The organism is Natrinema sp. LJW11 (assembly GCF_056135975.1).
On the sequence record NZ_JBWBDM010000002.1, the window covers coordinates 54,201 to 276,971 of the forward strand.

222 protein-coding genes and 3 tRNA genes (2 of these 225 running past the window's edge) are annotated in these 222,771 nt (G+C 65.1%); 112 read left to right on the forward strand and 113 right to left on the reverse strand.

The annotated features are described in order from the left end of the window. The 4 genes from citE to AC0QDI_RS04870 form a co-directional block, all read left to right on the forward strand. Positions 1-794: the 3' portion of an L-malyl-CoA/beta-methylmalyl-CoA lyase gene (gene citE, locus AC0QDI_RS04855; protein WP_474665797.1), read on the forward strand. 250 nt of this gene lie to the left of the window's left edge; 794 of the gene's 1,044 nt are visible here — the last part of the coding sequence; its start codon lies off the left edge, out of view; its stop codon occupies positions 792-794. A gap of 113 nt (positions 795-907) precedes the next feature. Continuing rightward, positions 908-1,969 (forward strand): succinylglutamate desuccinylase/aspartoacylase family protein, encoded by a 1,062-nt coding sequence (locus AC0QDI_RS04860; protein ID WP_474665799.1) that lies wholly within the window; start codon positions 908-910, stop codon positions 1,967-1,969. Between the two features lie 277 nt (positions 1,970-2,246). Next, positions 2,247-3,659 carry a GntP family permease gene (locus AC0QDI_RS04865; protein ID WP_474665801.1) on the forward strand — a complete coding sequence of 471 codons (1,413 nt, stop codon included), beginning with the start codon at positions 2,247-2,249 and terminating at the stop codon, positions 3,657-3,659. Positions 3,660-3,850: 191 nt separating this feature from the next. Further along, entirely contained in the window at positions 3,851-4,120 is a 270-nt protein-coding gene (locus AC0QDI_RS04870) for a DUF7571 family protein (RefSeq protein ID WP_474665803.1), read from the forward strand. A 315-nt stretch (positions 4,121-4,435) separates the two neighbouring features. Here AC0QDI_RS04870 and AC0QDI_RS04875 read toward each other — a convergent pair. Continuing rightward, positions 4,436-4,519: transfer RNA gene (locus AC0QDI_RS04875), tRNA-Ser, on the reverse strand. Between the two features lie 41 nt (positions 4,520-4,560). Continuing rightward, positions 4,561-5,301, reverse strand: coding sequence for a hypothetical protein (locus tag AC0QDI_RS04880; protein ID WP_474665805.1), 741 nt, complete (start codon positions 5,299-5,301; stop codon positions 4,561-4,563). 110 nt (positions 5,302-5,411) lie between these two features. Between AC0QDI_RS04880 and AC0QDI_RS04885 the strand changes: the two genes are divergently transcribed. After that, entirely contained in the window at positions 5,412-5,630 is a 219-nt protein-coding gene (locus AC0QDI_RS04885; RefSeq protein WP_474665807.1) for a hypothetical protein, read from the forward strand. An 18-nt stretch (positions 5,631-5,648) separates the two neighbouring features. Here the strand turns inward: AC0QDI_RS04885 and AC0QDI_RS04890 are convergent, their stop codons facing one another. The 3 genes from AC0QDI_RS04890 to AC0QDI_RS04900 form a co-directional block, all read right to left on the reverse strand. Then, the gene (locus AC0QDI_RS04890; RefSeq protein WP_474667288.1) at positions 5,649-6,251 is read right to left on the reverse strand and encodes a uracil-DNA glycosylase; all 603 of its coding nucleotides are present in this window, start codon (positions 6,249-6,251) and stop codon (positions 5,649-5,651) included. A 116-nt stretch (positions 6,252-6,367) separates the two neighbouring features. Next, positions 6,368-6,628: a DUF7976 family protein gene (locus AC0QDI_RS04895; RefSeq protein ID WP_474665809.1), complete on the reverse strand. Its 261-nt coding sequence runs from the start codon at positions 6,626-6,628 to the stop codon at positions 6,368-6,370. Continuing rightward, positions 6,625-7,701 carry an Mrp/NBP35 family ATP-binding protein gene (locus tag AC0QDI_RS04900; protein ID WP_474665811.1) on the reverse strand — a complete coding sequence of 359 codons (1,077 nt, stop codon included), beginning with the start codon at positions 7,699-7,701 and terminating at the stop codon, positions 6,625-6,627. Before AC0QDI_RS04900 ends, AC0QDI_RS04895 begins: the two co-directional genes overlap by 4 nt. Positions 7,702-7,966: 265 nt before the next feature. Here AC0QDI_RS04900 and AC0QDI_RS04905 point away from each other — a divergent pair, with 265 nt between their 5' ends. Further along, the gene (locus AC0QDI_RS04905; protein ID WP_474665813.1) at positions 7,967-9,016 is read left to right on the forward strand and encodes a phosphatase PAP2 family protein; all 1,050 of its coding nucleotides are present in this window, start codon (positions 7,967-7,969) and stop codon (positions 9,014-9,016) included. A 59-nt stretch (positions 9,017-9,075) separates the two neighbouring features. Here the strand turns inward: AC0QDI_RS04905 and AC0QDI_RS04910 are convergent, their stop codons facing one another. Further along, positions 9,076-9,399: a DUF7969 family protein gene (locus tag AC0QDI_RS04910; RefSeq protein WP_474665815.1), complete on the reverse strand. Its 324-nt coding sequence runs from the start codon at positions 9,397-9,399 to the stop codon at positions 9,076-9,078. Between the two features lie 120 nt (positions 9,400-9,519). Here AC0QDI_RS04910 and AC0QDI_RS04915 point away from each other — a divergent pair, with 120 nt between their 5' ends. The 3 genes from AC0QDI_RS04915 to AC0QDI_RS04925 all read left to right on the forward strand — a co-directional run bounded on the left by AC0QDI_RS04915 (position 9,520) and on the right by AC0QDI_RS04925 (position 12,253). Then, positions 9,520-9,897: a DUF5783 family protein gene (locus AC0QDI_RS04915; RefSeq protein WP_474665817.1), complete on the forward strand. Its 378-nt coding sequence runs from the start codon at positions 9,520-9,522 to the stop codon at positions 9,895-9,897. Positions 9,898-9,978: 81 nt separating this feature from the next. Further along, on the forward strand, positions 9,979-10,830 hold the full coding sequence (locus tag AC0QDI_RS04920; RefSeq protein ID WP_474665819.1) for an eIF2B alpha/beta/delta subunit family protein: 852 nt from the start codon (positions 9,979-9,981) through the stop codon (positions 10,828-10,830). Between the two features lie 130 nt (positions 10,831-10,960). After that, entirely contained in the window at positions 10,961-12,253 is a 1,293-nt protein-coding gene (locus tag AC0QDI_RS04925) for a TIGR00341 family protein (RefSeq protein ID WP_474665821.1), read from the forward strand. Between the two features lie 13 nt (positions 12,254-12,266). Here the strand turns inward: AC0QDI_RS04925 and AC0QDI_RS04930 are convergent, their stop codons facing one another. Continuing rightward, complete coding sequence (locus AC0QDI_RS04930; protein WP_474665823.1) at positions 12,267-12,962, reverse strand: ThuA domain-containing protein; 696 nt, start codon at positions 12,960-12,962, stop codon at positions 12,267-12,269. Between the two features lie 371 nt (positions 12,963-13,333). Here AC0QDI_RS04930 and AC0QDI_RS04935 point away from each other — a divergent pair, with 371 nt between their 5' ends. After that, the gene (locus tag AC0QDI_RS04935) at positions 13,334-14,449 is read left to right on the forward strand and encodes a Gfo/Idh/MocA family protein (RefSeq protein ID WP_474665825.1); all 1,116 of its coding nucleotides are present in this window, start codon (positions 13,334-13,336) and stop codon (positions 14,447-14,449) included. A gap of 267 nt (positions 14,450-14,716) precedes the next feature. Beyond that, on the forward strand, positions 14,717-15,115 hold the full coding sequence (locus AC0QDI_RS04940) for a hypothetical protein (protein WP_474665827.1): 399 nt from the start codon (positions 14,717-14,719) through the stop codon (positions 15,113-15,115). 182 nt (positions 15,116-15,297) lie between these two features. On the opposite strand, the gene psmB is transcribed toward AC0QDI_RS04940, so the two are convergent. Together psmB and AC0QDI_RS04950 are read right to left on the reverse strand one after the other, a co-directional pair. Continuing rightward, the gene (psmB, locus tag AC0QDI_RS04945) at positions 15,298-16,029 is read right to left on the reverse strand and encodes an archaeal proteasome endopeptidase complex subunit beta (RefSeq protein ID WP_474665829.1); all 732 of its coding nucleotides are present in this window, start codon (positions 16,027-16,029) and stop codon (positions 15,298-15,300) included. A gap of 204 nt (positions 16,030-16,233) precedes the next feature. Further along, the gene (locus AC0QDI_RS04950) at positions 16,234-16,404 is read right to left on the reverse strand and encodes a hypothetical protein (protein ID WP_474665831.1); all 171 of its coding nucleotides are present in this window, start codon (positions 16,402-16,404) and stop codon (positions 16,234-16,236) included. Positions 16,405-16,734: 330 nt separating this feature from the next. Here AC0QDI_RS04950 and AC0QDI_RS04955 point away from each other — a divergent pair, with 330 nt between their 5' ends. Beyond that, on the forward strand, positions 16,735-17,091 hold the full coding sequence (locus AC0QDI_RS04955) for a DUF555 domain-containing protein (RefSeq protein ID WP_474665833.1): 357 nt from the start codon (positions 16,735-16,737) through the stop codon (positions 17,089-17,091). A gap of 71 nt (positions 17,092-17,162) precedes the next feature. Next, positions 17,163-17,702, forward strand: a complete 540-nt coding sequence (locus tag AC0QDI_RS04960; protein ID WP_474665835.1) for a CBS domain-containing protein — start codon at positions 17,163-17,165, stop codon at positions 17,700-17,702. Between the two features lie 215 nt (positions 17,703-17,917). Here AC0QDI_RS04960 and AC0QDI_RS04965 read toward each other — a convergent pair whose 3' ends face one another. Next, the gene (locus tag AC0QDI_RS04965) at positions 17,918-18,331 is read right to left on the reverse strand and encodes a PadR family transcriptional regulator (RefSeq protein WP_474665837.1); all 414 of its coding nucleotides are present in this window, start codon (positions 18,329-18,331) and stop codon (positions 17,918-17,920) included. A gap of 186 nt (positions 18,332-18,517) precedes the next feature. Between AC0QDI_RS04965 and AC0QDI_RS04970 the strand changes: the two genes are divergently transcribed. Next, positions 18,518-19,066 carry a DUF8170 family protein gene (locus AC0QDI_RS04970; protein ID WP_474665839.1) on the forward strand — a complete coding sequence of 183 codons (549 nt, stop codon included), beginning with the start codon at positions 18,518-18,520 and terminating at the stop codon, positions 19,064-19,066. Positions 19,067-19,093: 27 nt separating this feature from the next. On the opposite strand, the gene AC0QDI_RS04975 is transcribed toward AC0QDI_RS04970, so the two are convergent. Continuing rightward, on the reverse strand, positions 19,094-19,750 hold the full coding sequence (locus tag AC0QDI_RS04975) for a helix-turn-helix domain-containing protein (protein ID WP_474665841.1): 657 nt from the start codon (positions 19,748-19,750) through the stop codon (positions 19,094-19,096). Between the two features lie 149 nt (positions 19,751-19,899). Between AC0QDI_RS04975 and AC0QDI_RS04980 the strand changes: the two genes are divergently transcribed. Then, positions 19,900-20,124, forward strand: coding sequence for a YgaP family membrane protein (locus tag AC0QDI_RS04980; protein ID WP_474665843.1), 225 nt, complete (start codon positions 19,900-19,902; stop codon positions 20,122-20,124). A gap of 61 nt (positions 20,125-20,185) precedes the next feature. On the opposite strand, the gene AC0QDI_RS04985 is transcribed toward AC0QDI_RS04980, so the two are convergent. From AC0QDI_RS04985 to AC0QDI_RS05005, 5 genes are all read right to left on the reverse strand, one after another. Continuing rightward, complete coding sequence (locus AC0QDI_RS04985; RefSeq protein ID WP_474665845.1) at positions 20,186-21,160, reverse strand: aldo/keto reductase; 975 nt, start codon at positions 21,158-21,160, stop codon at positions 20,186-20,188. Between the two features lie 302 nt (positions 21,161-21,462). Next, on the reverse strand, positions 21,463-23,334 hold the full coding sequence (locus tag AC0QDI_RS04990) for a formate/nitrite transporter family protein (protein WP_474665847.1): 1,872 nt from the start codon (positions 23,332-23,334) through the stop codon (positions 21,463-21,465). 95 nt (positions 23,335-23,429) lie between these two features. Next, positions 23,430-24,617 (reverse strand): ABC transporter permease, encoded by a 1,188-nt coding sequence (locus AC0QDI_RS04995; protein ID WP_474667290.1) that lies wholly within the window; start codon positions 24,615-24,617, stop codon positions 23,430-23,432. A gap of 85 nt (positions 24,618-24,702) precedes the next feature. Continuing rightward, positions 24,703-26,589, reverse strand: a complete 1,887-nt coding sequence (locus AC0QDI_RS05000; RefSeq protein WP_474665849.1) for a PrsW family intramembrane metalloprotease — start codon at positions 26,587-26,589, stop codon at positions 24,703-24,705. Further along, a complete protein-coding gene (locus AC0QDI_RS05005) occupies positions 26,586-27,503 on the reverse strand; it encodes an ABC transporter ATP-binding protein (protein WP_474665851.1) in 918 nt (305 codons plus the stop codon). The genes AC0QDI_RS05000 and AC0QDI_RS05005 overlap by 4 nt, the downstream gene beginning before the upstream one ends. A 147-nt stretch (positions 27,504-27,650) precedes the next feature. On the opposite strand from AC0QDI_RS05005, the gene AC0QDI_RS05010 reads away from it, so the two are divergent. Next, positions 27,651-28,073 (forward strand): SRPBCC family protein, encoded by a 423-nt coding sequence (locus AC0QDI_RS05010; RefSeq protein ID WP_474665853.1) that lies wholly within the window; start codon positions 27,651-27,653, stop codon positions 28,071-28,073. A 293-nt stretch (positions 28,074-28,366) separates the two neighbouring features. On the opposite strand, the gene AC0QDI_RS05015 is transcribed toward AC0QDI_RS05010, so the two are convergent. After that, a complete protein-coding gene (locus tag AC0QDI_RS05015; RefSeq protein ID WP_474665855.1) occupies positions 28,367-28,822 on the reverse strand; it encodes an acyl-CoA thioesterase in 456 nt (151 codons plus the stop codon). A gap of 304 nt (positions 28,823-29,126) precedes the next feature. On the opposite strand from AC0QDI_RS05015, the gene AC0QDI_RS05020 reads away from it, so the two are divergent. The 3 genes from AC0QDI_RS05020 to purM all read left to right on the forward strand — a co-directional run bounded on the left by AC0QDI_RS05020 (position 29,127) and on the right by purM (position 32,641). After that, positions 29,127-30,896, forward strand: a complete 1,770-nt coding sequence (locus AC0QDI_RS05020; RefSeq protein WP_474665857.1) for a TraB/GumN family protein — start codon at positions 29,127-29,129, stop codon at positions 30,894-30,896. After that, on the forward strand, positions 30,896-31,549 hold the full coding sequence (locus tag AC0QDI_RS05025; RefSeq protein ID WP_474665859.1) for a zinc metalloprotease: 654 nt from the start codon (positions 30,896-30,898) through the stop codon (positions 31,547-31,549). Before AC0QDI_RS05020 ends, AC0QDI_RS05025 begins: the two co-directional genes overlap by 1 nt. 108 nt (positions 31,550-31,657) lie before the next feature. Next, complete coding sequence (purM, locus tag AC0QDI_RS05030; protein ID WP_474665861.1) at positions 31,658-32,641, forward strand: phosphoribosylformylglycinamidine cyclo-ligase; 984 nt, start codon at positions 31,658-31,660, stop codon at positions 32,639-32,641. Positions 32,642-32,767: 126 nt separating this feature from the next. Here purM and AC0QDI_RS05035 read toward each other — a convergent pair whose 3' ends face one another. Continuing rightward, complete coding sequence (locus AC0QDI_RS05035; protein ID WP_474665863.1) at positions 32,768-33,271, reverse strand: macro domain-containing protein; 504 nt, start codon at positions 33,269-33,271, stop codon at positions 32,768-32,770. Positions 33,272-33,312: 41 nt separating this feature from the next. Next, positions 33,313-33,636 (reverse strand): hypothetical protein, encoded by a 324-nt coding sequence (locus tag AC0QDI_RS05040; protein WP_474665865.1) that lies wholly within the window; start codon positions 33,634-33,636, stop codon positions 33,313-33,315. 172 nt (positions 33,637-33,808) lie between these two features. Between AC0QDI_RS05040 and AC0QDI_RS05045 the strand changes: the two genes are divergently transcribed. Further along, positions 33,809-33,976, forward strand: coding sequence for a hypothetical protein (locus tag AC0QDI_RS05045; protein WP_176548080.1), 168 nt, complete (start codon positions 33,809-33,811; stop codon positions 33,974-33,976). Positions 33,977-34,185: 209 nt separating this feature from the next. On the opposite strand, the gene dpsA (AC0QDI_RS05050) is transcribed toward AC0QDI_RS05045, so the two are convergent. Next, positions 34,186-34,731 carry a DNA starvation/stationary phase protection protein DpsA gene (gene dpsA, locus AC0QDI_RS05050; protein WP_474665867.1) on the reverse strand — a complete coding sequence of 182 codons (546 nt, stop codon included), beginning with the start codon at positions 34,729-34,731 and terminating at the stop codon, positions 34,186-34,188. 203 nt (positions 34,732-34,934) lie between these two features. Between dpsA (AC0QDI_RS05050) and AC0QDI_RS05055 the strand changes: the two genes are divergently transcribed. Further along, complete coding sequence (locus AC0QDI_RS05055; protein ID WP_474665869.1) at positions 34,935-36,404, forward strand: aldehyde dehydrogenase family protein; 1,470 nt, start codon at positions 34,935-34,937, stop codon at positions 36,402-36,404. Positions 36,405-36,479: 75 nt separating this feature from the next. Here the strand turns inward: AC0QDI_RS05055 and AC0QDI_RS05060 are convergent, their stop codons facing one another. Further along, on the reverse strand, positions 36,480-37,601 hold the full coding sequence (locus AC0QDI_RS05060) for a hypothetical protein (protein ID WP_474665871.1): 1,122 nt from the start codon (positions 37,599-37,601) through the stop codon (positions 36,480-36,482). Positions 37,602-37,684: 83 nt separating this feature from the next. Here AC0QDI_RS05060 and AC0QDI_RS05065 point away from each other — a divergent pair, with 83 nt between their 5' ends. The 6 genes from AC0QDI_RS05065 (at position 37,685) to AC0QDI_RS05090 (ending at position 43,598) form a co-directional block, all read left to right on the forward strand. Beyond that, a complete protein-coding gene (locus AC0QDI_RS05065) occupies positions 37,685-38,650 on the forward strand; it encodes a carbohydrate kinase family protein (RefSeq protein WP_474665873.1) in 966 nt (321 codons plus the stop codon). Between the two features lie 84 nt (positions 38,651-38,734). Beyond that, complete coding sequence (locus tag AC0QDI_RS05070) at positions 38,735-39,907, forward strand: YhjD/YihY/BrkB family envelope integrity protein (protein ID WP_474665875.1); 1,173 nt, start codon at positions 38,735-38,737, stop codon at positions 39,905-39,907. A gap of 265 nt (positions 39,908-40,172) precedes the next feature. Further along, entirely contained in the window at positions 40,173-40,595 is a 423-nt protein-coding gene (locus AC0QDI_RS05075) for a DUF7988 family protein (protein ID WP_474665877.1), read from the forward strand. Between the two features lie 185 nt (positions 40,596-40,780). Continuing rightward, entirely contained in the window at positions 40,781-41,839 is a 1,059-nt protein-coding gene (locus AC0QDI_RS05080; protein WP_474665879.1) for a metal ABC transporter substrate-binding protein, read from the forward strand. After that, the gene (locus AC0QDI_RS05085; protein WP_474665881.1) at positions 41,836-42,573 is read left to right on the forward strand and encodes a metal ABC transporter ATP-binding protein; all 738 of its coding nucleotides are present in this window, start codon (positions 41,836-41,838) and stop codon (positions 42,571-42,573) included. Before AC0QDI_RS05080 ends, AC0QDI_RS05085 begins: the two co-directional genes overlap by 4 nt. Next, entirely contained in the window at positions 42,573-43,598 is a 1,026-nt protein-coding gene (locus tag AC0QDI_RS05090) for a metal ABC transporter permease (protein ID WP_474665883.1), read from the forward strand. Before AC0QDI_RS05085 ends, AC0QDI_RS05090 begins: the two co-directional genes overlap by 1 nt. A gap of 14 nt (positions 43,599-43,612) precedes the next feature. On the opposite strand, the gene AC0QDI_RS05095 is transcribed toward AC0QDI_RS05090, so the two are convergent. Then, a complete protein-coding gene (locus tag AC0QDI_RS05095) occupies positions 43,613-44,014 on the reverse strand; it encodes a hypothetical protein (protein WP_474665885.1) in 402 nt (133 codons plus the stop codon). Positions 44,015-44,275: 261 nt separating this feature from the next. Between AC0QDI_RS05095 and AC0QDI_RS05100 the strand changes: the two genes are divergently transcribed. The 3 genes from AC0QDI_RS05100 (at position 44,276) to AC0QDI_RS05110 (ending at position 48,071) form a co-directional block, all read left to right on the forward strand. Further along, entirely contained in the window at positions 44,276-46,402 is a 2,127-nt protein-coding gene (locus tag AC0QDI_RS05100) for an acetate--CoA ligase family protein (protein WP_474665887.1), read from the forward strand. Next, positions 46,399-47,541 carry a phosphotransacetylase family protein gene (locus tag AC0QDI_RS05105; RefSeq protein WP_474665889.1) on the forward strand — a complete coding sequence of 381 codons (1,143 nt, stop codon included), beginning with the start codon at positions 46,399-46,401 and terminating at the stop codon, positions 47,539-47,541. Before AC0QDI_RS05100 ends, AC0QDI_RS05105 begins: the two co-directional genes overlap by 4 nt. A 236-nt stretch (positions 47,542-47,777) precedes the next feature. Next, on the forward strand, positions 47,778-48,071 hold the full coding sequence (locus tag AC0QDI_RS05110) for a PRC-barrel domain-containing protein (protein ID WP_474665891.1): 294 nt from the start codon (positions 47,778-47,780) through the stop codon (positions 48,069-48,071). A gap of 17 nt (positions 48,072-48,088) precedes the next feature. Here AC0QDI_RS05110 and AC0QDI_RS05115 read toward each other — a convergent pair whose 3' ends face one another. Continuing rightward, positions 48,089-49,549: a DHH family phosphoesterase gene (locus AC0QDI_RS05115; RefSeq protein ID WP_474665893.1), complete on the reverse strand. Its 1,461-nt coding sequence runs from the start codon at positions 49,547-49,549 to the stop codon at positions 48,089-48,091. Between the two features lie 167 nt (positions 49,550-49,716). Between AC0QDI_RS05115 and AC0QDI_RS05120 the strand changes: the two genes are divergently transcribed. Further along, positions 49,717-49,790 (forward strand) — tRNA-Lys (locus tag AC0QDI_RS05120). Positions 49,791-50,059: 269 nt separating this feature from the next. Here AC0QDI_RS05120 and AC0QDI_RS05125 read toward each other — a convergent pair. After that, positions 50,060-51,571 carry a hypothetical protein gene (locus AC0QDI_RS05125; protein ID WP_474665895.1) on the reverse strand — a complete coding sequence of 504 codons (1,512 nt, stop codon included), beginning with the start codon at positions 51,569-51,571 and terminating at the stop codon, positions 50,060-50,062. A 640-nt stretch (positions 51,572-52,211) separates the two neighbouring features. On the opposite strand from AC0QDI_RS05125, the gene AC0QDI_RS05130 reads away from it, so the two are divergent. The 4 genes from AC0QDI_RS05130 (at position 52,212) to AC0QDI_RS05145 (ending at position 54,819) form a co-directional block, all read left to right on the forward strand. Beyond that, on the forward strand, positions 52,212-52,376 hold the full coding sequence (locus tag AC0QDI_RS05130) for a hypothetical protein (protein WP_474665897.1): 165 nt from the start codon (positions 52,212-52,214) through the stop codon (positions 52,374-52,376). 192 nt (positions 52,377-52,568) lie between these two features. Continuing rightward, the gene (locus AC0QDI_RS05135) at positions 52,569-53,237 is read left to right on the forward strand and encodes a helix-turn-helix domain-containing protein (RefSeq protein ID WP_474665899.1); all 669 of its coding nucleotides are present in this window, start codon (positions 52,569-52,571) and stop codon (positions 53,235-53,237) included. Positions 53,238-53,511: 274 nt separating this feature from the next. After that, positions 53,512-54,276, forward strand: coding sequence for an enoyl-CoA hydratase/isomerase family protein (locus AC0QDI_RS05140; RefSeq protein WP_474665901.1), 765 nt, complete (start codon positions 53,512-53,514; stop codon positions 54,274-54,276). Positions 54,277-54,390: 114 nt separating this feature from the next. Further along, positions 54,391-54,819 carry a hypothetical protein gene (locus AC0QDI_RS05145; protein ID WP_474665903.1) on the forward strand — a complete coding sequence of 143 codons (429 nt, stop codon included), beginning with the start codon at positions 54,391-54,393 and terminating at the stop codon, positions 54,817-54,819. A gap of 149 nt (positions 54,820-54,968) precedes the next feature. Here AC0QDI_RS05145 and AC0QDI_RS05150 read toward each other — a convergent pair whose 3' ends face one another. The 4 genes from AC0QDI_RS05150 to pyrB all read right to left on the reverse strand — a co-directional run bounded on the left by AC0QDI_RS05150 (position 54,969) and on the right by pyrB (position 59,122). Beyond that, positions 54,969-56,252 carry a hypothetical protein gene (locus tag AC0QDI_RS05150; RefSeq protein ID WP_474665905.1) on the reverse strand — a complete coding sequence of 428 codons (1,284 nt, stop codon included), beginning with the start codon at positions 56,250-56,252 and terminating at the stop codon, positions 54,969-54,971. Between the two features lie 271 nt (positions 56,253-56,523). Continuing rightward, positions 56,524-57,369: a hypothetical protein gene (locus AC0QDI_RS05155; protein WP_474665907.1), complete on the reverse strand. Its 846-nt coding sequence runs from the start codon at positions 57,367-57,369 to the stop codon at positions 56,524-56,526. 327 nt (positions 57,370-57,696) lie between these two features. After that, positions 57,697-58,185 (reverse strand): aspartate carbamoyltransferase regulatory subunit, encoded by a 489-nt coding sequence (gene pyrI / locus AC0QDI_RS05160; RefSeq protein WP_474665909.1) that lies wholly within the window; start codon positions 58,183-58,185, stop codon positions 57,697-57,699. After that, positions 58,178-59,122, reverse strand: coding sequence for an aspartate carbamoyltransferase (gene pyrB, locus AC0QDI_RS05165; RefSeq protein WP_474665911.1), 945 nt, complete (start codon positions 59,120-59,122; stop codon positions 58,178-58,180). Before pyrB ends, pyrI begins: the two co-directional genes overlap by 8 nt. Before the next feature lie 228 nt (positions 59,123-59,350). On the opposite strand from pyrB, the gene AC0QDI_RS05170 reads away from it, so the two are divergent. Beyond that, positions 59,351-59,977, forward strand: a complete 627-nt coding sequence (locus AC0QDI_RS05170; protein ID WP_474665913.1) for an RAD55 family ATPase — start codon at positions 59,351-59,353, stop codon at positions 59,975-59,977. 164 nt (positions 59,978-60,141) lie between these two features. Here the strand turns inward: AC0QDI_RS05170 and AC0QDI_RS05175 are convergent, their stop codons facing one another. Beyond that, positions 60,142-61,119 carry an FKBP-type peptidyl-prolyl cis-trans isomerase gene (locus AC0QDI_RS05175; protein WP_474665915.1) on the reverse strand — a complete coding sequence of 326 codons (978 nt, stop codon included), beginning with the start codon at positions 61,117-61,119 and terminating at the stop codon, positions 60,142-60,144. A gap of 88 nt (positions 61,120-61,207) precedes the next feature. Here AC0QDI_RS05175 and cyaB point away from each other — a divergent pair, with 88 nt between their 5' ends. The 6 genes from cyaB (at position 61,208) to AC0QDI_RS05205 (ending at position 67,337) form a co-directional block, all read left to right on the forward strand. Further along, positions 61,208-61,783: a class IV adenylate cyclase gene (gene cyaB, locus AC0QDI_RS05180; protein WP_474665917.1), complete on the forward strand. Its 576-nt coding sequence runs from the start codon at positions 61,208-61,210 to the stop codon at positions 61,781-61,783. 80 nt (positions 61,784-61,863) lie between these two features. Then, on the forward strand, positions 61,864-63,069 hold the full coding sequence (locus AC0QDI_RS05185) for a methionine adenosyltransferase (RefSeq protein WP_474665919.1): 1,206 nt from the start codon (positions 61,864-61,866) through the stop codon (positions 63,067-63,069). A gap of 163 nt (positions 63,070-63,232) precedes the next feature. Then, entirely contained in the window at positions 63,233-64,492 is a 1,260-nt protein-coding gene (locus AC0QDI_RS05190; protein WP_474665921.1) for an MFS transporter, read from the forward strand. A gap of 75 nt (positions 64,493-64,567) precedes the next feature. Continuing rightward, positions 64,568-65,746: a tRNA sulfurtransferase gene (locus tag AC0QDI_RS05195; RefSeq protein ID WP_474665923.1), complete on the forward strand. Its 1,179-nt coding sequence runs from the start codon at positions 64,568-64,570 to the stop codon at positions 65,744-65,746. A 280-nt stretch (positions 65,747-66,026) separates the two neighbouring features. Beyond that, positions 66,027-66,641, forward strand: coding sequence for a DUF5804 family protein (locus AC0QDI_RS05200; protein WP_474665925.1), 615 nt, complete (start codon positions 66,027-66,029; stop codon positions 66,639-66,641). 168 nt (positions 66,642-66,809) lie between these two features. Further along, the gene (locus AC0QDI_RS05205; RefSeq protein ID WP_474665927.1) at positions 66,810-67,337 is read left to right on the forward strand and encodes a hypothetical protein; all 528 of its coding nucleotides are present in this window, start codon (positions 66,810-66,812) and stop codon (positions 67,335-67,337) included. 129 nt (positions 67,338-67,466) lie between these two features. Here the strand turns inward: AC0QDI_RS05205 and AC0QDI_RS05210 are convergent, their stop codons facing one another. Together AC0QDI_RS05210 and AC0QDI_RS05215 are read right to left on the reverse strand one after the other, a co-directional pair. Continuing rightward, positions 67,467-68,222: a hypothetical protein gene (locus tag AC0QDI_RS05210; RefSeq protein ID WP_474665929.1), complete on the reverse strand. Its 756-nt coding sequence runs from the start codon at positions 68,220-68,222 to the stop codon at positions 67,467-67,469. A gap of 100 nt (positions 68,223-68,322) precedes the next feature. Beyond that, positions 68,323-69,306: a PLP-dependent cysteine synthase family protein gene (locus tag AC0QDI_RS05215; protein WP_474665931.1), complete on the reverse strand. Its 984-nt coding sequence runs from the start codon at positions 69,304-69,306 to the stop codon at positions 68,323-68,325. A 232-nt stretch (positions 69,307-69,538) separates the two neighbouring features. Between AC0QDI_RS05215 and AC0QDI_RS05220 the strand changes: the two genes are divergently transcribed. After that, entirely contained in the window at positions 69,539-69,940 is a 402-nt protein-coding gene (locus tag AC0QDI_RS05220; protein ID WP_474665933.1) for a thioredoxin domain-containing protein, read from the forward strand. Positions 69,941-69,988: 48 nt separating this feature from the next. Here AC0QDI_RS05220 and AC0QDI_RS05225 read toward each other — a convergent pair whose 3' ends face one another. The 8 genes from AC0QDI_RS05225 to thyA form a co-directional block, all read right to left on the reverse strand. Further along, positions 69,989-71,554, reverse strand: a complete 1,566-nt coding sequence (locus tag AC0QDI_RS05225) for an acyl-CoA carboxylase subunit beta (RefSeq protein WP_474665935.1) — start codon at positions 71,552-71,554, stop codon at positions 69,989-69,991. Beyond that, positions 71,551-71,721 carry a hypothetical protein gene (locus AC0QDI_RS05230; protein ID WP_474665937.1) on the reverse strand — a complete coding sequence of 57 codons (171 nt, stop codon included), beginning with the start codon at positions 71,719-71,721 and terminating at the stop codon, positions 71,551-71,553. The genes AC0QDI_RS05225 and AC0QDI_RS05230 overlap by 4 nt, the downstream gene beginning before the upstream one ends. 198 nt (positions 71,722-71,919) lie before the next feature. Further along, positions 71,920-74,106: a thioredoxin domain-containing protein gene (locus tag AC0QDI_RS05235; protein WP_474665939.1), complete on the reverse strand. Its 2,187-nt coding sequence runs from the start codon at positions 74,104-74,106 to the stop codon at positions 71,920-71,922. Between the two features lie 116 nt (positions 74,107-74,222). Continuing rightward, positions 74,223-74,648 (reverse strand): calcium-binding protein, encoded by a 426-nt coding sequence (locus AC0QDI_RS05240; RefSeq protein WP_474665941.1) that lies wholly within the window; start codon positions 74,646-74,648, stop codon positions 74,223-74,225. 306 nt (positions 74,649-74,954) lie between these two features. Next, positions 74,955-75,473: a calcium-binding protein gene (locus tag AC0QDI_RS05245; protein WP_474665943.1), complete on the reverse strand. Its 519-nt coding sequence runs from the start codon at positions 75,471-75,473 to the stop codon at positions 74,955-74,957. Between the two features lie 691 nt (positions 75,474-76,164). Further along, on the reverse strand, positions 76,165-78,939 hold the full coding sequence (acnA, locus tag AC0QDI_RS05250) for an aconitate hydratase AcnA (RefSeq protein WP_474665945.1): 2,775 nt from the start codon (positions 78,937-78,939) through the stop codon (positions 76,165-76,167). Positions 78,940-79,032: 93 nt separating this feature from the next. Then, positions 79,033-79,557 carry a dihydrofolate reductase gene (locus AC0QDI_RS05255; protein ID WP_474665947.1) on the reverse strand — a complete coding sequence of 175 codons (525 nt, stop codon included), beginning with the start codon at positions 79,555-79,557 and terminating at the stop codon, positions 79,033-79,035. Positions 79,558-79,586: 29 nt separating this feature from the next. Further along, positions 79,587-80,603, reverse strand: coding sequence for a thymidylate synthase (thyA, locus tag AC0QDI_RS05260; RefSeq protein ID WP_474665949.1), 1,017 nt, complete (start codon positions 80,601-80,603; stop codon positions 79,587-79,589). 141 nt (positions 80,604-80,744) lie between these two features. Here thyA and purD point away from each other — a divergent pair, with 141 nt between their 5' ends. Both purD and AC0QDI_RS05270 read left to right on the forward strand, forming a co-directional pair. Beyond that, the gene (gene purD, locus AC0QDI_RS05265; protein ID WP_474665951.1) at positions 80,745-82,037 is read left to right on the forward strand and encodes a phosphoribosylamine--glycine ligase; all 1,293 of its coding nucleotides are present in this window, start codon (positions 80,745-80,747) and stop codon (positions 82,035-82,037) included. Between the two features lie 307 nt (positions 82,038-82,344). Beyond that, positions 82,345-84,609: a cation:proton antiporter domain-containing protein gene (locus AC0QDI_RS05270; RefSeq protein WP_474665953.1), complete on the forward strand. Its 2,265-nt coding sequence runs from the start codon at positions 82,345-82,347 to the stop codon at positions 84,607-84,609. Between the two features lie 105 nt (positions 84,610-84,714). On the opposite strand, the gene AC0QDI_RS05275 is transcribed toward AC0QDI_RS05270, so the two are convergent. The 5 genes from AC0QDI_RS05275 to AC0QDI_RS05295 form a co-directional block, all read right to left on the reverse strand. After that, on the reverse strand, positions 84,715-86,070 hold the full coding sequence (locus tag AC0QDI_RS05275) for an aminotransferase class III-fold pyridoxal phosphate-dependent enzyme (RefSeq protein ID WP_474665955.1): 1,356 nt from the start codon (positions 86,068-86,070) through the stop codon (positions 84,715-84,717). Positions 86,071-86,111: 41 nt separating this feature from the next. After that, entirely contained in the window at positions 86,112-87,410 is a 1,299-nt protein-coding gene (locus AC0QDI_RS05280; protein WP_474665957.1) for an MgtC/SapB family protein, read from the reverse strand. A gap of 222 nt (positions 87,411-87,632) precedes the next feature. Beyond that, the gene (locus AC0QDI_RS05285; protein ID WP_006429947.1) at positions 87,633-87,908 is read right to left on the reverse strand and encodes a PadR family transcriptional regulator; all 276 of its coding nucleotides are present in this window, start codon (positions 87,906-87,908) and stop codon (positions 87,633-87,635) included. Positions 87,909-88,360: 452 nt separating this feature from the next. Further along, the gene (locus AC0QDI_RS05290) at positions 88,361-88,507 is read right to left on the reverse strand and encodes a hypothetical protein (RefSeq protein ID WP_176548075.1); all 147 of its coding nucleotides are present in this window, start codon (positions 88,505-88,507) and stop codon (positions 88,361-88,363) included. Between the two features lie 440 nt (positions 88,508-88,947). After that, entirely contained in the window at positions 88,948-89,613 is a 666-nt protein-coding gene (locus tag AC0QDI_RS05295) for a hypothetical protein (protein ID WP_474665959.1), read from the reverse strand. 314 nt (positions 89,614-89,927) lie between these two features. Here AC0QDI_RS05295 and AC0QDI_RS05300 point away from each other — a divergent pair, with 314 nt between their 5' ends. The 3 genes from AC0QDI_RS05300 (at position 89,928) to AC0QDI_RS05310 (ending at position 93,340) form a co-directional block, all read left to right on the forward strand. Continuing rightward, complete coding sequence (locus AC0QDI_RS05300) at positions 89,928-90,638, forward strand: DUF7117 family protein (protein ID WP_474665961.1); 711 nt, start codon at positions 89,928-89,930, stop codon at positions 90,636-90,638. 369 nt (positions 90,639-91,007) lie between these two features. Further along, complete coding sequence (locus tag AC0QDI_RS05305) at positions 91,008-92,993, forward strand: OPT family oligopeptide transporter (protein WP_474665963.1); 1,986 nt, start codon at positions 91,008-91,010, stop codon at positions 92,991-92,993. Further along, complete coding sequence (locus tag AC0QDI_RS05310) at positions 92,990-93,340, forward strand: PqqD family protein (RefSeq protein ID WP_474665965.1); 351 nt, start codon at positions 92,990-92,992, stop codon at positions 93,338-93,340. Before AC0QDI_RS05305 ends, AC0QDI_RS05310 begins: the two co-directional genes overlap by 4 nt. Positions 93,341-93,440: 100 nt before the next feature. Here AC0QDI_RS05310 and AC0QDI_RS05315 read toward each other — a convergent pair whose 3' ends face one another. From AC0QDI_RS05315 to AC0QDI_RS05325, 3 genes are all read right to left on the reverse strand, one after another. Further along, positions 93,441-94,334 (reverse strand): tetrahydrofolate dehydrogenase/cyclohydrolase catalytic domain-containing protein, encoded by an 894-nt coding sequence (locus AC0QDI_RS05315; RefSeq protein WP_474665967.1) that lies wholly within the window; start codon positions 94,332-94,334, stop codon positions 93,441-93,443. Between the two features lie 99 nt (positions 94,335-94,433). Beyond that, positions 94,434-95,246: an alpha/beta fold hydrolase gene (locus AC0QDI_RS05320; protein ID WP_474665969.1), complete on the reverse strand. Its 813-nt coding sequence runs from the start codon at positions 95,244-95,246 to the stop codon at positions 94,434-94,436. A 123-nt stretch (positions 95,247-95,369) separates the two neighbouring features. Continuing rightward, positions 95,370-96,299 (reverse strand): hypothetical protein, encoded by a 930-nt coding sequence (locus AC0QDI_RS05325; RefSeq protein WP_474665971.1) that lies wholly within the window; start codon positions 96,297-96,299, stop codon positions 95,370-95,372. 133 nt (positions 96,300-96,432) lie between these two features. On the opposite strand from AC0QDI_RS05325, the gene AC0QDI_RS05330 reads away from it, so the two are divergent. Further along, the gene (locus AC0QDI_RS05330; RefSeq protein WP_474665973.1) at positions 96,433-96,564 is read left to right on the forward strand and encodes a hypothetical protein; all 132 of its coding nucleotides are present in this window, start codon (positions 96,433-96,435) and stop codon (positions 96,562-96,564) included. A 76-nt stretch (positions 96,565-96,640) separates the two neighbouring features. Here AC0QDI_RS05330 and glyA read toward each other — a convergent pair whose 3' ends face one another. Beyond that, the gene (gene glyA, locus AC0QDI_RS05335) at positions 96,641-97,888 is read right to left on the reverse strand and encodes a serine hydroxymethyltransferase (RefSeq protein ID WP_474665974.1); all 1,248 of its coding nucleotides are present in this window, start codon (positions 97,886-97,888) and stop codon (positions 96,641-96,643) included. A gap of 165 nt (positions 97,889-98,053) precedes the next feature. Between glyA and AC0QDI_RS05340 the strand changes: the two genes are divergently transcribed. Then, entirely contained in the window at positions 98,054-100,201 is a 2,148-nt protein-coding gene (locus tag AC0QDI_RS05340) for a hypothetical protein (RefSeq protein ID WP_474665976.1), read from the forward strand. Between the two features lie 6 nt (positions 100,202-100,207). On the opposite strand, the gene AC0QDI_RS05345 is transcribed toward AC0QDI_RS05340, so the two are convergent. Continuing rightward, positions 100,208-100,345 carry a hypothetical protein gene (locus tag AC0QDI_RS05345; RefSeq protein ID WP_474665978.1) on the reverse strand — a complete coding sequence of 46 codons (138 nt, stop codon included), beginning with the start codon at positions 100,343-100,345 and terminating at the stop codon, positions 100,208-100,210. A 259-nt stretch (positions 100,346-100,604) separates the two neighbouring features. Here AC0QDI_RS05345 and tbsP point away from each other — a divergent pair, with 259 nt between their 5' ends. The 6 genes from tbsP to AC0QDI_RS05375 all read left to right on the forward strand — a co-directional run bounded on the left by tbsP (position 100,605) and on the right by AC0QDI_RS05375 (position 105,243). Further along, on the forward strand, positions 100,605-101,423 hold the full coding sequence (gene tbsP / locus AC0QDI_RS05350; RefSeq protein WP_474665980.1) for a transcriptional regulator TbsP: 819 nt from the start codon (positions 100,605-100,607) through the stop codon (positions 101,421-101,423). Between the two features lie 305 nt (positions 101,424-101,728). After that, positions 101,729-102,433: an RNase P subunit p30 family protein gene (locus tag AC0QDI_RS05355; RefSeq protein WP_474665982.1), complete on the forward strand. Its 705-nt coding sequence runs from the start codon at positions 101,729-101,731 to the stop codon at positions 102,431-102,433. Beyond that, positions 102,417-103,049, forward strand: a complete 633-nt coding sequence (locus AC0QDI_RS05360; protein ID WP_474665984.1) for a class I SAM-dependent methyltransferase — start codon at positions 102,417-102,419, stop codon at positions 103,047-103,049. The genes AC0QDI_RS05355 and AC0QDI_RS05360 overlap by 17 nt, the downstream gene beginning before the upstream one ends. A gap of 1 nt (position 103,050) precedes the next feature. Continuing rightward, entirely contained in the window at positions 103,051-103,536 is a 486-nt protein-coding gene (locus AC0QDI_RS05365) for an Rpp14/Pop5 family protein (protein WP_474665986.1), read from the forward strand. A gap of 4 nt (positions 103,537-103,540) precedes the next feature. Continuing rightward, positions 103,541-104,317: an archaeal proteasome endopeptidase complex subunit alpha gene (gene psmA, locus AC0QDI_RS05370; protein WP_474665988.1), complete on the forward strand. Its 777-nt coding sequence runs from the start codon at positions 103,541-103,543 to the stop codon at positions 104,315-104,317. Between the two features lie 200 nt (positions 104,318-104,517). Further along, positions 104,518-105,243 (forward strand): ribosome assembly factor SBDS, encoded by a 726-nt coding sequence (locus tag AC0QDI_RS05375; protein ID WP_474665990.1) that lies wholly within the window; start codon positions 104,518-104,520, stop codon positions 105,241-105,243. Between the two features lie 50 nt (positions 105,244-105,293). On the opposite strand, the gene AC0QDI_RS05380 is transcribed toward AC0QDI_RS05375, so the two are convergent. Further along, positions 105,294-105,608 carry an FUN14 domain-containing protein gene (locus tag AC0QDI_RS05380; RefSeq protein ID WP_474665992.1) on the reverse strand — a complete coding sequence of 105 codons (315 nt, stop codon included), beginning with the start codon at positions 105,606-105,608 and terminating at the stop codon, positions 105,294-105,296. Between the two features lie 533 nt (positions 105,609-106,141). Between AC0QDI_RS05380 and hflX the strand changes: the two genes are divergently transcribed. Then, positions 106,142-107,443 (forward strand): GTPase HflX, encoded by a 1,302-nt coding sequence (hflX, locus tag AC0QDI_RS05385; RefSeq protein ID WP_474665994.1) that lies wholly within the window; start codon positions 106,142-106,144, stop codon positions 107,441-107,443. Between the two features lie 57 nt (positions 107,444-107,500). Here hflX and AC0QDI_RS05390 read toward each other — a convergent pair whose 3' ends face one another. Beyond that, positions 107,501-107,686 (reverse strand): hypothetical protein, encoded by a 186-nt coding sequence (locus AC0QDI_RS05390; RefSeq protein WP_474665996.1) that lies wholly within the window; start codon positions 107,684-107,686, stop codon positions 107,501-107,503. Positions 107,687-108,045: 359 nt separating this feature from the next. Here AC0QDI_RS05390 and AC0QDI_RS05395 point away from each other — a divergent pair, with 359 nt between their 5' ends. Beyond that, the gene (locus AC0QDI_RS05395) at positions 108,046-109,206 is read left to right on the forward strand and encodes a thiolase family protein (protein WP_474665998.1); all 1,161 of its coding nucleotides are present in this window, start codon (positions 108,046-108,048) and stop codon (positions 109,204-109,206) included. After that, positions 109,203-109,562, forward strand: coding sequence for a nucleic acid-binding protein (locus AC0QDI_RS05400; RefSeq protein WP_474666000.1), 360 nt, complete (start codon positions 109,203-109,205; stop codon positions 109,560-109,562). Before AC0QDI_RS05395 ends, AC0QDI_RS05400 begins: the two co-directional genes overlap by 4 nt. Before the next feature lie 37 nt (positions 109,563-109,599). Here the strand turns inward: AC0QDI_RS05400 and AC0QDI_RS05405 are convergent, their stop codons facing one another. After that, positions 109,600-110,334 carry a DUF7547 family protein gene (locus AC0QDI_RS05405; protein WP_474666002.1) on the reverse strand — a complete coding sequence of 245 codons (735 nt, stop codon included), beginning with the start codon at positions 110,332-110,334 and terminating at the stop codon, positions 109,600-109,602. Positions 110,335-110,469: 135 nt separating this feature from the next. Between AC0QDI_RS05405 and AC0QDI_RS05410 the strand changes: the two genes are divergently transcribed. The 4 genes from AC0QDI_RS05410 to AC0QDI_RS05425 all read left to right on the forward strand — a co-directional run bounded on the left by AC0QDI_RS05410 (position 110,470) and on the right by AC0QDI_RS05425 (position 114,563). After that, on the forward strand, positions 110,470-111,135 hold the full coding sequence (locus tag AC0QDI_RS05410) for a DUF7504 family protein (RefSeq protein WP_474666004.1): 666 nt from the start codon (positions 110,470-110,472) through the stop codon (positions 111,133-111,135). 253 nt (positions 111,136-111,388) lie between these two features. Next, positions 111,389-113,230: an AAA family ATPase gene (locus AC0QDI_RS05415; RefSeq protein ID WP_474666006.1), complete on the forward strand. Its 1,842-nt coding sequence runs from the start codon at positions 111,389-111,391 to the stop codon at positions 113,228-113,230. A gap of 75 nt (positions 113,231-113,305) precedes the next feature. Further along, entirely contained in the window at positions 113,306-114,058 is a 753-nt protein-coding gene (locus AC0QDI_RS05420; RefSeq protein WP_474666008.1) for a ribonuclease H-like domain-containing protein, read from the forward strand. A 109-nt stretch (positions 114,059-114,167) separates the two neighbouring features. Continuing rightward, the gene (locus AC0QDI_RS05425) at positions 114,168-114,563 is read left to right on the forward strand and encodes an acyl-CoA thioesterase (RefSeq protein ID WP_474666010.1); all 396 of its coding nucleotides are present in this window, start codon (positions 114,168-114,170) and stop codon (positions 114,561-114,563) included. An 87-nt stretch (positions 114,564-114,650) separates the two neighbouring features. Here the strand turns inward: AC0QDI_RS05425 and AC0QDI_RS05430 are convergent, their stop codons facing one another. Continuing rightward, positions 114,651-114,932 carry a HalOD1 output domain-containing protein gene (locus AC0QDI_RS05430; protein WP_474666012.1) on the reverse strand — a complete coding sequence of 94 codons (282 nt, stop codon included), beginning with the start codon at positions 114,930-114,932 and terminating at the stop codon, positions 114,651-114,653. A gap of 248 nt (positions 114,933-115,180) precedes the next feature. On the opposite strand from AC0QDI_RS05430, the gene AC0QDI_RS05435 reads away from it, so the two are divergent. Then, positions 115,181-115,810 carry a DUF7998 family protein gene (locus AC0QDI_RS05435; RefSeq protein ID WP_474666014.1) on the forward strand — a complete coding sequence of 210 codons (630 nt, stop codon included), beginning with the start codon at positions 115,181-115,183 and terminating at the stop codon, positions 115,808-115,810. 3 nt (positions 115,811-115,813) lie between these two features. After that, entirely contained in the window at positions 115,814-117,019 is a 1,206-nt protein-coding gene (locus AC0QDI_RS05440) for a hypothetical protein (protein WP_474666016.1), read from the forward strand. Positions 117,020-117,037: 18 nt separating this feature from the next. Here the strand turns inward: AC0QDI_RS05440 and AC0QDI_RS05445 are convergent, their stop codons facing one another. Continuing rightward, entirely contained in the window at positions 117,038-118,300 is a 1,263-nt protein-coding gene (locus tag AC0QDI_RS05445; RefSeq protein WP_474666018.1) for a cation:proton antiporter, read from the reverse strand. Positions 118,301-118,396: 96 nt separating this feature from the next. Here AC0QDI_RS05445 and AC0QDI_RS05450 point away from each other — a divergent pair, with 96 nt between their 5' ends. Beyond that, positions 118,397-118,999: a DUF8159 domain-containing protein gene (locus tag AC0QDI_RS05450; protein WP_474666020.1), complete on the forward strand. Its 603-nt coding sequence runs from the start codon at positions 118,397-118,399 to the stop codon at positions 118,997-118,999. A 20-nt stretch (positions 119,000-119,019) separates the two neighbouring features. Here the strand turns inward: AC0QDI_RS05450 and AC0QDI_RS05455 are convergent, their stop codons facing one another. Further along, a complete protein-coding gene (locus AC0QDI_RS05455) occupies positions 119,020-120,402 on the reverse strand; it encodes a hypothetical protein (protein WP_474667292.1) in 1,383 nt (460 codons plus the stop codon). 91 nt (positions 120,403-120,493) lie between these two features. Between AC0QDI_RS05455 and AC0QDI_RS05460 the strand changes: the two genes are divergently transcribed. The 3 genes from AC0QDI_RS05460 (at position 120,494) to AC0QDI_RS05470 (ending at position 121,675) form a co-directional block, all read left to right on the forward strand. After that, entirely contained in the window at positions 120,494-120,967 is a 474-nt protein-coding gene (locus tag AC0QDI_RS05460) for a MoaD/ThiS family protein (protein WP_474666022.1), read from the forward strand. 160 nt (positions 120,968-121,127) lie between these two features. Further along, on the forward strand, positions 121,128-121,433 hold the full coding sequence (locus AC0QDI_RS05465) for a CGCGG family putative rSAM-modified RiPP protein (RefSeq protein WP_474666024.1): 306 nt from the start codon (positions 121,128-121,130) through the stop codon (positions 121,431-121,433). Between the two features lie 110 nt (positions 121,434-121,543). Next, positions 121,544-121,675: a DUF7577 domain-containing protein gene (locus AC0QDI_RS05470; RefSeq protein ID WP_474667294.1), complete on the forward strand. Its 132-nt coding sequence runs from the start codon at positions 121,544-121,546 to the stop codon at positions 121,673-121,675. Between the two features lie 86 nt (positions 121,676-121,761). Here AC0QDI_RS05470 and AC0QDI_RS05475 read toward each other — a convergent pair whose 3' ends face one another. Next, positions 121,762-122,979 (reverse strand): TIGR04347 family pseudo-SAM/SPASM protein, encoded by a 1,218-nt coding sequence (locus tag AC0QDI_RS05475; protein ID WP_474666026.1) that lies wholly within the window; start codon positions 122,977-122,979, stop codon positions 121,762-121,764. Then, positions 122,976-123,353, reverse strand: coding sequence for an Htur_1727 family rSAM-partnered candidate RiPP (locus AC0QDI_RS05480; RefSeq protein ID WP_474666028.1), 378 nt, complete (start codon positions 123,351-123,353; stop codon positions 122,976-122,978). Before AC0QDI_RS05480 ends, AC0QDI_RS05475 begins: the two co-directional genes overlap by 4 nt. 148 nt (positions 123,354-123,501) lie before the next feature. On the opposite strand from AC0QDI_RS05480, the gene AC0QDI_RS05485 reads away from it, so the two are divergent. Then, positions 123,502-124,641, forward strand: coding sequence for a TIGR04053 family radical SAM/SPASM domain-containing protein (locus AC0QDI_RS05485; RefSeq protein WP_474666030.1), 1,140 nt, complete (start codon positions 123,502-123,504; stop codon positions 124,639-124,641). Positions 124,642-124,790: 149 nt separating this feature from the next. Here the strand turns inward: AC0QDI_RS05485 and AC0QDI_RS05490 are convergent, their stop codons facing one another. Further along, complete coding sequence (locus AC0QDI_RS05490) at positions 124,791-126,629, reverse strand: acetyl-CoA carboxylase biotin carboxylase subunit (protein WP_474666032.1); 1,839 nt, start codon at positions 126,627-126,629, stop codon at positions 124,791-124,793. A 268-nt stretch (positions 126,630-126,897) separates the two neighbouring features. Here AC0QDI_RS05490 and AC0QDI_RS05495 point away from each other — a divergent pair, with 268 nt between their 5' ends. Beyond that, entirely contained in the window at positions 126,898-128,058 is a 1,161-nt protein-coding gene (locus AC0QDI_RS05495; protein WP_474666034.1) for an SPFH domain-containing protein, read from the forward strand. A 143-nt stretch (positions 128,059-128,201) separates the two neighbouring features. Here AC0QDI_RS05495 and AC0QDI_RS05500 read toward each other — a convergent pair whose 3' ends face one another. Further along, a complete protein-coding gene (locus tag AC0QDI_RS05500; protein WP_474666036.1) occupies positions 128,202-128,570 on the reverse strand; it encodes a DUF8022 family protein in 369 nt (122 codons plus the stop codon). A 4-nt stretch (positions 128,571-128,574) separates the two neighbouring features. Continuing rightward, entirely contained in the window at positions 128,575-130,119 is a 1,545-nt protein-coding gene (locus AC0QDI_RS05505) for an acyl-CoA carboxylase subunit beta (protein WP_474667296.1), read from the reverse strand. 350 nt (positions 130,120-130,469) lie between these two features. Between AC0QDI_RS05505 and AC0QDI_RS05510 the strand changes: the two genes are divergently transcribed. Further along, complete coding sequence (locus tag AC0QDI_RS05510; protein ID WP_474666037.1) at positions 130,470-131,819, forward strand: sodium-dependent transporter; 1,350 nt, start codon at positions 130,470-130,472, stop codon at positions 131,817-131,819. A gap of 22 nt (positions 131,820-131,841) precedes the next feature. Here AC0QDI_RS05510 and AC0QDI_RS05515 read toward each other — a convergent pair whose 3' ends face one another. Both AC0QDI_RS05515 and AC0QDI_RS05520 read right to left on the reverse strand, forming a co-directional pair. Beyond that, on the reverse strand, positions 131,842-132,576 hold the full coding sequence (locus AC0QDI_RS05515; protein ID WP_474666039.1) for an SDR family oxidoreductase: 735 nt from the start codon (positions 132,574-132,576) through the stop codon (positions 131,842-131,844). A gap of 76 nt (positions 132,577-132,652) precedes the next feature. Beyond that, entirely contained in the window at positions 132,653-133,099 is a 447-nt protein-coding gene (locus AC0QDI_RS05520) for a response regulator (RefSeq protein ID WP_474666041.1), read from the reverse strand. A gap of 184 nt (positions 133,100-133,283) precedes the next feature. Here AC0QDI_RS05520 and AC0QDI_RS05525 point away from each other — a divergent pair, with 184 nt between their 5' ends. Next, positions 133,284-133,949 carry a glycerophosphodiester phosphodiesterase gene (locus tag AC0QDI_RS05525; RefSeq protein WP_474666043.1) on the forward strand — a complete coding sequence of 222 codons (666 nt, stop codon included), beginning with the start codon at positions 133,284-133,286 and terminating at the stop codon, positions 133,947-133,949. 100 nt (positions 133,950-134,049) lie between these two features. Here the strand turns inward: AC0QDI_RS05525 and AC0QDI_RS05530 are convergent, their stop codons facing one another. The 7 genes from AC0QDI_RS05530 to AC0QDI_RS05560 all read right to left on the reverse strand — a co-directional run bounded on the left by AC0QDI_RS05530 (position 134,050) and on the right by AC0QDI_RS05560 (position 143,662). After that, the gene (locus tag AC0QDI_RS05530) at positions 134,050-134,439 is read right to left on the reverse strand and encodes a secondary thiamine-phosphate synthase enzyme YjbQ (protein WP_474666045.1); all 390 of its coding nucleotides are present in this window, start codon (positions 134,437-134,439) and stop codon (positions 134,050-134,052) included. Between the two features lie 62 nt (positions 134,440-134,501). Beyond that, on the reverse strand, positions 134,502-135,527 hold the full coding sequence (locus tag AC0QDI_RS05535) for a HEAT repeat domain-containing protein (protein WP_474666047.1): 1,026 nt from the start codon (positions 135,525-135,527) through the stop codon (positions 134,502-134,504). Positions 135,528-135,745: 218 nt separating this feature from the next. Next, a complete protein-coding gene (locus tag AC0QDI_RS05540; RefSeq protein WP_474666049.1) occupies positions 135,746-137,764 on the reverse strand; it encodes a SpoVR family protein in 2,019 nt (672 codons plus the stop codon). Further along, the gene (locus tag AC0QDI_RS05545) at positions 137,757-139,085 is read right to left on the reverse strand and encodes a YeaH/YhbH family protein (RefSeq protein ID WP_474666051.1); all 1,329 of its coding nucleotides are present in this window, start codon (positions 139,083-139,085) and stop codon (positions 137,757-137,759) included. The genes AC0QDI_RS05540 and AC0QDI_RS05545 overlap by 8 nt, the downstream gene beginning before the upstream one ends. Further along, positions 139,076-141,364, reverse strand: coding sequence for a PrkA family serine protein kinase (locus AC0QDI_RS05550; RefSeq protein ID WP_474666053.1), 2,289 nt, complete (start codon positions 141,362-141,364; stop codon positions 139,076-139,078). Before AC0QDI_RS05550 ends, AC0QDI_RS05545 begins: the two co-directional genes overlap by 10 nt. Position 141,365: 1 nt before the next feature. Then, entirely contained in the window at positions 141,366-143,438 is a 2,073-nt protein-coding gene (locus AC0QDI_RS05555; RefSeq protein ID WP_474666055.1) for a PrkA family serine protein kinase, read from the reverse strand. Continuing rightward, complete coding sequence (locus AC0QDI_RS05560; RefSeq protein ID WP_474666057.1) at positions 143,435-143,662, reverse strand: hypothetical protein; 228 nt, start codon at positions 143,660-143,662, stop codon at positions 143,435-143,437. Before AC0QDI_RS05560 ends, AC0QDI_RS05555 begins: the two co-directional genes overlap by 4 nt. Before the next feature lie 375 nt (positions 143,663-144,037). On the opposite strand from AC0QDI_RS05560, the gene AC0QDI_RS05565 reads away from it, so the two are divergent. Next, positions 144,038-144,466 (forward strand): DUF5820 family protein, encoded by a 429-nt coding sequence (locus AC0QDI_RS05565; protein WP_474666059.1) that lies wholly within the window; start codon positions 144,038-144,040, stop codon positions 144,464-144,466. A 115-nt stretch (positions 144,467-144,581) separates the two neighbouring features. After that, the gene (locus tag AC0QDI_RS05570) at positions 144,582-145,028 is read left to right on the forward strand and encodes a UPF0179 family protein (protein ID WP_474666061.1); all 447 of its coding nucleotides are present in this window, start codon (positions 144,582-144,584) and stop codon (positions 145,026-145,028) included. A 77-nt stretch (positions 145,029-145,105) separates the two neighbouring features. Here the strand turns inward: AC0QDI_RS05570 and AC0QDI_RS05575 are convergent, their stop codons facing one another. Beyond that, the gene (locus AC0QDI_RS05575) at positions 145,106-145,459 is read right to left on the reverse strand and encodes a winged helix-turn-helix transcriptional regulator (RefSeq protein ID WP_474666063.1); all 354 of its coding nucleotides are present in this window, start codon (positions 145,457-145,459) and stop codon (positions 145,106-145,108) included. 132 nt (positions 145,460-145,591) lie between these two features. Between AC0QDI_RS05575 and AC0QDI_RS05580 the strand changes: the two genes are divergently transcribed. Then, positions 145,592-146,221: a flavin reductase family protein gene (locus AC0QDI_RS05580; protein ID WP_474666065.1), complete on the forward strand. Its 630-nt coding sequence runs from the start codon at positions 145,592-145,594 to the stop codon at positions 146,219-146,221. A 445-nt stretch (positions 146,222-146,666) separates the two neighbouring features. Here AC0QDI_RS05580 and AC0QDI_RS05585 read toward each other — a convergent pair whose 3' ends face one another. The 3 genes from AC0QDI_RS05585 to AC0QDI_RS05595 all read right to left on the reverse strand — a co-directional run bounded on the left by AC0QDI_RS05585 (position 146,667) and on the right by AC0QDI_RS05595 (position 149,197). Continuing rightward, on the reverse strand, positions 146,667-147,881 hold the full coding sequence (locus tag AC0QDI_RS05585; RefSeq protein ID WP_474666067.1) for a sensor histidine kinase: 1,215 nt from the start codon (positions 147,879-147,881) through the stop codon (positions 146,667-146,669). A gap of 130 nt (positions 147,882-148,011) precedes the next feature. Then, complete coding sequence (locus AC0QDI_RS05590; RefSeq protein WP_474666069.1) at positions 148,012-148,239, reverse strand: hypothetical protein; 228 nt, start codon at positions 148,237-148,239, stop codon at positions 148,012-148,014. A 178-nt stretch (positions 148,240-148,417) separates the two neighbouring features. Next, a complete protein-coding gene (locus AC0QDI_RS05595) occupies positions 148,418-149,197 on the reverse strand; it encodes an HAD-IIA family hydrolase (RefSeq protein ID WP_474666071.1) in 780 nt (259 codons plus the stop codon). A gap of 171 nt (positions 149,198-149,368) precedes the next feature. Between AC0QDI_RS05595 and AC0QDI_RS05600 the strand changes: the two genes are divergently transcribed. Next, positions 149,369-149,812, forward strand: a complete 444-nt coding sequence (locus tag AC0QDI_RS05600; RefSeq protein ID WP_474666073.1) for a DUF7992 family protein — start codon at positions 149,369-149,371, stop codon at positions 149,810-149,812. 125 nt (positions 149,813-149,937) lie between these two features. Beyond that, positions 149,938-150,408, forward strand: a complete 471-nt coding sequence (locus AC0QDI_RS05605) for a DUF7992 family protein (protein WP_474666075.1) — start codon at positions 149,938-149,940, stop codon at positions 150,406-150,408. Positions 150,409-150,504: 96 nt separating this feature from the next. On the opposite strand, the gene AC0QDI_RS05610 is transcribed toward AC0QDI_RS05605, so the two are convergent. The 3 genes from AC0QDI_RS05610 to AC0QDI_RS05620 form a co-directional block, all read right to left on the reverse strand. Continuing rightward, a complete protein-coding gene (locus AC0QDI_RS05610; protein ID WP_474666077.1) occupies positions 150,505-150,645 on the reverse strand; it encodes a rubrerythrin-like domain-containing protein in 141 nt (46 codons plus the stop codon). A 120-nt stretch (positions 150,646-150,765) separates the two neighbouring features. After that, entirely contained in the window at positions 150,766-151,356 is a 591-nt protein-coding gene (locus AC0QDI_RS05615) for a class I SAM-dependent methyltransferase (RefSeq protein ID WP_474666079.1), read from the reverse strand. Positions 151,357-151,507: 151 nt separating this feature from the next. After that, complete coding sequence (locus tag AC0QDI_RS05620; protein WP_474666081.1) at positions 151,508-151,690, reverse strand: DUF7501 family protein; 183 nt, start codon at positions 151,688-151,690, stop codon at positions 151,508-151,510. Positions 151,691-151,921: 231 nt separating this feature from the next. On the opposite strand from AC0QDI_RS05620, the gene AC0QDI_RS05625 reads away from it, so the two are divergent. After that, positions 151,922-152,053, forward strand: coding sequence for a rubrerythrin-like domain-containing protein (locus AC0QDI_RS05625; RefSeq protein WP_474666083.1), 132 nt, complete (start codon positions 151,922-151,924; stop codon positions 152,051-152,053). Between the two features lie 114 nt (positions 152,054-152,167). Here the strand turns inward: AC0QDI_RS05625 and AC0QDI_RS05630 are convergent, their stop codons facing one another. Then, positions 152,168-154,528 carry a disk-shape morphogenesis protein volactin gene (locus tag AC0QDI_RS05630; protein ID WP_474666084.1) on the reverse strand — a complete coding sequence of 787 codons (2,361 nt, stop codon included), beginning with the start codon at positions 154,526-154,528 and terminating at the stop codon, positions 152,168-152,170. 274 nt (positions 154,529-154,802) lie between these two features. Here AC0QDI_RS05630 and AC0QDI_RS05635 point away from each other — a divergent pair, with 274 nt between their 5' ends. The 4 genes from AC0QDI_RS05635 (at position 154,803) to AC0QDI_RS05650 (ending at position 157,723) form a co-directional block, all read left to right on the forward strand. Further along, positions 154,803-156,314: a phosphoenolpyruvate carboxykinase (ATP) gene (locus AC0QDI_RS05635; protein WP_474666086.1), complete on the forward strand. Its 1,512-nt coding sequence runs from the start codon at positions 154,803-154,805 to the stop codon at positions 156,312-156,314. A 217-nt stretch (positions 156,315-156,531) separates the two neighbouring features. After that, complete coding sequence (locus AC0QDI_RS05640; RefSeq protein WP_474666088.1) at positions 156,532-156,723, forward strand: HEWD family protein; 192 nt, start codon at positions 156,532-156,534, stop codon at positions 156,721-156,723. 110 nt (positions 156,724-156,833) lie between these two features. Continuing rightward, entirely contained in the window at positions 156,834-157,136 is a 303-nt protein-coding gene (cutA, locus tag AC0QDI_RS05645; RefSeq protein WP_474666090.1) for a divalent-cation tolerance protein CutA, read from the forward strand. A 98-nt stretch (positions 157,137-157,234) separates the two neighbouring features. Continuing rightward, positions 157,235-157,723 carry a 50S ribosomal protein L11 gene (locus AC0QDI_RS05650; RefSeq protein WP_474666092.1) on the forward strand — a complete coding sequence of 163 codons (489 nt, stop codon included), beginning with the start codon at positions 157,235-157,237 and terminating at the stop codon, positions 157,721-157,723. Between the two features lie 221 nt (positions 157,724-157,944). On the opposite strand, the gene AC0QDI_RS05655 is transcribed toward AC0QDI_RS05650, so the two are convergent. Beyond that, complete coding sequence (locus AC0QDI_RS05655) at positions 157,945-158,529, reverse strand: hypothetical protein (RefSeq protein WP_474666094.1); 585 nt, start codon at positions 158,527-158,529, stop codon at positions 157,945-157,947. A gap of 321 nt (positions 158,530-158,850) precedes the next feature. Between AC0QDI_RS05655 and AC0QDI_RS05660 the strand changes: the two genes are divergently transcribed. From AC0QDI_RS05660 to AC0QDI_RS05680, 5 genes are all read left to right on the forward strand, one after another. After that, positions 158,851-159,483 (forward strand): 50S ribosomal protein L1, encoded by a 633-nt coding sequence (locus AC0QDI_RS05660; RefSeq protein WP_474666096.1) that lies wholly within the window; start codon positions 158,851-158,853, stop codon positions 159,481-159,483. Position 159,484: 1 nt separating this feature from the next. After that, positions 159,485-160,525: a 50S ribosomal protein L10 gene (locus AC0QDI_RS05665; RefSeq protein WP_474666098.1), complete on the forward strand. Its 1,041-nt coding sequence runs from the start codon at positions 159,485-159,487 to the stop codon at positions 160,523-160,525. Positions 160,526-160,549: 24 nt separating this feature from the next. Continuing rightward, a complete protein-coding gene (gene rpl12p, locus AC0QDI_RS05670) occupies positions 160,550-160,903 on the forward strand; it encodes a 50S ribosomal protein P1 (RefSeq protein ID WP_474666100.1) in 354 nt (117 codons plus the stop codon). Between the two features lie 160 nt (positions 160,904-161,063). Continuing rightward, the gene (locus AC0QDI_RS05675; RefSeq protein ID WP_474666102.1) at positions 161,064-162,299 is read left to right on the forward strand and encodes a tripartite tricarboxylate transporter permease; all 1,236 of its coding nucleotides are present in this window, start codon (positions 161,064-161,066) and stop codon (positions 162,297-162,299) included. Positions 162,300-162,665: 366 nt separating this feature from the next. Further along, complete coding sequence (locus AC0QDI_RS05680; RefSeq protein ID WP_474666104.1) at positions 162,666-162,827, forward strand: hypothetical protein; 162 nt, start codon at positions 162,666-162,668, stop codon at positions 162,825-162,827. A gap of 86 nt (positions 162,828-162,913) precedes the next feature. Here AC0QDI_RS05680 and AC0QDI_RS05685 read toward each other — a convergent pair whose 3' ends face one another. Then, positions 162,914-163,753 carry a BtpA/SgcQ family protein gene (locus tag AC0QDI_RS05685; protein ID WP_474666106.1) on the reverse strand — a complete coding sequence of 280 codons (840 nt, stop codon included), beginning with the start codon at positions 163,751-163,753 and terminating at the stop codon, positions 162,914-162,916. A gap of 164 nt (positions 163,754-163,917) precedes the next feature. Between AC0QDI_RS05685 and AC0QDI_RS05690 the strand changes: the two genes are divergently transcribed. Next, a complete protein-coding gene (locus AC0QDI_RS05690; RefSeq protein ID WP_474666108.1) occupies positions 163,918-165,036 on the forward strand; it encodes an NADH:flavin oxidoreductase/NADH oxidase in 1,119 nt (372 codons plus the stop codon). Positions 165,037-165,149: 113 nt separating this feature from the next. On the opposite strand, the gene AC0QDI_RS05695 is transcribed toward AC0QDI_RS05690, so the two are convergent. The 3 genes from AC0QDI_RS05695 to AC0QDI_RS05705 all read right to left on the reverse strand — a co-directional run bounded on the left by AC0QDI_RS05695 (position 165,150) and on the right by AC0QDI_RS05705 (position 167,886). Then, positions 165,150-166,310 (reverse strand): mechanosensitive ion channel domain-containing protein, encoded by a 1,161-nt coding sequence (locus tag AC0QDI_RS05695; RefSeq protein WP_474666110.1) that lies wholly within the window; start codon positions 166,308-166,310, stop codon positions 165,150-165,152. 131 nt (positions 166,311-166,441) lie between these two features. Further along, positions 166,442-167,230 (reverse strand): HpcH/HpaI aldolase family protein, encoded by a 789-nt coding sequence (locus AC0QDI_RS05700; protein WP_474666112.1) that lies wholly within the window; start codon positions 167,228-167,230, stop codon positions 166,442-166,444. Positions 167,231-167,322: 92 nt separating this feature from the next. Next, a complete protein-coding gene (locus AC0QDI_RS05705) occupies positions 167,323-167,886 on the reverse strand; it encodes a thioredoxin family protein (protein ID WP_474666114.1) in 564 nt (187 codons plus the stop codon). A 119-nt stretch (positions 167,887-168,005) separates the two neighbouring features. On the opposite strand from AC0QDI_RS05705, the gene AC0QDI_RS05710 reads away from it, so the two are divergent. Both AC0QDI_RS05710 and dpsA (AC0QDI_RS05715) read left to right on the forward strand, forming a co-directional pair. Beyond that, positions 168,006-168,656, forward strand: coding sequence for a hypothetical protein (locus AC0QDI_RS05710; RefSeq protein ID WP_474666116.1), 651 nt, complete (start codon positions 168,006-168,008; stop codon positions 168,654-168,656). Positions 168,657-168,947: 291 nt separating this feature from the next. Then, positions 168,948-169,493, forward strand: coding sequence for a DNA starvation/stationary phase protection protein DpsA (gene dpsA, locus AC0QDI_RS05715; protein WP_474666118.1), 546 nt, complete (start codon positions 168,948-168,950; stop codon positions 169,491-169,493). A 427-nt stretch (positions 169,494-169,920) separates the two neighbouring features. Here dpsA (AC0QDI_RS05715) and AC0QDI_RS05720 read toward each other — a convergent pair whose 3' ends face one another. From AC0QDI_RS05720 to AC0QDI_RS05770, 11 genes are all read right to left on the reverse strand, one after another. Further along, positions 169,921-170,337, reverse strand: a complete 417-nt coding sequence (locus AC0QDI_RS05720) for a metal-dependent transcriptional regulator (protein ID WP_474666120.1) — start codon at positions 170,335-170,337, stop codon at positions 169,921-169,923. Between the two features lie 163 nt (positions 170,338-170,500). Continuing rightward, positions 170,501-171,427, reverse strand: coding sequence for an FAD-dependent oxidoreductase (locus tag AC0QDI_RS05725; protein WP_474666122.1), 927 nt, complete (start codon positions 171,425-171,427; stop codon positions 170,501-170,503). 182 nt (positions 171,428-171,609) lie between these two features. Then, positions 171,610-171,783, reverse strand: a complete 174-nt coding sequence (locus AC0QDI_RS05730; protein ID WP_474666124.1) for a hypothetical protein — start codon at positions 171,781-171,783, stop codon at positions 171,610-171,612. Then, positions 171,784-172,968: an ABC transporter substrate-binding protein gene (locus AC0QDI_RS05735; RefSeq protein ID WP_474666126.1), complete on the reverse strand. Its 1,185-nt coding sequence runs from the start codon at positions 172,966-172,968 to the stop codon at positions 171,784-171,786. Further along, positions 172,969-174,159 (reverse strand): ABC transporter substrate-binding protein, encoded by a 1,191-nt coding sequence (locus AC0QDI_RS05740; protein WP_474666128.1) that lies wholly within the window; start codon positions 174,157-174,159, stop codon positions 172,969-172,971. After that, positions 174,152-175,318 carry an ABC transporter substrate-binding protein gene (locus AC0QDI_RS05745; RefSeq protein WP_474666130.1) on the reverse strand — a complete coding sequence of 389 codons (1,167 nt, stop codon included), beginning with the start codon at positions 175,316-175,318 and terminating at the stop codon, positions 174,152-174,154. The genes AC0QDI_RS05740 and AC0QDI_RS05745 overlap by 8 nt, the downstream gene beginning before the upstream one ends. Positions 175,319-175,376: 58 nt before the next feature. Further along, a complete protein-coding gene (locus AC0QDI_RS05750) occupies positions 175,377-177,287 on the reverse strand; it encodes an ABC transporter ATP-binding protein (RefSeq protein WP_474666132.1) in 1,911 nt (636 codons plus the stop codon). Beyond that, positions 177,287-177,478: a hypothetical protein gene (locus tag AC0QDI_RS05755; RefSeq protein WP_474666134.1), complete on the reverse strand. Its 192-nt coding sequence runs from the start codon at positions 177,476-177,478 to the stop codon at positions 177,287-177,289. The genes AC0QDI_RS05750 and AC0QDI_RS05755 overlap by 1 nt, the downstream gene beginning before the upstream one ends. After that, complete coding sequence (locus tag AC0QDI_RS05760; RefSeq protein ID WP_474666136.1) at positions 177,479-178,609, reverse strand: FecCD family ABC transporter permease; 1,131 nt, start codon at positions 178,607-178,609, stop codon at positions 177,479-177,481. It abuts the gene before it with no gap. After that, positions 178,606-178,800: a hypothetical protein gene (locus AC0QDI_RS05765; RefSeq protein WP_474666138.1), complete on the reverse strand. Its 195-nt coding sequence runs from the start codon at positions 178,798-178,800 to the stop codon at positions 178,606-178,608. The genes AC0QDI_RS05760 and AC0QDI_RS05765 overlap by 4 nt, the downstream gene beginning before the upstream one ends. Before the next feature lie 68 nt (positions 178,801-178,868). Further along, positions 178,869-179,867: a sister chromatid cohesion protein PDS5 gene (locus tag AC0QDI_RS05770; protein WP_474666140.1), complete on the reverse strand. Its 999-nt coding sequence runs from the start codon at positions 179,865-179,867 to the stop codon at positions 178,869-178,871. 303 nt (positions 179,868-180,170) lie between these two features. On the opposite strand from AC0QDI_RS05770, the gene AC0QDI_RS05775 reads away from it, so the two are divergent. Both AC0QDI_RS05775 and AC0QDI_RS05780 read left to right on the forward strand, forming a co-directional pair. Beyond that, a complete protein-coding gene (locus AC0QDI_RS05775; protein WP_474666142.1) occupies positions 180,171-180,656 on the forward strand; it encodes an Lrp/AsnC family transcriptional regulator in 486 nt (161 codons plus the stop codon). Between the two features lie 2 nt (positions 180,657-180,658). Further along, positions 180,659-181,816 (forward strand): pyridoxal phosphate-dependent aminotransferase, encoded by a 1,158-nt coding sequence (locus tag AC0QDI_RS05780; RefSeq protein WP_474666144.1) that lies wholly within the window; start codon positions 180,659-180,661, stop codon positions 181,814-181,816. 526 nt (positions 181,817-182,342) lie between these two features. On the opposite strand, the gene AC0QDI_RS05785 is transcribed toward AC0QDI_RS05780, so the two are convergent. After that, complete coding sequence (locus AC0QDI_RS05785) at positions 182,343-183,095, reverse strand: GNAT family N-acetyltransferase (RefSeq protein WP_474666146.1); 753 nt, start codon at positions 183,093-183,095, stop codon at positions 182,343-182,345. Between the two features lie 186 nt (positions 183,096-183,281). Between AC0QDI_RS05785 and AC0QDI_RS05790 the strand changes: the two genes are divergently transcribed. The 6 genes from AC0QDI_RS05790 (at position 183,282) to AC0QDI_RS05815 (ending at position 188,389) form a co-directional block, all read left to right on the forward strand. Continuing rightward, complete coding sequence (locus AC0QDI_RS05790; RefSeq protein ID WP_474666148.1) at positions 183,282-184,367, forward strand: succinylglutamate desuccinylase/aspartoacylase family protein; 1,086 nt, start codon at positions 183,282-183,284, stop codon at positions 184,365-184,367. Positions 184,368-184,620: 253 nt separating this feature from the next. Continuing rightward, positions 184,621-185,052, forward strand: a complete 432-nt coding sequence (gene sdhC, locus AC0QDI_RS05795; protein WP_474666150.1) for a succinate dehydrogenase, cytochrome b556 subunit — start codon at positions 184,621-184,623, stop codon at positions 185,050-185,052. After that, positions 185,052-185,417 (forward strand): succinate dehydrogenase/fumarate reductase transmembrane subunit, encoded by a 366-nt coding sequence (locus AC0QDI_RS05800; protein WP_474666152.1) that lies wholly within the window; start codon positions 185,052-185,054, stop codon positions 185,415-185,417. The genes sdhC and AC0QDI_RS05800 overlap by 1 nt, the downstream gene beginning before the upstream one ends. Before the next feature lies 1 nt (position 185,418). Next, a complete protein-coding gene (locus AC0QDI_RS05805) occupies positions 185,419-186,297 on the forward strand; it encodes a succinate dehydrogenase/fumarate reductase iron-sulfur subunit (protein ID WP_474666154.1) in 879 nt (292 codons plus the stop codon). A gap of 2 nt (positions 186,298-186,299) precedes the next feature. Next, on the forward strand, positions 186,300-188,138 hold the full coding sequence (locus AC0QDI_RS05810) for an FAD-binding protein (RefSeq protein WP_474666156.1): 1,839 nt from the start codon (positions 186,300-186,302) through the stop codon (positions 188,136-188,138). An 89-nt stretch (positions 188,139-188,227) separates the two neighbouring features. Further along, positions 188,228-188,389: a hypothetical protein gene (locus tag AC0QDI_RS05815; protein WP_474666158.1), complete on the forward strand. Its 162-nt coding sequence runs from the start codon at positions 188,228-188,230 to the stop codon at positions 188,387-188,389. A gap of 27 nt (positions 188,390-188,416) precedes the next feature. Here AC0QDI_RS05815 and AC0QDI_RS05820 read toward each other — a convergent pair whose 3' ends face one another. After that, the gene (locus tag AC0QDI_RS05820) at positions 188,417-188,611 is read right to left on the reverse strand and encodes a XapX domain-containing protein (RefSeq protein ID WP_474666160.1); all 195 of its coding nucleotides are present in this window, start codon (positions 188,609-188,611) and stop codon (positions 188,417-188,419) included. Positions 188,612-188,879: 268 nt separating this feature from the next. Here AC0QDI_RS05820 and AC0QDI_RS05825 point away from each other — a divergent pair, with 268 nt between their 5' ends. Beyond that, a complete protein-coding gene (locus tag AC0QDI_RS05825; protein ID WP_474666162.1) occupies positions 188,880-189,104 on the forward strand; it encodes a MarR family transcriptional regulator in 225 nt (74 codons plus the stop codon). Positions 189,105-189,337: 233 nt separating this feature from the next. Here the strand turns inward: AC0QDI_RS05825 and AC0QDI_RS05830 are convergent, their stop codons facing one another. Both AC0QDI_RS05830 and AC0QDI_RS05835 read right to left on the reverse strand, forming a co-directional pair. Further along, positions 189,338-190,153, reverse strand: a complete 816-nt coding sequence (locus AC0QDI_RS05830; RefSeq protein ID WP_474666164.1) for an HD domain-containing protein — start codon at positions 190,151-190,153, stop codon at positions 189,338-189,340. Positions 190,154-190,235: 82 nt separating this feature from the next. Next, the gene (locus tag AC0QDI_RS05835) at positions 190,236-190,715 is read right to left on the reverse strand and encodes a redoxin domain-containing protein (protein WP_474666166.1); all 480 of its coding nucleotides are present in this window, start codon (positions 190,713-190,715) and stop codon (positions 190,236-190,238) included. 217 nt (positions 190,716-190,932) lie between these two features. On the opposite strand from AC0QDI_RS05835, the gene AC0QDI_RS05840 reads away from it, so the two are divergent. Both AC0QDI_RS05840 and AC0QDI_RS05845 read left to right on the forward strand, forming a co-directional pair. After that, complete coding sequence (locus tag AC0QDI_RS05840) at positions 190,933-191,250, forward strand: twin-arginine translocase TatA/TatE family subunit (protein WP_474666168.1); 318 nt, start codon at positions 190,933-190,935, stop codon at positions 191,248-191,250. A gap of 16 nt (positions 191,251-191,266) precedes the next feature. After that, positions 191,267-191,339: transfer RNA gene (locus AC0QDI_RS05845), tRNA-Arg, on the forward strand. A 333-nt stretch (positions 191,340-191,672) separates the two neighbouring features. Here AC0QDI_RS05845 and AC0QDI_RS05850 read toward each other — a convergent pair. The 3 genes from AC0QDI_RS05850 to AC0QDI_RS05860 form a co-directional block, all read right to left on the reverse strand. Beyond that, on the reverse strand, positions 191,673-192,914 hold the full coding sequence (locus tag AC0QDI_RS05850; protein WP_474666170.1) for an acyl-CoA dehydrogenase family protein: 1,242 nt from the start codon (positions 192,912-192,914) through the stop codon (positions 191,673-191,675). A gap of 130 nt (positions 192,915-193,044) precedes the next feature. Then, positions 193,045-193,812, reverse strand: coding sequence for an SDR family NAD(P)-dependent oxidoreductase (locus AC0QDI_RS05855; RefSeq protein WP_474666172.1), 768 nt, complete (start codon positions 193,810-193,812; stop codon positions 193,045-193,047). Continuing rightward, positions 193,809-195,428 (reverse strand): long-chain fatty acid--CoA ligase, encoded by a 1,620-nt coding sequence (locus AC0QDI_RS05860; RefSeq protein WP_474666174.1) that lies wholly within the window; start codon positions 195,426-195,428, stop codon positions 193,809-193,811. The genes AC0QDI_RS05855 and AC0QDI_RS05860 overlap by 4 nt, the downstream gene beginning before the upstream one ends. Positions 195,429-196,010: 582 nt before the next feature. On the opposite strand from AC0QDI_RS05860, the gene AC0QDI_RS05865 reads away from it, so the two are divergent. From AC0QDI_RS05865 to AC0QDI_RS05895, 7 genes are read left to right on the forward strand one after another with little or no spacing between them, the layout of a single operon-like run. Further along, the gene (locus AC0QDI_RS05865) at positions 196,011-199,982 is read left to right on the forward strand and encodes a type II/IV secretion system ATPase subunit (RefSeq protein WP_474666176.1); all 3,972 of its coding nucleotides are present in this window, start codon (positions 196,011-196,013) and stop codon (positions 199,980-199,982) included. Then, on the forward strand, positions 199,979-202,048 hold the full coding sequence (locus AC0QDI_RS05870; protein WP_474666178.1) for a type II secretion system F family protein: 2,070 nt from the start codon (positions 199,979-199,981) through the stop codon (positions 202,046-202,048). Before AC0QDI_RS05865 ends, AC0QDI_RS05870 begins: the two co-directional genes overlap by 4 nt. Before the next feature lies 1 nt (position 202,049). Continuing rightward, entirely contained in the window at positions 202,050-202,610 is a 561-nt protein-coding gene (locus AC0QDI_RS05875) for a DUF7287 family protein (RefSeq protein ID WP_474666180.1), read from the forward strand. A gap of 4 nt (positions 202,611-202,614) precedes the next feature. Further along, on the forward strand, positions 202,615-203,292 hold the full coding sequence (locus AC0QDI_RS05880; protein ID WP_474666182.1) for a DUF7288 family protein: 678 nt from the start codon (positions 202,615-202,617) through the stop codon (positions 203,290-203,292). After that, positions 203,286-204,194: a hypothetical protein gene (locus tag AC0QDI_RS05885; RefSeq protein ID WP_474666184.1), complete on the forward strand. Its 909-nt coding sequence runs from the start codon at positions 203,286-203,288 to the stop codon at positions 204,192-204,194. The genes AC0QDI_RS05880 and AC0QDI_RS05885 overlap by 7 nt, the downstream gene beginning before the upstream one ends. Then, entirely contained in the window at positions 204,191-204,688 is a 498-nt protein-coding gene (locus AC0QDI_RS05890) for a DUF7266 family protein (RefSeq protein ID WP_474666186.1), read from the forward strand. Before AC0QDI_RS05885 ends, AC0QDI_RS05890 begins: the two co-directional genes overlap by 4 nt. After that, the gene (locus tag AC0QDI_RS05895; RefSeq protein ID WP_474666188.1) at positions 204,688-205,482 is read left to right on the forward strand and encodes a DUF7289 family protein; all 795 of its coding nucleotides are present in this window, start codon (positions 204,688-204,690) and stop codon (positions 205,480-205,482) included. The genes AC0QDI_RS05890 and AC0QDI_RS05895 overlap by 1 nt, the downstream gene beginning before the upstream one ends. Before the next feature lie 27 nt (positions 205,483-205,509). On the opposite strand, the gene AC0QDI_RS05900 is transcribed toward AC0QDI_RS05895, so the two are convergent. The 9 genes from AC0QDI_RS05900 to AC0QDI_RS05940 all read right to left on the reverse strand — a co-directional run bounded on the left by AC0QDI_RS05900 (position 205,510) and on the right by AC0QDI_RS05940 (position 216,232). After that, a complete protein-coding gene (locus AC0QDI_RS05900; RefSeq protein WP_474666190.1) occupies positions 205,510-206,736 on the reverse strand; it encodes a hypothetical protein in 1,227 nt (408 codons plus the stop codon). 126 nt (positions 206,737-206,862) lie between these two features. Further along, positions 206,863-207,807, reverse strand: coding sequence for a CheR family methyltransferase (locus AC0QDI_RS05905; RefSeq protein WP_474666192.1), 945 nt, complete (start codon positions 207,805-207,807; stop codon positions 206,863-206,865). Then, entirely contained in the window at positions 207,804-208,319 is a 516-nt protein-coding gene (locus tag AC0QDI_RS05910) for a chemotaxis protein CheD (RefSeq protein WP_474666194.1), read from the reverse strand. Before AC0QDI_RS05910 ends, AC0QDI_RS05905 begins: the two co-directional genes overlap by 4 nt. Further along, entirely contained in the window at positions 208,316-209,584 is a 1,269-nt protein-coding gene (locus AC0QDI_RS05915) for a chemotaxis protein CheC (RefSeq protein WP_474666196.1), read from the reverse strand. The genes AC0QDI_RS05910 and AC0QDI_RS05915 overlap by 4 nt, the downstream gene beginning before the upstream one ends. After that, positions 209,581-210,186 (reverse strand): chemotaxis protein CheC, encoded by a 606-nt coding sequence (locus AC0QDI_RS05920; RefSeq protein WP_273740443.1) that lies wholly within the window; start codon positions 210,184-210,186, stop codon positions 209,581-209,583. Before AC0QDI_RS05920 ends, AC0QDI_RS05915 begins: the two co-directional genes overlap by 4 nt. A 34-nt stretch (positions 210,187-210,220) precedes the next feature. Continuing rightward, a complete protein-coding gene (locus AC0QDI_RS05925; RefSeq protein ID WP_474666198.1) occupies positions 210,221-213,730 on the reverse strand; it encodes an Hpt domain-containing protein in 3,510 nt (1,169 codons plus the stop codon). Beyond that, a complete protein-coding gene (gene cheB / locus AC0QDI_RS05930; RefSeq protein WP_474666200.1) occupies positions 213,723-214,940 on the reverse strand; it encodes a chemotaxis-specific protein-glutamate methyltransferase CheB in 1,218 nt (405 codons plus the stop codon). The genes AC0QDI_RS05925 and cheB overlap by 8 nt, the downstream gene beginning before the upstream one ends. After that, complete coding sequence (cheY, locus tag AC0QDI_RS05935) at positions 214,937-215,299, reverse strand: chemotaxis protein CheY (protein ID WP_006181855.1); 363 nt, start codon at positions 215,297-215,299, stop codon at positions 214,937-214,939. The genes cheB and cheY overlap by 4 nt, the downstream gene beginning before the upstream one ends. Before the next feature lie 138 nt (positions 215,300-215,437). Then, positions 215,438-216,232, reverse strand: coding sequence for a chemotaxis protein CheW (locus AC0QDI_RS05940; RefSeq protein ID WP_474666203.1), 795 nt, complete (start codon positions 216,230-216,232; stop codon positions 215,438-215,440). Positions 216,233-216,731: 499 nt separating this feature from the next. On the opposite strand from AC0QDI_RS05940, the gene AC0QDI_RS05945 reads away from it, so the two are divergent. Both AC0QDI_RS05945 and AC0QDI_RS05950 read left to right on the forward strand, forming a co-directional pair. After that, positions 216,732-217,559 (forward strand): hypothetical protein, encoded by an 828-nt coding sequence (locus AC0QDI_RS05945; protein ID WP_474666205.1) that lies wholly within the window; start codon positions 216,732-216,734, stop codon positions 217,557-217,559. Between the two features lie 219 nt (positions 217,560-217,778). Then, positions 217,779-218,234: a chemotaxis protein CheW gene (locus tag AC0QDI_RS05950; RefSeq protein ID WP_474666207.1), complete on the forward strand. Its 456-nt coding sequence runs from the start codon at positions 217,779-217,781 to the stop codon at positions 218,232-218,234. Positions 218,235-218,296: 62 nt separating this feature from the next. Here the strand turns inward: AC0QDI_RS05950 and AC0QDI_RS05955 are convergent, their stop codons facing one another. The 3 genes from AC0QDI_RS05955 to AC0QDI_RS05965 are packed head-to-tail and all read right to left on the reverse strand — an operon-like array spanning position 218,297 to position 220,291. Next, on the reverse strand, positions 218,297-219,067 hold the full coding sequence (locus AC0QDI_RS05955; protein ID WP_474666209.1) for a DUF5803 family protein: 771 nt from the start codon (positions 219,065-219,067) through the stop codon (positions 218,297-218,299). A 1-nt stretch (position 219,068) separates the two neighbouring features. Then, positions 219,069-219,773, reverse strand: a complete 705-nt coding sequence (locus AC0QDI_RS05960) for a DUF2110 family protein (RefSeq protein ID WP_474666211.1) — start codon at positions 219,771-219,773, stop codon at positions 219,069-219,071. Next, on the reverse strand, positions 219,773-220,291 hold the full coding sequence (locus AC0QDI_RS05965) for a transcription factor (protein ID WP_098723932.1): 519 nt from the start codon (positions 220,289-220,291) through the stop codon (positions 219,773-219,775). The genes AC0QDI_RS05960 and AC0QDI_RS05965 overlap by 1 nt, the downstream gene beginning before the upstream one ends. Before the next feature lie 243 nt (positions 220,292-220,534). On the opposite strand from AC0QDI_RS05965, the gene AC0QDI_RS05970 reads away from it, so the two are divergent. Continuing rightward, positions 220,535-221,530 carry an MBL fold metallo-hydrolase gene (locus AC0QDI_RS05970; RefSeq protein WP_474666213.1) on the forward strand — a complete coding sequence of 332 codons (996 nt, stop codon included), beginning with the start codon at positions 220,535-220,537 and terminating at the stop codon, positions 221,528-221,530. A 66-nt stretch (positions 221,531-221,596) separates the two neighbouring features. On the opposite strand, the gene AC0QDI_RS05975 is transcribed toward AC0QDI_RS05970, so the two are convergent. Continuing rightward, positions 221,597-222,771, reverse strand: the 3' portion of a protein-coding gene (locus AC0QDI_RS05975; RefSeq protein ID WP_474666216.1) for a class I adenylate-forming enzyme family protein. It continues 403 nt past the right edge of the window; the window shows 1,175 of its 1,578 coding nt (coding positions 404-1,578); its start codon lies off the right edge, out of view; it ends in the stop codon at positions 221,597-221,599.

Consider the following 222,771-nt stretch of genomic DNA (forward strand, 5'->3'; position numbering starts at 1 on the left):
AGGACGAGGAGTACTGTGACAAGGGACGCAACCAGATCGACCGCCTCGTCGGCGAAATCGGCGACGAGATCGACGGCGTCGTCGTCCCCAAGGTCGGCCGCCTCGAGGACGTCGAGCGCGCCGCCGAGGTCGTCGCCGAAGCCGAGGCCGAACACGGCTACGACGACGGCTCCATCGGCCTCTCGATCATCATCGAGACCGGCCGCGCCCGCTCCGACCTGCGCGAGATCTCCAAGTTCGGCGAGGACTCCCGGCTCACCGCGCTCGTCTTCGGCCCCGTCGACTACGCCGCCGAACTCGGCGGCCGCGACCTCGGCGACGGCATGCCGCGCTGGGACGGCCTGCTCGAGGCCCTCTCGAACGAGTCCAGCGCCGGGGGCCTGCTCTCGATCGGCGGCCCCTTCGACGACCTGTTCAAAGAGCGCGCCGGCCTGACCTACTACAACGCGGACGCCTACGCGGATCAGGTCGAACACGAGGCCCAGTTGGGTCTCGACGGCTCCTGGTCGCTGTACCCCAAGCAGACGATTCAGGCCAACACCGTCCACATGCCGACGCCCGAGGAACTCGAGCGCGACGTCCACAAGATCGAGCGCTTCAACGAGGCCAAACGCGAGGGTACAGGCGCGGTCACCATCGACGGCCAGATGGTCGACGAGGCCACCTTCAAGAACTTCCGCAACACGGTCCAGCAGGTCCGTGCGATCGACGGCATCCGGCCCGCACAGACCGAAGAGTACTACGACGCTGAACTGCTCGACCGAGCGCGCGACCTCGAGCTCTCCTACCGCTGAGCGGTCGCCGCTCACGCGCGATTCCGAATTTCTGATTTTGCGATTGTTGCCGATCCCGAGCGGTTGCCGCGGGGAACCAGTCGGACTATCTCCCGTCGTAACCGATCAACCGTATGGAATTTCCAGAATCGGAGCCGTTCCGGTACGACGGCAAAGTCGACCCCGGCGAAAAACGTCACCTCCGATACGAGGTCGGTGAAACGTATCTCGGCGACCCCGTAGAGATCCCGGTGACGATCACCAACGGCGAACGCGGCGGCCCGACGGTCTTCCTGACGGCTGCGGTTCACGGTGACGAACTCAACGGCGTGAAAGTCATCCAGGAGGTCGCGGCCAAGTACGACCCCGCGGACGTTCACGGCACGCTCGTCTGTCTGCACGTCACGAACGTCCCCGCGTACCACGCCCAGCAGCGATACATTCCGATCTACGATCAGGACCTCAATCGATCGTTTCCGGGGAAAGAACGGTCCAACACCGCCGAGCGGATGGCACAGCAGATATATAAAACGTTCATCAGCGCGTGTGACTACGGAATCGACTTCCACACCTCGACGCGCAACCGGACGACGATGTATCACGTCCGCGCCGATCTCGAGGACCCCGCCGTCGACCGGTTGGCCCGCGCGTTCGGCGCGAACACCGTCCTCTACGGTGAGGGCGAGGAGGGATCGCTTCGGTCGACGGCGACCGCGGACGGCATCCCGACGATCACCGTCGAGATGGGGCGAGCCCAGCGGTTCCAGCCGGCCATGATCGAGAACGCCATCGCCGGAACCGAGAACGTCCTCGCCGAGTACGACCTCCTGCCAGAGGCCGAACCGGCCGCGCCAGGCTGGCACACGGAGACCGCAGCCGACAGCACCAAACAGTGGCTCCGGGCCGATACCGGCGGCCTCGTCGAGATGCAGTGGGGCCCCTATCCGCTGGTCCACGAGGGCGAGACCATCTGTACGATATCGGATCACTTCAAGACCCAAGAGCGCGCCGTCACAGCGCCGTTTACCGGTCTGATCGTCGGCAGCCTCGAGAACCCCGTCGCCCTCCCGGGCCACCCGCTGGTTCACCTCGTCGAGACCGACACGGAGACGAAAGCGGAGATCGAAGCCGAGATCGAGACGGGCGAGTTCGACGGCTATCGCGTCCCGAATCAGGACTTCTCGAGCGACGACTGATCGGTGATACCTCCCCTCTGTGCCCCGCTGAGACGGACTCGGTCGCGCGGACGGCTCGAGGAACTCGAGATCGACGCAGTGACTGCCGGCATCGCTCGCCGGACGGTACTCGAGGAAGGCGAGTTCCTTCGGCGAGCGCGCGGGACGCCTCTCGCCCGTCTCACCGACGTATCGATCGCCACGCGCGGTATCCGCTTATTGGTGGCAATTCACCGATATTTATTTACTATGTTCGTAAGTACTATCAATAGCAATATATTCCGTACAAGCCACACCTATGGCGTACGTGCCGCTACAGGCGGTCGAGTTCGCGCATAGCCCGTTGATCACGTTCATCGTCGGTCTCGTCGCAGTCGTCGCGTTGCTGGTGTGGCTCGACCTCCCGGCGTTCATCGGATTGATTATGGCGGCGTTCACCGTCGGCGTCGTCAACACGGTCTTCGTCGCCGACTTCAGCGCGGCCGATGCCGGCTCTCGGGTCGCGACCGCGTTCGGAGAGAACATGGCCGGGATCGGGATCCCGATCCTGATGGCCGCAGTCATCGGCAAGTCGATGCTCGAGAGCGGAGCGGCCCAGCGGATCATCCGGGGCTTCCAGAACGTCCTCGGCGAATCCAACTCGGACATCTCCCTGCTCGGGAGTAGTTCCTTCCTGGCCGTGCCCGTCTTCTTCGACAGCGTCTTCTACCTCATGGCGCCCCTCGCCCGCTCGATGCGTGCCCGCGTGGGCCGGGATTACACCCTGTTCATCGTCGTCGTGGGAGCCGGTGCGGCGACGACGCACGTCTTCGTCCCCCCGACGCCGGGACCGCTGGCCGTCGCAGCGGAGCTGGGGACGGACCTCGGAGCGACGATCGCCATCGGAATCGTGACCGCGATCCCGGCGGCGATCCTCGCCGGCCTCGTCTACGGCCGGTGGATCAACGCCAGGCTCGACATTCCGCTTCGCGACACGATGTCGACGACGACCGAGGAGCTCGAGGACGTCGCCGCCAAGCCGACCAGCGCCTTGCCGGGCATGCTCGAGGCCTCGGCGCCGGTCGTGCTGGCGGTCGTCCTCATCGCGTCGCTGACCTTCGTCGACGGGTTCGGGGAGATCGTCCCGTCGCTCGAAGCCATTCGACCGGTCGCCGCGTTCCTCGGGAACAAGAACGTCGCGCTCACGATTGCGGCCCTCGCCGCGGCGTACTCCTTCATGCGACACAACGACCTCTCCCGTGACGAGTGGGCCGACGAACTCACGGAAGCGCTGAAAAGCGGCGGGAACATCGCGGCCATCACCGCGGCCGGCGGTGCGTTCGGGGCCCTCCTCGCGGCCTCGGGAATCGGTAGCTATCTCGCAGGTGGGCTCCAGGACATCGGTATCGGCCTGCTGGTCACCGCGTGGCTCATCGCCGCGATCGTCCGCATCGCACAGGGCTCGGCGACGGCCGCGATGCTGACGGCCGCCGGGATCATGGCGCCCCTCACCGGCCAGCTCGAGGTCCACACCGCCTACCTCGTGATGGTGATCGGCGCCGGTGCGAACATCTTCTCGTGGTACAACGACTCCGGCTTCTGGCTGGTGAAGGAAATCGGCGGGCTCACGCAGGGCGAGACGCTCCAGACGTGGACCGTCCTCACGACGATCATCTCCGTCTCAGGGCTGCTCACGAGCCTGCTACTCTCGACGATCTTCCCGTTCGCATAACTCCGGAACGGATTCGGGGATTTCGCATCGGCGAACTGGAACGCGCCGGCCAGGGGCCGGTAAGAGCTCGAGAGAGACGGTATTCACCCTTTTCCCTGTCCCAGTACGTTCACCGAGACCACAGTGCGTCCGCCCGTCGCTCACGGAGGCAGATATTTATGGTATGGTAACATGGAACGATGTGTATCGCTATGAAATCGTGCCACAGCTGTCAGGCGGTCATCGACGAGTACCTCTTAGATAAACAACTCGAACCGCTGCGCGACCTCACAGTTGACGACTTCAACGTCTGTGCGGACTGTGCGACCATCGTTGCGGACGCGTGCGTAAAATGCGGCAGCGCGGTGTACGTCCCTCGAAGCGAATCCGTTACCCCCGATTACTGCCCAGCGTGTCGTGCCGACCTGATAGACCGCACCGGCCACGATCCCGGCTGGAATTGCGACCTGCCGTCTGCCTGAAGGAACCCGTCCTCTCAACGGCTATTTTTCCGGCACAGCCGTCCAACATGTAGGTCGGGGTACCGGGAAAGTTCACCGATCAGCGTCTGGATGTCCCCAGCGAAGTTTGCGACGATACCTTCGGGACTCCCTCATTCGAATCACTCCGTTTCGTTTGCCGCTCGAGGGTCCCCCAACTACGTTCGTCGTATTCGCACGCAGAAAACGGTGGGAATGGGATTTGAACCACGGTCGTTCCGCTCGCGTCGCTCGCTTCACTCCCTGATTCAAATCCCATCGGCCTCGCTGTCGCTCACGGAATTGTTCGCGACAGAACGGTGGGGATGGGATTTGAACCCATGAGGCTTGGAGGCCACCTGCTCTCAAGGCAGGCGCGTTAGGCCGCTCTGCCACCCCACCTCGCTCTCCGTTTTGCCACACGTTCCAAAAGGGTTGTCGGTCTATTCGCGCTCGAGGCCGCCGTCCTCCCCGACACGAATCCCCAGTTCGTCCACGAGCGCCGCCGTCGCCTCGGCACCCGGGCGCTCGGCAGCGGACCGGGCCTCGAGCCCGGCGACGGTCGCTCGGAGCCCGGCAGCCGTCGCCACGCTGGGAAGCATCGGTGCGAAGCCGACGCTGAGCCCGTCGTCGGCCGCGCGTCGGGCCAGCGTCGACAGTTCGGGCGTCGCGTACGCGTCGGCGAAGTCGATCGGCTCCGAAAAGCCCGCGAAGTACGTCTGACCCGCATCGGACGGTCCGAGTACCACATCGTGACGGCGCAACGACATCGCCGCCCCGTCGATCTCCGTTCGATTGACTAGCGGGACCGTCGGCTCGAGCACCCCCACGCTCTGAACCGCTTCGCGCTCGAGGAGGTGCGTAACGGTGTTGCCGACGCGAGCCGATCGGCTCGAGCCGACCTGGCGCTCGAACCGAACCGCCGCGTCCTCCCCGAGCGCGTCGAGGGCGAGCGCTCGGACCTCTGCTTCGGGGTCGCCGCCGGCGTGCACCTCGGGCAGGGTCCCCTCGTCGCGGTAGTTGAGCAGGAGGTCGCCGCCGCTCGAGGTGACGCTCCAGCAGACGTCGGCGACGGCGGCCTCGTAGAGCGAGACCGCCTCGGCGTCGGAGAGCGGCGACTCCTCGGCGAGCGACGAGAGGACGAGTCCCTCCCGCGGCGGATCGACCGGGACGACGACTATCATGTGACTTACTGCGGGCGCGCGATCCTTGAACGCGGCGCTTCCATCGATCGCGTCCGCAGTCGGCTCCGCAATGGAGACGAATTATAGTGTCGGAGCGGCTTCGACCCGATATGGACGAACGATCGATCGCCGGACTGTTCGCGACGCTCGTGATCGCGGCGCTGGCAGTCCTCGGTCTCGTCGGATTCGGAAACGGCTACCTGACCAACACGTCTGGCCAGTACTTCGCACCGACGATCGGTGCACTCGCCGTCGGCGTCCTCGCCGTGGGGACGCTGATCGCCTTGGGCGTCGGCTCGAGACGCTGGCGCGAAAACCCGTACTGGTAGCGACCGCCGTCGACCCGTCTAGCGTCCCTGTCGCCCTTTCGTCTGGCGATAGTCCGAGGCCATCAGCTCCGCGAAGGCCTCGAGCCACGCCTGCGTCTGCTCGTCGGTCTGCTCGCGCGGATCGATCATCGGGACCAGTTCGAAGCCGCGACCGCGGATCCGCGTCGCGTGATCGTCTGGGAGCGCGAGTTCGTCGGCCGGGGTCGTCGTGTACTCCACTCCGAGTTCCGCTAACGCGCGCTCGCCGACGGGAACGAGGATTTCGGGGTTAATCATCCGGATCTCGGCGCTGAGATAGGGCTCGCAGTTGCCGACCTCCTCGTCGGTCGGCCGGCGATCGGGATCGCGACAACGGGTCAGGTTCGTCAGGTAGACGTTCTCGAGTTCGGGCTCGTCCGGGGACGAGTCGACGGCACAGAGTCCGAGGCGCTCGAGCATCCGTCGCAGTCCGCCGTCACCGTCGCTCCCGCCTTCGCCAGCGAACGGGATACCCGTCTCGTCCGCGTGCGCCGTCGGCCGCTCCCCGACGAACAGGAAGTCCGCGCCGACGTCGCCGTAGCCGTGGACGACCTGCGTGCGCGTCTCACAGAGCGCCGGACAGTTCCGACACTCCTCGTCCATGCCGTACGGGTTCGCTCGAGACCGTTGATTCGCGTCCACACTCGTGTCTCGAGCGGTGGGAACAAAAACGACGCGCCGACGGCCGCCGTTCGGAGCCCTCCGAGAGTCGAGACGACTTAGCGACCGAGGCCGCCGCGCTCGTTGACCTCGAGGATGAACTTCACGTTGCGGACGATCTCCTCGGGGGAGGTCTCCTCGCCCTCGTCGTAGAGGTCGCTGGTTCGATACAGGATGTTCGCGAGCTGTTTGCGCTCGCTCGTCTCACCGCGAACGTCGTCGGCGACCTCGCGGAGGAACTCGACGCGCTCGGGGTCGGGATCGAACTCGTCGGCAGCGGCAGTCTCCTCCCCGTTCCCGTCGTCACCGCCGGCTGTCATCGATCTGGCGAGGCGGCCTCGTTACGCCGGCCCTGGGAGATCCCCTGCCGGTGAACGATTCCGGTGTTGTTGGCGACGTTCTCGGTGATCATCCGCAGGGCGTCGCTGGTGTCGTCGCCGTCTTTCAGGACCGTCGGCTTCCCGCCGTCGCCGCCCTCGCGGACGGCCGGATCGAGCGGGATCGAGCCGAGGAAGGGAAGTTCGTGTTCCTCGGCGAACGCCTCGCCGCCGCCCGAGCCGAAGATGTCGTGTTCGCCGCCGCAATCGGGGCAGGCGAACGTCGACATGTTCTCGGCGATGCCGAGCACGACGGTGTCGTGTTTGGCGAACATCTCGAGGCCCTTCCGGGCGTCGTCCAGCGCGACGTCCTGTGGGGTCGTGACGATGACCGCGCCGGTGACGGGCATGGTCTGGAGCATCGTCAGCTGGGTGTCGCCGGTGCCCGGCGGGAGGTCCACGACGAGGTAGTCGAGGTGACCCCACTCGACGTCCTCCGTCAACTGAGTGATGACCTTGTGGACCATCGGACCGCGCCAGATGACGGGGTCGTCCTCGCCGGTGAGGAAGGCCATGCTCATCAGCTTCACGCCGTACTTCTCGGGCGGAACCAACGTCTCGTCCTCGGTGGCCATCGGCGGCTCGTCGGCGTCGACCATCCGGGGGACGTTCGGCCCGTAGACGTCGGCGTCGAAGAGGCCGACGCGGGCACCGAGCTGCGAGAGGCCGGCGGCGAGGTTGACCGCGACGGTCGACTTGCCGACGCCACCTTTCCCGGAGGCGACGGCGATGACGTTCTTGACGTTCGGCAGTACCTGTTCCTCGCTGGTGAGGTCGTCGCGGTCGGGCACGCTCGCGGTCAAATCTGCCTCGAGGCCCTCGGCGGCGAGCACCTCGCGGACCTCGGCGGCGATGTCGCTCTCGCTCGGTGAGTAGGGGGCACCAAGCGCGAGATCGACGGCGACCTGCTCGCCGTCGACGGTGATGTCGTTGACCAGCCCGAGCGACACGATATCGTCGCCGAGTTCCGGATCTTCGACCGTCCGGAGGCGGTCGCGAACGGCGGCTTCGTCCATGTCACTAGCTACTTCCGGGCGTCGAAAAGGGTTGTGTTCGCGCTTGGAGTCGCGCCTTTCGGCCAGTTCCCGCTGAACCGTCTCCGTCTGAGCGGTCAGGTGTGCCCGCAGTGGTGGAACGCCACCCGCACCGTTTCGGTGACCGAGCGCCCCGTTGACGGGGTCGCTAGATGGGACGCGGTCCGCCCACGGTTCTCCCGCCACGCGGTCTCCGTGGCTGTCAAATATAGAACCATTTACGACGGTCGGTGCGCTATGACGACGTATGTCTCGTGGGATTGGTGAGTTCGGTCCGATCCAGAGCGCGATTCCGGAGTGGGCGGCGGTCCTCGTCGCGCTCGTCACGCAGCTGGGCGACGTCTGGTTTCTCAGTCTGTTGGTCGGCGCTATCTACTGGTTCGACTCGGAGAATCGGGAAGACGCAGCCGTGATAATGGGCTGGACGTTCGCGGGACTCGCACTCATCAGCACGCTCAAGTACGTCTTCGCGTTACCGCGTCCCGGCCAACCGTTGGTCCGGATCGAGTCGCTGCCGTGGGTAATTCAGCCGCTCTACGAATCCACCGCGATGGCAAGCGGCTACGGGTTCCCGAGCGGCCACGCGTTGATGACGACGATCGTGTACCTGAGCCTGGCACGTCGGCTCTCGATCAGCACCCGTCGGCGGCGGTTCGTCGGCGCAGCGATCCTCGTCGCTGCGGTGTGCGTTTCGCGGGTCGTACTCGGCGTCCACTATCTCGTCGACGTGACTGCAGGGGTCGCCATCGGTGTCGCGTTTCTGGCCGTCGTCGAGCGGCTCCTGACTCGCTTTTCGACCGATCACGGGACGGTCGCGTTCGGCCTCGCGATCGCTATTAGCGCGATCAACGTCGTCGTCGGCGGCATCGATGCCGGTGACGTTTCGCTACTCGGCGCGTCCCTCGGCGCGTTCGGGGGCTGGCAGCTCATCGTTCTCGGTCAGCGCCTGTTTGCGGTCGACCGGCCATCGAAAGCGGTTCGACCGCTCTTCCGGCGGGGCGTGCTCGCAGCTGGGGCGTTTACCCCGTTGCTCATCGCAGTCGACGAGTTCCATTTGTTCTCGCGTCCCGCTCGTGGCGGGGCCTTCGGACTCGTCCTCGCGCTGTTCGTCACGGTTCCCGTGTTGCGACACTCCGAACGCGCCACCCGCGTCTGGACGGCACTCGTCTTCTGGGCGACGATGGCGATACGCGGGCTCCGTTTCCTGCTCTCACGGAGTACGTGGCGACGCGCGATAACTCTCGGCCGTCGATTCACCGTGCGAGTTCGCCGATGGATTCGCATTCGGCTGGGCTGATCTCCCTCGAGTCGAGGGACCGACAGCGCGGCGGAAACAGACGGCACCGTCGTCGCTAGTCACGCGTCGAAATCGAACCGCGGGCCGCCGTAGGTCGGCGGATCTGGCTCGAGTTCCACCCCCTGCTCGTAGCGCACGAAATTGAGATAGAACGGGCGGCCACAGCCCTCGATAGCGTCTCCCTCGAGATCGGTGACGTCCCCGTCCTCGCCGCAGACGAACTCGATTCCGTCGGCCGACTCCCGCTCGGGATCGTCCGGGCTCGCGTACTCCCAGCCCGGTTGGCGGACTTTGGTGACCGACCGGTCCGCCAGGTCCGGCGGCCGCTCGAGGCTGACCACGGCGTTGCAGTGCGGACAGGTGTACCGGACGGTAACGGTCATCGACGGCTCTAGGGGCCTCGAGAAGGTAAGCGTGCGGGCGTCGACGCCCGCCCGGAAAGCCAGGTCGATCGATGTGGCTCGTTCCGAACCGTTTACCCGATGGCGTTCGCACCGACCGCTATGACCGAGTTCGACCCCGAGAAGTTCGAGGAGAAGTACGTCCACTATTTCGAGGAACTCGAGGAGGCGTACTCTTCGGCGTACCAGCAGCTACACGGTCGGTACGACTCCGAGGTACTCCGCGCCATCGACCGGCAGGTGCTGAGCGAGAGCGAGCCGTTCTACGAGGGGAGCGCGGAGCATCGCTCCGCGACCGATTCGAGCGGGGACAGCCCGCGAGAGCATGACGGTGAGTTCCGCGTCGAACTTCCGGACGATCCGGCGGATCGTGTCGGCGCGGTGGCCGACCACGAGCAGTTCGAACCCGTCCTCGAGACGTTCGTCGACCGAATCGAGGATGAACTACAGCGGATTTTCGGGCTCGACGAGACCGCGTGACGGCGACCCGTTGAAGGATGGACGACAGGACGGTTGCGGGCACCCGGAACACCTTTTGCGCTGACGGGAAACCGTGTAGGTATGATCGACGAGACGGCCGAGGAAATCCGGGAGATGCAGACGCACAGTTCCTCGGTGGTTGCTGTCCACGCGGTCCAGGCCCTCGAGGAACTCGTTGAGCGGGAGTTCGCGACCGTCGAGGAGTACGTCCGCGCGCTCGAGCGCAACGGCTCCGTGTTGCGACGGGCGAATCCCTCGCACGCCTCGCTGCAAAACGCCGTCCGGGAGGTCGTCGACGACGTGGCCGACGCCGATCCCGACAGCGTCGAGGACGCCCGACGACTCACGAGCGAGAAGATCGACGAGGTGGTCTCGCGGATCGAGTCCGGCAAGCGACTGGCCGCCGAAAACGCCGTCGAGCACCTCGCGGACGGCGCGACGCTGCTGACACACGACTACTCATCGACGGTAATTCAGGCCCTCGAGCAGGCGACCGAGGCCGGTAAGACGTTCGAGGTCTACGTTACCGAGGCTCGACCGCGCTATCTCGGGCGCAAGACCGCGCGAACGCTCGCCGAGATGGAGGGCGTCGAAACGACGCTGCTCACCGACAGCGCCCACGGGCTCTCCCTCGAGGAGTGCGACCGGGTCGTCGTCGGCATGGACTGTATCGTCGACGAGACGCTGTACAATCGCGTCGGGACCTTCCCGATCGCGTCGACGGCCGCCAGACTGGAGGTTCCGGTGACCGTCCTCGGCTCGGCTTCAAAGATCGTCGGCGACGGGTTCGTCTTCGAAAACGAGTTCCGTCCCGGCAGCGAGGTCATGGCCGAACCCGCCGACGGCTTCGACGTCGAGAACCCCGCCTACGACGCGACGCCGGTCGAGTTGCTCGAGAGCGTCATCACGGACGAAGGACGGGAATCGTTCTGAGCGGGCGATCGGTTCCTTTCCCGGCGATACCGCTCGAGACGGTGATCGGACCCAGTCCGAACGGTCACGCCTTCGAAACAGTCGGTCGCGGGTGGCAACCAGCTATCCGCGTCGCTCCCGTAGCGGTCCTATGCGTCTCGTACAGGTGTTCGTTCCTCGAGACGAACTGGATCTCGTTATCGAGACGGCGGAGCAAGCCGGCGTCGACTACACGGTCACCCGGGACACGGACCGCGGCGAGTTCGAGGCGCTCGTTTCGATCCCCGTCCCGCCGTCGGCCGTCGAACCGCTGTTGGAATCCCTTCGAGACGCGGGTCTCGACGAGCGATCGTATACGGTCGTCACGGCCGCGGAAACGATCGTTTCGAAACGAACCGGCGAGCTGACCGGCCGGTTTTCGGGAATCAGGATCTCCCGCGAGGAGCTCCGGGCTCGAGCGGCCGACCTCGCACCGGCGGCATCGACCTATTTCAGCCTGCTGATCGTGAGTACGGCGATCGCGACGGCCGGGTTGTTGCTCGACTCGGCGGCGACGATCATCGGTGCGATGGTCGTCGCGCCGCTGATGGGGCCGGCGCTGGCGGCCAGCGTGGGGGTGATCGTCGACGACGAGTCGCTCGCGACGCGTGGCGTCACGCTACAGGTGATCGGACTCGCGGCCGCCGTCCTGACGGCGGCGGTGATGGGCTGGGCGCTCAGGGGGACCGTATTGCTCCCGCCGGGGTTCGAGATCACGACCGTCCCGCAGATCCGCGAGCGGATCACGCCCGACTTTCTCGCCCTGTTTCTCGCGCTGGGCTCCGGCGTCGCCGCGGTCATCAGCCTCACTCGAAACGTCGGCTCGGTGCTCGTCGGCGTCGCGATCGCCGTCGCGCTCGTCCCGCCCGCGGCCACCGCCGGTCTCGGGATCGCCTGGGGGGATCCGACGGTCGTCCTCACCGCGGGCACGCTCGTCCTCGTCAATATGCTCTCGATCAATCTCACGGCGTTGCTCCTGTTGTGGCTGTCCGGCTATCGACCGGAACGAACCGAGTCCGTCGAACGCGTTTACGGGCGGCTCCGCTCGCGCGTCGCGGTGCTTCTCGTCGCGATCGTCGTCCTCTCGGTCGTTCTCGGCGGCATCACCTACGGCACGTACCGCACCGCCGCGGTCGAACACGACGTCAAGACGGAGCTCGAGACGATGAACGAGGCGAAACTCGCGTCCGGCTCCGAACTGCAGTTCAGAGAGACCGCGATCGAGTACGAACTCATCGACGTCTACACCGGTGAACGGCCGACGGTCACCGTTCACGTCGACCGACCGCCCGGCGAGGGGCTCCCGAACGACTTCGCCGACGACGTGCGCGAACGACTCGAGTCGGCGACCGGCGTCGATCTCGAGGTGATCGTCGAACTGGCGACGACGCTCCGGAGCGGTTGAACCGAGTGAAGTGCTACTCCCGCGCTCCGAACGACCGCGGCGAGCCGTCCGTCGGGCTGGCCCAGGCGACCGCGTTCCGAAGGACCCGCCGAACCGTTTCGTTCTCGTAAATCGGATACGTCTCGTGACCGGGCCGGAAGTAGAATATCCGTCCGTTTCCGCGCCGGTAACAGCAGCCGCTGCGGAACACCTCACCGCCCTCGAACCAGCTGACGAACACCTGGCGGTCGGGTTCGGGAACGTCGAAGGGCTCGCCGTACATCTCCGTCTCGGGGAGTTCGATCGCTTCGTCCAGGCCGTCCGCGATCGGATGGCCGGGATCGACGACCCAGAGCCGCTCCGTGCCGCCGTCCTCGCGGTACTGCAGGCTGCAGGACGTTCCCATTAGCCGTTTGAAGGGCTTCGCGTAGTGGCTCGAGTGCAGCGGGATGAATCCCATCCCCTCGAGGACGCGCTCGCGGACGCGCTCGACGACCGCGTCGCTGACCTCGTCGTGGGCCTCGTGGCCCCACCATAGCAAGACGTCCGTCGCCTCGAGGACGTCGTCGGTGAGACCGTGGTCGGGCTCGTCGAGCGTCGCGGTTCGAACCTCGTGGTCGTCGGCGAGCGCGTCGGCGATGGTCTCGTGAATGCCGTCGGGGTAGACGGCCGCGACCGCGTCGTCCTCGCGTTCGTGGCGGAACTCGTTCCAGATCGTGACTGCGACCATGACCGATCGGTCCGCCGTCCGGAGCCTTATACTGTCGGTCGTACCGACGCGCCGTTGTCGCGGCCGATCTCGACGAAACGGAGTGACGGATTGGAATCACGGTGGTTCCCAGCGGCCGGTATCGGCTGGGGACGGGCGAGCGTAACGGCACCCAGAAATACTAGAAATAGTCACTATATCTGATCTTTGTTGCCGTAATAGTATAGTAATACGTGAAATACGAAATGCCTGCACGTATTAATCGGTCACAACCCTTATTTCGATAGCCGACTGCCACACTCTATGGACCAGGATCGGACACAAATGATCTCGAAATGGTTGGTTTCTCACTGCCCCTCCATTGCTGCTGAGACGAATTCGGAGGGCTGGACATGATTGGCGACGGAATCGGGGTCGGCATCGTCGGCCTCGGCGGCATGGGAAATCTCCACGCGCAGAGCGTTCGGGAGCTCGGCGCTGACGTCGTTGCGGGCGCGGACCTCGTCCCGGAGCAACGGGACCGGTTCGCCCAGGAGTTCGGCGCGCGAACCTACGAAACGCACGACGAACTCGTCGTCGACGACGCGGTCGACGCCGTCATCGTGACGACGCCCAACCGATTCCACGAGCCGATCGCCGTCGCGGCCCTCGAGGCGGGGCTGGATGTCCTGGTCGAGAAACCGCTCGCACACACCCTCGAGAGCGCCGAACGGATCGCGGAGACGGCGGCGCGCTCGCCGGGGATCTGTATGGTCGGGTTCCACAACCGCCACGCCGCGTCGATGGCCATGTTCGACGAGCAACACGCTCGCGGCCGCTTCGGCGATCTGACTCACGTCGAGGCCGACTACGTTCGCCGGCGCGGCGTCCCCGGTCCCGGGTCGTGGTTCACCGATCCCGAACTCGCCGGCGGCGGTGCCTTGCTCGACATCGGCGTTCACGCCCTCGACCTCGCGCTCTACGCGCTCGACTTCCCCGAAATCGTCGAAGTCAGCGGCGTCACGCGGACGACGTTCGGAACCAGCGAGGAGTACGCCGACCCCGACGGCTTCGGCGACAACTGGGACGCGGAAGCCGAGACCTACGAGGTCGACGACTCCGTCAGCGCCTTCATCCGCTGTGAAGACGGACAGACCGTCTCGCTCGAGGCGGCGTGGGCGACCAACCGCGAACAGAGCATGGACTTCAGAGTCCGCGGCACGCGGGCGGGCGCTCAGTTCGATATCGGCGACACCGATCTCCACATTCTCGAGGCCGGGACGGCCGGCGGCGATCATTACGCCGACATCGATATGACGGGAGACACCGCCGTGACCGGCTACAACGAACAGGACGAGCAGTTCCTCGCGACTATCGCTGCGGGCACACCACCGGAGACCAACACCATCGAGGAGGCGTTGACCGTCCAGCGAGTCATCGACGCGATCTACCGCTCGAGCGAGACCGGTCGAGCGACGACGTTGAAAGCGGGCGACGTCGAACTCGAGCAGACGACGCGAATCAAGTAGTTCGCTCCCGGGCTCTTCCGATCCGCAGCCCCGCCACCGGTTGCCTTCCTTTCGAGACGATTTCGTTCGGACCGATCCGTCTACTGGACACGGTATCGGACTTCGAGAAGCTAGAGTAGCCACTGTCAGTCACTGCGCACCTGATCGCACGACTGCTGTGCGATGGGTGTGTAAATCGTTCCGGTTGTTACTCTAGTGACTGTTCACAGTATTATCAACGAAGACTAGATAAATTTTTGTTATTGGAGAGAATAATTATCGAGTGGGATGAACCGCCGAAACGCACTGAAGGCGACTGGCGCATCGCTCCTCGCGGGAACAGCACTGACGACGTCGGCGACCGCTGATACGAGCGACGGTCCGACGGTCGTCTCCGCCGAGTCGAGCACCGACTCCAGCGACACGGGTGGAAACGACGAGTACACCGTCGAGTATCTGGGCGATGGCGTCGTCGAGATCACCGGCCAGACGGTCGCACCGACGCCGTGTCACGGGATCGCCATCGACGGCATCTACCGGAGTAAGTACGGTGACGTGGTCGACCTCTCGCTCGAGGCCGGCTCCGGGGTCTGTATGACGGCACTCGCCGGTCTCACGTACACCGTTCGTCTCGAATACGCGACCGAGGCTCGGGACGTGTTCGTCAGCGTTCCGGACGGTGCCTGAGACGGGATCGAAGCGACCACCGACGGCCCCTCGAGAGTCACCGTCTCGAGAGCGACCGGTGGGAGCACGGCCGCTCGCCACCGCTCGTTCGGATGCAGCGTGATCCGGTCGAAAAACGAAAACGGAAGCCGTCAAACCGGTCCGCGAACTATCACTACGGACTGACCGCCCGTGTGGCCGACTTACAGCACGTCATCGAAGTCGTGATGGCCGTGGATGTCGACGCCCTCGTCGGTGATCTCACAGAGGAAGACGCCGTTACCGGAGCCGGTGTCGCGTTCGACGGCGGACTTGATGCCGCGGGCCGCAACGGTCTTCGCCTCCTCGGTGGACATGTCCGGTTCGTAGGCCTGCTCGAGGTGACCGTAGGCGAGTTGCATCCCGCTGCCGGTGACGGTGTAGTCGTCCTCCATGACGCCGCCTGCGGGATCGATGCTGTAGACGTGGCTCCCCTCCTCGTCGACGCCGCCCAGAATCGGGTGGATGGCGAAGAACGGGCCGCCGCGGGCGAAGTTACCCGCGAGCGTCGCGAGCGCGTCGATGCTCATGTTCTCGCCGCGACGGGCCTCGTAGAGGTTGACCTCGGCGCGGAGACTCGAGATGAACGACTGTGCGCCGCCGACGCTGCCGACGAGCGTGAGCGCGCCGGTCGGGTGGATCTGCTCGACCTTCTGGACGTTCTTGTTCGAGACGAAGCGCCCGCCGAGGCTGGCGCGCATGTCCGTCGCGATGACGACGCCGTCGGCGGTGGAGATGCCGATCGTCGTCGTCCCGGTTTTGTTGACGTTGTCCAGGTCCGCTCGCGTGAGATCGTTCTGGGGCATCGAACCGATTTCCGGCTCGTAGGGGTTCGGATCGGCGGCCAACTGGTCGACCGTCCGGGAGAAGTCGGAGTCGTCTGTAGGCGTATGCATTGCTGGAACGATACGGCCGGGACGGTATAAAACACCGGCGGTCACCACCGTCGTTTCCGCTTCCACCGGCCGCGGGTAGCAGTGGCCTCGAGGGGCCTGAGAGACCGCCCGGTGAGCGGCTGAACGGGGCAAGCGAGCGATCTATCTGAGAGAACCGGCGGCTCGGCGGTCGACGAGCGGGAGAATCAGTCTCGGTTCAGTTGATCAGCGCTGTGCGTTTTCGTAGGCTTCCTCGACGTTGGCGAGGATGCGGTGGACCGGCAGTGTGAATCCAGCCTGACGGGCGGCGATCGCGAGTGGCATGGCGGCGATACCGATCACGATGCACAGCTGGTATAGTGCGAACAGCGTCGCGTGGTACGCTCGGGATATCATCGGCGTTCAGCCATGCCCAGACGGAGGGCATATATAAGTCTTTGTGAGACCCATTGGCTGTCACGGTCGTGCTTCCACAGATCGGGTCGCCGCCCGCTTGCGGTTCCAGTTTAGTTTCGTTGTGTACAACTTCAGGCGGACTCGAGCCGATGTACGGCTATGCAGGTGGGAGTTCACACGGTGTTTTCTCGTAACTTATGGGAACGATTCAGTTCGCGTGCGCGCCGCCCATCGACGGCGGAAGCGAGCGGGCGCGAGTCGAATCGACCCGATCGGAGACGGCCGCCGACGAACCGCAAGACAGGAAACCCCCCAGACCGACCACGACGTATGGGAAACTATCTCGTCGCGATGGAAGCGGCTTGGCTCGTTCGTGACGTCGACGCGATCGACGACGCGATCGGCGTGGCCGTCAGCGAAGCCGGGAAACGACTCAACAGCGAAGACATGGACTACGTCGAGGTCGAGGTCGGCGCGACGGGCTGTCCGGCCTGCGGAGAACCGTTCGACTCCGCCTTTATCGCGGCCGACACCGCGCTCGTCGGACTCGGGCTCGAGATGGAGGTCTTCAACGCCGACGGCGAGGAACACGCCTCTCGCATCGCGAAGAGCGAGGTCGGCGGCGCGCTGCGGGACGTGCCGCTGTCGGTGGTCGAAATCATCGAGACCGAAGAAGACGACGACTAGTCGCCGGAGAGCAACAGCAGGGACGACGGCTCACCCAAAGTTCTATCTATAACCCGCAGTTATTGTTGCGTATGGAACTCCCGACGCCCGCGGACCTCCGACAGCGCCGTACCGAACTCGGGCTCACGCAGAGCGAACTCGCGGAGACGGCCGACGTCTCCCAGCCGCTGATCGCACGGATCGAAGGCGGCGACGTCGACCCGCGTCTGTCGACGCTCCGGCGGATCGTTAACGCCCTCGAGAAGGCCGAGAGCGACGTCATTCGCGCCGACGATCTGATGAACGAGGCCGTCGTCAACGTCGCTCCCGGCGACTCCGTCAGCGAAGCCGCTCGGAAGATGGAGGAGGAAGCGTACTCCCAGCTGGCGGTCATTCAGGAGGGAATTCCGGTCGGCTCGATCAGCCAGACCGACCTCGTCCACCTCGACTCCGAAGACCGCGACGAACCCGTCGAGGAACACATGAGCGAGAGCTTTCCGACCGTCTCGAAGGACGCCACCCTCGACGAGATCAGCAACCTGCTCGAGCATTACAAAGCCGTGATGATCACGCAGGCCGGCGAAACCGTCGGGATCATCACCGAGGCCGATATCGCCGCGCGCCTCTCCTGATCGCGCCGACGCTGAGCCGTCTCGCTTCCGGCTCTCGGAAAACGCGGGCCGGAGCGGACTCGACCGGCTGCTCCCGGGCAGTACGACCGACGGCTGCTCAGGCACGCACCGATTTCTGTTCTGGCGGTCAACGCGAGTAATCGGGTGGACGAGCAGCGTGAGGCGTCACGGACGCCGTTTGCAGGCTCGAGACGCCTCTCGAGGCCGGTGCCTGCTCACTCGACGTCGGGACGAGGCGCGTTCTCGTATTTCACCATCTTCTCGGGTTTATCGGAAATCGTCTCGTAGATGCGTTTCAGGGTCTCCTCGGCCGCCAGCAGGTTGTGCTCCGCGAGGAACGCACGCCCCTCGTCGGTCAGTCGGTAGAACTTCCAGGGATAGCCCTGCTGACGATCGTCCTCGGGCAGCGCGACCGCTTCGACCACGCCGGCGTCGATCAGCTTCTGGACGTGCTTGTAGACGGTCGCCTCGCTCACGCTCGGGTTCAGCCGCTCGAGTTCGTACATCGACGGCAGTCCCTCGGGGTGTTGAAGAATGTTTGCCAGCAACGCGAACCGCGTCTCCTGGGTCACGAAGTGGACGAGTTCGCGCGCGTTCGCCCCCTCGGGTGCCCCCACGTCGGTACTCATACGACCACCTACGGAACGCGCCACCAAGTAATTTACCCTGGAGTAAAACACCTTGTGGTGACTCACTCCGCAGTAATGTACCCTGCAACGACTCACCTCGGCGAAATTCACCTGACGCTCGATTCGACTATCGGAAACGGAAACGACACGGTAACTACTATCCCCAATTCGAGCAAATCACCGCGTATGACAGATGACGATCCGCCGGTTCCCGACGAGGTTCTCACGAGCGCGACGGACCGACTCGAGGACGCGGAGCTCTCGCTCGCGGACAACGAGGAACTCCTCCACGCGCTCGGCGAACTGCGGCCGGTCTATGAAAGCGAGCGCTCGTACTTCGTGCTCGGAAACTACGACCGCGAGCCGATCCGACGCCTGAATCTCGTCGTCGATCGGCTGAACCGCCGGTCGGACGCCTACGCGTTTCGCATGGTCGACGTACGCGGCGACTGGGACAACGGCATCCAGAAGTTCTGCCTCGTCGCGGATCTGGTCACGCACATCGTCGGCGTCGCCGAGGCGGAGCCGAGCGGCTTCCTCGTCGAACAGGGCCTGCTCGCGGGCACGTCCGACTACTTCGAGAAGAGCCACGTCCTCAAGCGGGAGTATCCGGGCGACGACCGGGCGTTCGACTGGATGCAGGACAGCGTGTTCGACCTGCTCGAGGCGGAAGACCGACTACACCGATGGGAGACCGAAACGGACCTCGTCGAAGCCGCGGAGATGCTCCCGTGAGTCGGTCGGTGAGCTCTCCGGTCGAACTCACTCGCCGAACAGGGACGCGACCACCGTCGACTCGGCCTTCTGGAGGTGTTCCGCCGCGGTCGCCGTCGCACAATCCAATTCGCGGGCGACGTCCGCGGTCGCCGCCTCGCGCGGGACGTCGTAATAGCCCAGTTCGAGGGCCGCCTCGACCGCTTCCCGCTGGCGGTCAGAGAGCCGGCCGACGACGCTGTCGGCGGCGACTCGCTTCCCGCCGACCCGCTCGACGGTGACGCCGACGCCGCCGGGAACGTCGTCGACCGCGGCCTGAATGTCGCGCTCCGTTCCGACGATCGCGAACGTGTTGGTCCCGTCGTCGTTGCACTCGATCGGCGGCACCGTCATCAGACTCCCGCGGGTGAAGTTTTCGAACAACGAGCGGGCTGCCGACGACACTGCTCCCTCGAGAAAACAGTAACACGCCCGGTCCGTGATCGGGAGCACCTCGAAATCGGCGACCATCGAACTGTCTGCGAGTTCGCGTTCGAAGCGCCGGTAGTCGCCCTCGAGCCGGAACAGAAACCCCGTCGGCGGATTCGAGACGTTCCAGTTGACGATTCGCGCTCGCTCGAGGTAGTCGGCGCCGCCCGCCAGCCGTTCGTAGATCGGCGGCGCGTAGGCACCCCGCGGACGGAGCGTGATGCGGACGCGTTTCATACGCCAACCGTTCGAAGAGTGACTCAAAAACTGTTACTCCGCGCCGAATGCGGGTCGTCGCCGATCGCGAATGCGAGCGGCGGTAGCTCATAAACGTGCCCGAACAGTTCGGCCGTACCGATTTCTCCCCGAAACCCGTTTGCGCCAGTATGCAGCGAAACGTCGGCGGAACGGACCGAATCGTCAGGGGCGTCCTGGGAATCTGGCTGCTCGCAGTCGCCGTCGCGGCGCACGTCGCCGAGCGGCGCATCACCGCCGTGACGGCGGCGATCGCCGCAGCCGGGTTACTGATCAACGCGACGACCCAGTTCTGCGGCGGGAACTATTTGCTCGGAATCGACACGACCGAGATGGCGTCCCGTTCGCGGGAATGACGCCGGAGTCGGTCGTCGTACCGGATGCGACAGTCGAACCGAACTCGAGTATCGAGCCGACTCACCGGTGACCGGACACCGGCACCGGCTCGTAGGGCTCCTCGAGGGACTCCAGCTCCGACTCGGACAGCGATATCTCGAGCGCTTCGACGGCCTGCTCGAGGTGTTCGACGCTGGTCGTGCCGACGATCGGGGCGTCGACCCAGTCCTTGTGGAGCAGCCACGAGAGGGCGATCTGGGCCATCGTCGCGCCCTTGTCGTCCGCCAGGTCCGCGACCCGCTCGTTGATCTCCTGGCCGCCGCCCTCGCGGTAGGGGTGTTCGTACAGGTACTCTTCAGTCTCGCCGCGAGTCGTGGCATCGATCTCCTCGTGCGGTCGGGTGAGATACCCTCGAGCCAGCGGCGACCACGGCACGACGCCGACGTCCTCTTTCTCGCAGAGCGGGAGCATCTCTCGCTCCTCCTCGCGGTAGACGAGGTTGTAGTGGTTTTGCATCGTCGCGAAGCGCTCGAGGCCCAGCCGATCGCTGGTGTGCAGCGAGTCGGCGAACTGGTGGGCCCACATCGACGAGGCGCCGATATAGCGGACGTGTCCGCGCCGAACGGCGTCGTCGAGCGCGCGGAGCGTCGTCTCGATCGGCGTCTTTCGATCCCAGCGGTGGGGCTGATAGAGATCGATCGTCTCCATCCCGAGTCGCTCGCGACTCGCCGCGAGCTCCTGTTCGATCGCCTTTCGAGAGAGGCCGCCAGAGTTCGGGTCGTCGTCGCGCATCCGGAAGAAGCCCTTCGTCGCGACCACCGACTCCTCGCGGTGGCCCTCGAGCGCGTCGCCGAGAATGCGCTCCGACTCGCCCCTCGAGTACATGTTCGCGGTATCGAAGAAGTTGATCCCGAGGTCGATCGCGCGGTCGATGATCTCCTTGCTCTCCTCGTCGTCGAGCACCCACTCGCGCCAGTCGCTCGAGCCGAAGCTCATACAGCCCAAACAGAGCCGACTAACCTGCATCCCGGTCGAACCGAGCGTCGTGTACTCCATACCGGCCGTACGCAAACCGGGAGGAAAACAGTACGTGGTGCGGCAATCGATGACAGACACCGAACGAACCGTTCTAGTGCCACAACAGCGGAGCGAGTAATCCCGCCGCGATGAGCCCGCCGCCCACGAGTAGTTTCGCCCTCGTAATCCACGTTGTCGCCATGGAACAACGGTTTCCACCGAAGCCCATAGCTAATCACACCCACGACGGATTGAACGTCAGCGTTTGCCGAACTAATCACTCGTTTGTCGACTCAAAGCGGGGCAAGTACCCGATCCCATTCGAGCGAGTGTCGACTCGGCTACCGGCCCAGCAGTCGGCGGATGACGGTTCGTTTGCTGGGTCGCTCGGCGAGCAGGACCGAGCTGTCGACCTCGTTGACGACGTCCATGTGAAGGGAGTCGCTCACGAGCCGCGAGAGGAGTCCCGCTTCCGTCGCGCCGATGACCACGAGCGAGTGATCGGCGGCCTCGCGACAGATCGCACCCTCGACATCGCCGGAGTCGTCGATCGTGAGTTCGGCGTCCTCGAGGTCGTGCTCGGACGCCCAGTCCGCGAGGAACGTCCGACCGGCCGCGCGCTCCTCGGGGTCGTCGACGACGTGCAAGAGGGACACGTCCGAACCGTCCGCTTGCACGAGCGTGCGAGCGACCTCGGCGCTGAGGTCCGAGTCCGGACCGCCGGCGGTGGGCAGGAGGATCCGCGAGGTGTCCAGGTCCCGGTCCTTGAGGACGAGGAAATCGCAGGGGAGGTTGTTGGTTAGCTTTCTGATCCGACTCTCGGCGGGACCCGCGCCCCACGGTTGCTCGTCGTCCCAGCCGAGGACGACGAGGTCCGCCCGCTCGCGCTCCGCCGTGTCGAAGACGTCCTCGAAGGAGCGGTGGGAGACGACCGTCGAGGTCTCACAGCCGATATCGTACGACGAAATCGTCTCGCGGATCCCGTCCATCTTCCGCTCGGATTCGGAGACGATCCGCTCGTTCCGTCCCGAGCCGTAGCGCATCGACCGCCGGTCGGGGATCTGGACGATGTGGACGGCGTGGACGACCGCGTTTTCGTGGTCGTCCGCCAGCGTACAGGCCAGATCGACGATTCGCGACTCGGTGCGCGGATTCGAGATCGGAACGAGCACGCGGTACGTCCCGCTCTCTTCGATCTCCGAGACGCCGGCGGTGTCGATCAGTGGAACGTACGACCGACCGGCGTAGCCGCCGAACAGCCACTCTCGTACCGAAAGCTGGCGTTCGTTCCCCTCGAATCGGGCCGACTCGAGGCGTCGTTCGCTCGTCTGGAAGTAGTTGACGATGGTTACCAGTAAGATGCCGCCGATAGTGTTGCCGAGGAGGACCGGCAGGACGAAGTCCGTCAGACCGACGACCGGAGAGAGTTCTCCGAGAAAGACCACGTAAGCCATCTCGGTGAAGGAGGTGACGACGTGGAACAGGTTCCCGATCGGGATCGCGAGGAAGGCCATGTAGACGATGACGATTCGAGCGATCGTCTCGCGGGCGGAGTACTCTACCCAGACGACGCCGGCGACGATCAGCCCGGCGAATGATGCTTTGAAGAACAGGTCCCACCACGGCGTCTCCGCGCCGTGGGTCCCGAGATACATCGCCGCGTCGGCCGCTTCCGGCGAGAAAACGCCGCCCCAGGCCAGCACCGCCGCACCGATCAGCCCGCCGGTGAAGTTTCCGGCGAGCACGATCGTCCAGTGGCGAAGCAGCGCGGGAAGGCTGGCGATCCGCTCGAGGGTGAGCGCGACCGGCGGGAGCGTGTTCTCGGTGTACAGCTGGTAGCCGCCGATGATGATGTAGACGAACCCGAGGGGGTACAACAGCGCGCTCAGTATCGGGTGGCCGTCGGTCGACCCGTACAGCGAGGCGTACAGCAAGACCGTGATCGAGATCGCGAAGCCGGCGGCGATGCCGCTGAAGAAGAGTTCGCGACTCCCCGAGGTGACCTCCTCGTCGGCCGCGGCGACGATCCGCTGGAAGACCTCGTCGGCGGAGAAGCGATCGCGAACGACCGCGCCCACCGCCGGTGCGCCGCTTCTGGATCGTTCGACCGCCTCTCGGACCTGTTCTTGCTCGGGAGGCTCGCTGCCCCGTCGCTCCTGATCGGGCGGCTCTCGGCCCGTCCGCTCCTGGTCGGGTGGATCGGGGTTACTCATTACCAGATACGCACCCCTAGAGGAACTAAGCGTTTAGCATCTGGCATCGCCGTCCCGTCAAAACGCGTTTCTTCGAGTGGGTCCCGGCTCGAGCCCTACAGCGAGTCGGGCTCGAGTCGACCGATACCGCGCTCGAGGGCGACGAACGCGCCGATCGCGAGGAGACCGTACGCGGCGAGCAGCAGCCACGTCGTCGGCGTCGGATTCCCGATCGCGAACTTCGCGACGGTGTTCGCGGGGTGCTCGGGCAGGACGGTCGCGAGGACCAGCGCGCCGACGGTGGCCGTCGAGTAGAGCAACTGGGCCTGCCGCCTGTCGGGCGCCCACAGCGCGATCGCGACCCCGCCGGCGACGACCAGCAACGACAGCGCGGCCACCAGGACGACCAGCGCCACGGGATTCGCGATCGCGGTCCCGTTAAACGAGAGCAAGCAGAGCCACGCGATCGCCTGCAGCGGTGCCAGCGCCGCCGTCGCCAGCAGCTTCGCGTCGATCACGTCCGCGAGCGAGAGCGGCGCGACCCGGAGCAACTCGAGGGTCCCCCGCTGGCGCTCCTCGATCAGCGAGTCCACGACGATGGAGCCGCTGATGAACACCGGCAGGAAACACAGCAGCGGCAGCAGGATGGTGTAGGTGAAGCCGACGTACGGGCTCGCCTCGATCTCGTCCGGCACCGGCACCGGCGACTGCTCGAGTCGGCCGGACTCCACGTGCTGCTGGCGCTCGACGCGCTCGACGTGCTCCAGGGTGTCCCGAAGCTGGACGACGAGCAGGGTCGTCTGGAGCCCAGACTCGGGCGCGGTCGCTCTGACGACGAGTTGGCCGCCGTCGTTTCTGTTCGCATCGAGCACTGCGGAGACGCTGCCGCGCTCGAAGGCGTCGTAGGCGGCCCCGCGGTCGTCGTAGCGCTGCGCGGTGACGCCGTCTCGTTCGTTCGCGACTGCGAGCAGCGTGTCGGTATCGTCGCCCGTGACGGCGATCTCGGTCTGATAGCCGTCGACCGCCCCCGGATCGGACAGCGAGACGAGGCCGACGACCAGAAACGAGGAGAAGGCCGCGATGAACAACTGAATCGCGAGCGCCAGCAGGATCGTCTTCTCGGAGCGCAACGAGGCCAGCTCGCGGCGCGCGACGGCCCAGCGCGCCCCCCAGTTCGAGCCCGCGTCGGTTCCCCCGTCCGCTCGCACCGGGGGGCTTGGCCCCCGCCGGCGCGAGTCTCGTGAACCGTCGGTTCCGCTCGAGCGAGACCGCCACGCGGCTCGAGCGCTTTCGCCGTCGCTGATCTCACCGCCGGCGCTCTCGCCGCCGCCGGTCGCACCGTCGTCGCCCTCACTGTAGCCGATCTCGCCGTCACCGGCGCGGTCGCGCTCACGCGACAAGGGTGATCACCCCCAAGTTGTAAGCCGCGTGAACGAGGATCGCCGAGAGGAGGCCGCCGACGTAGCCGAGCCTGCTGCGACTCGCCCCGAGCGCCGAGACGACGGCGGTCACGACGTGCAGAGCCAGCGGCGCGAGAAAGACGACGGCGAGAACGAGCGGCTCGTCCGAGACGGCCGGCCCGAACGCGGCGGTGCCGACCGGGAGATCGGGGAGGCCCACGAACTGGACGACGTGGGTGAGTTTCTCGCCGACGAAGAAGCCGGCTCCGGAGAGCGCACCGAGCACCGCGGCGGTCCGCAGCGTCGGCTCGAAGCGCGAGCGGGCGAAGCCGGCGTAGACGTGCACGCTCTTCGCGATCTCCTCGACCGTCGCCGCGAGGACGATGATCAGCGGCACGGCGATCGCCTGGGGGACGACGAACAGCAGGGCGACCGCGAGGAGCTGACTCGCGAAGACGAACGGAATGAACAGGATCGACAGCACGAAGACGCTCCGGCGGCCGCGGATGCGGCTCGCGATCGCATCGACGACTTTGCTCGGGATCGGTTTCTGGGCGAACATGTCCTCCTCGCGGTAGACGCCGATTCCCAGCAGGAAGCAGACGGCCGCGCCGAGGTAAAAGGGGCCGGTCGAGAACAGATACTCGCCGAATCGGACGGATTCGCCCTGGAGGTCCATCACGACCAGCGTCAGCGGCGAGATCAACGCGATGGCGTTCACGTCGGCGAAGACCGCCGGAATGAACGTGTACGTCGTCAGGAAGACGCTGATCGTGACCGTCACGAACGTGAGTTCCTTGAACGAGCGGGCGAGCATCGCCCCGACGAACGTGGCCGCGAGGAAGAGCAGGGCGATCGGCAGCGCCGCCGCGATCGCTATCGGCCCCCCCTCGATCACCCACGCGATCGCGACGACGACCCCGACGAGCCCGAGCACGTACGGGAGAGTCTTTCCGGCGACGATCTCGCGGCTCGAGGCCGGCGAGACGAGCAGCAGTTCGCCGCGGCGTTTGACCCGTTCGTCCATGATCGTGCTCCCGTAGGCCTGAATGACGAAGTTCATCGGGACGACGAAGAGGAACGCGAGCACGAGCGATTCGAACGGGAACGGCGGCGAAATCGAGCCGGGGCGGTCCGGTGCCGTCGACGACGTCGATCCGTCGCCGACGTTGGGAACCTGCGTGCGGCCGTCTCCGCCGTCGGTCCCGCTTCCGCCGGTTCCGCTCGTTCCGGATTCGTCTCCGGCGCTTCCGTCCGTGTTCCCGCCGGTTCCGTCCCCGCTCTCGCCGGTTCCGTCCCCATTCCCGCCGCTCGTTCCGTCTCCGTCCTCGGCTCCGCCACCGGCTCCGGAATCGGTCGACCCGCCGAGATCGCGTTGCTGATACTCGATCGAGACGAGCACCGGGTAGGCGGCCGCCTGATCGACTTCCTCGTCCATCAGCTTCCCGTTGTACGCCTCGACGGACTCGCGAAACGCGTCGTAGGCGGCCGCGCCGTTGTCGCCGAGGTGACCGATCCGGCCGTCTCGAGTGACGACCACGTCGACGGTCGCCTCGTCGCGAACGGCGATGGTGCCGGAGCTCCCGTCACCGTCGCCGTCGGTCGTGACGTCCTCGAGCGGAACGGGCCGAAACTGCTCGCTGTCGACGGCAACGTCGTAGTACCGGCTGTCCTCGTCGACGCCGACGGTGTAGATCTCCCGCTCGAGGCCGAGGCCCTCGTCGGCGACCGTGAAGCCCGCGGTTCCGACCGCGAGTAGCATCACGACGAGGACGAGCGCAGTCTTCCGATCGACGGTACCCGCGCTCCGGGAGACCTCCCAGCGAGCGATCCGGACCGTACGCGAGACGATCCCGCGGAGACGACCGTCGCTCACGTCTCGGCCTCCGACGGCTCGCTCGCTACTTCGAGGAAAATCTCCTCCAGGCTCGGGGTCTTCGTCTGGATATCGGTGACGCGGCCGCCGGCCGCCTCGACGGTCTCTCGGACGGCGTCGACGGCCGTCATATCGCCGACGACGTGGCGGACTCGCCCGTTCTCGCGGCTCACGTCGATCGGCGAGCCGGCGGCAGTCAGGCCCTCGCTGCCGTCTTCGGTCGCGTAAACGTGGTACTCGGTGCCGCCGTGAGCGTCACGGATCTCCTCGAGCGTGCCGCGGGCGACGATCCGGCCGTCGTTCATGATGACGATCCGGTCGCAGATGCTCTCGACGTGGAAGAGGTTGTGCGCGCTGAAGACGATCGTCTTCCCCTCGTCGCTCAGTTTCTCGGTGAACTCGATGATGTAGTTGGTCGTCAGCGGATCCAATCCCGAGGCCGGCTCGTCGAAGATCAACACGTCGGGGTCGTTCACCAGCGCCCGCGCGATCGCGACCTTCCGCTGCATCCCCTTCGACATGTTGCCGATCTTCCGCTCGCGGTGCTCGAGATCGAGGCGGTCCAGCGAGTCGTGGATCCGCTCTCGGGCCGCGTCGCGGGGCACGTCGTAGAGATCGGCGAAGAACTCGAGGTAGTCGATCGCGGTCATCTCCTCGTACAGCGGCGATTCCTCGGGGAGGAAGCCAAGCCGGCGCTGCATCGCGGGCTCGCCGGGAGTATGGCCGGCGACGACGGCGGTGCCGGCGGTAGGTTCGATTAGCCCGGCCAACATCTTGAGCGTCGTCGTCTTGCCAGCGCCGTTGGGGCCGACGACGCCGAAGACCTCGCCGCGCTCGATGTCGAAAGAGCTGCCCTCGACGGCGACGAAGTCGCCGTACTCCTTTCGGAGGTCGTTCACTTCGAGAATTGCCATCGGATAGACCGACGGAGGGAGCCACTCCAGTAAAGTCTAGCGGCCAGTGACTATCGAACGGAAGAGACCTATCGGTTCGCTGCGAGGGGGTCCGATGAGCCACCGTTTCGTGGCAATCCCCATAGGTCGGGAGCGCGTAGGAAGACCATGACTCGAGTCAGGACCACGCGAACGCCCGACGGCCGTCGCCTCGAGGTTTCGAACGTCATGGCCGTCCCTGCGGCAGACGCCTGGGAGGTCCTCGTCGACACGATGCAGTGGCCGGAGTGGTCCCCGATCGTCCGCGGCGTCGAGTCGACCGATCGTCGGATTCGATCCGGAACGACCGGACGGGTCAGACTACCCGGCGTCTGGGTCCCGTTCCGGATCACGGAGTGTACGGAGCGACGGTGGACGTGGCGCGTGACGGGGGTTCCGGCCGCCGGACACCGCGTCGACGACCTCGGCCGCGGTCGCTGTCGGATCGCGTTCGAACTCCCGATTCACCACGCGGGATCCGCGCCGGTCAGTCTGCGAGCGCTGGAAAATATCGAAACGCTGCTCGAGGACGAAGCGGCGACCGTTCGATAGGGGGCAGGCGCGTATCACTCCGGACTGACCAACCGACGTGCGGTGCGCGGTTCGGAGCGAACGGAGTGAGCGAGAACCGCGAGGTGAACGGGTGCGTCCCAGCCGTGAGCAGAAATCGGTTGGGGTGGGCGTGGCCATTCCGTCCCGCCGGGATAGCGACGCGTCGTTCACCGTCTTCCTCCAGCATCCACGATTCCGTTCACACGTTGATAGACCGGCTCTAGTCGTCACTGAAACGATTCGATTCTGTCGCGTCGGCTGCCGGTGGCCGACCTCCCACTTCGACCGCACACTCACGAACGATCGGACTGCCCCGCCTCGTTCTCGAGCGCCGCCCGCCGCAGCCGCTCGCCCTCCTCGGTGCTGACGCTCAGATCGGGAACCGTCGTCGGCGAGTCGTCGTCGTCGATCGCCACGTAGACGAAGTACGATTCGGTCGTCCGCTCGCGCTCGCGCGTCCGCAGGTCCTCGCGCTCGGCGATCAGCCGAACCTTCACGCTCGAGGTGCCCGCCTCGTAGACGTAGGCGGTGATGAACGCCGTGTCGCCGACGGCGATGGACCGTTGGAAGTTCATCTGATCGACGCGGGCGGTGACGCAGGTCTCCCCCGAAAACCGCATCGCCGACATCGCGCCGACCTCGTCCATCCACTTCATGACGTGGCCGCCGTGGGCCGTCTCGAGCATGTTGGCGTGGTTCGGCTGTACCATCTCGCGGTTTTCGATCACCGTCTCGATGAGGTCCGTCATCGGCCGACGTTTTCCGACGCCGGCAATCAGTCTTGCTTTGGCCGGATCGCGACACCCCGCGGGCAGTCGGCGATCGCCTTCGGGGACGGTGATCGTCCTCGACCGGTAGTGACGCTGCCAGCATCGAGATCGTCACTGAGTCCTGAACGCGCGAACCCGATCGAAGGCGGAAATCGGTGGCGACTGTCGGCCCGTCGTCCCGTTGATCCGGATTCTCGCTCGTCCGATCGGAGCCACTGCCTCGCGATGGAACGCGGGTTCGCGGTTCGATACTGGTAAAAGTCGTCACCGAGTTGAGCCGGTAATGAGCGATGCAGGCGAGGCCGACGTGCCGGAGCCGCCAGCCCCTCCCGACCGCGAGCGCGGCTCCGTCGACGTTCTCGGAACGGCACACGTCTCGCAAGCTAGCGTCGACGAAGTTCGCGAAACGATCGATCGAGAGGACCCCGACGTCGTCGCCGTCGAACTCGACGACGGTCGCTACCGGCAGATGAAAGGCGGGACGCCCGACGACATCGAAGCCGAGGATCTCCTCTCGGGCAACACCGTCTTTCAGTTTCTCGCCTACTGGATGCTCTCGTACGTCCAGTCCCGCCTGGGCGACCAGTTCGACATCGAGCCCGGCGCCGACATGCGGGCCGCCATCGAGGCCGCCGAAGCGAACGGGAGCGGCGTCGCGTTAGTCGACCGCGACATTCAGGTAACGATCCAGCGCTTCTGGAGCCGCTTGTCGTTCACCGAGAAGCTGAAGATGGTGGGCGGACTCGCGCTCGGGGTGACCGATCCGCGGACGATCGGGCTCACCTTCGGTGCCGTCTCCGGGATGGTCATCGGGCTCGTCTTCGGTGCGTTTCTCGCGCCCGTCCTCGGCGTCGGCGACCTCCTGTTGTTCGGCGGGCTCGCCTCCGCTCCGCTGCAGTACGCCGGCGGCGCGGCCATCGGCGCGTTCGCCGGCCTCTTCGTCGGCCTCATCTTTCTCCCCTCGTTCGAGTCCGTCGAGCGATACACGGGTGGCGCCCTCTCCGGCTTTTCGGGGCGGCTACTCGCCGGGCTCGCCATCGGCATCGCAGGCTGTCTCGCACTGGTCGCCACCGGGACGTTCGTCGGGCCGTTCTCCCCGGCGAGCGTCGAGAACGTCGGCGTCTACGCGGTTCGCGGGACGATCGGAACGCTGGCCGGACTCGGTATCGGCGTGACGATCGGTGCGATCCTCGGTCTCTCTCTCGACACGTTCGGCGGCGACGTCGAGGAGATCGAGGAGGTCGACATCGAGGAGATGACCGACGGCAACGTCGTCGACGCCATGATGGAGGAGTTCCGCCAGTTCAGTCCGGGCGGCGCGAACGCCCTGATCGACGAGCGCGACGCCTACATCGCTTCGAATCTCCACGAACTCCGTGAAGAGGGGTACCACGTCCTGGCCGTCGTCGGTGCCGGTCACAAGGCCGGCATCGAACGACACCTGCTGAACCCATCGGAGATCCCGTCGATCGAGTCGCTGTCCGGCACCGCCTCGAGCCGCCGGTTTTCGCCGCTGAAGATCGTGGGCTACTTGATCATGGTCGCCTTCTTCGCCTTCTTTTTCCTGTTGCTCATGGCGGGTGTCAGGAACGCGTTCCTGCTGAAGGTGTTCGTCGCTTGGTTCCTGTTCAACGGAATCTTCGCGTTTACGCTGGCGCGGTTGGCCGGCGCGCGCTGGACGAGCGCGGCCGTCGGCGGTGCAGTCGCCTGGCTGACGAGCATCAACCCGCTGCTCGCGCCGGGCTGGTTCGCCGGCTACGTCGAACTCAGGAATCGCCCGGTCAACGTCAGGGATATCCAGACGCTCAACGAGATCATCGACGACACCGAACGGCCGGTCGACGAGGCAATGTCGGCGATGTTCGACGTGCCGCTGTTCCGCCTGATCATGATCGTCGCGCTCACGAACATCGGGAGCATGATCGCGACCGGGCTGTTCCCCTTCGTCGTGTTGCCGTGGCTGGCACCCGAGATCGGCGGCGTCGACGCGCTGATGGGGCTACTGCTCGAGGGCGTCGAAAACAGCCTCGAACTGCTTCGGGGGCTGCTGTAATGAGCTATCGAACCGAGGGGTCCCCGGACCCAAAGCTGGCGTTCAGTGACGTCGAACTGCGCGACCTCGCCGTCGCTTGGACCGCGCTGAGCATCGCGTTCGCGTTGATACGAGCACCGTTTCACAGGGGGCTAGCCAGCTTCGAGGAATTTGTCCTCTCCGTCGGAGTGAGTTTCTTGACCGTGGGCGTCGGATTTCTCCTCCACGAACTCGCACACAAAGTCGTCGCGATCGAACACGGCCAGCTCGCGGAGTTTCGAGCGGACTATCAGATGCTCGTCTTGGCGCTTTTGGGTGCGGTCGTGGGGTTCCTGTTCGCCGCACCCGGGGCGGTCTACCATCAGGGCCAGATCACGAAGCGGGAGAACGGACTCATCGCAATCGCGGGACCGGTGACGAACCTCCTGCTCGCCCTCCTGTTTCTCCCGTTACTGCTCTTTTACGGAGCGCCCGGTTTCTTCGCCGGCATTCTCGGGGTAATCGGGCAGATGGGAATCGTCATCAATCTCTTTCTGGCCGCGTTCAACATGATCCCGTTCGGCCCGCTGGACGGGAAGTCAGTCCTCGAGTGGCACAAGGGCGTCTTCGTGCTGGTTTTCGTCCCGAGCGTGGTGTTGGCCGTGTTCGCAATCGTCCGCATCGGGCTCTTCTGACACCCACTCGAGGCGTTCGTCGAGAACCGCCTCGAGCGCTCTCCTCGACAGTGACGATCCCTCCGCCGGACCGGTGACCTTTTGCTCGCCCCGAGAGGTCCTTCGAGTATGACCGACACGGACGATGAGGACCGACTCACGTACGCCGAGACCGGCGTCGACATCGACGCGAGCGAGGACGCGACCGCCGCCTTGCTCGAGGCCTTCGGGAGCGACCTGCGGACCGAGTACGCCGGCCTGCTCGACATCGGCGACCGCTATCTCGCGCTGGCGACCGACGGCGTGGGGACGAAACTGCTCGTCGCCGAGGCCATCGAGGACTTCTCGACGATCGGTATCGACTGCATCGCGATGAACGTCAACGACCTCGTCGCGGCGGGCGTCGAACCGGTCGCGTTCGTCGACTACCTCGCGATCGACGAACCCGACGAGGAACTCACGAACCAGATCGGCGAAGGCCTCGCAGTGGGCCTCGAGCAGGCCGATCTCACGATGCTCGGCGGGGAGACGGCGGTGATGCCCGAGGTCGTGAAAGGGTTCGATCTGGCGGGGACGTGCGCCGGCCTCGCCGGGAAAGACGAAATCTTCGAGGGCGAGGCCGAGGTCGGCGACGCGCTGGTCGGCTTCCCGTCGAACGGAATCCACTCGAACGGGTTGACCCTCGCTCGCGAGGCGGCGACCCGCGAGCACGAGTACACCGACGAGTTCCCGCTCGATCCGGAGCGGACGATCGGCGAGGAACTGTTGCGGCCGACCAGGATTTATACGGATCTGCTCGAGCCGATGCGCGAGCACGGCGTTCGTGCGGCGGCCCACGTCACGGGCGGCGGCTGGACGAACCTGCTGCGGATGGGCGAACGCGAGTACGTAATCGAGAATCCGCTGCCGACCCAGCCGATCTTCGAGTTCGTCCAGGAGGAGGGCAACGTGACCGACGAGGAGATGCACCGGACGTTCAACATGGGGACCGGCTTCGTCGTCGCGCTTCCGGCCGGTCGCGCCGAGGAGTTAGTCGCGGCGACCGGCGGACGGCGCATCGGTCGCGTCGAGGACGGAAATTCGGTCGAAATTCGCGGGCTGTCGCTGATCTGATCCGCGGAAACGCGACTGCACGGTCCGAGGACGTTCCGATCGGGCGCGTTCGGCGGGACGATACCACGGCGGTGATCGCGGCCACCACCGAGCCACGGATCGGGGGACTCCGTCTCCGGCCTTTGGCTACCCGGTTTCGCCAGTCGCTTCCCTGACCGTCTCGAACTCCTCGTCGCTATAGGCGATGAACCGCACGTCCTCGAGCGAATCGGGCTCGTACGCCGCGATCTCCTCTCCGATGGTCGCGGCGCCGTCGGCGAGATCGAACCCGGCGACGCCACAGCCCAGCGCCGGAATTACGAGCGACTGGCAACCCAGTTCGTCGGCTTTCTCGAGGGCGTTGCGCGTGGCATCACGAACGCTCGAAGCGGTCGCTTCGCCGTCACCGTAGTGGGGCATCGCGGCGGCGTGGATGACGTACTCGGCGTCGAGATCGTAGGCGTCGGTGACCGCGACCGCGCCGAGGTCGACGGGCCCCTTCTCCATCGCCGCTTCGTTGATCTCGTCGCCCGCACCGCGTCGGAGCGCGCCGGCGACGCCGGAGCCCATCCGGAGGCTCGTGCCGGCCGCATTGACGAGGGCGTCGGCGGATTGGCCGGCGATATCGCCCTGAACGACGTCGTACTCCATACGCGAGCGTTCCACGTGGAGCGCAATGAAACCAGACCGTCTCAGTCCGTCCGAACCCAGTCGGTCCCGGTCGGACCGGACGAGATGTCGGCGTTGGCGAGCCCATAAAACTTCTCGCGACCGACGGGGGTCCGAAGGCGGAGAACGCGCGTGTAGTCGGTCACTTCGAACGCGGTCACGGTTCGGGCGGAACGTCGGTGGGCGAGCCGAAAGAGCGACTGCGCGCCGGCATCGACGGTTACGCGGCTGCCGAGGGACCAGCTCAGCGACTCGACGCGGTCGGTGTCGACGTCGAACAGGTGAGCGATCAGGTCCCGTCCGCGCAGGCCCATTGCTCCCTGTGAGCGCTTCTCGTGTGAACTCATACGATAGGGATTCCGTCGCATCAGGAAAAAAGATGGTATTTCCGCGCGGGTTAATATAATAATGATTACACCACTGTCCACGAATCACCGGACCCGTTCCGAAACTCGTTACCGCGGAATATCTTAGGCCGACCAAAACCTTTTTAGATTTAGGCTCACCTAACTCCACGTGATGGACGTGCCCGCTCGCAGGGAGGACCCTGAACACGACGAAACAGTCGAGGAGCCGGCGGCGGTCGTGACGAGTCACGAGACCCGCCCCGGAAAGATCGTCTTCACCGAACGAGACAACTGCGACGGCTGGATCGCGACGGATCTGGCCGTCGACCTCGAGCGATAATCGGACCGCCGCTCGACGTCTCGATCGGAACGGCGGTATCGCGCTGCGAACGCCCCACTTCTCTCCCGTTTTGCGAAAAATCGGTTTCCGGTAGTCGATCGGCGACTCGGTTTCGTGATCGATTCCTCAGACGGTCTGCTGTCAGTCAACTCCGGCGCAATCGTAGCCCGGATCGCGATCGCGCCGGTACATCGTTACGGCAAACCGTCTCAGTGGGTCGCTTCCTCGAGGACCAGCGTGTCGTCCTCGAGGTAGTGCTCGAAGTGGTGGCCGTCTTCCTCGAGCGTGACGAGGATCTCTCGGAGGATCTCGGCGGTCGCGGGATCGCCTAGGTTATCGGCGAGTTCGATGCTACCGCGCATCGATTCGATGATGTCGCCGTAGATCTCGAGGTCGTTCTCGAACATCGTGCGGACGTCGTAGACGTCCTCGCCCTCGAACTCGACGGTGGCGCGCTCCTCCTGGTTCGACGGACCCGAAACGGGGACGCCGCCCAGCGCCTGTGCGCGTTCGGCGATCACGTCGGCACCCTCCTCGACGTGTTCGTAGGACTCCTCGAGGAACTCGTGGAGCGGCAGGAACTCGGCGCCCTCGACGACCCAGTGGTGTTTCTTCAGCTGGTGGTAGAGGACGTACGAGTTGGCCAGTTCCGTGTTGAGCGCGTCGACGATCTGCTCGGCCTTTTCCTGTTCGAGGCGAAGTTCGTTCTCCTCGACACTGTCTGCCGATTGGCGGACGGTCTTTTGAGTGCTCATCCTACTCCGTAGTAGACGCGCATTCCCCATAAAGCCTTCCCCTGAGTAAACATTTCTTTGGTATACCTAAACTCGAGTTTTCGATGAGCGGTTGTATATTCGCACGAGAGGTCCGAACGTGTTACCGAACGACACCGTCAATATACTCTTTGTTTTTTCGAGTCTGAGTAAACATTTTCAGTGATGCGCTCCAAGGGACGACTATGGCAACCAGAATCGCACGGCGACGAGAGCGCCTCTACGTCGACGGCGAGTGGCTCGAGACCGAGAACGTCCTGTCGGTTTCGGACCTGGCCGAGGGCGGAACCTTCGCGCAGATCGCCGCAGCGGGGCCGACGGAGGCTCGAGCGGCCCTCGCGGCCGCCCACGAGATCAAACCGGAGATGCGGGAGACCACGGTCGTCGAGCGCGCCGAGTGGTGTGAAACGATCGCCGACCGACTCCGCGAGCGCGAGGAAGAGATCGCGGAGGTCATCGTCCGCGAGGCGGGCAAACCGATTTCGTCGGCTCGCGGCGAGGTCGGACAGGCGGCCGAGCGCTTCGACCGAGCGGCCGAGGAGGCGCGCAACGTCGTCAGCACGGGCGAGTACCGCGAGGGATCGACGGCGGGCCACGAGGGGTGGCAAGCGATCGTCAAACACGAGCCGATCGGTGCCGTCCTCTGTATCACGCCCTACAACTATCCGCTGGCGACGACGGCCCTGCAGGTCGCGCCCGCCATCGCGGCCGGTAACAGCGTCCTGCTCAAGCCCGCGAGTAAGACGCCCATCTCCGCGGCGGTCCTCGCCGACGTCATCGCCGACGTCGACGGGATTCCGGACGGCGCGTTCAACTTCGTCCCCGGCCAGGCCAGCGAGATCGGCGACGTGCTCGCCGGCGACGACCGCGTCAACGCGATCGCCATGACCGGCTCCTCGGGCGCGGGCAAACACGTCGCCCGCGAGAGCGGCATGGTCAACCTCCACATGGAACTGGGCGGCAACGCCCCGGCGGTCGTCTTCGACGACGCCGACCTCACGGACGTCGCGGGCGACTGCGCCAAGGGATCCTTCAAGTACGCCGGCCAGCGCTGTTCGGCCATCTCGCGCGTGCTCGCCCACGAGTCGATCCACGACGACCTCGTCGACCTGATCGACGGCCAGATGGACGCCTGGCGAGCCGGCGACCTCTTCGACGAGGACACCGCCTTCGGCCCGCTCATCAGCGAGGAGCAGGCCGACTGGGTGGAGACGCTCGTCGAGGACGCCCTCGAGAAGGGGGCCGACCTGATCCGTGGCGGTGAACGCCGCGCACCCGAGGGCGTCCCGGACGAACTCGCGAACCAGTTCTTCGAACCGACGCTGCTCGCGAACGTCCCGCACGACGCCCGCATCGTCGACGAGGAGCAGTTCGGTCCCATCGCCGCGATCACGACCTTCGAGGACGAGGCCGAGGCTCTCGAGATCGCGAACGGCTCGGACCTCGCGCTCGACGCGGCGGTCTTCACGAACGATTACAAACGCGCGATGCGGATGGCAGAGCGCATCGACGCCGGCGCGGTTCGGATCAACGGCGCGCCGAGCCACGGTCTCGGCGACGTGCCCTTCGGCGGCAACAAGGACTCGGGGATCGGCCGCGAAGGCCTCGACGCCTCGATCCACGCGATGATGCGCGAGAAGAGCATCATCCTGTAGCCCGGCCGACCGCTCTCGGCTCGCTCTCGCTTGCTGCACGCTGTTCCCATCTCACAAACGCTCGCGGAGGCTCTCTCAGAACGAGACGGGTTCGGTCATGAGGACGCTCTCCTCGCCGTCAGAGACGGCGACGACGGTGATCGTCGCCGACGCGCCGGACTCGTACTCGATCGTCTCGGCCTGCCCGACCTCGGTCAACTCGACGCGGACCCCGCTCTCGTCGCGCACCTCGACCCGATCGGCGGTGCCGCTCGAGTGATACATCACGACGACCGCGTTCGGTTTCCGATTGGTATCGAGGCTCACCCCCGCGTACGGTTCCGTCGGTCGGCTACCGCGTTCGGCGAACAGGTCCCGATACTCGTACTCCTCGGTGGGGATCGTTTCCGTCGCGATCCCGACGTTGCCGTCCGTCTCGACCGTCACGTCGTCGGGCTGGTCCGCCAGAGAGTCCTCGAACTCGTCCGTCCCATCGGCGTCGGCATAGACGGCGGTCCTCGAATACGTCGTCGTCTCGGCACCGACGGTCCACGAGAAGGCGGATCCCATACCGTCGTTACCGCCCTCGTATTCGCCCCACAGGAACGCACTGTCACCGACTCGCTCGGTCAACCGCGCGAAATTTTCGTGGGAATCGATCCGGCGATCGGTCCCCTCGACGCCCGCTGCGAGGAGCGCGTCGAGATCCGCACCGTCGGACGGACTGACGACGACCGTCTCCTCGGAGACGGCGACCGAGACGCCGTCGCGCTCGAAGGCCCCGAAATCGCCGGCCGCCGACTCGAGGTTCGCGTCGACCCCACCGGGATCGAACGAGCCGGAAACGACGACGTTCCCGGCAACGCCCTCGGAGCCGAACCTGCACACGGAGTCCACTGCCGCCTCGCCGTCCGTGACCTGCTCGACGAACTCGCGACTCTCTCCGTCCGGCAGCGTCGGGACGGATTCGACCACGTCCGCTCGCAGGGCGTTCTCGTACTGCCGAACCGCGGTGAGGTCCCGGTAGTGAAATAGGAGCTCCGAACTCCCCGATGCGGGGGCCCAGCGCTCGAGGGGAGACGGGTCGCTCCCGTCGCTTTCGTCCGGTTCCTCCGAGTCGGGGGCCTCGTCATCTGAAAGCTGGTCGAGACAGCCCGCACTCAGTGCGGTAAGGCTCGCCCCGGCCACGAGAAGTCTGCGTCGTGAACTGTGTTTCATACGAGTATGTCTCGTTTGTAATCGATCTCGTATATAGCTTCTCTGTCGACAGAACTACCGCCGTCGGCGGTGGACGCTCGAGCATGTCTTCCGACGTCCTCGTCGCCGGCGAAACGCTCATCGACTGGGTGCCCGACCGGCCCGGCCCGCTCGAGGACGTCGCCGGCTTCGAACGTCGACCCGGCGGGGCCCCGGCGAACGTCGCCGTCGCGCTCGAACGACTCGGGGACCCGCCGCTGTTCTGGACTCGCGTCGGGGCGGATCCGTTCGGCCGGTACCTCGAGCGCGTCCTCGAGAACGACGGTCTCCCCGACCGGTTCGTCGAGCGCGATCCGGGCGCGAAGACGACGCTCGCGTTCGTCACCCACGACGAGACCGGCGAGCGCGCGTTCACGTTCTACCGGGACGGAACCGCCGACACGCGGCTCGAGCCCGGCCGGGTCGACGACGAGACGCTGGCCGGCTGCGAGTGGGTCCACGCCGGCGGCGTCGCCCTCTCCAGCGGCTCATCGCGCGCGGCGACGCTCGACTTGCTCGAGCGAGCCGCGGCCGCGGGTTGTACGGTCTCGTTCGATCCGAACCTGCGGCCGGCGCTGTGGCCGAATGTCGAGACGTTCGCGAGCGTGGTGGGTGACGCGCTCGCTCACGTCGACGTCTGTCTCGCGACGGCGGCGGAGCTCGAGGCGCTCGGTTTCGACGGTGGGTCACCGATCGAGCACGCGCGGACGGCGATCGAAGGCGGACCGGTTCACACCGTCTTCGTGACCGAGGGTGACGAGGGTGCGATCGCCCTCGCGGACGACGGCGCGCCGTGGACCGCGAACGCAGTTGACCACCCGGGGTTCGACGTCGAGACCGTCGATACGACGGGGGCCGGTGACGCGTTCGTCGCCGGAGCGATCACCGCCCTGCGGAACGGGCGAGCGCTCGCGGACGCGGTGACGTTCGCAAACGCGGTCGCGGCGACGGCGACCACCGCCAGGGGAGCGATGGCGGCGTTGCCGACGCGCGAAACGGTGCGCCCGTTGCTCGAGGATGGGCCGGATTGATGGATCGACGGGAAGAGCACCGACGAAGCGAACCGCGTGGTTGCAAGCCGGGGCCCTATCCGGGTTTATGATGGAGAAAGCGGTATGGGTATCAACGTCCGCGGCGCGGTTCCCTTCGGGAAGTCGGTCGTCGCGGGAATTCAGGAGAAGAACGTGACGTTCATGGCCGCAGGCATCGCCTATCAGGCGTTTATCTCGCTGATTCCTCTCCTCGTACTCGTCTTCTTTTTCGTCTCGTTCGTCGGCGACGAGGCGCTCGCCCAGCAGGTCTCTTCGACGACCGAAGGATTCCTCCCCGAGAGCGGGCAGATCATCCTCGAGGACGGGATCGAAGGCGATACCGGCAGCGTCGGCACGTCGATCATCGGACTCGTCGCACTCCTGTGGGGGTCGCTGAAGATCTTCCGCGGGCTCGACACCGCCTTCTCGGAAATCTACGCGTCGACCGACGACAACTCGCTGGTCGACCAGATACGGGACGGTGCCGTCGTCTTCGGGACGATCGGCGTCGCTCTGGTCGCCGCGGCCCTGACGACGATCGTCTTCGCGTTCTTTCCCAGCATCCCCTTTATCGGCCTACTGAATCCGCTGTTTCTCATCGTCGGGCTGACGATCGCCTTCCTGCCGATGTACTACCTCTTCCCCGACGTGGACGTCTCTGTTCGGGAGGTGCTACCGGGCGTCGTCGTCGCCGCCGTCGGCTGGGCGGCGCTTCAGGCGCTCTTCCAGATCTACGTCGCCCTCTCGAGCAGTTCCGAGTCGGCCGGCCCGATCGGGGCGATCCTTCTCTTATTGACGTGGCTGTACTTCGGCGGCCTGATACTGCTCGTGGGAGGCGTCGTCAACGCAACTCACTCGGGACACATCGAGATCGAGTCCGACGAAACGGAGGCCGGAGACGGGTCGCTCGAGGGAATCCCCGCGGACTCGAATCGGGGTCCGTTCGTCGACGCGAGCCGGCGCGAACGTGACCGCCTCGAGGCCCGACTGTCCCAACTCCGGCGGGAGCGCGATCAGTTGCGAAACGACCGGGAGGCCCAGCGGGCGCGTCGGTACCGACTCGAGGACCGTGTCGACGGCCTCGAATCGCGGATCGATCGCCTCGAGGCGGATAACGGGGAGCTCGAGGACGAGAACGAGCGGCTTCGACGCGAGCTCGCGGCCCGCCAGGGGTCGTCGTGGCGACGGCGGGCGCGCGGTGTCCTGACGCGGGTTCGAACGCTGAACGTCGGGACGGTCGAGAGTCGAAACGAGTAGCGCTGGACCGGTAAACGGTCGGCCGGTGAAAAACGAGTTCCTCGTCTCGATCTGCTATCTGAGGTGTGATCCAGGTGACGGACTGAGCGCTGCCAGCATCCGCGAACGAAGTGAGGAATCCCGAGGCAGAAACGGTACGTAGCCGCGGCTACACAACGGACGATCAAACGGAATCCGGCGAAACGAGCTCCCGCGAGTGCGATCATGTGACACGGATGCGATCCGAGTCGGGACATCTTTGTAAGTCCCCGTTCCACCGGAAGCCGTGTCCCATCCAGTTCGTGACGCTCGGCGACGGATCCAGACGGATCACGCGTCGATCGTCGCCGGGATCGACGCCTGCGCCGACGCGGTCGCCGATCCCTGGGATACCTCGAGAACGACGGACAGCCACGCGGTCGCCGACGGACTCCGCCGACTCCTCGAGGAAACCGAGATACTCGGAGCCCTGCCGAGCGTCCTCGCCGACGCGGTCGAGGCCGCCGGCTACGACCTGCAGGCGAGTCCGGTGGCGGGACCGCCCTACGTCGTCGTGACGAGCCGCGGCCCCGTCCTCCGGGCGACGATCGATCCCGGGCGGCTCGTGATCCGATTCGACGCGTTCGAGGTGGTTCGCGATTCCGATCCGGACCGCCCGCCGGCCTATCGTCGACTGGACGGGACGCAACTCGAGGTTTCGCTCGAGTGAACGGGTCGCAGATCGTCCCGTCCAGTCGACGATACCGGATCGACACCGCTCGAATCGATTGGAGTACTAACTCAGTTCGCTATATCGCCAATTGTTGTTAACAGACTCGACCACCGAGGTGCGGAATTAATAAAAATGCGCTTAAAGATAATAACCCTTATACTCCGGTGGGACCAGTCTCGAGTATGAACCCGACACGACGCACGCTGCTCAAAGGGGGAGCCAGCGCGCTCGCCGCCGGTACCGTCGCCGGCTGTCTCGACGATATCGATCCGGCGAACCAAGAACTCGACGCAGGCTACGGGGCCTTCTTCACCCTGTGGGACTGGGCCCAACAGGTAAGCGGCGACGCGATCGCGTTCGAGGACCCGGTCGGGGCCGGACAGGCCGGCCACGGTTGGTCGCCGAGCGGCGATCTCACTCGGGAGATCGCCGACGCCGGCGCCTTCGTCTACCTCGACACCCCCGAGTTCTCGTGGGCGCAGGATATCGCGACGACGCTCGAGGCCGACTACGACACCGTGACCGTAATCGACGGGCTTGAAGGGGTAGACGACCAGTTGCTCGGCTGGGATCACGAGGTCGATACTGGGAGCCACGATGACCACGACGAGGAAGACAGCCACGATGGCCACGACCACGATGACGAGGACGGAAACGAGAGCGGCCACGACGGTCACAATCACGACCACTCGTCGGTTGACCCCCACGTCTGGCTCGATCCCGTCCTCGCACAGGACATCGTCGGTACTATCGCCTCGGGACTCGCCGACGCCGACCCGGACAACGCGGAGACCTACGAGGACAACGCCGACGCGTACGTGTCGGACCTCGAGTCCCTCGACCAGCAGTTCCAAGACCTGATCGATGCGGCAGACCGGGAGGTCGCCGTCTTCGCCGGCCACGACTCGTTTAGCTACCTGCAGGAGCGATACGGATTCGAACTGCACACGCCGGCCGGCGTCTCCCCGCAGGAGCAGATCACCAGCGAGCAGATCGCCGAGACGATCGACCTCGTCGACGCGGAAGGGATCGAGACGATCCTCTACAATCCCTTCATCGCGCCCGACGGGGCCTACCAGCTGGTCGAGAATATCCTCGAGGGCAGCAACGCCACCGACACCATGCCGATCACGCACCTCTCGGGGACGCTCGCGACGTGGCGGGACGAGGGCTGGGGCTACCGAGAGCAAATGGAAGAAATAAACCTCCCGGCGCTCAGAGAAGTACTAGACGCACAGTGACCGTCATCGATCTACAGAACGTGACGTTCGCCTACGGCGAGCAGCCGGCGGTTCGGGACGTCTCGCTGACGGTCGAGCAGGGAGACTTTCTGGGGCTGGTCGGGCCGAACGGCTCGGGCAAAACGACCCTCTTGCACCTCATGCTCGGCCTCCACCGCGCTGACAGCGGCTCGGTCGATCTCTTCGGCGAGCCCGTCGCCGAGTTCGACGACGGCGAACGGATCGGCTACGTCTCCCAGCAGGCGACCAGCGGCGGCGAGTCGATGCCGATCACCGTCCGCGAGGCCGTTACGATGGGGCGGTTCGCCCACGCGGGCCACGGACGGCTGACCGACGACGACCGCGCGACCGTCGACGACGCCCTCGAGACGGTCGGTATCATCGAACTGGCCGATCGACAGATCAACCAGCTCTCGGGCGGCCAGCGCCAGCGGGCCTACATCGCACGCGCGCTGGCCTCCGAGGCGGATCTGCTGGCGCTCGACGAACCGACCGTCGGCGTCGACGCCGAGTCCCGCGACGCGTTCTACCAGTTGCTCGAGTCGCTCAACGAGTCGGGGATCACGATCATCCTGATCGAACACGACATCGGCGTCGTCACGGACCGGGCGACCCGGATCGCCTGCATCAACACGGAACTCTACCACCACGGGGACACCGAATCGTTCGTCGAAAGCGACGCGCTGACCGAGGCCTACGGCGCGACGGGCCAGGTCGTCCACCACCACCACTGATGAGCCGGACCGGATCTCTCCCCCTTCGTCGACGGCTCGAGCGGATCGGAATCGGGCTGACCGCCGTCCTCTCTGTCGCGATGATCGCCCTGCTCGCGATCGACGCGCTGCGGGCGTATCCCGTCGCCGGCGGCGCGTACGAACAGGCCCGGATCGCGGGCCGAATCGCGGACTACTACCTCGGGACGAGCGTCTTCTCCCATCCGTTCATGTGGCGATCGATCGCGACGGGGATCCTGATCGGCGTCGTCGCGCCGCTGGTCGGCACCTACCTCGTTCACCGCGAGATGGCCCTGATCGGCGAGACGCTCGCCCACACGGCCTTCGCCGGGGTCGCGGTCGGGCTCCTCGTGAGTTCGGTGACCGGCTGGAACGGCTCGCTGATGCTCGTCGCCCTGGTCGTCGGCATCCTCGGTGCGCTCGGCGTCCAGTGGCTCGCCGAGCGGACCGACACCTACGGCGACGTGCCGATCGCGATCATGCTGACCGGCAGCTTTGCCATCGGGACGCTCATCATCAGCTACGGCGACGGAATGACCGGCATCAATATCGAGGACTACATCTTCGGAAGCATCTCCGTCGTCACCCCGTCAGGTGCCCGGCTGATGGCCGTCATCAGCGTCGTCGTCGTCGCCGTCACCGTCGCGACCTACAAACAACTACTCTTCATCACCTTCGACGAGCAGGCAGCCCGCGTCGCGCGGCTCAACGTCACGTGGTACAACACACTGCTGATCGTGATGACGGCGGTCGTCGTCGTCGGCGCGATGCAGATCCTCGGCGTGATCCTCGTCGCCGCGATGCTCGTCGTTCCCGTCGCCGCGGCCACGCAGGTCGCCCACAGCTTCCGCGAGACGCTGTACCTCTCGATTCTCTTCGGACAGGTCTCGGTCATCGGCGGCTTCGTTTTCTCGATTTCGCAGGGTCTGCCGACCGGCGGCTCGATCGTCGTCGTCGCGATCGCCTGTTACCTGCTCGCAGTTCTGGCCTCGAGCCGGTCGACGGCCGCGATTTCGACCCACTGACGGGCCGCCAATCGTTACGTTCGGGCTCGAGTCCGCGATCCGTCGAGGAGGTGAAAGACGACGCCGAGCGCGGAGCAGGTGATTCCGATCGGGACGAGGACGAGCCCGATTCCGGGCCCCCACGCGGGACCGGGGACCAGTACGTCGAACGCCCGTGCGACCAGCACGGGGACGACCAGCAGGAGAACCGAGAGGCTCCCGGCGACGGCTCCTGTCGTGAGCGACCGTCGCGACCGTTCGGACGGCTCCCGCAGATGCGTGACGAAATACAGCGATCCCGCTTCCACGAGTGCGAGGAGACCGGCGATCACGGACAGCAGTACGAAGATGCCGGTGAGACCGGCTGCGAACCCGTCACCGGGCGGGTTTTCGGGAATCGCTGCGAACAGCAACGCCGCGGTCAGGAGGCTGACCACACCCAGTATTGCGGTGCCGGCAGCGACGGTTCTGGAACGTCGGAGAGCTGTCGATGAGATGCACACTACTACTGACAGACGTGTGATAAACGTTGCCCGTCACAGCGGACGGGTGCGAATCGAGAGCGCCTTGCTCGGGATCGTGAGGCGATACTCGGCGTCTCGAAACGATAATCGACGGCCGTCGTTCGAAACCGGCCGACTTCCGTTCGGCTGGAACACGCCACACGCTTAACACGCTACTTCGCTAACCTGCGAGCGATGGGACGGTTATCCGCACTCTTCGATCCCGAGACCGTCGCCGTGGTCGGCGCGACCGACCGCGAGGGCGCGGTCGGCCGGGCGATCCTCGAGAACCTGCGCGACGAGTTCGCGGGCGAGGTCGTGCCGGTCAACCCGTCGCGCGACGAGGTGCTCGGACTCGAGTGTTATTCGGACGCGTCGAGCGCGCCGCCGATCGACCTGGCGGTAGTTGTGGTCCCGCCCGAGATCGTGATCGAAGCGATCCGTGACCTCGCCGCGGCGGGCACCGAGAACGTCGTCGTCATCACCGCGGGCTTCGCGGAGACCGGCGGCGAGGGTGCCGAGCGCGAACGGCGACTCCGCGCCGTCGCCGAGGAACACGATCTCAACGTGGTCGGCCCGAACAGCCTGGGGATCATGGCCACGTCGAACGGCATGAACGCCACGTTCGGCCCCGAGAGCGCGCTCGAGGGCTCGATCTCCTTTATGAGCCAGTCGGGCGCGTTCATCACCGCCGTCCTCGACTGGGCCAACGAACAGGGAATCGGGTTTCGAGACGTGGTCTCGCTTGGCAACAAGACCGTCCTCGACGAGACGGATTTCGTCCGCGAGTGGGGCGACGACCCCGATACCGACGTCATCATCGGCTACCTCGAGGATATCGGCGACGGCCGGGGCTTCATCGACGCCGCCCGCGAAGTCACTGCGGACACCCCGATCGTGCTCGTCAAGTCCGGCCGGACGGACGCGGGCGCGCAGGCCGCCTCCTCGCACACCGGCGCGATCGCCGGCAGCGAACGGGCGTACGAGGCCGGCCTCGAGCAGGCCGGGGTCATCCGCGCCCGCTCGGTTCAGGAACTGTTCGACTACGCCCGGGCGCTTTCGGGGCTGCCCGAACCCGAAACCGACGGCGTCGCCGTCGTGACCAACGCCGGCGGCCCCGGCGTCCTGACGACCGACGCCGTCGGCGACTCGTCGCTCGAGATGGCCTCGTTCACCGACGAGACGATCGACGCGCTCGCGGAGGCGATGCCCGACGAGGCCAACGTCTACAACCCGATCGACGCCATCGGTGACGCCGACGTCGACAGATTCGGCGAGGCCCTCGATATCGCCCTCGACGATCCGAACGTCGGCAGCGCCGTCGTCGTCGCCGCGCCGACCGCGGTCCTGTCGTACGACGACCTCGCCGAGCGGGTGATCGAGACGCTCGAGGCCCACGAGACGCCCGTCGTCACGTGTCTCATGGGCGGGAAACGGGCTCGCGACGCCGAGGAAACGCTCCGAGCGTCCGGGATTCCGAACTACTTCGATCCCGCTCGAGCGGTCTCGGGACTCGACGCGCTCGCTCGCTTCCGCGATATTCGCGAGCGGACGGTCGACGAGCCCGCAGCGTTCGACGTCGATCGCGACCGCGCTCACGAGATCCTGGCGCGCGTCCGGCGTCGGGACGACAACCGCCTCGGCGTGGAGTCGATGGACCTGCTCGAGGCCTACGGCATCCCGACCCCGCAGGGGGAGATCGTCGACGATCCCGACCGCGCCCGCGAGGTCGCCGAATCGATCGCGGGCGACGTCGTCCTGAAGATCGTCAGTCCCGACATCTCGCACAAGTCCGATATCGGCGGCGTCAAAGTCGGCGTGACGGACGAGGACGTTTACGACGCCTACGAGGACGTGGTCGCTCGAGCGCGCAACTACCAGCCGGACGCGACGATCGTCGGCGTGCAGATCCAGGAGCTACTCGACCTCGAATCCGCGACCGAGACCATCGTCGGGATGAACCGCGACCCGCAGTTCGGCCCGCTGCTACTGTTCGGGCTCGGCGGCATCTTCGTCGAGATCCTCGAGGATACCTCGGTTCGAGTCGCGCCGATCGGCGAGGGCGAGGCCCGCGAGATGGTCGACGAGATTCGGGCGGCACCGCTGTTGCGCGGTGCGCGCGGCCGCGACCCCGCGGACGTCGATGGCGTCGTCGAGACGATCCAGCGGCTCTCCCAGCTGGTGACGGACTTCCCGTCGATCCTCGAACTCGACATCAACCCGCTCGTGGCCGGCCCGGAGGGCGTACGGGCGATCGATCTGCGGCTCACCGTCGATCCGGACGAACTCGACGCGGACGTATCCGACACGGAGAAACCATGACCGACACCGATCCAGAACCCGACCCCACGGACATCGATACCGACACCGATAGCGGCACCGACAGCACGTCCCCGCACACCACTTCCGAGACGCTGCTCGTCAGCTCGCTCGAGGAGAGCACCGGTAAGACGGCCATCACGCTGGCGCTCGCCCGACTCGCGCGGGACGAAGGCGACAGCGTCGGCTACATGAAACCGAAGGGCACCCGGCTGCAGAGCAACGTCGGCAAGACCCTCGACGAGGACCCGCTGCTCGCCCGCGAGTTGCTCGGCCTCGAGGCCGAGATGCACGACCTCGAGCCGATCGTCTACTCGCCGACGTTTATCGAACAGGCGATCCGCGGGCGCGAGGATCCGGACGAACTGCGCGACCGCCTCCGGGAGGCGTTCGAGACGCTCGCGGCCGATCGCGACCGAATGTTCGTCGAGGGCGGCGGCCGGTACGACGTCGGCGGAATCGTCGACCTCGCGGACCCGGACGTCGCAGACCTCCTCGACGCGCGCGTGCTGCTGGTCGCACCCTACGAGCGTCCCGCGGACGTCGACGACGTCATCGCCGCCGCCGGAACGTTCGGCGATCGACTCGCCGGCGTCGTCTTCAACGACGTTCCAGACGCGGCCTACGACGGGCTCGAGACGGACGTGGTCCCGTTTCTCGAGGGGCGGGGAATTCCGGTCCACGGGGTGCTCCCGAGCGAGCGGGAGCTGTCGGGCGTGACGATCGCCGAACTCGCGGACGAACTCGGCGCGTCGGTGCTCGTCGGTGACGGGCAGGACGGCTACGTCGAGCGCTTTACCGTCGGCGCGATGGGGCCCGACAGCGCCCTGCGACACTTCCGCCGGACGAGAGACGCCGCCGTCATCACCGGCGGCGACCGCGCCGAGATCCACACCGCCGCCCTCGAGGCTCCCGGCGTCCGCTGTCTCATCCTCACCGGCGGCCACCGGCCCTCGAGAGCGATCCTCGGGCAGGCCAGCGAGAAGGGCGTCCCGATTCTCACGGTGCAGACGGACACCCTCACGACGGTCGAACGCGCGGAGGAAGTGGTTCGAAGCGGGAGGACGCGAGACGAGGCGACCGTCGACCGGATGCGACGGCTGCTGTCCGATCACGCGGCCGTCGACTCGATTCTGGGGTAGGCTCGAGCGTCGGCGGGTTCGGGATCGCGCTCGTCACGATATACCTCGCCGTCCGAGCCACCGGAACCGTCAGTTCGACCTGCCGATGAACACCTGTCGGCATCACGGATGAACACCTGCCAGAATCATTAACGGCGCCGATCGCGGTGCTTCGCGGACCGACGACTGTCGGATCTGACCACGAGGACTATCCCGTCTGACTAAAAGTTAAGAGTCCACCGCGCATGAGCCCAAACATGGACGACACTCCGCAAGAAATCACGTCACTCGTCGGCCGCGAGGTTTACTCGAACAACGGCGTCTTCGTCGGCGAAGTCGAGGATCTCCGATTGACCATCGAGGGCGAAGCCGTCTCCGGTCTCGCGCTCGCGAACCTGAACAGCGAACTGTTCGCGGACGAAGCCCGAAGCGGACAGGGAATCATCGTCCCCTACCGCTGGGTCCGCTCCGTCGGCGACGTCATTCTCATCAACGACGTGGTCGAACGCGTTCGCGAACCCGACGAGGAAGAAGACGAACTGCTGGCGTAACTCGAGTCCGGATCCTCTCAGCTCCCGTTCGAGCCCTCGCCGCTGCCTCCTTCGACGCCCATCGCATCGAACAGCGTTCGCTTGACCGCTTCTTCGGTCAACTCGAGCAGCGTCTCCCGCGTGTCCTCCGAAATCTCGATCCCGGTGAAGATCCCCAGCGGGATCTCCGCGCTGGCCTGCGTGGAGTGGCCGGCCGTCTCGCCGATCTCCCCGTAGGCGTCGGCGAGCACCTTGCCGATGTTGATGCGGATGTCCTTCGAGCGACCGGCGAGGAAGATCGTCTCATCGGCGATCCCGAAGACGGCGGTCGTCGTGACGCCCTCGAGATTGAGCAGGTGGCTGGCGGCTTGCGTGAGCGCCTCGCGGTCGCGGACGAAGCCCGCGTTGGAGACGAGGTGACTCCCCTGGACGTCGCGATTGGTGATGGCCTCCGCGAGCACGTCCAGCGTCTCGGGGGACATCGACGGCGACTCGACCTGCTCTAAGGTGTCGTGGTTCGCGAACGGATAGAGGTAGGCGGCGGCGGTCAGATCGGCGGGGGTCGTGTCGCGTTTGAAATCCAGCGTCTCCGCGCGGATACCGTAGAGTAAGGCCGTGGCGACCTCCTCGGAGACGTTCATGTCGAACTCCTGAATGTACTTCGTCATGATCGTCGACGTCGAGGACATGTTCGGTCGGATGTCGACGAACTCGGGTTCGACCCCGTCCTCGATCTCGGATTCGTGGTGGTCGATGACGATGTCGATCGGGAGATCCATCTCGCCCGAGGTCGCGTGATCGACTAAGGCCACGGTGTCGTAGATCGAGTGGTCCTCGATCTCGTCCCATTGGACGAGATCGATCCCGAGCAGATTGACGAACGCTCGATTCTCCTGGTGGCCGACGTCCCCGAGATAGATGATGTCGGATTCGATGCCGAGATGCTCGGAGATCGCCTGCAGGGCCGCCGCGCTGGCGATCGAATCCGGATCCGGGCTGTCCTGGGTGACGATCGCCAGCCGCGTCGACGTCTGTTCGACGATCTCGGCGAGCTTCCCCGCGTTGTACTCGAGTTCGCCCGACTCGAGGGCGCGCAGGGCGGATTCGGCGATGACCGTGGAGGGGTTGATGACGATGTCGGCTCCGAGTTCGGAGAGTTCGTCGCCGGAGACGGGATCGCTTGCGCGGGCGACGATGAACTGGTCGCCGTCGCTCTCGCGAATGTGTTCGACGGCGCGCTTGTTGGACTCGACGTCCGAGGCGAGGATGAGGATGACGTCGCGGTCGGCCACGAGATCGGCGACGCCGGATTCCCGGATATCGGCCGTCCGGGCGTCTAGGTCCTGGTCGCGGAGCGATTCGACGCGACTCTCGTCCTGATCGACGATGAAGACGTCTTTCCCCTGTTCGACGAGTTCCTCCGTGACGGCGTAGCCCACGCTCCCACACCCCAAAATAGCGTAGTCAGAGATCGACGAAATCGTAACCCCCGTACTCATATGCCCGAGTGGTCGGACCGGCCGCACTTAACGCTCCCGAAGAGTGGCACAAAGTGATGGTTCAGCCCGGACGACTCGAGGACGATGACCGTCACGCCCGTGGATCACTGCCACGCTGCCCGCCAAGGGAAACGTATTTGAACGACCGAGGGAAAGTCGCAGGTACAGGGCCGGTAGCTCAGTCCGGCAGAGCGTCTGACTCTTAATCAGACGGTCGCGTGTTCAAATCGCGCCCGGCCCGCTTTCCTGTCGCGAACGAATCCGTGAGCGACAGGTAACGGAACCGGCGGGATTTGAACGCAGGGAGGTCGCGCGCAACGGAGTGAGCACGTCCGACCGTGTGTTCCAATCGCGCCCGGCCTACTTCTCGCCGCGAGCAAATTCGCAAGTGGCAAAATCGATCCCGAATCGAGACGGATCTCAACCAGCGACGGATCGGCATTCCTCGAGCGCTCGAGCCTGAAACGGATCGAATCGTCCCGTGTCTGATTCGACGCCGATCTTGTCGCGTTACCGACTGTCTCGAACCCCGTCGGGGAACTCGTTGTTCGCGAGGGAGACGGAACCGGCGTTGCTGACGATGTTCAGGGAGTTAATATCGTCCACGGAGTTGGCATAACAGTTCTCGATCGTCACGCCGTCCGCGCCGTTGACGACGATCGGAGTGTGCGTCGTCGTGAACTCCGAGTCGACGACGGCGGCGTCGTCGCCCCGCAACTCGAGGCCGCGTCGCTTGTTGGAGCCGCGCTGTTCGACCGAGAGTCCGTCGAACCGACAGCCGTTTCGTTCACAGAGGATCGCGTGGCGCATCGTTGATCCGTCCGCGTCGCCGGTGATTCGAACGTTTTGCAGGTCGACCGCGCCGGCGTCCTGCCCCTGGATCTGAACCGCGTTTGCGCTCCCGTCGATCTCGATGTCGACGTCTTCGATCGTCGTCGGTCCCGCCTCGGGATCGATCCGAATTCCGTTGCTCGAACCCTCGGCGACGGAGATCTCCGAACCCGTGATCGAGGTGTTCTCGACGCTGTTCATGACCCTGATCGCGTCGCCGTTCGGGTTGGGAATGTCGACGCTGATCCCCTCGAGTGCGAACTGCTCCCCACGATCGATCCGAATCGCGTGCTGACCGAGCGAGTCGTTCGTGTTCTCCTCGACGACGACAGTCGCGTCCCTGACCCTCCCGGTCGAACCGGCGAGGCGGATCGATGCGGTCCCGCTGTTTCGGAACCGGCCGCCGTCGACGCCGACTCGACCGGTTTCGCTCGAGGCGTACAGCCCGTTGTCCGGAAAGCCGCCGAGCACGCAGCCATCGAAAACGATCGTTCCGCGGTGGTTTTGGTCGACCTCGATGCCGGTCGGCCCGCGCCACATGTTCCCTTCGTTCGGCGTGTCGTCGACGTGGCGACCACCGGCGGCGGCGCAGAAGCGCTCGACGCGACCCTGCCCGTCGGAGTCGGTGATATTGAACAGCCCCGGCCCCCACGTCCCACTGTCGTGGACGCCGCGAACGAAGACGTTCCGGACGACGAGGCCGTCTTCGACCTCTGCACTGAGGACGCGGATTCCCGTGTCAGACGCCGTCTGGTCGATGTCGAACCCCTCAAAGCGGAGATCCCGGCCGGGGATTTCGGCAGTTCCAAGCCGGAACAGGCGGTACTGTGGACCGTCGAACTCGTGGTAGTTTGCCGGGATCAGTGTCGCGTTCTCGCCGACGAAACCCACGTTCTCGAACCCGGTGAGTCGAAGCTGTTCGTCCATGTAGTACTGCCCCGCCGGGAATTTGAGCAGCGTATCGTCGCCAACGTGTTCGCGCAATACAGGCGTGACGGACTCGTCTCCCCCGTTGTCCGCGCCAGCGTCGACAACGTCGACGACCGTCTCGTATTGCTGCTCGTACTGTTCTTCGTCCTGGGCCGCCCCCGCCACCCCGGCAGCTGAAAGCGTCGAACCGAGTCCGACGACACAGCCTTTGAGATACGATCTTCGACCGAACTGCACCGTTCGTGAGTCGTTTGAAGTCACGACTGGCGTTCGGAAACGGTGTCTATTACGTATAATTGCGGTAATTCAATTCGAACCCACCAAAACGATTGAACGACTGGCCAGACCGTTCCTGACGGGGCTCTCGAGGGGATACGAGCGGAATCCGCGCGCGGGCCGCTCGAATCCTTAGCACCGAATTAAGCGGTTGCACCGACGGGCTCGACGAGCGAAACAGTTTCGCTCGCCCGGAGGATCGTCGCTGCGTTCCCAACGCCCGACGCAGGAGACGGTACGCACCGGACGCTCGAGCAACTCGGTTCGTCGCCACCGTCACGCGCGCGGCTTGCGCTCGAGCAAAACCGGGCGCGCGAGCGTCGATTTCGAGTCAGACGCCGAAGCCGTCGCCGACGATCTCGCGGCCGACCGGAGCCGAGTCGAACCGTTCTGACGAATCGACTCGTCGGTCCGAACAGCAACGGTGCCAACAGCGCGGGTGATCGAACGGGGCAGCTGCCTCGCGACGACCAGTTCGGGTCGGCTTCGGGAACCCGTCGAGTGGTGCTCGCCGCGGGCAGTCAGATCGGTACCGTCCTGATCCAGCCGTTCGTTGCTCCACCTGTCACGGCCCGGACGTTCGTTGCCACACCGTTTCTCGTCGTCACCGTTCGCGCGCAAACCCGTGAACCGCCGGGATCGTTCTGATGCGGTTCTGCCACTGTGCCGGACGAGCGACGGGTTCGGTGCGCTGATGGTCCCGTACACGCCGCGAACCGCGATGCCGTCGATCCGCGTCTCGGTGCTCGCGATCGAGGGTGATGCGATGGTCCGATCGCGCTCGCAGTGATCGCGATCGCCGTCACCGGCACCGACTCGCTGCTGGTCGAAACGGCCCGACGGACTAATCCGCCGGCTCTGCGACGCTGTCGCGCTCCTCAGTTCGCGAACCAATCAGATGGAGTGATAGTCACTCTAACCTCCTCTAAGTGCTTTGGAAGTGGGGTTATGGATGTCCTCGTGCTACTTACGGGTGAGACTCATGACATCTATCGCAGACATCGAGATTCCGGCCGACGGAACCGGAACCGGCGAGTTGTTCGCGGCCGTCCCCTCCCTCACGTGCGAGATGGAGCGAGTGATCGCCTCGAGCGGCCACGGCCTCTGGCTCTCCGGGCCGTCACAGTCGGAGGTCGAGGACGCGCTCGACGAGGCGGGGGCGATCGGGAACTACTCCCAGATCAGTAGCGACGAGGACCGCTGGCTCTACGACATCGAGTTCGAACCGGACACCGTCGACCCCTTCGAGATCGTCCTCGAGGAGGGCGGGACGGTACTGAGCGCCTCGGCGTCCGACGGCACGTGGCTGCTCAGCGTTCGCGTGGTCGACCGCGAGAGCGTCAGTTCGCTGTACGATCGTCTCGACGACAACGACGTGACGCCGACGATCGTCCGGCTCTTCGACCTGGCTGAGGAAAGTCACTCCCAGTGCGGCCTGACGGCCCGCCAGTACGAGACCCTGGTCGCGGCGATCGACCACGGCTACTTCGAGATCCCGCGCGAGGTGTCGATGCAGGAACTGTCCGAGGAACTGGGAATCTCCCATCAGGCGCTCTCCGAGCGCCTGCGCCGCGCCTACCGCGCGCTCGTCACGTCCGAACTCAACGTGACCGAAGAGGACGCCGCCGCACCGGCGATTCCGACGAACTGAACGCGTTCGTCTCTAGTCGGCGCTGAAACGATTCACACACTGATCGCACCGCTATCGATCGATTGGGTGGCCGATGACTTTCAGCGGCGACTAGGGACGATCCCGTCCGAGGCCCGGTTCGACGTTTTTCACCGGCCGTCGACCGACGGAGAGCGCCCCGCGAGGTGAACGCACCGTCGGACGTGCACTTCCGTTGTACGAAGCGCGCACAGCACTGCTGGTGACTCGTGTGGAGACCACTACCATTACGATCCGCGCACACGACACGGACGGTATGAAGATCGACAGCGACGACGGCGTGTTGCGACTGACGTTCGACCGGCCGGACGCGCTCAACGCGCTCACGACGGAGACCGCGAACGAACTGGCCGACGCGATCGAAGGGGCCACTCCGGAGACCGAGGACGCGATCGTCATCACCGGCGCGGGCGACGCCTTCAGCGCCGGCGGCGACCTCGAGTCGCTGGCGGAGACGCCCGGATCGTCCGCGGAGGCCTACGAGGAGGTCACCGAAACCTTCGGCCGCGTCGTCGAGGCGATGCTCGAGTGTCCGGTCCCGATCGTGGCGAAGGTCAACGGCGACGCGATCGGCGCGGGGCTCTCGATCGTCGCGCTCGCGGACATCGCCTACGCCGCCGCCGACGCGACGTTCTCGTGTGCGTTCGTCAGGGTCGGCCTGCTCCCCGACACGGGCGGAACCGTCATGCTCCCGCACATCGTGGGCCTCCGAGCCGCGAAGAAGCTCGCGTTCACCGGCGAGTTCTTCGACGCCGAACGCGCGGCCGATCTCGAGCTGGTCAACGAGGCGGTCCCCGCCGCGGAGCTCGACGATCGGGTCGCAGAGACGGTCGACGGCCTCGCGAACGGCCCCACGGCCACGATCGGCATGATGAAACAGGCGATGCACGAGAACCTGGGTCGGTCGTGGGACGACGCGCTGGATTACGAGAATCTGCTGCAGGCCCAGGCCCGCACGTCGGCCGCCCACGAGGAGGGCGTGACCGCCTTCCTCGAGGATCGGTCACCGGAGTTCGAGTAATCGCACTGGGCTCGCGTTCGTCCCGACCAGCCGTCTCGTACCCCGAAACGCGTCCGGTCGCAAGCGTCCGCAAGCACCACGGCCTTGCACGAATCTACCCTTCGTCAAAACGCAATGTCCCCACAGATTACCGACGACGACGTTGGCAAGTCCGTCGTCAACGCGGACGGTGACGAGGTCGGAATGGTCGCCGATGTCCAACACGGTACGGCCCACGTCGAACCGGATCCCGGAATCACAGATTCGATCAAGGCGACGCTCGGTTGGGGCGATAGCGGTGAAGATACGTACCCGCTCCAAGAGGAGGCGATCGGTCGCGTGACCGACGACGAAATCCGCCTCGAGCGAGACCTCTCCGGTGCCAACACGACCGGGGGGACGGGCGATATGGGTACCGGAACCGGAGCGACCGGAACCGGCACCGGAACGACGGACGACCGCGGTATCGATCGGGACGAAAACGATATCAGCGGCACCGACGACGAGGGCGTGATACGCGACGACGACGATGACGATCTCCTCGGCGACGACAACGCCCGATAATACCGTTCCACAACCCTCCGGATCGACCGTTCCGGCTGTAACCCCGATTTTCGTTTTTTCGTCCCGTTACTGACGCCGAGTCCGTGAACCCCGATTCACCTCGAGAAACGCTCGGGACCGCATGTCACCGACGGGTTCGGTTCCCCTCGCTACTCTTCATCGACACCGTGCCCCTCGTCGACGTCCCCCTCGGGTGCGGCCGATCGCGCGGATCGGTCCGACGAGCGGTCCGTTTCGTTCGTCTCATGGGTCTCGTCGGTCACGTTCGTTTCGCCGCGATCGGGCTCGCGGACCGCGTCCGCTTCGGAACTGCGCGCAGACGATCTCCCGCGCTGGGCCGACTGTCCGTGCTGGTCTCGATCCGTCGAGGGGTGCTGCTCGCCCTGTCCCCGCCGATCGGGATCGATCCGCTGTGAGTACTGCTCTCGCAAGCGACCCTGGCCGGTCTGCATCGGCGACTGTCGCTGCTGTGCCGACTGTCCGCGTTCCCGGTCGGGGAGCCCCTGTTCGCTGTGTTGAGTCGAGCCACCGTGCTGGGCTCGCTCCTGTCCCTGCCGCGGTTCGGTCCCCTGGTATTGGTGCGTTTCAGGCCGTTGTCGGGGCCCCTGTGTCTGACGATCTTGCTGGTGTCCCTGTCCGAACTGCCCCGACGAGTGGCTCGGCTCGGCCGTCATCGGCTGCTGCTGGGGGCCGCTCGCACCGGCCGATTCACCGCCGTACTCCCCCGGCGAGATCCACTCGCCGGTCTGTGGGTACTGTTGGGACTGCTGGGGCCGTTGCGACTGAGAGCGGCTGCCCGTCCCCTGCTGACCGACGGTCCTCATCTCGTCTCGTTGAGCCGGTTGCCCTCCTTGTTGCTGGCCCGGCTGCATCCCCTGTTGTTGCCCAGTCGAGGGGGCGGCCGCCTGACCCTGCCGATTCGTCGCTCCCTGCGCGCTCGTCGATTGCCCCGTGTGCTGGCTCCCAGTCAGCCGGCGCTGCGTTCTCTGGGGCGATCGGGATTCCATCCGGCCCTGCGTCCCGTACCGAGCGCTCTCCTGTTGGCCCTGTCGTCCGCGGTCAGTGAACTGCCCGCCCGTCCGCCCCCGCTGGTCCCCTATTTGCCCCATCTGATTCATCTGGGGCTGGGAAGCGGCCTCGAAACCCTGTTCCATGACCCGCTCCATTTCCGGCATCACGGCCTCCATTCCCTGCAGATACCGCTGCATCATCGACTCCGTGAACTGCTGGCCGGGCGTGTTCTGCAGCATCGATCGCGTCATCTCGAGCCCCTGTTTCTGTGCGGTCTCTTGCCACTCGAGTGCACTGAGCGTCATGCGGGCCATGTCCCGCTGAAGCTCGATCAGCTGCTCCATCGCCCGCTGGCCCTGATCCATCGTCGATTCCGCCATCTGCCGCGTGTCAGTCGACTGTTGGGGTTGGTTCTGTCGCATAGTGGTCACCTGAGGATCCGCGATCACCGCCGTGATCCTCGGTCACGACTGAGCGCGACCGAGACGCAAATAAAGGGCTGCGTCGGTTCCGCCCGGAACGCGACGCAACTGCTCGCAACCCGGGCGAACGCGAATAAACTGAATACGTGCGAGACAGGTTCGATACCGTCGAGCCCGTTCGAGAACGCGCTGTTGGGCGAGTTTCGCACCGATACCGACCGAGAGAGGGAAGTAATAGTCGCTTGGGACCGGCGGTGGACGCCGACCGCGGTCAGGACTCCGACCCGGTGCCCGGTTCGCCGTGGGTCACGCCCTCGCGTTCGTCGGCCTGCATCCGCCGCAGGGCCGCTCGTCCGTTGCTCGCCTCGTAGCCGAAGAAGACCCCCTCGGCGTACTCCTCGGCGACCTCGGTCGCGTGGATCAGATTGTCGACATCGACGTTTACCGCGTACAACTCGATATTGAAGGGGGTCTCGAGCGCGCTCTCGAACCCCTTCGCGATGGTCTCGAGCCAGTAGGTCGTTCCGTAGGCGGTGTCGTACAGCGGGACGACGAACTCGTCGACGTACTCCTCGACGGCCGCGAGGTCGATGCCGGCGCGCTCGCGGAGGTGGCCGGGGTAGGGATCGGGGTAGAGCGTCATGTAGACCGTCCCGGGGATGTGCTCGACCGCTTCTTCGACGAATTCGGTGATGACGCTGGCTCGCCACTCCATGCGGTCGTCGTACTCGCTCGCCTCGAACTCCTGCTCGCAGACGCCACACCGGCAGTACTCCGCTCGAGGAAAACCGATATCGTCGAGGCGGACGTCCTCGTTTTCGGCGACGCAATCGTCGATGATTTCGAACAGGCCCTCCCGGTAGTCCTCGCGGGATGGACAGATGTAGGCCCAGTCGAAGTACGGTCGCTCCCGGTCGGCGGGTCGGCCCATGTCGTCGACGGGGAGCAGCGACGGATCGGCGTCGGCGGCGGCGTTGTCGCCGAAACAGGAGACCATGTTCACCCCGTCGGCGATCGGTTCGGCGGACCGGCCGGTCACGTCTTTGACCTCGTAGAAGCCGCGGTCGAACTCCGGCCACCGTACTTCTTCGGCGTTACGGGTGACGACGCCGTACATACCTTCGAGTACGCCGCCATCCCCGTAAGCCGTTCGGAATCGGATCTATTCTTCGGTCGGTTCGTAGTCGACTTCGACGTCCGACGAGCCGCTGAAGGCGACCTTGTAGAGGACGGCGATGACGAACAGGGCGAGTACGACTTTGACGGTACGTGACATGTACATGACGTAATACGGGGGGCAAACACTTAGATATTCTGGATGGTCGTCCCGTCCAGAGAATCGACGCCGAGCGCCACGTCGCTCGAGCGGACTGGCGTCCGTCGATTTCGTCGCAGCCGCAGAACGGTCCGCGGGTGCGCCGGTATATCGGTACACCGCGCCGTCTCAGGTGTCGATCAGCGACGCGATCTCGTCGCGGACGATCGTCTCGCAGTACGAACAGCGCACGCCGTCCTCGAGCACCGAAAACCGCGAGGTGACGGGCTCGCCGCCGGTCGTGATACAGCCGGCGTTCGGACAGGAGAGCACGCTCTCGACGACGTCGGGTCGTTCGACGCGGTGTTTCTCCACGACGTCGAAGTCCCGGACGATGTTGATCGTCGCGTCGGGCGCGATCAGCGAGAGCACGTCGACTTCGTCCTGACTCAGTTCGCGGCCCTCGACCTTGACGATGTCCTTGCGCGCGAGACGATCCGAGGGGACGTTCATCCCGACGGAGACCTCCTCGCCGTTGGTGCCGTCGATACCGAGGATGGCGAGGACGTTCAGCGCTTGGCCCCCGTGCACGTGATCGATCACGGTTCCGTCGCGGATCTTGCTGACCCGCAGTTCGTGATCGTCGTCGCCGTCGTGGTGGTCGTGTTCGTCACTCATCGCCATCACCCCGGATCCCCTTGTCGTCGCTCAACAGGAGATCGAGCAGTGCCATCCGCACCGGCACGCCGTTGTGTGCTTGCTCGAAGTACGCCGCGTGGTCGGTCCCGTCGATCTCGGGCGCGATCTCGTCGACCCGGGGCAGCGGATGCATCACCGTCAGATCGTCGCTCGCGGCCTGGAGCGTCCCGGCGTCGATCTGGTACTCGCCGGCGACCTTCTGGTACTCGTTCTCGTCGGGGAACCGCTCGCGCTGAATCCGCGTGACGTAGAGGACGTCCAGCGAGGGGAGCACCTCCTCGAGGGCGTCGTGCTCTCGAATTCCGGTCCCGTCTTGGTGCTGGTGGAGGTCGTAGACGACCTCCCGCGGGAGCTGTAGACTTTCCGGGCTGATGAAATGCTGGCGGGTGTCGAAGTTCGTCAGCGCGTAGGCCAGCGAGTGGACGGTCCGCCCGTACTTCAGATCGCCCATGATGCCGATGGTCAGGTCGTCGAGCCCGGCGTTCTCCCGGATCGTGTAGAGATCGAGCAGCGTCTGGGTCGGGTGGTGACCCGCGCCGTCGCCCGCGTTCACCAGCGGGACGTCGACGAACTCGCTCGCCATCGTCGCCGATCCCTGCTTGGGATGGCGCAAGACGAGCGCGTCGGCGTACCCCTCGATGACGCGGACGGTGTCGGCGAGGGTCTCTCCCTTCGTCACGCTCGAGGACTCGACCGAGCCCATGTCGACGACGTCGCCGCCGAGTCGCTTCATCGCGGTCTCGAAGCTCATCTTCGTCCGCGTGCTCGGCTCGAAGAAGAGCAGGCCGAGCAACGTCCCCGCGTGACGGTCCGCGACGCCAGACGGGTCGGCGTCGATCTCGGCCGCGTAGTCGAGAACGGCCTCGATGTCCGCCCGCGAGAGTTGTTTGCTCGTGATGAGGTGATCGTGGCGCATTCGTTCGTGTAGGCTGTGGCAGTCCCCTTGAATCTCCCCATTCGACGCCGTCCGATCGCATCGGTTCTCGACGGACACCCCCACGACGGCCCTCGGCGGGCCGTCGTCGCCGCGTCAGTTTTTCGCGAGTCGGTCCGCGTGCGAGTGTGCGACGCCGACGGCCTCTCGAGTTGGCGGCCCCCGAGGGCAAAGAGTTATACAGACACTACAGTAATTGCTCATAATTGTATGGTCGGTCGGCTAGATACCGGAATCGACGTACTCGATCGAAAGCTCGACGGCGGACTACCGCCGGGATGTCTCGTGGCGTACACCGCCGAGCCGGCCAGCCAGTCCGAACTCCTCCTCTACGAACTCACGGCCGCACGCGGAACCCTCTACCTCTCGACCGAACGCTCCGACGACGCCGTCCGTCACGCCATCGAATCCTCCCCGTCGTCCGTCGGCAGCCCGACCGTCAGACACGTTACCAGCGACAGCCCGATCGAAGAGGCGACGCGACTGATCGGTGCGCTGCCGGACGGTGCCAACCTCATCATCGACACAATGGACGTCCTGGAGCGACACGACACAGACGAGTACGTCGCGTTTCTCAACGAACTCAAAGCCACGATGCTCGAGACCGGAAGCATCGCCGTTTTGCACTGTCTCAAAGGAGACGACGAACCGGCGAACCGAGCGCGGACCATCCACGCCGTCGACGCCGTCTTCGATCTCCGGACCATGATCGCCGGCACCGAACTCGAGAATCACCTGACGATCCCGAAGTTCCGCGGCGGCAGCCAGCCGACCGAAGCGATCAAACTCGAACTCACGGAGGAGGTCGCGATCGACACCAGCCGCGATATCGCGTGAGTCGCTGCCGTTCCTCCGTTCGGACACACGTCCGTGATCGTCGTCAGTGAACTACAAAACGGATAGCGACAGCGAATCGCGTTATACGGACGATCGTCCGTCGGTTCCGGCGCAATCCGGACCCGTCCCGTGGGAACGCCGGGACACCGGTACTGCAGACCGTCTTACTCTTCTGCGCCTTCGAGCTCTTCGACGATCTCGTCGGCGTCGACGTCGGCGTCCTCGAGCGCTTCCTCGATGTCGCCGCCGCCCATGCCGCCCATGCCGCCCATCATGCCGCCCATGCCCATGCCACCCATCCCGTCGATGACTTCCTGGACGATGACGCGGTCGACGCCGACCTTGTCGATGATGTCCTGACCGATCTGCTGTTTGCCCATCATCCACTGCTGGTTCATCGTCATCTGGGGCGTGGCCTCGAGGTAGAGGGTCTCCTTCTCGACGGTCTCGGTCTCGAACTCGGGTTCCGCGGGCTCGTCGTCCTCGTCGGCATCTTCGTCGGGTTCGACGGGGACTTCTTCCTCGACTTCGTCCGTGTCGATCCAGAGCTCGGGCTCCATCCCGAGGTACATCTCGAACAGGCCGGCGGCCTGCTGCTCGCGGTCGTCGACCTCCTCGGTGACGGTGTACTCGTACTCGACGTCCTCACCGGCGAGCGGGTGGTTGAAGTCGACGCGGGCGCGACCGCCGATGATCGTGCTGATGTAGCCCTGCTGGCCGTCGATCTGCACGTTTGCACCGGGGTAGCGGTCGTCCTCGTCGATCTTCTCTGCGCTGACGGTCTGGACGTCGTCCGGGTCGTACTCGCCGAAGGCGTCCTCGGCGGAGACGGTCACCGTGCCGGAGTCGCCGGGTTCGGAGCCGACGATCGCGTCCTCGACGGCCTCGAAAATGTGACCCTCGCCGACGACGATCGTTCGCGGCTTGAACTCCTGTCCCTCCTGATCGACGCCCTCTTCCTCGGCGACCTCGGGGTCGGTCGTGTCGACCAGCTGTTCGTCTTCGACGGTGTACGCGGTGTATTCGAGTTCGACGAAGTCGCCTTCCTGAAGCCCTTCGGCTTCGTCGGCGGCTTCTTCGACTGCTTCTTCGTCGACGTCATCGGCCTGCTCCTCGAGCTCGGCCTCTTGATCCTCAGTCATACGTTGTACGTCCGCCCGTCTACATTTAAGTACGACGTTTTCGGGCGAGAGCGACCGATACTTACGACCGCCGTCCGTCCCCCCGCCCATGTACGAGGTCGAAGTGAAGGTCCCCGCCGATCTCGCGGCCGTCCGCGACCGTCTCGAGGCCCTCGAGGCGACGCCTCGCGGTGCCGTCGTCCAGGTCGACACCTACTACGACGCGCCCCACCGCGAGTTCGCCGAGACCGACGAAGCGTTGCGTATTCGCTCGGAGCGACCCGAAAACGCGCCCGACGAAACCCGCGTCACCTACAAGGGGCCACTCGTCGACGACGAGTCAAAGACCCGCGAAGAGGTGGAGACGAGCGTCGCGGACCGCGAGACGATGGACGCGATTTTAGCGAAGCTCGACTTCGAACCCGCCGCGACCGTTCGCAAGGAGCGAGAGCGATTCACGCTCGAGGGCTACACGGTCACCCTCGATTCGGTCGACGGCGTCGGTGAGTACGTCGAGGTCGAGACCGACGTCGAGGGGGAGACCGACGTCGAGGGGGAGAGTGAACTCAAAGCGGCTCGCGAGGGCGCTTACGACGTGCTCGAGCGACTGGATCTCGATCCCGACGACCAGCTCAGAACCTCGTATCTCGGCCTCCTGCTCGAGTCCGAAGAGACCGGCAGCTGACACCCCCATAACCTGCAAGCATTTTCTGGGACGTATCTGTTTCCGCAAGTTATACGAACTCGCTCCGTCAACTCCCGCCAATGAGTGAGCGGAACATCCGGATCGAGTCTATCGAGCGGCAAGCGGTCGAGGATCAGGAAGTCGAAATCGTCGAACGGAAGGGAATCGGCCACCCCGACTCCATCTGCGACGGGATCGCCGAGAGCGTCGCGGGGGCGCTCGCACGCGAGTATCTCGAGCGAGTCGGCGAAGTGCTCCACTTCAATACCGACGAGACGCAACTCGTCGCCGGCGAAGCGGCACCCGCCTTCGGCGGCGGCGAGGTCGTCGACCCCATCTACCTGCTGATCGTCGGCCGCGCGACCAAACACTACGAGGGTCAAACGATCCCCGCCGAGACCATCGCGCTGCGGGCCGCCCGCGAGTACCTCGAGGAGAACATCCCCCAGCTGACCGTCGGCGAAGACGTCGTCGTCGACGTGAAACTCGGCGAGGGAAGCGGCGATCTGCAGGAGGTCTTCGGCGAAGACGAGGTTAGCGTCCCGATGGCCAACGACACGAGTTTCGGCGTCGGCCACGCGCCGCTGACCGAGACGGAGGAGATCGTCCTCGAGGCCGAGCGACGACTGAACGGCGAGTACGCGGCCGAGAACCCGGCGCTCGGGCCGGACGTGAAGATCATGGGCAAGCGCGAGGGGGAGGAGATCGACGTCACCGTCGCCGCGGCGATGGTCGACGAGTACATCCCGAACATGGACGGCTACGTCGAGGCAGTCGAGTCGGTCCGGGAGTTCGTCGACGGCGTCGCGCGCGAGCACACGGACCGCGCGGTCAACGTCCACGTCAACACGGCCGACGACTACGACGAGGGCTCGATCTACCTCACCGTCACCGGCACCTCCGCCGAACAGGGCGACGACGGCTCCGTCGGTCGGGGCAATCGCGCCAACGGACTCATCACGCCCAACCGCTCGATGTCGATGGAGGCCACCAGCGGGAAGAACCCGGTCAACCACATCGGGAAGATCTACAATCTGCTCTCGACGCAGATCGCCGAGGAGGTCGTGGGCGACGTCGACGGGATCCGCGACCTGCGCGTGCGCCTCCTCTCCCAGATCGGCCGCCCCATCGACCGGCCACACGTCGCCGACGTGCACGTCGTCACGGACGACGGCGTCGCGGTCTCGGACGTCCAGGCCGACGTCGAAGCGATCGTCGACCGAGAACTCGCCGACGTCACCGAGATCACCCGCAGCGTGATCGAGGGCGAGCTCTCGACGTTCTGAGCGGCGATCGGACGGACTTTTTCTCGAGTGAGCCGTGATGTCTCGAGACCAACGAGCGTCGCCGCGAGTCAGTGACGGAACCGGCACAGCACGTGTGCCGTCGGAATAGTCAAAAGCCGCCCCCGTGTACGGCGTTACGAATCGAAATACGTAGTGAGTTCCGATGGCTGACTCGAGTTCGAGATCGACCGAACGTCCCGTCGTCTACGCCGTCGTCGCGAGCACCTTCTTCGTCGGCTTCGGCGGCGGCGTCGTCTTCCCGATCCTGCCGAACCTCGGCGAGGTGCTGGGTATTTCGGCGTTCATGGTCGGCGTCATCCTCTCGGCGAACCGCTGGACCCGGCTGGTCGCGAACGGGCCGGCGGGCGTGCTCGTCGATCGGATCGGGACCCGGAAACCGTTCGTCGCCGGGCTAGCGATCGAGGGGCTCGCGACGTTCGGCTACGTGATCGCGATCGAGTCCGCGCTGCCGGAACTCTGGTTCGTCGTCGCGCGAGTCACGTGGGGGATCGGCAGTTCGCTCGTGTTCGCGACGGCCTACACCATCACCGCCGACGTCAGCGAGGCCAGCTCGCGGGGAACGAGCATGGGCATCGTCCGGGCCGGGATCACGTTCGGTTTCCCCGCCGGGATGGTGCTGGGCGGCATCGTCAGCGAGGTCTACAGCAACGTGGCAGCGTTCGTCCTCGCGGCCTCCTTCGCCGGCCTCGCGAGCGTCATCGCCTACTTCATCGTCCCCGAGACTCACGTCGAGTCGGTCGACTCGTCGATCAGCCCCTGGGACTTCGAGACGACGCTGCCCGCGCTCACCGTCGGCTTAGTCAACTTCGGGCTCTACTTCGCGTACATCGGCGTCCTCTTCTCGACGCTCGTCCTCTACCTCGAGGTCGAGTCGCTGACGCTCTCGCTCGAGTTCGCGGGCTACGGCATCGAGTACGGCGAACAGGGGACGTCCGGACTGTTGATGGCAGTTTCCGCCCTCTCCGGCGCGGTCTTCACCATTTCGGGCGGGAAGATCAGCGATACCGTCGGCGCTCGCATGCCGGTCTTGCTCGCCTTCCTCGCGACCAGCTGTACCGGATTCGTCGTTCTCACGGTCGCGCCCTCGTTCGGAGCCGTAATCCTCGCGTGCGGGCTGATCGGTGCGGGGCAAGGCGGCGTCGGCGGCCCGCTGACGGCGCTGCTCGCGGACCTCACGCCCGAGGACCGCATGGGCAGAGCGATGGGGACGAACAACATCTTCGGCGACGTCGGCGGCGGCCTCGGTCCGCTGATCTCACTGCCCTTCGCCAACGCGGTCGGCTACGACGTGCTGTACGCGCTCAGCGCGATCGTTCCGCTGCTGGCCGGCGCGATTCTCGTCGCCGGAATTTACAGCTACACGGGGAGTCTGAGTCCGACGGTCGAGGAATCCGCCGTCTGAGACGCGCTCCGTGGCGGCTCGAGCCCGATTCTCCCCTCGTAACCCCCTTATAGCCGCGGCCGACTATCACAGTCCATGCACCCGCCGGGAGCCGACACCGTCCTCGTCCGTCACGGGGACGTCAACACCAAGTCAAACAGGGTCAAGCGGTACATGGAGGGGCTCCTCGCGGAGAACCTCGAGGCCCTCCTCGCCGACCGATCGATTCCCGGCGAGGTCGAGCGCCGGTGGAATCGGCCGCTGATTCACACGAGCGAGGACGCCGTCGAGGCGGCGACCGCGGCCGCGGCGGACACCTTCGGCGTGGTCTCCGCGAGTCCCGCCCTGACCGTCAGCATCGAAAAGACACAGATTCTCGAAGCGCTCGTGGAGACCGCTCGCGAGCACTACGACGGCGGGACGTTCGCGGTCGACGCGCGTCGGTCGGACAAGACGCTTCCCTACGACAGCGAGGAGCTGGCCCGCGAGGCCGGCACCGCTATCTGGGAGACCGTCGCGGACGAGTTCGAGCCGGAAGTCGACCTCGACGATCCGGATCTCACGTTCGGCGTCGAGGTGCGCGAGGACGTGGCGTTCGTCTACCTCGAGCACGTCGCCGGCCCCGGCGGCCTCCCGCTTGGCTCGCAAGAACCGGTCATCGCGCTGGTCAGCGGCGGCATCGACTCGCCCGTCGCGGCCTACGAGATGATGAAACGCGGGAGTCCCATCATCCCAGCCTACGTCGACCTCGGCGACTACGGCGGGATCGACCACGAGGCGCGCGCGCTCGAGACGGTTCGGATCCTCTCCGAGTACGCGCCGAACTTCGGCATGCAGGTCTACGAGATTCCCGGCGGCGAGACCGTCGATCTCCTCGTCGGCGAGATGGAGCAGGGCCGAATGCTCTCCCTGCGGCGCTTTTTCTATCGCGCCGCCGAGACGCTGGCCGAGCGCGTCGACGCGGACGGCATCGTCACCGGCGAGGCCGCCGGCCAGAAGTCCAGCCAGACCGTCCGGAATCTCGGCGTCACCAGCCGCGCGACCAGACTGCCGATCCACCGCCCCCTCCTCACCCGCGACAAACAGTACATCGTCGCCCAGGCCCGCGAGATCGGCACCTATACCGACTCGACCATGGACGCCGGCTGCAACCGGGTCACCCCCGATCAGGTCGAAACCAACGCCCGCCTCGAGCCGCTGCTCGCCGCGGAGCCGGACGACCTGCTCGAGCGCGCGGAAGAGGCGGCGAAGAACGCGACACTGGTCGAACCCTAACGATTGCGACTCAGCATCTTCCCCGCGGCTCGTCGCTGATTCGGCCTAGCCACCGCCGGGCGGGACTGAAAGGGGCTGGCTCCCTCGAGGAAGACGGGCGACGCAAGCACTGTCCGAACGAAGTGAGGACAGCGCACAGCGAGCCCCTCGACTCGAGAGAGCCAGGGGCTTTCGTCATCGCTGTCGTCGCGGCGGAATTCGCGTTTTGAACGTGAAATCTTCCAAGAAACTCGTCTAGAAGCCGAAACCGACATTACACCGTCGCACCCACCACAATATAGTGACCCGCGTCTGTCTCGTCGGCGAGGCCGGGAGCAATCTCCAGTACGAACTGCTCTCCCGGGAGACGTCCCGCGAGGCCCTCGCGACGTACGACCTCGAGCGGCCGTTCGAGAACTCGCTCGCCGTCCGGACGGTCAGCGTCGGGGCTGCCGTCTCGCTGCTGAACGATCTCAACTGGTATCTCACGCGGTTCGTCGACGAGGCGCTCGTCCGGGAACCGAGCATCAGCGACGCGGAGTGGCTCTCGCGGCCGCTGGCCGAACGGCTCCGAAACGGCGAGACCGAGCCGGCGGAGACGGCCGAGTTCTGCAAGATCTACGGCCTCGAGCGGATCGACGCGGGAGACGAATCGGCCGGCGACGACGTAGCGGATGCGAATCCGGGTCCCGGCTCGACTGAGATGAGCGACGCTACCAGCGGGGACGAACGCCGGGGACCTGACGACGCGGACGACTCGAGCGAAGCCGGTCGGGTGAGAACCGCCGAACCGACCCATCGGCTCGTCGAACCGCTGTACGTTCGCCGGACCGGCGGCGACCTGCCCGAGTACGATCTCAGAGACGTCGAAGACACCCTCGTCGTCCGCCTGACCGAAGCCGAATATTCGCCGTGAGTCGGTTCTCGAGGCGCAACGAGCCCGTTACCAGTAGATGGTAGCGCGATTTCTTTGTTCGGATTCTCTCTGAAAATCTCGTTCAGTACAGGTGGGAGACGTAACACTCGGTATAACCATCTTTCAATTGTGTAACATTTATTGCGCTGGAAGTGTTGGTTTGAACAGATGGATTCAGACTGGGCGGCCATCCCACTTGGATTTCTTGTTGTAGTGCTTCTTGTCGGGTTTGGCGTATTCATACTGTTTCACGTAGTGCCAGATGAGCAGACAGAAGGTGAGGTGCATATTGATGCCTATCCAGACGGTCCCGAGAAACCACTCCCTTTGAATTCCTCGAACGTCGTGGACTACTCGGTTACTTACGAGGAGCGCCTGTTCTATAACGATCTCCTCGCGAGTCGTAACCACAGTTTCGATCTCGAGGAAAGAGTGATAGCCAACTGTACCGCTATCTCAGTCTCAAACAGTAGTACAGACGCGTTCCGTGTCGGTTTAGAGTGTCGAGGAGGGATTCCCGTCGTCGAATCGTCATGGTCTGAACCGGGGGAGTACGCGTATTCAGAATCGGAGGAGTTCACGTACTCAGTCGCCCACCGTATAACGAATAACACGACACAACAGACCGACATTCAGAATTACCCTTTTGGAACGGATAGAGGATTCAGTGAATTTGCTAACGAGAGTAGTGGGTGATCAGTTCCGATATTCAGAGTCGGACACGAAGTTCGCGGTGAATACGCATCTGTCGTTACTAAATCATCAGCTTCATTCTCTTGTCTAATTCCGAATGAAGTAATCGTATTACTACCTACTGTTGCCCGGTTAACTGTCGCTACCGCTGCCTGACGCCGAATCGGCGCTCGTGCTCTCGGAGGCGGACGCGCTGTCGCTGGCCATCGAGACGCTCGAGGTACTGCCGTCGTGACCGACGATTGTCGCCGAGATGGTCGTCAGCGGTTCCGACTCGAACGTCACCCGAACCAGGCGGCCGACGGTCGCGATCGACTGGGCGCAGACCTCGTCCTCGGCCGACGTGTCACGGACCGTGGCCGCGAGGACGAGTTCGTCGGTTCCGCCGTCGTCACCTCCCTCGTCGCTTTCGTCGTCGCCGTCCGTACCGGTGTCATCCTCGCCGTCGCGCTCGACGACGTCGATGGACTCGAGAACCATCTCGTGGCACGGATTCGGCACATCGTCCTCGAGCGAAACCAGGATCGACGTCTCGAAGTCGATTCCGTCGACGAATTCGGCGACCGGATCGGCGTCGGATAGCGACCGGTCCTCGAGCCAGCCCGCGGCGTCGTCGGCGTCCCGTACGAGTTCCACGTGGGATACCGTCGACCCCGTGGCGTACTGGTATGGCTGCGCCTGGTAGTCGGTCACTCCGTCCGGAAGGTCCTCGGATTCGCCGTCGGTCGACTCGGGATCGGTGTCCGCCGACGGCGAGCCCTCGTCGCCGTCGTTCCGGTCGTCATCGTCGTCGGCCGGACTTCCGGATCCGTCGGCGATACAGCCCGCCGAGAGACCGATCACCGTTGCAGTGCTACACAGCAATGTCCGTCTGGAGGGACGTGTCATCGTACCTGAGCGTACGAACGGGGTGGTAAAGGCGGTTCGGCTAGGTGAAAGAACTCTTTTCGTCAACTGCGATTCCGCGAGCGCCTCGTCCGCTCCCCGCTCAGTCGAAGAGGCCGGTCGAGAGGTAGCGTTCGCCGCTGTCCCAGAAGACGGTGACGACCAGCGGGCAGTCCTCGGCCGCCCGACCGCCGTCGGTTTCGGGCGAGGCCGGTTCGCCGCCGTCGTCGAACGCGGTCGGCACCTCGGGACAGTCCACGCTGGGATCGGCGATCTCTCGAGCGATGCGCTGGGAGACGAGACTCGTCGCGCCGCTGGACTGTCCCACGAGGACGCCCTCCTCGCGCGCGAGGCGGCGACACTCGTCTTCGGCGTCCTCGAGTCCGACCGTCTCGACGCGGTCGAGCAGGTCGAGATCGAGATTGTCGCTGATGAATCCGGGGCCCATGCCCTGGAACTCGTCTTTGCCGGCCTCGCCGGTCGAGAGGACGGCGTTTTTGGCCGGCTCGACGGCGACGATCTCCATCTCGGGGAACTCCTCGCGGAGCCGGCGGCCGGTGCCCGAGATCGTGCCGCCGGTGCCGACGCCCGCCACGAAGGCGTCGATCTCGCGGTCGCCGACCTGCTCGACGATCTCCTCGCCGGTCGTCTTGTAGTGCGCGTCGGGGTTGGCCGGGTTCTCGAACTGCCCGAGTTGGATCGCACCCTCCGCCTCGAGTTCGTCGGCGCGAGCGCGGGCGTCGGCCATTTCGCCGTCGACCAGCTCGAGGTCGGCCCCGTAGGCGGCCATGATCTGCCGGCGTTCCTTCGACTTGTCCGACGGCATGACGATCGTCAGATCGTAGCCGCGAGCGGCGGCGACGAGTGCGAGGCCGATGCCGGTGTTGCCGCTGGTCGGTTCCACGAGCGAGTCGCCGGGTTCGATCAGGCCGTCGCGCTCGGCCGCCCGGATCATCTCGCGGGCCGGCCGGTCCTTGGCCGAGCCGCCGGGGTTGAACGATTCGATCTTCGCGGCGACCGTCACGCCCTCCGGCGAGTCGACCTGGACGAGCGGCGAACCGATGGTGTCCAGGATACTCCCTTTCATTGGACCGTCATAGGGAACCGAGACGTAAACCCGTACTGGACTCAGGCAGGACGTGCCGGCTAGTTGATCGACCTACAGCTAGTTGAAGCGCAGACCGCCAAACCGCGAACAACTCGAAAGGCCCGCCCCGCGGTGGTCGGTCGACCGAGTGCGAGCAACGCCGGACGGACGTTCGAGCGACGGTGCTACCAGAAACACCGCGGTTAAGCCCGCCGGGACGTAAGCCGTGCGTATGAGTCTCGAGACCATGCGGCCGAACCCCACGTGGGACGCGGCGTCCTACGAGGAGGCGGTCGACACGCTCGCAGCACACAACGACGAACTGGTGTACAAGATCTGGGGCGGCGACTGGTGCAAGGACTGTCGCGCACTGCTGCCGGACTTCGGCGCGGCGCTCGAGGCCGCCGAGGTGCCCGACGAGCGCATCGAGGAGTACGCCCTCGACGAGGACAAGCAGGGCCCCGGCGTCGAGGAGTACGACATCGAACTCATCCCGACGGTCGTCGTCGAGCGCGCGCCCGCCGGCGCGGACGGAGACGAGGGCGACGAGATCACCCGCTTCGTCGAGGAGGAGGACGTGCCGCCGGCGGTCTGGCTGGCCGACGAGATCCAAACCGCGCTCGAGTCGGCGTAGGTCGATCGGCCCGAACGGCGAAGGTGGCCAGCGGGCAACCCGAGACGCTCAGATCGGATTGATCGGCCGTTTCTTCGGCGGCCAGTCGTCCTCGTGGGGTTCGTCGGCTCGAGCGAACGCTCGGACGATCCGGTCGCGGGTGTCTTCGGGCTGGACGACGCCGTCGGTTCCGACGCGGGAGGCCGCTCGGACGGCGTCGGTTCGGTTCTTGAACTTCTCGATCAGTTCCGCACGCCGGGCCTCGGGGTCGTCTGCGGACTCGATCTCTCGGCGGTACGCGATGTCGACGGCCCCCTCGATGCCCATGGCGGCGACTTCGGCCGTCGGCCACAGGACCGTCAGCTCCGAGTCGAGCGAGCGGCCGCCGCCCATCGCCACGTAGCCGAAGCCGTAGCCGCGTCTGAGGACGACGTTGGCGATCGGGATCGTCGCGCGAGCGAGTTCGAAGGGGAGCTTCGCGGAGTGACGGGCGATCCCCTCGCGCTCCGAGTCCGGGCCGGGCAGGATTCCGGGGACGTCGGACAGCGTGAGGATCGGAAGCCCGTAGGCGTCGCAGACCGCCGCGAAGTGGGCGGCTTTCTCCGACGCGCCCGTATCGATGGTCCCCGCCTTGATCCGCGGATTGTTGGCGATGACGCCGATCGGCTCGCCCTCGAGGCGAGCGAAGGCGGTAACGATGTTCCGCGCGTAGGTCGGTTTCAGTTCGAACACCGAGTCCCGGTCGACGATCCCCTCGATGATCGCGTCGATATCGTACCCCTTGCGCGGGCTCGAAGGGATGATCTCTCGCAACTGCTCGCCGTCGACGGCCGGCGCTCGCGAGTCTGCCGATGGCGGCTCTCGGCGAGCGTTTCGCGGCAGGTACGAGAGGAACGTCCGGATCGCGTCGAGGCAGGCCTCGTCGTCCTTGCAGGCGAGGTCGGCCATGCCGGTCTCGGTCGTCTGAAACCGCGCGCTGCCGAGTTCCTCCTTGGTGCCGTCGACGCCGAGTGCGGCCTCGACGAGCGACGGACCGGCGACCCCCATCGTTCCCGTCCCCTCGACGATCGGGACGAAGTCCGACAGCGCCGCGAAGTTGGTCGGCGCAGCGAAGGCCGGCCCCATCATCGCCGAGACGACCGGGACCCACCCGGAGAGGGCGGTCTGGCGCTTCGAAAAGCCGTTGTCGCCGCGAGCGAAGGGGGCGGCGTCGAGTCCCTCCTGAATGCGGTGACCGCCGCCGTCGTGGAGCATGATCAGCGGCAGCCCCCGGTCGAGGGCGCGCTCGGTGACCCGCGCCATCTTTCGGCCGCCGGCGTGGCCGATCGAGCCGCCCTTGACCGTGAAATCGGTGGCGATCAGCGCGACCGAGCGGCCGTCGATCTCTCCGTAGCACGTAACGACGCCGTCGGAGGGGGCGTCCTCGCGCTCCCAGTCGGTCGTCTCGGGCGTCGTCGGCATCGGCGACGCGAGACGGCCGACCTCATCGAACGTCCCTTCGTCGAGCAGGTAATCGACGCGCTCTCTGGCGGTTAGCTTCCCGAGGTCGCGCTGGCGCGCGACGGCCTCCTCGCGTGCCTCGTCGGAGAGCGACCGCTTCGCGTCGGCGACCTCCTCGAACGGATCGTCGCTCATTCGAAACGCGCCTCCCGGAGTCCGAACGTCCGCGTCTCGTTCGTCTCCGTCTGCAATCCGTCTCCGGCGGGCATCTCGTCAGTTCGTCCGAAGCCGGGGAGTCGAATCGAGAACTGATCGTCGCTCGCGCTTCCCTCGGTCGGCCGATCGTCGAACGTGGTAGCCATCGTTTTCGAGGAGTTGGTTAACTACGTACAAGAAATCCCGAGAAGCGGTAACATTGTTCTCGAACGGCAGAGTGAGCGCTAACAATAGACGTATCGCGTCGAGAACGCGTGAGACCGTCGCTCACGTCGCAGTTCGAACGCTCCGTCTCGAGGCGAGCGCCGGCGGCTCCGCGGACTGGGGCCGGTTCGGCGGCAGGTTCAGAACGGCGCGTCCGACTCGTCGTCCATGCTCTCGCCCGAATCGTCGAGCCACTCGAGCGCCTCCTCGACGACGTGCGTCGGCGGCGAACACGTCCGATCGCGGCAGACGTACAGCGTCGGCTCGCCGTCGCGGGCCTCGCGTCCGGCCCAGATGGGGGGTGCGTCTTCGAGCCCCAGCGTCTCGAGCCACACTTCGAGTCCGTCCTCGGTCGGTGGCCGCAGCGCGAACATTCGGTCGGGGAAGTACCGCGACGCGAACCCGTCGCGCCACGCTTCGGGGAGTTCCGCCGCAGCGATCGTTACCTCGAGCGCTCCAGACTCGAGTCGATCGGCGGCGAGACAGAGCGTCGCGTGTTCGAGCGCGTTCGCTTCGATGGTATTCGCGTGGGTCTCGAGGACCGTGGCCGCGATCCCCTCGAAGTCCTCAGCAGCGAACTCGTCGAGCGCGAGCAGCGTCTCGAGCGCCACGCCGGTCGCGGAGGGCGTCGACTGGTCGCCCAGCTCCTGGGGCCGCGTCACGAGCGACTCGCCGCTCTCGGGCGTGAAGTAAAGCGTTCCGCGCTCCGCGTCCCAGAACTCGGTCTCGATGACGCGGGCCAACTCGAGCGCAAACGCGAGGTGGTCGACCTCGCCGGTGGTCTGGTAGCAGTCGAACGCGCCGCGCGCGAGGAACGCGTAGTCCTCGAGGTAACCGTCGACTTTGACGTCTTCATCTTTGTACCGCCGCGAGAGCCGCCGTTCGTCCTCGTCCCAGAGCCGATCCCGTACGAACTCGAGGGCGTCGACGGCGGTCTCGGCGTACTCGCCCTCGCCGAGCACCAGCGCGGCCTCGGCGTAGGTGGAGATCAGCAATCCGTTCCAGCCCGCGAGCACCTTCTCGTCGCGGTCGGGTCGCGGCCGCTCCTCGCGGGCCTCGAACAGCTGCTGGCGGGCCGACTCGAGTCGCTTCAGAATCTCGGCCCCCTCGAGATCGAACTGTCCGGCGAGTTCCGACACCCGCGCCACGCGATTCGGCTGGCTCCGCCCCTCGAAGTTCCCCGACTCCGTGACGTCGTAGCGCGCACAGAAGAGGGCGGCGTCGGTCTCGTCCTCGACGATATCGTGAACTTCCGCGGGCGTCCAGACGTAGAACGCGCCCTCCTCGCGCTCGCCGGTTTCGGGGTCCTCGCTCTGGGCGTCCAGCGTGCTGAAGAAACCGCCCTCGTCGTGGGTCAGCTCCCGATCGACGAACGAGAGGGTATCAGCGACGATCTCGGCGTAGCGATCCTCGCCGGTGAGCTGGTAGCCCGAGAGGAACGCCCGCGGAATCTCGGCGTTGTCGTACAACATCTTCTCGAAGTGCGGGACCGTCCAGTCCCGGTCGACGCAGTAACGGTGGAAGCCGCCGCCGACGTGATCGTAGAGCCCGCCCACGGACATCGCGTCGAGGGTCTCCTCGAGCACCTCGAGATACTCCTCGCGGCCGGTTCGGTCGTACGCTCGAGCGAGGACGCGCAGCCGCGATGGCTGGGGAAACTTCGGCCCGCCGGAGCCGAAGCCGCCGTGCTGGCGGTCGGCGCTGCGCAGAATCGCGTCCGCGGCCGTCTCGAGGACCTCGCTCGAGGGTGGCTCCGGGCTGGCACCGGCCTCGGTGCCGGCTCCCGCCGCGTCCGGGGTCTCCTCGAGTCGATCTTTCGCCGCGTCGGTCCACTGCTGTGCGCGGTGTTCCATCTCCTCGCGGTCGTCCTCGCTCGCCCAGGAGTCCCCGATTCGCTCGCAGAGGTCGAGGAAGCCGGGCTGGCCCTGCTTGCCCTCTCGCGGGAAGTAGGTCCCGACGAAGAAGGGCTTCCCCTCGGGGGTGAGCCAGGCCGAGAGCGGCCAGCCGCCCCGCCCGGTCACGAGCTGGCAGACGGTCATGTAGATGCTGTCGACGTCCGGTCGCTCCTCGCGGTCGACCTTGATCGGGACGAAATTCTCGTTGAGCACCTCGGCGACCGCCTCGTCCTCGAAGCTCTCGTCTTCCATGACGTGACACCAGTGACACGCCGAGTAGCCGATCGAGAGGAAGATCGGCACGTCCCGCTCTTTGGCGGCCTCGAGTGCCTGCTCGTCCCAGGGCTGCCAGTTGACGGGGTTGTCCGCGTGCTGGCGCAGATAGGGGCTTTCCTCCTCCTCGAGCCGGTTGCGCCGGGTCGGATCGTTCATGAACGGACCTACGGCCACCGCGGCTAAAAGCAACGGGTGATCCGGAGGCGACCGCTCTACCGGTTCCCCGAGCGGGGGCGGTGACCGATCTCGAAAAATGAACCGCGACGAACGAGTTATCCGAGATCCGTTTCGACGAGGTTCAGTGCCGAGTTTCGGAACGATGCCTCTTCGCTCATCGATCCGCTGTCGCCGGCGCTCAGATCCGCGTCCTCCGCGAAGAGGAGTCCGAGTATCGAGGCGTCTTCGCCGGAATCGTACCGGATGATGTAGCCGTCCCAGTCGTCCGGCGTCTCGAACGTCGTCTGGTTGGCCCCCTCGGTGGCGGATCGCAGGACGTTGGACACCGTCTGCGCCTCGAGCTCGGAGACGACATCGAAGTTCATACCGGCCAAGTAGTCGTCGCCGAACAGCACGATCTCTTCGTCGTCCTGCGCGGTCGCAGTGCCGGCGGTCACGCCGGTGCCGAGCGCCAGTGCAGTGGCAGCGATGGTCCCCCGCTTCGCGAGCGATCGCGTCGAATCGTCCGTTTTTCCAGTCATATGAGTCACGTACCCGCGTCGGGCCAGTGACGATGGCGGAACGAATCGCATAAGCGACCGCGATCGTTTCCTCGACTCGAGGCGATCAATCTGCGGGTATCGGGGGACAACTCGCTATTCAGGGTCGTTCACCGCCGTCTCCTCGGTTTCTCAAAAAGGCGGGGAAAGATGCCGTTTTCCCGGGAACGATCTCGGTACGCTCGACCGATATCGCCGCCGTCGTAATCGTTTGGAGGGTATCACGCGACGTTCCCTCTGGGGGTGATCCTCACCGCGGCTCCGCGAACGCGGTGAAACGGGGAGCGGTTAGTTACCGCCAGCGGTTTCGTTGCCGCCGCCGTTGCCGCCAGCGGTTTCGTTGCCGCCGCCGTTACCACCGCCATTGCCACCGCCGGTTTCGCCGGGAGTTGCCTCAACCAGGCTCAGCTCGGCGTTACGGAACTGTCCGTCCGCACCCATCGTCTCGCTGTCACCGGCGCTGAGATCGACGTCCTCGGTCATCAGGAATCCCAGCGATGCGGCGGATCCGCCCACGTCGTAGTTGATGATGTAGACGTCCCAGTCGTCCGGAGTGTCGAACTCATCTTCCAGACCGACCTCACTGAACAATTCGTCCTTCGTTCCGTCGTTCAGCGCTGAGGCGACGGTGAAGTCGACCCCCGGCTCATAGTCGTCTCCGAAGACGACAACGCTACCGCCGTCCTGAGCGGCTGCGGTGCCCGCGCCTGCGGTTCCGAGCGCTACCGCGCCCGCAGTGAGCGCGCCTTTTTTCATGAACGATCGCCGCGAGTCGCCGAATAGTCCGCTATCTGTTTCGTCTGTCATATCTCTCACTTGTCCCCGCTTCGGGGCAGACATCTCTTGATCGAATTTTCGCATAAGTGACGGCTATCGTTTCACCGTCCAGAACGAATTGTAATCGAGAGAACGCCTTCTTAGGGACTCCTACAGCCCCTTATCGGATATCTGTGCCAATATAGTTCGACCTATCAACAACGATTGTTTATCGGTCACGTTGGGTATCACGGTCCGCGTTTCGATTTCGTTAATTTTGTCACAATTCGAGAAGGTACGCGACCGCCGACACGCCCACCGGGAGATCGACGGGACCGAGTTCCGTCGTCCAGTCGAGAGCCATCGTTCATCGAGAGCGTCGCCTTCGAGGCTATTCGAGCGGTGAAACAGTTGATTTCCTCGGACTGTTCACCGGGAAGTGACTACTGAAAACCGATCACGTGTCGCGACTGTCCGAGACGCTGTCCGAGAACTCCGATACCCGTCGTCGGCCTTCAGCGCTACCGACGATCGGGTTCAATCGGTTCTCGGCCCCGTTTCTCTCTCCCGCCGCGCGTCGGTACCGGTCGAGAGGCGTCTCGTCTCGAACTATCGGCCGTTTCGGATGCGTACCGCAAACGATCGATTTCGTTGTTGAAACCGGAACAGGATTCGGTCGGTCCCCGTTCCGGCGAACGCCTGCCACGAGTGCGACATCGTCGCGCTCGATTCGAGTTCGTCCTTATTCCGTTAGCAGGCGGCGGAGCACGAGGTGAAGCACGCCGCCGTTCTCGACGTACTCGACCGCCGCGGGCGTACCGACCTGCGCGGTCACGTCGAACTCGGTCGTCTCACCCGCATCGTCTTCCGCGACGACGGTGAGGTCGGCGTTGGGCTCGAGGCCGTCGTCGAGCCCGCGAATGTCGAACGTTTCGGTCCCGTCGAGGCCGAGTTCCTCCCAGCCCTCGCCCTCGGCGAACTGCAGGGGCAGGACGCCCATGCCGAGGAGGTTGTCGCGGTAGATGCGCTCGTAGCTCTGGCCGATCGTCGCGCGGATGCCCAGCAGGTCGGTCCCTTTAGCCGCCCAGTCGCGACTCGAGCCGGTGCCGAGTTCCTCGCCGGCCATGACGATGAGCGGGGTGTCGTCCTCGCGGTAGCGCTCGCTCGCCTCGAAGACGGTGGTCTCTTCACCGGTTGGGTGGTGGATCGTATAGCCGCCCTCCGTTCCGTCCAACAGCTGGTTTTCGATGCGGACGTTCGCGAAGGTCCCGCGCATCATGACCTCGTGGTTCCCGCGCCGGGAGCCGTAGGTGTTGAACTCGTAGGGTTCGACGCCGCGTTCGCGCAGCCACTGGCCGGCGGGCAACTCCTCGCTAAACGGCCCCGCGGGGCTGATGTGGTCGGTCGTCACGGTGTCGCCGAGCGTGAGCAGACAGCGCGCGTCCGCGATGTCGGCGACGCCGGGTTCCTCGAGCGGGAAGTCCTGGAAGAACGGCGGCTCGCGGATGTACGTCGACTCGTCGTCCCAGTCGTAGACCTCGCCGGTGGGCGCGTCGAGGGCCTCCCAGCGCTCGTCGCCCTCGAAGACGCTCGCGTACTTCTCTCTAAACAACTCGGCGGAGACGTTCTCGTGGATCGTCTCTCTGACCTCCTGTGGGTCCGGCCAGACGTCCTCGAGGAAGATTTCTTCGCCGTCGTCGCTCGTGCCGATCGGCTCTTCTTCGAGGTCGATATCCATCTTGCCCGCGAGGCCGTAGGCGACGACCAGCGGCGGGCTGGCGAGGTAGTTCGCGCGGATCTTCGGGTGGATGCGCGCCTCGAAGTTGCGGTTGCCCGAGAGGACGCTCGTCGTCCAGAGGTCGTGCTCGTCGATGGCCGCCTCGATCGGCTCCGCCAGCGGGCCGGCGTTGCCGATACAGGTCGTACAGCCGTAGCCGACGACGTGGTAGCCCAGTCCCTCGAGGTCGTCGAGCAGATCGGCCTGCTCGAGGTACTCCGTGACGACCTTGCTGCCGGGTGCGAGGCTGGTCTTGACATAGTCGGGCACGTCGAGGCCCTGCTCGAGCGCGTTACGCGCGAGCAGTCCCGCGGCGACCATCACCGACGGGTTCGAGGTGTTCGTACAGCTCGTGATCGCGCTGACGAGGACCGAACCGTGGCCGATCTCGACCTCGGTGCCGTCCTCGAGCGTGACCGGAACCGTCTCGTCGAGACCGGGCTGGTCTTTGGCGACGAGTCCGCCGTCGCCTTCCGCGGCTTCATCCCGCGGGCCTCGCCCGCTCGAGTTGTCCGCGGAACTTCGCTCCGCGCTATCGATCACGCCTTCCTCCGCGAGCAGCGTCGGAAAGTGCTCGTCCAGATCGCCCATCGGAATGCGGGCGTGGGGCTTCTTGTGACCCGCGAGGCTGGGCTCGACGGAACTGAGGTCGAATTCGACTTCCTCCGTGAACTCCGGGTCGTGCTCTCCGAAGAGGCCCTGCGCCTCGAGGTATTCCTTCACGAGTTCGATGTGGTCGTCGTCGCGGCCGGTGAGCTCGAGGTAGTCGAGCGTCGCGTCGTCGACCGGGAACATGCTGATCGTCGATCCCTGCTCGGGAGCCATGTTTGCGATCGTCGCTCGGTCGGCGACCGAAAGCTGGGAGACGCCGGGGCCGTAGAACTCGACGAACTTGTCGACGACGCCGACCTGACGGAGCTTCTCGGTGATGTGGAGCACGAGGTCGGTCGCGGTCGCGCCCTCGGGGAGTTCACCGGACAGGCGGACGCCGACGACCTCGGGCAGCGTCATGGTGATCGGCTGCCCCAGAAGGGCCGCCTCGGCCTCGATGCCGCCGACGCCCCAGCCGACGACGCCGATGCCGCCGATCATGGGGGTGTGGCTGTCGGTGCCGACCAGCGTGTCGGGCAGGAGCCACTGTTCACCGTTTTCCTCGCGTGCGTGCACGACTTTGCCGAGGTGCTCGAGGTTGACCTGGTGGACGATCCCGGTTCCCGGCGGAACGACGTTGAAGTCCTCGAACGCCTGCTCCGCCCACTTGATCGCGCGATAGCGCTCCTCGTTTCGCTCGTACTCGAGTTCGACGTTCTGTTCGTACGCGTCCTCGCTACCGAAGTAGTCGACCTGCACGCTGTGGTCGATCACGAGATCGCAGGGGACCTCGGGTTCAACGACCGAGGGATCCTTGCCCGCGCGGTCCGCGGCCGATCGCAGCGCCGCGAGGTCCACGACTGCGGGAACGCCGGTCAGGTCCTGGAGAACGACGCGCGAGGGCTGGAAGGGGACCTCGACGTCGGGGACGTCCGGTTCCCACGAGGCCGCGTTTTCGACGTCCTCGGCCGAAATCATCTCGCCGTCGGCATTTCGAAGGACGGACTCGAGCAGCACCCGAACGCTCACGGGCAGTTTCTCGAGGTCACAGAGCCCTCGCTCCTCGAGGACCGTGAGGTCGGCCATCTTGTAGGTCTCGCCGTCGTGTTCGAGCTCCCGGATCGCGTCCGGGTAAGTATCTGTTACCATACCTAGCGTGAGGAGCGTGGGAATTTGAATCCATCGAGAATCGCAAGTACGGCCGGTCGAAACCCGTCATTTGTCGGCCTTCTCGGTGTCCGGTTACCGATCGCGAACGTACTCCGTGAACGCGAAGCCGTCGCGCTCGTCTCGAGCCGTCTCTGTCCACGCCTCGCGATCCCAATCGGGGAAGTACGTGTCACCGTCGGGCTCGTCGTGAACGGCGGTCACGACCAGTCGATCGAGCGCGGGAAAGAACTGATCGTAGACGGTCGCGCCGCCGGCGACGAAAATCCGCTCCGCGTCGTCGTGGCGCTCCCGCGCAACTCCATCGGCCACGTCGACGGCCTCCTCGAGCCCGCGTGCAACGACGGCGTTCTCGGGCGTCTCGAGGTCCCGACTCGTCAACACGACGGTCGTTCGCCCGGGAAGCGGTTCGCCGAGCGTCTCGAGGATGCCCTCATAGGTGACCCGGCCCATGATGACGGGGTGGTCCATCGTCTTCTCCTTGAAGTGCTGCAGGTCTTCGGGGATGTGCCAGGGCATGTCGCCGTCCTCGCCGATAACGTCGTTGTCGGCGACGGCGACGATCGCGACGAGTTCGCGGTCGGTTTCGAGGGTCGGCATCGGGTCCTCCCTCCCAGCCCGCTCCTCGGTCATTCGGCCACCGAAAACTCGAGTCCGTCGTGTGACTCGTAGCCTCGAAGCTCGACGTCCTCGTACGAGAGCTCATCGATCGAGACGTCCGCGACATCGAGCGTCGGGCGCTCGAGCGGTTCTCTCGACAGTTGCTCGAGCAGGCCGGGGACGTGATCGAGCCGTTCGTCGCCCTCGGCTTCGGCCGGCGCTTCGGACTCGAGCCACGCTCTGACGTCGAGGTAGTCCGAACGCGCGTCGGCGTCGGCCAGCCTCGACTGGAGGCGCTCGAGGTTGTCGGCGTACCAGTCGCCCCGGTCGCCGCGGCCGCAGTAGACGTGCGTGTCGACGACGGTGTGCGCGAACGTACCGGGTTCGAAGCCGGTCTGCTGCGCGATCACTTTCGTCAGGAGCGCGTAGGCCGCGATGTTGAACGGGATCCCGAGTGCGGTGTCGCCCGACCGTTGCGTGAGATGACAGTTCAGCCGGTCGCCCTGCACGTTGAAGACGAAGCTGTAGTGACAGGGCGGTAGCGTCGAGACGGCGGCGTTGGCGGGGTGCCAGGCGTTGACCACCAGCCGGCGGGAGTTCGGCGAGTCCGAGAGCGTGTCGATAATATACTGGAGCTGATCGAAGGTCTTCCGACCGTCGGCCTCCTCGGTGACCCACCGGTGAGCCGCGTCGGGCCACGTCTCGCCCTCGAGTTGCGCGTCCCCATCTGGTACCGGAAACCGACGCCAGAAGCGGCCGTAGGCCGTATCCAGCTTCCCGTCCTCGTCGGCCCAGGCGTCCCAGATCTTGGTCTCCTCGCGGAGGTCGCGGATGTGTTCCTCGCCGGAGAGATACCAGCAGACTTCGTGGAGCATCGAGTTCCAGCGGTAGCCGTCCATCTCCTTGGTCGTGAGCAGCGGATACCCCTCCCGGAGGTCGACCTCGTAGTGCTCGCTGAACGACGAAATCGTGTCGACGCCGGTCCGATTGGGCTTGTGAGTCCCCGTCGAGAGCACGGTGTCGACGAGCTCGAGGTACTGTTGCATTATCACCCTCATTCGGACGCGTATTTATGATCGTTACGTCCCGTCGATCGATCCGGACCGATATGCTAATCACCACGAACGTGCATATTTCCGCTCGAGGAAAGAGCAACGCTTACAGGTTCGTGCGTTCCGCTTTCGACCATGCGAGAGAACGTGCTGCTGATCGGGGGCGGCGGCCGCGAACACGCCATCGCCCGCGCGCTCGAGGACAGCGAGGCCGACCTGTACGCCTGCGCCGGCAACCGAAATCCCGGCATCGCCCGCATCGCGGCGGGCTTCGAGACGCTCGAGACGACGAATCCGAAAGCGGTCGTCGACTACGCCGAGGAAGTCGACGCGACTATCGCCGTCATCGGTCCGGAAGCACCGCTGGAAGCCGGCGTCGCTGACGCGCTCGAGGCCGCGGGGGTCTATCCCTTCGGGCCGAAGGAAGCCGACGCCCGCATCGAGACGGACAAGGCCTTCCAGCGCCGGTTCATGGCGGAGCACGACATTCCGGGCTGCCCCGATTTCGAGACCTTCGACGACATGGACGCGGCCTGCGACTTCATCGACGAGTACGACGGCGACCTCGCGATCAAACCCGCCGGGCTGACCGGCGGGAAGGGCGTCAAAGTCATCGGCGATCAGGTCACCGTCGAGGAGGGCAAGGAGTACATTCGCGAGTCGGACTACGACCGGATCGTCCTCGAGGAGCGACTGATCGGCGAGGAGTTCACCGTCCAGGCCTTTGTCGCCAACGGCGAGTTCCGCACCGCACCCGCAGTACAGGATCACAAGCGCGCCTATGAGGGCGACGAGGGACCGAACACCGGCGGCATGGGCAGTTACACCGACGCGACGAACGAACTGCCGTTCATGACCGAAGGCGACTACGACGAGGCGGTCTCGATCATCGAGGCCACCGTCGACGCCCTCGAGGACTACCGCGGGATCCTCTACGGCCAGTTCATGCTGACCACCACCGGCCCCCGCGTCGTCGAGTTCAACGCCCGCTTCGGCGACCCCGAGGCGATGAACACGCTGCCCGTCCTCGAGACCGACTTCCTCGAGATTCTGACCGCCGCCCGAAACGGCAACGCGCCGCCGGAGCTTGAGTTCGCCTCTCAGGCGACGGTCTGTAAGTACGCCGTGCCGGACGGGTATCCGACCGATCCCGAGGCCGGCGCGAAGGTCCAAGTCGACGAGGACAGCGCCGGGGACGCGTTGCTCTACTACGCGAGTGTCGACGAGCGCGACGACGGCATCTACACGACCACCTCGCGGTCGTTCGCGCTTGTCGGCGTCGCCGACTCGATCGCCGCGGCCGAGGAGATCGCCGAGGAGGCGCTCGCGGTCGCCGGCGAGGAGGGACTGCGCGTGCGCCACGACATCGGCAAAGCGGCCCTCATCCAGCGCCGGATCGATCACATGAACGAACTTCGCGGCGAGTGATCGCGTAACGTGGCCTCGCGGTGAGGGGAACGAAGATTCGCGGGCGCTCGCGTCACGTCGTGTGCGGGCTCTCCGAGCACCTCGAAATGCACCGACGTTCTGGACGCTCCCCGCGCTTTCCGACGAATTGTTCGGAGTGGCTTCGCTAAACCGTCGCCGTATCGGTTCCTGTCGGGACTGCGTCGCACTGACCGTCCAGCGACGATAACGTTCACATTTCTGTTAAGAACCGTGGAACGAAGTACCTCGGCGTCCCACACTCCGACCGTGACGATCGTCCGAGTCGCATCGATCTGAGTGGATTCAGATGGCAATTATCGAACCGCTCGGGCACCACGAACTGCTTCTCGTCATCGTCCAGCTCGCGCTGTTGCTCTTCGTCGCGCGAGCGGTGGGCGAGGCGTTCAGCCGGATCGGCCAGCCGACGGTCGTCGGGGAACTGCTCGCGGGCGTTCTGCTCGGTCCGTCGGTGCTCGGACTCGTCGCACCGGGCGTCTACGAGTCGCTGTTTGCGGTCTCGGAGAGCCAGTTCCACCTGCTCGAGGTCATCTCGTGGCTCGGTCTCATCATGTTGTTGATCGTCACCGGTCTCGAGACGGACGTCGATCTCATCGTCAGCAAGGGACGAACTGCGGCCATCCTCTCGCTCGGCGGGATCATCGTCCCCTTTACGACCGGATTCGCGCTGGGCTGGGTGCTTCCCGTAACGTTCATCGCTTCGCCCGACCAGCGGCTCGTATTCAGTCTCTTTATCGGGACGGCCATGAGCATCTCCGCGATCCCCGTCATCGCGAAGGTGCTCATCGAACTCGACGTCATCCGTCGCGACATCGGGCAACTGATCCTCGCCGCGGGGATGATCGACGATACGGTCGGGTGGATACTGTTGGCGATCGTCGCGGGACTCGCTCGAACCGGCGTCGTCGATATCGGATCGGTCGCGACGACCGTCTTCTCGGTGCTCGTCTTTCTCGGACTCTCGTTTACGATCGGTCGTCGGTTCGTCGCGGCACTCGTTCGCTGGGTCGGGAACGTCCTCGGAAGCGACATCGCCCTCGTATCGACGGTGATGGTGCTCGCGCTCGCGGCGGGCGCGGTCACTCAGTACGTGGGGCTCGAGGCGATTCTGGGTGCGTTCGTCGTCGGGGTTCTCGTCGGTCAGGTCAAACGCTTCACGTACGAGCTTCGGCACATCCTCGAAGTGATCACGCTCGGCGTCTTCGCGCCGCTGTTCTTCGCGATCGCCGGGCTCCGAATGGACGTCGCTGCCCTGTTCGATACGACGGTGTTCGCCGCGGGACTCGTCGTCTTCGGCGTTGCGTGTTTCGGGAAGTTCGCCGGGATCACGGGCGCGTCCCGGTTGGCCGGTCTCTCGAAGTGGGAGGGAATCACGATCGGTGGCGGCATGAACGCCCGCGGAGCGATGGAAATCATCGTCGCGACCGTCGGACTCGGCGCGGGCATCTTGACGGCGGATATGTACAGCATCATCGTCGCGGTCGCTATCGCGACTTCGCTGATCGCACCGGCGATTATGCGGTGGTCGATCCCCAAGATCGAGATGAGCGAGGGAGAGCGCGAGCGCATCGAACGCGAGGCGTTCCTCCGGAAGAGTTTCGTCAACAACCTCGGGAGAATCCTGTTGCCGACCCGGGGCGGAGCGGACAGCCGGTACGCCGCCCGTCTCCTCGAGCCGCTCGTCCGCGATCGCGAGATCGACCTGGACGTGATGTACGTGAGCGACGCGTTCGACGACTCGGACGGAACTCACAGTGGACTCTTCCAGAGGCTCCGGAATAGCCGCTTCACACCGGGGCGAGCGGAGCGCGGATCCGAGCGGAGTGCCGCCGTTTCGCCGGACGAGGCCGACCGGTTTTTCGAACCGATCGAACGCCGATTCCGCGAACGGGGTCTGCCCTCGAGAACGTTCGTTCGAACCGCTCGAGGGACCGTCGCCGACACGATCCTCGAGGAGTTGGACGCCGGCTACGATCTCGCCGTCCTCGGTGAGTCGGCCGTCGGCGACCGTCCCGACAAATCCCTATTCAGCACGACGGTCGACCGCATCATTCAGGAGACGACGTGCCCGAAGATGGTCGTCAGTACACCGTTCGCTCCGGATGCGTCGCTCGACCGGGCCGACGAGCGCATCGACCGGATCCTCCTCCCGACGGTCGGCACGGTGTCCAACCGTCACGCCGCCGAGGTCGCGTTCACCATCGCCGCGGCGGAAAACGCGCTCGTCGAAATCGTTCACGTCGTCGACGAGCCCCACTTCGACGATCGGTTCGCGACGCGACCGGACCTCTCCGAGCACGTTCGGATCGGCGAACAGCTCGTCGATCGGGAGGCGGCGTTCGGCAGACGACTCGGCGCAACGGTACTGACGAGGGTTGCGCTCTCGGAGACCCCCGAAGCGGAGATCGTCGATCTCGCCGATCGGACCGACGCCGACCTGATCGTTCTGGGATCGAACATGCGTCCGATCTCCCGGCGAGCGTTTCTCGGACACCGCGTCGAGTACGTCGTCCGGAACGCTCCGTGTCCGGTCGCGGTACTCAGTTCGCTTTGAGCGCACTTCGACGCGGACGAGCCGAGCGATGCTACGGCCCTGTTCGTGATCCGCTCGCTTCGCGTCTCGATCGATCCCGCAGCGATCTATCGGGCCGGCCGAGCGTTACGAACGGTGCGCCGCAACGCCCTCGATCGACTCGAGGAGCAATCGCGCTCCGAGATCGATCTCCCGTTCGGTCACGTCCAGCGGCGGGAGCAATCGGAGCGTCTTGTAGCCACAGCCGAGGGTCAACAGCCCCCGTTCGAACGCCCCCTCGAGCACCGCGCCTCGCCGTTCTTTCGTATCGAACTCGACGGCGAGCATCAGCCCGCGGCCGCGCACGTCGATCGCGCCGGGTGCGTCGCCGTCGGCGATGGCGTCCTCGAGTCGCGCCCGGAACTGGTCGCCTCGCTCGCGGACGTTCGCGAGCAGGTCGTCCTCGTGGATGGCATCGATCGTGAGCACGCCCTGCATGGCGGCGACGAGATCGCCCGCGCCCCACGTCGAGGAGAGTCGACTCTTCTCCGCGGGAAAGAGGTCAGAGCGCGAGATCGTCGCGCCCACGCGCAGCCCCTTCCCGCTCGTGATGACGTCCGGCGTGAGATCGAGGTGATCGACGGCCCACAGTTCGCCCGTTCGTCCGAGACCCGACTGGATCTCGTCGGCGACGATCCGGACGCCGTACTCCTCGCGCAGCGCCTCGAGGTCGCGGGCGAACTCGGGGTGGGCGACCCGGTAGCCGCCCTCGCCCTGTATCGGCTCGAGGATCAGGTAGGCGACTTCCTCGGGATCGACGACACCGCGCTCGGGGTGGAGCGCGTCGGCGACGACGTTGCCGCCGTGGCCGTCGGTCCGCCAGCGGGTTTCGTACGCCCCGTCGGTGGCGGGATACGGGACGCTGACAACGCCCGGAATTTCGGGGAAGCCGCTTCGGTGGACGGCCTTCGAGCGATTGAGCGAGAGCGCGCCCAGCGTTCGGCCGTGGAACGCGCCGTCGAAGGTGAACGCGCGGTGACCGCCCGCGGCGTAACAGATCTTGATGGCGTTCTCGACGGCCTCGGCCCCGGAGTTCGAGAGGAAGACTCGGTCCATGTCGTAGTGGTCCGTCATCGCGACCAGCCGGTCCATCAGTTGCGTGGGGCCGGGGAAATCGGGGTCGTCGGGCCGACCGCCGCCGCTGACGTAGAAATCCTGCCCCGCGATCTTCAGCGGGTCGACGAGATCGAACGCGCGGAGCTTCTCGCGGATCGTCGGATTGTTGTAGCCCAGCGGCGCGGCGGCGACGTGGCTCGTGAAATCGAGCAAGACGTTACCGTCGACGTCGGTACAGAACGGGCCGATAGCCTCGCCGCCCGCGTCCCAGACGAACTCGTAGACGTACGTGCTCGGGGCGGCGAACCGATGGTGGTAGTCGACCCACTCGCTGGCCCGATCGCCGGGGATGGTCTCTACCCGCGGTTCAGCCGTTTCTCGGTCCATACGGTGTCTTCGGTCCCCGACAGCTAAAACTACTCGAAGGTCTAGATGACGATGAGAATCGACGCGATAGCCCCGCCTAACAGCAGAATCGTGCTGTAGGCCGCGACCCGGTTTCGAAAGCCGTCGTTCGTCGACGTCGCCGCCAGCAGGGCCTTGACCACGATGCTCGAGACGGTCGCGAGCAAAATCGCGATCGTCGCCTCGGCGGCCCCGAGTTGGCCGCCGCGGTAGAGGACGACCGCCGAGGTGGTCGCGCCGGCGCTCGAGACGAAACCGCTCGCGACCGCGGTCGCGTAGAAGCCTAACGTGCCGAACCACGTCTCCGCCAGCGAGCCGAACACCAGGACGACGAGGAAGACGGCCCCGAACCCGAGCGCGTTCTTCAGTGAGAACGGGCTCTCGAGTTCCATCGGACCGGACTCGCTCCAGTCGGCGGTGAGCGCGGCGACGGCGAACGCGAGGGCGATGACGGCCCCGAGCGGGACGATCGCTTCGAGGAGGATATCGGAGCCGCTCCCGGCCGTGAAGCCGACCGCGATCGCGAGGTTTCGCGTTGCCATCGCGGCGTTCGCGAGCAAGATGGCAGCGACGGCGTAGGAGGACGCCTCGGGCCGCTGGTTGACGTGATCGAGCATCGTCCCGACGACCGCCGTCGAGGAGGCCAGCCCCCCGAAAAAGCCGGTGATCGCGATACCGCGACCGCCGTACGTGGAGACGATCGCGTAGTTGGCGATCCCGATTCCCGCCACGGCCACGACCATCAGCCAGATGACCTGGGGCTCGAGCGGGATCGTCAGCCCGGCGAACTCCACGGTCGTCTCGGCGGGGAGAATCGGGTAGATGACGAACGCGAGGATGGCGAACTCGGTCGTCGAGCGCATCTCCTGGTGGGAGAGCCCCCACGCGAACTCGTGGAGTTCTCGCTTCAACACGAGCAACAGCGACGAGAGGACGGCGACGGTGACCCCCTCGATGATGAAGCCGACGGTGACCAGCGCGCCGACCCCGTAGGCGACGAGCATCGAGACCGACGTCGTCAGCGAGAGCCCGGCGTCGTCCTCGCTCATGAGCCCCTGGACCGCGAGTAACACGCCCTGGACGATCACGAGCACGCCGCCGAGCAACAGGAGGCTCTCGCCGATGACTCCCTCGGTTTCGACGACGAGAACGGTAAAGACGGCGCCGAGTAGGCTAATCAGCGAGAACGTCCGGATTCCGGCGGACTTCTGGGACCACTCGCGTTCGAGCCCGAGAAACATCCCCAGCGCGCCCGCGAGCGCGATCCGAACGACCGTCTCATCGAGCGGCGCGTCGGCGACCTGCAGCGCGACCTCGTTCACTCCTGATCGTTCACCGCGATCGTATATAAGCGACCTGCCGACTGCGGGACGAGTCGACGGGTGGGACCGACGCCGTGAACCGGTTGGGGGCGACGGTTCGGCGGTGTCGTCGGTCGGACGACCCGAGAACGGACGGGGACGACATCACGATACTGACGGCTGCAGCTACCCCTCGGATGGGTCGGACGGCGATCACGGGAGCGACCGAACGGGGCGACCGGGCTACAGATCGACGTATTGCGTCTCCCACTCGCGGCGGGCTTCGAGTTCGCGGCGACCGCGGCGGGTGAGCGTGTAGAAGTTCGTTCGACGGTCTCGGCGGCCCTTTTCGACGAGCCCCTTGTCGACGAGGGTGTCGAGATTGGGATAGAGCCGGCCGTGATGGATCTCCTTCTCGTAGTACTGTTCGAGCTCCTCCTTGATCGCCAGTCCGTGGGGTTCGTCCTCGCCAGCGATGACGTAGAGCAAGTCACGCTGAAATCCTGTCAGGTCGTACATTGGGAAAGTACCAATCGTACTTACTGTCGAATTTTAATAAGGCTATCGGGTTGTTACGAGCGAAAGCGGGCTATTACCAGCGAGACCCGTCGTTTCGTGCGGGAGATATCCATAACGCCCGTGACGAATCAGCCGATGAATCTCCCATAATGCGGGGTTCATGTTTACAGTACATGCATTTCGTTTCGGTACGATTATACTGCGCAGAGACGCCGGTACGGGACACCGGTGAGATCGATCAGAACGAAGCCTCGTCACTACGTGGTTCGGTAGTCGAAACAGGAAAGCAGATCGCGTGGCGGAAAAATGCCACGCGATTGCTTGCCGCCCTGAATTGGTCCCCGCTGACGCTTCGGCCCTCCAAGCGAAGCGTCACGTAGAAGATTTTGTTGTGTGTACTTAAATGTAACGACAACGCGTACTCACGGTCAGCTCTCTCGGCCCCTCCGTCTTCAGATGTGTTCTTCCTCCAGTACCCAGCCCAGCGCCCGTTTGTAGTAGGTAAACATCTGCTCGACGCCGTCGTGGCGCATCTCGTCGCTCTCGAGGTGTTCTTTGATGAACTCGTACTGCTCTCGGACTTCTTCTTCGTCGCGCATACCCGTCACTATCGGCCGGCGAGACAAAAAAAACCGCCACACGTCGTCCGGTGGCACCTCGAGCGACTCGAGGCGTTCCACGGCGCGTGCGGCCGGTCGACCACTGTTTCGTCACGAAACCGAACGTTCCGTCGCGAAACGGTCACGAACGGGTCGCGGCCAGCGGTGACCGTCGCTCGGTGTACCGTCGGTCAGCAGCCGGTGATCGCTCGAGCGCGTTTCAGCGACCGTCGGCCGTCGAGCCGAGCGACCGTCGGCAATCGAATCGAGTAACCGTCGACAACCAAGACGAGCGATCGTAGCGATCGAGACAGGAACCCTCGTCCGACGGTATCACCGACGTGAAAAGAGGGGAATTTCGGCAGCGTTCGTTCGTTCGTGGCACCGGTCGCTCAGCTGAGACGGAACGCGGCTCCCGTGAGAGGAACCGGCGGAACGGTTTAGTTGCCGGTCTCGTTCGTCTCGTTGTCAGACTCGGATTCGTTGCCGGCCGCGTCGCCCTCGCCGAACGTCAGCGTCACTTCCTCGTCGTCGCCGTCGATTTCGACGTCGTCTTCGGTCTCTTCACCCTCGTTCTCGGCGGTGACGGTGTACTCGCCGTCCTCGAGTTCCTCGAATTCGACTTCGCCGTTCTCGTCGGTCTCGTCTTCCATCGGGAAGCTCTGACCGCCGTCCGTCGCGCCACCGTCGGTCGTGGTTTCGTTCTCCGATTCGTTGCCGGTGCCGCCGTCGGACTCGTTCTCGGATTCGTTACCCATTCCGCCGTCCGATTCGTTCTCCGACTCGTTGCCGACTCCGTCGGTCGACGTCTCGTTATCCGATTCGTTGCCGGTGGTACCCTCGCCCCCGCCGGTCATTCCGGCCTGCTCGAGGGTGACGGTCGCGCCCTCGACCGGGCCCTGATCGTTTTCGACGGTTACGGTCAGCGCGTACGTTTCGTCACCGCTCTCGCCGGTTTCGTTTCCGGACTCGTTCTCGGATCCGTCTTCCGGGTCCTCCGATTCGTTCCCGCCGGGACCGCTGTCGGCACAGCCGGCCAGTGCAATCGCACTCGCTGTTCCTGCCGCGGTCACGAACGATCGTCGGTTTAGTCTGTTGCGAGACATATACCTGGATAGAACGTTCCGGCTGGTCCCAATGTGGCCTGCTCCTGCAGCCCGTTAATACCCCATTGAGAGACGCTATATCGCCGATTACAGTCATCGGTATCGGGATCGTCACGGTGCGAATAACGTCCGAGACACGCGTCGCTCAGTACCGAGAGCAACCGATTTGCCGGCCAATTTCGAAGTCAAAGCGCGAATTATGATCGAAAACCGATAATTCGAGCGAACGCCGTCACTGTCTCATATAAACTTAATTACAAACTCCCCGATTCGGGTTCGGTGATCCTTTTTGTGTGCCGGTCGTAGCGACGCGCATGCAAATCCGGGGCGAGCGCGAGTGCACGGAATGTGGGACTCGCTGGTCGTACTACGAGACCGGCAGCGTGGGCTGTCCGGCCTGCGGGAGCCTGCGCAGCGTCGGGATCGACGAACGCACCGAACACACCGACATGCAGGTGGCCTTCGACCTCACCCCCGTTCGGAACGCGATCGACGAGATCGGAGCCGACGACCTCGCCGAGCGGGCCCGCGATCGCTGTCGCGAGTACGTCCGCCGCCGCGGGTTCGTCAACGCCGGCACCCTTCGGGAACTCGACGACACCTATCTCGCCGCGATCGAACTGCTCCACGTCGCCGACATCGTCGCGCGCGAAATTCGCCTCGAGGACCGCGAAGAGCTGTACTTCCTCTCGCTGCTCCGGGACGCCGATCAGGGCGAGCGCCCGCCCGCCGAGGACCTCCCGCGATCGCTGCGGGCGGCCCGCGGGCTCGCGTACGCGAACGCCGTTCGGGAGTACCGCCGCGACGTCCGGACCTGGGCCGACGATCGGGAGCTGACCGCGAGCGAACGAAGCGCGCTCGAGACCCTCGGCGAACACGTCACTCGCATCCGGATGCTCGACGGCGACGTCGATCCGCGGACCGCCGAACGCCTCGTCGCGGCGACGCGCGACCTGTCGAACGGCCTCCGCGGCGACGAGTTCGCGCTTTCGAAAGCCCGGGAGCGACTGGACGGCCTCGAGTAATTCGAACGTCCGCAGTGCTCGAGAGTCGCCGATCGCGGTCGACGGGTTCGCCCCCGGCACCGATCTGCTCGCAACCGTTTTGGCGGTGACGCGCTCGTCAGCTCGGTGGGCCGGTTTCGATCGGTGTCAGTTTCGCGTTCAATATCGGCCATTACTGACGGACTGTGTAGAATAATGGTCTATTATGGTGATTCGTTCTGAATCTTGCCACATTTATAGTTGCAGGTAGCTATTATCAGAGAGAACGCGGAGCCGCCCCGACGGGCGACGGTCGAATAGCGACGAGCACGACGGCGGCCGTCACAGACCGACCGGCTCGTGTCGTTCGCCGCGTCCGAGACGTTCGGGGAACGCCCGCTCTAGTCCACAATGTCACACGGACCATCGGAAGAACGCGCGGAACCGAGCGGCAGTCGCACAGTGAGCGAAACAGAACAGGTCGACGGCCCGGCACCGTACGTCCCCGCGGGGAGGAGCGTCGCGGAACTCACGATCAAGGCGGTCCTGATCGGGCTCGCGCTCAACGTGGTAATGTTGACCGCGAACATGTACCTCGGAATGCGCTCGGGGATGACGATCAGCGCCTCCATCCCGGCCGCGGTCATCAGCATGGGCGTTTTTTACGGGCTTCGACGGGTCGGCATCGGCGGGACGATCCTCGAGAACAACATCGTCCAGACGATGACCTCCGCGGGCGAGGCGCTGGCGGCCGGCGTGATCTTCACGATCGCCGGCGTCACGTTCCTCGATCAGCCGATCGACATCGCCGGAACCGCCGCGGTGGCGGTGCTGGGCGGCCTGCTCGGCGTCCTCTTTATGATCCCGATGCGGCGGTACCTCATCGTCGACAAACACGAGGAACTCCCCTATCCGGAGGGGACGGCGTGTGCGGACGTGCTCGAGGCCGGCTCGCGCGGCGACGAGGGCGTGAAGCTCATCTCGTTTGGCTTCCTCGTGAGCTTCGTCTACATGTGGCTGGCCAGCGGGATGGCCGCGTTCCGAACCACGATCCAGACGGCGTTTTCGGCCGGCGAGACGGACGGATTCGCTATCGGCGGCGACTTCACGCCGGCGTTGATCGGCGTCGGTTACATCATCGGTCCGCGGATCGCCGGCTACGTGTTCGGCGGCGGGCTGATCGCTTGGATGATGCTGATCCCGCTTCTCATCACGGGCGGGTTCGTTCCGGAGTCGGCCGCCGACGCGGCGCTGATGGCGCAGGCCGACGCGGTCTGGGACGAGTACATCCGTTACGTCGGTGCGGGTGCGATGATCGTCGGCGGCTTCTACGCGATTCTCTCGATGCGCGGCACGATCGTCGACGCGATCGGCACCGCTGCGGCTGAGATCCGCGGTTCCGACGGGGCCGCGACGGCGGATCCGAAGCGCACCCAGCGCGATCTCTCGATGAAGGTCGTCGTCGTCGGAGCCGTCCTCATCGCGCTCGCGTTGGTCGCCGTCCCGCAGGTACGGGTCGGGCTACTGGGCGGCTTCATCGCCGTGATCGCAGCGTTCCTCTTCGTCGCCGTCTCGGCGTATCTCGTCGGGGTCGTGGGCAGCTCCTCGAACCCCGTCTCCGGAATGGCCGTGGCGACGATCCTGATCGCCGCGCTGGCGCTTCGATCGACCGGCGTGACCGACCCCGTCGTGGTGCTGGTGACCGCGTCGGTCGTGGCGATCGCCGCGGCGGTCGCGGGCGATACCTCGCAGGATCTCAAAACGGGCTATCTCCTCGGCGCGACGCCCCGCAAACAACAGATCGCGCAAGTGATCGGGATCGCCATCTCGGCGCTGTTCGCCGGCTGGGTCCTGTACTTCTTCCACCAGGCCTACGGAATCGGCAGCGAGACCATCCCCGCCCCCCAGGCCGGGATGATGGCGCTTATCTCCGAGGGCGTCCTCACGGGCACCGCTCAGTGGGGAATGATCCTCATCGGCGCCGTCTTCGCCTTCGTCCTGATACTCATGAACGTCCCCGTCCTGCCGTTCGCCGTCGGGATCTATCTTCCGATCACCCTCGCGACGCCGATCTTCCTCGGCGGACTGCTCCGCGGCGGAATCGACAGGTACGTCGCGCGGTCGGACGACGAGGAAGGGACGCTCGCCGAACGCGCGACCTCCCGGGGACGGATCGTCGCGGCCGGACTGATCACCGGCGAGGCGATCATGGGAATCGTCATCGGCGCGCTCTACATCACCGGTACCGGCGCGTCCGGCGGTGCCCCGTTCCCCCTCGGCCTCGCCGGCGAGACGCAGGCGATCCTCGGCGTCGTCGCGCTCGTCGCGCTCGTCGGTCTCTTCACGGCCAGCGTGCTCTGGAACGCGCCCGACACGGCCGACGAAGCCGACGCATGAGCGCCCACGGGCCCACCGCGATCCCGAGGCGCGCCGCCGAAGACTGGCGGGAGACGACCGTCGACGGCGACTCGAGGGTCACGATCGTCCGGACGAAAACCCCGCGGAACCGGGTCGACGGGTTCCTGTTCGACCTCTTCGGGACGAGCAGAGAGCGCGAACTCGCGCTCGACGCCGTCGGGGCGACCGTCTGGCGCCACTGCGACGGCGACCACACCGTCGCCGAGATCGCGGCGATCGTCGCCGACGCGCACGACGACGAGCGCGTCGAACCCGTCGACGAGACCCTCGCTCACTTCCTCATGCAACTCGAGGAGCGCGGGCTGATTCGGTTCGGAAACGAGTGAGAACGGCCGATCTATCGAATCGAACCGGGCGGAAAACGGAGTGCGGCCGGCCGTCGAGAGTGATGGAACGAGCGTCTCGAGGAGTGGCTGCGCGGGGAGGTCAGGGCAACTCGACGTCGACGTCTTCCTGCAGGCTCGCGGCTGTGACCGTATTATAGAGCAACATCGCGCGGGTCATCGGGCCGACGCCGCCGGGGACGGGCGTGATCGCGCTGGCCTTCTCCTCGGCGCTCTCGAACTCGACGTCGCCGACGAGTTCGTACCCCTTCTCGGTGTCGGCATCGACGCGGTTGACGCCGACGTCGACGACGACCGTCCCCTCCTCGAGCATCGAACCGTCGATGAGTTCGGGGACGCCGACCGCCGCGACGACCACGTCCGCGCTGCGCGTCTTTTCGGCGAGATCGTCCGTTCGGGAGTGACAGACCGTCACCGTCGCGTTGCCGTCGTCGGCCTTCTGAATCAACAGATTGGCGAGCGGTTTGCCGACGATGTCCGAGCGGCCGACGATCGTCACGTCCTTGCCTTCAGTGTCGACTCCGGCTGACTCGAGCAACTTCTGTACCCCGTGTGGCGTGCAGGGTCGAAAGCGAGCGTCACCGGCGACCAGTCGGCCGACGTTCTCCGGGTGAAAGCCGTCGACGTCCTTGATCGGGTCGACGCGCCGGATCACGTCGCGGTAGTCGACGTGGTCCGGGACGGGTGCCTGGACGATGTAGCCGTGGATATCCTCGTCGTCGTTGAGATCCGCGATGGTGTCGAACAGTTCCTCGGGCGGCGCGTCGCCGTCGACGTCGACGTGGTGGCTCTCGATGCCGACCTCCTCGCAGTCGCGCTGTTTCATGTTCACGTAGGTCTGGCTCGCGGGGTCGTCGCCCATCAGCACGGTCGCCAGCCCCGGCCGCGAACCCGCGTCCGCGAGGGTCTCGATCGCATCGGTCAGGTCGTCTCGAATCTCGCTCGCGACGGCGTTGCCGTCGATGATCTCGGTCATTACTCGAGTGGGCGACCGCGAGACCCATTAATCCCCGGATTCGTGCGCAGAATCGGCCCTGAGACTGGGGCAATACACACGTTCGTGGATACATTCGTCTTAGAACCGGTCGTCGAGGAACGCCCTGATCGCGTCGTTGACCGGCGCAGCTTGCTCGAGGTTCGAGGAGTGACCCGCCGCCGGAACCCGCTCCATTTCGGCGTCGGGTAGCTCCGCGAGCATCGGCTCGGCCCGCGATGGCGGGAGCGTCGCATCCTCTTCGCCGTGGACGATGAGCGTCGGAACGTCGATCTCCGAGAGCCGATCGGTCAGGTCCTCGCGACCGAGCCACGAGTGAAGCTCGTGGTGGACGGCCTTCCCGGAATAGGTCGCCCAGCGATCGACCCACGTCTCGACGAGGTCGCGGTTCTCCTCGAGCGTCGTCTCGCCGAACAGTTCGACCGTCGATCCCTCCGCGATCTCGCGGGGCATCGGCTCGAGCACGTCCTCGTAGGGCTCCACGAGCGCGCTGTACTCTGCGCGCTCTTCGTCGGGATGGGGAGCCGCCATCGAGTCGATCAGGACGAGGCCGTCGACGCGCTGGGGGTACTCGAGGGCGAAGCGCAGCGCCATGAAGCCGCCCATCGACATGCCGGCGATGACGGCGCTCTCCTCGCCGATCCCGTCGAGCAGCGCGTCGCAGTCGTCGGCCAGATCCCACAGGTCGTACCCCGGCGCGTACCGATCCGTCCGCGCCCGCAGATCGTAGGCGACGGCCCGATACTCGTCTTTCAGGGCCTCGAGTTGGGGCGCGAACATCGTCCGATCCATCAGCGTTCCGTGCGCGAAGACGACCGGCCGGCCCTCGCCGACGTCGGTCGTCAGCGCGTCCGTTCTGGTTCGGTACATCTCCGTGGCCGTCTCGTCTACCATGCGATTCGGTAACGGGAACCGTTATGAAAAAGGTATGTCACGCGGAAGGTCGCAGTCCGTCTCACCGGACGAGAGCGTCAGCGTCGGCCCGGTCGCTCGAGCACCGACGCGGCCGCTAGCGGTTCACCCAGCTTCGGCCACGTCCCACTCGGTCGTGTCCCGTGCGTCCGTCACGACCGCCGCGTACTCGTCCAGGACCCCCTGGTACTCGGCCGTCTCGGCCGCGTCGATCAGTTTCCGGGCCTGTCGGGCGTGGATATCGCGGGCGAACGCCAGCGCCTCCGAATCGACGTCGACGGTTTCCGCCTCGAGTTCCGGCCCCAATCGCTCCGTCCAGACGTCCTCGGGCAGCAGGCAGACGGCTCGCTCGTCGACCGACAGCGGCGGGACGCCGGCGACGTGGTCGCCCGTTCCGACGAGGTCGTGGGTTTCGACGGCCTCGAGGATCCCGATCACGTCGGCTTCGGAGATGCCGTCGGCCTCGGCGAGGGCCGACTCGAGCACGTCGGGATCGATCGGCGCGTCCATCGTCTCCGGACGGGGCGTCGGATCGCCGCGCCCCTCGCGCTCGATGACCGCCTCGGCGACGGGGTCGCTTTCGTCGCCGACGTCCGGCAGCGGTTCGGCGCGATAGGCCTCCCCGTCGTCGAACCGGATCGGAATCAATCCGATCGTCTCGCCGGCCGTGATGGCGTCGAACAGCAGCGGTCGACCGGCGTCGTACGCCTCGAGCGCGATCCCCAGCCCCGCGGGCGGCTCGGCACGCACCAGCGGGTCGGGGACGGGCGCGACGATCTCGCCGTTTTCCTCGCGAAGCTCCCGCGGATAGGGCGCGTTGCCGGTCGCCGAATCCTCGATCCCGCTGACGACGAGCATCGGCTGGTCCTCGTGCTGGTCGACGTCCCAGTCGATCCGATCGCCGCTCGAGGCACCCGTGCGCTCGGCCACCGGCGTCACCTCGACCGCCAGCTTCGAGGCCGCCGTCTCGTCGGTTTCCCGGAGCTCGAGCAACCGGTCGTCGTCCAGAATGGTTCCGGTCGGACGCGTGGACATTGGCGGCGGTACGGCCAGCCGGATGAAAAAGCGCGTGCCGGCGAATGACAGGCGACGGGACGAGCGCTCGGAGCGCGAATCGAACACTGAGTCGAAGCGTACGTTCTTCTCGTCCGCGCTCTAGGAAACGACCATGGCTTCGAGATCGACGACGCGCGATTCGGTGGCCTCCCTCTCGCCGGTCGTCGGTTTCGGTCTCGTCGTGACGATCACGCTGGCCGCGGTGATCGCGGTCTGTTTACTCGCGGTCGTATTAGTCGCTTAGGAACCATCCGGGATACTCGCGCTCTGACGCGACCGCCCGCTCCGAATGGCCGCCGACCGCTTGCCAGTCGGCCCTCCTATTCGTACAGCGGGTTCTCGTCGCACAGCGTCGCGACGTCCGCGCGAACGTCCTCGATAACGGCCTCGTCCTCGGGGGAATCGACGACGCGAGCGATCAGGTCGCCGACTTTCCGGCAGTCGTCCTCGTCGAAACCGCGCGTGGTCAGCGCCGGGGTGCCGGCGCGGATCCCGCTCGGATTGAACGGCGAGCGGGTCTCGCCGGGCACCGTGTTCCCGTTGAGGACGATGCCGGCGTCCTCGAGCGCTTCTTCGGCGTCGCCGCCGGTCGTGTCGGGGTGGCTGTCGCGCAGGTCGACGAGCACGAGGTGGTTGTCGGTGCCCTCCGAGACCAGCGAGAGCCCGTTCTCGGAGAGGCTCTCGCCCAGTGCCTTCGCGTTCGCGACCGTCTGGGAGGCGTAGTCCTCGAACTCGGGCTCAAGGGCTTCCTTGAAGCCGACGGCCTTACCGGCCACGTTGTGCATGAGGGGGCCGCCCTGCCCGCCGGGGAAGACGGCGGCGTCGATGTCGTCGGCGTACGCCTCGTCGCACATGACGATGCCGCCGCGGCCGGAGCGGATGGTCTTGTGGGTCGAACCGGTGACGAAGTCGGCGATGCCGACCGGGGAGGGGTGGACGCCCGCGGCCACGAGGCCGGTGATGTGAGCGATGTCAGCGAGGTGGAGCGCGTCGACGTCGTCGGCGGCGTCCTGAATGCGTTCCCACTCGATCTCGCGGGGGTACGCGGAGTAGCCCGAGACGATGATGTCGGGATCGAACTCGGCGGCGTGGTCGGCGAGGTCGTCGTAGTCGATGTAGCCCGTTTCGGGGTCGACCTCGTACTGCTCGACCTCGTAGAGCTGGCCCGTGAAGTTCGCCGGGTGGCCGTGGCTGAGGTGGCCGCCGTGGTTCAGATCCAGCGAGAGGATCTTGTCGCCGGGCTCGAGCATCGCGAAGTAGACGGCCTGGTTGGCCTGGGTGCCCGAGTGGGGCTGAACGTTGACGTGCTCCGCGCCGAACAGCTCCGTCGCGCGGTCGATTGCTAACTCCTCGACCTCGTCGGCGAACTCGCAGCCGCCGTAGTAGCGCTCGCCGGGATAGCCCTCGGCGTACTTGTTCGTCAGGGCGCTTCCCTGGGCGTCGATGACCGCCTCGCTGGCGTGGTTCTCGCTGGCGATCATCTGTAACGTCTCTCGCTGACGGTCTACCTCGCCCTCGAGCGCGTCGGCGACGGCGGGATCGACGTCCCGAACCTGATCGTGGTTCATGTTCGAAGTGCGGTCTGGCGGCTGTATAAGTGTACCCTTCCCCGGCAAATCGAGCCACTACCGGCGGGCCGCAAGACGAGGAATCCGAACGGTTATTGGCAATAGTTTGGTACTCGGTGTCACCCCGATACAACTAACTTGCCGGAGTGACATTCAGCCAACCGAATGATCGAGTGGGCGGTAAACGGCGACACCCTCCACGCCACGGACGCCGACAACGCGGAGCTGACGGTCGACGGATCCGACCTCACCGCTGACACCTCGGATGTGGATATCCCGCGCCCCGTCGACGAGACGGTCGTCGTGACGACCGACGAACTTCGATTCCCGCACGCGGTAGTGTACGCGTTCTCGCTCGGATTCGACGAACAGTACGAGCTCGACCCCGCCGGCGAGCCGCTCGCGTTGTCGCCCGACGAGTACGTCGTCGACGTCGATACGGAGATCAAAGCGTACCTGCGGTTTTCCGGCTCGGTGCGGATCGAAAAGACCGACGACTACGAGGAGATCGTCGTCTCCTTTCCGGACCGAACCCGCGTCATTCTCGGCCTCCGCTGTCGTCACGAGTTCCCCGCGGGAACGATCACCGTCCCCGACTCCCCGTCGGCCGTCGCCGACGCGATCACGCACATGGCCGCCTCACAGAAGACGGACAATCCGGACCGATCGTATCCGACGCTTCGGGGCCACCCGTCCCTGATCGAACGCGGCGACAGCCTCGAGATTTCCGACTGCATCCGGTCTGACACGCCCGATCACGGGATCGAACTGGTCGTCCCGCCCGACTACGAGTCGCTGTTAGTCACCGCGCCGCTGGCGTACTACCTTCAGGCGACGGTCCGCACGGCAGACGAGACGCTCGGCGGTCGAACCGATTCCGGTATCGACCGACCGCGCCTCCGACTCGTCGACCGCGCGATCGAGACCGAGCTCTCGCCGATGCCCGACCTCGAGCGCGACGTCGAACGGCTGCTCCGGAAGACGTTCTTTCTCGACTGTCTCGTCCGCAACGCCGGCCCCTACGCGACGACCCTCTCGGAGCTCAGCCTGCTCGAGGCCCTCGATATCGACGCCGAGACGCTGTACGAGGCGTCACCGCAAGATCGGCTGGCGACCTACCTCGACGTGCCGTACGCGGCGATCAAGCATCGGCTCCCGGAGTGGCACCTCTCGACGTACGTCGCGCCCGAGTACCGGAGCGTCGAAACGATCCCGTTCCTGCTCGATCGGCTGAGCATGATCTACACCCCTCGGACCTCCGAACTCGAGGGGCGAGAGCTGGTCGAACGCTCGCTCGAGGATTTCTACCGGGACGGCGACTCGGACCGCGAGCGGACGAAGCGCCGCTCCGGATCCGATGCGACCAGGGCCAGCACCGGGCGGGTCGCGTCGGTTGACATCGTCAAACCCGACCTGCGGAGCGGCCGAACTCACGGCTGGCTCGCCGACGGCGTTCCGATCGACGTCTTCAAATCCGCGCCGGCGGCCTACCACAACCGCCTCGAGTTCCTCGAGCGAGAGAGCGGTTCGACCTCGATCTGCGTCGTCCTCAACGATCCGGAGATGGCCGGCGAGCACGACCACGTCGCCGAGATCTACCGTCAGCGCTCCGAGGAGCTGACGATGGACATCACCGTCGAAGAATCCCTCGAGACGGCCGAACTCGCCCGCCTCCTCGAGGACGACCACGACTTCGTCCACTACATCGGCCACTGCGAAACCGGCGGGCTCTGCTGTCCGGACGGGACGCTCGCGGCCTCGAGCCTCGACCGCTGTCGCGCGCAGACGTTTTTCCTCAACGCCTGTGGCTCCTTCTACGAGGGGCGGTCGCTGATCGAGAAGGGCAGCGTCGCCGGCGCGGTCACGGTCACCAAGGTCCTGAACGATCACGCCGTCAAGGTCGGCTCGACGTTCGCCAAACTGCTGGTCCACGGCTTCAGCATCGAACGGGCGATGGGGCTCGCACGCCGGCGCATCATGATGGGCAAGGACTACGCCGTCGTCGGCGACGGCACGCACTCGCTCACGCAGGGCGAACACGAGCCACCGACGACCGTGACGCTCGAGGAACTCGCGGACGAGGGCGACGAGGAGTATCTGCTGGGCGTCGACTGTTACTCGACCCGAGCGACCGGATCGTACTACTACCCGCACACCGAGACCAACGAGTACGCCTATCTCTGCGGGAACGAATCGACGTTCAGGCTGACCGCGCCGGAACTCGTAACGATGCTCAAAGAGACGGAAGCGTCCGTGATATACGACGGGGACATCTACTGGTCGAAAGAGCTGTGGCCCCGGTTCGATCAGTGAGCGATCCTACGGCCCGCCGTACGTACTGACGCGTTTCGCCCGCATCGTGACGCGCTGCGACGATCCGTCGGTTCGCAGTCCGGTTCGTACCCGGTCGGCTACCCAGCGTGCGATCGACCGCGGCCGGCTGTCTCGAACGTTCATACGATATCGTAATAACACGTTCCCGGTATATAATTATTCTTCGTACATGAATGCGTTACACCCTCCCGCCCAAATCATCATTTTACTGACTTCTCGACCGCTGACCGAGGCTCCCACCCTGTAAGTGTCATCGGCATTCCATCGGCGAACTAACGGGTTATGGGACAAAAATTACCGGTTCATGGGGGAGACGAGAAGTTCTGCTGTGCGAACGGCCACCAAAATTAAGTGCTACGGTCTCGATTACTTCTGTATAGGCATGACCTCGAATTTACTCAACCACCAGATTGACGATATCCTCGAGTCGGTTCTCGAGGAGGCGAGCGGCGACGTGTACATGGTCAACCCGTCGCGCGAAGCGATCGAAGAGTTCGTTTCCGTCGCGACGGCGTTCGACGACGACCTGCCGTCGGTACGCATGCTCGCCGACGAGCGGACGCTGAAAGAGATCATGGACGACTTCATCGTCGCCTCGAATGCGGCCGACCTCATCAGCGACGGCGCGCTCTCGCTGCGGACGCTCGAGCAGGCCCCCGAGAACTCGCTGCTCGTCACCGACGACCGCGTCGTCGCCGTCGTCCACGCCGGCGACCGCGTCGGCGGGCTCATCACCGACGACGAGAGCTTCGTCGACGACACCTACGACACCTACGCGGCTCGCTGGGAGGACGCGTCGGACTTCAACCTCCGGACGCCTCCGATCACGGCCGTCCGCGAAACCCTCGCCGACGAGATCAGTCCGGAGGCCGAGGCCGACTTCGCGTCGATCCTCGACTCGCTCGAGACCGCCCGCGGCGACGGCGACGGCCTCGACGAGGTCACCATTTCGCTGCTCGTCGCGGCCAAGAACGAGGCGCTGCTCTACGACATCAGCAAGTGGGGCGAGGACGTCGGGATCGCCTCCAAGGCGACGTTCTCCCGGACGAAGACCAAGCTCGAGGATATGGGCCTGATCGACACCGAGAAGGTCCCGATCGACGTCGGCCGGCCGCGCCTGCGCCTCAAGATCGGCGACGAGCGACTCAGCGAGGCCGACAACGGCCAGCTGGCGACTGTGGCGCAGTCCATACTCAACTAACGACCTTTTACGCTGCAGTCTATCGCGGTCGCGGCGTATTGCGACCGCGATGTCCCTCGGTAAAAGGTCGATCAAAAGCACTCCTCCTTCCGTTCTCTCACTCCTATTGTCGTTCGTTCACATCAGTCGTCGGCCCGCTCGCTCGGCCTTCGGCCTCGCTCGCGGTCGTATTGCTGAACCGCCTGCCCTTCCCCGGGTCGTGCGCCCTCACGTTCGTTCGGGCGCACTCCCGGCCACGCTGGTCTGGATCGCCGGTCGACTTCCATGGCGCAAACCCCAAGTCACCGCCGCGAGAGGACTCGAGTATGTACGAAGCCGTCTACGCCCACCCCGACGGGAAGAGCACGGTCGCCAGGTTCGCGAAAACGGCGGCCGACTACGGCTTCGAGGGCGTGGTCGTGCGCAATCACGCCGGTGCTCGAGCGGCGTACGACCCCGAACGGATCCGCGAGGAGTACGACATCGACGTGGTCGAGGGCGTCGAGATCCGCGCCGACGATCAACAACAGGCCAGCGGCGCGGTCGGGAACCACCGGACCACCGAAACCATCGTCGGGATCCACGGCGGGACGAACGCGCTGAACCGGTTCGCCGTCGAACAGGCGAAGGTCGACGTGCTCTCCCATCCGATGGCCGGCAACGGCGATATCAACCACGTGCTCGTGAAGGCCGCCGTCGAAAACGGCGTTCGTCTCGAGTTCGACCTCTCCGGCGTGCTTCGGGAGAGCGGCGGCCGCCGGGTCCGGATCGTGCAATCCCTGCGGAAGCTCCGCGAGATCGTCGACCACTACGACGCGCCCTACGTCGTCAGCGCCGGCCCGACATCCCACCTCGAGTTGCGCGCCCCCCGCGAATTGCACGCGCTGGGCGAAGAGATCGGGTTCACGCGAGCGTTCATCGAGGACGGCCTCGCGGAGTGGGGGCGGCTGGCCGAGCGGAATCGCCACGTCGACTCCGAGTCGTTCATTGAGCCGGGGGTCGAACGGGGCAGGTATGAAGAAGAGCCTTGAGGAGCACGCCGCCCGGTTCGACGAGAAGGCCGGCGAGTACGACGACTCGAAATCCGACGAGTACCACGCCTGCGCGAACCTTGTCGTCGAACACGCCGCGCCCGAGAGCGACGAGATCGTCCTCGATCTGGCGACCGGTACCGGTGCGATTGCGCTCGCGCTGGCCCCCGACGCCAAGCGGGTCGTCGGCCGCGACATCAGCGAGGAGATGATGGCCGAAGCCGAGGAGAAGGCCGCCGAGGCGGGCCTCACGAACCTCGAGTTCGATCGTGGAACCTTCCGGGAACCGAACTACGACGGCCCGGTCGATGTGGTTACGTCGAACTTCGCCCTTCATCACCTCTCGGACGCGGAAAAGCGCGAAGCGATCGCGGTTATCGCCGACCTCGAGCCCCGCAAATTCGTCCTGGGGGACGTCATGTTCTTCGGCGAGTCGGATCCGGACGACCCCTTCTACTCGCCCGAAGTCGACGATCCGGCGACCGTCGGAACGCTCGCGGACGCCTTCACCGACGCCGGCTTCTCGCTGACTGCGGTCGAACGCGTCCACGAGCAGGTCGGCGTGCTGGTCGCCGAGCGGAGTCCGACCGCGGTCGACGCGCCGACCGAGGAGTGACATGAAACACCTTCCGAAACACCTTCGCCCGCGCTGGCGGTATCTCGCCGTCGAGCTCGAGACGTGGCCGGACGAGCGGATCGGTCGTCGGTCGTTCCAGCGGGAACTGTGGTATGCGGGCCAGAACCTCCTGGGCGATCCGGGGAGCGCCGACGCCGATCTGAGCGTCGTCAGGTTCGAATCCGCCGACGGAACCGGCGAAGCGATCGTCAAAGTCCGCCGCGGGGAGACCGAACCCGCTCGGGCGGCACTCGCCTGTATCGACGAGATCGACGGCGCTTCCGTCGGGATTCGGGTCAGCGGTATCAGTGGCACGATCCGGGCCGCTGAAGAAAACTATTTAGGACGCGACGGGCAAGAATCCGAAGAGAGAAACGTCGTGTTCGGGAACGAAGAGCGAGTCGCCGTCCTGCGGGACGACAGTGGGGACGTGCGACTCGATGAGGCGTTCGTGGGCGCGACAGACCTCGATTACGATTTAGTGTGATACTATGCAGGGACAACAACAACAGCAGGCGTACGACCGCGGCATCACGATCTTCTCGCCCGACGGCCGACTCTACCAAGTCGAGTACGCTCGCGAGGCGGTCAAGCGAGGCACAGCCAGTATCGGCGTCCGGACGAACGACGGCGTCGTACTCGCCGTCGACAAACGAGTCCCCTCCCCGCTGCTCGAGGACTCGAGCGTCGAGAAGATCCACAAGGCCGACGATCACGTCGGCATCGCCAGCGCGGGCCACGTCGCAGACGCCCGCCAGCTGATCGACTTCGCCCGCCGCCAGACGCAGGTCAACCAGCTGCGCTACGGCGAGCCCATCGGCGTCGAGACGCTGACCAAGGAAGTCACCGACCACATCCAGCAGTACACCCAGGTCGGCGGCGCCCGGCCGTTCGGCGTCGCGCTGATCGTCGGCGGCATCCAGAACGGCGAACCGCGCCTGTTCGAGACCGATCCGTCGGGGACGCCCTACGAGTGGAAGGCCCTGGCCGTCGGCTCCGACCGCGGCGAACTCCAGACCTACCTCGAGGAGAACTACGACGACGAGGCCGACCTCGACGGCGGTATCCAGCTCGCCCTCGACGCGCTCGCGTCGGTCAACGACGGCTCCCTGCTCCCCAGCGAAGTGGGACTGGCGACCATCGACGTCGAAACCGAGTCCTTCGAACAGTTCGACCACGACCGGATCGCGGACCACTTGGCGGAGAACGACCTCCTCGATACGGGCGAGGACGACGAGGACGAGTCCGACGACGAACCTGCAGAGTAATCGAGACGCCGGTTCCGGTTTTCGACTCCCGTTTTTCCGACTCACCGAACTGCATACGAGGTCATCGCTCCGTATCGACGAATACCCACGGGACAGCCGCGCTGAAACGGGCCGAACGCGAGACGCCGCGACGCGATTCGATCGATATCATCGGTCCCGTTCGGGAAACACTCTTTTAATTGGCGGCGGAACCCTCACTCATGATTTCGCTTGACGAGGCTGTGACAGCGCGACTCGAGTCACACGGGGCGCGCTTCGAAGTGCTAGTCGATCCGGACGCAGCGCTTTCGATCAAACGCGACGAGTTCGACGGCGAACTCGAGGACGTGATCGCCGCCGAGGACGTCTTCGAGGACGCCTCTCGCGGCGACCGGCCGGCCGAAAGCGACCTCGAGAAGGTCTTCGAGACGACCGAGCCCCTCGAAATCATCCCCGAAGTGATCAAGCGGGGCGAGATCCAGATCACGGCCGATCAGCGCCGCGAGATGCAAGAACAAAAGCGAAAGCAGCTGGTCGACACCATCACGCGCAACGCGGTCAACCCGCAGATGGACAACGCGCCCCATCCGCCCGAACGGATCGAGAACGCCCTCGAGGAGGCCGGCTTCACGGTCGATCCGATGGAGCCCGTCCAGGAGCAGGTCGACGACGCCCTGGACGCGCTGCGGCCGGTGATTCCGATCCGGTTCGAGGAGGTCACGGTCGCCGTGCAGGTGCCGGCCGACCACGCCGGCAGCGCGCAGGCGAAGATCCGCCAGTTCGGCGACCTCGAGCGCGAGGAGTGGCAAAACGACGGCTCGTGGATCGGCGTGCTGACGTTCCCGGCGGGACTGCAAAACGAGTTCTACGACACCGTCAACGAACACACCAGCGGCAACGCGGAGACGGAGATCGTCAAAGACAAGGACGATCTGAAGACGCGATAATCGGAAGACGAGAGAGGAATTCGAGCGGATTCACAGCGGCCGGACGGAGACTATCCGCGCTGAAAGCCGATCAGAAAGCCCCCGGTAAAGCCCGCACCGATCGACAGCGTCGAGAGTACCGACTGAAACCAGTGAATGTCTGCTCCCTGCGCCCGCTCTTGGGTCTTGAGGATCCCGGCCGAAAGCCGATTCCAGTCCACGACGACGATTCCCTGCGACTCGAGGTAGCGAAAGGCCATCAGTTGGACGCCGACGATGACCGCGAGCAGCTTCGCGATCTTTTTCGTGGCGAACCCGATGACGCCGCCGATAAGCGCGCCGCCCCCGAACTCGAGGCCGAGCGTGGTTGGATCGAGATCGATCATTATCCGCTTCCATTCGAGTCGGTTCCTATGACTGTTGTGGTCGAACGTGTGCCGTCGACACTCAGTCGGGTGATTTTTCCGACCGGTCACGGTAAATCCGATGGACACGTCAGCCGAAGATACTGTGTTTCGACGACTGAGACGGACCGTTGCGAGACAGGTGCGAAGCACCCGCGATTCGATCTGGTGTTGCACAGGGGGCGTCGTTTCAGCAGTCCGTTTGAGCGCGCAGTGGCTGGTCGCGGGTGGTTCGCGCGGTGGCGACCGATCCGTCGGACCGACGAGCGACGCGATCGAATCGGGTGCACGCGTCGAGCACTGGATTCAAGACGGTTCGCCGCGTACGATTCGGTATGAGTCGCGTCCGTCCAACAGAGGTGTTCGACCGGCATCGTTAGCGTCACCGGGTCACCACGACGGCACCCGCCCCGCCGACGCGAGCGGCGCGTGCGAGTACCGATCCGCCTGGTCGACGAGCGGCGCGGATCGAGCGAACACGATCGATCGCGCCCGGGGGACGCACACGTTTTCGCATGAATACGATTATCGTCAAACGCGTCGATTCAGGCACCGCAAACACGAGCGAGATCCGCGATCTGGCACGCGCAGCGGGCTATTCCGTCGTCGGCGAACTCACGCAGTCCCGACGGGCCGACGCGGCCCTCCAGATCGGCGAAGGGAAAGCGGCGGAACTGGCCGAACTGGTCGCGGAGACCGACGCAACGACCGTCATTTTCGATAACCGGCTCGGCCCCTACCAGATGTACAACCTCGGGCAACTCCTGCCCGACGGCGTCGAAGTCGTCGACCGGTTCACGCTGATCCTCGAGATCTTCGGCCAGCGCGCCCAGACCCGGAAGGCACAGCTCCAGGTCGAACTGGCTGAGCTCCGGTACGAACTGCCCCGGGCGGAGGCGAAGACGAGCCTCGCCAAGCGCGAGGAACACCCCGGGTTCATGGGGCTGGGCGAGTACGACGAGAGCCGCGAGCGGGACATCAAGTCCCAGATCAGCCGGATCAACGACGAACTCGAGCGGATCGAGCAGACCGAACAGCACCGCCGGGAGCGCCGTCGCGACTCCGGGTTCGATCTGGTCGCGCTCGCGGGCTACACCAACGCGGGCAAGTCGACCCTGCTGCGCCAGCTCGCGACCGATCTCGAGGTCGAGGAGAACGAGGAGCTCCACCCCGATCTGGACCCGACGGCCGAATCCGAGGACAAACTGTTCACGACGCTGGGGACGACGACCCGGCGCGCGGCGATCGATCGGCGGGACGTGCTGGTGACCGACACCGTCGGCTTCATCAGCGATCTCCCTCACTGGCTGGTCGAATCGTTCAAGTCGACGCTGGACTCGGTCTACCGGGCGGATCTTGTCTTGCTCGTCGTCGACGTCAGCGAACCGATCGACGAGATCCACGAGAAGCTGGTCACCTCCCACGATACCCTCTACGAGCGCAACGAGGCCCCGATCGTGACCGTGCTCAACAAGATCGATCAGGTCAGCGACGAGGAACTCGCCGAGAAGCGCGAGGCACTCTCCTCGCTCGCGCCGAATCCGGTCGCCGTCAGCGCAAAGGCGGGGCTCAACGTCGACGGCCTGCTCGAGCGGATCGACCGCGAACTGCCGGACTGGGTGGAAGAACGGCTCGTGTTACCGATGACCGAGGACACGATGAGCGTCGTCTCGTGGATCCACGACAACGCGAACGTCGACGACGTCACCTACGGCGACGAGGACGTCGTCGTCTCCTTCGAGGCCAGAGAGGCGGTCATTTCGCAGGCGCGCTCGCGCGCGAGCGAGTTGCGAACGGCCGCGGCGGAATCGGCATAGATCATCGAGACTCTTCTCTCGGCGACTCTTCCGAAACGGTTGTTTGGTCGGCGCTCATCACTGCTGATTCCCGTCGTCCGTCGGATCATCGTGTGCAGAATCCGGGAGGACGAACTCACCGCTCTCGGAATCGACGAACTCTCGTCCGAAGAACGCGCGCAGGGCCATCTTTCCGCCAATATATGATCCAGTGACGACGATGCTTAACGCACCAACCAAGACGAGTATCACCTCCCAGATCATATCCAATGATCGTCCCCTGTCGTTAAAGACGTTGGTGATTTGATTAGTCTGGGGGTTCTACTTCGCCAGTTAGGCCCTACTTTTACAATAATTACAACAGCTGAAAATATAGGCGATATGCCTGAGAGGCAGTCCCGTTCCACGTCAACGTTTTAATTTGTGAAACATGGGAACGGTGTTGAATTTGTCTAAGAGCGTATCGTTATAGAGCTGCATTTAGAATCAGAGGCTGGTACTGGTCGGTCAAAAGTCCCAGATGTATAGGGAAAGTCCTGCCCGCTAGATTTGGTTTCTGTAATCGATACGCAGGTGCTGTCGGAACCCCTGCTTATAAATTCTTGATTCGAGTCCCGTAGGATATGGAACGTGTTGCAATCATCGGCGCCTCGATGACCCAGTTCGGGCAACGCGAGGGAGAGTGGATCCAGGACCTCCTCGCAGAGGCGGGAATCGAGTGCCTCGAGGATGCGAACGTCGAGGCCGACGAAGTCGAACACCTCTACGTCTCGAACATGGCGAGCGGCGAGTTCGAGGGACAGACGGGCGTGCCCAACGCCCTGGCCCACGACCTCGACGCGATGCCGGCGTACACCCAGCGAGTCGATCAGACGAGTTCGAGCGGCGGCGCGGGAATCTTCGCCGCCTGGCAGTCGGTCGCCAGCGGGGCCAGCGACATGACCCTGCTCGTCGGCGGCGAAAAGATGACGCACAAGACGACCGGGGAGGCCACCGACGTCATCGCGTCGCTGACCCACCCCGTCGAGTACAAGACTGGCGTCACCCTGCCGTCGTTCGCCGGGCTGACGGCGCGACACTACCTCGAGCGCTTCGACGCGCCCCGCGAGAGCCTCGGCAAGGTCGCGGTCAAGAATCACAAAAACGGCGTCGACAACCCTCACGCGCAGTTTCAGAAGGAAGTCGACCTCGAGACGATCCTCGAGTCGCCGATCGTGGCCGACCCGCTGCGGCTGTACGACTTCTGTCCGATCACGGACGGTTCGGCGGCGCTCATGCTCTGTCCGGAATCCGTCGCCGAAGCGTACGCCGACGACTACGTCGTCGTCTCGGGGATCGACGGGGCGACGGACACCCACGTCGTTCACGAGCGCGAGGATCCGACCGTGATGGGCGGCGTCGTCGAGAGCGGGAAGGGCGCCTACGAGATGAGCGGGCTCGGGCCCGACGACATCGACGTGGCCGAACTCCACGACATGTTCACCATCCTCGAGTTCCTCCAGATGGAGGGGCTGGGCTTCGCCGAGCAGGGCGAGGCCTGGAAACTCGTCGAGGAGGGCTACACCGAGCGAGACACCGGCGAGTTGCCGGTCAACACGTCGGGCGGGCTCAAGTCGAAGGGACATCCGCTGGGCGCCAGCGGCGTCGCACAGGGCGTCGAAATCTACGAACAGCTCGTCGGCGAGGCCGGCCCCCGGCAGGTCGATGCGGACGTCGGGCTGTGCTGTAACGTCGGCGGCTTCGGGAACTGCGTGATCACGACTATCATGGAGGCTGCACAATGACGATGGACGCGACGCGATACGAGGACGGTTCGATCAGCTACCCCGGCCACCCGCGCGGCCCGGGCGGAACGGAGCCGGTCGAGACGATCGACCTCAGCGAGTACACCGCGGAGGTCGTGACGTGGACGACCAGCACCGCGACGCCGCCGGGCGTCCGCGAACCCAATCACCTCGCGATCGTCGAGTTCGAGGTGGACGGCGAGTCGGTCCGTGCGATCGGTCAGCTAACCACCGGCGACGTCGAAACCGGTGACGAGGTCCAACCGGTCTACGTCGACGAACTCCGCGAACCCGGTGCGGGGATCAGAGAGCCCGAGAGCCAAGCGTGGGACGGCTACCGATTCGAGCCGGTCTAAGCCGGTTCGAGAGTTTTTCGGGTTCAGTACAGCGGATTCAATCTTCGTCGCTTCCGTTTTCGGTCCCATCATCCCCGGCACTGCCCCCATCCGTGTCCGATCCGCCGTCATCACTATCGCTCGAGTCGTCGCCCTCCTCGCCGTACTGATCTCGCAGCGTCTCGAGTTCGGCGTCGACGTCGACCGCAGTGTCAGGTTCGTCGTCGGTCGCGCTCGCGTCGGCGTCAGCCAGGGGCCCGTCCTCGATGTCGATCGTGACGCCGCCGTCGGCGCCCGATCGATCCGAACTCGCCGGTTCCACGTCCGATTCCCGATCGACAGCGTCCTGAAGGCGACTATCCACGTCGTCGCGGAGTTCGCGAGCTTCCGCGAGGAGGTCGCGTGCGTGTTCGTCGGCGGGGAGCCCGCCCTCCGAAGCGGCTCGCTGGAGTTCCGCGAGGACCGTATCGAGCTGAGAGAGCGTCGTCCGCCGAAGTTCGCTCGCGCGCTCGGTCGCCGCATCCGCGGTCGCCGACGTTCGGTCCCGAGCCGTCCGCTCGGTACGAACGACTTTGAGGCTCCGCTGGAACGCCTCGAGCGCGCGGACGCTGGTCTCGAGGACTGCCAGCGCCGCGGGGAGCGCGACCTCGTCGGTAAACCGGAGCAGCTCTCGCGGCGTCGGCGGCCGCAGTGACGGCCGGCGGCCCGGCCCGTCGAGTTCCGTTCGAAGCGCGTCGATCGTTCGCGTGAGTTCGCGAACGGCGTCGACGAGTTCGTCGTCGTGGTCGGCCATACGCGATCTACGACCGCCGGGCTCAAAAACCGGCCGATCGGTCCGATACGAACCGCCTCGAGGAGCGGGAGTCGCTTTTCGGATCGCATGCCAGACACAATTTTTATTGGAGGGCCGCGGCTCCGTTAGAACGTCATGGAAGACGAGCGAGGAGCTCTCGTGCCGGACGGTACCACGTTTGCGCGGGCGCTCGACGCGCTCAAACGGAACGGGAGCAACATTTTGCTCGTCGGCGAGGAGACGGAAGCGGCACACGAAACGGTCTGCCGGCGACTGTTCGGACCGCCGGAGCGCGAGTCCGTCTATCGACTGCAGGTCTCGGGCGAGGAGACTCGAGGCGCGTGCCACGCTCCCGAAGCGAACTGGCTCCGAACGATCGATTACTCGGGTCTGGCGACCGAACCGGGAGCGGATCCGACGGGCCGGGACGGTCCGGAGTCGCCGAGGGAACTCGGGATCGAACTCGTCGAAGCCGTCGACGAGGTCGCCGATGTGGCCGACGGGCTCGAGCCGGCCGAGCTGCGCGTCTGCGTCGACTCGATGGTTCCCCTGTGTCGCGAGTACGGGATCGAAACGGTGTTTCGACTGCTTCACCTGTCGACGTCACGAGTCGACCGGGCTCGCGGAATGGGACACTTTCACGTGCCCCTCGCGCGGGAGCACGATGTGGTCGCCCTCTTCGAGCCGCTGTTCGACGCCGTCGTTACGGTCAGATCCCGCGACGGGGTTGCCCAACAGCGGTGGTCGCTCCGCGATCCGGCGCTGTCCACCGACTGGCTCGAACTCTCCAGTCCGAACTGACGCGTCGCTGCGCTGCCAGAGGCCGTCGTGAAAGCAGCGACGCGCCGTTCGGTGTGGCGATAGTTCGACGGTATCGTCCGCCGAAGCTGTCATTGCACCGAATAGGTCCGAAATCCAGACAGCGATCGAAAATTCGAAAGCCGTCACAGAACGCTTCGTTCGACCGTTTATCGATGATGCTTCTCCATCGATATCGGTGTTACGGCACAAGGTCTATATATCGAACGACCTATCGGTTCAAAGAGTAGCATACATGGTCGAAGCCAACACTGAGCTTCTCGGTGGAGCCGCCGTTACCGTTTTCCTCGCGCTCCTGTTTTTCGGCGTCGTCGTCCTCTGGGACGTGGCCCTCGCTCTGCGAAGCGTCGGCGACAAGATCGACAAGCTCGAGGACAATATCGACGACGATCTGACGGATATCGCTCACCACCTCGACGGAATGTCCGACGCACGGGGCGGTGGTGGAGGAACGCAACTACATCTTAGCGGCGGCACGATTAGCTCCGGTCCGGGTCCGAATCAGCCCCAGCAATCGCCGCAGGCCGGCCCTCAGCAAGCGCCACAGGCCGGACCTCAGCAGCCGCCACAAGCTGGCCCCCAGCAGGCACCGCAGACCGGCCACCAGCAGGGACAGCCGACGACCGACCCACCGGACGGAGTCGGTCCACAGCCACAGTCGCATTCCCAGCAGGCCGAACAGCAGTCGGCTGCGGCTCGACGTGCGGAGGAACCGGACGAGGGGGAGCCCTCGAGCGAGACGGTCGACCACCCCGAATCGTCGCGATCGGATGCGGACGATCCGCAGTCGGACGACCGGGCCGATGGGACGGGTGACGACGACCGCTCCGCCGATGAGTCGGTATCGGACGCCGAACTAGACGCCGACGACGAACCGTCCGAACACCCGCGAGCCGAACGCAATCGCGGCCGGTTCATCACGTCGCCGGATCGAACCGCCTGGTACGTCACGCCGCTGGATCGCGAGGCGATCGCAGCGGCTCGGCCGACGATCGCCGGCGCGCTCACGGACGGATCCGACGACGGAATCGACGACTCCGACGTGATCGCAGCGGGACCGGTCGGCTCGAGCACGGGGGCCGAGACCGAGACGCACGTCGCTGCTGGCGAGACAGTGCCGGGAGACGCGGGCGACGGAGAAACGGACGATGCGGCCGACGGCGACGGTAGCGACCCGATCGGCGAACCGACCGACGACGGTGAGACGGCGGCCGACGGTCGGGAGGCCTCGAACGCGGCGTCCGAAACGAGCGAACGAATGGACTCCGAGCCGCCCGAACCGGGCGACGGAGAAGACGGAGACGAGGCCGACGACGAAGCCGACGGTGGGCTCGAGGATCCCGCTGACGAATCCTCCGATGCACCAGACGACGTCGATTCGCTCTCGTTCGACGATCTGATCGAGGACGCCGACGCCCCGGCGGAGGGAGCGAACGCGGCAGCCACTGACGACGGATCCGCTGACGATGAATTCGACGACGAATCCGCGAACGCGAATCCCGACGATCCGGAACGCTCCGACGTTCCCGACATCGCCGACGACCCGGCCGAGTCCGAACTGACTGAGCCCGAGCCGGCGGGCGAGGAACTCTCGCCGGCAGACGACGCGACGTCCGACTCCGATGGGACGGATATCGCGGAAACCGACGCGGACGACGCGGCTACCGCGGACGCGCTGTCGCCGTTCGAGTTCGACGAGGACGAATTCGAGGCCGAGGACGTGTCCGTCGAGGACGCCGTCGACACGATGAACGAGAACGCGCCGGCACCGGAGCTCTCGAGCCACCGGTTCGACGTGACGGCCGAGGAAACCGGCGACGGCGGGGCGGTGGTGACGCTCGCGTTCGAGCCCGACACGATCGAAATCGAGGGGTCGACGAAGCGACTCCTGCAGTATCAGTTGCAGAGCTTCGCGGACCGGGAGTCGACGCCGGCGGCCGACGTGACGATCGGTCGGGATCGGATCGTCATCGAGATCGCCGACTCCGACGGGACCGCGATTCAGAAGTGGGGCGAAGCGGCCGTCAGCATCGTCGATCGGACGCTGTACCTCTCGGATAACAGTCCCGACAGCTAACGAACCGACCGCTGACGGTACCGCGGCCGGCGATCGATCCATACGTTTTTCCCTCCCCCGTCCCCCTGAACGGGTGTGCGAATCGAGAACTGTTTCATTCCCGTCCGCGGGGTCGGCGAAACCACTGAACGACGCCTCTGGGAGAACGGCGTCACCCACTGGGACGAGTTCGACGGCAGCGTCGTCGGCTCGACGCTCGCCGACCGGATCGAGACCTTCATCGACGAGGGGCGGAGCCACCTCGAGCGCGGGGACGTCTCCGTCTTCGCGGAGGCGCTCCCGGCATCGAGTCGCTGGCGGTGCTACGAGAACGTCAGCGCGGAGACCTGCTTTCTTGACATCGAGACGACCGGGCTGAGCGCCGACACGAACGACGTAACGACCGTCAGCCTCCACCGGGGCGGCGAGACGAAGACGTTCGTCAGGGACCGCGATCTGTCGACCGACCGCCTCGAGCGCGAGCTCGCCGACGCCGCCCTGCTCGTCACCTTCAACGGGCAGCGCTTCGACGTTCCGTTCCTCGAGACGTGTTTCGACGTCGACATCGACGTGCCCCACGTCGATCTCATGTACCCCTGCAAGAAGCTGGGGCTCGACGGCGGACTGAAGGCGATCGAACGGGAGCTCGGTATCGACCGGGACATGCCGGAGATCAGCGGGCGCGACGCCGTCCGTCTCTGGCGCGAGTACGAACGCGGCGACGACGGGGCCCTCGAGACGCTCGTGGAGTACAACCGCGCTGACACCCGCAACATGGAGCCGCTGATGGAGATCGTCGCGGATCGGCTCCACGAGACCGTCTTCGAGGCCGCGATAGCGGACGAGTGAGCGGACGAGTCCAGTTGGTCCCCCTCGAGAGCTTTTCGTCGGAACCGTGCCGACCGTCCAGTGCGACGACGAGTAGATATATATGGGAATCGGACCGAACTCGCTCACAATGACCGATTTCAGCTACGAAACGACCGTCGACGTGCGACTCCGCGATATCGATTTCATGGGCCACGTGAACAATGCGACGTATGCCACCTATCTCGAGCAGGCGCGGGAGGCCTACTTCAGGGACGTGCTCGACGTTTCGCTGGCCGAGGTCGACACCGTCCTCGTGAGCCTCGAGCTCGAGTACGCACGGCCGATCGAGGCGGACGACGACGTCACGGTCGCGCTCCGCGTCGCGGACCCGGGAACGTCGAGTCTGCCGATGGAGTACGAGATCCGCGCGGGCGGGTCGCGTGCGGCGACGGCGACTACCGTCCAGGTGTTCGTCGACTCGGAAACGGGGGAGTCGCGGCCGCTCCCGACCGAGTGGCGAACGCGAATCGAACAGCGAGAGTAGTCGCCGAACGAGTTGTTCGGTCCGCTGTCCCGCCGCATCCGTCTGGTGGGTCGCGGGTACGTCGGAACTGACGGAGCCCAGTCCGGGTTACTCGAGGGCGGAGACCTCGACTTCACCGTCGCTCTCGACGGACACCTGATACCCACAGAACGGGAATTCGACGCAACCGGTCGATCGCTGCCGGCCGTTTTCTCGAGTTGCAAAGAGCGAGTCGAGCGCCTCGGGATTGATAACGTCGTAGAGGGCTTCGTACTCGGGCGGCTCGAGATCGACGGGGTCGACACCTTCACGCTCGGCCACGGCTGCGATAACGTTGAAACTTATCGACTGCGAGACTGTCGCGTCCGAGCGATCGACTGAGAGTAGCATTGGGCGGACTCTTACATCGATCGGGTATAAATCCTCTGGCCTCAATCAGGTCCTGGGGACCACACCCGATCAGTGATGAATAGAAGAGGGGTCTATTGATTATATTGGTCTCCGATTATAGTCTAAATTTATTGTATTCACGCAATTTAAAACTGTTCAAGGACTGATAGTCAGTGCACAATCACTGGTTATCGATTCGAGAGAGCAGCAATCCACCGGTTCTGAGCCCCGATTACGGACTCCGTTACATGTTCGGCAATAGCTACTGGTGGAACCGGCTCCAAGCCGCACCCACGATGAACCCCTTTGCCAGCGGGCGATCGGCAGCCGATGACGACGCCGGCTTCGACGAGCCGGATGCGTTCGTCGCGGAACACGTGCCGGAGCAGGGCCCGTTCCTCGAGGAGCACGACGTTCTCGAGGGCGAAGCGCACGTCGCCGTCCACGAGACCGCTCGCGATCTGTTCGAGGAGCGCGGCGTCTACGACGCGACGTTCGGTTACAACCTCGCGCGGCTCAACCTCGACCGACGCCATCCCGACGCGGGCTACCGGTACGCGGTCGACGCCGACGACCCGTCCGTCCTGCGCGCCGAGTTCAGTCCGACCACGGAGTTCTGCCCGCAAGCTGGCGCGCTCATCACGGGGTCGTTTCGCGCGTGGAACGGATTGAGCGACCGCCACGAGTACGACCTCGTGTCGGTCCGCGTCCGGCCGACCCACCACCAGTCCGAATCGATCAACGAAAACCTCGAGGGACTCGAAGGGCAGTATCGCGAGTCCGGCGACGTACCGAGCGAGTCGACCGGACCGGGGTCGGCCGCCCCCCTCGAGCGCGAGGGTGGCGCTGACGGGACGAGGGATCGGTCCCCCTTCTGATCGATGGGAGCAGGGACCGGAGCGGCAACCATCTCGCGCTGGTCCCGGGCGTTCGTCGCGGCCGGCGTCGGTTTCTTCGTCGCGTGGCAAGTCGCGGTCGCGATCGGGGTTCCGCGGGCGGCGACCGTCCCGCTCGGCGTTTCCGGGTTCGTCTTCCACGTCGTCTTCGGGAAGGCATACGCGCTCGTCCCGTCGTACTTCGCGCGCGAACTGGCCGTTCCGTCCGCGCCGGCGATTCACCTCCAGTTCGCGCTGCTCGGCGCGGTCGGTGCGTTCGCCGCCGGTGCCGGATTCGGGCCACCGATCCTCGCCGTCGTCGGTGCGACGAGCTGGCTCCTCGGCTGTCTCGTTTTCGTCGCCGCGTTCTGTTGGACCGTTCGGGACAACCCGACCGGTCGGGAAACCGGTACCGGTGCGGCCAACGCCCACCGCCGGCGAGTCGACCGACTCGCGAACGCTGCGATCCCGGCCGTTTTCACCTACCTACTCGTCGGTTCGGCGCTACCGCTGGCAGTGGCGTTCGACCTCGAGCCCTCCCCCGTTCCGCCGGGGCCGGCGACGACGCACCTGCTCGCGGCGGGGGCGGCCGCCGTGCTCGTCTTCGCCGTCGGGTTTCGTCTGTTACCGCGACTCTTGGTCGTCTCGGTTCGGCCGTCCGTCGTCGGAGCGGTGTTGCTCGCCGGTGTCATCGGACCCGCACTGCTCGCCGTCGACTTCCGCGGAGGGACGCTCTTCCGCCTCGGGGCCGCGCTTCAGGCGATCGCGTTGCTCGGGTTCGCGGTCGCCGTCGCCGACCTGGTCCGACGAAGCGACCGCCGTCGAGTCGGCTGGCGAGCGGTCCTCGGTGCCGCGATCAGTGCCGCATTTGTCGCCCTGCTGGGGCTGACGTTCGCGTTCGCGCCCGCCTCGAGCGTCCCAGCGACCGCCTTCGACGCGCACTATCGGCTCGCGATCGGCGGCTTCGTCGGACTGACGATCGTCGGCGTCACGTACCACTTCTACCCGCCGGCGGTCGCCTCGACCGCCGGGATCGGCGATCGAACCGCGCGGTGGTCGGTCACGGCGCTCCTGGGCGGACTGAGCCTCGAGGTCGGCGGCTCGCTCGCATCGGTATCGCCGCTCGTCGGGGCGGGCCGCTGGCTGTCCGTCCTCGGCGCGGCGCTGTACGCGACCGTCCTGTGGACGATCTTTCTCGAGCGAGCGAGATAGCGGGCGCGAGCGGGTCCGTCACTCGGCTCGAGCCTCGAGCCAGCGGACGGCGGGGGTCGCGGTGATCCCGTGAACGATGATGGAGATGAGCACGACCGCACCCACGACGGCCCATAGGATCCCGGCGTCGGGGAACGCGGCGTGATTCAGCCCGTACGCGAGGTAGTAGAACGAGCCGATCCCCCGGATGCCGAAGAATGCGATCGTCGCCCGTTCGGCGGGGTCGCGGTCGAAGCCGAGAAAGCCCACGAGCCCGGCGAGCGGACGGACGACGAACACGATCGCGACCGCGGCGGCGATCGCTTCGAGGGTGAGCGGCTCGAGGAGTCCGCCGACGATCGCCCCGCCGAAGAAGAGCATGATGAGGGCCATCATCACCTGCTCGGCGAACTCGCTCACCTCGTGGAGCGATCGGTTGTACTCGTGGGAGCGCTCGTAGTGGCGGACCATCAGCGCCGCGACGAAGACCGCGATGAAGCCGTAGCCGGCGACGAGTTCGGTCGCCCCGTAGACGAGGAGAGTGCCGGCGATCGCCTCGAGCCCCTGGACCGACTCCGCGACGGGGGTGTCGGGCTCCGTGGCGAAGACGAGGCGGGCGGTCAGATACCCGAGGACGACGCCGACGATGACGCCGACGACGATCCGGTAGCCGACGTCGACGAGGAGCCACTCCCCGATCCAGTTGCCGGGAGCGAGTCCCACGAGCGCGGTCGCGATCGCCAGATTCGTAAACGGGAACGCGAGGCCGTCGTTCAGCCCCGCTTCGGAGGTGAGCGCGAACCGTACCTCGTCTTCCCCGCCGGCCGCCTCCTCGAGGCCTTCCTCCTCGCTGCCCATCCCCGGACCGCCGACCTGAACTTCCGACGCCAACACCGGGTCGGTCGGCGCGATGCACGCACCCAGCAACATCGCAGTCGGAATGCCGAGACCGACCCACCGACCGAACAGCGCCGCGCCGGCGATCGACAGCGGCATCGTGATCGCGAGCAATCGCCACGTCGACGCCCACGCGCGCGGCCCGGGAACCCGATCGATCTTCAGCCCGACGCCCATCAGCGCGATGATGACGCCCAGCTCCGCGAGGTGCTCCGTCGTCGTCCCCTGCTCGAGCGGATCCGGCGGCGGGAGCCCGATCGGGAGCCCGAACGCGAGCATGCCGAAGGCGACGAAGAACACCGGCATCGAGACCGCGCGGTCGGAGACGAACCGCGGGAGGACGGCGACGCCGAACAGTGCGATACCGAGGACGACCAGACCGACGTTGTACAGCTCGAGGACCATCCGTTAGCGCTTTTCCGTACGACTAATCGCCCCTTTATCTCCGTGCCGGCGTTTGCAGAACGAAGCCATTTGCCCCGGGACGGCGAGTCCACGTCCATGGCTCGAAACTCCTCGACCGAAGGGAGCGAGAGATCGACGCGGCGGCGGTTCCTGCGGGGCGGGACCGTCGTCGCGGCCGTCGGACTCGCCGGCTGCATCGAGGAGATGGGAACGGAGTTTCCACAGAACACGGAGTGGCCGGTCTCGGAGTACGTCCCGGGCCTGCCCGTCGAGGAGCGAAGCGCGATCCTCGAGGAGCGGATTCCGGAACTCGCGAGCGCCGATATCGCCGATCCCGACGGGTTAGCGTCGACGCTCGAGGAGTACGAGATGGCCGTCGAATCGGTCGAACGCGACCGGGACGTGCTGACGCTCGAGTACGTCAACACGGATCGCGAGGACGAGGGGAATATCCACGACATCGCCCTGTTGGCTGGCGGTTACGCGGCGCTGATCGACGCCGGCTACGACGCGGTCGCGCTGGGGGCGACGATCCTCGACGACGCGCCCGCGTCGTACGGATCGGCGACGGTCGAGACGGTCCGCGCGGCGGAGTACAACGCGGGCGAACTGACCGCCGCCGAGTACGGCGAACTGGTCGTATCGACGATCGAGTCCCAGCGATACGAGCCGGAGGTCGGTATCTCGCCCGAGGAGTAGCCGCGAGACGGTCGCCTCGGCTACCGGTCCGGCGAAACGCCGATATCGGACTCTTCATCGCCCGCCGCGGCCGGCTCCGCCTCCGATCCGAGCGCGCTCGCGAGCACGCCCGCGATCCCGTCCGGGCCGTGCCGGTGGATCGTCACCAACACGTTAGTCACGAACAGGGCGACGCCGATCGTCGCGAGAACGCCGCTCGCGGTGACAGCGATCGACGGCAATCCGACGAGGGGGGCCGCGGAAAGACCCCCGAACCCGACGAGCGTCGTCCAGAAGTCCGCCCGCTCGAGTCGGTCGTCGTAGCAGTCGTCGATCATCGGCACCTGTTCGAAGCCGAGCCGATCGCTGTAGCGCTCGATCCAGACGATGAAGGGAACGATGTGGTAGAGCGAGCCGATGACGACGAAACCGAAGACGCCGAACAGCAACAACTCCCGTCCGTCGGGGTGACCGAACAGCGATCCGTACGCGATCGGATCGGCCCACCACGTCGGGGCGGCGAGAACGATCCACGCGAGCAGTGCCACCACGACGACCCGGTAGCGGTCGATCATCGGCGAGGGCTCGACCGTCGCACCCGCCAGGAGGCGTCCGATTACGATCGCGAACGCGGCGAGTCCGACGAGGAACGCGATCGCGCCGACTCGAGCCACCGGCTCGATAGTGAGTCCCCGCCCGAGTGCGAGCGCGACGATCCCCGCGGGGAAACAGTACTGCTCGATGGTCAGCAATCGCTCGCCGAACTGGTCCGGCTCGGCCTGCGTGAACATCTTCCCGAGCTGAAAGAGCGCGCCGACGACGGTCGCGAGCAGCGCGCCGAACAGCGCGAGCGTCGCGTGAGAGAGATGGACGTCGAACCGGGAGACGGCGACCGAATCGAACGCGGGCGTCGTGAAGTCGACCGCCAGCAGGAGCCCGAACGGGGCGACGAGCCCGAAACACGCGAGCGCGAACGCGAAGTGTCGCTCCGTGAAATCGAACGGGCGCGCACGTGCGAGCGTGCGGCCGACGTTGTAGACGAACGTCCAGATCCCCGCCACCATGAGCGCCCCGCCGACCGGGAGCCACTCGAGCGCGCCGGCGAGCAGGGCCGCGGCGAAGCCGAGTAGTCCGGCCGTAACGAGCCACAGTTGAGCGATCGCCAGGCGTCTCGAGTGGATCGTCACGCCGGACCAGACCGGGACGAACTGGGTCATCGCGCCCATGATCGTCACCGCGACCCACCCGACTACCAGGAGATGGAGGTGCGCCAGCCCCGCCAGTCCGGGCAGCGTCGCAGCGGTCATGACGGTGCTCCCGCCGACTCCGACGACGAGGAACCCCAGCGCGAGCACGAAGTGCCGCAACGGGATCGCCATCGGGGGCTGCTGGTCGGTTCGTAACCCACCAGGAATTCCGTTCATGTCTCGCGCTTCGTCCCCGGCGGCCGTCCCGTTCGCCCCGAACAAGTTCGGAAGGGAGCGTTTGCCCGCTCGGGTCGTACCGTGATCCACGATGGACGCCAACCCAGCGACGTCAGTCGACCAGCAACCGGCCGCGACGGGAAGCGGAGCGACAGAGTCGTCGACCAACCGAAACTCCGACACGGCAACCGACCGCGATGCCGATACGACGACCGTCACCGTCCGCTGTACCGGTCACGTCCGCGACGCGGTCGGGACGCACGAACTCGAGTTCACCTTTGCGGGCGATCGACTTCGGGACTTCCTCGAGTCGTTCTTCGCCGAGTACGACCTTCAGGACATGCTCATCGCCGAGACCGAAGCGGACGCGACCCACAGCGGCTGGGCACCGGTGCCCGACGACTTGCCCGGCACGTGGCGGAAGAATCCGGAGGGCGAGCAAACTCGGCCGTACGCTCGAGTCTGCATCAACGGCCGGTTCAACGAACACCTCGGCGGGTTCGAGGCGGAGCTGACGGACGACGACCGCGTCGCCTTGCTCTACCCGTTCATATTCTGCTGTTGAGCCGGCCGTCGCTCTCGAGGCGACGATAGTAGTGACACCGGATAGCCGGGCCGACGGCAGCGCCGATAGCGGCGAACCCGGGCCCGTGGCAGCGCCGATGACCGCTGGACCGAACCCGTTCGGCTCAGCCCTTAGGCGCGTTCGGAGTCGAGTCGGAACCATGACCCAGGACGGTTCCGGCGTCGAACCAGTCACGCGCAGCCAGCACGACGCCTCGTGGTCGGCGAACCTCGAGGGGCCCGAACACGCCGCGGACCGAACGCTCCTCCTCGAGCAGGCCAAAGACGCGATCGACGCGACGGCCGACGGCTTCCACGTCAACCTCGTCACCCACGGCGACCACGGCCATCCCGAGACGTATCTCTGGGCCGAACTCGAGGCCGCTTTCGACGGGATTCGTCTCGAGTACGTCGACCGGTGTGGCTGCGGCGGGCACGTGACTCGCGTCCACGTGGGCGGCGAGTGACCGTCTCGGGGAGGGAACTCTCTCACGAGAAACGGGGATCCGAGGACGGCCCGCTGCTCCTTGCAATCGTCAGCCGGGTCGATATCCGATTCCGTTCACTAACGCAATCGATGGGGACGCGAACGCACACGAGCGACGAACCGGTGACCTGTCAACTCTGCGGAACGGAGAACGATCAGTATTACACGTACTGCCGTCAGTGCCTCGGTCAGCTTCCCGCAAAACCGACCTCTCGAGGATAGGGGACCCGCGTCCGTCGAGTCGAGACGGCGTCGCGTCCGCCGAGCCGGTCTCGACGCCTCGTTTCGAACCCGCGACTCGAGAGCGATTAGTCCGCAGCGCCGCCGCTAGCAGCCCTTCTCCCCTCGCCGCGGATCTCGTCGTCGCGAAGGTAACACTGCGGATCTGGGGCGAAGAGATCCCCCGTCGTCGCCAGCGCGCGTAGCCGCGAGGCACCGCGACAGATCGATTGGTAGCGACAGTCGGCACACTTGCCCTTCAGGTGTTCCTCGCGGTTTCGAAGCGCCTCGAGCAGCGGGTTCGACTCGTCCGTCCAGATCTCGCCGAAGGGACGGTCTCGGACGTTCCCCAGGCTGTATCCCTGCCAGAACTGCGTCGGATGGACGTTCCCCTGATAGTCCACGTCGGCGATCCGCTCGCCCGTCGGGTCGCCGCCGTTTCGCTCGAGGTGGTCGGAGACCGCTCGCGCCTTCGCTTCGCCGAACTCCTCCCGGGCGTACTCCACGAGGAACCCGGCGTCGGCGTAGTTGCCCACCAGCAGCGTCTCGATCTCCTCCCCTCGGTCGTGGTACTCGAGCGTGAGGTCCGCGACCCGCTTGACCGCCTCGCGCTTCTCGCAGGGCGCGAGGTCGGCGTCGACGATCTCGGCCCCGCGACCGCCGTAATCGAGGTGGTAGAAACAGAAACGGTCGAGCCCCTTCTCGGCCAGGAGGTCGACGACCCCCTCGAGGTCGGGCGCGTTGGCCTCGGTGATCGTGTATCGGAGGCCGGTCTTGAGTCCGACCTCGAGGCAGTTCTCGATGCCGCGGACGGCGGCGTCGAACGCGCCGTCTTCGCCCCGGAACCGGTCGTTGCGCTCGGGGAGACCGTCGACCGAAATGCCGGCGTACTGGAGGCCGGCGTCCCGCAGCGACGCGGCCTTCTCGCGGGTGAGCAGGGTCCCGTTCGAGGACAGCACCGGCCGGAGGCCGAGATCGGCCGCGTCCGAGACGAGTTCGACCAGATCGTCGCGAACGAGCGGCTCGCCGCCCGAGAAGAGGACGACCGGCGCGCCGAAGTCGGCCAGTTGCTCGAGGAAGGCCCGCCCCTCGGCGGTGGCGAACTCGCCGGTCGCAGGTTGGGTCTCGGCCCCGGCGTAGCAGTGCGAGCAGGAGAGGTTACACCGGCGGGTCGTGTTCCAGACGACGACGGGCCGGCGCTGTTTCTCGTCGGTGATCTGGGGTTTCTCGGAGCCCTCGGCCGCGTCGTAACGCAGCCCGTCGCCCTCCGCGTCGAGATCGCAGAGCAGTTTGCTGATCGAGATCACGCGTCCCGCACCTCCGGCGTGCCCTCGGTTTCCTCGTAGACGCGCGGTTCCTCGCTCCCGCCGCCCTCGTCAATCGCGTTCTCGCGGTCGGCACCGTCCCTGACGGCCTCGGTCGTCCCGTCCTCGACCGCCGCGGTGAGCCCGCGCGTCGAGTACCGTTCGACCGCGTCGGCCGGACAGAGCCAGACGTCGGCGGCGTACCAGCCGAACAGGCGGCCGGCGTGTTCGTGCGCGTCCGCGGCGTTCGCAGCGGCGACGCTACCGACGTGGCGCATCGGTTCGCCCGCCTCGTCGCGGAGGAACACCTCCCACTGGGGAGTCGGGTTCCCTCGCTCGTCGCTCTCGACGGGTGATCGGCGTGCTTTCTCGACCATATCGTGACCTTCGAGACGATACCGAAGGTCGTTTCCGCTCCTCCCGGCGCACGGGAACACCGCGCAGATCCGTCGAACATCTTCCCGTCTTCCCGACCGACGGGAACGAAGGGGACGTTTTCGGTCGGACGGCACCCCAGCATCAGCTATGCGCCCCGGCAATCTCGAGACGTCCGAGCGGCCGTTCGTCCTCATATGGGAGGTCACCCAGGCCTGCGGGCTCGCCTGTGATCACTGTCGGGCCGACGCCCAGCCCCGGCGCCATCCCGACGAGCTCTCGACGGCGGAGGGAAAAGCGCTGCTCGAGCAAGCGGCGGCGTTCGGCGACGGTCAACTGGTCGTCCTCTCGGGCGGCGACCCGCTCGTCCGCGACGACGTCGAGGAGCTGATCGCGTTCGGCGACGACCTCGGATTGCGGATGACGATCACGCCGAGCGGGACCGGCTCGCTGACCGCCGAGCGGATTCGGGAGATGGTCGACGCGGGACTCAAACGGATGGCCGTCAGTCTCGACGGCGCCTCGTCCGCCGCTCACGACGCCTTCCGCGGCGAGGACGGAAGTTTCGAGGAGACGCTTCGAGCCGTCGAAGCCGCTCGAGCGGCCGGCCTCCCCGTCCAGGTCAACACGACGGTGTGTCGACGGACCGTCGACGAACTCCCCGCGATTCGGGACCTGTTGGCCGAGATCGGGGTCGTCATGTGGAGCGTCTTCTTCCTCGTCCCCGTCGGTCGCGGACGGATCCTCGAGCCGGTCGCTCCCGAGCGAGCCGACGCGGTGATGGAGTGGCTGGCCGAGGTCAGCGAGACGGAGCCCTTCGGCGTCAAGACGACCGAAGCGCCCCAGTATCGGCGGGTCGCGATGCAACGACAGCAACGGCGAACGGACGCCGAAGCGGACGACGGCGACGGGACGTCAACCCCCGGCATCGAGCGCCGCACCGGTATCGTCGCGGGCGACGGCTTCGCGTTCGTCAGTCACACGGGCGAGGTGTTCCCCTCGGGCTTCCTCCCCGAATCCGCGGGCAACGTCCGGGACCGGCCGATCACCGAGCTCTATCGGGATTCTTCGTTGTTCCAGTCGCTGCGGGATCGTGACCAACTCTCGGGCAAGTGCGGGGTCTGTCCGTACCGCTACGTCTGCGGCGGCAGCCGCTCGCGCGCCTTCGCCCGTACCAGCGATCCGCTCGCGAGCGATCCGCTCTGTCCGTTCGTTCCCGAGGGGTACGACGGGCCGCTCCCCTGGGACGACGCCGACGGCGAGACGCGCGGCGTCTCGAGCGGGGAGTGAACCGTCACCGTTCGAGCTACCGATTTTCGCGGCTCGAGCCGGACCGCACAGCGGTCGCTGCAATCGCCGTACCTCGAAGGAACGGATAAGCGAATCCGAATCGATCGAGCGCGACACCAGCGGCGAGGGTGGGCGCGTCCGATATCGCGTTACTCGAGAACGACCAGCGTGTCGCCCATGTCGACGCTATCGCCTTCCCCGACGGCGATCTGGGTGACGGTGCCGCCCTGGGAGGCGACGATGTCGTTTTCCATCTTCATGGCCTCGAGGACGACCAGCACGTCGCCGGCCGCGACCTCGTCGCCCTCCTCGACTTCGATGTCGAGGATCGTCCCCTGCATCTCGGCGTCGACGGTCTCGCCGTCGCCCTGAATGTCGGTTTCACCGCCGCTGCTGGAGCCGCCCGCCGGCTCCGGTCGACTCGACTGGCCGCCGGCGGACACGTCGCCGGTCGGGATGGCCGGCGCACCGTGTTCCTCGAGTTCGACCTCGAAGCGCTTGCCGTTGACCTCGACGGTGAACTCGCGCTCGACGGCGTCGTCCTCGTCCTCGCTCGCGCCGCCGTCCCCGATGTCGCCGCCCCACTGTTCTTGGGCCTCCTCGATGCGCGTCTCGTCGAGTTCCTCGTCGAGATACTTCGTGGTGTGCGTGCTCTGGACGAACTCCTCGTCGGTGAGCATCAGCCGGTGGAACGGGATGATCGTCGGGATCCCCTCGATCTGGTACTCGCGGAGCGCGCGCAGCGAGCGCTCGATACACTCGTCGCGGTCCTCGCCCCAGACGACCAGCTTCGCGATCATCGAGTCGTAGTCGGTGACGAGTTCGTCGCCCTGCCGAAGCGCGTCGTCGAGTCGGACGCCGACGCCGCCCGGCGGATCGTAGGTCTCGAGGGTCCCGCCGGTCGCGGGCGCGAAGTCGTTGGCCGCGTTCTCGGCGTTGATCCGGAACTCCATCGCGTGGCCGTCGATATCGACGTCGTCCTGTGCGAAATCGATCTCCTCGCCGGCGGCGATCCGGATCTGTCGCTTGACGATGTCGATGCCGGTAATCTCCTCGGTGACGGTGTGTTCGACCTGGATCCGCGTATTGACCTCGAGGAAGTAGAAATTGGCGTCCGGACCGAGGACGCCGTCCCGTCCGGGTTCCTCTTCGACGAGGAACTCGACGGTGCCGGCGTTGGTGTAATCCGCTGCGGCGACCCCGCGACGGGCGGACTCGCCGATCTTCTCGCGCAGTTCGTCCGAGAGGGCCGCCGACGGCCCCTCCTCGATGACCTTCTGGTGGCGTCGCTGCAGCGAGCAGTCGCGCTCGCCCAGGTGGCGCACGTTACCGTGTTGGTCGGCGACGATCTGAACCTCGATGTGACGGGGCTTCTCGAGGTAGCGCTCGAGGTAGACCGAGTCGTTGTCGAAGTACGCCTCTCCCTCTCGCTGGGCGCTCTCGAGTTGGTCTTCGACCTCGCTTTCGTCCCAGACGACCTTCATCCCGCGGCCACCGCCGCCGCCTTCGGCCTTGATGGCGATCGGATAGCCGTGTTTTTCGCCGAATTCTTTGACTTCCTCGGGGTCGGTGACGGGGTCCGTCGTCCCGGGAACGATGGGGACGTCTGCCTCGTTCATGATCGTGCGGGCTTTGGTCTTCTCGCCCAGCGATTCCATCGCCGAACTGGACGGACCGACCCACGTGATCCCGTCGGCATCTTCGACTTTGCCTGCGAACTCCGCGTTCTCCGCGAGGAAGCCGTAGCCGGGATGGATCGCGTCGGCGTCGGCTTTCCGGGCGGCCTCGATGACCCCTTCGTGATCGAGATAGGAGTCGGCCGCGCGAGCCGGCCCCACGTTGTACGCCTCGTCGGCGTAGCGCACGTGCCCCGAGTCCGAGTCGGCCTCGGAGTAGACGGCGACGGTTCCGATGTTCAACTCTTCACACGCTCGCATAACGCGGACTGCGATTTCCCCGCGGTTTGCCACGAGAACCTTCCTGAACATTCCTGTGGAAACAGTCGTGAGGGCCCTACCTTACTTTTTCGCAACGGATTCGAGAACGCGACATATTTTGCCAGTCGACGACGCCGACTCCGGACACGACCGCCGGTCCCGAGCGACCCGCAGGCGCGAATCGTCGACACCACCGAGCGACGAACCGACGGCCTCGAGCAGCGCTCGGTGAATCGAGGCTGACTCGACTCGCATGCGACGGACCGTCGTATGCTAGTTATGGGCAATCGTTATCCGGTTCCGACCGCTAGAACGCACAATGTACGAGTTCGCAGTCGGTCCGATGCAATCCCAATCGGTGCTCGAGGAGCCGTTGCTCCTCGTCGGAGCGATCGGGCTCCTCCTCGTCGTGATCACGGTCTGGCAGATGGTCGAGATCGTCGACGCCTACGACCGGGCCGCGCTGACCGTCTTCGGCGAGTACCGCAAACTGCTCGAGCCGGGACTGAACATCGTCCCGCCGTTCGTCTCGCGGATCTACACGTTCGACATGCGAACCCAGACGCTGGACGTCCCCCAGCAGGAAGCGATCACCCGCGACAACTCGCCGGTCACCGCCGACGCCGTCGTCTACATTCGGGTGATGAACGCCAAACGCGCGTTCCTCGAGGTCGACGACTATCAGCGCGCGGTCTCGAATCTGGCGCAGACCACGCTGCGCGCCGTGATCGGCGACATGGAACTCGACGACACCCTCAGCCGGCGCGAGATGATCAACGAGCGGATTCGGACCGAGCTCGACGAGCCCACCGACGAGTGGGGTATTCGCGTCGAATCGGTCGAGGTCCGCGAGGTGACGCCCTCCGCCGGCGTCAAGGGCGCGATGGAGGAACAGACCTCCGCCGAGCGCCGCCGCCGCGCGATGATCCTCGAGGCGCAGGGCGAACGCCGCAGCGCCGTCGAGAAAGCCGAGGGTGACAAGCAGTCGAACATCATCCGCGCCCAGGGGGAGAAACAGAGCCAGATTCTCGAGTCCCAGGGTGACGCGATTTCGACCGTGTTGCGCGCGCGCTCCGCCGAATCGATGGGCGAGCGCGCCGTCATCGACAAGGGGATGGAGACGCTCGCCGAGATCGGCCAGGGCGAGTCGACCACCTTCGTCATGCCCCAGGAGCTCACCTCGCTGGTCGGCCGCTACGGCAAGCACCTCTCCGGCAGCGACGTGAAGGGCAACGGAACCGACCTCGAGAGTCTCGAGTTCGACGACGAGACCCGGGAGCTGATCGGCCTCGACGACATCGCGGACATCATCGGCGAGATCGACGAACAGGCGGAGATGGACGTCGAAGCGATGGAAGAGCAGGCTCGAGCGATCAAGGAAGGACAGGACGTGGGAATGGCGGCCGACGAGCCGATCACCATGTCGGAGACGGAAGACGAAGCTGAACCGGAACCCGAACTGGGATCCGATTCGGAGTAGCGCTGCGCGGTTCTGTCTCGCTTCTCACACTTACCACCCGCTCGAGTCCACGGATCTCTCAGCTCGAGTGCTCGTCCGCTCGTGATCGCTCGGACGCATCGTCATGGAGGAGCACGGGCCGAAAGCTAGTGCATCGAGCGCGTTCAGAACTGTTTCGTTCGGCCTGCGGCCGACCACGGATCGGTCGGTGCATCGCGCGGGACGCGGACGGTACGGTGTTGCTGTGCGCGGACTCGGCCGGCGAACGCCCAGCGCTTGTCGTCCCACGTCTCTTCGCCATCAGCCGCCGCCGCCGCGGCCGCGAGCGCGTGATCGTGGAGGTGGGCACCGATCGCGGCCGCGATGGCCGCGGCTTCGTCCTCGTCGGCGTCGTCGGGTAGGTCGACGGCGACGTCGCCGGGTAGGGCCGTGTCGAATCCGGTCGAGCCGTCGCCTTCGGCCGCCCTCTCGCCGTTCCCGTCGCCGTCGGCTCGTCCGCCGTCGTCGGCCGTCGTCTGTTGCTGGGATGTCATCTGACTACAGCGGGATGTTGCCGTGTTTCTTGTCGGGGTTCTGTTGGCGCTTGGTCTCGAGCATCTCGAGGTCGTCGATCAGTCGCGGGCGGGTTTCCGTCGGGACGATGACGTCGTCGAGGAAGCCCTTGTCCGTCGCGGTGTAAGGGTTGGCGAACTCCTCGCGGTACTCGTCGATGAGTTCGTCGCGGAGTTCGTCCGGGTTGTCGGATTCGGCGAGTTCCTCGCGGTAGAGGATGTTGACCGCACCCTGTGGACCCATGACGGCGATCTCGGCGGTCGGCCAGGCGTAGTTGACGTCCGCGCCGAGGTTCTTGGAGGCCATGACGCAGTAGGCGCCGCCGTAGGCTTTCCGGGTGATGACGGTCAGCAGCGGAACGGTCGCTTCCGCGTACGCGTAGAGGAGTTTCGCGCCGTGACGGATGATCCCGCGGTGTTCCTGATCGGTGCCGGGCATGTAGCCGGGGACGTCGACGAAGGTGACGATCGGGATGTTAAAGGAATCACAGAAGCGGACGAACCGCGACCCCTTCATCGAGGCGTCGACGGTCAGCGTGCCGGCGTTGACTCGGGGCTGGTTGGCGACGAGGCCGACCGAGCGGCCGTCCAGTCGGCCGAAACCGACGACGATGTTCTTCGCGAAGTTGTCCGCGACCTCGAAGAACGAGCCCTCGTCGACGACGCTGTCGATGACGTTTGTCATATCGTAGGGCTTTTGCGGACTCGGCGGAACGATGTCTTTGAGCTGGTCGTCGCGGCGGTCCGGGTCGTCCCACGGCTCGACTCGAGGCGGGTCCTCGACGTTGTTCTGCGGGAGATAGGAGAGGAGCCGCTTGATATCGTCGAGCGCCTGCTCCTCGCTCTCGCAGGCGAACTGGGCGACGCCGGTCTTGTTGGAGTGGGTCATCGCACCGCCGAGTTCCTCGTGGGAGACCTCCTCACCGGTGACGGTCTTGGTGACCCCGGGGCCGGTGATGTACATGTGGCTGGTGTCCTTGACCATGAAGATGAAATCGGTGATCGCCGGCGAGTAGACGGAGCCGCCGGCACACGGCCCCATGATCCCCGAAACCTGTGGGATGACGCCGCTGGCCTCCTGATTCCGGCGGAAGATCTCGGTGTAGCCCGCGAGGCTCTTGACGCCCTCCTGAATGCGGGCCCCGGCGGAGTCGTTGAGTCCGATGACCGGTGCGCCGACCTCCATCGCCATGTCCATGACCTTACAGACCTTCTCGGCGAAGACCTCGCCCAGCGAGCCCCCGAAGACGGTGAAGTCGTGGGCGAAGACGAACGTGGTCCGTCCGTTGACCTCGCCGTAGCCCGTGACGACGCCGTCGCCGGGCACCTTCTTCTCCTCCATCCCGAACTGGCTCGTCTGGTGGGTCCGGAGCTGGTCGAACTCCGTGAAGGTGCCCTCGTCGAGGAAATAGTCGATCCGCTCGCGGGCGGTCATCTTCCCCTTGTCGTGTTGTTTTTCGATCCGCGCCTCGCCACCGCCCTTGCGGGCCTCTTCGCGGAGTTCCTCGAGTTCGTCGATGCGATCTTCCATCGTCATAGGTGAACCCTCCCGTGTCGACTCATTGCCCGGGGCAACGGTCACCTGAATAAAAAACGTTCTGTAACTCGTATTATTTCCCATGAGGGTTCGAGTGTTGTCGTGCCACACGGACGGTCGCCGACCGGCGACACCGCCGTTCGGACGAGGCCAAGGCACGGGTCGAACGATCCGACGATCATCAAGTGTGGGGTACGTTCACATTGTGGCTGAGTAGCACGCCCTACATTTCCGATTCGTCAATAAATATGGCATGGAATATGGCATGTGGGGGTGAAAGGAGGAAATACTGAATATAAACATCGAATGTAAGGTTTTAAGGCATGGTGAGAAAGGGATAAACCATGGTAAAACGCGAAACATGGGCAACGAGAACCGGGTTCATCCTCGCCGCGGTCGGCAGTGCGGTGGGATTAGGTAACGTCTGGAGATTTCCGTATCAAGTCGGTGAGTTCGGCGGAGCGGCGTTCCTTGTCGTATACCTCGCATTGATCGCGGTCATCGGGTTCCCAGTGATTCTGGTCGAGTTCACTGTCGGCCGGTACACGGATCGGAATCCCGTCGGTGCGCTCAAACAGATCGGCACGAGTTCGTGGCAGCGGATCGGATGGGTGTTCATCGTCGCGGGCTTCGTTATCCTCTCGTACTACAGCGTCGTCGCTGGCTGGGTTTTGCAGTACACCGTTTACGGACTGCAAGGGAACTATGCCGCAGACGGTGCGGCGCAGTTCGGAGCAACAACCGGAGGAATGATGTCGGTTCTCACACACGCGATTTTCATGGCGGCCGTCATCGCCGTCGTCGGGTTCGGTATCCGGCGCGGTATCGAATTTTCCGTGAAGCTGATGGTTCCCGCGATCATCATCCTGCTGGCCGGCCTGGCAGTTTACGCCGGAACGCTCCCGAATGCCGGGGAAGCCTACGCGTACTACCTGTCACCCGACCTGGGTACTATTGCCGCGAACTGGACTAGTATCTTACCCGCAGCAGCCGCACAGGCGTTCTTCACGCTCTCGCTCGGGATGGGTGTGATGATCACGTATGCATCCTACCTCGGAGAGGACCGTAACCTCGCCAAAGACGCCGTCATCATCGTCGGATTAGACACGGCGATCGCGTTCACCGTCGGGCTCGTCGCGTTCCCGGTCCTCTTCTCTGGCGACCTCGATGTCGCCGAAATCGTCGCAATCGGCGACGGTCCGGGTTTCATCTTCATCGCGCTTTCGCAGGCGTTTAGCAACATTCCGTTCGGCAGCGTTCTCGGAGCGATCTTCTTCGGTACCGTCACCATCGCGGCGCTCTCGAGCGCGATCAGTATCCTGGAAGTCGTCGTTTCCTACCTGATCGACGAACGAGGCGTCGATCGCGTCCCGGCGACTCTTCTCATCGGGACCGCGATATTCCTCTTCGGTGTTCCCGTCGCGTATGACGGAAGCCTCTCGTGGCTCACGGTCTACGACGAACTCGCTAACAACATTCTGCTCATCCTCGGAGCACTGTTGTTATCCATCTACATCGGCTGGGTCAAGACCGATATCGGCCTCGAGGAACTCGGCAAAGGTATCCGAAACCTCGGCGGGTGGGGAACGGCCTGGATCTGGGCCCTTCGAGTACCCGTCATCGTCACGCTGGTCGTAATCCTCGGACTGAACGCGATCGGTGCGTACGAGGCGATCAGCGGTATCCTCGGCTAAACTGCGGTCCGTTTTCGCCGATTCAGGCCTCGCCGTAGACCGGCACGGCTGCTCCGCTCGTCACCGCCGCCCCGTCGCTACAGAGGAAGGCCATCACGTCCGCGATCTCGAGCGGGTCGACCCACGAGTCGTGATCCGCGTCGGGCATCATCTCCCGGTTCATCGGCGTGTCGATCACGCTCGGCATGACGCAGTTCGCCCGCACCGTCCCGCGGTTCTCCTCGGCGAGGGTCTCCGTCAGCAGTCGAATACCAGCTTTCGTGATCCGGTAGGGGCCGTCGCCCTCGCCGCCCTCGAGCGAGGACCGCGCGCTGATACTGACGATCGATCCCGCCGCATCCTGGAGGTGGGGCAGGGCGTGTTTCGACGCGAGAAACGCCGTCTTCAGGTTGACGTCTAGCAGGAGTTCGAACTCCTCGAGATCGGTGTCCTCGACGTGATCGCCGCCGCGCCACGTTCCGGCGATATTCAGCAAGTGATCGATCCGACCGTGGTCGTCGGCGATCGATTCCATCAGGCCTGCCACGTCGTCCTCGTCCGTGAGGTCGGCCTCGTGAAACTCGAACTCCGATTCGTCGGCGGGGTCGCGCTCGAGCAGGCTGTCCTCGTCGTCCGGCGCGACCACGTCGACGGCACAGACCGTCGCGCCCGCTTCGAGGAAGCGATCGACGGCGGCGCTGCCGAGCGCGCCGCTGGCACCGGTGATCACCGCGACGGTTCCGTCGAAGTCGATGTCGAACTCGGTCTGGACTGACATACCAGACAGTGTGTGGCCCGCTCGCATCAAAGGCGGGGGCCGTCGGCGATCGGTCGACGGCGGAGACGGGCCGCCGTTACGAATCGGTCGGCGGCAGGGCCGCTCGGCGGAACCAGAACTCGGCGATCGCTTCCGCCATCTCCGCGTACTCCGTCGGCTCCGTCGGCTTCGTGAGGTACGCGTTAGCCGCCAGATCGTAGCTCGCGCGAACGTCCGCCAGGTCCGTCGATCGCGTCAACACGAGCACCGGGAGCCGCGCGAGTTCGGGCTCGGCCGTTAGCGCCTCGAGGAGTTCGAGGCCGTTCATCCGAGGGAGGTCAAGATCCAACAGGACGAGATCCGGAACGACCCGCGGCTCGCCGTCGCGGCCGGTGAGGAGCGAAAGCGCCGCCGCGCCGTCGTCGGCGACGCGAATCGTGGACTCGACCGCCAATCCGGCGAACGCCTCCCGAACGAGGCGGACGTCATCGTCGTCGTCCTCGACGAGGAGTACGTCGATCGGCTCGTCGCGTCGACCGCTCATAGCGGCGGTAGAACTGCCAAATTATTTACTTTCTCATGCAATTCAGTAATCAATTCTCCCTTGTGATGGGACTCGGTTAAGGCTACTCGCTACACAATTTGGGACTCGAGCGGTACCGATCGCTCCGAGGCGACGATTGCGAACGAACGTTCGAATAAAGTCGTCGAGGCCCGATGAACACAGTATGCGGCTCATCGCGCATCGAGGATTCGCCGCGACGGCCCCCGAAAATACGATCAGTGCCGTTCGATCCGCGGCCGACCGCGCTAACGCCGTCGAGTTCGACGTTCGGCGCTGTGGCTCCGGCGAACTCGTCGTCGTTCACGACGAGACGATCGACCGCGTCACCGACGGCACCGGGACCGTCGCGGACGCCTCCCTCGAGGAACTCTCCGCTCGCTCTGTGTGTGGGTCCGGTGACGGCATACCTTCCCTCGCGGCGATGCTCGAGGTCCTTCCGCCGACCGTCGAGGTCCACATCGAACTCAAAGAGTCCGGCATCGCCGCGGACGTCCTCGCCGCTCTCGAGGGCGCGGCCCTCGCCAACCGCGTCGTCCTCACCTCGTTTCTGGTCTCCGAACTGCGGACGATTCGCGACCGCGACCCGAATCGACCGATCGGGCTGCTCGTCAGTCGGCACCTCGAGACGCCGGTCACGACGGCGGTCGAACTCGACTGCGACGTCATCGGGGCGAGCTACTGGCGCTGTCTGGCGACGCGGGTCGCGTCGCGGGCGACGGCGGTGGGACTCGAGGTCCACGCGTGGACGATCGAACGACGAGCGGTGGCGAAGCTGCTCGCCCGCCGCGGCGTCGAGTACGTTTCGGCGGATCGGCCGATCGACGTGTGACCGCTCGATGCAGGTGACGGACGTCCCGCTGCGGTCAGGTCGCACGGAGTGTCCCCGCGAGCGACCAGCAGCGCGGCGCGTTGCGCCGCGCAGCCAGCAATTAGTCGCCGACGGTGGTCACGGACACCGTCCGCGTTCGCGGCCCGTCGCACTCCACGAGCAACACCGACTGCCACGTCCCCAGCGCCAACTCTCCGTCCTCGACCGGAATCGTCGCGTCCGGACCGATCAGCGCGGCCCGCAGATGCGAGTCCGCGTTGCCGTCTAATTCGTCGTGCGCGTGGCCCACGTCCGGAACGAGGTCTCTCAGGAACGACTCGAGGTCGCCGCGAAGCCGCGATTCGTTTTCCTGGACGACGAGGCCGGCCGTCGTGTGCTCGACGAAAGCCGTGCAGGCTCCCGACTCGAGGTCGTCGGGAACGGCCGTTGCGATGCGATCGGTCACGTCGACGGTCGTCAGCCGCGACTCGGTTTCGACGGAAAACGCCATGCGCGACGACACGGCCGCGAGAATAGACTGCGTTACGGTCCGCACTGCGAACCGGCACGTCCCTACGAGAGTTGCGTCGCGGCCCACGCGGCGCGGTCGCGCACGTTCGGAGCCGGGTCCTCGCTCGCGAGGGTCTGCAAACGCGGGACGGCCGCGTCGACGCGGCCGTGGCCGAGCGCGACGCAAGCGTTCGCCCGCACGTGCGAGTGGTCGTCCGCGAGCAACTCGAGTAACTGGCTGCGAACCGGTTCGACTGCGGTTTCGACGCCGGCGGCGACGCGGCTGACCGCGACGGCCGCGATCGCGCGAGTATCGGGATCGTCGCAGGACAGCGCCGGCCGGAGGTCGGCACACACCGCCTCGACTGCGGCGGGATCGCGCCGAGCCGCGTCGCCGAGACAGCCGATCGCGTCGTATCGCAACGGCGCGTCGTCGTGATCCGCGAGCGCGGCGGCCTCTGCGACGAACTCGAGGGAGGGCAGCGCCGCGTCGGAGCGCGCCAGTCGGCCGAGCGCTCGGAGCGCGGGCGACCCGTTTTCGATCGGGTCCCCCGCCAGCGCACCGCTGAGAACCGATGCGGCCGGTTCGATCGCTGCCGGGTCCTCCCGGGAGATGTGCGCGAGTATGCGGATCCCCCACCGATCGGAGCCGTTTCGCCGTTCGAGCACGTCGGTGATCGCCGGTGCGTGCTCGACCATCACGTCCGGCCGCTCGGCCGCGACAGCGGCGAGACATCGGAGTAACTCCTCCGCCATCGGTTCGTCGGCGTTCTCGACGGCGACGGCGACGATCGATCCGGCAGAGGGCGCGACATCGGTCGGCGCTTCGGCTGCCAGATCGGCGAGACAGGCGGCGATATCATCGCGGAAATCGATCGCCGGACGCCGGAGCAGCGTCCGGAGTTTCGGAACCGTCGGGACGTACGCCGCCGCCTGGCCGCGCTCGTCGATCGCAGTGCGGATTCGGCGGACTGCAGCCCGTTGTTCGGCCGGTTCCTGTTCGTCGAGTTGTGCGAGTAGCGACGGTAGATCGACCCCCGCGGCCCCCCGGCCCCGGGGCTGGACGGCCTCGTCCCATTCCCCATCCATCGTCTCCTGCATTGGAGATGGTCTATAAAAGCATTCTGGCCGAATGACGGTCAAATAGCCTTTGTTCGGGCGATAAAACGTCGAATTACGAGCTGTTCGGAGTCGAACTATCGGCGCTCGAGATCGAACGCAGGTCGCTCGGGCTCGACGTATCGATCGCTCGATCCGGCGCGATCCGTTCGTCGAGAGTCGCGAAACGGGCCGGTCGACGAGCGTCCCTAAGCGAGCCACTCCTCGGGCTTGGTGTCGTAGTCGACGTCGTCGGCCGCGAGATGGTCGACCTCCTCCCACGGCACGTCCTCCGTCGTCACCGTCTCGCCGTTGTACCGGATCAGTTTACCCTGCTCTTCGGCTTCGGGCTCGCGATTCCGTCGCTTGGCGACCTCGATGTCGTGCTCGTCGATCTCCTTGACGATCGTCAGCAGGTTCACCGGCCGTCCCCAGAGTTCGAAGATCCGCTTGAGGGTCTCCGTGGCCTGTCCGATATCGAGCATGACGCCGTTGTACTGGTGGCCGAGCAGGAGTTCGTTCGCGTTGTTGTAGTTGCCGTCGTAGACCGCGATCGTCGGCTTCCCGAAGTTGGTGAACTGCAAGAGGAGCTTCTTCTTGACGTCCTCGGCCGCGTCGCTGGCGACGTGGAACTGCCCGGTCGCCTGCGAGTGCTCGTAGGTGAAGTAGTTGTTCTCCGTGATGAACTCCCGAGTCAGGAACTCGTCGAGGAAGGTTACGTCGTTGTGACTCTCCCGAACGTCGAACATCCGGTCCCAGCCGGCGGCGAAGTCGACGTCCTCGAGCGCTTCTGCGACCGACGAATAGCGGGCATCGTCGAACAGGTAGCGGCCGATCCGCTCGAGTTCGTTCTGCGTGACCCGCGCGAGGAAGCCGCGGTTCTGGCGCTTGACCAGCGAGTAGTGCCGGCGAGCGACTCCCTCGTTGGTCAACACCTTCCAGGGGTATTTCGACACGTCGATCTCACCGTCTCGAGCCCGCTCGAGCGCCTCGCGGTCGACCCACTCGTCGGGAACGTCCTCGAGCTGATCGAGCGTCTCGGGGGTGATGGTCTCGATTGCGTTCGGCGGCTCGAGCCGGTCGAGCACCTCGTCGAAGTCGACGACCTCGGTGAGGTTCCGCCAGGAGATCCCCTCGACGCGCAGGAGGGCCTCGAGGACTTCCCGCCGGTTGGTCGTGTTCTCGACGTACTCCCAGAGCTCCATCCCGAGGCTGTAGGGGTTGAGGCCGCCGGAGGCCAGCACCTTCGCCATGTGATCGGCGTAGTTCAGGAACTCGTCGTCGCCGGCGAAGGCCTCGTCGGTCATCATCGTCGACTCCCAGTAGGCGGCCCAGCCCTCGTTCATCACCTTCGTCATCTTCTGGGCGGCGAAGTAGTACGCCTCCGCGCGCATCATGTCGAGGATGTCGCGTTGCCACTCCGTCATCTCGACGCCCCGGCCGGCTTCGGCGTCGTACTGCTTGCCGTGCTCGCGGACGAACGCCAGCACGTCCTTCTGTGGCTCCTCGGGGAAGTTCGCCGCGACGTCCTCGCCCTCGAGTTTCTCGACCCACGCCTCGTCGAACACCTCCCCTTTGATCTCGTCGGAGAGCTCGAGTTCGTCTAACTTCTCGGCCAGGTCCTCGTCGAGTTCCTCGCGGGCCGGCCCGTCGATGTCGAGGCGTCGGCTGAACACCTGGTGTTGGTCGATGTTGTCCTCGAGGCTCAGGCAGTGGTCGATCCACTTCTCGACCTCGGCGCGGTCGATCTCTGGATCGGACATGTACTCGTCGATGGCCCGCGCGTGCCGTTCGAGCATGGCCGCGGCGTTGACCTGGTCCTCGTCGGCGCGGCCGCTCGTGAACATCCCGAACCAGTCGTTGTTCGCGAAGAAGTCCGAGTGGGCCTCGACGTGCGTGATAACCGCCTTCTGGTCGGCGATCGTGTTCGACTCCTGGAGGAACGCGTGGGCGGGGTTGTCGTTGTTGACGATCTCGAAGGCCTTCCCGCCGCCGTACTGGCCCTGCTTTTGTTGCTTATCGTACTGCATGCCCCACCGCCAGTGGGGGTAGCGGCTCTGGAACCCGCCGTAGGCGATGAGCTCGTTCATCTCGTCGTAGTCGATGATCCAGTACTTCACCGGGTAGGGCTCTAAGCCGAGCTTCTCCGCGAGGTTTCTGGCCTCCTCGACCGGTTCCTCGAGATCGCTGGCGATCGCCTGTTTGCGGAATCTGTCCGAATTACTCATTGTCATCACTCTCCGTGGAGAGGATCTCGTAGATCGCGTCGGTCACGTCCGCCTCGTCGTTGACGTAGGCCACCGCGACGTCCTCGGCGTCGGTGCCGAAGTGGCGCTCGAGCTCCTCCGCGTGGGTGGCGTTGATCGCGTTCCCGCTGGGCTGGGTCTCCACGTAGGCGTGGAGGTTCGCCGGGATCTCCTCCATCAGGGGGATCACGCGCTCGCCGGTGTCGTTGCTCGAGTTCTCCGAGTCGCCCGCCGCGAAGACGTACCGGTTCCAGTCGCTCCAGGGGTACTCCTCGAGCAGTTGGTCGGCGAGTTCGTAGGCGCTCGAGATCTTCGTGCCGCCGCCGCTGCGGATGCCGAAGAACTCGTCGCGCTCGACCTCCCAGGCGTCGGCGTCGTGGGCGATGTAGACGAACTCGGCGTTGTCGTACTTGCCCTGCAGGTACCAGTCCAGCGGGGTAAAGGTCCGCTCGACGAGTTCGCGCTTCTTCTCGCGCATCGAGCCGGAGACGTCGCGGATGTTGACGACCACGACGTTCTTCTCCTTCTCCTCGATGATCTCGGGGTGGCGGTAGCGCTCGTCCTCGCGACGGAAGGGGACGTGTTTGATCCCCTCGCGGCGGATCTTCTGCTGAACGCTTTCGCGCTCGACCTCGTTTTCGACCTCCTCGATCGAGGCCCACGTGCCGCGTTCGTCGTCCGGAACGTTGCTGTAGGCCTCTTCGACCCACGCCATCGACACCGGCAGGCTCTCGCCGCGGGCCCACTCGAAGACCTCGCGGGGCTCGATCCCCTCGACCTTACAGAGTTCCTTCAGGAACTCCTCGTCGAAGTCCATCGCGAGCTTGCGCTTGAGCCCCTCCTTGAACATCCGCTCGAAGTCGAGCGTGCTGTTCGGACCGGAGCGGGTGAGGTCGGTGAACGGGCCCTCCTTTTCCTCGACGACTTTCTTCCCCTTCGGATCGAGGTCGAGGCCGAGCTCCTCGTCGAGTTCCTCGGCGAACTCCTCGGGGTCCATCTCGTAGTACTCGTGGTCGCCGCCCTCCTCACCGGGGTCGCCGTCCTCGCCGTCGTCGTCGCCCGGCTGAGGCTGGGGCTGGCCGACCGGCTGGCCGGTGTCGGGCGTGCCGTCCTCGCCCTGTCCGACCCCGCCCTTGTCGCGCTGATCGTACTCGAACTCCGGCAGCGAGACGATCTTCACCGGGATGTTGATCTCCCCGGGCCGGCTCTGCCCGAGGTCGCCGTACTGGATGAAGTCGGCGAGGTCCTCGCGGCGCTCCTCGCCGACTTCGCGGAATCGCTCGAGGTCGTCTCTCAGTCCCATCTGTAGCTCACCTGTCCCATGACGTGTCTGCTGGTTAGTTCGGCCGACGCCTCGGAGTAGCCGAAGAGGGAGACCAAAGTCTCGATCGTCCCCTCCTTGACCGCCTCCGTCTCGGTCCCGCCGGGCGGATCGCTCCACTGTCGCGGGTCGAAGTCTTCGAAGGTCCGCTCGACGTCGTCCCAGTCGTGACTCTCGAGGACGGTCTTGATCACGGGAATCGCGGTGAGATCGACGTCCTCGACGGAGAAATCCTCGTTACGGTGCTCCCAGGCGTGGCGGTTCAGCGAGGTGATGACCTTCTCGCGCCTGAAGTTCCGGACGCTCTCGCGGGGGAGGTTCCCCTCGTATTCGGCCTCGGAGAACCGACCCAGATGCTCGATCTCGAACAGCTTCATCGTCAGCGGGTCGGGCTCGACGCGCTCCCCGCGGTCGTTGTACAGGGGCTCCTCGGTCTCCCAGGCGTAGACGTGTTCGACGTACTCGGCCACGGTCTCCTCGTCGACGCGTTTGTCGTGCATGATGGCCTCGATGACGTCCGACTCCTGTCGGTCGTAGACGTAGTTCTTCACGGGGACGACGCGGTTCTCGAACTCCGAGCGCTCGCCCGTCGAGAAGACCGGCGCGTCGGCCAGCCCCTCGACCATGGCGTTCAACACGTCGCGGGGCATGACGACGTCCTCGACCGACAGCTCCGCGTGGTGGCGGTCGAGATCCGCTTGGAGGAGTTCGGCGAGCGTGTCGCGCGTGTACGTGACGGGAATGCCGTGGTCGCCGTCGTTGCCGTCGTCGTCGAAGTCGAACTCGTCTTTCTCCCGGCGGGTATCGCCCTCCTGGAGGTAGCCCTGATCGTAGATCCGGGCCTTGTCGACCAGATCGAGCCCGTTCGGGAGGTTCTCCTCGTCCAGTCGCGTGACGACCGCGTACAGCGCGGCCGCCTCGATGGCATGGGGCGCGAACTCCTGGGTCCGCGTCCGGCCGTCCTGGCCTTTGACCGTCACCGTCACCGGCGCGCGGATCCGATCCTCGAGTTCGTCGTAGCTCTCGGCCTCCCAGACCGAGGTCTCGTTGGTCAACTCGCGGCGAATCAGCTCCGTCTCGAGCGAGAGATTCGTCAGGTAACCGAAGCGGTGTTTGTCCAGCCGGCGCTTCAGGGCCTTGAGCGGGTCCATCCCGTTGCGATCCGAGTGCTGGTTGAGCTGGGCCTCGAGGTCGGGGTTCGAGATGATCAGCAGCTGGGAGTCGACGTCCATCCCGATCCCCTTGTCGAGTTTCACCGACTGCTCGTCGGGGACGTTCAGCAGCTTCTGCAGGAGGTCGGCGTGCTGGGCGGCGTCCTCGACGACGGTGAGGACGCCGTTGCCCTGCGAGAGCACGCCGTCGTAGCTGAACGCCTGGGGATTCTTCCGGCCCCGCGAGTCGAGTTCCTGGAGCATGCCGTGCATCCACGAGCCGACGAGGCGCTCCTTGGGCGGGCCGTCGTCCTCCGAGTGGAGGACGCCGACGCCCTGTCCCACGTCGACGACGTAGTTTTTCACCCTGAGGTGGGCCTCGTCCGTGATCGCCGAGAACAGTTCCTCCTCGCCCTCCCGGCGGTAGCGCTCCTCGAGGAAGTCGTACGCCTCCCGGGAGAACGGGTCGAGTTGCGCGTCGACCTGCACGGGGACGTGATCGTCGAGTTCCGCGTTGAGACGCTCGAGCAGGTCCTCGCGGACGTTCTCGGGGAACACCGACAGCGGGTGGGCCTGCACCGGGCTCTCGTACCAGTTCTGCTCGTCTCCGGCGCTCGCGTCGCCCCCGTAGCTCAGGCCGCGCTCGCCGGCGTCGGCGGTCGAGATGTTCCACTCGACGGTGTAGCGGCGGCCGTCGGGCGTCTTCGAGTACTCGCGCAACCCGTTGACCAGACACCGTTTGAGTTCGGACTTGCCGGTCGCCGTGGGACCTTCGAACCAGATGATCTTCTCGTCTTTCGCCCGGCCCGCGGCGATCGACCGCAGGTCGTCGACGAACCCGTTGAGCACCTCGGTGTTGCCGAGGATCGCGTGCTCGCCGTCGTTGTGCGGATCGTCGAAGAAGCGGTAGCGCTCCTTCTCCTCGCCCTCTTCGACGACGGTCCGGGTGCCGGCGGCCTCGATCGCCTCGAGGAGGTACTTCGAAGCGTGGGAGGCGATCGAGGGGTTCTCGAAGATGCGGTCGACGTACGCCGCGAGGTGCATCGGCTCCTCGTAGGTCTCCTCGAGGGCGCGGTCGGCGTCGCGGACGTAGTCGGTTCCTCGTGCCATGTTAGTCTTCCATCTCTGCTTTGGCGACCTCCGCGCCGGCGAACTCGAGCACTTCTTTGGCTCCGCCTTCGGAGTAGCCCTGTTCCATCAGCGCGTCGATCCACGCGGAGCGCTCGTCGTCGTCGAACTCGTTGGCGCTCACCAGCGCGGAGAAGTTGATGTTGTGCTTCTTGTCCTCCCAGAGTTTGCGCTCGAGCGCGCGGCGCAGGCGCTCGTTGTCCTGCGGGTTGAACGCTTCACCTTCGCGCGCACGGCGGGAGACCCAGTTCGAAACCTCCTGTCGGAAGTCCTCCTTCCTGTCTTCGGGAATGTCGAGTTTCTCCTCGACGCTGCGCAGGAAGGTCTCGTCGGGTTCCTGCTCGCGGCCCGTGAGCTCGTCCTCGATGGTGTCGTCGTCGATGTAGGCCATCACGTGATCCATGTACTTCTCGCCCTGGCGCTGGATCTCGTCGAGGTCGTAGGCCAGCGCGTGGCGGACGTCCTCGATGGCTCGCTCCCTGTACTCCTCGCGCACGGTCTCGAGGTAGCGGTAGTACTTCTCGAAGTTGTCCTCCGGAATCGAGCCGTGATGCTCGAGGTTCTCCTCGAAGAAGTTGAACACCGTCAGCGGCGAGAGGAACCCGCGCTGGCGGTGTTTCGAGTCCATGATGGCCTCGGCGATCTCGTCGCCGATGAACCGGGGTGAGACGCCGACCATTCCCTCGCCGATCTCGGCCGTCGCCTCGGCCTCTTCGCGGAGCTTCTTGATGTCGATGTCGTCGCCCTCGTCGATCTCGCCGTTGTAGGCCTTGGCCTTCGAGAGCAGTTCGACGGTTTCGGTGTCGGGCTCCTCGATGCGCGTGAGGACGCCGAAGAGGCCCGCCATCTCCAAGGTGTGGGGCTCGACGTTGATGTCGGGGACGTCCGCGTTGCTCAGCATCTTCTCGTAGATGCTGGCCTCGTCCTCGTAGCTGAGGACGTACGGGAAGTCGATCCGCTTGGTGCGGTCGTTGAAGGCCTCCATCTTCTCGTCGCCCTTCTTGTCCTTGTACTCGGGCATGTTCGTCCGGCCGACGATCACCTGGTCGATGTCGATCCGCGGATTGTTCTTGGGTTTGATCGTCTGCTCCTGGGTCGCGTGGAGGAAGTCGTAGAGGAACTCCCGCTGGAGTTTGAGCAACTCCTCGCCGGAGAAGATGCCGCGGTTGGCGTTACAGAAGGCCCCCGAGTAGTCGAACGCGCGCGGATCGCTCTCGCCGTAGATGGCGATCTTGGAGTAGTTGACGTCGCCGGTCAGCTCCGTCTCGTCCTGGTTCTTCTTGTCCTTGGGCTCGAACGTCTCGAGGCCCTGACGCTTGTTCTCGTCGGCGACGAAGCGGACGATCTCGACGTGGTTTTCGAGGACCTGCTGGAGGTCGTCGTCGTAGTACGCCAGCAGCCGGTCCATGTAGAACTCGCTTTCGGGGTCCAGCGCCTGTTCGTTCTGGATGGTGTAGGGCGCGTCGAGGTTCTCGTTGAGGTCGTCGATGACCCGCTGGCGCTGCTCGACGGGGAGCAAGACGAGCGGATCCTGGTTCATCGGTGACCGGACGGTGTCGTCGGCCGGGTCTTGGTCCTGGATCACGTCACAGAGGTTGATCCACCTGAACGTGTACATCCGGCCGTCGTCCCTGAGCGTGTAGTCCTCGAAGTACTTGCGGACCTGTTTGTCGAAGTGGGACTTCCCGGAGCCGACCGGACCGAGGAGGAGCTTGATCCGGCGCTCGGGGCCGAGGCGTCGAGCACCCGATTTGACCTTGTTCACGAACTCGTGGATCGACTGGTGGATTACCTTCCCGTAGAAGGTGTTCTCGCCGTCGCCCAGCGGGTCCTCGCTCGCGAGCTGGTACTCGACTACCCCTTCGGTCTCGTCGTAGGTGGTGCCGTAGTAGTCGAACATGTCCGCGACGCGCTGGTGGGCGTTGCGGGCGATCTTCGGGTCCTCGTACACCGCTTCGAGGTACCAGTCGAAGGACTTGGTTTCCCGCAGGTCTGCGGGCATCGATTCCTGGTAATCCGTACTGAGCTGCTCGAGTGTCTCGATGTCACCGGTCATGGTATCATTGCCAGTTGCGGGGTTCTCCCGTCTGCAGTGCAGTCGTCCGTTCGTCTGCGGACGACGTGAGCGGACGTCGCTCGACCGACCGAGGCGTCTCGTGGCCGAACAGTCGGAATCCGTCGCGTCGCGTCACCCGGCGTGAGCGCGTCGTACTCGCCGGCCTCCTCGAGCGGATTCTCGCGGAGCGCGACTCCGTCGCGGGCGGCTATATTGCGTGTCATGTGTCGTCTCTTCCACTCGATGTCGTGCGGTGACCCCGCTGGCCGCGGACAACGGTGCGCCGGGGACGGGCGCGGAGTGGATCGGTCCGCCGAACGGATACCGATAGTATTTAATGAGTGAGTAATCCAGGTACTTAGCCTTAGCCCCAAAAGGTATTTATCAGAAGTTTATTGCAGGTAAATACTGCCAGAAGTCTATATTGGTGGTCGGTATCACACCACACATTCGGCAGTCGACCGGATAAATCACCGGCCTGCAACGTCCACGTTTGCTCGCGCGCGCTCTTCCACCGCCGGTTTGTCACGCGGGTCTCGACGGGGTGGGCGCTTACCGATTCGGTGGCTACTATAGGGCCGGCAGTCCTACCGACTCCCATGTCGGGTTCGGGGACGGACGGTGGAGTCGACCGCTCGCAGCTTCCAGACGGCTGGACCGTCTGGAGCCAGGGGGAAGACGGCCGGCTCGTCCTCGCGTACCGACCGGACGTCTTCAACGGCGCGGACTTCCCGGCACCCTGTCTGCCGACGCTGTATCTCACCCACGGCAAGCGGACCCGCCGCCCCGGCGTCAACCCCGCCGACACCGCCGACTCCGCGGACTGGTTCGTCACCCTCTATCTCGAGCCGGACGTCTCGGGCGAGACGTTGCGGTTTCCGACCCGGGAGGCGGCCCTCGAACGGACTACCGCACTCGCCCGCCGGTTCGACGACGGCGAAATCGATTACCGATCGCTCTATCAGGTCCCTCGCGAGGAGTACTTCGACCGCCTCGACGACCTCATCGGCGGCGATAGCGCGGACTGAACGCTCTCGAGTTCGAATCTCTCGCCGCGACACTCCGGTCGATCCCCTCGCCGTGATACCGCGGACCGACCGCCGGGACGTGACGCTTAACCGCCAGTGGCAACTACGCGTGGGTATGTCGACCGTTACACTCGTCGGCTCCCGGCTGGCCGAACCGGGAACCGAGTTCGTCTATGAGGGCGAAGCCGACGGCTGCGCCGGCTGTCCCTACCGCAGTCAGTGTCTCAATCTCGAGCACGGTACGAAGTACCGCGTCACCGATATCCGCGAGAACGCCCAGACGCTCGAGTGCGCCATGCACGACGGCGGCGTTCGCGCCGTCGAGGTCGAACCCGCATCGACGCGCGCGAACATCACGTCCAAGGGAGCGTTCGCCGGCAGCAAGACGAGCCTCCCCGGTCCCTGCCCCTACGTCGCCTGTCCGAGCCACGAGTACTGCGAACCCGACGGCGTCGAATTCGACGAGGAGTATCGCATTCGAGAGATCATCGGCGAGCCGCCCCACGACGTCTGTCACCTCGACCGCCCCCTCGAATTGGTCGAACTCGAGACCGACGACTGATCGACTCGCGTCCGGAAAACGTCTTTTCGGCGGCTACTCGTCCGCGTCGTTCCGTTTCTCGGCGGGAACGTGTTCGACTACTCCGCCTCGAGTTCGCCGTCTTCGAGCCACGAGCCGGCCCAGCACTCGATTTCGCCGAACACGGGCTCCAGGGACTCGCCCTTGTCGGTGAGGCTGTAGTAGGTGGCCACGGGGGCGTCTTCCTCGAGACGCCGCTCGACGAAGCCCATCTCGCCGAGGTCGTCGAGCACGCGCGAGAGCGTTCGCGCGTTCGCGCCGGTCGAACGCTTGAGTTCGTTGAAGCGCTGTTCGCCGTCGAGCAGTTCGTGGAGCACCGCCAGCCGCCACTGTGAGCCGATCTGCTCGAGGGAGGCGATGACGGGGCAGGCGTCGTCGTGTTTCTCGCGGGATTTCGTTTGCGGGGATGACATCGGTGGTATCTGGTCACGGCTACGTCTCGAACCGTTTTAGTAGTTCGGTTCCGAACCGGATAACATCGTGTTAGTAGATTGCGGGAGGACACCTACGACGCCGACCGAAGATCGATCGCCGGAGGAACCGCGATGACGGACGACGAATCGAGCGTCGGTGATGGGACCGACGCCCTCGAGATCGACGTCGACGAAACCGCCGGCCCCCTCTACCGAATCCTCTCGAGTGCGGTCGTCCCGCGACCGATCGCGTGGGTCAGCACCCGGAGCGAGGACGGCGTCGACAATCTCGCGCCGTACAGCTTCTTTACCGTCGCGTCGGTCGACCCGCCCATCCTGCTATTCGCACCGGTCGACGGCGCCGAGGGACTCAAGGACACCCCGCGGAACGCCCGCGACACCGGCGAGTTCGTGGTCAACCTCGTGACCGAGGACCTCGCCGCGGCCATGAACGAAACCAGCGCCACGCTGCCAGCCGGCGAGAGCGAGTTCGATCACGCCGCCCTCGAACGGGCCGACTCGACGGCGGTCGATCCACCGCGGGTTGCCGATGCGAGGGTGGCCTTCGAGTGTACCCTCCACGACCTCGTCGACGTCGGCGGCTCGACGCTCGTCCTCGGCGAGGTTCGCCACGTCCACCTCACGGAATCGGTCACCACCGACGGAAAGATCGACGTGGGGGAGATCGACGCAGTCGGCCGGCTCGCAAGCAGTCTCTACGCGCGGACGAACGACCGGTTCTCGCTCGAGCGGCCGCCGTAACGGTCGGCTGTCATCGGGAACCCACCGCTCGCGCACGGCGGCGACTGTCGCTGCGGCCCGCAATCGCGACCCCGTCGGGACGAACGGTCGATTCGAAGAACGCGGGTTGCGGCGGAAACGGTCGAAGAGCGTGCTCTCAACGGCGCGTCCGGTTTGATCGGTGCAGGGTGTGAATGGAACGGTGTGTTCTGGAGGGAGTAGTTGAAAAAGAAGTCTCCTGCTATCGTGGCAACAGGGAGTCGCCGCGCCCTCCCCAGCCGATTCGTTCGGTCGCTGCGCTCCCTTACTCGTCCACTGGAAGACGCTTCGCGCCTTCCAAGCCTTCGTTCGCAAGACTCACGAAGACCTCGCGCAGTATCGTCGGCCCCCTCGCTAGCACTCGGTCGGCCGACAGCGCGCGCCACCGCACATCGGTTGATCAGACTGAGCGACACATCGGTCCCCTTTATCGAGCGCTCGGACTGGCATCGGCATCCGAGACCCGCTGCTGGGACGGTGCGTCGGACGCCGGCTGCCGAGTATCGGCCGTTGGAATCGTGAAATAGAAGGTGGCTCCATCGCCGGCGTCGGATTCGACCCATATCTCGCCGCCGTGGCGCTCGACGATCCGCTCGCACAGCGCGAGCCCGATCCCGCCTGCGCTGGACGCCCGCACATTATCGCTGGCCGAGAGCGTCTCGAACACGTCGAAGATTCGCTCGTGGTACTCGGGGTCGATCCCGACGCCCTCGTCGGCGACCGAGAAGCGCCAGCCGTCGTCCGTCCGTTCGACGCCGACGTGTACCGTCGGCGGATCGTCCCCGCTGTACTCGAGGGCGTTCGAGAGCAGGTTTCGGAACACCCGTGCGAGCTGGTCCCCGTCGCCGGTGACCGTCGGCAGATCGTCGGCGGTGATCGCCGCGTCGGTCTCGGCGATTCGGAGCTGAAGATCCTCGAGCACGCCGTCGAGAATCGCATCGACGTTCGTCGGCTCGAGCGGTCTGCCGTGCGTGGAGACGCGAGAGTACTCGAGGAGACTATCGACCATCGCCCGCATGCGATCCGCCCCGTCGACCGCGAAGTCGATGAACTCCCGCCCCTCCTCGTCGAGTTCGTCTCCGTACCGGCGATCGACAAGCGTCAGGTAGCTCGAGACCATTCGGAGGGGTTCCTGCAGATCGTGGGAGGCAGCATAGGCGAACTGCTCCAAGCGTTCGTTCGCCGTCTGGAGTTGTTCGATCGTCTCCTCCAACTCGAGCTCCCGCGATTTAGCGCGGGCGTCGTGGATCCCGGCGGCGAACCCGGCGACGCTCCCGATCGCGGTGAGGATCAGTAGATTCTGGAGCGGGTCCCGAAGTCCGGCGGCCAGCGCGATAAGGCCGAGCAGCGCGAGCATTACCCCGATACCGCCGACACACCACTTTGCGACGACGGCGAACACGTCGGGTCGGATGTCGGTTCGCGGCAGTCGATACCCTCCGTAAAGAAGGACGGCACCCGGGCCGCCGACCAAGATCAGGATTACCAGGTCGATTCCCCGAGCCGTCTCCACGATGAAGGGGTGGGAAACGGCAGATGCGATGTAGATCCCGGCGAGGGCGAGGAGAATCTCCCGACCACCGAGAGGCGAGCGGATGGACCGCTCGCTATCGGTGGGTCGACCGTCGATCGACTGAATCACGGTTTGTGTCTGATGATCGACCCCTATGAAGATACCGCTCAGAACGCTCAGTCGAGTGGGATAGGGCGAGACGCGGTTTTCGATGGCGGAACGACTGCCACACCGAATCGCCGTACGACTCGAAAACGAACTACTCGGCGTCGACCGGTTCGGATCGCGGGTCGCGCTCTTTGACCTCGTCGAGGACGCCCTCGAGGGTTCCGCGCGTTTCCGCGACCGTGGCACCGACGAGGCCGCCGATCGCACCGCCGGTACTCGCGGCGTTTCGACTGAACAGTCCACCGATCGCCGCACCGACTGCCGCGCCGATCGCTGCGTACCGTGCGCGAAGCAACACTGCCGTTATACGTTCTCTCATATGTTCTCTATGGTGACTATGACGGATAAATATGTCTCTTGAATGTGCGGCGAGGCGGTCGATCCGACGAGCAGTCCCTCTGGTAACCGCTGAAATGGGATACTCGCTGATCGAAACGGTATCGTGCGAGCAGGTGTGCAGTGGCCGTCAGCGGCGGCGATAGCAGACGAAGTCGATCTCAAAGGAGCGTGTCGACCGCGGCCAGTGACTCGAGGACGTGGTCGGGTTCGACGTCGGCCGCGGCGAGGGCTGTGCGATCGGTGACGCCGGTGAGGACGAGGGCGGTTTCCATGCCGGCACGATTCCCGAGTGCGATATCGGTGTCGAGCCGATCGCCGACGACCAGGGTCTTCGTGGGATCGGCGTCCAGCCGGTTCATGGCCGTCGCGGCCGCGATGGATGACGGTTTTCCCAGGATCGCGTCCGGTTCGCGGCCGGCGACGGCTTCCATCGCGGCGAGCATCGCGCCCGAGCCCGGGATCTCCCCCTCGTCGATCGGAATCGTCGCGTCGGGATCGGTGCCGTAGAAGGGAACGTCCCCCTCGAGCGCCCGCAACGATTCCCAGAGCGTTCCGTACGAGAAGTCCTTGTCGAACGATCCCAGCACGACCTCGGCCGCGTCGGGATCGGCCGTCAGTTCGACGGCCGCGTCGTCGAGGATCGCCTCGAGTCGTTCGCTGCCCACGAGGTAGACCCGCTGGCCGGAGTGGGTCGCCGCGAGGTACTCCGCCGAGACGGTCGCGGAGGTGAGAACGGTGGCCGGATCGACGTCGATTCCGTGCGGGGCGAGCTGCTCGCCGTAGTGGTCGGCCCCGCGCGTCGGGTTGTTCGAGAAGAGGAGGCGCGAACAGCCCGCAGCCTCGAGTGCGCGCAAACCGTCGGTCGCACCGGGGAGCAACTCCTCGCCCCGAACGATCGTCCCGTCGACGTCGAGGATCGCCGCCTCGTATGCTGTCATCGTCCGCCCGTACGGTCGGCCGGCGATTGAGTGTTTGGATAGGGGTGCGCGTCACCGAACCGTGGGGCCCAGAGCCGACGAGTCGACACCTGGTCGCCGAGTACCGATACGACGGACGAAGCTGACTGCTCGACGGGAAAGCCCATACCGCTGCCGACCGAACGGGCTGATATGACACTCGATGTCGAGATCCCCGACCCGCCGACGCTCAGTGGACCGCAGGACCCGGGCGACTACGACGCCGTCGACGAACCCGAGGAACGAACGGGTGACGACGCTCGCCGCGAAGACCTGGCCGACTTTCTGGAAGCGGGCGCCTGGGCGGACGCCTTCGACGAGTGGGCCGCGGACACCTACATGGCCGAGGACGAGTTTCGGACCGTCCTCGAGCTCGGACTGATCGAGGAGTTCGACTTCTACTGGAATCAGTCCGCGGAAGACGTTGGCTATCGCGCACCGGCGGTTCCGGACGATGCGGCCCACAACGGACTCGACGAAGACGACGTCGAGGATATCGAAGAGGAGTTAGATTCGCTCGGTCGGACGGTAAGCGAAGTGCTGGAAAACGACTACATCCTTCGCAACGGATCGGAGTTCGGCTACACCTGGGAGTGACGAGCCGAGCAGGGCTGCAGCCGTCGCTCGAGCGCGTCGTCTCATCATCTCACGAGGACGACCGGCCGTCCCCGATCGACCGCAAGGTGGGAATTCTTATCCGGTAACCCGACCAACGACCGCGTATGACACTCGAGGTCGAACCCCCCGAGCCGCCGGAACTGGAGTTCGTCGACCCGAACGAGTACGAGGACGCGACCGTGAGCGCCGACGGGGCCGAGGAGATCGACTACCGTCGCGAGGAGCTACAGGCGTTTCTCGAGGACGGGGCCTGGACGGAAGCGTTCGACGAGTGGCGCGCGGACACCGATCTCGAGGAGCGGGAGTACGGGATCGCTCGCGATCTCGACCTCTTCGCGGGTTTCGATTTCTTCTGGGACGACTTCGCCGATCGAGTCGGCTATCACGCGCCCGGCATTCCGGAGGACTGGCAGGCCCGTGAGTACCATCCAGACCTCGATACCTGGGGGACGGTCTCCTCGATCAACGCCGAACTCACCGAGTTCGGCCAGATCGTTTCGGTCATCCTCAAAGAGGAGTACGTCGACTGGGAGGCCGAATACGAGCCGCCCGAGGATCTGCCCGACTTCGACTGATCGAACTCGCGGGCTTCGACTCACCACGCGCTCCCGGAACTGGTGCCGAAAACCCTCGAACACAGTCGTACCGGCGAGTTGCCCGTCGGACCGGTGCTACTCCCGCGGCACTGCGATATTGCGGACGGTGCCGTCGCAGTTCGGACAGGATTCGAGCGAGTCGGTCGTCTCTCGGTGGCCACAGCGCAGACACTCGTAGTGCGATCGGTCCGGCGAGTACGGGTCTTCGTACACCATAGTGGGGTGTGACACCGTACCACAAAAGAACGTTGTGTTGGTACAATATTAGGCGAATTCAGGCGGCACAAGATCTTCAAACCCGATTAATTATTGAACAATTGTCCAGTAATATCGCCCCTATCGGGTTGCGACGATCGCGATCGTCGCCGGTCGGTCACGGGCCAGCTCGATGTCGAAGCCGGCAGCGGCGAGCTGGGTCGTCGCCTCGTCGAGTCCGAATCGCTCCTCGAGGGGCGGGCCGATCTCCGGGTCTCCGTCGGCCGACCAGTCGACAGTCACCAGTCGGCCGCCGGGACGGATCACCCGTGCGAGTTCCTCGAGCGACCCGCGATCGTCGCTCTCGGTATCCGCGCCGTCGACCGTCGTGGGCGCGTACTCGTGGTGGGTCATCGTCGAGTACGCACCGTCGAGGTGATCGTCGTCGAACGGCAGCGACGACACGCCGGCCGTGACGAATTCGACGGCCTCGGGGACCCCCTTCTCGCGGTAGCGGTCGTGCATCGCCGACTGGACGTCGACGGCGTACAGGGTGTCGACGAACGGTGCGACGTCGTCCGCGTAAAAACCCGTCCCGGAGCCGAGATCGGCTACGACGCCGTCGGCCGACGGCTCGAGCATCGCCAATAGCTCCTCGCGGGAACAGTACCGATACCGACCGGGATCCTCGAGCGCGTCCGCGCGATCGACCGGAAACGTGTGATAGCCCATACGACCGCTCCGGGCCGACCGGATTTCCGCGTTGTGTTGTCGAGGCCGGAACGCGGGACGGAAACGGAAGTAGAGCACTCATCAGAGTGTAGTCGGATCGAGAAGGCGAGGAAAACGAACCGACTCGAACGTCGGCTGATCGACTATCGCCTCATCCGGTCCATTCGCCCGCGAGATCGCCGGCGATGTTCTCCCGCCAGTGTTCGAATCCGTTCTCACATTCGGCGTTATCGTGAATGTGATCGATGAATCCGGCACCGGGCGACGCGAGCTCGTCTCCGCAGAACGGACAGGTGATCGGGTCGCTCCAGTCTGTCGACGTAGTGGCAGTCATCGGTACCGGGGTCTATCAGGAACTATCATATAAGTCTCGTCCGTTAGGATCTATTACAATTAGTATGGCATATAATGACAATGGTACAACGCTCATCGGTTCGAATCGTTTCCGTTGAGTCTGCCCCACGTACCGCGACGAGCGGCAGCGATCGCGGTCAGGTCGCCGACCTCGATATATGGGTCTTTTAGCACGGAAAGAGTTAACTTAACCCGATGTGTATGTTACCACATGACACTCGAGGAGCAACGGGAGTACGTGTGCATTCACTGCGGCCGACGGGAAACGGTCGGTGACGCACTCCTCAGCACCTGCCAGCAGTGCGGCGGCGAGATGCGAAACGTCGAGTTAGTCCGCGAGTAGCCGAGTTCCGTGCGACCAGTACGACGTCTGCTCCCTCGAGCGATGCCGTCGGAGTGGTTCCCTTTTCCGATCCCCGCGACGCCGCGTCAGCGGTTCGGACCACCGCACTACCCGTTAGCGGGCGATTCCCACCGCGACGCCGATCAGGACGAGCCCGACGAGGGCGACCCCAGCCCCGACCGCACCGTTTCCGGCGAGGGCAGCGACGCTACCGGCGACGATGCCCGCTCCCCCGCCACCGGCGATAATCGATAGCGGGAGCGTCGGCGTCGCGATCGCCTCACCGCGAACGACCTCGAGTTCCGTCCGGAGCGCATCGATCTCGTCGTCTCGATCGCCGGTGGATTCGATCTCTCCGATCCGTCTCCCCATCGCTTCGATCCGTTCCTCGAGACTCGCGTGTCGCTCGGCGATCGCGGCCACCCGCTCGTCGAGGGTGTCAAGATCGGAGTCGAGGGTCCGCACCTCCTCGAGCGCTTGCACCGCGGAGTCGTCCGGACTGGACTCGACGGTTCGGACGAGGTCGTCGTGGTCCGTCCGGAGCGACTCGAGGCGGTCGGCGATGGCTGACACGTCGTCCTCGAATCCGGTGACGGCAGTTTCGTTCGCGCCGGCATCGAGGTCGTCGACCCGCTCCACGATCGAGTCGAGGTCGTCGTCGAGGATCTCGATCTCTCCCGCAAGCGTCGCCCGAACGCCGTCGATCCGTCCGTCGACGGTCTCGAGGTCCGCCGCGAGGCCGTCGACCGCCTCCGTCCCGGCCGCGCGCGTCTCGAGATCGTTCAGTTGCGCAGTCGCCGTCGAAATCGTCTGATCGAGATCGCGAACCGTCGTCTCGAGGCGCTCGATCTCCTCGTCGATCGTCGCCTCGACCGCGTCGAAGCGCGCGTCGGTTCGGTCGGAACGCCGCTCGAGGCGGCCCGAAACGTCGTCGAGACGCGTCGTTAGTTCCTCGAGCCTGCCGGCGATCCCGTCGATTCGCGTCCCGGTTCGCTCGATGCCCGCCTCGAGGTCGTCGACGTCGTCGCTCAGTTGCGAGGCGGTTCCCTCGACGGTCTCGAGGGCCGACTCGGTCGCGGCGGTCGCCTCGAATTCTTCCAGGTCCGTCCGCACCTCCTCGAGCGCCGCTTCGATCGTCGCCGTCCGGTCGGTGACGGCGTCGAGGTCGCCCGCCAGATCGACGAGGCGCTCGTCGAATTCGTCCACCTCGTCGGCGGCGACCGTCCGTTCCTCGACGGACTCGAGGTCCTCGGACAGCGCCTCGAGACGTTCGCGGACGGACCGGACCTCGTCGTCGCGGTTCGCGAGCCGGTCGAACAGCTGGTCGATTGCGTCGTCCTCGCGATCGGCGGCCGCGTCGCCGGCTGCGGCCTCGTCGAACGCGAGTTCGGTCCGATTGGTTCCCTCGGTACCCGCGGTCACGTCGGCGGTGTTCGGGACCCCGTCAGCCCCGTCGCCGTTTGTGGGTGACGCAGAACGGGTGACCGTATCGTCGGCCGCGACCTCGTCTCGAGCGGCGGCGAGTGCACCCCTAGCGGCGCTCTCGGCGGGATCGTCAGCGAGTCGAACGCCCCGAACGGAGAACGGCAGTGCCGCCGCGTCGAACCGACCGCCGACGAGGAACTCGACGCCCTCGATCGTCCCGTCGCCCCCGATCGCGATGGGAACGGAAAGCCCCTGTTGGACGTCGGTCTCGTCGGCTTCCGCTCGGATCGCGTCGATCAGTTCGGCGACGAGCGCGTCGTAGGCTCCCGCGAGCGCGCTCTCGATCCCGCCCGCCGCCGCGTCGGGATCGAGGGTGAACTCCTCGAGCACGCCGGCGACCTGTGCCGGCGCGTGCCCGGTCTCACCGGCCGCCCGCTCGACGATCCACTCGCGTCCGTTCGCGATCGTCACGGCCATCGCCGGAACGCCGTAGTACGCCAACGCTGCGCTCGTCGTCTGGGACTCGAGACAGATTCCGAGCCCGGTGTAGTTGTCTGCCGCGAGCTGATCGTAGACGACGGCGAAGCCCTTGCTGATCGGTGTCGCGTCGACCCCGCGCCCTGCCAGCGCTGCCTCGACGGCCTCGCGGTGTGCGTCGGTCGATACCGCCGCGTCGGCGAGCGAACCCGGCGTCGCGTAACAGAGTCGGCCGTCCGTCGCATCGCCTATCACGCCGTCGAGGAGCGCGTCCAGAGCGGTCGGCGCGTCCACCGCAGTCTCCGTCGTAAGGACGCCGCTCGCGAACAGCGACTCCGGTTCTCCGTTTGCGGCCCCGACATCGGCATCGGCGACCGCTCGAGCGGCAGCGCCGACCGCGTACGTCGTTCCGTCCGCCTGAACGGTGCTGCCGGCCCCCGAAAGCCCGGCCTCCTCGAGCGTCGCGTCGTCGACCGGCATTACGATCGGCGGGATCGATTCGATCGTCGGGCCGTCGCCGGCGTCGGTGGCGACCCGGATCGCCCCCGGTCCGATGTCGAGACCGTACTGCATGCCCCCGACGACTCGAACCACCCTATTGGACGTTTCCCCCGCAGTACCAATTGTGAAAATCGGGTGCTTCGAGAGATACCCCCGAGAATTATCTCACATCTGAATACTTGTGACCCTCCTGCACACGGGTCGTTTGGTGGGGGGTTCGAAATCGGGTATTCCCGTCCGTTACGGGGTCACAGACAGCATGTGTCACCTCGTTCCTGGAGGGTCCGTAGCACACAACGATAGAAATCCTCACGTTTAACTATCAGGATGGTGGTGGATTACGTGTATGTCTGAAACCGGGACGGAGTCCCGTCCACTGGTCCGTCAGCTTCCGGATCCGACCACAGCGTCGAACGTCCGGTACAATCCGTCGCTGGAGGAACTCCGCGAACTCGCCGAACCAGACGAAACGACGACCGAGTTCGGGTCGGCGTCGTACGTCAGCGAGGTCCGCTCGCGGAGTGCGGATCGGACGAAGAACACCGTCGACGACGAGTTCAGCGATCGCGATCACGAACTCGTCGATGACGCGATCGATATCGCGAGCGAGCGCGAGATGCTCTGCGTCGATCGACTGATGGGACGCCACCCGGACGCGACCTTCTGTTGTCGCCTCTTCGTCCCCGTCGAGCACGCTCGGATCGCCTACGCGTGGGCGTCCCTGTTCGATCCGTCCGACGGACGGGATCCCGACCTCTACACCGTCCACCTGCCCGACTACGACGAAACCGAGATCCGAGTCCTGCCCGACACCGGCGTGACGACCGTCCTCGGTACGGACTATATCGGTGAAGCCAAGAAGTCGTTCCTCCGGCTGTTCATGTACCGTCTCAAACAGCAGGGTGGTCTCGGACTCCACGCGGGCAGCAAGCGCGCCCGCGTCCGCGACGACGACGGCGACCTGCAGACCGTCGGGCAACTCTTCATGGGCCTCTCCGCGACCGGGAAGTCCACGCTGACCTCCCACGGCTGCTGGCTCGAGGAACCGGAGGGAACCGCTATGCTGCAGGACGACGTCTGTGGCCTCCTCTCCGACGGCACCGTCGCCGGCAGCGAGGGGCAGGGACTGTTCATCAAAACGATCGGCCTCGACGAGGACGAGCAACCCGAACTCTACGAGGCCGCAACCGCCGAGTCGGCGATCCTCGAGAACGTCGCGGTCGACGACGACGGCACCGTCCACTTCGACGAGGACCGGTACACCGCTAACTCGCGAGCGACCGTCCAGCGCGACGAACTCGAGAGCGCCGCCGACGAGATCGATCTCGACCGGATGGACCAGCTCTTTTTCATCACCCGAAACCCGCTGATGCCGCCGGTGGCCAAACTCGACGAGGAACAGGCCGCCGTCGCGTTCATGCTCGGCGAGTCGATCGAAACCAGCGCGGGCGACCCGGCGCGCGCCGGCGAGTCGATTCGCGTCGTCGGAACGAACCCCTTCATCATCGGCTCGGAAGGCGAAGAGGGGAACATCTTCCACGAGCTGATCAGCATTCTCGATATCGACTGTTACGTCATCAACACGGGCTATCTCGGCGAGCAATCGAAGGATATCGGCGTCACCGAGTCCGTGACGATCCTCACCGAGGCCGCTCGCGGCACCATCGAGTGGACCGACGACGAGCGAACGGACCTGACGATCCCCGACTCGGTCCCGGGGCTCGACATCGAGGACTACTACGTGCCCGACCACGTCGACGACTACGAGGACGCGCTCGCGGACCTGCGCGCCGAGCGTCGCGACTACCTCGCCGAGTTCGACGACCTCCGTCAGGAGATCGAAGACGCCGTCTACTGAGACGGTCTGCTGTCCCGATGTACCGGCGCGATCGCGGGCCGGTTGCGGTCGCGCCGCAACTGACTGACAGCAGTCCGTGCGAGCGGTCGACCACCGCTCGAGGGTCGGTACAAGAGCGGGACCCCCGGTTTTCAGACTCGATATCGCGCCCGATCGGCGGGGCAGCACTTGCCGTACACGAATACCGTTATATGTGTCGAGTTCTCACGGTTGGGTAATGAGCGCACAGGTACGAAAACCGACCGCGAGAGTCTGCGAAGAGTGTGATCGCGGCGAAGTATGGGACGAAAACCTCGAGGCGTGGCAACTCGCGCGCGAAGACGGCGAGAAACAGGTCGGCAATCCACACTGCATTCACGAATGGGACATCAACGGCACGTTCAATCCGGTCGACGGCCCGGATAGCTGAGCGAACCTGACACCCGGTCGCCACGAGACGCGGGCAACCCGGACGCGGTGAACGGTCGTTCCCCGCACCGTGACAGCACCCTTTTCCCCGTCTCGAGCGTCGCTTCATCCATGCCAACCGTCTACATCACGGCGCCGCCGGAGGCGGCCGGCGACATCGCCGAGACGCTGGTCGACGAGCGACTCGCCGCCTGCGTGAATCGACTGTCGACGAGCTCGACGTATCGGTGGGAGGACGAGATCCACCGCGACGACGAGGCGATTCTCCTCGCGAAGACGACCGACGAAGCGTACGACGATCTCGTCGCACGCGTCCGCGATCTACATCCTCACGACGTGCCTTGTCTCGAGCGATTCGACGAGGACGACGTCCTCGAGTCGTTCGCGACGTGGCGAGCGGAGAGCGTCGAATGACGCTCGAGGGCCAGTCGACCGGTCGCACGTCAGTCGCTCACAGGCGATGACTACCCGAATTAGCAACCCTTAAAACTCGCGCACGGGTTGTGACGGGTATGGCTGGAACCATCGAAGTGCTCGTTCCGGGCGGTCAGGCCAACCCCGGCCCGCCGCTCGGTCCCGAGCTCGGACCGACCCCCGTCGACGTGCAGGCCGTCGTACAGGAGATCAACGATCAGACCGAAGCGTTCGACGGTACCGAAGTCCCCGTCACCGTCGACTACGACGACGACGGCTCCTTTGAAATCGACGTCGGCGTCCCGCCGACGGCGGCGCTCGTCAAGGACGAGGCCGGTTTCGAGACCGGCAGCGGCGAGCCCCAGAAGGATTTCGTCGCGGACCTCTCCGTCGAACAGGTCAAGACGATCGCCGAGCAGAAACACCCCGACCTGCTCGCTTACGACACGATCAACGCCGCGAAGGAAGTCGTCGGCACCTGCGCTTCGATGGGCGTCACCATCGAGGGCAACGACGCCCGCGAGTTCAAGGAACTCGTCGACAACGGCGAGTACGACGACGTGCTTCTGGACGGCGCGGAAGCGTAATCCGCGAGCCGAAATCGAATCTTCGTTTTCGCGACTGTCAGTAGCGACGGTGGAGCGAGTCGTCTCTCGAGTGCTGACTGCGGTCGTCGAAGAGCGAATCAACGACCCGTGGCTGGCCCGTGATGAGCGAGGAATCCGCGTCGAGACGCAACTGATCGGGATCGCGGCCGATTCGTCCACGAGAGAGAGTCGAGACCAGCAGCGGTCGAGAGCCGAGAGCGTCAGATTTTGTTCGCGGGTGGAACGGTTCGGTCGTCCGGTCGCGCCGTCCCGACGCCGCCGAACAGGACGCGAACGCTCGCACCGAGTCCGAGCGCGCCCGCGAGGCCGGCGAGAACGACTGTCGCCGGAAGCGAGAGACCGGCGACCCCGCAGAGGAGTGCGCCGAGGAGAGCACCGATCCACAGCCGATCGGCACCGAACTGCGAGCCCACTGTCCGGCCGATCGCGGTCAACCCGATCGCCGTCACCACCGGCAGGACCGTCGCGCCGAGAATCACCATCGGAATCCCGAAGAAGATCCCGACGCTCGTATCCGTGAGAAGATATCCCGTGCTCGCCAGGCCGGCGACGACGAGCAGGCTCGGCAGGCCGAAACACCAGGAGATGATCGGGCTGCGCCGTGATTTCGTTACTGAGCACGCGCCGAAATTCTGGAGCATTCCGAGCACCACCATCGCGACGAGCATCGTCCCGGCGAACTGGACGCCCACCCGAACGATCGGCTCCATCGATCGATACGCCTCGAGAGTCCCCCCGTGCCCCGACACCGTGATGACCGAATCAAGGGCCGGCGACCCAACCATCGTATATAAGTCTAATGGCCGCATAGGGACCAAATACGATATATCGTCTATTAGAGCTTTCGGTTGTCATGACTTTCTCTATACGAATACATACTGAAGATCGGTAGTGACGGGGGCGTCGACGAGCGTGTGAGAAACAACTACTACTCGCGACCGATGAGAGGCGAGTGAGAGAAACGCGACCACCGCGTTCGGCCGGTACTCGGGCGTACGCGCAGTTCGACGGGTTTAAGTCCGGGATGGCACTTGGTTCAAGGGAGACAGGCATCGCCTGTTTCACTGACCCGTAGGAGCAGACCCTGCGTACTACGGAGGTGAACGATGGCAGATTCGGATATTCAAACAGCAGTAGCCCGCGCACTCGAGGACTCGCCGGACCGGAACTTTACCGAGACGGTAGACCTCGCGATCAATCTGCGCGACTTAGACCTGAACGAACCGTCGAACCGCGTTGACGAGTCAATCGTCCTGCCGTCCGGAACCGGCCAGGAAACCCGCATCGTCGTCATCGCCGAGGGTGAGACCGCAGTCCGCGCCGAAGAGGCGGCGGACGAGGTCCTCTCGGGGGACGACGTGGCCGATCTGGACGACGACGAAGCCAAGGACATGGCCGACGAGACGGACTTCTTCATCGCCGAAGAGTCGATGATGCAAGACATCGCCCGGCACCTGGGTACCATTCTCGGTCCCCGAGGGAAGATGCCGGACCCGCTCGCGCCCGACGACGACGTCGTCGAAACAGTCAACCGGCTCAAAAGTACCGTGCAGCTTCGCTCCGGCGACCGACGAACGTTCCACACGCTCGTCGGCGCCGAAGATATGGATGCCGAAGATATCGGCGACAACATCGACGTCATCCTGCGCCGACTGCACGCCGACCTCGAGAAGGGGCCCCAGAACATCGACGCCGTCTACGTGAAGACGACGATGGGTCCGTCCGTGGAGGTGGCCTAGAATGAGCGCACAGGCTGAACGCAAAACCGAGAACCTTCCCCAGTGGAAGAAAGAGGAAGTCGACGAGCTCGCACAGATCATCGACGAGTACGAGAGCGTCGGCGTCGTCGGCATCGCCGGCATTCCCTCGAAGCAGCTCCAGGACATGCGTCGCGACCTGCACGGGACCGCCGTGTTGCGCGTCAGCCGCAACACCCTGCAGACGCGTGCGCTCGAGGACGCCGGACTCGGCGACCTCGTCGAGCACATCGAGGGACAGGTGGGTATCGTCGGGACCGACGAGAACCCGTTCTCGCTTTACAAGGAGCTCGAGGCGTCCAAGACGCCCGCACCGATCAACGAGGGCGAAGTCGCCCCGAACGACATCGTGATCCCCGAAGGGGACACCGGTGTCGATCCGGGGCCGTTCGTCGGCGAGCTTCAGGGTGTCGGCGCCAACGCGCGCATCGAAGAGGGATCGATCCAGGTCATGGAGGACTCGACGGTCCTCGAGGCCGGCGGAACCGTCTCCGCGGACCTGACGAACGTCCTCAACGAGCTCGGTATCGAGCCCAAGGAAGTCGGGCTCGACCTCCGTGCCGTCGTCGCCGACGGCGTGCTCTTCAATCCGGAAGACCTCGACATCGACGTCGACGCCTACCGGAGCGACGTGTCGACGGCCGCCGCCCGCGCTCGGAACCTCTCGCTCAACGCGAGCTTCCCGACCGCGACGACGGCACCGACGCTCATCGCCAAGGCCACGGGCGAGGCCAAGAGCCTCGGCCTGCAGGCCGCCATCGAGGACGAAGCTCTCATGCCCGACCTCGTCAGCAAGGCCGACGCACAGCTGCGTGCGATCGCGGCCCAGATCGACGACGAGGAGGCGCTTCCTGACGAGCTTCAGGACGTCGCGGCGGCCGCCGAACCGGCGGCAGCCGACGACGAAGACGAATCGGCAGACGACCAGACCGAAGACGAGACCGAGACCGAGGACGCCGACACCGACGATGACGACGAAGACGACGGTGACGGCGCGGCCGGTCTCGGCGAGATGTTCGGATAACGACCACTAACAGAGGATCCAACAATGGAATACGTATACGCTGCACTCATCCTGAACGAATCGGGCGAAGAGATCAACGAAGACAACCTGACGAACGTGCTCGACGCTGCCGGCGTCGACGTCGAGGAGTCCCGTGTCAAGGCGCTCGTCGCCGCGCTCGAGGACGTCGACATCGACGAGGCAGTCTCCGAGGCTGCCGCCGTCCCCGCCGGTGGAGCCGCCGCAGGCGGCGCCGCGGGTGGCGAGGCCGCTGCCGACGAAGGCGACGACGAGGCCGACGAGGAAGCCGAAGAGACCAGCGACGTGCCGGACACGACGGACGACGACGACGAGGACGACGAGGCCGACGGCGAGGGTCTCGGCGAACTCTTCGGATAACGCGCACGTCGATTCCGGCTTCGACGAGTTGCAATCCCGATTTTTCTTTCGGCTCGAAGGGGAGTGGCGACGCCGCGCCGTCTCGGTGCGAGGAACACCCCTGCTCGAGCGGCAGCCCCGGTCCGAGAGCATATAAACGATGCCGCGGCCAGAGTCCGCGATGGCCGCCCCAGTCGAGATCGTCACCGAGCCGGCGCTGACCCTCCAGCTTCTCGCGTGGGTCCTCGCCGGTTCGCTACTGGGGAGTTGCAGCGGGCTCGTTCCCGGCCTGCACGCCAATAACTTCGCGTTCCTGTTAGCCGGAATCGCACCGTCCGTTCCCGGTCCGCCGCTGTTCGTCGGCTGTGCGATGCTCGCCGCCGGCGTCGTCCACACCTTCCTGAACGCCGTCCCAGCGATGGCGCTGGGCGTCCCCGACGCGGAGATGGCCGTCACTGCACTGCCCGGCCACCGAATGGTTCTCGAGGGACGCGGCTACGAGGCGATCCGACTCTCGGCGCTCGGCAGCGTCCTCGCCGTACTCGCTGCGGTACCCCTGGCCGTCCCCGTGACCCGGGGCGTAACGGCCGTCTACCCGACGGTACGGGCGCAGTTGCCGCTACTGTTGGCGATGATAGCGGTCGCCCTGATCGCGTCGGAACCGACGTGGCGGAGCCGTTTCGGCGGGCTGCTCTCGCTCGCGCTGGCAGCCGGGCTCGGCGCGCTCACGCTGGATCTCTCGCCGGCGGCCCCGCTCGAGGCGGGCGGCACGCTCGCACCGCTGTTCGCCGGCCTCTTCGGCGCGCCGGTGTTGATCGACGCGGTTCGCGGGAGCGGTATCCCTCCTCAGGAGAGCGACGGGATCGCGATGTCGCGGGGACTCGTCGGACTCACGGCGATCGCGGGCACGCTCGCGGGCGCCGCGGTCGGCTATCTTCCGGGCATCACGGCGGCGATCGCCGCCGTCGCGGTCCTCGTCGTCGTTCCGGACGGAGCCAGCGACCGCGGCTATATCGTCGCGACGAGCGGCGTCGACACCGCGAACACGATCTTCGCGCTCTTCGCGCTCGTCGCCATCGGCCAGCCCCGGACCGGGGTGCTTGTGGCCTTCGACCGAACGAACGCCCCGCTCGAGATACCGATTCTGCTCGCGGCCGTCATCCTCGCGGGGCTGGTCGGTTTCGTCCTCGTGATCGTGGTTGGGGACGCGTACCTCGAGGCGATCGGTCGCCTGCCGTACTGGGCGGTCTCGATCACCGTCCTCGCCCTTCTCGTGGGGCTCTCGTTTCTGTTCGCCGGTCCGGTCGGCGTCGCGATCTTCGTCGCGGCGGCCGCGATCGGCATGGTGCCGGTTCGGCTGCGGGCGCGGCGCGTTCACCTGATGGGAGTGTTGTATCCGGCGATACTGCTCTCGTAACGGCCCTCGACGGCGCGGTCTTTCGTGACGAATCGAAGCTTCCGGTCCGGACACGACGGAATCGATTCGCACCGATCGTCCGCCCGTCGTGAGTCGGCCGTCCAGCGGTCGTCGGTCGGCACTGTGACCGATCCGTCGTTGGAACGTTCCCGTTGCGAGCGCTCCCGGCACAGCGACCCCGGGTTTCGACAGCACATTTTTACGTGGCGCATCGGTACCCAGGAGCATGACGGTTCGACGGACGGCCGCCCGAAGAGACGATATCGAAGCGCTCCGGACTGTTTCCACGACGCTTTCGGGCCCGAATACGCGCTGGAACCCGCTCACGACGGCAGTTCGGCGAATCGGGCGAGCGGCGGCATCGTCATGAACGGCGAACGAGGGGGTCTCCTCGAGCGACTCTTCGCGACCGAACGGCGGTTCTACGACAGTGTACCGGTCAAAAACGTATACAGCAAGCTGGTCTTTCGGACGGTCGTCTGGTTCCTGTTGTTCTGGATCGTCTATCACATGTTCACGAGCCTGTGAGCGCGGGCCCGTAGGGATCGAGGACGACCGGGATCGAATGCGCTGAGAGCGCATTCCGTCGGTCGGGTATCCGCTGCGATGGGTGATCAATCGGTCGAGCCCGCCGCTCGAGCGGCCGCCACGAGCTCCGCGACGCGCTCGCCGGAAACGGGGGCGGTCGTCTCGCCGCCCTCCTTGAGAGCGGTGCCGACGATGATGCCGTCTGCACCCGCTTCGATGCAGTCGTCCACCGTCTCGCTCGTTACCCCACTGCCGACGAACACCGGGTCCCGATCGTGGCCCGCATCAGCGAGTGCGCCGGCGACGCGCTCGACGGCCGCGAGCGGCGTTTCGGCACCCGTTCCGGAACCGGAGACGATGACGCCGTCGGCGTTCCCGCGTTCGACCGTCTCGAGCGCTGCGCGTCCGATATCCGATTCGCCGATCGGCGTCGCGTGTTTGACGTGGACGTCCGCGATGACCGCCACGTCGGTCTCGAGTCGGTCGCGAAGCCGGAGCGTCTCGTGAGCGCGGCCCTCGAGAATCCCCTGATCGGTCGCGGCGGAGCCGACGTGGACGTTTACGCGGACGAAATCGGCGTCGGCGGCCGCGGCGATCGAAACCGCTGCGGTGGCGTCATTTCGCAACACGTTGATCCCGACGGGTACGTCGACGGCGTCTGTCAGGGCCGTCGCGATAGCGGTCAGTTCGGCCACGACGTGCCGTGGCACGGAATCCGGATAGAACGGCGCGTCGCCGAAGTTCTCGAGGATGAGACCGTCGATTCCGCCCGCCTCGAGCCGGCGGGCGTCCTCGAGCGCGCGGGTTCGAACGGCCTCTCGGTCGCCGTCGAACCCCGGTGCACCGGGGAGTGCCGGGAGGTGAACCATCCCGATGACGGGGCGGTCGGCATCGAATCGATCCAGCACGAGGCCGTTGGTGGTCATATCCGTACTGGAACCGCCGGCGGAATAAGTGGCCGTGGGACTCCGTCGGGCGACGGCGAGAGTCACCCTCGCTTGCGGGAGGATCCTCGACCCCGCCCTCGCTCGAGGCGGCAATCCCCGCTCCCTCCACGGCTGTTTTCTCGCCGGCGTGGGTACACCGACCGATGACTGACTTGCTCTCTTCGTTGCCCTTACGCGACGTGGAATCCCCGAATCGGATCGCCGTCTCCCCGATGTGCCAGTACTCCTGTGAGGCGGACGGATTGCCGACGGAGTGGCACCGCGTCCACCTCGGGAGCCGGGCGGTAGGCGGTGCCGGCATCGTCATGACCGAAGCGACGGCCGTCGATCCCGCCGGTCGGATCACGCCCCACGACCTCGGAATCTGGAGCGACGAGCACGCCGCCGCGCTCGAGCCGATCGCCGAGTTCGTCCGCGACCAGGGCGGCGTGCCGGGGATACAACTCGCCCACGCGGGTCACAAGGCGAGTAAAACGCGGCCCTGGGACGGCAACGTGCCGATCGCGCCGGACGAGACGGATCCGACCGGCGCGTCGGGCTGGGAGGTCCTGTCGCCGTCACCGGACGCCTACCCGCCGTTCGACGGCGATCGACCGGCGATGCGACGGGCCGATGGGGAGGACATCGAGGGCGTGATCGACGCCTACCGCGAAGCGGCCGAGCGCTCGCTCGAGGCCGGCTTCGAGATCGCCGAGATCCACGCGGCCCACGGCTACCTGCTCCACGAATTCCTCTCGCCGGTGACGAACCGCCGCGAGGACGACTACGGCGGCGGCTTCGAGAACCGCACGCGGCTGGTCCGCGAGGTCGTCGCCGCCGTCCGCGACGTCTGGCCCGACGGCAAGCCGATCTTCGTCCGCATCTCCGGGACGGACTGGCTCGACGACCGCGAGTCGTGGGATGTCGAGCAGTCGGTGCGGCTGGCGGACGCGCTCGCCGGGCTGGGCGTCGATCTGGTCGACGTCAGTTCGGGCGGGATCCACACCGACCAGGCGATTTCGGGCGGACCGAACTTTCAGGTCCCGCTGGCCGAGCGGGTCCGAGAGGGAGCCGACGTCGCCGTCGGCGCGGTCGGCGGCGTCACCGAACCCGAACAGGCCGACGCGCTGGTCCGTAACGGCCGGGCCGATCTCGTGTTCGCGGGTCGGGAGTTCCTGCGCGATCCGTACTTCGGACTCCGCGCGGCCGGCGACCTCGAGCGCGATCCGGACGACGCCGCGGCGGCGTGGCCGGTCCAGTACCGGCGGGCCGTCCAGCGATAGTCTTTCCGTCGAACGCGGCGGTATCGGCGCTCTCGTGCGGACTCTTGGAAGTCATTGCCGGCGCACCCCGGCCACTCCGGAATTGCGCCGGTACATCGTTACAGCGATCCGTCTCAGTCGGAGACCGTTTCGAGTTCGGTTTCGTCGGGATTCGGACCGCTCACCCGGAACCCCTGCTCGTCGCGAGTGTCGTGGACCCGCTGTGGATAGGGGATCGTGATTCCCTCGCGGTCGAAGGCGTCGATGATCGCCTCGATCACCGCCGTCTGGGCGTCGAGTTTGCGACGCATCGTCGGACCGCCGATCCAGACGCGGCACTCGACGACCACTGACGAGTCGTCGAACCGTTTGGCGATCACCTGCGGGTTGGGTGCGTTCTTGATCTCCTCGAGGTCTTCGACCCCTTCGACGATGGTGGAGCGGGCGCGCTCGACGCTGGCGTCGTAATCGATACCGACGTCGACGTCGACCCGGAGCTGATCGTTCTTCGAGTAGTTCGTCAGCGGACTGCTGGTCACCTTGTCGTTGGGAACGAGGACGTGCTTGTCGCCGAACGTCTGTATCTGGGTCGTGAAGATGGTGACGTCGGTGACGATCCCGGTGGTCTCGTTGACCTCGATCCAGTCGCCGACGGCGAACGGGCGCGAGAAGAGCAGGATGAACCCGGCGATCATGGCCGTCAACGTCTCTCGAGCCGTCAGTGCGACGACCGCCGTGATTGCGCCCGCACCGAGGAAGATGTTCGTGAGATCGATTCCCCAGAGGGTGAGCAACACGGTTCCGGCGAAGGCGACGATTCCGATGTCGACGACGTGATAGGCGACTTCGCTCTGATGTCTCGTGATCGCCTTCGTCTGGGACAGCTTATCGATCGAGCGGTTGACGAACCGCACTACGAGATAGGCGGTGACGATCACTGCGGCGGTGATCAGCTGCCGGGCGGCCAGCCACCGATCGATCAGCATCGCCTCGAGCGTATACCTGAGGAGATACGTGACCTGCCAGATGACGCCGAAGACGTAGACGGCAGCGACGACGAACCCGGCGAGCACGAGGACGGAACTCGCTTCGGCGAGTTGCCTGCCGTATCGGCGGCGGAAAAGGAGCCGAACGCGGTCGGCGACCTCGATCCCGAGCGGGAGCAACGCGACGAGGAGGAACGTCGCGAGTAGTTTCGCCTCGAACGACGCCAGATAGGTCTCTTGTAGCCACGGAACCGGATCCGGTCGAAGGGGCGATTGGAGCGGGAAGACGCTCGATACGAGACGGAACATTCGGCGCCGGTGATACTCAGTCGGGAGTTATGAAGACCATCCCGGCAGCTGCAACCACACCGTCGCCGTACTGCTGTTTCGACGGCGTGACACGATCACGTTCCGCCGGAACGGAGCGTCGGTGAAACCGATCAGCTTCCCTCGTAGTCCTCCAGCCAGCCCGTGACGGACGACTGCAACGCGCCGGTCGTCGTCCCGATGTTCAGTAGCTGATAGCCGTTTCGGGCCTTCTCGTTGACGTCGTCCATGTCGAACCCGAGTCCGCCGACTGGAACGTCCGCCTCGACGGCCGCCGACCGGATCGTCTCGACGGCTTCCTCGACCGCCGGGTGATCGAACTCACCCGGATGACCAAGCGAGACCGAGAGATCGAGCGGGCCGATGAAGACGAAGCCGAGTTCGGGCACCGCGAGGATGTCGTCGAGGTCGTCGAGCGCCGACTCCGTCTCGATCGTGACGCCGACGACGGCCGACTCGTCCTCGCCGCTCACGTAGTCGTCAGTCAGGCCCCAGCGACTCGCACGCGGGTTAGCCATGCCGCGCCGGCCGGGCTCCCCGTCGTATTCGAACCGCCCCGCTCGCACCGCCGCCTCGAGCTCCTCGGCGCTCCCGACCCGCGGAAGAAAGACGTTCCGGACGCCGGCGTCGAGAGCCTTCCGGACCAGCGAGGGATCGGTATCGGGGACGCGCACCAGCAGCTCCGTGTTGGTGACGTCAGCCGCGCGGAGCAGTTCCTCAAGCCGGCCCGCGTCCCGCGGACTCGGCCCGCCGTGCTCGAGGTCGATCCAGACGAAGTCGACGCCGAGCGCCGCGTAGAGTTCGACCACCGTCGGGCTGTACGTGTTCTCGAGGACGCCGAGCGCGACCTCGCCGGCCTCGAGGGTTTCGCGGAGCGCGTTGCCTCGTGGTTCGTGGGTCATACGCCATCCCCACAGGAGCCGACGACTAAAGTCTGGGGCCGACCGACCCGTCGTCCGATCGAAGTCGACGAAAACAGCAGCGGGTGTGCTCTTTACTGGTCTTTCCACTTGATCGAACAGCCCCGGGAGGGCTGCCACTCGAGGTCGACGGCCTCGCCCGCCAGCACGGCGTTGATCGCTTCGCGGATCGGGAATCGGCTCGGGTCGTCGTCGGGGTTCGGGGCGTCGTCGAGGCGGCCGTGGTAGGCCAACCGAAACTCTCCGTCCGTCCGTTCGAACAGGAACGGGTCCGGCGTACAGACCGCACCGTACTCGCGGGCGACCGCTTGGCTCTCGTCGCGCAGGTAGGCGTCGTAGTCGACTTTCCCCTCGGCGACGTACTCCCGCATCTTCTCGACGGAATCGTCGGGGTACTCCTCGGCGTCGTTAGAGTTGATCCCGACGACCGAAACGTCGTCGTACTCGTCAGCCAGTTCGTTCAGCAGGTCGAATTTCGCCTGCGCGTACGGGCAGTGGTTGCAGGTGAAGACGAGCAACAGCGCCTCGGCGTCGGCGAACGACTCGAGCGAGTACGTCCCGCCGTCGACGCCCTCGAGCTCGAAGTCGGGCGCAGCGTCGCCGGCCTCGAGTTTGGATTCGGACTCTTTCATGACCATATCGGTGCTTCGTCTCGTTCGTCCTTAATCGTCACGTTCGTTGAACCGACTCGCCGGAGTACGTCGCGAGACGCGCATGACGACTTACATATTAGTACCCCCGGCCGCATCGACAGGGTATGAAGACGCTCGAGGTCACCGACGAACAGTACGCGTTCATCCAGTACCTCCGCGAGGAGATTTCCGAATCGGTCGTCGGCAAGTACGGCTTCGTCCGCGAACGCGACGCCGTCCAGTTCCTGATCGATAATCTCGACGAGGACGTCGAAATCGACGCCGACGAGTTCGACTCCTCGGCGACCGACGACGTCGCCGCGTCCGTCGGTGCCGCTATCGACGGCGAAACCGATCCACACGAACTCGAGGAGGTCTCCTACGTCGAAGGCGAGACGCCGACGGCCGATGAGATCGGGGACGAGGACAGCGAGGGCCCGGAGTCCGAGTCGGACGAAGAGACCGAAGGGGACGCCGACGACGGACCGAGCGACGACGGACCGAGCGAGGTGACCGAAGGGGAAGCGAACGACGACGAAGCCGACGACGAGGCCGCGGACGGCGACGGTTCGGCTGCCGACACGGACGGAGACGGCTCGGCCGACGACGACGATATGTTAGACGAGATGATGAGCCTGCTCGAGACCCACGACGACAAGTGGGAGGAATCGAGTTCCGCGGACTACCGGTACAGCGTCGAACTCCCGGACGGCTCGAGCGAACAGGTCCAGACGAAAGACGACGTCCGGGCGCTTCTGTTCAAGAATTATCGCTGACTCGGGGTCGGTTACGACGCTGTCTGCGCAGTTTCTGCCGCGCGTCGGAGAGCACATCGCGATCGTGAGCCGCGACCGCTTCGCGACCCCGACGATCGGTCGTCTCGAGCGATACCGACCGCGGAACGGTTCTCACGAGTTCGGGCGGGATTCGTAGCCGGACGCGAACGCACTCCGGAACGATCGAGACGGACCGGGTATGACGGGGTGGTCCCGATAGTTTAGGCAGTGCGAAAAATAGTTCGTAAATTGAAAAGTTATAAGAGGCTTCCATCCCACGTATGAGACGTGATGAACACGCAAAAGACCACTCGACAGAAAGCGGACACGGTCGAATCGAACGCGCTTCGACTCGACACGGAAAAGGCCGAGCAGATCATCGACGCGCTCAACACGGATCTGGCCGACGCGTACGTCCTCTATCATCAACTCCACAAGCACCACTGGAACGTAGAGGGTGCGGAGTTCCTCGACGTCCACGTCTTCCTCCAGGAGGTCTACGAGGACGTCGAAGCCGCGGCCGACGAACTCGCAGAGCGACTCCAGGCGCTCGGCGGCGTTCCCCACGCGAGCATGACGACGCTCGTGGAGAACGCGACGGTCGAAGCCGAGGACGAAGACGTCTACGACGTCCGGACATCGCTCGCCAACGACCTCGAGATGATGGGCGACATCATCGAAAGCTACCGCCAGCACATCGAACTCGCGGAGGGGCTCGGCGACTACGCGACGGGAGAGATGCTTCGTGAACAACTCGAGACCATCGAAGAACACACCCACCACATCGAACACTACCTCGAAGACGACACCCTCGTCCTCGAGTCCGCGACGCAGTAACTCGGCGCCGTCGACTGCAGCCGGGTGGTCTCTCGCCGTTCGCTCCGAGCGGTTCAGTTCGATATTGTAATTCCGATCGACCAACGCCGACGGCTCTCTCGACAACTCCTGTTCGACGGACTCGCTGAACGAAACCGTGACAGATCTGGCGGGGACGCGGTCGCCGGGCGACGGGCTATCGAGTCGATTCGATGACGTGGTCGCTCGAAATCCATCCCTCCGTGTTCCCGGATTCGATGAAGACGACTCTGTCGGGACCGCTTTCGCAAACCGATATCTCGGGTCCGCATGTCGTATCCGGTTCGGAGTCACGATCGGCGTCCGATTGCGTACCGGTGGTCATTGGCTTTGTTTAGGCAGACCTAAAGTAAAAAGAGTGCGGTTTCGATCGGTCGTCGTCGGTCGCGTCGCAGAACGAAGTCCCGACTCAACGAGAGTCCGATCGCACCGAAGAGAGCGATCGCTCCGTCTCTCCAGACGGGTCGTCAGTCTCGGCGAGAAGCGTCGATGCGAGGCGGTCGACGACCGTCGGACTGATTGTTCCCGCCAGTTCCATCGCCTCGCTCTCGTACTCCTCGAGTCCGAGCACGTCGTGAAAGAACCGCGAAAGGGTATCGTAGGTCTCGGACAGTTCGTCGGCGGTCGCTCGTCCCTCGGCCGTGAGCGTCGCTCCGTCGTACGGTTCGTACGTCAGGTAGCCGTCGTTTTCGAGTCGCTGAAGCATCTCCGTCGTCGCCGCCGGCGAGCGATCGACCGCGTCGGCGACGCGCCCGGGTGAAATCGGTGGAGCGCCCCGCCGTTCCGCGAGATAGAGAACGAGAAGGTAGTGGGATGCCCCGGTCATCGGTCACTGAATCGACGTGTAGTGGATCGACGTGTGGACGTTCGCTACGGATCCGAAGCCCGACGCGCAGACCCGACGCTTCTTCACGCTCGAGCGCGGCCGTGGGACGGCATCGACTTCGGGCAGCGCTCCGGGAGCCGCCGTCGTACCGTCGGGAGTGATATCACGACCCTCCGTTCTCGCGTTCGGTTTCGATTTCGCGCGCCGCTTCGACGATCAGGTCGTCGTCGACGTGCGCGAGCAGTCGTTCGTGTCCGCGTTCGATCCGCCGTTCGATATCGTCGTCGGCGAGATACGTCTCGAGCCTGCGGTCGATTTCCCGCTCGCGTATCTCCGCGAGGCGATCCGCCTCGAGGTCGTGATCGTCGGGCACTCGGTCGTCGAAATACGTTCGCCACCGATCCCGGTCGCTCCACTCGCCGTCCAGTTCCGCCTCTCGTCGCATCCAGTCGTAGTAGTTCGCCACGGCCTCGGGGTAGCCCGCGTCCCGTCGAACGTCCTCGACGACGGTGATCCCGACCCGCGTGCCGCGTCCGGCGGCCATGCTCGCCTGATAGCCGGTGTCTCCGTACGGCGACGCGATGAACAGGTCATCGACCGGCGTCGTTCCGTCGCTCTCGGCGTACCCCTTGTCGAAGTGCTCGTGTTCCTCGCCGTCGTGTTCGTGCGTCTCGAACATCGCCGTCTCGTCGTCGAGTCCGCGCATGTACTCGCCGTCGTAGCGCGTGGCCGCGATCACGCGACGAGCCGTGACCGGTTCTCCCTCCTGCAGGCTGATACCGAAGCCCTCGCCGTCGTCTACGGGCTCGAGCGACTCGACGAGATCCGAAACGATCTCACAGCCCGCCTCCTCGGCGTGGTCGTGCATCAACCCGTACAGCGTCTCGACGTCGATCCCGGCCGGAAAGCCGAGGTAGTTCTCGAGGTAGGCGCATCGCCGAATCGAAGACCGTCCGCGATCGAAGATGATCGTGTCGAGGCCGTACCGTGCCGTGAAGACGCCTGCTGCACACCCCGCGGGGCCGCCGCCAACGATGGCGATATCGTGATCGAACGTCGTCTCCGCTCGATCGGTATCGATTGCACTCATCGTTTGAACCTGCTATCTGGGATCCGCTGGCGGGTAACGCGCCGTTCGTCTTCGCGGACGTCGGGAGCGTCGTCACCGGCTCCCGTAGGGCTCGTGTCGCACACGGGAGTTGCTCTACTCGAGACGGAGGTGCCGCGTCTTCCGTACGTCGTATCGGTAGTAGTGTGTATCATCGGTCGTCGTTATCGTCTGATCGTCACCGGCTGGTCGGCGGCGATGAACGGCTCGTCGTCCCCGTCGGCGAACGCCAGGCCGCCACACTCGCTGCGACGGACTCGCCACGACGGCAGGTCGGGGATGTCGTAGTCCGACGGTTCGCGGAACGCGCCCGCGATCGCCCACTCTCGAGCGCGCATTCACCGCTCCCCCGTAATGATATCGGCGACTTTCTGGCGATCGAACAGCCGTTCGTCTTCCGGAAGTTCCGGATACGGACCCTCGGTGTAGGTCGGCCACTCCCCGAAAATGTCGGGATAGAGCTGTTTGGCGGTCATCTCGAGTTGGAACAGGTTCAGGATCGGCCCCTGGTAGCGCGCTCCCTGCGCGTAGACGCGATCGGTTTGGACCGCGGAGAGTCGCTGTCCGACGGCGTGATTCCGCAGCGCTGATCGAATTTCGGGCATATCGGTTTGAGGGTGCATCCCGCCAAGCGAGAAGAGAACGTCGGGATCGGCCTCGAGCATCCCTTCCATATCGATCGTGTCGCCGGAGGAGATGTCGTCACCCAGAGCGCCATTCGGACCGAGCGGGCGCACGTGCGAAATCAAAAACCCGGGCGTATCCAGCGTGTAGACGTACATGCTCTCGATGTCGCTCATCCCCGCCAGAACCGCGGTCGGGCGATCCGGTTCCGGTGGAAGATTTTCCTCGATCGTTGCCAGCAGGTCAGCGTGGATCGTCTCGAGCGCGTCGTAGCGCGACTCCTCGCGGAACACCGCTGCGACCTTTTCGAACAGCTCCCAGAGGGTGTAATACTCGTAGCGGTCGGCCCACTCGGCCGGCGGTTCGTCGTGTCTGTCGCTGAATTTGTTCCCGAACCACGGGCCGACAGTCTCGCCGACCTCATCGATATCCGACGTGCTCCAGCTATCGAGGGCGTTCACGCTCGCCGGGTCGGCGAGGTGGATATCGCTGTCGAGGTCGTAGAGTTTCTCCTTATCCGGATCCCACGAGGAGTACAACCCCGTCCAGTCTAGCGTGACGCCGGGCAGTCGTTCGGTAAACTGGTTCCAGAGCTGGTCGTAGTAGTCGGGTGCGTGCATCGCGTTGACGTCGTCCCCGCGTCCGAGGGCGAACGCCATCCCGGCGTGGTGGGTCAACCGCGTGAACACGCTTTCCGGCGGCGAGTCGAACGTGACTTCCCCCATCGGAGCCATCGTCACCGAATACGAGCCCTCGCCGGACGGCCGGTCAGTCTCCTCGCTCTGTCCGAACAGTTCCGAACAACCCGCGAGGGCGGTCCCGGCCGCGAGCGCACCGCCGTATCTCAACGCATCTCTGCGCGTCGTCGTTTCGGTCGTGCCGTCGTTGTTGTCACTCATTTAGTTCTCACCGGTGATGATGTCCGCAACGCGCTGGCGGTCGAACAGCTGCTCGTCCTCGGGAATCTCGGGGTACGGCCCCTCGGAGTAGGTCGGCCACTCTCCGAAGGCGTCGGGATAGAGCTGTTTGGCGGTCATCTCGAGTTGGAAGAGGTTCATCAGCGGCCCCTGATTGCGCCCGCCCTGGGTGTGGATGCGGTCGTTCTCGACCGCCGGCACCGATTCGGTTACCGGGTCGTTTTGGAACCGCTCTCGAGTCTTCGTCACGTGGCGAGCCTCCGACATTCCTGCGAGACAGAGGATAACGTCGGGATCGGCTTCGACGAGGGCCTCATAGTCAACCGTCGATTCGGTCTGGACGTCCGCAAAAACGTCGTGTGCACCGAGCGGGCGAGTGTGGGCGGTCAGGAAGCCGGGGCCGTTCAGTGCATACGTATACATGCTTTCTTCACCCTGAATGAGGATGATCATCGCCACCGACGGCCGCCCGTCTTCCGACGGGAGGTCCTCCTTGATCGTCGTGAGCATCTCACTGTGGACGGCTTTGAGCGCCTCGTAGCGCTCCTCCGCTTGGAACACCGTTGCAACCTGCCGGAAGATCTCCCAGAGCGTGTAATACTCGTAGTCGTCGGCCCACTCCGCGGCCGGTTCCTTATTCGCGTTGCTGAGCGTGTTTCCGAACCACGGGGCGACGCGTTCGCCGATATCCTCGGTGTCCTCGCGCGTCCAACTCGACATGTTCGTCATGTACGCGGGGTCCGCGAGGTGGAGATCGCTGTCGAGTTCGTAGAGGAACTCCTTGTCGGGATCCCACGTTCCGGAGAGGTCGGCCCAGTCGACGGAGACGCCCGGGAGCCGCTCGAGGAACGTGTTCCACATCGTGTCGTTGTATTCGGGGTTGTACAGCATCGAGGACACGGCGTCGCCGTGGCCGGCCGCGAGCGCCATATCAGCGTGATGCGGGAGGATCGTGAGGGCGTTCTCCGGCGGCCCCTCGAATTCGACGGTTCCGCTCGGCGCCATCGTCACCGAGTAGGTCCCGCTATCGGACGGTCCGGATTCGCCGTCACCGTCCCGTCCGGCCAACTCCGAGCAGCCGGCGAGTGAAACGCCGGCCGCGAGTGCGCCGCCGTATTTCAGTGTGTCTCTGCGTGTGGGTCCGCCAGCCGTACCGTCCGTGTGTTCAGTCATCGTCGGCGTCTCCGGTGATGATATCCGCAACCGCCTGTCGGTCGAAGAGCCGTCCGTCGCCGGTCACCTCCCCGAACTCGTCGGGGAACAGTTGCTTCGCCGCTCGCTCCGTCAGGAAGAGATTGTGAATCGGACCCTGGTTGAGATAGCCGCCGCGATACACCTGGCCGCTCTGGACGGCGGTGAGTTCGCTCCCGACGGGATGGCTCCGCATGTAGTCGAGAACGACGTCCCGGAACTCCGCGGCGGACTTTCGTTCGTGGCCGCGGACGAGAATCACTTCGGGATCGATCTCGAGTAAGTTCTCGTAGTCGAGTTCGCCGCGGTTCGTAGTGCTGAGATTGTCGATGTCCGTCCCCGCGAGCGCGTCGTGGACGCCGAGATCGCGCCACTGTTTCTTGCTCGTCCCCGCGTCGTCGAGTCGATACGGCGAGAACGTCTCCGGCTCGTCGGTCCCCTCGAACGTGAGGAAGACGTCCGGTCGGTCATCGCTCGGCGGGAGTCGCCCTTGGATCGACGCGATGAACTCGTCGTGGAGTTCGCTGAAGGCCTCGTAGCGTTCCCGCTGCTGGAACACCTCGGCGACGATTTCGAAGGCCTCGTACAGCGTGTAGTAGCGGTAGTCGTGCCACTCGTCGGAGCGGCGGAAGATCAAATTCCCGACGAACGGCGCGACGCGGGTCGCGATCTCGTCGACGTCTTCCCCACTCCAGTCGAACCAGTTGACCAGCATCTGGGGATCGTACAGGTGCACGTCGCTCTCGAGTCCGTAGAACTCCTCTTTGGTTCGGACCTCCGGATACCGCTCGAGGACGTCTTCGTCGACGCTCACGCCGGGAAGTTCGTCGTAGACATACGTGTAGTAGCGATCAGCGCCGCCCACGCCGGCCAATCCGTCGGCCTGCCCCAGTGCGACGGCCATATCGGCGTAGCCGCCGTCGTACGCGGCCCACCGCTCGGGTACCTCGTCGAACGAGACCGTCCCCATCGGTTCCATCGAGACCGAGTACGATCCGTCCCCGGTCGTCCCGGTGCCTTGGGCGTCCCCCTGTCCGACCAGTTCCGAGCAACCCGCCAGCAGTCCGCTTCCGACGGCCGCACCGCCGTACGTCACGAAATCCCGCCGTGTCGGGCCGCCACCGCTCATTTTGTCTCCCATCGTATTTTTAGGCTCGCCTAAAACATCATAAAGCCACCGATTATTAGGCCAGCCTAAATCAGAGGTCGTCGCCGACTACCTCTCGAGCGGCGGTCTCGAGAAACGAGTCGGGGACGGCATCGATTTCACCGGCCTGGACGCCCCACAGCGTCGCGTACAGCCCGTCCGCTGCGAGCAAGTCGTCGTGAGTGCCGCGCTCGACGATTCGTCCGTCCTCGAGGACGAGGATGGTATCCGCGTCCTTGACGGTCGACAGTCGGTGGGCGATGGCCAGCGTCGTCCGCTCGGTGGTCAGCTCCTCGAGCGAGCGCTGGATGAGGTACTCCGTCTCCGTGTCGACGCTGGCGGTCGCCTCGTCCAGCAGGATGATCGGGGGATCCCGGAGGATCGCTCGAGCAAGCGCGATCCGCTGGCGCTGACCGCCCGACAGTTTGACGCCGCGCTCGCCGACCCGCGTCTGATACCCCTCCGACAGTTCCCGGATGAACTCGTGGGCCTCCGCCGCGTCGGCGGCCTCCCGGACCTCGTCGTCGCTCGCGTCGAAGTTCCCGTAGCGGATGTTTTCGGCCACAGTCCCGTCGAACAGGAACGTGTCCTGACTCACGTACCCGATGGCACCCCGCAGGTCCGAAACGCGGACGTCACGCACGTCGTGGCCGTCGACGCGGATCGCACCGTCGTCGATGTCGTACAACCGCAACAGTAGTTTCGCGACCGTCGACTTGCCCGCCCCGGTCGAACCGACGAAGGCGATCGTCTCGCCCGGTTCGACGTCGAAGCCGACCCCGTCGAGTATCGGCTCACCGTCCTCGTAGCGAAACCGAACGTCGTCGTACTCGAGCCGGCCGTCGACATCCTCGAGGGGGACCGCATCGGGCGCGTCCCGAATCCCGACCGGGACGTCCAGCAGTCCGCAGATACGCTCGCCCGACGCCGCCGCGTTCTCGTACCAGTCGACGATGCTCGAGAGTTGGGCCATCGGCCCCGTTAGGCGCTGAGTCAACAGCATAAACACGACGAAATCGCCGGTCGTGAGGTCACCGGAAAAGAACAGCGGCGGTCCGGAGAACACCCACAGTCCGCCGACGACGAACGTCGCCAGCAGCGCCGCGCCGGTGATCAACTCCATTCCGGGCCGGTAGAAGTAACTCAGCTTCAACACGTCCATCTGTGCGTCGAACACCGATCTCGAGACGTCGCGGACGCGGCCGTTCTCGTACTCCTCGGTGGTGGCGGTCTTCACGAGTTCGATCCCGCTGAGGCCGTTCTCGATTCGCGTGTTCAGATCGCCGATCGTCGAGCGGACGGTGGCGTAGCGAGGCGCGATCACCCTGACGAACCACCAGGTGAAGGCGACGAGCAGCGGCACGGCCCCGAGAGTTATCAGTGCGAGTTGCCAGTTCGTATAGAGCAACGCGACGGTGATCCCGACGACGATCACGCCGATCCGCACGCTGTCCCCCAGCGCGTTATCGAAGAACACCTCCAGGTTCGAAATATCGTTGTTCAGAATCGACATGACCTCCCCCGTCTCCTTGTTATCGAAGAAGGTCATGTCGAGGCGCTGCATCTTCTCGTAGGCGTCCGTTCGTATCGTGTACATCACCCCGTGGGCGAAGAAGTTCATCGCCACGCCCCGGACCCACTGGAGGAGCGCGCCGCCGGCGAGCGCGACGCCGATGACGGTCGCGGAAAGCCAGAACTGCGCGGTCGGCTCGGTCGGCAGCCACGCGCCGGGCACGAGCGGTAGCGCGTACCTTCCCTCGCCGGTGAACACCGCATCGATGGTCGTTCCGAGAACGAGCGGTGTCACGAGGATCGACCCGTACGCGAGCGCGCTGGCGACCAGTCCGAGTGCGAGCCACCGTCCTTCCCCGAGGCCGTAGGTTCGAAACAGGCGAATCAAGGGCTTCGAGACACGCTCGCGGGCGGCGTCGAGTTCCGTCTCGAGGGGCTCCTCGTCGCTCACTACTCGGCCCCTGTCGCGTCGTTTCCGTCTGAATCCGCACCGTTGACGACGGGCACGTCCGAACTCGAGTACCGTCCCGTGAGTTCCGAACCGGAGAGCGCGTCGATCAGCGATTCGACCGTAGTCGAGGAATGGGCGATCGTCTCGCTCAATTCGCCCGTCCGTCGCCCGTCCGTTCCGGCGCGTCCCATTCAGATTTCACCCATGTTCTCCTGCTTTCGCATCAGATAGAGGAAGTACGGGCCGCCGATGAGTCCGGTGACGATGCCGACGGGAATCTGCGTGGGACTTAACGCGAGTCGCGCGCCCACGTCGGCGGCGACCATCAGCGCCGGACCGACGAACAGGCAGCCGATGACCAGTTTCTTCGAGTCGCTCCCGACCAGGTTTCGGACCATGTGCGGGACGATGAGGCCGACGAAGCCGACGATGCCGGCGACGGCGATACTGGCTGCCGCCGCGAGGACCGCGACCCCCGAGAGCGCGAACCGCACTTTCTCGATCGACATCCCCAGCGACTTCGCCGTCTGCTCGCCCAGCAAGAGGACGTTCATCTGGCGCGATCCGGCAGTGGAGAGGAGAACGACCACGATCGTCCACGGGAGCACGAGTCGGACCTGTTCCCAGTCGGTCCCGGTAAGCGACCCGGTGGTCCAGGCGATGGCCGACTGGACGACGCCGATATCGTCCGCGAAGAAAAACAGCGCCGTCTGCAGCGAGCCGAAGACCGTTCCGACGATCACGCCGGCGAGCACCAGTCGGACCGGCGAGGTTCCGTTCTTCCAGGCGATCACGTAGACGATGAGAAACGCACCGGCCCCGCCGAAGGCCGCGATCAGCGGAAGGAACGCCGTCAGACTCCCGAACACGACGAGAGTCAGCAAAATCATGAGCCCCGCCCCGGAGGAGACGCCGAGGATGAACGGGCTCGCGAGTTCGTTCCGGGTCACGGCCTGAAATATCGCCCCCGAGACGGCGAGGTTCATCCCCACCAGGGCCGCGACGAACACCCGCGGGAGGCGGATATTCCAGACGATGAGACTTTCGGTGCTCATCTCGGGCATCGCCTCGCCGAGCAAGAACGCGTCCCAGGCCTGCGGGTTGAACACCACGTTCGGGTTGAAGAGTGCGAGCCACGCCTCGGTGTGCGTCATCGAGTAGGCGCCGTAGCTCACCTGTATCAGTCCGCCGACGAACACGATGGCGAGGCTACCGAGTACCACCGTGGCGAGTTTCGGATCGAGGAGCCACTCGAACCGTCTCTCGTTTCGTCGCGACGTCGCAGGCTCTCCCGTCGCGGCGTTCGACTTCTTCCCGCTCATCGTCGGGGCACAGCGGTTGCTCCGATCGGGGTGGGATGCGAGGAACGGTCCGTCGTTCCGTCGAGCGGTTCCCCGCCGATCTCGGATCGCGACGGCTGTCCCGAGACCGAGACGCTTCCGGTACCCGTCTCACCGTCCGTCACGCGTTCTCGTCGAGCCGGTACGTCGGCTTCCCCCAGTTCGCCGGTCATACTGATTTAGGTCTGCCTAAAATATAAAGGCGTTCCGGTTTTTAGGCTGGCCTAATTCGCGTGCCCCGTCAGCGGGGGCCACCGCATTGCGGACAGATCGGCGGTCCCGGCTCGGGGAGCGAGAGCCCACAGGAGGGACACTCGCCGCCGTCGGGAGCGGTGATCTCGTCGACGATCTCGTCGGTTCGGTCACGGAGCCCCGGTATCGTCCCGATTTCGTCGGGGACGGTATCTCCCGGCCCGTCGTCCTCGTCGATCGCATACTGAACTCGATCGACGAGGAACGCCGCGGCATCGTCGTCCGCGGCCGAACGCACGTCGGGTATCGTCACGTCCGAATCCGACCGGGCCAGCAGCCCCAACGCCTCGGCCGCCCGCCCCCGCACGTAGGGACTCTCGTCGTCCAACCGATCGCACAGCGCAGCGGCGCTCTCGGACAACGCGTCCGGAGACGCACAGCCGACCGCGACCAGCGCGGTGCAGAGGTGATACCGGACGACCTCGTTCGAATCGGTGAGATGCTCGGCCAGGTCCGAAACGTGATGACGAAGTCGGTCCTGGTCGCCCAGCGCGACGTACTCGAGCGCTTTCGCCAACTTCTCTCGCACCTCGGGTTCGTCGAACGACAACCCGATTCGCAGGTCCGCCACCACCTCGGGTGAAGCGACCGCCTCCGGGTGGTCCCGCGCGACGTAGCCGAGCGCCTCCGCCGACCGAGCGCGCACGTAGTAGAACTCGTCGTCGTCGGCCAACCGGTCAGCGAGGGGTGAGACGACTGACTCGACCGCGTCGGGGTCGGCCTCGGCGACGGCGACGAACAGTTTCGCAGTCGTCAACCGAATCGACCGCTCCTCGTCAGTGAGAAATAGCGCTAGCGTCGGCAGTACGGGCTCGAGTGCGGCCGGCTGCCGTTCGGCGAACTGTCGGAAGGTACGGAGCGTTTCTTTTCGCGTCCCCGCGTCGCTCTCAGCGAGTCGTTCGACCCACGTCACGAGCCACTCTCGCGGTTCCTCCTCGAAGAAGCTCTCGAGTCGCTCGATCGACGGCGGCTGTCTCGAATCGTCCATAGATACCTCGAACCGTATCGGTCCGTTCCGGTGTACTGGTAATAAAGTCCGCCATCGAAGTCGGACGTCTGCGCTCCCACGGCGATCCGCAGCGGACCGGAATCGAAGGCGGGACGGGCGGCGGGAGCCCCCGCGACGACCAACGTCGTGCGATTTCGAATTCGAGTGCCACCCAACGGGGTCCCGCGGGAAGACGGCGCGTCTCGGGGCCGATCCCGACGGGAGTCGGCGCACTCCGGACCCGCCGCGGCCCGCCGGCCGAACAACGTTAGAACTTTACTCGCGCTCGCGCTTCCAAGCGGTATGAGCGAACGCGAGGTGCTCGAGTTGCTTCGTGAGAACGCGCGCTACTCCACGGCGGATATCGCGCGAATGACCGACCTCGAGGAGCGCGAGGTCGAGGCAGCCATCGAGGAACTCGAGGCGGCGGGCCTCGTCCGGGGCTACCAGGCGGTCGTCGACTGGGACAAACTGGAAGACGAGCGGGTCCGCGCCGAGGTCGAGTTGAACGTCACGCTCGACCGCGAGACGGGCTACGACGACATCGCCGAGCGTCTCGCACGATTCCCGGAGGTCAAAGCACTGCGGCTGATCAGCGGCGACTACGACTTCGATATGGAAGTCGAGGGCGACTCCATCCGCGAGGTCTCGCAGTTCATCAGCGAGAAGGTCGCACCGGTCCCCGAGATCACCCAGACGGTCACGCACTACGTGATGACCTCCTACAAGGAGAACGGGATCGAACTCGGCGACGGCGAGGGCGACGACCGGCTCTCCTTTTCACCCTGATCATGACGTTCGAACTGTCAGACCGGGTGCAGACGGTCCCGCCATCGGGTATTCGGCGCTTCTTCGAGATCGCCGAGGAACGCGACGAGGTCATCTCGCTGGGCGTCGGCGAACCCGACTTCGCGACGCCGTGGGCGGCCCGCGACGCCGCCATCACATCCCTCGAGCAGGGAAAAACCTCCTATACGGCCAACCGGGGCAAGCGCGAACTCCGCGAAGCGATCGCCGACTACGTCGCCGACCGATTCGACCTCGGCTACGATCCCGACGAGGAGATCATCGTCACGGCGGGCGCGAGCGAGGCGGTCGACCTGGCCTTCCGGGCGTTCGTCGATCCCGGCGATACGGTGGCAATCGCCCAGCCCTCCTACATCTCGTACGAACCCGGCGTGATCTTCGCCGGCGGCGACGTGTTGCCGGTCCCGACGAGAGAGGAGGACGACTTCCGGCTCACAGTCGAGGGCCTCGAGGACGCCGGCGCGGCCGACGCGGATATGCTCGTCCTCTGTTACCCCAACAATCCGACGGGGGCGATCATGCCCGCCGAGGACCTCGAGCCGATCGCCGAGTTCGCCCGCGAGCACGATCTGACGGTCCTCTCCGACGAGATATACGCCGAGTTGACCTACAACGGTGAGCACACCTCGATCGCGACCCTCGAGGGGATGCGCGAGCGTACCATCGTGTTCAACGGCTTCTCGAAGGCCCACGCGATGACGGGGCTCCGATTGGGGTACGCGCTCGGGCCAGCCGACGCCATCGGCGCGATGAACAAGATCCACCAGTACACGATGCTGTCGGCCCCGACGACGGCCCAGTACGCCGCGCTCGAGGCCCTGGACTCCTGTGCGAACGACGTCCGGGAGATGGTCGATCAGTACGATCGCCGGCGACGGTTCGTCCTCTCGCGCTTTCGCGAGATCGGCATGGACGTCTTCGAGGCCAAGGGCGCGTTCTACTGCTTCCCCGAGGTTCCCGAGGGGTTCACCGCGGAGGAGTTCGCCGAGGCCGTCCTGCGCGAACAGGGCGTCGCCGTCGTCCCCGGCGACGTCTTCGGCGGGAGCGGGGAGGGCCACCTTCGGGTCTCCTACGCGACCGGGCTCGAGGAGCTCCGGCAGGCGCTCAATCGGATCGAAGCGTTCGTCGACGAACACGCCTGAGACGGGTTGCTGTACCGATGCCCCGGCGCGAACGCAGGCCGGATCGCGCTCGCGCCGGCACTGACTGACAGCAGACCGTACGAGTCGGAATGGGGTCGGCTCGAGAGACGGTTGGCTCGAGCGGTGGATCGTTCTGGATCGTGTTGCTGACTTCTCACAGTACGTACACTCAATAGAGGTAGTCTACTGAGCAGGGTGTTCGGCAGTGAGTTCGATCAAAGAAGTGTCCTGCTATCGTGGCGACACGGAAACGCCACGCCCTCCCCAACCGATTCGCTCACTTTGTTCGCTCATCCCTCGCGCAGTGGTATCGACCGCCCTCACTGCGTTCGGTCGGCCGCAAGCGCGCGCCACCGCACGCCGGATGATCGGTCCGGAGTGAAACGTTGCTCCCCGGCAGTGCACGTTGAGGGTGCGAAACGAGAGTCTCACTACCGCTGTCAACAGAACCGGGAGTGGAGTCAACCGTCAGCGGGGAAAACCACCGGAGAGGAGAACAGGATCGGAGACGGAAGAGACGACTCCGCTAGAGGTACGACGCGTCCCACCGGGTCGCCTTGCGCTGGTTGCCGCAGTTGTTGCACTCGATCCGACCCATCGCGTCCATCGCGTTGTCGATCGAGTCGCAGTTCCCGCAGAACCAGGCGTAGCGGTCGTGGCGATCCTCGCTCTTGTAGGCCGTGTAGAACGGCGACCTCGTCCCGCGGGCGGCCTCCCCGTAGCTCACGTAGACCGTTTCGCCGTCGGCGGTGACTTCGTCGATCGCTCCCCACTCGCCGTCGTCCTCGAGGTCGACCTCGACGTAGACGTTTTCCGTGAAGGTTTCGTCGCCGATCTCGACCTCGCGCTGGCCGGCCCGCTCGAAGCCGTGGGATCGGTAGAACTCGTTCCCGCCCTCGTTGTCCGCGAGAACGAAGCACTGGATTCCGTCCGCTCCTTCCTCGAGTAACGCTTCGCGAGTGCGGACCAGCAATCGAACGCCCGTCGCGTCGCCCCGGTGATCGGGATGGATGTGCAACCAGAGCAAGTGGCCGGTGTTCGCCTGCTGGCCGACCAGTTCGCTCTGCGAGAAGCCGGCGATCTCGCCGTCGCGCTCGACGATCAGAAAGAGCGAGCGATCGTCAGCGAGCTCGTCGGCGAGCGAGTCGCCGTACCACTGGTCGATCGCCTCGTCGATGGTTTCCTCCTCGAGAAATGCCGTGTACGTGGAGTTGAGCGAGTCGTGTGCGATCGAGCGAATCGCTGCAGCGTCCGAGTCAGTTGCTTCACGAATTTCCATGGCTGTCCGTAGTACAGCCAGATACAAAACGTATGCCCACGGTCCCAGCTTCTGCCTGACCGAGTCGGCGGGAAACCGTTTTTTCTCCGGAAAAGGAAGTATGGAACCGCTCGAAAGGATATAACGCGAACTGATCGGCAAGACTGAAGGGAGAACATTCACGGTGGTGCCGCCGGAGCACGTCATATGAGCGACGACGCGACGACGAGCGAGCCACCCGACCGAACGGACGGATCCGAGACGATGGCCGAGGCCTTTACCTACAACGGCGGCCGGGTCGATCCCGGCGAATCGGCGAACATTCGCTACGGCATCAGCGAGACGTATCTCGGCGATCCCGTCAGGATCCCCGTCACGGTGATTAACGGCGAACATCCCGGGCCCACGGTCTTTCTCTCGGCGGCGGCCCACGGCGACGAACTCAACGGAATCGAGGTCGTTCGCGAGGTCGCCCACGACTGGGACCACTCCGTGCTCCACGGGACGCTCGTTTGCTTGCCGGTGATGAACGTTCCCGGCTTCCTCGCACAGGAGCGGTATCTGCCGATTTACGACCGGGACCTGAACCGATCGTTCCCGGGTCGAGAGGGGTCGACGAGTGCCAGACGAATGGCACACCAGATATTCACCAATTTCATCGAACCCTGTGACCTCGGACTCGACTTCCACACCTCCACGCGAGGGCGAACGAACATGCTCCACGTCCGGGCGAACATGGAGCGGTCGGACGTCGGCCGACTCGCCATGGCGTTCAGTTCGAACGTTATCATCGCCGGCGAGGGACCGTCGGGGACGTTGCGCCGCGAGGCGACCGAAGCCGATATCCCAACGATCACAGTCGAGATGGGCGAGGCCCACCGATTTCAGCGCCGACTGATCGATCGTGCGCTCACCGGCGTCGCGAGCGTCCTCGCCGAGTTCGGTTGTCACCGAAAGTCGTCGGTTCACTGGCCCGGCTGGCGAACGATCATCGACGACGACAACGAGAAGACCTGGCTCCGCGCGGACGCCGGCGGTATCGTCGACATGAAACGCGGTCGCGGCGAGCTCGTCGAGGAGGGCGAGGTGATCTGTACGATCACGAACCCGTTCAAAGAGGAAGAAGACATCGTCACGGTCGAGGCCCCGTTCACCGGCCTCATCGTCGGCGTCCTCGAGAATCCGGTCGTCTACCCGGGGAACCCGCTCTGTCATCTGGTCGGCCTCTCGCCGGACACGCTCACGGCTCTCGAGCGCGAGCGGACGACGGAGAGTTCGCGATCGGATCTCTGAGAGGGATCCACGGAACGGGTTGAGGACGAAACTCCGACCACCCTACGGGTGCGCCGAAACGACGGACGACAGTTCGGAAGGGGAAGTTCCCGACTGTCGCCGAGAAGTCGACACCCGAGGGAGCGCTCCCGAACCGATTTCGACTTTGGGAAAACCCGCTTTGGTTCTGGCGGCTGTCCCGTGCACGAATGGCCGGATGGAGGAGATAAAAGTAACTTCTATACCCCCGCGGTCTAACGCACCACATGAGCGTATGAGTCAGTCTTACAATCGCGGTCTCATCGAGGACTTCGGTCGCTGGAAGGAGTTCTCGGCCGGCATGTGGGCGTGGATCTTCCACAAGTTCACCGGATGGGTGCTAATCGGCTACCTGTTCACCCACATCGCCGTGTTGAGTACCTCTATCGGTGGCGCACAGGGCGAAACGACGATGGTCGACGGAGAAGCGGTCAACGTGTACACCGCGACGCTGCAGGGGCTCGAGGGCCTGTTTCTCGTCCGCCTGCTCGAGATCGGTCTGCTCGCGGTGGCCGTCTTCCACATTCTGAACGGCCTCCGCCTGCTGATGGTCGATCTCGGCGTCGGACTCGACTCCCAGGACAAGAGTTTCTACGCCTCGCTGGTGCTGACGGGTGCGATCACCGTCGCCAGCGTTCCCACGTTCCTCACGGGGGTGTCATTCTAATGGCGGAACGGTACTCTTCCTTTACGCCCGGCGGCACCGGCTGGTTCCTCCAGCGCGTCACCGCCGCGTTCCTCGTCGTCGTTCTCGCATTCCACTTCTTCCTCTTGCACTTCGTCAACCACGCGTACGAGGTAACCTTCTTGGGCACCGAAGCCCGAATGCAAAACATCGGCTACTTCCTCACGATGGTGCTGTTCCTGATCACCGCCGCGTTCCACGGCGTCAACGGCGTCTACAACGCGCTGGTCAATCAGGGCCTCGAGGGGACCCAGAAGAAGGTCGTGCTGGCGGTGCTGGTCATCGCCGGCGTCGCGCTCGTCGCGCAGGGAGTTTACGTCGCACTCGCAATGAGAGGGATGATCTAATATGAGCACGCAACAGGCCGAACCCGAGAGCCAGGAAGCACCGAAAGACCCGGAGATGAAAGGCGCCGAGTCGCCCCAGGAGCGCCGACTCGACGACAAAGACGACGGGATGGTCGACGAACACGCCGAAAAGGAGGCCGAACTCGATGGAGAGACGGTCCTCATCAAGGTGTTCCGCTACGACCCCGAAGTCGAGGGGAAGCAGGAACCCCGATTCGACGACTTCCACGTCCCCTTCGAGAAGGGGATGACCGTCCTCGACGCGGTCATGTACGCCCGCGACGAGTACGACTCCTCGCTTACCTTCCGCCACTCCTGTCGGCAGGCCGTCTGTGGCTCCGACGCCTTCTTCGTCAACGGGAGGCAGCGACTGGGCTGTAAGACCCAGATCTCCGACCTCGAGCAGCCGGTTCGCATCGAGCCGCTGCCCCACCAGGAGGTCGTCAAGGACCTGGTCGTCGACATGGACCACTTCTACGACCAGATGCACACGGTCGAGCCGTACTTCCAGGACGGGGAGACGCCCGCGGTCGACGACCTCGAAGAGCAGCGCCAGAGCCCCGAAAACCGCGAGAAGATCAAGATGTCCTCGCGGTGTATCTGGTGTGGCGCGTGCATGTCCTCGTGTAACATCGCGGCCGGCGACAACGAGTATCTGGGCCCCGCGGCGATCAACAAGGCCTACAAGTTCGCGATGGACGACCGCGAAAGCGAGCAGATCAAGGAGCACCGACTCCGCATTCTCGAGCAGGAACACGGCGTCTGGCGGTGCCAGACCCAGTTCTCCTGTACAGAGGTGTGTCCGAAGGACATCCCGCTCACCGAGCACATTCAGGAGCTCAAGCGGGAAGCGGTCAAGAAGAACCTGAAGTTCTGGTAACTATGTACGAACACGACGTCATCGTGGTCGGCGCAGGCGGCGCCGGCCTCCGAGCCGCGATCGCAGCAAACGAAGCGGGAGCCGACGTGGCGATGGTCTCGAAGCTCCACCCCGTCCGCAGCCACACCGGTGCTGCGGAGGGCGGAATCAACGCCGCGCTCCGGGAGGGCGACGACTGGGAACTCCACGCCTACGACACGATGAAGGGGTCGGATTACCTCGGCGACGCGCCGGCGGTCGAGACCCTCGCCCAGGACGCCCCCGAAGAGACGATCAACCTCGAGCACTGGGGGATGCCGTTCTCCCGCGAGGAGGACGGCCGCGTCTCGCAGCGACCGTTCGGCGGACTCTCGTTTCCGCGGACAACGTACGCCGGCGCCGAGACGGGACACCACCTGCTGCACACGATGTACGAGCAGGTCGTCAAACGCGGCATTCAGGTCTACGACGAGTGGTACGTGATGGACCTCGCGACGACGGACGAACCGGATCCGAACGACCGCGAGTGTCACGGCGTCGTCGCCTACGACGTGCAGTCCGGGAAGATCGAGGGCTTCAAGGCCAACGGCGGGGTCGTCCTCGCGACCGGCGGGCCCGGACAGGCGTTCGATCACACCACTAACGCGGTCTCCTGCACCGGCGACGGTCACGCGATGGCCTATCGCGCCGGCGCACCGCTCGAGGACATGGAGTTCATCCAGTTCCACCCGACCTCGCTGCCCTCGACCGGCGTGCTCATAAGCGAGGGTGTCCGCGGCGAAGGCGGCATCCTCTACAACAACGAGGGCGAGCGGTTCATGTTCGAGCACGGCTACGCGAACAACTCCGGTGAACTCGCCTCGCGGGACGTCGTCGCCCGCGCCGAACTGACCGAGGTCAACGAGGGACGGGGCGTCGACGACGAGTACGTCCACCTCGACATGCGCCACCTCGGCGAGGAACGGATTATGGACCGTCTCGAGAACATTCTGCACCTCGCGGAGGACTTCGAGGGCGTCGACGGGCTCGTCGAGCCGATGCCGGTCAAGCCCGGCCAGCACTACGCGATGGGCGGCATCGAGGTCGACGAGAACGGAGAGAGCTGCGTCAACGGCCTCTACGCCGCCGGTGAGTGCGCCTGCGTCTCCGTCCACGGCGGCAACCGGCTGGGCGGTAACGCGCTGCCGGAACTGATCGTCTTCGGCAAGCGCGCCGGCCGCCACGCCGCCGGCGACGACCTCGGCGAACCCGAGATCCGGACCGGCTACGGTGACGATGTGGAGGACGAAACCGACACCGAACTCCCGGTCGCTCCGGGAGAAGCGGGACTCGATACCAGTGGAAGCGTCGCCGCAGATGGCGGCGTCACTGCCGACGCCGAGGGCATCCTCGAGCGGACCGTCGAGTCGGCCCGCGAGCGCGTCGACCATCTGATGGAGAAAGACGACGGCGTCCAGCACGCCGAGATCCGTGCGAAGCTCCAGAAGGCCATGACGGACAACGTCAACGTCTTCCGGACCGAGGAAGGCGTCAAGAAGGCGCTGAAGCTCATTCGCGAGTGCCGCCAGGAGTATCAGGACGTCTACGTCGACGATCCGTCGCGGACGTTCAACACCGACCTCCAGCAGACCATCGAGACGCGAAACCTGATCGACGTCGCCGAGTCGATCGCCCTCGGCGCGCTCGTGCGCAACGAGTTCCGCGGCGCTCACTGGCGTCAGGAGAACCAGATCCGCGACGACGAGAACTGGCTCAAACACACGCTCATCTCGTGGGACGACGGCGAACCCTCGATCTTCTATCGGCCCGTGATCCTCGAGGGCGAGAACAAGACCTACGAGCCGAAAGAGCGCAGTTACTGACCGCGGCGTCGCTTCCGATTTCTCGGCGTGCGATTCGGCCGTCGTCTCGAGTAGAATCGTTTATACCCATCCCGGCGAATGGCGAATCTATGGGTACCGTTCCGCTGCTCGGCATCGTCGCGTCTCTCGCCAGCGACTCCGTCCTGGCCGGTCCGCTGCTGTTCGTGGCGATGGTGTTCGCGCCCGCGGCGCTTCTGATGGTCCTGTGGGTTCTCATGCGGCTTTTCTTCAGCACCGGGTCGGCGGCCTGAGTGCGGCCGACTCACGCCGCTCGAACGCTACAGCCCGAGCGTCTCGAGGAGGTCGACGCCGACGTCGGCGTATTCGATAACTTTGTAACCGAGATAGATCCCGACGATGCCCATGATACCGGGGAGCTCCGGCGGGGCGGGGATGGGGATATTAAAAAATCGAAACACTGCCCCGGTCAACAGTCCGGTCAGCAGCGCGATGACGGTGAGTTGCGTCGACATTGGGTTTCCCATATCGCCGACCGTAAGTTATACTATCGGACACCGGCCAGCGAGCACCTGTAGCCGTCCTGCGAACAGTTATCGTTGCCCCGGTCACGACAATCGCCTATACCCAAGAACAGTCGCTCGAGCGGTCGACAACTGGTATCGTCGCGGGATCGACGATTGGCGTACACGATATCGACAATGATGGCTGGCGTCACGTCGCCAGATTTTCGACGATCGTTGTAAGAAGGGTTTATTATCGTCGAAAGAGAGACGTGGAAGTATGACGCAGCCAGCGACGACCGACCTCGCCGTCTCGGTACCGACCGATCTCGATTCCGCTCGAGCGAAACTCGTCTACCTGTATCTCGCCGCGAGCGGCGGCGCGACCGCCGAAGACCTCTGTGACGACCTCGCGGTCACGAAAGGGACGGTCCTCTCGATTACCGGAACGCTTCGGGATCGCGGCCATCTCGAGCGAGCGGACGGGCAGTACGAACTCGCTTGAGGAGAGATCAGCTGATTCGAATGGCCGGGAGCGAGTTCCGAGCGCTGCGAGGAACTCGCGACCCGGGGGAGGGCAGCCAGGTACCCGATACCCGCCGCGAGCGCCTGCGGCGCTCGCGGGCTGACGACTGATGTGGAGAGCGCGAAGCGCTCGGAACGGAAGGAGGAGTGCTTTTAATCGAATTTTTACCGAGTGCGGTCGCGAAGCGACCGCACGCAGCGTAAAACTTCGTTTTACAGCTCGATCCGTTCGACCAGCTGCTCGTGGTTCTCGTTCGTATTGAGCGCGACGATCCGGATCTCCTCTTCGAGGCCGGAGTCCTCGAGTTTGGCCTTGAGCAGGTTGTCGACTTGGTAGACGCCGGCGGCGTTGGTCATCTCGATCTCGACCATGACGGGCGTGGTGTCGCCGGGCTGGAGCGAGACGCGCTTGATCGCCTGACTCGAGAGGGTGTTGATGCCGCGACCGCCGTACTCGTAGGGGATCCGGGAGCGGCCGCTCTCCATGTCGAGGGCGTCGGCGACGCGGATAACGCCCGCTTCGGTGGTCAGCGGCGTTTCCGCGGTGTGGTGACAGAGGATCGCGTGGAGGATCTCGCCTTTCATCCGGACGGTGTCGCCGACGTCGTAGAACTCGGGGAGCACTCGGTCGAGGATGTCCGCGGCCAGCGGAATCGAGTAGTAGGCGTGGCTGTCGCGGTGGACGACGTGGCCGACGTCGTGTATCGTCGCCGCGAGCGCGATGATGACCGATTCGTCCTCCTCGGCCAGTCCCTGCTGGCGCGCACCGTTGAAGTCGACGTCGCCCGCCTTGAGCAGGTCGTACAGACACAGCGCCCGGTTGCGGACGATCTCGATGTGTTTCGTGCCGTGATCGTTGTACTGCATTCGGTCGACCGCGTTGACGTTCTGGGCCTCGAGATACGCGGTGATCTCCTCGTCGTCGTCGATGAACTCGAGGACGGTGTTCAGCTTCTCGTCGGGGAAGTCGTGATCGTTGTCGGGAAAGTAGACGCGGCGGGAACCCTCGTCGGCGGGAGAATCGCTCATAACTGTACGTCGGTTGCGGACTAAAAAAGCCCTGCGACAGTTGCGGATCGAACGGTTCTCGACGCGGGTTCTCGGTGCAGCGTCAGGACTGGTTCTCGACGGCGGCTTCGACCTCGTCGTAGTCGGGTTCGACGCCGGGGTCGTCGCTGACCCACGAGTACGCGATGTCGCCGTCGGCGTCGACGACGAACACCGAGCGCTTAGCGACGCCGTAGACGCCCAGATCGGCGAAGTCCATCGGAATGCCGTAGTCGTCGATGATCTCCTTGTTGTAGTCGCTGATGAGACCGAACTCGAGGCCGTTCTGCTCGCGGAACTCGTTGAGCGTAAACGGCGAGTCCCGGCTGACGCCGTAGACGGTGGCGTCTAATCCATTGAACGCGGCCAGGCGGTCCTGGAACGTACACATCTCGGTCGTACAGACGCCGGTGAACGCGCCGGGGAAGAACGCGAGGACGATCGGTGCCTCGTCCTCGAGGCGCTCGGAGAGCGTGAACTCCTCGATGTCGCCGTTTGCGAGCGGTGCGGTGAAGTCGGGTGCAGCATCGCCGGTCGTTACCATCGGTCGACAATACTGTACAAGCGGGAAAGACAGTTTCGTTCGCGGAACGATTGGAGATCGCGATGGCGGTGTGGAACGAACCGACGCGTTTCTCCCGTTCAGTGTGAGCCACTATCATTCTCGACGAATCTCGTCCTCACACGGACTGTCGCGGTGTCTTGTTTACCTAAGCGGTCCAAAAAGGTTATAATTGCCAGCGGGTAAGCCACGCATAGAGATGGTAGCCGAAATTGCACCGCTGTTCATCCCCGGCGGCATGGGGCCTCCGGAACTCGCAATCATTCTCATCATCGCGGTCTTGCTCTTCGGGGCGAACAAGATCCCGAAGCTGGCACGGTCGACCGGTGAGGCGATGGGCGAGTTCCAGAAGGGCCGCGAGAAAGTCGAAACGGAACTCGAAGAAATGCGCGACGGCAGCGGTAGCGCCAACGTCGACGAGAACGACAGTACCGACGAGGAGTTCGTCGACACGGAGCCCGTGACCTCCGAAGAGGAGACGGCCACCGACGCCGAAACCGAAACGGAAACCAACTAACGTTCTTTTCCCGCCGGGGCGTGTGGCCTAGCGGAGAGGGCAGAAGGTTCCTAACCTTCTGATCGCGGGTTCGAATCCCGCCACGCCCGTTATCGTGCTGAGCGGCAGCGAAGCCCATAACGGATCTGCGGGATTCAAATTAGAGAAGACGCAACGCGACCGTTTCGCGTGGTTCGAATCCCACCACGCTGCTCCTCCGTACAACCAGATTCGAGGCCCATTCGAAACTCAGTCAGCGATGCAGGAGATAGTCTCGAACCACTACGGCGGCCACTCGAGGCGGTGACGCTGCTGCGGTCTCGGGCCCATTCCAGCCCGCCGGGTACGTCCTGTCGTCCTAGACGATCGTTCCATGTGAGCGACAGGCACGCGGAGTTGGATATCGAAACTGCGACGAAGAACCGCCGGTCGCAAGCGAGTCGTCAGCGCTCCGTTCGTCGCTCTCGATTCGGATCGCCAAAGCGAGTCAGTGGCTCGAGTTCCGCTTCGGGAACGTCCTCGAACGCGGCCCGAGCGATGACGCGACGGTGGACCTCGTCGGCGCCGTCGACGATGCGGAACTGCCGGACCGATTCGTAGAAGTCCGACAGCGGGAGGTCCTTCCCGATCCCGTTCGCACCGCAACACTGGACGGCGAGGTCAACGGCCTCCTGGGTGGCGTTCGCGGTGAACACTTTGCACATCGAGACGGGGACGCGGGCCTCGTCGCCGGCGGCGATCCGGCCGGCGGCGTCCCGGATTCCGGTTCGGGCCATGTGGAGTTCGGCCTCGGCATCGGCGATTCGATGGCGAAGCGACTGCTTCTCCGAGAGCGTGGAATCGAACCCTTCGCGCTCGCTGAGGTAGGCTTTCGCGATGTCGAGCGAGCGCTGGGCCATGCCGGAAAAGCGCATACAGTGCGTCAGTCGGGCCGGCCCAAGGCGTTCCTGAGCGTGGGTAAAGCCCGCGTTCAGTTCGCCGAGCAGGTGTTCGTCGGGCACGCGAACGTTTTCGTACCGGATTTCGGCGTGGGAAACGCCGTGACCGCCCCCGCCCATGTGAGGCACGTCGCGGATGACCTCGACGCCGTCGGCGTCCGCCGGCACGAGAAAGAGCGAACAGCCCTCGTAGGGGTGGGCCTCCGGGTCGGTCCGCGCGAGGACGATCAGTACGTCGGCCTCGACGCCCTGGGTCGTCCACCACTTGTGGCCGTCGATGACCCACTCGTCGCCGTCTTTTTCGGCCGTCGTCCGGATCATCTTCGGATCCGAACCGGCACCCTGCATCGGTTCGGTCATCGAGAATCCGGACTTGATCTCGCCCGCGACCAGCGGTTCGAGGTAGGTCTCTTTCTGTACGTCGTCGCCGGCCAGTTCGAGGAGGTGCATGTTCCCCTCGTCGGGCGCGTCGACGCGCATCGCGACCTGGCCGAGGAGGCTGCGGCCCGCTTCCTCGAACGCGGGAAGCGAATCGCGGAAGCTCAGTCCCATCCCGCCGTACTCCTCGGGGATCTGTGGGGCGTAGACGTCGTACTCGCGAGCGGCCTCGCGCAGTTCCGCGACGGTGCCACTCGAGACGGCCATTCCGCCGGCTCGATCGCGTTCGATCGGGAGGACGACCGCTTCCATCAGGGCGTTGGCACGCTCGGCGACCTCGCGTGCTCGGCCAGTGTCATTGTATCGCATACCGGAGATAGCCCCGGTCGAAAACTAAGCGTTCCCAGAACTACCACGCGGTCGCAACTATCCCCGTGATTTTTGATGGAAACCGAGATCGGCCGAACGTAATCGGTTCGAACGCGCAGAAGAGCGACTCCTATCGCGCCGTCCAGCCACCGTCGGCCGCGAGCACGGAGCCGGTCACGTAGCTTGCAGCCTCGCTCGCGAGGAAGACGACTGGGCCGGCGACCTCCTCGGGATCGGCGAACCGATCGAGCGGGGTGCGGTCGATGATCGACTGTCGAAGCTGTTCGTTCCCCTCGAGCTCTTCGGTTAGCTCCGTGGAGACGTAGCCCGGTGCGACGGCGTTGACTCGCACCTCCGGACCCCAATCCAGGGACATGCTCTTCGTGAGGCCGACGATCCCGTGTTTCGAGGCGACGTAGGGGTGCTGGCGCGGAAGACCGACCAGGCCGCCGACGCTGGCGACGTTGATGACGGACCCGCCGTCGCTCGCGAGGAGGTGGTCCGCCGCCGCGTGGGTGACCTCGTAGGCGCCGTTCAGGTTGACATCCAGCACGCGGTCGAGGCTCTCGGTATCGACGTCTTCCGGCCGGCCGAGCGCGTCGTCCGGATTGAAGCCGGCGTTGTTGACGACGATATCGACGCCGCCGAACTCGGCGGCGGCTCCATCGATGACGTTTCGGACGGCGTCGGGATCCGTCACGTCCGCCGGGACGGCGACTGCGTCACCGCCCGCGTCTTCGATTTCTGCCGCGACGGCTTCGATCTCGTCCGTCGAGCGGGCGCTCGGGACGACCGCTGCCCCTGCGTTCGCCAGTTCGACGGCGATGGCGCGGCCGATGCCGCGTCCGCCGCCCGTTACAACCGCAACCCGGCCATCGAGATCGAAGAGATCGTTCATCGCTCCTCCGTTTCGTCGTCGCCCACATCAAGCTTTTCGCGCAGGCCCTGCTTGTCGAATTTTCCGGTCGCCGTCTTTGGAATCCGCTCGAGGACGCGGATCTCGTCGGGGAGCCACCAGTCGGGCTGCTCGAGCGTTTCCTGCAAGTGATCGTGAAGTCCGTCCTCGTCGGGATCCGCGTCCTCGGCGGTGACGACGGTCGCGAGCGGTCGCTCCTGCCATTTCTCGTGGGGCACGCCGACCACCGCCGCCTCGACGACGTCCGGATTGGCCATCAGCGCGTTCTCGAGCGCGATCGAGGAGATCCACTCGCCGCCGCTCTTGATGACGTCCTTCGCGCGGTCGACGACCTCGATGTAGCCGTCCTCGTCGACGGAGACGATGTCGCCCGTTTTCAGCCACCCGTTCTCGAAGTCCTCCTCGTTGGCCTGCGGACGGTTGTAGTACTCCGTGATGACCGTCGGCCCGCGGACCCACAGTTCGCCGGCCGACTCGCCGTCCCACGGCACTTCCTCGCCCGCGTCGTCGACCACGCGCATCTCGAGGCCGGGCGAAAGCAGTCCCTGTTTGCGACGCTTCTCGTACTTGCGACTCGGGTCCCAGTCGGCCATGCGGGCCTTCGGTCTCGAGACCGAGCCGATGCTCATCGTCTCGGTCATCCCCCAGGCGTGTTCGACGGTGACGTCGAACTCCTCGTCGTAGCGGCGCATCATCTCCTCGGGCGCGGCGCTCCCCCCCACGACGATCCGGTCGAGACTCGAGAGGTCGCCGCCGTGCTCGTCAACGTGCTCGAGGAGGTTGATCCAGACCGTCGGCACGCCGGCGGTCATGGTGACGCCCTCGCGCTCGATCAACTCGAGCAGGTCCGCCGCGCTCGGTGACGGACCGGGGTAGACCTGCGTCGCCCCCGCCATCGTCGCGGCGTAGGGGAACTCCCAGGAGTTGACGTGGAACATCGGCACGACGGGCATGACGACGTCGCGCTCGCTGATATCGAGCCCGGCGGGGGTCATGACCATCATCGCGTGGGCGTAGATCATCTTGTGCGTGTATTCCACTCCCTTCGGCCGGCCGGTTGACCCCGAGGTGTAGCACATTCCGGCGGGGTACTCCTCCTCGAGACCGGGCATCTCACTCTCCGAAATCGGGTCGTACTCAGCGATGAGATCCTCGTAGGCGACGGCGTCGATCTCCGTCTCCGGAACCGTCTCGCCCATCACGACGACCTGCTCGACGTCGAGCTCCGACCAGAGCCGTTCGATCGTCTCGAAGGGGTCGCCCGGATCGACGAACAGGATATCGTCGGCCGCGTCGTCGACGATGTAGGCGATATCCTCGTCGCCGAGCTGGGCGTTGATCGTGTGCAACTGTGCGCCCGAGAGGGGTGCAGCGTAGTAGGTCTCGAGGTGACGGTGATGGTTCCAGCCGAACGTCCCGATTCGATCGCCGTGGCCGAAGCCGCGGTCGGCGAGCGCCGCGAGCAGCGATCGGACGCGCTCCCCGAACTCGCCGTAGGAGCTTTCGACGATACCGTCGTGCGTCCGCGAGACGAGTCGCGTCTCCGGGAAGAGGTTCGTCGGCCGCCAGAAGAACGGTCGGAGCGTCAGTTCCGTCATCGACGATCACCACCGCCTGAGACGGTCGAATAGTCCGTCCTCCGTCGCCGAGGGAGCCGAACGCGTCTCGAACAGGTCGGTACGGTTCCGACCGTCACTGCAAGATCCGTCACGCGTGCTGGTTGGCATTGACAATCACGTTGAAAACAGGGAAAAGTGCGGATATAAGCCTGATGTATCTGTTCACCGAAGAACCGTTCCGAGTTACGCGACATCACGCCGAATCCGGTACTCATCGCCGCAGCGCCGAGACGCCCGAAAGAGGCGGTGGAACTCAGGACGTACCCCTAAAAGAGCGGTGCGATCCCGAAGGTCCCCCCAGCAAAGACGAGCGAGATCGAACGACCCCTACCTAGACGCTGAGACGGTCTGTTGTACCGATCTACCGGAGCGATCACAGGGGGGCGTAGTTGCATCGGAAATGACGTATCCCAGTCCGTCTGAAACCCGGCTAACCGGAACCTCGAGCCACGTGAGACCACGAAACGACGCAGAAACGGTCGAAAACCCGCACGCGCAGAATTATCAGAAATGGTAATGGGCGGATGAATTTTTTGAGGGGTGACTGTTTGGATAGCTGCAATGGCTATTGACGAGGCCGACCAGTCGGATGCCGGGGACTTTTCTGAGGGGGAGGCGTCCGACCCTGGGTCGGAGGACGAACGGGCCCACGAGTCGGAGCCGAGCTCGAACTCGGCCATCCGCGTCGGGACGTACACGTGGGAAGAATTTATGGAGGAATACGGGCACGAGGACGAGGTGTCCGTCCTGTATCCGGACGATCCCGAGCCGGCCGACGCGGACGATCAACTCGGGCTCGACACCGACGAGGACGTCGGGACGACGGTCCCCAACGGGGACGACTGGAATCGGGTCGAGTTCGACCCGGAAGCGTATCTCGGCCACCATCCGGACGACCTCGCGAACCACGTGTTGCCGACCGCCGGTGACAACGCGGACGCGCTCTGGGAACGCTTCCGTGAGTACGCCGATCCCGAAACGACGCCGGTCGTCAAGGATACCTGGACCTGGGAACACTACAAGTGGGAGTATTACTACGAGGACGACGGGAGTCGCCCGCGAGACGACGACGGGGAGATCGTCCGCCACGACGAGGAGGAGGCCCTCGGCTTCGATCCCGACACGATAGAAGGGCACCTCGCGGCCGGCAACGACGCCGCGCTGGAACTGGACGATCTCGTCGAGGAACGGACCGTCAACGTTCAGGAGGACCTCGAGGAAGACGAGTTCTTCTCGACGATTGCGGGCAATACCACCGTCTCCAATCGCTACGATCTCGAGAAAGCGGTGCCGCTCGAAAAGAAGACCCACTTCCGCGAGATCGAGCGCTACTGGGTGAACAAACCCTACGCCTACGTCGTCATCTTCCACTCGGAGAAGGAAAACGAGAAGAAGTACTACATGATCGAGCCGTACCAAAACGAGATCGAGAACGAACTCCAGGAGTTCCTCTCGGGCAAACTCAGGACGGCGATCAAGTACTCCGAAGACGGCATCAAAGAGAAAGCGACCGAAGACGGCCGACGGACGGTTATCGAGGACGAAACGCGGCGGCTTCTCAAGCGATACGATCTCTTCGAGGCGACCTCCGGTGACACCTCGGAGGGGATCCTCGAGACGCTCCGGGGACTTCTCGACGACGAAGACGAGGAGGAAGCCGAGACCGGGCCGAGTCAACTCGGAGGGATCGAGGTCAGACCCGAACCGGCGATCCTCGCGGACGATCCGGACACGTTAAGCGAGTACCAGGTCGAGAAACTGCTCTACCTGCTCAAGCGGGACTTCATCGGGTACGAGCGCATCGACGGCATCAAACACGACATCAACGTCGAGGACATCTCCGTCGACGGCTACAACTCGCCGGTCTTCGTCTACCACTCCGAGTACGAACAGATCATCTCGAATATTTACCACGGCGAGGACGAACTCGACGACTTCGTCGTCAAACTCGCGCAGCGTTCGGGGAAGGGGATCAGCAAGCGACTCCCACAGGTCGACGCGACGCTGCCGGACGGCTCGCGTGCACAGCTCACGCTCGGCAAGGAGGTGTCCGCTCACGGGACGAATTACACCATCCGTCAGTTCAAGGACGTCCCGTTCACCCCGATCGACCTCATCAACTGGAACACCTTCTCGCTCGACGAGATGGCGTTCCTCTGGCTCGCCATCGAGAACCACAAGAGCCTGATCTTCGCCGGGGGTACCGCGTCCGGGAAGACGACCTCGCTGAACGCCGTCTCCCTGTTTATCCCCTCGAGCGCGAAGATCGTCTCCATCGAGGACACCCGCGAGGTCGAACTGCCCCAGCGCAACTGGATCGCCAGCGTCACCCGTCCCTCGTTCGCCGACGACGAGCAGGGCGACGTCGACGAGTTCGATCTGCTCGAGGCCGCGTTGCGCCAGCGGCCCGACTACATCGTCATGGGCGAGATCCGCGGGGAGGAGGGGCGAACGCTGTTCCAGGTGATGTCGACCGGTCACACCACCTACACCACCTTCCACGCCGATTCCGTCGACGAGGTTCTCAAGCGGTTCACCACGGACCCGATCAACGTCTCGAAGACGATGTTCACGGCGCTGGATCTGGTCTCGATCCAGACCCAGACCAGAGTTCAGGGCCGGAAGGTCCGCCGGAACAAGTCCCTGACCGAGATCAACCACTACGAGGCCGAACACGACGAGATCAACGTCCAGGACGTCTATCAGTGGCAGGCCGAGACGGACGAGTACCTCAAGATGGGGGACTCGAACACGTTAGAGGAGATCCAGTTCGACCGCGGCTGGAGCAACGAGAAACTCCAAGAGGAGCTGTTCAAGCGGGAAGTGATTCTCGCCTATCTCATCAAGAAGGGGCTGAACACGTACGCGGAGGTCGCCGCGACGGTGCAGGCGTTCATCAACGATCCGGATACGATCCTCACTCTCATCGCGAACGGGCAACTCGAGGACAGTCTCGAGGACCTCCGCGAGATGGAGAGCGTCCTGATCGACGTCGACCCGGAGAAGGAGGAACTCGTCCCGCGCCCGGACGCGAGCAGCGAGACGTACAACCTCTCGATGGACCTCCTCGAGCGGGCCGAAGAGTCCCTGTTCGAGGAGTACCGGGGGAAGATCCCGAGCGGCCTCGCGAGCGCCCTCGGCGACGTCGAAACGGAGAGTACGATCGACGTCGACCGCGCCGACAGCGAGGAGTTCGACTTCGCCGGCGACGTCGACGAGACCGTCGACGAGGACGAGTGGGAACTCGGTACCGGCTCGTCGGCGTTCGCCGTCGAGGACGAAGACGACGGCGACGAACCGGCGTGGCTCAGCGAAGAGACGGGGTTCGCCATCGGTGACGAAGGTGACAGCGACGAAGCCGCCGCGAGCGCGACTGACGCCGCGACCGGTGGCGCTCCCCCAACCGATGCAACCACGTCGGACGCACCGTCCGACGCCGGCGGTCGGTCGACCGCAATCGAGCCGGCACGCACTGCCGACGAACCCGGCAGCGCCGGCGCCTCGAACAGCGGTTCAGAGCCCGCGACTGCGGCGGATACCGAATTGGCCTCGAAAGCGGAGACGGCCGATCCCGAGCCGGCGGCCGGCGGGGTGACGGAGACGACGACGGATCGGTCGACTGCCTCGAGTCCGCCCGCGGGAGCAGACGGCGAGGGAGCGGACTCGGCCCACCACGAGTCGACGGTACTCCCGACCGACGACGCCGAGGACGGCGATCTGGGCGGGCTGTTCGACGATATGGGCGAGACGATCGACGAACTCGATGCTCCCGACGCCGGTCGAACGGAGGGCAGCGAGGAGACGACGACCGCCCAGCCGGATACCTCCGGCTTCGACTCGATGTTCCCGGAGGACGACCTCGCTTCGATCTTCGATCCGGAGTCGTCCGACGACGAGCCGGATCCCACTCCGCCGACCTCGAGCGACGCGAACGGACCGGAGACCCCGACGATCGACGTCGACAGCGAGTCGGCCTCCGATCGGGCCGAGTCGAACACCGAACCGTCGGCGACGGACGCCGCGGCTGACGAAACGCCGACCGATAGTTCGGACGGCGATCCCTCGGAGCGCGAGGACCAGCCAGCGGGAGCCCCTGTCGACGAACCGCCGACGATCGATATCGATGACGATTCCTCGGATCCGGGAGACGACGGGGCTGGCGACGCGAACGACGACGCGGAGGCGGCAACCGGCGAGCCGGCGGCGATCGACGACGCCACCGAACCCGACGATGCCACCGATCCCGAACCTGATACCCCCGCCGAGACGGATACCGACGCCGCAACCGGTGGCGACGAGGGGGACTCCATCTTCGGCGGCGGATCCGACTCCATCTTCGGCGACGACGAGGACGGAGTCGACGATGAGGACGGGTCGCTGTTCGACGGGAGCGAGACGGGTGACGACGGGTCGATCTTCAGAGACGACGAGACGGATTCCGGCGACGAACCGACGGACGGCAACACCGGGATATTCGACGACGAAACCGACGCGGACGGCACCGAAGACGGAACCGACGAGGACGACGCATGAGTCTGCAAACTGACGACAGTGGCGGCTCTGGGGTGTCGGCCAGCTCCGACGCGCTGGGTGACCGGTTCTACCCGATCTACGATCGCCTGTTTAGCGAAGACAGCGAGTTCGTCGCCGACGTCGAGACGAAGCTCGCCCAGGCCCGGATGAGCGATACGGTCGAACTCTACCTCTCACGGGGGATCGGAATCGGGGTCATCAGCGGACTGAGTCTCTGGCTGGTCGGTCTGATGCTCGGCTACGGTATCTTCGCGATCGGTCTCCTCTCGAACGAGGCGCTTATCGGAATTCCGGTCGGTCACGGACTCCTCCTCAGTATCATCGAACTGCTTCGGGTACCGGCCGTCGTCTTCTTCACCGGGCTGGTGTTCGGCTCGATCGGCTTCGCGATCGGCTTTGGCTCGATGGTCGCGATTCCCTACTCGCGCGCCTCGGCCCGCAAGCGCGAGATCAACATGCTGATGACGGACTCGGTCTCGTTCATGTACGCCCTGTCCGTCGGCGGCTTGAATCAACTCGAGATCATCGAGGCGATGGCCCAGGCCGACGACACCTACGGCGAGGTCGCAAAGGAGTTCCAGAGCATCGTCAAGGAGACCGAGTACTTCGATATCGACTACCGAACGGCGATCCGGAAACAGGCGCTCCAGACGCCCAGCGACGATCTCTCGCAGTTCCTAACCGATATGCTCTCGATCGTCAACAGCGGCGGCGACATCGAGAGCTTTCTCGAGGACAAGAAAGAAAAGCACATGCGCACCGCGAAGCAGGAACAGGAGCTCACCCTCGAGACGCTCGAGCTCTTCGGCGAGATGTACATGACGCTGTCGCTCTTTCCGCTCCTGTTGATCATCATCATGGTCGTCATGAAGATGATTCCCAACGCGAACGTGACGGACCAGATGCTCTACATGGTCGTCTACGGGCTGATTCCGATGATCGGCGTCGGGTTTCTCGTCCTCGTCTCGACGGTCAAACACGACGAGCCCGGCGACGGCTACCTCTCGATGGGAAATACAAGCAAGCGGACCGAAACCGGGCAGAACGGTGGGTTACTGAGCCTGGGACTCGTCGAGCAGTTTACCGGCGAGCACAGCGTCTTCGACCGGGTCAAGAACCGCGAAGGGACCTACGAGACGATCGAAGTGCTGCGGAAGCCACACCTCTTCTTCCGAGATAATCCTCTGGTTACGCTCGCGTTGACCGTGCCGATGGTGTTGGTCATCGTCGTGACGGCCATGGTAACCGGGTCGGCTCCCACCTCCTGGCAGGGGATGCTCGACAGGCCGATCTGGGGGACGTTCATCTACGTCTATCTCCCCCTCTACATCACGGCGATCCCGCTCTCGATCTTCCGCGAGTGGAACGTTCGCCACCGTAATTCCGTCGTCAACAAGCTCTCGGAGGACCTGCGGAAGCTCTCGAGTTCGAACGATACCGGGTTGACCCTGCTCGAGTCGCTCAAGTCCGTCTCCGATACCACGAACGGAAAACTCGCTCGCGAGTTCGAGATGATGCACACGAAGGTCAACTACGGGACGAGCCTGAAGGAGGCGCTCATCGAATTCAACAACAAGTACCACATTCCGCGACTCGCCCGGACGACTCGACTGATCACCGAGGCCCAGGAAGCGTCGAACCAGATCTCGGACGTGCTCCGGACGGCCGCGACTGCGAGCGAGAACCACGACGATATCGAACGCGAACGGAAGTCCCGGACCCGCATGCAGATCGTGATCATCATCATGACGTTCATGACGGTGCTGGCGGTGATCGCGATCCTCAAGACGCAGTTCATCGACACGATGGCGGGTCTCAACGCCGGCAGTAGCGGTACCGAGGCCAGTGCCGGCGGCGCAGGCGGCGGCGCAATGGAGGGTGCTAACCTCAGCGAGAACATCGACGTCGACATGCTGTCGGTGTTGTTCTTCCACGCGGTAACGCTGCAGGCGATCATCTCCGGATTCATCTGTGGATACATCCGGGATGCGGACCTGTTGAGCGGGTTGAAGTACGCGATCGGTCTGTCGTCGATCGCACTCATCGGCTGGATGTTGGTGGCCTAAGATGATCGGGAAACGAACGAACGAACGAAGTCCGGGATCGGCGAGGCGGCCGAGAACGATTTCGATCCGGTTGACCGGACGAGGACAGACAACGCAGGATTTCGCCGTCGGAATCGGCGTCTTCCTGCTGGCGATCGCCTTCGTCTTCTCGTTTCTACCGACGGTCGCGACGCAACACGACTCGTCGATCAACGGGGCGGACCGAGCACAGGCGGATCGAATCGCGGATCGGATCGTTCACGACGTCTCGACGGGAACGCCGAACGAAATCAACGCGACGCGATTCATCGATACGTACGCGTCAGAGGACAATCTGACCGCGCAACTCGCGCTTCGGTCGAGCAACGGGAATCCGATCGATCGGGTGAACGTCACCGTCCGAGGCCTCGACACTAACGCCACGATCGGCGACACCGGGAACTGGACTGCCGGGGAGGGACACGACGATCAGCCCACCGCTACTACTACGCGCATCGTCACGGTCGAACCCGGTCCCGACGTTCGTCCCGCGGTGGAGCAGAACTGTACGCCCGCCTGTCGACTGATCGTGAGGGTGTGGTGAGACGATGATCGGGTCGAACACCTCACCACAGGCGGAGACTGACCGCGGTCAGGCCTACACCCTCGAGGGATTCATCGGTGCGATGATCGTGTTGATGGCGCTTTTGCTCGCGTTGCAGTCGGCGGTGATCACGTCGTCGACTGGTGGCGGTGTCGACCGATCGGTGCAACCGCAACTCCAGCAGGAGGTCACCGACACGTTGACCGTCGCCGCGACGGGCCACGGACAGGGTGAGAACGGATCGCTTTCGTATATGATCCGCTACTGGAACGCCAGTGAGGATCGGTTTCACGGAGCTGCTGAACTGACCGAACCGGACGACGTCTACGACGAAACCGAGTTCGAGGACCATTTCGTGCTCGGAGAGGTCCTCTACGATCGATTCGGTCAATCCGGCCGGTATTACAACGTCGAACTCGTTGCCGAGGACGAAGACGGCGATTTGACGACTCACCAGATGGTCGATAACGGCGATCCGTCGTCTGAAGCCTACACTGCGAGCTACACCGTCACGTTGTACGAGAACGATACCCTGACGGCACCGGGGAGCAGAGACGACGGGATTACTCTCGAGGAGGCCGCCAACGACGACGATATCGAGTACCCGATTCCGCCTGCCGACAGTGGCGGCGGCGACGATCCGGTGTACAACGTCGTGGAAGTTCGGGTGGTCGTATGGTAGGCGACCGCCACCTGATCACGGGCCGCCGTAGCGAGGTCGACGGTCGCCGCGGCGATCGCGATCGAAATCGCGGACAGATCATCCTCATCGGTGCGATCGCGCTCGCGTTCATCATCCTCGGTCTCGTCGTCATCTTCAACGGTGCCGCCTACACCGAGACGCTCGCGCCGGATTCGGCCGGTCAGAGCGGGTCCGACGCGACCGTCGTCGAGTACGAACTGGAGCAGGGGATCGGCGGGATCGCACATCGGGGCAATCTCCGCGGGTGGGACAGTACGTACGAAAGCACGCTCGAGGACGTGATCGAAGACACCTACGAAAGCGACTATCGGAACATAACGGCCTCGAGCAGGTCGTCGATCGTCGACATCGGATCGATCGCTGTTGCCGAACCTGCGAGCGTCAAGACGGATCAGTCCGTCTCGAACACGGCGGTCACGATCAATCAGACGGTCGGCCACCTCGAGTTCGACCTCGAGTCAGACGGAACGGGAGAGATCACGATCGACGAGATGGATACCGGAGAATCGGTGACAATCGAAGAAGACACGATCGATGGTTCGAACGGCTTCAAGATAACTGGTGTTTCGGGCAACACCTGTAGGGTCGAGAACGACAACGCCAGAATCAATCTCGTCACCGGCGCGATCAACGCAACGACATCGGGGAACTGTGACCGGACGCTGTTAGAGCCGTCTAACACGGCGAATCTCGAGATCGACGGCGACAGTAATGCGGCTGGAACGTACGATATCGTCGTTGAGGGGAGCGGACTGCTCAACTCCGTATTCGGTTCCAGCAGTGCCGGGGCATGGAAAGTCGGTGTCACCGTCACCTACGAATCGAACGCGGTCACCTACGAGCGAACGCAGACCGTTTCCGTCTACGGTGATTCGACATGAGCCTCGAGTTCGACCGCGACGATCGTGCGGTCTCGATTACGGTCGCTCACGTCCTCTCGATCGCGATCACGACGATCCTCATCGGCATGCTGCTGACGGGCGCCGGAACCATGCTAGACGCCGAGAAAGAGAGTAGCACCACGACGTCCCTCGAGACGGTGGGGGAGCGCCTCGCCGACGAGATCGGAAACGTCGATCGGATCGGCGGCCCGACGACCGACAACGTCACGGTCACGACCGACCATCCGCGGACGGTGGCGGGAACGCGCTATACGGTCGACCTGCTCGAGGACGACACCTGTTCGCAGGCCCCACTGCTCGACGATTCGAACCACTGTCTCCGATTGACGGCGGACAGCGTCGACGCCGTCGTCTACGTCCCGGTCAAAATCGATGCTGGCGTAGACGGAACGGAGAACGCAGCGACCGGCGGACTGATCGAGATCGGTTACGACAGCAGCGACGATGAACTTTCGATCACGGAGGGACGCTAATGAGACGAACACGGCGGCAATCGACTCCGACAACGGCGACCACCGATCGCGCGGTCTCGGACATGATCGCGTTCGTGCTCGTGTTCGCGACCATCCTCACCTCCGTCGCCTTGCTGTCGACGGTCGGGTTCCAGTCGATGACCGACTATCAGGAGGGCGAACAGCTTCGGAACGCCGAGCGGGCGATGGAGACGCTGGCGAACAACTTCAACGACGTGTTGCGATCCGGAGGGATCGAGCGACGGACGAGTGGACTCTCGCTTCGGGAGGGGACCGTAACGACCGGTACCGGCGGTACGGCGGTGAATATCTCCGTCGACGGGACGTATATCGGCGATCAGGTCACTCGAAACTCGAGTACCGGTAGCGCGATCGACCTCGGCACGTTCGACTACGAAGCCGGTTCGGACACCATCGCCTACGAGGGTGGCGGCGTCGTTCGGTCAAGCAACGACGGCGGGAGCGTCGTTCTCGAGCGGCCGCAACTGAAATGTTCGGACGATCGGGCGATCATCTCGCTCGTTGCGATCGATGCGGATAATCGGTCCCTCCAGAGCAGCGGCAACGCCGAGTTCAGGATCGTCAGTCAGAACCGGGAAACGTACGTTCGAGAGAACGTCGATAACGTTTCGATCGACGTGACGGAGACGGAGTACGACGGGGCGTGGAAGGCCACGCTCGAGCAACCGAACTGGAACGGATACCCCCAGGCGACGTGTGATCCCAGCGGGTCCGATATGACGGTCATCGTTACCGTCGTCGAGGCCGACATCCAGATTCTGACCGCCGGCTGATCACCGGCCGACAAAACGGCTGCTCCGTTACTCCCAGTCCCCGGTCAGCATCGCTCGCAGTCCCGCTCGAGCGGCTAGTACCTCGACGCGAGCGGCACGCTCGTCGACGTCACCGGCGGTTTCGAGAACGAGGCCGTTCGATAGTCGTTCCGGGGCGTCCATCGGTGAACCGTCGGCGCGGACGGGATCAGCGTTGAGAAGCGTCCGATCGCCGTCTTCCGGGGACCACGGCAGTTCGACGCCGGCCAGACCGCGCTCGAGGAGGTAGTCGGCGGCCTCCACGAGTGCCCCCGCAGACGTCGAGTGTCCGATCGCGCCGATCGAACCCCGATCGTTGAAGAATCGCACGACGTATTCGCCGTCCGCGTCGCCCTCACGTTCCTGGCGGTTGTCGTCGTCCGTCTCCGTATCGGCCCTCGTCCGGGTCGGGTCCCCGTCCTCATCTCGGGCGGGGTGCTCTGATCGGTCGGCGCTGCCGGTCGCAACCGGACTGTCCGCTTCGCTCTCGAGATCGGTATCCGCACTCGAGTCCACGTCGACGGTTCGCTCGCTCGTCGGCTCGCCCTCGCCGATCGTCGACTCGCTGAACCGGATCGAGACGTCCGCGTCGTCGTCCGGCGACGCACCCCCGTCCTCGGTGAACGCGACGACGAGCTGATCGAGGAACCTGTCGGCCGCTGCTTCGAATTCGTCGGCGTAGAGCTCACCTTGCGCGGTGTCGTCCGCGAGTTCGTCGGCGATCGACTCGACGAGCGTCGGCCGCTCGACCGCGAGCCGTCTGGCGACGTGGCCCCGAGTGTGTCGTCCGAGTCGCTGTCCGACCGCCGCCCGCGAATAGTCGGCGATTACCGACTCGTTCGCGGGGAGTTCCGCGCGCTCGAGCGCATAGTATTCGACGGCGGTCGTGCCGGCCAACAGGAGGTACTGACGGCCGTTCGTGTAGATCGCGCGGTTGACCCCCGTCCACGCCATCGCCCGGCTGAGAGCGTTCGCTCGCGACTCCTCGAGCGAGTCAGTCGCGGACTCGGCGGCGACGAACAGGCCCGGCACCGAGTCGACGGTCGGCACGTACTCGAGACGAACGTCGTCGACGAGCCGATCGGTCACGCACGACTCGGCGCGGACGGCCCAGCCGAGCGTCTCGATGAAGGGCTCGACGAGCCACGTTCGAGTCTCCCGCAGGGTGGTGAGCGGCGAGGCATCGACCACCGCCGCGGTGCGGGTGACGAACGCATCGAGGTCGAGCGAAGGCATTCGTCGGACGTATTCGGCGGACCAACATGTAACGATTGGTTGTCTTCCAACTCGCGAACCCGTCTCGGTTACTATCGGTTGCCGCCCGAGGCCGACGGCTCGGTCACGATGCCGTTCGAACGGTCGTTAGGACTCGGAGTTCGGGTTCGGACGCCGGTCGGATCGCTCAGCGTTCGAACCGTCGCCCTCTCGCTGGTAAATTCGCAGGCGCGCCTCGCGGACGTCGAACGCCGACTTGAGCGTCGGCGGGATCGTCTCGGCCTTGCCGATAACGAGGTAGCCGTCCCGCCGCAGCGACCGCGCGATCGTCTCGAGCATCGGCTCCTTGTACGCGTTGTCGATGTAGATGAACAGGTTGCGACAGATAACGAGGTCGAACCCCGACTTCGGCTCGTCGTTGATCAGATCGTGGCGCTGGAAGCGGACGGATCGTTTCACGGCGTCGCCGATCCGGTAGGTCCGACCGTCGACGTCGACGTAGCGGCGATAGTCGTCGAGAAAGGAGAGTTGCTCGTCCAGATCGATGGTCCGCGATTCCTCGTAGACGCCGTTGCGCGCCGTCTCGAGCGCCGGGGAACTGATGTCGGTCCCGAGGACGGAGACGGCCGACTCGTCGATTTCGGGATCGTCGTGGGCGAGCATCGCCACCGAGTACGGCTCCCGGCCGTCGGCACACGCGGCGCTCCAGACCCGGACCGCGTCCCCGGTCTCGGAGAGCCGTCGGAGGATCGTCCGAATTCCGGCCCAGACGTCGGGGTTGCGAAAGAACCCGGTGACGTTGATGCTCAGCGCCTCGAGGAGCGCGTCCTGTTCGTCCGGATCGGAGCGAAGCGTTTCGAAGTACGCCGCGTAGCTGTCGTTCTGGGTGCGCCGCATTCGGGAGGAAACGCGGCGGTCGAGATAGCTGTCGTTGTAGTGGCTCGTCGCGAACGCCAGCTCGTCCTCGACGAATTCGAGAAGGGCGGTGAACGCGTCGTCATCGGCGACCGCTTCCCCATCGGCAGCGTCGGAACCGGTGCCGGCAGCGCCGTCGGCGGTCGCGTCCGTCTCGCCACCGCCGTCGCCGGTCACAGTTCCGTCACTCCGTTGTCGCCGTCCGAGGACTTGATGGTGAGCGTTCCCGTTCCCGGCGTGAACTCGACGGTCCGACCGTATTCGCCGCCGACATCTTCGGCCTCGAGCGGGACGCCGAGTTTCTCGAGTTCGCTCTTCGCGGCGGCGATGTTTCGCTGGCCGACACCGTCGCCGAAACTCTCGAACTCGAACATATCGCTGCCGCCGGCGATCTTCGCCTCGACGGTGGTGTAGTTAGCACCCTGCTCGACCATCCGGCGCAGCAATGCGCGGATCGCCGTGTCGGCGTACTTTCCGGGTTTTCGGTCGCTGTTATCCGCGGCGTCGCCGTCGGGCAACATGACGTGTGCCAGGCCGCCGATTCCCGATCCGGGATCGTACAGCGCGATGGCCAGGCACGAACCCAGCCCGTAGGATTTGAGCGTGTCGTCGCCGTCACTGACGACCAGTTCCGAGATGCCGACCTGGACCGGCGTCGGTGCGCCCGGTTCGGTGCCGTACGTCTTCATGTGGTATCGACTTCCTGGAACTCCGCCGTCGTCGGGGCCTCCTCGATCCGATCGACGTCGAGGTTGTTCAGCGCCCGCTCGAGATCCGATTCGTCGGGGATCGCGTACACTTCACAGTCGAACTCGCGGCCGTCGGCCATGACGACGGTGTCGAAGACGAACGCGAAGTCCTGATTCTCGCCGAGCTGGATGATCACCGGGTCGACGGCCGCCGCGCCGATATCGTGGATGAACTCCGGCGGCGAGTGATCGATCGTCGTATCGAGGACGTTCGCCCAGCCGTCCAGAAATCCGCTGGCCATGATGTTGCCCAGCTCTTTGATCGCGCTGGTCCCCATCTCGCCGAAGCCGTCTTCATCCACTTCCGTCGGAACCATCGCGTCGACGATCTCGTGGGCCGACTCCTCGTCGAACAGGAAGAGGAGATAGCCACTGGGCATACCGTCGAACTCGAAGGCGACGCCGACGAGTTTCTCGTTCGCTACCTGTTCGGGGATCGCCTCGAGCGAGACGAAGTTGAGCCGACGGATCTCGACGCTGGTGTCGATCCCCGTCAGCGTGGTCGCCGTCTTGGCGACCTCCTCGGCACCCCGCTCGGCCATCCGATCGAAGCCGTCGAGTTTGTCGTACTCGATGCCCTCGCTGGTTCGCAGTCGCTCGAGGAGCGTCGCCATCGACTCGCGTTTCGGGAAGAGGTAGTGACTGAATCCGACCTCGGTGCCGACGGTCTCGATTCGACTCTGGAAGAGCAAGGCGAGATCGTCGTCGCCCGGGGCTTCGTCGATATCTCCGAAGAACGGCTCGGCGGATCGGCCCTCGACGAACTCCGGCGTCGAGACGTCGATGACCGCCTCGAGCACGTCGGCCCAGCCGTCGATGAAGCCGCTGTTGATGATGTGGCCGACCTCGGTCGCGGCGCTTTCGGTCATCTCGTCGAACTCGGTGACCTCGCCGACGTCGGCGTCGACGTCCGCGTCGGGGTCCGCTTCCGCGAGCAGCGTTTCGACGATACGGAACGCGTTCTCGCGCTCGAAGACGACGACCGAGTAGCCCTCGATCGCGCCGGTCAGCTTGACCCGGACCCCGACTTTCTCGGTCGAATCCTCGAAATCGCGCCGGATCTCTTGGCCCCGCATGAAGTTGAGTTTCGTCACGCCCAGTTGCGTCTCGACGCCGAGCATGTGCGTGAGTCGGCCCGCCGCGAGGCCGGCCCCCTCTCGGGCCATTCGGTAGAACGTGCCGAGCGCGTTGACGTCGAGTTTCATGCGGGGTGGACTTCGATGCCGTTGACCATTTCCACGAACTCTTCGAGATCGGGGAACGCGTAGATCTCGGCTTCGATCTGGTAGCTCGGGACCGACAGGTCCGAGTCGAAGAACAGCGCGAGGTCGTCGCCACCGAGCCCGGCCGTCCGGGTGACGATGTCACCGGTCGGCGCGTAGACGAGCTGGGGGGCGGCGATATCGATCGCGCGCCCGAGCACGTCGGCCCAGCCGTCGATGAAGCCGCTGGCCATCATGTTCCCCATCTCCTCGACGGCGCTGCGGGCCATCTTACCGGAGACGTCTCCCATGTCGTCGACGACGTCGCGAAGCATGATCGCCGTGATCTTCTTCGCGCTCGCCTCCGGGAAGAGAATGAGGATGTGTCCGTGTGGCGGGTCCAGCAGTCGGACGCGGACGCCGACTCGCTTCCCGCCGTCGAGTTGAGACCCGATGTCGTCGACGTCGATGAAGTTCGTCTTGGTCACCTCCATCTGGGCGTCTTCGCCGGTCAGTTTACTCATGTTATCGGCGACGCCGTTCGTCCCGACTTTCGCCATTTCGTTTATGAAGCTCAGCTTTCGAATGTCGACCATCATCGTCATGGATTCCTCCGTAGGGTTGGGTGGTTGCGTTCGTTCATAGTGTCGTCACGTCAAGGATGTTGACTACCTCTCCCCGTCCCCGAACCGTCGCACCGCTTATCCCCGGCACGCCGCTCATGAAGCCCTCGAAGGGCTTGACGACGACCTCCTGCTGCCCGTGGACGTGGTCGCAGAGCAACGCGACGTCGCGGACCTCGCCCCGGATCCGGACGACCATCCCATCGCCGTTCGCGCCGGGGGTCGGCGTCTCGAGGACGTCGGCCAGCGAGACGACGGGATAATCGCTGCCGTCGCCGGGGAGGACGGATTCGCCGTCCACCGTCTCGATCGCCCCGGCGGACTCGATGTCCTGAACGGCTTTGGTCGGGACGCCGAACTCTTCGCCGCCGCTTTCGACGAACAGGATCTCGTCGATGGCGACCGTTACCGGGAGCCGCATCGTGACGGTCGTCCCCTCGCCGTCCTCGCTGTCGATCGAGACCGTGCCGTCCAGATCTTCGACCGTCCGCTTGACGACGTCCATCCCGACGCCGCGACCGCTCACATCGGTCACCTCGTCGACCGTCGAGAGGCCGGGACGGAAGATGAGGTCGAAGGTCTCGTCGTCGGGCATCGCCGCCGCCTCCTCCTCGTCGAGGACGTCGGACGCAACGGCTTCGGAGCGAAGCCGGTCGGGATCGAGTCCGGCACCGTCGTCTTCGACCGTGATCGTCACGCGATCGCGCGCGCGATCGGCGTGCACCTCGACGGTCCCCTCGCGGGGTTTCCCGGCTTCATCCCGGTCTTCCGGCGGTTCGATCCCGTGGTCGACGGCGTTGCGGACCAGGTGGATCAGCGGATCGCCGATCCGATCGAGGATACTCCGGTCGAGTTCGACGTCCTCGCCGGTCATCTCGAACTCGACCGCCTTGTCCTGCTCGCGGGCGATGTCGCGGACGACCCGCGGCAAGCGGTTCGTCACCGTCTCGAGGGGCACCAGACGGATGTCCATCACCGTCTCCTGTAGATCGGTCGTCAGGCCCGACAGCGCGTCGAGTTCCGTCTCGAGAGCGGCATCGCCGTCGTCGTCGGCCTCGGCCGCGTGCCGGAGTCGGACGCGACTCGTCACCAGTCCCTCGACGAGCGTGAGCAGCGAGTCGATCTGTTCGACGTCGACCCTGACCGATTGGATTTCGTCGGTTTCCGCGTCTGCATCGGGCCGATCGCTCGTCTCGGGGATATCGATCTCCGAACGCTCGAATTCGGGTTCGTCGACGATCCGTACGGGCGCTTCATCGTCCGCGTCGGCGTCCGAATCGGCCGAATCGTCGCCGAACGACGCCGCCGACGGACCGCTCGAGTCGTCGGTTTCCCCGGACGCGGCGGGCGAGTCGAAGTCGACGCCGCCGACGTCGAACTCGGCGGTTCCGGCGAACGCCTCGTCGTCGAGGTCCTCGGATAGGACGTCTCCGAACTCGCCCTCGAAGTCGTCGTCCGCGTCGGAGTCGACCGACTCGGTCGCGGGGTCGTCGAACGGCCCCTCGTCCTCGCCATCGAACGCCTCGTCGTCGAACGCCCCCGAATCATCACCTTCGAACGGGTCCGGGTCGTCCGTCGACTCCTCGAGGTCGTCGCCGAATGCCGCCGTCGGCTCGAACTCCGCGTCGACGTCAGCGTCGAAGGAATCGTCGGCAACAGTGTCATCGTCCGCAGCGGTGTCTTGCTCGACATCGTCCGGCGCGGACTCGAGACCATCGCCGCTCTCGACACCGTCGCCGCTTTCGAACCCGGTTTCGTCGGTCTCGAGGGTGGAACCGTCGCTTTCGGCTGTATCGTCATCGACTCCATCAGCGTCAGTTTCATCGGTATCGTCGCTGACCGTGTCGTCCGCGACGTGTTCGTCGACGACGTGTTCGTTCGCGACGGCGTCATCGGGACCCTCGTCGGCCGTCGCGTCGTCCTCGGCTGTGGCGGCATCAACCGGGCCCTCGCTGGAAACGTCGGGTGTCGAGTCCGTCGGTTCGGACTCGTCGACCGGATCAGACGCGGGCTCGGCCTCGATCTCGCCGTCCGGTCCGCCAGCCGCGTTATCGTCGGCGGTCACTTCCTCGTCGGGTTCGATCGCCGTCTCGAGGTCGCTGTCAGCCGCCACCGAGTCCGCGTCCGCGCCGGCGGCCGCCGCAGTGTCGACACCGGGTGCATCGGTCTCGTCCTCGTCATCGGCCGCGTTCGCAGCGACGGCCTCCTCCGACTCCGCATCGACCAGTATGTCGTCGACCGCGCTCTCGGACGGCTCTTCGCCGTCGAGGAACGCGTCGTCGTCGACGTCCTCGCCGAGGAGTTCGTCCATACCCACCTCGTCTTCGTCGTCGAACTCGTCGAACTCGAGTTCCGCGAGCTCGTCTTGCAACTCGTCGAAGCCGACCATTTCGACCTCGTCTTTGAGTTCGTCGAAGACCGCGCTGGCGTCGTCGACGTCATCGTCTTCGGACGCCGAGTCCGTCCCGACAGCAGCGGGACCGTCGTCGGTCGCCGTCTCCGAGTCGAAGGTCGACGCGTCGTCGTCCTCGAGGGGCGTTGCGGGCGGTTCTCCCGGTTCGTCGTCGAGATCGCCCTCGTCCAACAGGTCGTCGAACGAGCCGGCCTCGCCCATGTTCTCGAAGACCTCGAGTTCGTCGTCACCGACGTCCTCGACCATCTCGTCCAAATCGTCGAACTCGGTGAACTCGTCGAGAAGGTCGTCGACCTCGAGATCTTGAGCTTCCTCGGCTGAAATGTCGTCGGCCCGTTCGGCCGCATCCGCGAACCGATCCGCCGTCGGCGCCGCCTCGTCGGCCGTCTCGAACCGATCGGAGACGTCGACGAGTTCGAAGTCATCGACCTCTTCGACCGGCTCGAGACCGGAGGAGATGGCGCTCTCGCCGACCGCAGTGGCGAAAACGGCGTCGAACTGATCGCCGTACGCCGCGGCCTCGATCGTCTCGCGCGGCGGCTCGGTCCCGATCAGATCGAACGCGTCGATCAACGCGTCGACGACCAGCTCGCCGTTGTTGACGCCCTCTCGGTCGGCGATCGAAAGTCGAGCGAGATAGACATCGTGACCGTCGTCGGCCGGCGGATCGAACCGCGAGCACACGTCGTCGATCTCGTCTGTCGCGGGCGCGACGAGTCCGGTTGCCGCCTCGTTCTCGGCGTCCTCGAGGTGCGTTCGAAGCGCCTCGATCGTCGCCGACGGATCCGTCTCGATCTCGCCGGTCGCGGCGACTTCGTCGACCAACGTCTCGAGCTCGTCGACGCCGTCGAAGACGACGTCCATGAGCTCCGGCGTCACGTCGATCTCGTCCCCGCGAACGGCGTCGAGCAGATCCTCGATCGCGTGGGCGAGGTCGCTGGCCGCATCCAGCCCCATCGCCCCGCAGTTCCCTTTGAGGGTGTGGGCGATTCGAAAGATGTTCTCCATCGCCTCCTCGTCGTCGGGATCCCGCTCGAGGGTGAGCAAGGCGTTGTTCAGTTCCGTAATTCGTTCTTCGCTCTCCTGAACGAAGTCTGTCAGATAATCAGTCATCGGTCTCACCGTCCGTCGTGAACGCGTCGACGATCGCGTCGGCGATGCCGTGGGCGGGAACGACCGCGTCGACGCAGCCCGTTTCGATCGCCCGACAAGGGATGCCGAAGACGGGGCTCGTCGCCTCGTCCTGGGCGATCGTCCGGCCGCCCGCGGCTTTGACCGCCTCGATCCCGGCCGCGCCGTCGCGCCCCATCCCGGTCAGAACGACGCCACAGAGCGCGTCGGAGACCCGTTCGGCGGCGCTTTCCATCGTCACGTCGATCGCCGGCCGCACGCCGTGGACCCGATCGCCGTCGTCGAGTCGCAAGCGGAGGCGGCCGCCGACGTTGTTCGCAACCTCGAGATGGGCGTTTCCCGGCGCGACCGCGGCCTCGCCGGCCGCGAGCCGATCGCGATCCGCGGCTTCGGTGACGTCGTACGCGCTCCGAGCGTCGAGTCGTTGGGCGAACCGGGTCGTAAACTCGGGAGGCATGTGCTGGACGACCAGCAGCTTCGCCTCGAGAGCGGCCGGAAGGCGTTCGAACAGTCGTTCGACGATCTTCGGGCCGCCGGTCGACGCCCCGAGGACGATGGTCGGTGCCTCCGCCCGTTCGCCGTCGACGGCGACCTGTTCGGCCGCTTCGTCGGTGGCGTGCGCAGTCCCGATATCGGGAGCGGCGTCGGGACCGGTCGTCCCGCTGTCGTGACGAAGCTGTGCGTCGGATCCGCCGCCCGCGACGGCGTTTCCGGTCACGGTGTCGTGTCCCGGGCCGCCGGCGCGTCCCGACCGGGTCGAGTGTGCCGCCGCGGTAGCGCGAGCGAGCGCGACCGACGAGACGTTCGCCTCGGCGAACTCGTCGACCGTCGCGACGACTTCGTCCGTGAGGTGGGCGATATTGCGCGAGTCGGAGCCGTCGGGCTTGTGAAGGAAATCGACGGCACCGCGCTCGAGGGCGTCGAGCGTGGCCTCCGTACCGCCTTCGGTGTGAACGCTGAGCATGATGATCATGGTCGGGCTCGTCGCCATAATTCGCTCGACGGCGTCGATGCCATCCATCTCGGGCATTTCGACGTCCATCGTGACGACGTCCGGATCGAAGGTCCCGGCGAGTTCAACAGCGTCCGCGCCGTTCGCCGCCGTTTCGACCTCGTAGCCGGCCGTCTCGAGCGCGTTGCCGATGACTGTCCGCATGAACCTCGAGTCGTCGACAACGAGTGCTCGCGTCATGCCGCGACGACGTCTGAGAGGGCCTTTCTAACGCTGGGCTCCTCGAACGGTTTCGTCACGTAGCCGTCAGCACCAGCTTTCACGGCGAGTTTCATTTTCTCACGCTGTCCAACGCTCGTACACATGATGACGCGGGCGTCCGGATCGATTTTCTTGATCGCCGCGGTCGCCTTAATGCCGTTGCATTTCGGCATCACGATATCCATCATGACGATGTCGGGGTCGTGTTCTTTGTACAGTTTGACGGCTTCTGCTCCGTTGGACGCCTCCCCGAGAATGCGGTAATCCTGTTCCAGGATCTGCCGCAATAGGTTCCGCATAAAATGAGAGTCGTCCACGATGAGCACCCCTGTCGACATTCAGTAGTACACCAAACGTCCGTAGAGATACAACTACCATAAATGCTGTCTCTCGATTATCAGTCGTGATAAACGTCGATTCCGCCCCGGAGACCCCACTCAGAGCAAAGGATCGGAAACCACCGGTTCGCAGCAGTCTTACCGCTTTCCCGACGCCAACAGCAGCCGGTCGATATCGACGAGCGCGGTCGCTTCGACGACGATCTCTTGGGTCGAATCGCCCCGCTCGATCTCATCGACGTCGTCGCCGGCGTCCTCGTCCGGTTCGATCTCGAACGTCTCCCCGACCGATTCGCCGACGCCGCCGCTCGAACGACGAACCGACGACAGGGCCGCGGAACCGCCGCCACTGACTGCCGCTCCGGCTCCGGGCGTCTCGACACCGTCGTCGGTCGATCCGTCCGCGCTCACGCGTCCGACGCGTGGCTCCGGTTCCGGTTTCCGTTCTTGCGTAACGAGTGCGAGGACCAGGGGGTGGTCGAGGGCGTCGCCCGACAGCTCACTGGCACCGACGGTGTCCGCGTCGATCACGTCGCTTTCGGGGACGGTCTCGACGCCGATCACCTCGTCGACGCGGATCGCCGCCGACTGTCGGTCGCTCGAGCGATCGAGCACGAGCAGTCGTTCGCGGCCCGAGCGGGATTCGGAAACCGGGAAGTGAACTCGCGGATCGATGACGGCCGTGATCTCTCCCCTGAGGTCCATCAGCCCCTCAATCGCGGGCGGTGCGCGCGGAACGCGAGTTAGCTCCGCCGGTGGTTCGGTGATCGTTCTGACCGCGTCGACCGGGAGCGCGAGTCGGTGTTCGCCGACGCCGACGAAGACGAACTGGCGGAGTTCCTCCTGCTCGTCGTCCCCGCCGTCCGAATCGCGGGTGCGATCGGCGTCGTCGATATCGATTCCGAGGAGCTTCTCGGAGAGGTCCGGGGCCATGGTCTCGTTCGTGTATCAGCGCCCATCACTAAAACGTTGACTCTACTTTGACAGTCAGTTGATTGGACAGTATCCCGTTTCGCAAACACTGTTTGTCGACCGGATCCGGAGTAATAGTACTCGGCTCGAGAATGACTGCTTTCCCATTGTGGTTTCCGTTCTTTCCGTCGTTCCCAAGCCATCCGGACCGGAATCAACGCGATCAGCAACCTACGTAATTCAGTGATTCAATTCCGATATCTTTCCAAAGCAGTGAGGCTATCCGTCTTTCCCGTCTAGGCCGATACCGGAGCAACAACGTCGGCGGCCGACAATTATTCTCCAACCGCACAAAATAGTTATACCGTATCGTTCATATAATAAATGATGATCGTCACTGATCCGATAAGCGACGGTTCCTCTCGTTACGGTCCACCACTACGCCGGTCATCGCTCGCCACATCGCACGTGAACGACTCGAGAAAAATTTCCTCTCCAGTAGCCCGTTGAATTGTCTGGTATGAATCGCCCAAACGAAACCGCATTCGCACTCGCCAGCCTCGGTGGGCTCGCGAACGCGGTCATCGTCGTCGGCCTCCTGTTCCACTTCGAGTATCCACTGGTCGAGACGACCATCGGGTTCGCCTCCGTGGGGGCCACTGCATTCGTCTTCGGATTTCTCCCGGTGTTGCTCTCGGTCAGAACGGGATTGATCGCGCCGACGATCGGGTTCCTGACACTACTGATCGGCGTCGCGCTCGTCGAGATTATCACGCCCGCCCCTGAGCGAGTGGGAGAACTCGGTAGTACCGATATCGTAGAGGGACCGTTTTACGTCTATGAGTACGCCGATTCGTGGTACGTCTGGCTCGCGTTGCTACTGGTCGCTGGCGTCGGCGAGTTCGCGATCCGACGTGGATACGGTCTCGGAGACCAGCAGCTTCGCCGAGTACCAACACTGCCGCTATCGCAGGTCACGTCCATTGGTGTCGCCGTCGGCCTCGGGGGCCTCCTCGGTGCTACGACGGCCATCCTCGCCGGCGTCTCTCTCGGGCTCGGACCGATCGAGAGCCTGATAACCGGGTGTTTAGTGGCAGCGGCAACTGCCATCCCGCTCGTCGCGTTACTGTCATCCGGTATCGTCGCTCCGTTTGCGCTGTTCGGGTTCTGGATCGTGCTCGTCATCCGCGCGCTCGTCTTCGGCTCTCCGACTGGTATCGCCGCGCTCGTCGTCCCCGGCTTGCTGGCGATTCTTTGTGCGGTCGTTTGGATCGTCGAACACCTACTCAGGTCTCGATTCCGCGGCTGGAACGGCGGTCGGTTCGCCAACAGCGTACGGCCGCGATAATACGAATGAAACGGTAGTAGCCACTGAAAGTTATTGTACATCCGATCGCGCGGCAGCGTTACGATCAGTGTGTAAATCGTTTCAGTTGGTGTTATGGCGACCGTCACCCCCGCGAGCTCACGTCGGGATCACGGTAATTCCGCCCAGCCAATCCCATACTCGAGATAATATGTAGGTCATCGTAACACTTATTTTCCGACCGGCCATGCCTCAGACAGAATGGGATCGGCGTCGAACCGCGGAAACGATACTGACGAACGCGTGACCGTCCTCACGTTCGACCTCGAGGAGCGGCGATACTGCGTCAGGGCCGAGTCCGTGGCCTCCGTGCTGGGCGTCGCCGACGACGCGTCCCTCGCCGACGCCGCCGATCCGTGGAACGCGGGGACGATCACCGTCTCCGGCGAACGGGTCAAAGTGGTCGATCTCCCGCGAGTGTTCGGATCGACGTTTCGAACGGCGACCCGGGTCGACGAGCCGAAACTGCTCGTCTTCGCCGTCACCGACGAGACGGACCGCTACTACAGCTGGCTCGTCGACCACGTCGAGGCGACCAGAACCGTCCGAACGGCCGCGCTCGAGCCGCCACAGACGAACACGACCCACGTCAAAGGCCGACTCGAGATCGACGGCTCGGACGTCGTCTGGCTCGACGAACGAACGATACACGGCTGAGCGGCCGTCCCGACCGGAGCGAAGAAAACACTGAGCCGTTCGGAAAAGCGACGGCGAACTGACTACAGGAGTCCCGGCGGCCCGCCGTCGGAATCGTCGTCGACGTCGACGCCGAACTCCTCTCGTTGCTCCCGGAGTCGCTTGACCTGGCGGTAGTAGTAGCCGATCCCGATGCCGCCGATGAGGACGACCGCTCCGATGAGACCGAGGAACAGCGGGATGTCACGCGCGAGGTAGTATCGAAGCGAAATCGTGCTGTCCTCGTCAACCTCCTCCCAGTAGAGTCGCTCCCGATCGTCGACAATCGTGCGCTCGTACCCGTTCGGCGAAACGTCGCCGAACAGGAAATTCGACGTCCGATGCCCCTCGGGAACCAGCACCTCGTAAGAGCCCGCGACGTAGGCCGGCTGCTGGAACGTCTTGCGCCCGGCCTCGCCGGAGAACGCGAGCGTGCCGTCCCCGTCGGGAACCTGGACGGTGGTCATCGACCCGCCCTGTTCGATCTCGAGTTCAGAGCCCGTGACGACGGTGCCGTTCGGATACCAGTACCGAACGCTGTGGATGTTCAGCGGTTCGTCGCTGAAGAGGGTCGATCGGTAGAGCTCCAGTTCGTCGGTCCCGCTCAGATCGTAGACGGCACGGAACTCGCCATCGCTGAGCAGGTTTCCGTCCTCGAGCGCGATGGTGACGTCGGCGTCGGTGTCGCGGATGTCGCTGTAGTTCTGTTCCTGATCGAGTTGTTCGTCCGAGATCCCACCGGAGAACGCCGAACAGCCCGCCCCCAGTATCAACAACGCGGCCGCAATCGTCGCGAGAGCGAGCCGGCGGTTCATACTAGGGAACGACACAGCGGAGTTCGGCCGGGAGGTACTCGCCGACGCTCGCGAGGAGTCCCGGCGGGTCGGTGTTTTCGGTACAGATGACGCTCTGCTCGAGCAGCCCGAGTCGTTCGACGGTGACGTAGTCCTGCGCGTGGCCGGCGCGGTTGAGCGTGGCCCGAACCTCGGCTCGCGTCGCGCTGTTGACGTTGAGTCGGCCGTCGCCGCGGGTCCACTCGTAGAGCCGATCCTGTTCGGCGTCGGCGAGCCGGGACGGAGCGACGTCGGCGTCATCGTCGCCGTTCGCATCGCCGCCGTACACGAACTGCAACGGCAGATGCTGAACGAGCCCGTACCGATCGCGAATCTGCGTCGCCGACCCCGGACCGAGCCCGAGTTCGTCGGTCGGGATCCGGACGCCGTCGCCCTGTCCAGCATCGAGGACGAACCCGTCGTCGTCCCAGGACTCGAGCGTGCCGACGTACGTTTCACCGGCCTCGAGGTCGGGGACGATCTCGCCGAACTCTTCGCGGAGGACGTTGCGCGCGACGGTGGCGTCGTCGCCCTCGATCGTTACCGACGGGAAATCGTCGTGGCGAATCCCGATCTCGAATTCCACGTCGAGTTCGCCGATTTCGTTGGTGACCAGCGATCGCAGCGAATCCAGCGACCGCTCTCGGGCGTCGCCTTCGACGTACAGCTTGGTTGCGAGTACGACCATTAGGCGTCCAGGTTGAGTTCGTCCTCGAGCGACGCGAGGCGGTCGTCCATCGCGTTGACCAGGCGGTCATTATCCATCGATTCCAGCGGCGAGCCACACTCCGGACACTCGAAGCCGAAGTCCATCGCTTCGCCGAACTCGAATCGGATCGAACAGATCTCGCAGAGGTAGAACTCGTGGTTGCGCTCGTACTCCCGGCGGTCGTCGAGCGCCTCGTGGAGCCGGTACATCTCCTCTTCTAGATTCTCAGGAATGTTGTCGTATTCGAAGGTCCAGAGGTAGGTCAGCCACCCCGAATCCTCGTCGCGCAGTCGCCGATACGTGGCGAGATCGTTTTCGTACAGAATGAACAGCGCGCGCCGCACGTCGTTCAACTCGAGGTCGAGTTCCTCGGCGAGCTCCTCGTCGGTCACTTCGCCGTCCGGCGGTGCCGCAGCGACGGGCATCCCCTTGGGACCGACCAGCTCGTGCAAATATTTCTGGATTACCGGATCCTCGAGCAGGTCCTCAAAAGCCATTACCCCCATGTAACGGCATGGAGCCATTAAAGCTTGTCAAGTGCCCCGCTCCACCGAGTCGGGATCCGGCGGTTCGGTATCGCGCTGGGCCGAGACTCCGTTTCCCTTCGCTCTCGGAGAGACCGTTCGACGAAACGCACACCGGGCAGATAGAGGCGATTTATGCCTCGAACGGACGAATCCGACCGTCGGCTGCGCGTTCGGACGCGACGTTTATGAAGCTGGATCGCACTTCTGGGGATAATGACTACCGACGCTTCTTGCAGCCCCGTTCGAGCCGACGACGCTCTCTCGCGGATCCATCGCCTCGAGTTCGACGTTCCCTGGCCACCGAAACACGTCGCCGCCTACCTCCTCGAGGGGCCGGAACCGATTCTGATCGACGCGGGCGCGCCGGACGACGCGGGCGAGGCGGAACTACGCGAAGGACTCGAGGCCGTCGGCTTCGAGCCGGCCGATATCGACCACGTTTTCGTGACCCACGTTCACAGCGACCACATCGGGCAGCTACCGGCTCTCAGAGCGGCCGGCGCGACGGTTCACGTCCCCCGAGCCGGGCTGTCCAGAGTCGATCGCGATCTCGAAACCGCCCGCGAGGGCTTTCGTGAGATGGCGACGGCAGCGGGCTACGCGGGCGACGAGCGCACGGAAGTCGTCGAGGAGGAACTCGGGGAGCTGCACCGCGATCGGCGGCTGGTCGACCCGGAAACCGCCCGCGCAATCGAACCCGATGCGACGTTCACCGTCGGTGATCGGACGTTCGAATCGTTCTATACGCCGGGCCACGCGGTCGATCACCTGTGTTTCGAGACGACGGTCGCGGGGACGACGGTCCTCTTTTCGGGCGACGCGCTCATCGAGCCGTTCCGCGCCGGGGCCTTTCAGGTCGGGCTCGATCGGGGTGCCGACGAGGCCGTCGACGCCTACTACGAGGCGATGGATCGGCTGACCGAGGCGACCGCCACGCACGTCTTCCCCGGCCACGGCCCGACGTTCGAGGATCCCCAGCGGACCGTCGGCGCGACGCGCGACCGACTCGACGCGCTCCTCGAGAAGACGCGAGCGGCGACCGCGGCGATCGAACCCGCCACGGCGCTGGAGATTGCCGAAGAGCGCGTCGGCGACGTTCGGCACATGGCTCCGGTGCTCGACACGATCGGAGCGCTCGGGACGCTCGAAAATCGGGGCCGAGTATCGTCCGAGACGAGAGACGGTGTCCGGTACTACGAGACGGGGTGAGTGGAAAGCGAGCGCCCAGCACAGCGAGCGCCCAACGCTGCAGGCTCGACGCGGCGATTCGACGCGTTACTCCTCGCCGTCCTCGAGCTTGAACTTCTGAATCTTCCCGCTCGTCGTCCGCGGGAGTTCGTCGATGAACTCGATCTCGCGGGGGTGTTTGTAGCTAGCCACTTCCTCGAGACAGAACTCCGTCAGCTCCTCGGCGGTCACGTCGCTGCCGGGATCGACGCCGGCGGCGGGGACGACGAACGCCTTGGGCACCTCGTTGCGTCGTTCGTCCGGAATCCCGACGACGGCCGCGTCCGCGACGGCCTCGTGCTCGAGGAGGAGGTTCTCGAGTTCGCTGGGGTAGACGTTGTAGCCGGCGGTGTTGATCATGTGTTTCTTCCGGTCGACGATCTCGTAGTAGTTGTTCCCGTCGCGGCGGGCGATGTCACCGGTTCGGAAGTAGCCGTGCTCGGTGAAGGCCCGCTCGGTGGCCTCGGGCAGGTTGAGATACCCTTTCATGACCTGCGGGCCGCGGACGACGAGTTCGCCTTCCTCGCCGGGCGCGACCTCGTCGCCGGCCTCGTCGACGATCTTGGAGTCGGTCATTCGGAGCGGCTGGCCGATCGTGCCGTGTTTCAGGCCGAAGGTCGAGCCGCTCTGGGTGTGGGTCGCGCCGTGGGTTTCGGTGAGTCCGTACCCCTCCGAGATGTCGACGCCCGCCGTCTCCTCGAACCGTTCTTGCACTGCAGTGGAGAGCTTCGCGCCGCCCTCGGAGGCCGACTCGAGACTGCTGAGATCGTACTCGCCGAACTCCTCGGACTCGACCATGTCCGCGTACATCGTCGTCACGCCGACGAAGTGGGTGATCCCCTCGTCCTCGATGAGTCGCATGCACTCCCGGGCGTCCCACTCGAGGGCGCTGCGGAAGTAGAGGCGGCCGCCGCCGACCAGCGGCTGGAGCGCCGTGTGGGTGAAGCCGGTGATGTGGTAGAGGGGGAGCCACGTGAGGCTGCGCACCTCCTCGGGCTCGACGTCGACGTTCGAGGCGGTCAGGGGCCACATGAGCTGGGCACGGGTGTTCTCGTGCGTGAGCTGGACGCCCTTCGGATCGCCGGTCGTCCCCGACGTGTAGGGTAGCAGCGCCACGTCGTCGTCATCGCGATCGACCAGCGTCGGCTCGCCGCGCAGTTCCTCGAAGGCGCGGTCCGCGTCGTCCCGCGGCCAGTCCTCGCTCCGGATGGTGATTATTTCGG

Coding starts and splice junctions, on each gene's coding strand:
- AC0QDI_RS05015 (WP_474665855.1), bottom strand. CDS start 28,822: ATGACGGACCTCATCGAGACGGTGATCGAAAACCGCGAGATGGTACAG.
- AC0QDI_RS04870 (WP_474665803.1), top strand. CDS start 3,851: ATGAAATCGTGCCACAGCTGTCAGGCGGTCATCGACGAGTACCTCTTA.
- AC0QDI_RS05155 (WP_474665907.1), bottom strand. CDS start 57,369: ATGTACGGCGTCGTCACCCGTAACGCCGAAGAAGTACGGTGGCCGGAG.
- AC0QDI_RS05970 (WP_474666213.1), top strand. CDS start 220,535: ATGACTACCGACGCTTCTTGCAGCCCCGTTCGAGCCGACGACGCTCTC.
- AC0QDI_RS05610 (WP_474666077.1), bottom strand. CDS start 150,645: ATGGTGTACGAAGACCCGTACTCGCCGGACCGATCGCACTACGAGTGT.
- AC0QDI_RS05755 (WP_474666134.1), bottom strand. CDS start 177,478: ATGGGACGCGCCGGAACGGACGGGCGACGGACGGGCGAATTGAGCGAG.
- AC0QDI_RS05530 (WP_474666045.1), bottom strand. CDS start 134,439: ATGGCGTTTTCCGTCGAAACCGAGTCGCGGCTGACGACCGTCGACGTG.
- AC0QDI_RS05790 (WP_474666148.1), top strand. CDS start 183,282: ATGAGCGACGACGCGACGACGAGCGAGCCACCCGACCGAACGGACGGA.
- AC0QDI_RS05045 (WP_176548080.1), top strand. CDS start 33,809: ATGGACGTGCCCGCTCGCAGGGAGGACCCTGAACACGACGAAACAGTC.
- AC0QDI_RS05665 (WP_474666098.1), top strand. CDS start 159,485: ATGAGCGCACAGGCTGAACGCAAAACCGAGAACCTTCCCCAGTGGAAG.
- AC0QDI_RS05620 (WP_474666081.1), bottom strand. CDS start 151,690: ATGACTGCCACTACGTCGACAGACTGGAGCGACCCGATCACCTGTCCG.
- AC0QDI_RS05625 (WP_474666083.1), top strand. CDS start 151,922: ATGACACTCGAGGAGCAACGGGAGTACGTGTGCATTCACTGCGGCCGA.
- AC0QDI_RS04890 (WP_474667288.1), bottom strand. CDS start 6,251: ATGGACGAGGAGTGTCGGAACTGTCCGGCGCTCTGTGAGACGCGCACG.
- AC0QDI_RS05895 (WP_474666188.1), top strand. CDS start 204,688: ATGAGACGAACACGGCGGCAATCGACTCCGACAACGGCGACCACCGAT.
- AC0QDI_RS04970 (WP_474665839.1), top strand. CDS start 18,518: ATGACAGATGACGATCCGCCGGTTCCCGACGAGGTTCTCACGAGCGCG.
- AC0QDI_RS05825 (WP_474666162.1), top strand. CDS start 188,880: ATGACGCAGCCAGCGACGACCGACCTCGCCGTCTCGGTACCGACCGAT.
- AC0QDI_RS05170 (WP_474665913.1), top strand. CDS start 59,351: ATGGTCGGTCGGCTAGATACCGGAATCGACGTACTCGATCGAAAGCTC.
- AC0QDI_RS05005 (WP_474665851.1), bottom strand. CDS start 27,503: ATGGCAATTCTCGAAGTGAACGACCTCCGAAAGGAGTACGGCGACTTC.
- AC0QDI_RS05955 (WP_474666209.1), bottom strand. CDS start 219,067: ATGAACCGCCGGCTCGCTCTCGCGACGATTGCGGCCGCGTTGTTGATA.
- AC0QDI_RS04955 (WP_474665833.1), top strand. CDS start 16,735: ATGGGAAACTATCTCGTCGCGATGGAAGCGGCTTGGCTCGTTCGTGAC.
- AC0QDI_RS05215 (WP_474665931.1), bottom strand. CDS start 69,306: ATGAAAGGGAGTATCCTGGACACCATCGGTTCGCCGCTCGTCCAGGTC.
- AC0QDI_RS05115 (WP_474665893.1), bottom strand. CDS start 49,549: ATGAGTACGGGGGTTACGATTTCGTCGATCTCTGACTACGCTATTTTG.
- AC0QDI_RS05220 (WP_474665933.1), top strand. CDS start 69,539: ATGAGTCTCGAGACCATGCGGCCGAACCCCACGTGGGACGCGGCGTCC.
- AC0QDI_RS04910 (WP_474665815.1), bottom strand. CDS start 9,399: ATGACCGTTACCGTCCGGTACACCTGTCCGCACTGCAACGCCGTGGTC.
- AC0QDI_RS05090 (WP_474665883.1), top strand. CDS start 42,573: ATGAGCCGGACCGGATCTCTCCCCCTTCGTCGACGGCTCGAGCGGATC.
- AC0QDI_RS05445 (WP_474666018.1), bottom strand. CDS start 118,300: ATGGTCCTCGAGCTGTACAACGTCGGTCTGGTCGTCCTCGGTATCGCA.
- AC0QDI_RS04985 (WP_474665845.1), bottom strand. CDS start 21,160: ATGGAGTACACGACGCTCGGTTCGACCGGGATGCAGGTTAGTCGGCTC.
- AC0QDI_RS05725 (WP_474666122.1), bottom strand. CDS start 171,427: ATGAGTGCAATCGATACCGATCGAGCGGAGACGACGTTCGATCACGAT.
- AC0QDI_RS04960 (WP_474665835.1), top strand. CDS start 17,163: ATGGAACTCCCGACGCCCGCGGACCTCCGACAGCGCCGTACCGAACTC.
- AC0QDI_RS04935 (WP_474665825.1), top strand. CDS start 13,334: ATGATTGGCGACGGAATCGGGGTCGGCATCGTCGGCCTCGGCGGCATG.
- AC0QDI_RS05270 (WP_474665953.1), top strand. CDS start 82,345: ATGGCAATTATCGAACCGCTCGGGCACCACGAACTGCTTCTCGTCATC.
- AC0QDI_RS05210 (WP_474665929.1), bottom strand. CDS start 68,222: ATGACACGTCCCTCCAGACGGACATTGCTGTGTAGCACTGCAACGGTG.
- AC0QDI_RS05545 (WP_474666051.1), bottom strand. CDS start 139,085: ATGGGACTGAGAGACGACCTCGAGCGATTCCGCGAAGTCGGCGAGGAG.
- AC0QDI_RS05865 (WP_474666176.1), top strand. CDS start 196,011: ATGGCTATTGACGAGGCCGACCAGTCGGATGCCGGGGACTTTTCTGAG.
- AC0QDI_RS05855 (WP_474666172.1), bottom strand. CDS start 193,812: ATGAACGATCTCTTCGATCTCGATGGCCGGGTTGCGGTTGTAACGGGC.
- AC0QDI_RS05770 (WP_474666140.1), bottom strand. CDS start 179,867: ATGGACGATTCGAGACAGCCGCCGTCGATCGAGCGACTCGAGAGCTTC.
- AC0QDI_RS05235 (WP_474665939.1), bottom strand. CDS start 74,106: ATGAACGATCCGACCCGGCGCAACCGGCTCGAGGAGGAGGAAAGCCCC.
- AC0QDI_RS05060 (WP_474665871.1), bottom strand. CDS start 37,601: ATGAAACACAGTTCACGACGCAGACTTCTCGTGGCCGGGGCGAGCCTT.
- psmB (WP_474665829.1), bottom strand. CDS start 16,029: ATGCATACGCCTACAGACGACTCCGACTTCTCCCGGACGGTCGACCAG.
- AC0QDI_RS05495 (WP_474666034.1), top strand. CDS start 126,898: ATGTACGAGTTCGCAGTCGGTCCGATGCAATCCCAATCGGTGCTCGAG.
- AC0QDI_RS05240 (WP_474665941.1), bottom strand. CDS start 74,648: ATGACTGGAAAAACGGACGATTCGACGCGATCGCTCGCGAAGCGGGGG.
- AC0QDI_RS05140 (WP_474665901.1), top strand. CDS start 53,512: ATGAAGATCGACAGCGACGACGGCGTGTTGCGACTGACGTTCGACCGG.
- AC0QDI_RS05810 (WP_474666156.1), top strand. CDS start 186,300: ATGTACGAACACGACGTCATCGTGGTCGGCGCAGGCGGCGCCGGCCTC.
- AC0QDI_RS05575 (WP_474666063.1), bottom strand. CDS start 145,459: ATGTCATCCCCGCAAACGAAATCCCGCGAGAAACACGACGACGCCTGC.
- AC0QDI_RS05605 (WP_474666075.1), top strand. CDS start 149,938: ATGACACTCGAGGTCGAACCCCCCGAGCCGCCGGAACTGGAGTTCGTC.
- AC0QDI_RS05525 (WP_474666043.1), top strand. CDS start 133,284: ATGCGGCTCATCGCGCATCGAGGATTCGCCGCGACGGCCCCCGAAAAT.
- AC0QDI_RS05615 (WP_474666079.1), bottom strand. CDS start 151,356: ATGGGCTATCACACGTTTCCGGTCGATCGCGCGGACGCGCTCGAGGAT.
- glyA (WP_474665974.1), bottom strand. CDS start 97,888: ATGAACCACGATCAGGTTCGGGACGTCGATCCCGCCGTCGCCGACGCG.
- AC0QDI_RS05355 (WP_474665982.1), top strand. CDS start 101,729: ATGTACGAAGCCGTCTACGCCCACCCCGACGGGAAGAGCACGGTCGCC.
- AC0QDI_RS05275 (WP_474665955.1), bottom strand. CDS start 86,070: ATGGACCGAGAAACGGCTGAACCGCGGGTAGAGACCATCCCCGGCGAT.
- AC0QDI_RS05040 (WP_474665865.1), bottom strand. CDS start 33,636: ATGAGTTCACACGAGAAGCGCTCACAGGGAGCAATGGGCCTGCGCGGA.
- AC0QDI_RS05070 (WP_474665875.1), top strand. CDS start 38,735: ATGGGTATCAACGTCCGCGGCGCGGTTCCCTTCGGGAAGTCGGTCGTC.
- pyrI (WP_474665909.1), bottom strand. CDS start 58,185: ATGAGTGACGAACACGACCACCACGACGGCGACGACGATCACGAACTG.
- AC0QDI_RS05595 (WP_474666071.1), bottom strand. CDS start 149,197: ATGACAGCATACGAGGCGGCGATCCTCGACGTCGACGGGACGATCGTT.
- AC0QDI_RS05805 (WP_474666154.1), top strand. CDS start 185,419: ATGAGCACGCAACAGGCCGAACCCGAGAGCCAGGAAGCACCGAAAGAC.
- AC0QDI_RS05340 (WP_474665976.1), top strand. CDS start 98,054: ATGATCGAGTGGGCGGTAAACGGCGACACCCTCCACGCCACGGACGCC.
- AC0QDI_RS05705 (WP_474666114.1), bottom strand. CDS start 167,886: ATGGTCATGAAAGAGTCCGAATCCAAACTCGAGGCCGGCGACGCTGCG.
- AC0QDI_RS05570 (WP_474666061.1), top strand. CDS start 144,582: ATGTCGACCGTTACACTCGTCGGCTCCCGGCTGGCCGAACCGGGAACC.
- AC0QDI_RS05185 (WP_474665919.1), top strand. CDS start 61,864: ATGAGTGAGCGGAACATCCGGATCGAGTCTATCGAGCGGCAAGCGGTC.
- dpsA (WP_474665867.1), bottom strand. CDS start 34,731: ATGAGCACTCAAAAGACCGTCCGCCAATCGGCAGACAGTGTCGAGGAG.
- AC0QDI_RS05430 (WP_474666012.1), bottom strand. CDS start 114,932: ATGCTACTCTCAGTCGATCGCTCGGACGCGACAGTCTCGCAGTCGATA.
- AC0QDI_RS05105 (WP_474665889.1), top strand. CDS start 46,399: ATGACCGACACCGATCCAGAACCCGACCCCACGGACATCGATACCGAC.
- AC0QDI_RS05470 (WP_474667294.1), top strand. CDS start 121,544: ATGGGGACGCGAACGCACACGAGCGACGAACCGGTGACCTGTCAACTC.
- AC0QDI_RS05305 (WP_474665963.1), top strand. CDS start 91,008: ATGTCACACGGACCATCGGAAGAACGCGCGGAACCGAGCGGCAGTCGC.
- AC0QDI_RS05660 (WP_474666096.1), top strand. CDS start 158,851: ATGGCAGATTCGGATATTCAAACAGCAGTAGCCCGCGCACTCGAGGAC.
- AC0QDI_RS05065 (WP_474665873.1), top strand. CDS start 37,685: ATGTCTTCCGACGTCCTCGTCGCCGGCGAAACGCTCATCGACTGGGTG.
- AC0QDI_RS05890 (WP_474666186.1), top strand. CDS start 204,191: ATGAGCCTCGAGTTCGACCGCGACGATCGTGCGGTCTCGATTACGGTC.
- AC0QDI_RS05400 (WP_474666000.1), top strand. CDS start 109,203: ATGACGATGGACGCGACGCGATACGAGGACGGTTCGATCAGCTACCCC.
- AC0QDI_RS05290 (WP_176548075.1), bottom strand. CDS start 88,507: ATGCGCGACGAAGAAGAAGTCCGAGAGCAGTACGAGTTCATCAAAGAA.
- AC0QDI_RS05695 (WP_474666110.1), bottom strand. CDS start 166,310: ATGTTCCGTCTCGTATCGAGCGTCTTCCCGCTCCAATCGCCCCTTCGA.
- AC0QDI_RS05500 (WP_474666036.1), bottom strand. CDS start 128,570: ATGACATCCCAGCAACAGACGACGGCCGACGACGGCGGACGAGCCGAC.
- AC0QDI_RS05285 (WP_006429947.1), bottom strand. CDS start 87,908: ATGTACGACCTGACAGGATTTCAGCGTGACTTGCTCTACGTCATCGCT.
- AC0QDI_RS05635 (WP_474666086.1), top strand. CDS start 154,803: ATGTCTGAAACCGGGACGGAGTCCCGTCCACTGGTCCGTCAGCTTCCG.
- AC0QDI_RS05380 (WP_474665992.1), bottom strand. CDS start 105,608: ATGATCGATCTCGATCCAACCACGCTCGGCCTCGAGTTCGGGGGCGGC.
- AC0QDI_RS04930 (WP_474665823.1), bottom strand. CDS start 12,962: ATGGTCGCAGTCACGATCTGGAACGAGTTCCGCCACGAACGCGAGGAC.
- AC0QDI_RS05520 (WP_474666041.1), bottom strand. CDS start 133,099: ATGAGCGGTCGACGCGACGAGCCGATCGACGTACTCCTCGTCGAGGAC.
- cutA (WP_474666090.1), top strand. CDS start 156,834: ATGCCAACCGTCTACATCACGGCGCCGCCGGAGGCGGCCGGCGACATC.
- AC0QDI_RS05550 (WP_474666053.1), bottom strand. CDS start 141,364: ATGGCACGAGGAACCGACTACGTCCGCGACGCCGACCGCGCCCTCGAG.
- purD (WP_474665951.1), top strand. CDS start 80,745: ATGCGAGAGAACGTGCTGCTGATCGGGGGCGGCGGCCGCGAACACGCC.
- AC0QDI_RS05365 (WP_474665986.1), top strand. CDS start 103,051: ATGAAACACCTTCCGAAACACCTTCGCCCGCGCTGGCGGTATCTCGCC.
- AC0QDI_RS05295 (WP_474665959.1), bottom strand. CDS start 89,613: ATGTCTCGCAACAGACTAAACCGACGATCGTTCGTGACCGCGGCAGGA.
- AC0QDI_RS05510 (WP_474666037.1), top strand. CDS start 130,470: ATGGTAAAACGCGAAACATGGGCAACGAGAACCGGGTTCATCCTCGCC.
- AC0QDI_RS05940 (WP_474666203.1), bottom strand. CDS start 216,232: ATGGCCCCGGACCTCTCCGAGAAGCTCCTCGGAATCGATATCGACGAC.
- AC0QDI_RS05600 (WP_474666073.1), top strand. CDS start 149,369: ATGACACTCGATGTCGAGATCCCCGACCCGCCGACGCTCAGTGGACCG.
- AC0QDI_RS05195 (WP_474665923.1), top strand. CDS start 64,568: ATGCACCCGCCGGGAGCCGACACCGTCCTCGTCCGTCACGGGGACGTC.
- AC0QDI_RS05675 (WP_474666102.1), top strand. CDS start 161,064: ATGGCCGCCCCAGTCGAGATCGTCACCGAGCCGGCGCTGACCCTCCAG.
- AC0QDI_RS05505 (WP_474667296.1), bottom strand. CDS start 130,119: ATGGAAGATCGCATCGACGAACTCGAGGAACTCCGCGAAGAGGCCCGC.
- AC0QDI_RS05540 (WP_474666049.1), bottom strand. CDS start 137,764: ATGAGTAATTCGGACAGATTCCGCAAACAGGCGATCGCCAGCGATCTC.
- AC0QDI_RS05650 (WP_474666092.1), top strand. CDS start 157,235: ATGGCTGGAACCATCGAAGTGCTCGTTCCGGGCGGTCAGGCCAACCCC.
- AC0QDI_RS04885 (WP_474665807.1), top strand. CDS start 5,412: ATGGACGAACGATCGATCGCCGGACTGTTCGCGACGCTCGTGATCGCG.
- AC0QDI_RS05410 (WP_474666004.1), top strand. CDS start 110,470: ATGGAAGACGAGCGAGGAGCTCTCGTGCCGGACGGTACCACGTTTGCG.
- AC0QDI_RS05035 (WP_474665863.1), bottom strand. CDS start 33,271: ATGGAGTACGACGTCGTTCAGGGCGATATCGCCGGCCAATCCGCCGAC.
- hflX (WP_474665994.1), top strand. CDS start 106,142: ATGAATACGATTATCGTCAAACGCGTCGATTCAGGCACCGCAAACACG.
- AC0QDI_RS04880 (WP_474665805.1), bottom strand. CDS start 5,301: ATGATAGTCGTCGTCCCGGTCGATCCGCCGCGGGAGGGACTCGTCCTC.
- tbsP (WP_474665980.1), top strand. CDS start 100,605: ATGACCTCGAATTTACTCAACCACCAGATTGACGATATCCTCGAGTCG.
- AC0QDI_RS05590 (WP_474666069.1), bottom strand. CDS start 148,239: ATGAGAGAACGTATAACGGCAGTGTTGCTTCGCGCACGGTACGCAGCG.
- AC0QDI_RS05100 (WP_474665887.1), top strand. CDS start 44,276: ATGGGACGGTTATCCGCACTCTTCGATCCCGAGACCGTCGCCGTGGTC.
- AC0QDI_RS05915 (WP_474666196.1), bottom strand. CDS start 209,584: ATGAAACTCGACGTCAACGCGCTCGGCACGTTCTACCGAATGGCCCGA.
- dpsA (WP_474666118.1), top strand. CDS start 168,948: ATGAACACGCAAAAGACCACTCGACAGAAAGCGGACACGGTCGAATCG.
- AC0QDI_RS05110 (WP_474665891.1), top strand. CDS start 47,778: ATGGACGACACTCCGCAAGAAATCACGTCACTCGTCGGCCGCGAGGTT.
- AC0QDI_RS05900 (WP_474666190.1), bottom strand. CDS start 206,736: ATGCCTTCGCTCGACCTCGATGCGTTCGTCACCCGCACCGCGGCGGTG.
- AC0QDI_RS05830 (WP_474666164.1), bottom strand. CDS start 190,153: ATGAGCGATTCTCCCGCCGACGAGGGTTCCCGCCGCGTCTACTTTCCC.
- AC0QDI_RS05710 (WP_474666116.1), top strand. CDS start 168,006: ATGAAGACGCTCGAGGTCACCGACGAACAGTACGCGTTCATCCAGTAC.
- AC0QDI_RS05255 (WP_474665947.1), bottom strand. CDS start 79,557: ATGCCGACCCTCGAAACCGACCGCGAACTCGTCGCGATCGTCGCCGTC.
- AC0QDI_RS05555 (WP_474666055.1), bottom strand. CDS start 143,438: ATGACCGGTGACATCGAGACACTCGAGCAGCTCAGTACGGATTACCAG.
- AC0QDI_RS05760 (WP_474666136.1), bottom strand. CDS start 178,609: ATGAGCGGGAAGAAGTCGAACGCCGCGACGGGAGAGCCTGCGACGTCG.
- AC0QDI_RS05395 (WP_474665998.1), top strand. CDS start 108,046: ATGGAACGTGTTGCAATCATCGGCGCCTCGATGACCCAGTTCGGGCAA.
- AC0QDI_RS05490 (WP_474666032.1), bottom strand. CDS start 126,629: ATGTTCAGGAAGGTTCTCGTGGCAAACCGCGGGGAAATCGCAGTCCGC.
- AC0QDI_RS05460 (WP_474666022.1), top strand. CDS start 120,494: ATGGACGCCAACCCAGCGACGTCAGTCGACCAGCAACCGGCCGCGACG.
- AC0QDI_RS05225 (WP_474665935.1), bottom strand. CDS start 71,554: ATGAGCGACGATCCGTTCGAGGAGGTCGCCGACGCGAAGCGGTCGCTC.
- AC0QDI_RS05765 (WP_474666138.1), bottom strand. CDS start 178,800: ATGACCGGCGAACTGGGGGAAGCCGACGTACCGGCTCGACGAGAACGC.
- acnA (WP_474665945.1), bottom strand. CDS start 78,939: ATGGTAACAGATACTTACCCGGACGCGATCCGGGAGCTCGAACACGAC.
- AC0QDI_RS05860 (WP_474666174.1), bottom strand. CDS start 195,428: ATGACGGAACTGACGCTCCGACCGTTCTTCTGGCGGCCGACGAACCTC.
- AC0QDI_RS05025 (WP_474665859.1), top strand. CDS start 30,896: ATGAGCTATCGAACCGAGGGGTCCCCGGACCCAAAGCTGGCGTTCAGT.
- purM (WP_474665861.1), top strand. CDS start 31,658: ATGACCGACACGGACGATGAGGACCGACTCACGTACGCCGAGACCGGC.
- AC0QDI_RS04905 (WP_474665813.1), top strand. CDS start 7,967: ATGTCTCGTGGGATTGGTGAGTTCGGTCCGATCCAGAGCGCGATTCCG.
- AC0QDI_RS05440 (WP_474666016.1), top strand. CDS start 115,814: ATGGGAGCAGGGACCGGAGCGGCAACCATCTCGCGCTGGTCCCGGGCG.
- AC0QDI_RS04925 (WP_474665821.1), top strand. CDS start 10,961: ATGCGTCTCGTACAGGTGTTCGTTCCTCGAGACGAACTGGATCTCGTT.
- AC0QDI_RS05205 (WP_474665927.1), top strand. CDS start 66,810: ATGGATTCAGACTGGGCGGCCATCCCACTTGGATTTCTTGTTGTAGTG.
- AC0QDI_RS05415 (WP_474666006.1), top strand. CDS start 111,389: ATGGTCGAAGCCAACACTGAGCTTCTCGGTGGAGCCGCCGTTACCGTT.
- AC0QDI_RS05925 (WP_474666198.1), bottom strand. CDS start 213,730: ATGACTGATTATCTGACAGACTTCGTTCAGGAGAGCGAAGAACGAATT.
- AC0QDI_RS05655 (WP_474666094.1), bottom strand. CDS start 158,529: ATGGTTGGGTCGCCGGCCCTTGATTCGGTCATCACGGTGTCGGGGCAC.
- AC0QDI_RS05580 (WP_474666065.1), top strand. CDS start 145,592: ATGACGGACGACGAATCGAGCGTCGGTGATGGGACCGACGCCCTCGAG.
- AC0QDI_RS04950 (WP_474665831.1), bottom strand. CDS start 16,404: ATGATATCCCGAGCGTACCACGCGACGCTGTTCGCACTATACCAGCTG.
- AC0QDI_RS05455 (WP_474667292.1), bottom strand. CDS start 120,402: ATGAACGGAATTCCTGGTGGGTTACGAACCGACCAGCAGCCCCCGATG.
- AC0QDI_RS04865 (WP_474665801.1), top strand. CDS start 2,247: ATGGCGTACGTGCCGCTACAGGCGGTCGAGTTCGCGCATAGCCCGTTG.
- sdhC (WP_474666150.1), top strand. CDS start 184,621: ATGAGTCAGTCTTACAATCGCGGTCTCATCGAGGACTTCGGTCGCTGG.
- AC0QDI_RS05640 (WP_474666088.1), top strand. CDS start 156,532: ATGAGCGCACAGGTACGAAAACCGACCGCGAGAGTCTGCGAAGAGTGT.
- AC0QDI_RS05690 (WP_474666108.1), top strand. CDS start 163,918: ATGACTGACTTGCTCTCTTCGTTGCCCTTACGCGACGTGGAATCCCCG.
- AC0QDI_RS05080 (WP_474665879.1), top strand. CDS start 40,781: ATGAACCCGACACGACGCACGCTGCTCAAAGGGGGAGCCAGCGCGCTC.
- AC0QDI_RS05835 (WP_474666166.1), bottom strand. CDS start 190,715: ATGGTAACGACCGGCGATGCTGCACCCGACTTCACCGCACCGCTCGCA.
- AC0QDI_RS05775 (WP_474666142.1), top strand. CDS start 180,171: ATGAGCGAACGCGAGGTGCTCGAGTTGCTTCGTGAGAACGCGCGCTAC.
- AC0QDI_RS05450 (WP_474666020.1), top strand. CDS start 118,397: ATGGCTCGAAACTCCTCGACCGAAGGGAGCGAGAGATCGACGCGGCGG.
- AC0QDI_RS05435 (WP_474666014.1), top strand. CDS start 115,181: ATGTTCGGCAATAGCTACTGGTGGAACCGGCTCCAAGCCGCACCCACG.
- AC0QDI_RS04900 (WP_474665811.1), bottom strand. CDS start 7,701: ATGGACGAAGCCGCCGTTCGCGACCGCCTCCGGACGGTCGAAGATCCG.
- AC0QDI_RS05375 (WP_474665990.1), top strand. CDS start 104,518: ATGATTTCGCTTGACGAGGCTGTGACAGCGCGACTCGAGTCACACGGG.
- AC0QDI_RS05685 (WP_474666106.1), bottom strand. CDS start 163,753: ATGACCACCAACGGCCTCGTGCTGGATCGATTCGATGCCGACCGCCCC.
- AC0QDI_RS05465 (WP_474666024.1), top strand. CDS start 121,128: ATGACCCAGGACGGTTCCGGCGTCGAACCAGTCACGCGCAGCCAGCAC.
- AC0QDI_RS05315 (WP_474665967.1), bottom strand. CDS start 94,334: ATGACCGAGATCATCGACGGCAACGCCGTCGCGAGCGAGATTCGAGAC.
- AC0QDI_RS05230 (WP_474665937.1), bottom strand. CDS start 71,721: ATGGCTACCACGTTCGACGATCGGCCGACCGAGGGAAGCGCGAGCGAC.
- AC0QDI_RS05055 (WP_474665869.1), top strand. CDS start 34,935: ATGGCAACCAGAATCGCACGGCGACGAGAGCGCCTCTACGTCGACGGC.
- AC0QDI_RS05300 (WP_474665961.1), top strand. CDS start 89,928: ATGCAAATCCGGGGCGAGCGCGAGTGCACGGAATGTGGGACTCGCTGG.
- AC0QDI_RS05720 (WP_474666120.1), bottom strand. CDS start 170,337: ATGACCGGGGCATCCCACTACCTTCTCGTTCTCTATCTCGCGGAACGG.
- AC0QDI_RS05785 (WP_474666146.1), bottom strand. CDS start 183,095: ATGGAAATTCGTGAAGCAACTGACTCGGACGCTGCAGCGATTCGCTCG.
- AC0QDI_RS05630 (WP_474666084.1), bottom strand. CDS start 154,528: ATGCAGTACGGTCTCGACATCGGACCGGGGGCGATCCGGGTCGCCACC.
- AC0QDI_RS05330 (WP_474665973.1), top strand. CDS start 96,433: ATGGCTTCGAGATCGACGACGCGCGATTCGGTGGCCTCCCTCTCGCCG.
- AC0QDI_RS04915 (WP_474665817.1), top strand. CDS start 9,520: ATGACCGAGTTCGACCCCGAGAAGTTCGAGGAGAAGTACGTCCACTAT.
- AC0QDI_RS05870 (WP_474666178.1), top strand. CDS start 199,979: ATGAGTCTGCAAACTGACGACAGTGGCGGCTCTGGGGTGTCGGCCAGC.
- AC0QDI_RS05020 (WP_474665857.1), top strand. CDS start 29,127: ATGAGCGATGCAGGCGAGGCCGACGTGCCGGAGCCGCCAGCCCCTCCC.
- AC0QDI_RS05945 (WP_474666205.1), top strand. CDS start 216,732: ATGAATCGCCCAAACGAAACCGCATTCGCACTCGCCAGCCTCGGTGGG.
- AC0QDI_RS05145 (WP_474665903.1), top strand. CDS start 54,391: ATGTCCCCACAGATTACCGACGACGACGTTGGCAAGTCCGTCGTCAAC.
- AC0QDI_RS05680 (WP_474666104.1), top strand. CDS start 162,666: ATGAACGGCGAACGAGGGGGTCTCCTCGAGCGACTCTTCGCGACCGAA.
- AC0QDI_RS05950 (WP_474666207.1), top strand. CDS start 217,779: ATGGGATCGGCGTCGAACCGCGGAAACGATACTGACGAACGCGTGACC.
- AC0QDI_RS05485 (WP_474666030.1), top strand. CDS start 123,502: ATGCGCCCCGGCAATCTCGAGACGTCCGAGCGGCCGTTCGTCCTCATA.
- thyA (WP_474665949.1), bottom strand. CDS start 80,603: ATGCAACAGTACCTCGAGCTCGTCGACACCGTGCTCTCGACGGGGACT.
- AC0QDI_RS04975 (WP_474665841.1), bottom strand. CDS start 19,750: ATGAAACGCGTCCGCATCACGCTCCGTCCGCGGGGTGCCTACGCGCCG.
- AC0QDI_RS04920 (WP_474665819.1), top strand. CDS start 9,979: ATGATCGACGAGACGGCCGAGGAAATCCGGGAGATGCAGACGCACAGT.
- cyaB (WP_474665917.1), top strand. CDS start 61,208: ATGTACGAGGTCGAAGTGAAGGTCCCCGCCGATCTCGCGGCCGTCCGC.
- AC0QDI_RS05960 (WP_474666211.1), bottom strand. CDS start 219,773: ATGGTCGTACTCGCAACCAAGCTGTACGTCGAAGGCGACGCCCGAGAG.
- AC0QDI_RS05740 (WP_474666128.1), bottom strand. CDS start 174,159: ATGACTGAACACACGGACGGTACGGCTGGCGGACCCACACGCAGAGAC.
- AC0QDI_RS05190 (WP_474665921.1), top strand. CDS start 63,233: ATGGCTGACTCGAGTTCGAGATCGACCGAACGTCCCGTCGTCTACGCC.
- AC0QDI_RS05560 (WP_474666057.1), bottom strand. CDS start 143,662: ATGACACGCAATATAGCCGCCCGCGACGGAGTCGCGCTCCGCGAGAAT.
- AC0QDI_RS05875 (WP_474666180.1), top strand. CDS start 202,050: ATGATCGGGAAACGAACGAACGAACGAAGTCCGGGATCGGCGAGGCGG.
- AC0QDI_RS05425 (WP_474666010.1), top strand. CDS start 114,168: ATGACCGATTTCAGCTACGAAACGACCGTCGACGTGCGACTCCGCGAT.
- AC0QDI_RS05310 (WP_474665965.1), top strand. CDS start 92,990: ATGAGCGCCCACGGGCCCACCGCGATCCCGAGGCGCGCCGCCGAAGAC.
- AC0QDI_RS05345 (WP_474665978.1), bottom strand. CDS start 100,345: ATGAACGTTCGAGACAGCCGGCCGCGGTCGATCGCACGCTGGGTAGCC.
- AC0QDI_RS05150 (WP_474665905.1), bottom strand. CDS start 56,252: ATGCGACAGAACCAACCCCAACAGTCGACTGACACGCGGCAGATGGCG.
- AC0QDI_RS05885 (WP_474666184.1), top strand. CDS start 203,286: ATGGTAGGCGACCGCCACCTGATCACGGGCCGCCGTAGCGAGGTCGAC.
- AC0QDI_RS05700 (WP_474666112.1), bottom strand. CDS start 167,230: ATGACCCACGAACCACGAGGCAACGCGCTCCGCGAAACCCTCGAGGCC.
- AC0QDI_RS05535 (WP_474666047.1), bottom strand. CDS start 135,527: ATGGATGGGGAATGGGACGAGGCCGTCCAGCCCCGGGGCCGGGGGGCC.
- AC0QDI_RS05780 (WP_474666144.1), top strand. CDS start 180,659: ATGACGTTCGAACTGTCAGACCGGGTGCAGACGGTCCCGCCATCGGGT.
- pyrB (WP_474665911.1), bottom strand. CDS start 59,122: ATGCGCCACGATCACCTCATCACGAGCAAACAACTCTCGCGGGCGGAC.
- AC0QDI_RS05920 (WP_273740443.1), bottom strand. CDS start 210,186: ATGACGATGATGGTCGACATTCGAAAGCTGAGCTTCATAAACGAAATG.
- AC0QDI_RS05320 (WP_474665969.1), bottom strand. CDS start 95,246: ATGGTAGACGAGACGGCCACGGAGATGTACCGAACCAGAACGGACGCG.
- AC0QDI_RS05175 (WP_474665915.1), bottom strand. CDS start 61,119: ATGACTGAGGATCAAGAGGCCGAGCTCGAGGAGCAGGCCGATGACGTC.
- AC0QDI_RS05390 (WP_474665996.1), bottom strand. CDS start 107,686: ATGATCTGGGAGGTGATACTCGTCTTGGTTGGTGCGTTAAGCATCGTC.
- AC0QDI_RS05245 (WP_474665943.1), bottom strand. CDS start 75,473: ATGACAGACGAAACAGATAGCGGACTATTCGGCGACTCGCGGCGATCG.
- AC0QDI_RS04980 (WP_474665843.1), top strand. CDS start 19,900: ATGCAGCGAAACGTCGGCGGAACGGACCGAATCGTCAGGGGCGTCCTG.
- AC0QDI_RS04940 (WP_474665827.1), top strand. CDS start 14,717: ATGAACCGCCGAAACGCACTGAAGGCGACTGGCGCATCGCTCCTCGCG.
- AC0QDI_RS05815 (WP_474666158.1), top strand. CDS start 188,228: ATGGGTACCGTTCCGCTGCTCGGCATCGTCGCGTCTCTCGCCAGCGAC.
- AC0QDI_RS05480 (WP_474666028.1), bottom strand. CDS start 123,353: ATGGTCGAGAAAGCACGCCGATCACCCGTCGAGAGCGACGAGCGAGGG.
- AC0QDI_RS05910 (WP_474666194.1), bottom strand. CDS start 208,319: ATGAAGACGTACGGCACCGAACCGGGCGCACCGACGCCGGTCCAGGTC.
- AC0QDI_RS05840 (WP_474666168.1), top strand. CDS start 190,933: ATGGTAGCCGAAATTGCACCGCTGTTCATCCCCGGCGGCATGGGGCCT.
- rpl12p (WP_474666100.1), top strand. CDS start 160,550: ATGGAATACGTATACGCTGCACTCATCCTGAACGAATCGGGCGAAGAG.
- AC0QDI_RS05745 (WP_474666130.1), bottom strand. CDS start 175,318: ATGGGAGACAAAATGAGCGGTGGCGGCCCGACACGGCGGGATTTCGTG.
- psmA (WP_474665988.1), top strand. CDS start 103,541: ATGCAGGGACAACAACAACAGCAGGCGTACGACCGCGGCATCACGATC.
- AC0QDI_RS05360 (WP_474665984.1), top strand. CDS start 102,417: ATGAAGAAGAGCCTTGAGGAGCACGCCGCCCGGTTCGACGAGAAGGCC.
- cheY (WP_006181855.1), bottom strand. CDS start 215,299: ATGTCGACAGGGGTGCTCATCGTGGACGACTCTCATTTTATGCGGAAC.
- AC0QDI_RS04990 (WP_474665847.1), bottom strand. CDS start 23,334: ATGAGTAACCCCGATCCACCCGACCAGGAGCGGACGGGCCGAGAGCCG.
- AC0QDI_RS05820 (WP_474666160.1), bottom strand. CDS start 188,611: ATGTCGACGCAACTCACCGTCATCGCGCTGCTGACCGGACTGTTGACC.
- AC0QDI_RS05010 (WP_474665853.1), top strand. CDS start 27,651: ATGACTCGAGTCAGGACCACGCGAACGCCCGACGGCCGTCGCCTCGAG.
- cheB (WP_474666200.1), bottom strand. CDS start 214,940: ATGACGCGAGCACTCGTTGTCGACGACTCGAGGTTCATGCGGACAGTC.
- AC0QDI_RS04965 (WP_474665837.1), bottom strand. CDS start 18,331: ATGAGTACCGACGTGGGGGCACCCGAGGGGGCGAACGCGCGCGAACTC.
- AC0QDI_RS05405 (WP_474666002.1), bottom strand. CDS start 110,334: ATGGCCGACCACGACGACGAACTCGTCGACGCCGTTCGCGAACTCACG.
- AC0QDI_RS05565 (WP_474666059.1), top strand. CDS start 144,038: ATGTCGGGTTCGGGGACGGACGGTGGAGTCGACCGCTCGCAGCTTCCA.
- AC0QDI_RS04895 (WP_474665809.1), bottom strand. CDS start 6,628: ATGACAGCCGGCGGTGACGACGGGAACGGGGAGGAGACTGCCGCTGCC.
- AC0QDI_RS05965 (WP_098723932.1), bottom strand. CDS start 220,291: ATGGCTTTTGAGGACCTGCTCGAGGATCCGGTAATCCAGAAATATTTG.
- AC0QDI_RS05800 (WP_474666152.1), top strand. CDS start 185,052: ATGGCGGAACGGTACTCTTCCTTTACGCCCGGCGGCACCGGCTGGTTC.
- AC0QDI_RS05135 (WP_474665899.1), top strand. CDS start 52,569: ATGACATCTATCGCAGACATCGAGATTCCGGCCGACGGAACCGGAACC.
- AC0QDI_RS05730 (WP_474666124.1), bottom strand. CDS start 171,783: ATGCGCGCTCGAGAGTGGGCGATCGCGGGCGCGTTCCGCGAACCGTCG.
- AC0QDI_RS04860 (WP_474665799.1), top strand. CDS start 908: ATGGAATTTCCAGAATCGGAGCCGTTCCGGTACGACGGCAAAGTCGAC.
- AC0QDI_RS05850 (WP_474666170.1), bottom strand. CDS start 192,914: ATGCGATACAATGACACTGGCCGAGCACGCGAGGTCGCCGAGCGTGCC.
- AC0QDI_RS05880 (WP_474666182.1), top strand. CDS start 202,615: ATGATCGGGTCGAACACCTCACCACAGGCGGAGACTGACCGCGGTCAG.
- AC0QDI_RS05735 (WP_474666126.1), bottom strand. CDS start 172,968: ATGAGTGACAACAACGACGGCACGACCGAAACGACGACGCGCAGAGAT.
- AC0QDI_RS05515 (WP_474666039.1), bottom strand. CDS start 132,576: ATGTCAGTCCAGACCGAGTTCGACATCGACTTCGACGGAACCGTCGCG.
- AC0QDI_RS05325 (WP_474665971.1), bottom strand. CDS start 96,299: ATGTCCACGCGTCCGACCGGAACCATTCTGGACGACGACCGGTTGCTC.